We start from the raw sequence: 230,686 nt of genomic DNA, 5'->3' as shown, positions 1-230,686 counted from the left end.
GAGCTTCAAAATTAGTAAATTCATCTGTAGCAGGTACAATGAACATGATTTTAAGAAATGCAAATCATGATAAAGGAGGTTTTTTGTATAATTCTGTAGGGAACAATGGATATAGAAAATTTGCAGGATCTTATGCAACAGGTCAACTTAAAAACGGGTTTTCTGCAAACTTTTTATTAAGTGCAACTTCAGGAGATGGATATGTTAAATCAACAAATTTTGAAGCATATTCATATTATATGGCATTAGGTTATAACAAAGGGAAAAGTGACTTTCAATTTAAAATATTTGGTTCACCACAATGGCATAATCAAAGAGTTTCTGATATCGCTTTGTCAAATTATGTGTTTCAAGGTAATGGTACAAATGAAGCAGATACTAAGTACAATCGTGATTGGGGATATTTGAATGGTAAAGAATATAATACTAAGGTAAATTTTGGACATAAACCATTAGGGATTTTCCAATGGGATTTAAATGTAAGTGATAAAACACAAATATCAACAAAACTGTATGGTTCAAAAGGAACTAGTGGTCATACAAATTTTTCAGGAGGAATTTTAGGAGCTTCTGGACTTGATATTTTAGATAATAATAGTCAAATTGATTTGAATTTTATTAATCAATATAATTCAGGGAATCCAGCTGTATTTGGAGGAACTACATTTATGAGAGATCCTAATTATAACGGTCAGTATGTTAATTCTCCTTTTAATGGAGTATTTACTGATAACAATGGAAATCCAGTGGCTTCAAATGATTCTGGTTTAACATTATTATCAGAAATTACAAATCAAACTTTCTATGGTGGAATTTTAAATTTAAAAACTGAATTGGCGAAGAATTTATCACTTAATTTAGGTATAGATTCTAGAAAAACCATATATAATAAAACTAGAATTGTTAATGATTTATTTGGAGCATCTGCATATTCTATCGATTTTTATGATGCTTTAAATGCAAGCACGCCAGGTCTTTGGTATTCATTAAATACATCAAATACAGCTTTACCTGAACCTATTTTAGATTTTACTAAAAAGAATTTAGGAGCAACACCAGTAGATCATAACTACGATGCTAAAATTGCTTATTTGGGATCTTATGCACAAATTGAATATGATATATGGAAGCTGAATTTATTAGCACAAGGAGGGTTTAATAGACAATTTATTGAAAGAGTAGATTATTCGTTAATTGATGATTCTAAAAATGCAACAGGAGAATTAGCTATTGATGGGTATAATGCAAAGTTTGGTGTTAACTATAACATAACGCGTAAACACAATATATGGGCGAATGCAGGATTTGTGTCAAGACCTCCAGTTTTCGTTACAGTTTATAGTGGTTTAAATAATGATGTGAATCCAAATTATAAAAACGAAAAGTTTAAATCTTTTGAAGTTGGGTATGGATTCAGATCAAGAAGTTTAAGTGTAAACATTAGTGCGTATTCGTCTGATCATAAAGATGCGGAAACCCCATATTATACTCCAGAATTAGGTAACTTCGGTACTACTTCAGGTATTGATAGGGTGAATAGAGGTGTTGAATTAGACATCACGGCTGCCCCAATAAGAAAATTAATCTTAAATGGTACGTTATCTGTTGGTGATTGGAAATACAGTTCTAATGCTACTTTTTATGATTTGTTACCTGGAAGTACTACTCCTGTTTCTACATTATATATTAAAGATCATAAAATTGGTGGAGCTCCACAGTTGATGGCTTCAATAGGAGCAAACTATGAAGTGTTTTCTAACTTCATGTTTGGTTCAAACCTTAAATATTCTGATAAAATGTATGCTTCTCCATCACTAGAGCGATATGATCCTAATTTTAGTGTATATAAAGAAAATGCGACATTCTTCAAAAATCCTATATTATTACCAGATTTTACTGTTGTTGATGCATTCGCTTCTTATAGATTTAGAATTAATGTATTGAATCATATTGATTTACGTTTAAATGTAGATAATATTTTCAATAGAAAATATATTTCAGAATCTAATTCAAGTTATGATGTTGATAGTCCAGACCCAACCACTTTTGATAGTAATACTTTGACAGGTCCTACTTTTAGAGAGAATGGAAATGTTTATAGAGGTTTAGCTGGAGGAAACAATGCGTTCTTTGGTTTAGGAAGAACATGGAACTTTACGGTTCGTTATGAGTTTTAATTATTTAGAATTATAGTTTAGAAAAGGGGTTGCAAACGCAACCCCTTTTTTTTATATTTACGCAATATTTCAAAAAAAATGAATAAGAAGCCTAATAAATGGTTGTCATTAATAACGATCCCATTTCAAATGGGATTTACTATTTTTATTGCGCACTATTTAGGGACTTATTTAGATGAAAAATATCAAAAAACATATTATCAAGAAGTTTGTACCTTAATCGGTGTCATTTTAGCAATATATTATGTCGTTAAGCAGGTAATTTTTTTAAATAAGAATGATAAATGAAAATAAAGAGCAATATCTATGTGTATTATTGTGTAATTGTAACAATAATTCTAATTGTAAACCTTTTAATTATAAAAGCCTTTCAATTAGAGGAAGCGTTAAGTGATGCAAATGTGAATATATATAAAATGAGTCTTTTTTTTGTAGCTAGTAGTTTTTTATTGCTTGCTACACATGACTATATTAATAATAAGAAAAAAGAAATTTTAGGTTTTGCATTTTTAGTAACACTTACTATTAAATTAATCATTTGCTATATTTTTATTTCATTGATTAAACAATCAGATATTTTGAATAATTATGAGAAAGTATCATTTTTTATTCTTTTCATAGAGTTCATGTTGGTAGATGTCTGTTTTACAGTTAAATTATTAAATAAAAAAAGCTAAAATTAAAAAAAACAACAGGTTCGTAAAAAAAGTTATTTTTCAATAACGGAATAATAATTAAAATTGTACTTTTGCAAAAAATTTTAACGACCGTAAAAATTATATTTTATAACGATATGGTGATTTCAAGAAAACCACTTAGTTTAATTGTAGCTATCGCATTTTCGATACTACCATTCATTAGTACAGCTAACACGACTTCAGATAGCACATCAGTTGCTGTCGAACACGTACATGAATCTCATGTAGAAAATCATTCTAACCATGAAGGTTTATCACAAAAAGAAAAAGTAAATGCACATATTGCGCATCACTTGCAAGACTCGTATGATTTTGTATTCTTTTCAGATGAAGCAGAAGGGAAGCACTATGGATTTTCATTGCCAGTTATTTTAATTGATAATGGATTGAAAGTGTTTTCTTCTTCAAAATTCCATCATGGCGAAACAGTTGCAGAAGTAGATGGACAATATTATAAATTGTTTCATGGGAAGATTTATAAAACAGATGCAGAAGGTGTATTAAGTTTTGATGAACATCATCATCCAACAAATGCAAAGCCTTTAGATTTTTCTATAACGAAGAATGTTTTTGCATTATTATTAACTTCAATTGTAATTTTCTTATTGTTTTTTGGTTTAGCTAAAACATATAAGACAAGTCATAATAATTTACCAAAAGGATTTAATAGAGTTTTAGAACCTTTAGTAATTTATGTTAGAGATGAAATTGCAAGACCAAATATCGGTGAAGCAAAGTATAAAAAATTTACGCCATACTTGTTAACTGTGTTTTTCTTAATATGGTTATTAAATTTAATTGGCTTGACACCACTAGGAATTAATGTTACAGGAAATATTGCAGTAACAATGTGTTTAGCAATATTCACATTTATTATTACTCAGTTTAGCGCAAATAAAGATTACTGGGGTCACATTTTCTGGATGCCAGGTGTGCCAGTTCCAATGAAAATTATCTTAGCGCCGATTGAGGTGTTGGGTATGTTTACAAAGCCTTTCTCGTTAATGATACGTCTATTTGCAAATATTACTGCAGGTCACACAGTAGTAATGGGATTAATTGCAATTGTTTTTGTTATGAAGGAGGAGTTGACTACAGGTGGGGCAACTGTTGTGTCGTTAGCTTTGACATTGTTTATTTCTGTTATTGAAATTTTAGTTGCATTTTTGCAAGCGTATATATTTACAATGTTGTCTTCGTTATTCATTGGAATGGCGGTTCAAGATCATCACCATGATGAACACCACAGTGCTGATGTTTTAGGTGATCATGACAACTCTATAGTTTAAGAATAAATTTTGTTTAATTATATATATCAATTATTATGGAAATTCCAGGTTTAGTAGGTGCAGGTTTAATCGTAATTGGAGCTGGTTTAGGTTTAGGTAAAATCGGTGGTTCAGCAATGGATGCTATTGCTCGTCAACCAGAAGCTGCTGGTAAAATCCAAACTGCGATGATTATCATCGGTGCATTATTGGAAGGTTTAGCATTTGGTGCTTTAATCTTAGGAAAGTAATTAGAATAAGTAAGTTACCTGCAACGGTTGGTTGCGGGTCTTACTTTATTAGACAATTTTTTTAAAACGAATTTTTTTAAAGTTTATATAATGGATAAATTAATTAATGATTTTTCATACGGTTTGTTTTTTTGGCAAGCTATTATACTTGTAATTTTAATTATATTATTAGCTAAATTTGCATGGAAGCCAATTATTGCTTCTTTATCAGCTCGTGAAGAAGGTATATCTAATGCTTTAATGGCAGCAGAAAACGCTAAAAAAGATTTAGCAAATTTAAAAGCAGATAACGAAAAGTTACTAGTTGAAGCTCGTGCTGAAAGAGACGCAATGCTTAAAGAAGCTCGCGAAATGAAAGATACTATGATTGCTGAAGCTAAAAATGAAGCGGTAGAACAAGGTAACAAAATGATTGCTCAAGCAAAAGCAGCTATCGAAAACGAGAAAAATGCTGCAATGTCAGAATTAAAAAATCAAGTTTCTTCACTTTCATTAGAAATTGCAGAAAAAATATTAAGAGACGAACTGTCTAACAAAGATGCTCAAACTAAATTAGTTGAGAAGATGTTAGGTGATGCTAAATTAAATTAATTATGGCAGGAACTAGAGCAGCTATACGATATGCAAAGGCTATTCTGGATATAGCTAAAGCAAATAATAATGAAACAAATGTAAATGCTGATATGAATTCAGTAATTACAATTGTAAAAGAAAATGCAGAATTAAAAGAGTTTTTATATAACCCAGTTGTAAAAGGGCCTTCTAAGTTTGCTGTATTATCTGAAATTTTTGCTTCAGCTCAAAATGAAACTAAAGGACTTTTTCAATTACTTTTAGAAAATAAAAGATTTGAAATATTACCAGCTATTGCATCACAATATAATGCATTGTTTGATGAAGCAAATGGTTTAGAAACAGTAGTAGTTACAACTGCTCTACCTTTAACATCAGATTTAGAGAGCAAAGTATTGGCGAAAATAAAAGAGTTTTCAACAAAACAAATTACCATAAATAATGTAATAGACCCATCAATTATAGGTGGATTTATACTTAGAATGGGTGACAAACAATATAATGCGTCTGTAGTGAACAGATTGCAACAATTAAAAAGAGAGTTTAGTAATTAATAATATAGATCGCACTTAGTTAGTGTTAAAATTATAAATTAAGATGGCTGAAATTAAACCTGCTGAAATATCAGCAATATTAAAAAAACAATTATCAGATTTTCAATCTGGTGCTACATTAGAAGAAGTGGGAACTGTTCTTCAAGTTGGAGATGGAATTGCTCGCGTTTACGGATTATCTAATGCTCAATACGGAGAATTGGTTCAATTTGAAAATGGATTAGAAGCAATCGTTTTAAATTTAGAAGAAGACAATGTTGGAGTAGTATTATTAGGTCCTTCTACGGGAATTAGAGAAGGTTCAACAGTAAAAAGAACACAACGTATTGCGTCATTAAAAGTTGGTGAGCAAATTGTTGGACGTGTTGTTGATACTTTAGGAAACCCTATCGACGGTAAAGGTCCTATAGGTGGAGAATTGTATGAAATGCCATTGGAAAGAAAAGCTCCTGGAGTTATCTATCGTCAACCAGTAACTGAACCATTACAAACAGGTATTAAAGCTATCGATGCTATGATTCCAGTTGGTAGAGGACAACGTGAATTAGTAATTGGTGACCGTCAAACTGGTAAAACATCAGTTTGTATTGATACAATCTTAAATCAAAAAGAATTTTACGATGCTGGGAAACCAGTATTCTGTATATATGTTGCTGTAGGACAAAAAGCATCTACTGTTGCTGCTATTGCTAAAACATTGGAAGAAAAAGGAGCAATGGCTTATACAGTTATTGTTGCTGCTAATGCTTCAGATCCTGCTGCAATGCAAGTTTATGCTCCATTTGCTGGTGCATCAATAGGTGAATATTTCCGTGATACAGGTCGTCCTGCTTTAATTATCTATGATGATTTATCTAAACAAGCAGTTGCGTACCGTGAAGTATCTTTATTATTGAGAAGACCACCAGGTCGTGAAGCATATCCTGGAGACGTTTTCTATCTTCACTCAAGATTATTAGAAAGAGCAGCAAAAGTTATTGCTAATGATGATATTGCTAGAAATATGAACGATTTACCAGATTCGTTAAAACCAATCGTAAAAGGTGGAGGTTCTTTAACAGCTTTACCTATTATTGAAACACAAGCTGGTGACGTTTCTGCATATATCCCAACAAACGTAATTTCGATTACTGATGGTCAGATTTTCTTAGATGGAGATTTATTTAACTCAGGTGTGCGTCCAGCAATTAACGTAGGTATTTCTGTATCTCGTGTTGGAGGAAATGCACAGATTAAATCAATGAAAAAAGTTGCAGGTACTTTAAAATTAGATCAAGCTCAATATCGTGAATTAGAAGCATTTGCTAAATTTGGTTCTGATTTAGATGCTGTAACAATGAGTGTAATTGAAAAAGGAAAACGTAATGTTGAAATCTTAAAACAAGCGGTTAATGACCCATCTACAGTTGAAGATCAAGTTGCAATTATCTATGCAGGATCTAAAAACTTGTTAAGAGATGTGCCTGTTGAAAAAGTTAAAGAATTTGAAAAAGATTATTTAGCATTTTTAAACGCAAAACATAGAGATACATTAGATGCTTTAAAAGCTGGAAAGTTTGATGATAATATCACAGACGTGTTAGCTAAAGTGGCTAAAGAAATTTCATCAAAATATTAATAAAAGTATATTGTATTTATATACTGTATAGAAAGAAACACTATGTCAGTATATAAATACAATTTTTACAATATACAATTTGTAAGGAATGGCAAACTTAAAGGAAATTAGAAATAGAATTGGTTCAATTTCATCAACGATGCAAATAACATCGGCAATGAAAATGGTTTCTGCTGCAAAATTGAAAAAGGCTCAAGATGCAATTACAGCTATGCGTCCTTATGCAGAGAAATTGACAGAATTATTGCAAAATTTAAGTGCAACTCTTGATGGAAACACAGGAGGAGCTTTTGCTGAGCAAAGAGAAGTTAATAAAGTTTTGATTGTTGCTATAACTTCAAATAGAGGTTTATGTGGTGCTTTTAATTCAAATGTTATTAAAAGTGTTAAAAATAGAACTGAATTTTACTCAGGTAAAACAGTTGATGTTTTTGCTATCGGAAAAAAAGGAAACGATGTCTTGCGTAAAGTAAGTACAGTTATTGACAATCAAAGTGCTATTTTTGATAATCTAACTTTTGATAATGTTTCAGAAATTGCCGAAGTGTTAATGCAAAAATTTATTGATGGAGAGTATGATAAAATAGAAATTGTCTACAATCACTTTAAAAATGCAGCTACTCAAATTGTTAAAACGGAACAGTTTTTACCATTAGAACCAATTACAGGAGGAGAAGCAATTGCATCGGATTATATTTTCGAACCATCTAAAGAAGAAATTGTTTTAACATTGATCCCGAAATCTTTAAAAACACAATTATACAAATCAATTCGTGATTCTTTTGCATCAGAACATGGTGCACGTATGACAGCTATGCATAAAGCAACAGACAATGCAACAGAATTAAGAAATCAATTAAAATTAACATATAACAAAGCTCGTCAAGCAGCAATTACTGGTGAAATATTAGAGATTGTTGGTGGTGCAGAAGCATTGAATAATTAATTTCTTTTTTAAATAATATTTTAAAAGGCTATTTGGATTTCCAAATAGCCTTTTTCTTATATTTGGATTGCATATTTTAAAATATTATTTTTAAAAATGTAACTTTAACAAAAATTTCACGTATAACTAGGAACAATATAACCAATAAGTAATGTCAAAAGAAAGTTTTAATTGGAAAAGTCTATTCATTAATGATTCAGATAATTCTTCAAGCAAGGAAGAATCAAAATCAAAACCAATTGAGAAAGCATCTCCTTCAACAGTTCAAACTAATAAATTTCCAGAAGAGAAAATAATAAATACAACAAATGAAAATTTTGCAAATCCATTTGTAAATGAAATTTTAGAAGTTTATGAAAAAGGATTTGAATCATTAAATTTAAACGATTTTGACTTTTTTGAAATGTATAAATCGGTGGCAATTGTTGGAATTACAAACCCACAGAGTTATCAAATGGCATTTACAATGGGTAAATCAATTAAACCAGATTTATCTAAAGAATATTTGCTAGAAAAATCAAAATTTTATATCGATGAGATTAATAAAGTATTTGCAAAATATGATTCTACAGGAAATATAAAAAAGAAAGATTTAAATAATCTAGTTTTAAAAGAAAAAGAAACATTAACAAATACTATTACAGATTTAGAAAATAAGATTTTACAAATGCAACAAGAATTGCAAGAAAAGAAAACATTATTAGCTAATATTGATAGTAAAAATGAAAGTGAATTAAGAGAAATTCAACTAAAAATTGAAGCTAATAATTTCGCAAAACAAAAAATATTAGACTCAATTAATTTAGTAATAAGCGGCATCAATCAATATTTATAATAAACATGAATAAATTCGAACAAGAGAAAAGTACTTTATTAGAGTTACCTATTTTAAAACATTTTGACGAATCAAAAGGAGAAATAGCATTAAATACACAATCACTTAAAAAAGGCGAAAAATATTTATTTTGGGTTATTGCTTTAGGGCTATTGGGTATCGGAGGATATTTAACATGGACTTATATAATTCCTCCTCTGTTTACAATGTTAGGACAAGTTATTGCTCTTTCTGCAACAGCAATATTTCTTATCTTTCTAGTAATGATGTTTCCAGTGATAATGAAAGGACTTCGTTTTGCAACAAAAAATATACATAAAGCACTTATTCAGAGTAATCCATTTAATGAATTAGAAGAGCAAAAGCAAAAAATGGTTAAAAACCGCGAAGTTTTTAAAAATACTAAAGCCAAATTAAAAGGTCTTAAAAATGAAATGGAAATGGAAGCTTCAAAATCAGAGAAAGAAGCTAAAGATTACCAAGAAGAATTATTAAGCTTACAACGCCAATCAGAAAGATTAAAATCTGCAATGGACGAAATGGTAAAAGCAAATGGAATTACAGCTAAAGACACAGATGAATATGTTGTCTTACAAAGTGAACTGGCTAAAAAACTAAGCAACTCTCAAAGAATTTCTAATCAGTATGAACAAAGTAAAAGTTTTGTTCAAAAATATGGAGTTAGAGCAAATGTTTTGGGAAAAATGGATCGTAAGTTAACATTAGCAGGAACTGCAATTGATATTAAAATTGCCGATTTTGATGCTACCATTACAATGCTTCGAAAAGAATACGAGTTTGCTAAAAATGCGAAAGCAGCAACAGAAAGCGCTAAAAACGCAATGATGTTCACAAAAGATTGGGAATTAGAATATGCATTAGAAGTAGTAACATCAACTATTGCTCAAGATATAGCAAGAACATCTGAAAATTTATTAGATATAGACACATTAACATCTCAATATTCAGTAGATAATGATGAACTATATTCTAGATTAGATTCATTAGCAGATAAAATTAAAACAGGAGAAAATACAATTCCTGATTCAACAAAATATTCAAGTCAAAACTATAAAATGTCTAAAGAAGACAAACAAAATGCAGGTGGATTTGGAGACATATTTTAATTATTAAAAACTAAATTATTTATATAAAAAATGGGAAAAATTCTTAGAACAAAAAAATTAACTACTTTATCAGAGTTACTTGTAGTAATTATAGGTATTGGAGGAATTTTAAGTGCAATCTATTATTTATCACCAGGTCTTAGAACTCAGGTTTCTAAGCAGCTAAATGGTATAGAATTAAACAATGTTGTTGTAGATAATGTAATAAATGCTGATAAAATAGAATTACCTTCAAAAACAATCTCTACAGAAGTTTCTAATAAACCTTTAGTAAGAATTGCAGGTTATGCTTGGAATGCTCAATCTGGAATTATAGTTTCTAATGGTGGTCCAAAAACAACAAAAGGGTCATTAATGGAAAAAAACGGAGTCAATCTTGAAATTATTCGTCAAGATTGGTTATCTGAATTGAGAAATATGCAAATGAAATTTATTGAAGAATTTGATAAAGGCGCAAAATTTCCAACATCAGATAAAAGTGCATTTGCTGTGATGATTATGGGAGATGGAGCACCGTTTTATATTAGTTCAGTACAAAAATCATTAAACGAAAAATATGGAAATGATAAATACCACTTACAAGTTTTAGGAGCAGTAGGAATGAGTTATGGTGAAGACAAATTAATTGGGCCACCAAGTTGGAAATCTGACCCTCAATCTATGAAAGGATCAGTTATTTCAGCAGTATTAGGAGATGGCGATTGGGTAACAACTGTAAATTATTGTTTTGCAAATGGTTTAAAAGTAAATCCAGATCCGTCTACTTATGATGCTGATGCAGTGAATATTTATCCTTCTGAAAATGACGATTATATTAAATCAGCAGAAGAATTAATTAAGTCACAAACAACAGGATGGACAGTTTCTTTAAAAGAAGTTTCTAATGGAAAATTAACAGGGAAATCAGTTAATAGAAAAATTGACGGTTGTGCAACTTGGACACCTGGTGATAAAATGGTTTTTGATAAACTTTCAGGTTTTGTAGATATTGTTTCTACTAAAGAATTTAACAATCAAATGCCAACAGTATTAATTGGTGTAAAAGAATGGGCTGCTCAAAATCCAGATGTTGTTTCTAATATTCTAAAATCAGCTTTAACAGCTTCTAATCAAATGAAAAATTATGATGATTGGAGAGTAAGAGCATCAGAAGCAATAACAGATACATATCAAATGGAATCTCCAAAGTATTGGTACGATATGTTCAAAGGGCAACAAGGGACTAAAAATGGATTAACCTATAATATGGGAGGTTCAAAAGTATTTAATTATGCAGATGCTATGCAATATTTTGGATTATCTGATGGTGTAAATAGATATAAATCAGTTTATAATCAGGTATCAACTTATTTAACAGAGTTAAATCCGTTTGGTTTTAATGAAAACGTAGGTAAAGTTTCAGCTTATGAAGATGCAGTAAATTTATTTTATCTAAAAAATATAAACGATATTGAATCTACTGCCGCTGATAAAGCAGATTATACAGCTCAAGCAACAGAAGTTATGGCGTCTGGTGAATGGAGAATTAATTTTAATACAGGAAGTGCTCAAATTTCAAATAGTTCTTCTAGTGAATTAGAAAAAATTTATAATCTTTTAATTCAAGCTGAAAACACAAAATTAACAATTGTAGGCCATACAGATAATGTAGGAAATCCAGCTTCAAATGTAGTTTTATCTAAAAACAGAGCAGAATCTGTAGTAGATTATTTAAGAAAAAAAGGAATTCCTTTAAGTCGTTTCCAAATGATTGATGGTAAAGGAGCAAATGAACCAACGGCTGATAATTCAACAGCAGAAGGAAAATCAAAAAACAGAAGAGTAGTAATTACTCTATTGAAATAATAAAAAAATAGAAGAGCTATCAAATTTTGGTAGCTCTTTAATTATGCCCATGATAAAATTTTTAACACCATTTGAAAAGATATCTAAATCTAAAAGGACAATAATTCTGCTAGGATGGATTGTAATTTTAATACTGTTTTGGGTTATAGGAACTTCTGGTGAAAAACACCTGTTTCCAAATCCGCAACAAGTATTTAAAGGTTTTTCAGAGTTGTATAATGAAGGCTTAGTAGTGCATATTTTTAATTCGTTAAAATTGTGCTTTCTATCTATATTTTTAGCAACAGTAATCTCATTATTATTTGCTTATAGTTGGCCTATTCCATTGTTAAAACCAGTAGCCGAATTTGTTACTAAATTTCGTTTTCTGCCATTTACAGGATTATCATTCTATATTACATTAGTAGTTCACGATGCAAGAAATATGCAAATTTGGATTATGGTGATATTTCTGACTACCTTTTTAACTACATCATTAATTTCTGTAGTAAAAGATATTCCACAAGAAGAATTTGACCATGCGAAAACCTTAAAATGTAATCGTTTTGAAGTTTTATGGCAAGTAATTGTTTTAGGAAGATTAGATTATGTTATCGATGTAATTCGCCAAAATTTAGCCATAACATGGATGATGCTTGTTACAATTGAATCTATTGTTGTAGCATCAGGAGGATTAGGATTTTTAATTAAGAATTCTGATAAGTTTATGAATCATGGACGAATTATAGCATTACAAATAATTATTTTAACGATAGGCTTATTATTAGATTGGTTTATTAACTATTTAAGAAGAGCAATATTTAGATACTCTAAAATATAAAATTATGAATTTCGAATTTAAAGAAACACTTTTATATGTGGAAAATCTTAGTGTTGCTTATGATGACACTATTATTATTAAAGATATAAATTTAATTGAAAAAGATGTTGTAAGATTAGATCACGATTGTACTTCTCAAGTAATAGCCATTGTAGGACGATCTGGAAGAGGAAAATCTACTTTCTTTAAAGCATTAACAGGATTAGTTCATCCAAAATCTGGAAAGATATTAATTAAAGATTTTAACAGTACCGAAGCTGCGGCTGCAAAAGAAATCAAAGAAGGAGACATTGGTTTCGTAGATCAAAAATATACGTTGTTTAGACATAAAACAGTATTACAAACATTGAAATTTGCTTTAAGAAAGACAGATTTAAATGAAAGTGAAAAGGAAGAAAAAATAAAAGAATATCTTCATAAATGGGGATTAGATACTTGTGGCGACAAATATCCTAATGAACTTTCTGGAGGACAAAGACAACGCACCGCTATCATTGAACAATTGTTCTCTTCGGATCAGTTTATTGTTATGGACGAACCTTTCTCAGGATTAGATGTAGGTAATATTCAAGAAGTAAAAAAATCATTTGATTTATTAAATACAACCTCAGAATATAACACCGTTATTTTTTCTACTCATGATATAGAATTAGCTGTAGAATTAGCGCAAACTATCTATGTTATTGGATATCCAACAATAAACGGAGAAAAGCAAAATTATGGTTCTATTGTTGCTAAATACGACTTAAGAGAAATGGGAATAGCTTGGCAAGAATATGGAGAAGAACATTTAAAACTGACTAAAGAGATTATCAATCAAATGATGCTTTCATAAGTTGTTTTTTATGAATAAAGTTTCAGAAGTAAATTACAAAAAAAATTTAGAAGATAATGGTTATACAGTAATTGAAACCGTTTTTTCATCTCATGAAATAGATATTATAACTAAAACTATTCAGAGTAAAAGTAGTTCTTCGAATATAACATTTAGAAAATCTAAAGACCTTTTTGCTATTCGTCAGTTCTTAAAAGAAATACCTGAGCTAAAAACCCTTTTGTTTAATGAAAAATTAAAAGAAGTTTTAAAAACCTTTCTAGGGAATGATAGCTTTGTTGTAAAATCAATTTATTTTGACAAACCCGAACAATCAAATTGGTTTGTATCGTATCATCAAGATTTAACTATATCAGTCAATAAGAAGTTAGATATAGAAGAATACACAAATTGGACAATAAAGCAAAATCAGTTTTCAGTTCAACCTCCAAAGGAAATTTTAGAGAATATTTCTACTATAAGAATTCATTTAGATGATACTGATGAAAAAAATGGAGCTTTAAAAGTAATTCCAAAGTCGCATAAAAATGGAGTAGTAAGAGCTGATTCAATAGATTTTCAAAACATGAATGAAAGAGTGTGTTCTGTCAAAAAAGGAGGAATTATGATAATGAAACCATTGTTGTTTCATGCATCAAATAAAACAATAAATAATGAAAGAAGGAGAGTTATTCATATTGAATTTTCAAACATAACATTGCCAGAACAATTATCTTGGTCTGAAAAAAACAGCATTAATTAAAGTTTATGGAATTAGCATTTACAAAAGAATATATTCAAGAACTTAAAATAGTAACAGCAACTATTTTAAAACTATGTGATTCTTTAAATTCTGACACAAAATGTATTACAGAAATTAATGCGCTTTTACCTCAAAATACAGAGAATAAATTACTGTTAAAAGCAGAACAAATTTTCATTTCCGATCTCATTTTTGTTTTCAGTAAAGTGAAAAACATATCCGAAAAAGCACAATTTGGATTAGCTTATTATTATGACGCAATTAGAAATCAACATTTTGCAAATGAAAACGAAATAGAGAAGTTAAACAAATTGGTAACAACCAATGCGTTTAAAAATCATTTTAATAAAATTGTTCAAGAAAACATTTTATTTGATTTAGATAAAAGTAAAACCTATTTATTAAATTATTTAAAACAAAACAAACATCCGAAATTTGAAGAAACGTATCAAACATTCAACGTATTTTTGAAATTGGTTTGTAGTTTTGAAGTATCAAGTAAAACCAACATAAACGATGTTTTAGGAATCGATTTCAAAATAAGTGATGTTAAAACAATAGAGAACGATTCGTTGGAGAAAGTTTTAGAAGAACTACACGAATTAATTGGCTTAGAAAATGTAAAAAAAGATGTAGCCGAATTAGTCAACCTTTTAAAAGTTCAAAAGAAAAGAACCACTCAAGGTTTAAAAAATATTGAAATAACATTACACACTATTTTTTTAGGACCACCAGGAACAGGAAAAACAACAGTGGCAAGATTACTAGGTAGAATTTTTAAACATTTAGAATTTCTTACCAATGGGCAAATGATTGAAACTGATAGAGAAGGAATGGTTGCAGGTTATGTGGGTCAAACAGCAACAAAAGTAGATACAATAGTAACTGAGGCTAAAGGAGGCGTTTTATTTATTGATGAAGCCTATGCTTTAAGTCAAAATTTAGGGAATGATTATGGAGCGGAAGCTGTTAATACATTGCTAAAACGAATGGAAGACTTCAGAGATGATTTAGCAGTAGTTGTTGCAGGATATGATGAACCAATGCAAACCTTCATAGATTCAAATCCAGGATTAAGATCTAGGTTTAATCGTTATTTCCATTTTGATCATTTTAAACCTACCGAATTATTCTCCATTTTTGAGTTGAATTGTAAAAAAGCCGATTTTATTCTAACAGAAGAAGCGAAAGAAAAACTCAAAGATACTTTTGAAATGCTATATGAAGAAAGAGATGAAAGCTTTGGAAATGCCAGAGTTATTAGAAATATTTTTGAAAAATGTATCCAAAAACAAGCCAATAGAATTGTAAAAATTAAAAGAATAACAAAAAAAGCATTAAAAACAATAACAGAAGAAGATATTCCTGAACCAAAAGAAACCTTAGATCAGGTATTTTATAAGAACAAAAACAATGAATAGAAATTTTTTAAAAGTAGCGGCATTATTATTAACAACAGCAGTTTTTTCTCAAGAAGAAGCAAAAGAAGAAAGTAAAGTAAAAGTCGATTTTTCAGGATATTTAGAGGCATTTTACGGATATGATTTTAATAAATCAACAACTCCTACTCGTTTAGGCTGGATTTATAATCATAGTAGACATAATGAGTTTAGTATTAATATAGGAATGCTACGTTCTACCATTACGTATGAAAATATATATGCAAATATTGCAATTCAAGCAGGTACGTATGTTGATGATAATTATACTGCAGAAAGTTTAAAATTATTTCATGAAGCATATATAGGAGTATATTTAGATAAAGATAAAAAACATGTAGTTGAAGCAGGAATTATGCCGTCATATATAGGTTTTGAAACATCATCTTCATTCTCAAATTTAACATTAACAAGATCAATAATGGCTGAAAACTCGCCGTTTTACTTTACAGGAGTTAAATACAATTATATGCCAAATGATAATTGGAGTTTGGCTTTCGTAACTACAAATGGCTGGCAAAGAATCGAAAAACCAAATAACAAAGCATTGCCTACTTTTGGAACACAAATAGTATATACTCCAAATGAAAAAACAACATTAAATTGGAGTACATTCATAGGAGATGAACCAGTAGGAACAGATATATTAAGAACGAGATATTTTAATAATTTATATGTTGATTATACTTGGACAGAGAAATGGAGAACTATTGCAGGGTTTGATATGGGATTTCAAAAAAATATTTTAGGAGATGAATTTCAAGATTGGAAAACACTTACATTAATTACTCAATATGCAGTTTCAAATAAGTGGAATTTAGCAGCAAGAGCAGAATATTATGAAGACAAAGAAAACGTAATTATTGGAGTAGGAGCACCATTTGAAGTTTTTGGAGCATCAGTTAATGTAGATTTTATTCCAAATTCCAAATTAAAATTAAGAACAGAAGCAAAATGGTTCGATTCAAAAGAACCTATTTTTAATAAAGAAATAGGAACAACAAATTCAAACTTTTTTATCTCAACATCATTAGCTTTTGAGTTTTAACAAATATTTATTATCCTATATAAGAGTCAAAGAAATTTGGCTCTTTTTTATTTTTATATTTGTTGAAACAAACCGTTCATAATGAAAAAAACAGTCCCATTTCTTTTTATAATATTAACTTCCTTATTAAATGCACAATCTCTTCAGTTAGAAAACATAATGAAAGGAGATGAGTTTATTGGAAATCAGCCCGACAATCATCGTTGGTCAATAGATGGAAACTCAATTTATTTTGATTGGAACCCTAATAATGAAGTAGGAAATAGTACTTATTATTGGAATCAAAATATGGATCAACCTCAGTTACTTCCTGAAAATGAGTTTGATAAATCAGAAGTTAATGCATCATTACAAAGTGATTATGATGTTATATATTATGCTAAAAGAGGGAATCTATATTCATACAATAAAAAATCAAAAAAAATCAAAAAACTATATGTTTCCACGGATAAAATTTATGCGGTTGAAAGAAGTTCAAATCCAGATGTTATTTTCTATCAACAAAACCGAAATGTTTATCAGTTAAACGTGAAAGAGTTTTCAATTACTCAATTAACAAACTTTAAAACAGGAAATGAATCTGTAAAAAGTGATAAAACAGAAAATTATCTTGAAAAACAACAAGCAGAATTGTTTCAGTTTGTAAGAGATAATAAAGTAAAAGACGATTGGTACGAAAAAAAATACAATAACACAAAGAACGATTTTCCACAAGCTATTTTCTATGGAAGTGAATCATTAGAACAGTTAAAACCATCACCAAATGGTAAATTTGTTACTTTTAGATTGTCAAATTACAGTTCTCAAAAGCAAACAAAAGTAGAACATTTTATTACAGCCGATGGATATACAAAAAATGAATCGGCACGTTCAAAAGTATCAATTGATAATTTGAGCAAACATAAAATGGGAGTTTATAATATAGAAAAAGATTCTGTTTATTACGTTTCATTTTCAAACTTATCAGGAATTAAAGAATTTCCAGCATATTATCAAGAATATGATAATTTAAAAGAAAAGGAAAAAGAGGAAAAACCAATTGTAATGATTAATCCTATTCATAATAAAAACGGTGATAAAACAGTTTTTGAATTGAGAAGTTTAGACAATAAAGACCGTTGGATTGTATCATTAGATTTAGAAACAGGAATACTAACAGAATTAGATCATCAGCATGATGAAGCTTGGATTGGTGGACCAGGAATTCCAAACTATTCTTTTGGAGGTGGAACTTTAGGCTTTTTAAAAGATAATGAAACAATTTATTTTCAGTCAGAAACAACAGGATATTCACATTTATACACACTTAATTTAAATACAAAGAAGAAAACACAATTGACTTCTGGAAATTGGGAAGTAAGAGATGTATCACTTTCACTTGACGGAAAATCATTTTATCTTTCTACAAATACAAATCATCCTGGAAATAGAGAATATCATAAACTAGATATTACTTCTAAAAAAATGACAGCAATTTTAAATGCTGATGGAGCTCATGAAGTAGTTCTTTCTCCAGATGAGAAAAAAATAGCCGTTCGTTATTCTTATAAAAATAAACCATGGGAATTATACGTAGCAGATAATAAACCGAATGCAACTTTAAAACAAATTACATTTTCAACTACTCCAGAATTTAAAGCATATAATTGGAAAAATCCAGAAGTTGTTACCTTCAAAGCAGAAGATGGGACAAATGTTTACGCAAGATTATACCAACCAAAAGTAGAAAAAAAGAATAAAGCAGCCATTATTTTTGTTCATGGAGCTGGATATTTACAAAATGCACATAATTATTGGAGTTCTTACCATCGTGAATTTATGTTCCACAATTTATTATCAGATTTAGGATATACCATTTTAGATATTGATTATAGAGGAAGTGATGGATATGGCAGAGATGTTCGTACAGGAATCTATAGACATATGGGAGGATTAGATTTGTCAGATCAATTAGATGGGAAAAAATATTTGGTTGACAATTTAGGAATAGAAGCTGATAGGGTTGGAATTTATGGTGGGTCTTATGGTGGATTTATAACATTAATGGCTTTATTAACAAAACCAAACGAATTCAAAGCAGGAGCAGCATTAAGATCAGTTACAGATTGGGCACATTATAACCATGGCTACACATCTAATATTTTAAATTTTCCTGAAACAGACTCTATTGCTTATAGAAGAAGCTCACCTATTTATTTTGCAGAGAATCTTAATGATAGATTAATAATGCTGCATGGAATGGTAGATGATAATGTGCAATTTCAAGATGTAGTACGATTGTCACAACGTTTTATAGAATTAGGAAAAAAAGATTGGGATTTGGCTGTTTTTCCAGTAGAAGAGCATGGCTTTAAAGAAACGTATTCTTGGATAGATGAATATCGTAGAATATTAGAATTATTTAATAAAAACTTGTTAGATAAAAGATAATATATAAAACAAAAAGGCTTTATTCCAAAGAGGATATAGAGCCTTTTTTATTAACCTAACTTAACTATCTTTAACTTAAACCCCATTCATCGCGATCTAGATTTTCTATTTTATTGGCTTTCTTTTTTATGCGAGTATCAAATTTTGGTTTTCTAAGTGCATAAGCAAATATAGAACCAGCACTTACATCTAATTTTAAAGTATTTGTATTTGATGTGCTTCCTGAAATATTTATAGAGAATTTATCATTTAATATAGACACATCTGCACTTCCGCTAGCATTAAATGAAGCGTTTTGTATTAATTTAGATTCTACAATAACAAAAACTTGATCTGTAATTCTTCCGTTTTTAACACTTTTTAGTTTGTTAAAACAATTATGATCATTATTAGCTAATTTTCGTAATTCACTTTCGCTTGTAATATCAATTTTTATTAAAGAAAGATCTCTTAGTTGATCTTTTGTCCATCCTACTTTTGCGCCTCCTTTTCCATTTACTTTTGCCGTTACAAAAGTACCGCCTACATCAAAAGAGTTTTTTGAAGTTTTTGCATTTTGCAATTTAATCTCTGTTACTGCTTTTACAGGAAAACTACCTTTAACAGTATCATCATGAATTAATCCATTCGACACAAAAACATTTTTATCTTTATTTCCATAGCTGCCTAAATTTAGAGACTCTGCAGCTTTTCTGAAATACTTTGTACCATTATATGTAAAGTGGTTTTTTTTAATTGTAACTTCCATTTTAATTCGTTTTATAAGGTTATATTATTAATTACGCTGCGTAATCAATAAAATCAACAAAGGCCTTTGTAATTTGTTTTTTGTAAAACTAATATCTTAAACAATAATAAGAGCAAGGAAAATAACCCTTTTTTTAAGGTTAAAAGCTCCTTTTATCACAAATTGAAAGAAATGTAATTGTTTTTTATTTTGATTTTAAAGACTAATTATTAGTATTTTTATATTTAAAAAAAGATAATAATGCTTCAAATAGTTGAATTAATTACAAAAAAACAAATGCTAAAACAATTTCATGTAATTCAGCAAATGTATCCAGATTACACACTTCAGAAATATGAATCATTATTAGATGAAATGTTACCTTTACAGTATAAACAAGTAGCTGTTATTGAAAAAGATATTTGTATTGGTTTGGCAGGGTTTTGGATAGCTACTAAATTGTGGTCAGGAAAATATTTAGAATTAGATAACGTAATTGTGCATTCAAGTCACCGTTCAAAAGGAATAGGAGAGTTAATTGTAAAATATTTAAATCAAAAAGCAGCAGAAAATGATTGTAATGTACTTGTTTTAGATGCTTATACATCAAACTATAGAGCACAAAAATTCTTTTTCAATCATGGATTTGTTCCACAAGGATTTCATTTTGTAAAACATTTAAAAAATAAAAAATGAGAATTTTAATCAATTTGTTTTTAATTAGTTTTTTATCTTGTTCTTCAGGTAAAGAAACAACACAAGATAATGATAGTATAAAAATTCAAGAAATATATTATCAAAAATGGGTTGCAGGTATTCAAGGAGGAGGAAGTGGAATAAATGTTCATTTAACTTTAGAAGAAGGATTAAATGAAGAGATAACTTTAGATAAGTTGCAAATAAAAGATGTTGAAACAACAACTATTCAAAAAACAGATGATTTACATTATGTTGCAAGTCTTAAAACAAAACTAAATCAATTAACCCTTGATGAAAACCCCATAAATGAATATGGGAATGAAGTTCCTCAGGAGAAAGAAATAAGACTTAAAGAAGGACAAGTAAAACTATTTTTTACAATCGGCACAAAACAATTCTATAAAATAATAGAAAATGTTAAAGAAAAACCAATGATTGCGTATCCTTCCATGAATAAATCAAAGAATTAATTACTTTTGTCTAAATTAGAAAGTATTTCCATTGAATTTATACAAAAGTTTATTTAAACAAACTGCTATTTATGGTTTGGCAACAGTTTTGCCAAGGATGTTTAGCTTCATATTAGTTCCGTTATATACAGATCCAAAAGTTCTGAATGTGGAAGAATATGGAGAAGTATCTATTATATTTTCATGGTTGGTTTTTTTTAATGTAGTTCTTTCGTATGGAATGGAAACTTCTTTTTTTAGATTCTTTTCAAAATCTAATGATACTGAAAAAGTAGTAAGCACTTCGACAATTTCTCTTTTTTGGTCTTCAATTACCTTTTTAGGAATAGCACTTTTATTTAGAAACTATTTTGCAGCAATTACAAAAATAGATGTAGAATATATTATCTACACAATATGGATATTAGTTTTTGACGCATTAGTTATTATTCCATTTTCAAAAATTAGAGCAGAAAAAAGACCTATTTATTATGCTATTATAAAAGTAGGAAGCGTAGCAGTTAATCTATTTTTAAATCTATTCTTTTTATTGTGGTTGCCTAAACTAGCAGTTCAATTTCCAGATAGTTTTATTAGTACTATCTTTTTTAAAGACTTTCAAATAGGATATATTTTTGTAGCTAATATTATAGCAAGTTTTTTAACACTAGCTGTTTTATCTCCAAATTATTTTAAAATGAATTGGTCTTTCGATAAAGAACTTTGGAAAAAAATGATGCAATATAGTTTACCAGTTATGATAGCTGGAATAGCATTTGCAATTAATGAAACTTTTGATAGAATTTTATTAGATAATTTTTTAAATCTACCTGATAATGAAGTTAAAGCACAAATAGGCGCATATTCGGCATGTTATAAATTGGCTTTGTTTATGACACTATTTGCAACAGCTTTTAGGTTAGGAATTGAACCTTTCTTTTTTAGTCACGCATCAAATGAAAACGCAAGTAAAACGTATGCAGAAATTACAAAGTTTTTTGTCATTTTTGGATCTATAATTTTATTAGTAGTAATTGTCTTTGCTGATGTTTTAAAAATAATCATCATTAGAGATTCTTCATTTTGGGAAGCCATGAAAGTTGTACCATTAATTATTTTAGCAAATTTCTTTTTAGGAATATACAATAATCTTTCTGTATGGTATAAATTAACAGACAAAACAAGAATAGGAATGTATATTTCTATTATAGGAGCTATAATAACATTAGTTTTAAATCTTTTATTAATTCCGATGTGGAGTTACATGGGAAGTGCTATTGCTACAATTTCAGCTTATGGAACGATGATGTTAATTTCTTATTATTTAGGAAATAAATACTATCCAATTCCTTATGATATGAAAAAGATAATGAGTTATTTAGGAATTTCAATTTTACTTTCAGGAATTTCATTTTATGTTCCAATATTTAGAGAAACATATATTTTTGGTATTTTAGCCATATTGTTTTTCGGATACTTTATTTATAGAAATGAAAAAGAAACCATTTTAAAGATTATAAAAAGAAAGTAAAACTGTTTTAACCACATTTAAAAAAATTAAAATGCAAATTAAAATAATTAATAAATCAAATCATAGTTTACCTAGTTATGAAACCATTGCTTCAGCAGGAATGGACATAAGAGCTAATATTGCAGAATCAATTGTATTAAAGCCATTAGAAAGAACCATTGTAAAAACAGGTCTTTTTATTGAGTTGCCTATTGGCTATGAAGCTCAGGTTCGTCCTAGAAGTGGTTTGGCTGCAAAAAAAGGAATAACTGTCTTAAATTCACCAGGGACAGTTGATGCCGATTATAGAGGAGAAATAGGAGTTATTTTAGTAAATTTATCTAATGAAAATTTTACTATAGAAAATGGTGAAAGAATAGCTCAAATAGTAATTGCAAAGCATGAACGTGCTGAATGGCTTAAAGTAGAAGAATTATCAGAAACATCTCGTGGAGAAGGTGGCTTCGGAAGCACAGGAGTAAAATAGTAATCAGTAAATAGTTGACAGTTTCAGTCTCAATGCTTAATACCCAAATCTTAATACAAAATATATGAAAATAATAGTTCCAATGGCAGGTCGTGGTTCACGTCTTCGTCCACATACATTAACAGTTCCTAAACCATTAATTCCCGTTGCAGGAAAACCAATCGTTCATAGATTAGTAGAAGATATTGCAAGCGTTTTAAATCAAGATATTGAAGAAGTAGCTTTTATTATTCATGAAAGTTTTGGCAAGCAAGTTGAAGAAGAACTTCTAGAGATAGCTCAAAAATTAGGAGCGAAAGGAACTATTTATTATCAAAATGAAGCATTAGGAACAGGTCATGCTATTATGTGTGCAAAAGATTCTTTAAACGGACCAGCAGTTATAGCCTATGCAGATACGTTAATTCGTGCTGATTTTGATTTAGATACAACAGCAGATAGTGTGATTTGGGTGAAACAAGTTGAAAAGCCAGAAGCATTTGGAGTTATTAATCTAAATGAAGCAAATGAAATTGTTGAATTAGTAGAAAAACCCAAAGAGTTTGTTTCAGATTTAGCGGTTATTGGAATATACTATTTTAAAGACATTGCCGTTTTAAGAAATGAATTACAATTAGTTTTAGACAATAACATTATTCATGGAGGTGAGTACCAAATTAATGATGGAATTAAACAAATGATAGAAAAAGGCATGAAATTTGTACCAGGTAAAGTCGATGAATGGATGGATTGTGGAAACAAAGACGTTACAGTAGATACAAACTCAAGAATGTTGAATTTTTTACATCAAGATGGAGAAAATTTAGTATCTGATGATGTTAAATTAGATAATGCAACAATAATTCCTCCTTGTTATATTGGTGAAGGAGTTATTTTGATTAATGCTACGGTTGGTCCAAATGTTTCTTTAGGTAAAGGATCTAAAATAGAAAATGCAACAATTAAAAATAGTTTAGTGCAAACTCATACTACAATTAAAAACGCTACATTAGACAATGCAATGATTGGTAACCATGCTAGTTTTGATGGGAATTTTACAAATATAAGTATAGGAGATTATTCCGTTTTAGAATAAAAAAAAGAGGATGAGTAAATTTAGAAAATGGCTTTGTTTTATCTTGTTGATTACTTTTAGTAGTCAACAAATTTTATTTGCTCAAGAAAATCCAGATGATATTGCAGTTGTTGATGACGAACTCGAAAATAATTTTTACGAATCGTTAAAACAACGAGCTATTGAAAATTATGATAAAGCAATTATTGCTATTGAAAAATGCATTTTAAAATCAAGTGAAAATCCTGTTTTTTATCATGAATTAGGTAAAAACTTATTAGATTTAAAACAATACCCACAAGCAGAAGAAGCCTTTAAAAAAGCAATTGATTTAAATCCTAAAGAACGTTGGTATTGGAACGGTCTTTATGATGTTTATTATCAAACAAAAGAATATCAAAAATCAATTACTGTTGTACAAAAATTAATAGAATTTGATAGTAATATGAAAGAAGATTTAGTGTCTTTGTACATGTACACAAATCAAAGAGATAAAGCTCTTTCTTTACTTAAAGAAATGGAAAGCACAATGGTTTTAAGTAATATGATGGAGTTTTATAAACTTAAAATTGAAGAATCAAATGCTTATGCAAAGCCAGAAAAAAGAGAACTTGAAAAAGCGATAGATGCAAATCCTAAAATTGAGCAAAATTATATTGATTTAATAGTACTATATTCTAACAGTAATGAAGAAGAAAAAGCGTTTGATGTAGCAAAAAAGTTAGCAAAAGAGATTCCTAATTCAGACTGGGCGAATGTAAGTTTATTTAAGTTTTATTTAGTAGATAATAAAGGAGAAGAAGCTTCAAGTGCAATGTTTAAAGTTTTAAAAAATAATAAAATTGACATAAAAATAAAACAACGAATGTTGAATGAGTTTTTAATTTTTGTGGCAAACACAAACACATTTGATAAAGAGTTAGACAAAGCAATTGAATACTTAGCAGATGATTCCAAGATAAATACAGCAAAAGAAGTTGGAAAGTTTTTTTATAATAGAAAACAACACGATAAAACAGTTTACTATTTAGAAAAAGGATTAAAAAAAGAACCTGAAGATTTTGAAACGATTTCATTATTAATGGAGGGCTATGTTACAGTTCAAAACTTTGAGAGCTTGGCTAAATTAACAGAAGATTATATTGATTTGTTTCCTACACAGGCAAATCTTTATTATTATGCAGGTTTATCAAATAATAAATTATCAAATAATAAAAAAGCTAAAGACTATCTTGAAACAGGTCTAGAATTTATTGTAGAAGATGTTGATTTAGAATTTCATTTTTATATTTTACTAGGAGAAGTATATAGAAGTCTAGGAGATAAAAAGAAGCAAGAATTATATTTTTCAAAATCAGAAGAGTTAGCTAAAAAAAGAAAATAATGAAGAAATTTTTGTGCTTTTTATTAATCGGGTTGGTGTTTTCATGTAAAACAAAAAAAACTGTTAACGAAGCAGTTGCAAGTAAAGAATTGGCCGCTATAAAAGTAATACAAGGTCATTACGAAAATCAAAAAGATTTTAAAACAATTAGTATAAGAGCTAATGCAAAGTATAAAGACGATAAACAATCGCAATCAGTAAATGCAGATATAAGAATAAAGAAAGATGAAATTATTTGGATAAATGTAAAACTACTTGGGTTTCCTGTAGCAAAAGCATTAATTACTCCAGATAAAGTAAGCTATTATGAAAAAATAAACGGAACATATTTCGAAGGAGATTTTCGTTTTTTGAGTAACTGGTTAGGAACAGATTTAGACTTTTTTAAAGTTCAAAACTTATTTCTTGGAAATGCAGTTGATGATTTAACAAAACAAAATTACGTAGTAAAAATTGAAGATGGACTTTATAAACTTTCTGAAAAAATAAAAGGCAAAACTGAAAAAGAATTTTCTTTTGAAGCAGCAAATTTTCTTTTGAAAAAAGAACAAATTAATCAGGTTTCAGAAAATAGAAGTTTAGAAATTGTTTATCCATCTCACTTAAAACAAGAAGATGTATTTATGCCAGATGAAATTAACATAAAAGCGACTCAAGAAAATCAAGTGAGTATAGACTTGTTTTATAAAAACATTACGTTTAATGAAGATTTAAATTTTTCATTTTCAATACCTAATGGTTATTCTCCTATCAATGTAGAATAAATATGATAATAACAAAAACAAAATTATCTTTGTAAAAAAATAACAAATGAATCGCATACTTATTCTTCTTTTCTCATTATTAATGACAAACTTTATGTTTGCTCAAACCTCTTCCGAACAACAAAAATTGGAAGCAAGAAAAGAGCAAATTACTAAAGAGATTGCAGCTTTTAAAGCCTTACTTCAAGGAGAGAAAAAGAAAGAAAAATCGGTTTTAAGTCAAATAGCAGAACAAAAAGCAAGAATTCGTTTAAGTGAGAAACTAATTTCTACCACAGCTAAACAAATGCGACTACTTGATGACGACATCTATCTAAAACAACTTGAAATTAACAAGCTAAATAGAGAACTGAAAGTATTAAAAGAAGATTATGCAAAAATGATTGTAAAGTCATATAAAAGCAGAAATGATCAAAGCAGAGTAATGTTTGTTTTATCTTCTCAAAATTTCCTTCAAGCTTATAAACGTATTCAGTATATGAAACAATATGCTAGTTTTAGAAAAATGCAAGGAGAAGAAATAGTTGAAAAACAAGATAAATTAACAGAGGCAAAAGCAAAGCAAGAAGCAAGTAAAAAAAATAAAGCAAAAGCTTTAGCAGATAATCAAGCTGAAAAAATAGAATTAGAAAAGCAAAAAGCAGAACAAGAGAAATTAGCAAAAGAATTCCAGAAAAATAAAAAGAAATACGCAGCAGAAATAGATAAAAAAGAAAAAGAGCGTAAAGAAATAGATAAACAAATAAAAAAATTAATAGCAGAAGCTATTGCGGCTGCAAACAAGAAAAATGCAACCAAAACAGGAGTTAAATCTTCGGGTTCTTCTTCAAAATTTGATTTAACACCAGAAGGGAAATTGGTGTCAGATAATTTTAAAGCAAATAAAGGTAAACTGCCTTGGCCAGTAGAAAAAGGATATGTTTATTTAAAATATGGAGATCAGCCACATCCTGTTCATAGTAATCTTACGGTTCATAATAGTGGAGTGGAAATTGCAACAGAACCAGGTTCAGTAGCAAGAGCAATTTTTGATGGAGAAGTACTGCAAATTCAATTGATTAAAGGAAGTAATAAAAAAGTAGTTTTAATACAACATGGAGACTTCATTACAATTTATCAAAATTTAGAAAGCGTAAATGTAAAAGAAGGAGATAAAGTTACTAGAAAACAAAATTTAGGAAGAATACAAACGGATCCTTCAGGAAAAGCTATTTTAAAGTTTATGGTTTCACAAAATGCGAATACATTAAACCCAGAGCAATGGTTATCTAATATGTAATATAAACTTTAACAAGAAAGGTAATAAACATATATCTGGTTTAACAAAGAATTTATATATCTTTGAGATAGTTAATAGCAGTAAATTTTTTTCCATAAAAGGAAAGGGTGAAAAATAAAAGGTCGAATACCTCATTTTCGGCCTTTTTTTGTATATAAAAAAGAGCAAAAATAAACTTTAACAAATTCGGCAAATTTGTTGTATCCAACTTAACAGTATTCCATCCTATCTTTGACTTGGTTAATAGCAGTAATTTTTTCTACTCAAGGAAAAATTTAAAAGGTCGAAGCGTTCTCTTCGGCCTTTTTTTATTTTACAAAAATCCGCATTAAAAAATTTAACAAAAAATACAGATTTGTTGTATTTATTTTAAGAAAATTCTTGCGTATATTTGATGTTAGTTAATAGTAGTAAATTTCCGTAAAAGGAAAGGGTAAAAATTAAAGACCGAACCTCTCATTTCGGTCTTTTTTTATGGAATAAAGTTATTTTAACAAATTCGGCAGATTTATTGTATTCGACTTAACACTATTCTGTCTTATCTTTGACTCGGTTAATAGCAGTAATTTTTTCTACTCAAAGAAAAAATTTAAAGGTCGAAGTTTTTATTTCGACCTTTTTTATATTTTAGAAATTAATTCTAATGCTTTATTAATTGTTTTCACATTGTCAAATGTAAGCAGTAAGCGAAGTCCATTTTTTGTTTGTTTTTCTTTCATCTTACAAATGTTTCCATTTTGTTGGACACATTGTACTACTTTCATAAAACGATTCGTCTGATAGAAATTACTTTGTTGGTCACTAATGAAATAACCAATCATTTTTCCTTGTTTTATAATTACTTTTTCTAACCCAAGCGAACTGGCTTTCCACTTTAAACGAACACTGTTTAATAATGCAATTGCGGGTTTTGGTAAAGCACCAAAGCGATCAATTAATTTTTGCTCAAATTTTTCAAGATTAGCCTCACCTTTTATAAGATTTAATTCATTATAAAGATTTAAACGCTCTGTAATATTATTTATATATTCATCTGGGAAAAGTGTCTCAAAATCGGTATCAATTTGTATGTCTTTTACAAATTCTTTAGTTTCTACATCATTTTCTTCTGCATATAATTCTGCAAACTCATTTTCTTTTAATTCTTCAATAGCTTCATTCATGATTTTTTGATAGGTATCAAATCCTATTTCATTAATAAAACCACTTTGTTCACCACCTAATAGATCTCCAGCACCGCGAATTTCTAAATCTTTCATGGCAATATTAAATCCGCTGCCTAATTCACTAAATTGTTCTAATGCTTGAATGCGTTTTCGCGCATCTTCTGTCATGGCAGAATAAGGAGGAGTTATAAAATAACAAAAGGCTTTTTTATTACTTCTTCCCACTCGACCTCGCATTTGATGTAAATCAGAAAGACCAAAGTTATTAGCATTATTGATAAAAATAGTATTAGCGTTTGGAACATCTAATCCACTTTCAATAATAGTGGTTGCTACTAATACATCAAATTCACCTTCCATAAAAGCTAACATTAATTCTTCTAACTTTTTTCCTTCCATTTGTCCATGACCAATACCTACTTTTGCGCCAGGAACTAGTCGCTGAATCATTCCTGCAACTTCTTTGATGTTTTCAATTCGATTATTAATAAAGAAAACTTGACCACCACGCTCAATTTCATACGATATTGCGTCTCTTATTGTTTCTTCATTAAAGCTAACTACGTGTGTTTCTATAGGGTATCGATTAGGAGGAGGAGTTGTAATGACAGATAAATCTCTTGCAGCCATTAATGAAAACTGTAAAGTTCTAGGAATTGGAGTCGCAGTTAGTGTTAAAGTATCAACAGTCTCTGAAATGGTTTTTAATTTGTCTTTTACATTAACACCAAATTTTTGTTCTTCATCAATTATTAATAATCCTAAATCTTTAAATTTTACATTTTTGTTTACTAATTGATGTGTTCCTATAAGAATGTCTAATTTTCCTTCTTCAAGACGTTTTAATGTGTCTGCTTTCTGTTTTGCTGTTCTAAATCGATTTACATAGTCTACAGTAACAGGCATATCTTTTAAACGTTCGGAAAAAGTTCTGTAATGTTGATAGGCTAAAATAGTTGTTGGTACTAAGATGGCAACTTGTTTGCTATTGTCAACAGCTTTGAATGCAGCTCTTATTGCAACTTCTGTTTTTCCAAAACCTACATCACCACAAACTAAACGATCCATCGGTCTATCGCTTTCCATATCCATTTTTACATCATGAGTAGCTGTAATTTGATCTGGTGTGTCTTCATAGATGAAAGAACTTTCTAATTCTTTTTGTAAATAACTATCAGGTGAGCAAGCAAACCCTTTTTCTAGCCTTCGCTTTGCATATAATTGAATCAAGTTAAAAGCAATATGTTTTACCCTTGCTTTTGTTTTTTGTTTTAAAGTTTTCCAAGCATTACTACCTAGTTTGTAAATTTTGGGAGGAGCACCATCTTTTCCGTTATATTTAGATATTTTATGTAGAGAATGAATGCTAACGTAGACAATGTCATTATCTGCATAAACAAGCTTTATAGCTTCTTGTTTTTTTCCTTCAACATCTATTTTTTGTAAACCACCAAATTTTCCAATTCCATGATCAATATGAGTTACATAATCACCAACAGACAAAGAAGTGAGTTCTTTAAGTGTAATAGTTTGTTTTTTTGAATAGCCATTTTTAATGCTAAACTTATGATAGCGCTCAAAGATTTGATGATCTGTATAACAAGCTATTTGTAATTCTTCATCAATGAAGCCTTGAAATAATGGAAAAACCAACGTTTTATATTGTTTTCGAGTAGTTTCATGATTTTCATTATCTATATCTTCAAAAATATCATGAAATCGTCCTGCCTGATTTTCATTGGAACAAAATAAATAATTGGTAATATTGTTAAAATGATTATCACTTAAATTGTTTAATAATAAGTCGAATTGTTTATTGAATGAAGGTTGAGGTTGAATGTGAAATTCAATTTTTTTATCACAATTAAAAATAGTTTTGGAGTGGAGTTCAACAATTGAAAAGTCTAACGCCCTTTTGAGAAACTGTTTTTGATTTAGAAATAATTCTTCTGGTTTTGAATGTTTTATATCTGAAGAAAGTTTTCCAAAAGCTTCATTTGCTTTTTCAAATAATTTATCGAGTTGTTGCCCTAGTAATTCAGTGTTTTGAATAAACAAAACGGTCTTCTCATTGATATAATCTAAAAAACTTTCTCTGTTTTCTTCTAAAAGTTTATTTTCAACATTGGGAATAATACTTATTTTTTTTAGTTTTTCTACAGAAAGCTGAGTTTCAACATCAAAACTTCTAATGCTATCTACTTCGTTTCCAAAAAATTCAATTCTATATGGATGATCGTTTGAAAATGAAAAAACATCAACTATTCCACCTCTAACGGAAAATTCGCCTGGTTCAGTTACAAAATCAACTCTTTTAAAGTTATATTCAAAAAGCGTTTCGTTTATGAAATCAATAGAAAGTTTATCATTTATGTTTAGCTTTAAGGTGTTTTTTTCAAGTTCTCTTCTTGTAACTACTTTTTCAAATATAGCATCAATATAAGAAACAATGATAGCTGGTTTTTTACGAGAGTTAATCCTATTTAAAACTTCTGCTCTTAATAAAATATTTGCATTATCAGTTTCTTCAATTTGATAAGGTCTTCTATAAGATCCAGGATAAAATAAAACATCTTGATCGTTTATTAATTGTTCTAAATCGTTTAAATAATAAGCGGCTTCTTCTTTGTCATTAAAAAGCAAGAGGAAAGGAAGCTCTGATTTTTTAAAAAGAGCATCAATGACAAAAGATAATGATGAACCAATAAGTCCAGAAACATTTATTTTTTTACGATTATTAATGGAATCAGAAATTTGAGCAATTTTAGGTTGTTGCTCATATTTTTTTACTATTTCGGAAGCTTTCAAGGTGTTTAGTATAGTTTGATAAACCTGAATAATGAATTATTCTTCTAATTCAGGTTTTGGTTTGTTTTCATTTTCAATAATTTCATCTTGAAATTTTTTATTAGCTAATCTGGTAGTGTCTAATGCACGAATCATATCATCTTCTCCTATTTCTTTAGGAATTGCTTTTTTAATAACAACTTCGTCCCATTGAGTGTAAACACCTTTTATCTCTTCATTAATTTCTGTTATTAGTGTAAGAATTCTTTTTTCAGGGATTTCTCCAAGATGAATATAAGTATCTAATGATTTTATCTTTGTATTTAAAGTTACTAATCTGCTTCTTACTTGAGGAATGTTAAAATTTTCAGGAACAGTTAAGCTTAAACTATCTGATTTTTTGGAAACATTTTTTACTTTCATTTGAAAAGCTAATAAAGAAGTTTTAGGTTTTTCTTCTAATTCTCTTTTAAATTGTTGCCATTCATTCCAGTTAGAAATGGTCTCTTTTATTTCAGAGTTAGTGTTTTCAGGAAATACAAATAGCCATTTTTTGGAAATAGACTTAAAAACAGCATCTCTTTTCTGGTTTATTTTAATTGATTCTTCATTTTGTTCTGAAAAATCATTACAGGAAGTAAATCCTATAAACAAAAAAAATATAGGGACTAAATATCTCATTTTTATACGTTATTATAGCAAAAGTAATAATGTTTAGCTAAACTTAGATTATTTATATGTTTTCTTAACACTTTAAGGTCTAAATAAATCATTTAAAATAAATAAATGATCATGGCTAAAATGTTATATTTGCGTACTAATTATATCTAAAAATGAACACAAAAGTTTTGATTATTGGTGCTTGTGGACAAATAGGCACTGAACTTACAGCTAAATTAAGAGCTACTTATGGAGTAGAAAATGTTATTGCTTCAGATATAAGAAAATTAGAAAATGACGTTGTAAATAATGGAATATTTGAGGTTGTAAATGCATTAGATTATAATCAAATAGAACATTTACTGGAGAAGTATAAGATTACGGATGTATACTTAATGGCAGCATTACTTTCTGCAACTGCTGAAAAAAATCCAGCATTTGCATGGGATTTAAATATGAATTCTCTTTTTCATGTGTTAAATCTAGCAAAAGCAGGTAAGATTAAAAAAGTATTTTGGCCATCTAGTATTGCTGTTTTTGGACCAACAACTCCTTCTCAGAATACACCTCAATATACTATAATGGAACCTACAACGGTTTATGGTATCTCAAAACAAACAGGAGAGAGATGGTGTGAGTATTATAATAAACAGTATGGAGTAGATGTTAGAAGTATTCGTTATCCAGGATTAATTAGCTGGAGCACAGAGCCAGGTGGTGGAACTACAGATTATGCAGTAGATATTTATCATAAGGCAATAACCGAAGGAAAATTTACTAGTTTTTTGTCTGAAAATACAGGATTACCTATGATGTATATGGATGATGCTATAAAAGCAACTATTGGAATTATGCAGGCTCCTGAAGAGCAAATAAAAATAAGATCTTCTTATAATTTATCAGCTATGAGTTTTACACCAAAAGAGATTGCTACTGAAGTTAAAAAACATTATCCAGATTTTACAATAGATTATAATCCAGATTTTAGACAAAAAATAGCAGACAGTTGGCCAGCAAGTATTGATGATACTCCTGCAAGAGAAGATTGGGGATGGAAAAATGATTTTACTATTGAAAACATGACAGAAGATATGTTTGAAAATTTAAAAAAGTATATTTACAATATTTAATTTACTGTTTTTGTAAAGTATCAATTAAAGCATCTTCAATAGGTGCTTTAATTTTTATAACATCATTTGAAATATCATTTGGTATTGTCATGGACAAGACATAATGTTTAATTTTCCAAGTGCCGTTTTCTTTAATTAATATACCGCTTCCTCTACAAATTTTCATTTGAGTATTCAATAGTTCATCAAACCAAACTATTTCTCCATTAAAAGAAGAATAAATATTGCGTTCTAAGGTTTTAAAATTCCAAGCTTTTCCTTTGTCAAAATAAGGTTTTGCAAAATTCATAAAAGCTTTTTTATTCCAGTTTTCGGTAGCATCAGTGCCAATAAATATTGATTCTTCAGACATTGCATTAAAATAATCTTCAAAATTGGTTTCTGCTGCTGCTTTATGCCAATTGTTTAGTATGATATTGATTTCTTTTTTTATATCTAATGCTTTTGATTCTGTCTTTTTTTGAGAATAATTGTTTAATGATATAAGTAATATAAGAATATAAATGGACTTCATTGTTTGATTTTTTATAAAGATAAACAAAGTTGTAATAAAGATAAAGTTTTATTGATTTACTTCAGGACAAGATAATATTTATAAAAGGAAAATCCAGTCTAAATAAATAAACTGGATTTTTAAAAAGCTCCCCCTCTTGGGCTCGAACCAAGGACCCTCTGATTAACAGTCAGATGCTCTAACCAGCTGAGCTAAGGAGGAATAACCAATATTTTGCATTTAAGAAGTGAAAAGCCACTCATTATGAATGGCTTTTTTTGCTCCCCCTCTTGGGCTCGAACCAAGGACCCTCTGATTAACAGTCAGATGCTCTAACCAGCTGAGCTAAGGAGGAAGGTGTTTTACCTTTAATGCGGTGCAAATATAAGCTGAAAATTTATTTTCACAAACAAAATATGAAAAAATATTAGAAAAATTTATCAGCTACTAATTGATAGATGTCTTTTCCAAAGGTTAAAGCCATTAAAGTCAGTAAGATAATCATTCCTGCGGTTTGAACATATCCCATTGTTTTATTGCTTAAAGTTTTACCTGTAATCATTTCGGCAATGGTAAAAAGGGCATGTCCACCATCCAATCCTGGTATAGGGAGTAAGTTCATAAAAGCAAGTCCGATTGAAAATAATGCGGTAAAATTCCAAATAAACTCCCAATTCCATGTGTCAGGTAAGCGTCTAGCTATTCCTACGGGACTTTGTATTTGGGTGTATGCACCTGTTTTTGGTCTTACAATTAATTTTAAACTTTGAACATTGTATTTAAATAATGACCAAGATTGACTTACTGCTTCAGGAAATGCTTGAGCAAAGTTTAACTTTTCAGTAATGATGTATTGATCATCCTTTTTATCAAATCCAATACCAAGTGTTCCTTTTTTATCTAAAGTTGTTTTTAGATCAATGTTTTTTTTGTTTCTTAAAACAGTTAATGTGATTTCTTTTTCTTTATTTTCGGAAAGTATTTTTTTTAAATCTTTGTTCGATTCTATTTTTATATTATTAACGGCTATAATGACGTCATTAAATTCTATTTTAGCTTTTTCGGCAGGAGAATTTTCCGAAATAATATTTACAAAAGCTTTTTTTAGATTGAAATTTTGGTCAATAAAAAGGGTTTTATTGAAGCTATCTATACCAGTGCTGTCTACTTTTGTTTTTAATGTTATTTCTTGGCTATTTCTTTTAATAATAAGATTTATTGAGTCATTTTTATGTGTTTTTAGTGCGTCAATTAATTGATCTAAATAAACAAAGCGTTCGTTATTTATTCCAATAATTTCATCAAATCGTTTAAGATTAGAATTGTTTTTGTTTATAGAGTCAATAAAAAACTCGTTAAGTTTCCATCTTGCATGTACAAATCCTTTGCCTTCTTTTTTTATGATTTCACCTTTTTGTTCATCGGTTAATAAAAGTTCTATTTTTTCACCTTGACGATCCACTTCAATTTTATCACCAAAAAGAACTCCCATGTTCATGAATTTAAAATCATCATGATGTTTACCATCTATACTTATAATTTTGTCTCCATTTTTAAATCCTACACTTTGACCTACTTCGCCAAATGCTAATCCATTTTTTTGAAGTTCATCAGTTGAAATGATTTTTTTACCAACAGTAGTGTACATTATTGTAAAAATAAGCCAAGCAAGAAGAATATTAACAATAATTCCTCCAAGCATAATAATTAATCTCTGCCATGCAGGTTTTGATCTAAATTCCCATGGTTGAGGCTCTGTGTTCATTTGCTCAGTATCCATACTTTCATCAATCATTCCGGATAATTTTACATAGCCACCTAATGGAAGCCAGCCAATTCCCCATTCGGTTTCTCCTATTTTCTTTTTGATAAGTGAAAAACCAGCATCCATGAATAAGTAGAATTTTTCAACTCTTACTTTAAATAGTTTTGCAGTAATGTAATGTCCAAATTCATGAAGAATTACTAAAACAGAAAGTATGAATAATATTTGTGCTAATTGAATCATTTTTATGTATGCATTTTAATTTGAACGACAAAAGTAAGGTTTTCGCCTTACTTTTTATCATTATTTTATTTAGGACTTATTTTTTTATAAAATTTTTATGAAACACACCGTTGTTTGTTGTTATTTGAATAAAATATGGGCCGTTTGATAATGAATTAATAGTAATGTCTTTTTCGTTTTTTGTTAAAACTAATTGGCCTAATGCATTAAAAAATAAAACTTTTTCTATTGAGATAGTGTTAGGTAAGTTTATGTGAATTTTATTGGAACTAGGATTAGGAGAAATTGAGATAGTTTTGTCTATTGTAAAATAATCGTTTGATAACGTAGCTGTGTTATTGTTTGAAATAATATCCTTATTAGGATCAAACTCAATATCGATAACTTGGAAAGGTACATTTACGATGAAATCTTCATTATTTGTTGTGTTATTGATAAGGAAATCTTGAGATTGACTAGCATTTCCTATTAGTCGGATTAATAAAGGCATTTCAAAAAAAGTAACAGAAGAGTTAGACTGTGATTGGTTTACTGTGATTTTTACTTGTCCTACTCCTAAGTTTTGAGCTGTTATGGTGTAAATTGGATATCCTTCATTGTAAACCCAATCATTAAAAAAATCACTAAAATCTAATCCGGAAACAAGTTCTAAATGATTTTGAAATTCAGGTGTTGTAGCATATTTATATGCTAAATTTGGGTCTGCTAAATAGTTTTTTAATGCTTGAAAAAAATTAGCATCTCCTATTTTGTAACGAATCATGTTAGTAACCATAGCTCCTTTATTATAGGTTATTCTGCTACTGAAAATTCTATTTACATTTGTTATTTGAGAATCGGTTAAGTATAAATTGCCATCTGGTTGTGATGTTATACTATTTATTTTGTTTTGTTTCCAATTGATAAATGATGTGTTTCCGTCTAAATTTTCAACTACTAATCCAGACATATATTCTGTAATTCCTTCATTTAACCAAATATCTTTCCAACTTCCGCAAGTAACTTTATTGCCAAACCATTGATGAGCCATTTCGTGGGCAATTAATCCTCTAGACCATGACCCCATAAATGAAACGGTAGTATGTTCCATTCCTCCTCCCCATCCAAATTGTGCATGACCATATTTTTCATTTCTAAAAGGATATTCTCCTATTAGACTTTCATATAAATTCATGATTGTAGGTGTTACGGCAAGGCTGTTTTGTGTTGTAGAAGCATTTTCGGGGTAAATATAATTCACAATAGGGAAGAAGGGATTTTGAGTAGATCCTAAACCTCCTTGTTGATTGTAAATTTGATAGTTGGTAACAGCAATTGCTATCAAATATGCTGGAATAGGGTATCCATGATGATAATGTGTTGTTTTTGTCCCGTTTCCATTATCTATTATAGATTGTTCTAATCCATTTGAAACACTAATATATTGTGATGGAGCAGTGATGTGGACATCGATAGTTTCTATTTTGTCATTTAAATCTTGTTTGCATGGCCACCAATCTCTGGCTCCATAAGGCTCAGATAATGTATATAATACGGGTATTCCTGAATGAATATTTGTGGTAAAAGCTTGTTCTGCTGTTGAAGGAACTCCAGAATAACTGATTTCAATTGTTGCAGAGTTTCCTATTGTTAAGGTAGAAGGAAGGTTGATTTCTAATTCATGCGAGCTATTGTGGGTGTAACTTAGATTAATTCCATCTTTTTTTATCGAAATAATTGTAAATGGAGAGGATGCTTTTTTGTAAAAATCGAATATAACAGTATTCATGTTTTCTAGTGCCGTAAAAGTTGTTTTTACTTGACCTTCTATGTTATATATGGCAGGATCAACAGTGAATTTTAATTCATGATAGGTAATGTCATAATTAGCAGTATTTGGGTTGGATTGAAAATTTTGAATTGAAGAAGCTGATTTCATTTCAGATTCAACCATTTTTTGAAAATCATCATTATCTACTTGAGAAAAGGAGAACAATGAATGGATTATTGATGAAAATAGTAATATTTTTTTCATTATTCGATAGGATAAGTTTAACGAATATATGAAATTTATGTTAAATAAAAAGGGACTGTTTAAAAAACAGCCCCTAAAATAACTAACTAAAAATTATTTTTTAATAAAATTACTAACCTGGATTTTGTTGATCAGCTAGCGTTGGATTCGTGTTTAATTCCGCTTGTGGTATCGGCCATAGGAACCTGTAATCTGAACTTGGAATTGCAGCAACTCCTAATGCTCCAGTGTAAGGTGTACCTAAAACAAATGCTGAGGCAGGTGGATTGCCATTTGCAACTTTAGCTGGAATACCATCAATTGGGAATAAATCATCTCCTTGAAGCCTGTGGATATCTCCCCATCTTTTGCAAGATTTCTTTCTCAATATTTAATTCTATATAATAGATTCAACTTCCTTTACTATTCTATTTGGAAGAGAAATTATTTAAAGAAAGATTAGTTTTAGACTAAGGAGGAGTTTTGTTGGTTATAGTGTGTTTTATAAAGAATTTTAAATCTCTTGCTTCATAAGGTTTTTAGTGTTTTTAGAAATTATATTAGATAAAATAATTAAAGAAAAGAAGTAGAATCATCTAGAATTAATCCATAGAGTAAAATTCTTTAATTTGGGCTTAGATTTTTATAACTTCTATTTCTATAAAAGTTTTGTTAAAATAGTCAATCTATATTTTTGAAGTTTTTATTTATAACATTAATCTTACAAAATTCGTAATACAGTAATCTAATTTAATATCGTTTGAATGGATATCATCAATGCAGTCTTCAGGTTCAAAGAATGATAAGCCTATCTTAATTACGTCAGGTTTACAGGTTTTGAGAAAAGTATCATAAAATCCCTTTCCGTATCCTACGCGATTTCCTTGCTTGTCGTAAGCTAGAAGAGGGATGAAAACGACATCAATTTTATTTGAAGGAACTTCTATTCCATCAATTGGCTCTGGAATATTATATTTATTTTTTTTAATTTTTGTGTTATCGGTTAGCAAAAAGTGTGTCATGGTTGTTGTTTCAAAGTTAGATTTTGAAATAACAACTTCTTTATCTTTACCTGCTAAAATTTGTAAGATATATTCTGTATTAACTTCTTTTTGTTCTTCAATAGGTAAGAAAATATGATAATATGTTTTGTCCCAAATGTCTAGTTGTAATAATTGGTTTGCAATAGCTAAACTTTTATCTTCAATCTCTTCAAAAGTTAATTTTTCTCTTTTTGTTTTATATTTTTTTCGTAGCTCTTTCTTGTTCATTATATGTAGCTTTAATTAATTGAGTCCTTCTAATTGAGTTGAAATGTGAAATATAGCATCTCCTTGATATACAATAGGAGCATCGTTTACATTGATTAAATAACCATTATTTGGAGCCTTAACTTTGTGTTCAATTTTTCCAAAAGGATCTGAAATGGTGGCTAAAGTGTCTCCTTTTTTAACATAGCTACCAATTTTTATTAGTCCAATAAACATTCCTGAAAAATGAGCTCTTATCCAGTAAGATTTTTCAATAAAAATTGTTTTATTAGTATTGGGTTTTATTTCTTTTTTCGGGTTTAGCATATTTAAATGTGCTAAAAATCGTTTAGATCCTTCTACTCCTTCTTTTGTTATTTCTGAATTTAAATCTAGTGATTTTCCTCCTTCAAAAAGCAACATTTTCACGCCTAATCTTGTACATGCATTACGAAACGAGCCTTGTATGTTTTTAGAATATAATGTAAAAGGAGTGTTAAATACGGAGGCTAATTCTTTTAATTCTGAATTGTTGGGTACAATTCGTATTTGAGGAGCATTAAATCGACTTGCTCCTCCAGCATGAAAATCAATAGCATAATCAATTATTGGAATGATCTCTTTAATAAGGAAATGTGCAAATCTACTGGCTAATGAGCCGGTTTTACTTCCTGGGAAAACCCTATTTAAGTCGCGACCATCTGGAAATTGACGACTTTGATTTACAAAACCAAAAATATTGATAATTGGAATACAAATTATAGTTCCTCGTTTAGGTTTGTTTATTTTTTTAATAATTATTTGACGGACGATTTCTGTTCCGTTTATTTCATCACCATGCAGTCCTGCGCTAAATAAAACAATAGGGCCATCTATCTTAGATCGTTCAATGATGATAGGGATTTTAAGTTTAGTAGTAGTATGTAGTTTTGCAATTTCTACATCAATAGTTTTACTTTCTCCAGGTAAAATGGATTCTCCTAATAATTGAATTGCTTTGTTTTTCATGCGAGTAGATTATAAGAGGATAAAAGTAGAAATTAAATTCGGTTTTTGTAAATTTGCTACATGCAAACACCTCTCGAACTTCAAATTCAAACATTGCCTGATAATCCTGGAGTATACCAATATTTTGATAAGGATGATAAGATTTTATATGTAGGAAAAGCTAAAAATTTAAAAAAGAGAGTTCAGTCTTATTTTACTAAGAATCATGATAATTATAAGACGTCTGTATTAGTTAAAAAAATAGTTTCTATAAAGCACATTGTTGTTCCTACAGAAACTGATGCGCTTCTTTTAGAAAATAATCTTATTAAAAAATTACAACCTCGTTATAATGTATTATTAAAAGACGATAAGACATATCCTTGGATTTGTATAAAAAGAGAACCTTTTTCTAGAATATTCCCTACAAGAAATATGATAAAAGATGGTTCGGAATATTTTGGACCTTATACTAGTTTTAAAACAGTTAATACACTTTTGGATTTAATTAAAGAATTATATCCATTGAGAACATGTAATTATGATTTGTCAAAATCAAATATTGACTCGGAGAAATATAAAGTATGTTTAGAATATCATATAGGAAATTGTAAAGGTTCATGTGAAGGATATGAGTCTTTAGAAGAATATCAAAATCGGATAAATGCAATTCGAGAAATTTTAAAAGGTAATTTTAAAGAAAGCTTAAAAGAGTTTAAAACTTTAATGACAACTTTAGCTTCTGAAATGAAGTTTGAAGAAGCGCAAAAAATAAAAGAAAAAATTGATGTTTTAGAAAATTATCAAGCAAAATCAACTATTCTAAATCCTAAAATATCAAATATTGACGTGTTCTCTATAGTTTCAGATGAAAGTATGGCTTACGTGAATTTTTTGCAAATTTCTCATGGCGCTATTGTCAGGTCGCATACTATGGAAATTAAGAAAAAATTAGAGGAAACAGATGAAGAACTTTTAGGATTAGCGATAGTAGAACTACGAGAACGTTTTCATTTGCTTTCTAAAGAAATAATAGTTCCTTTTGAGGTGGATTTAGGAGAAAACATAAAAATTACAGTTCCTAAACTAGGAGATAAAAAACAAGTTTTAGATTTATCAATTCGAAATGCTAAGTTTTATAGAATGGATCAATTAAAACAAATTAAAATTGTAGATCCTGATAGGCATGTTAATAGAATTATGGCGCAAATGAAAAAAGATTTGCGACTTTCTTTAGAACCAAGACATATAGAGTGTTTTGATAATTCTAATATTCAAGGAACAAATCCTGTAGCAGCTTGTGTAGTTTTTAAAGATGGTAAAGCTAGTAAGAAAGATTATCGTCATTTTAATATTAAAACTGTTGAAGGTCCAGATGATTTTGCATCAATGGAAGAGGTTGTGTATAGGAGATATAAGCGATTGTTAGATGAAAAAGAACCATTGCCACAATTAATTATTATTGATGGAGGAAAAGGACAACTGTCTTCTGCTTTAAAAAGTTTGGATAGTTTAGGGCTTAGGGGAAAGATTGCAATAGTTGGTATAGCTAAGCGATTAGAAGAATTGTTTTATCCTGATGACCCAATTCCGTTATATTTAGATAAAAAATCGGAAACGCTAAAGATTATTCAGCAATTAAGAAATGAAGCGCATCGTTTTGGAATTACTCATCATCGAGATAAGAGAAGTAAATCTGCTTTACAAAATTCATTAGAAAGTATTCCTGGAATAGGAGAAAAAACAATGATAACGTTATTAAAACATTTTAAAAGTGTTAAAAGAGTGCAAAATGCTTCATTGAAAGAAATTTCTGAGATAGTTGGTGCATCAAAAGCCAAAAAAATTTCCGACTTTTACAAGACAATTCAACAACCGCAATAAATCATTATAATGAAAAAGATAATCTTGTTACTAAGTTTTCTGATTTTTACTCAAGTTAGCTTGTCACAAGATAATAATGTTGAGCAATCATTTCCGAAAATAGGGCTTGTCCTTAGCGGTGGTGGTGCAAAAGGATTGGCGCATATAGGTGTTTTAAAGGTAATCGATTCTTTAGGGATAAAGATTGATTATATAGGAGGAACAAGTATGGGTGCTATTATAGGAGGATTGTACGCATCAGGTTATTCAGCTAAAGAATTGGATTCTATTTTTACGACTGTAGATGTAGATGCTTTATTACAAGACTTTACACCTAGAGATTCTAAGAGTTTTTATGAAAAACGAAATGATGAAATGTATGCGCTAACTTTACCATTTGATAATTTTAAAGTTGGATTGCCGTCTGCTTTATCGAAGGGATTGTATAATTATAATCTGCTCTCAAGATTAACTATGTCTGTTTGTAATATTAAGGATTTTGATAAATTACCAATTCCTTTTTTTTGTATAGCTACAAATGTTGAAACAGGAAAGGAAGTAGTTTTAGATAAAGGAATTCTTCCTCAGGCCATGATTGCAAGTGGGGCAATACCAACATTGTATAATCCTATTGAGATTGATGGTAAAGTGCTGGTAGATGGAGGTATTGTGAATAATTATCCTGTAGAGCTTATTAGAGCAAAAGGAATGGATATAGTGATTGGAGTGGATGTACAAGATGGGTTAAAAAACAGAGAGCAGATAGAAGGAGCAACAGATTTGTTAGTACAGGTTTCTAATTTTTCAATGATTGAAAAAATGGAAAAGAAAAAAAAGTTAACTGATATCTATATTAAGCCAGATATAACAGGATTTACAGTTGTGTCTTTTGAAAAAGGAAAAGAAATAATTCCTCGCGGGGTTCAAGCAACACACAAGTTTATGGATCAGTTAATAACATGGCAGAGATTAGAAAAAAAGCAGCAAGAAAATCAAAAAACACCAGATTCTATAAATATAAAAGATATTAAGGTAAGTGAATTAGATAATTACACAAGGGCTTATATTCTAGGGAAATTAAAATTCAAACAATGGAATAAAGTTAGTGTCAAGACATTTGAAAAAGGAATAAATAATTTGAATGCTACTCAAAATTTTGGGTCAATTGCTTACTCTTTTCAAAAAAACAGTGATGGAGAGAATTTGATTCTTGATTTAAAAGAGAAAAAAAGTAATATGTTTCTGAAATTTGGTTTGCACTATGATGGCCTATTTAAAAGTAGTGTACTACTAAATTTTACGAAGAAAAAATTATTTACTAGAAATGATGTTTTTTCTTTAGATGTAATTTTAGGAGATAATTTCAGATATAATCTAGATTATTATATAGACAATGGATTTTATTGGAGTTTTGGATTAAAATCAAAATTTACAACATTTGGAAAAAATGTACCAAATGATTTTAATGATGGAATAACATTATCTAACCTAGGAATTAATTCTTTAAATGTTGATTATTCAGATTTAAGTAATCAAATTTATTTACAAACAATATTCGCTCAAAAATTTTCAATAGGAGCAGGGTTAGAATTGAAACATTTAAAAGTTAAATCAGAAACACTTCAAAATATAACGCCTGTTTTTGATAACAGTGATTATTTTTCAGCTTATGGTTATATGAAGTTTGACTCGTTTAATCAAAAGTATTTTCCTAAAAAAGGATGGTATTTTAATGGAGAAGTAAAAGCGTATCTTTATTCATCAGATTATAATAATGATTTCGAAAAATTCACAGTAGCAAAGGCTGATATGGGAATTGTTCATACATTTTATAAAAAAGCTACAGTAAAATTACTTACAGAAGGTGGATTTGCAGTTGGTGAGAATACTATTAGTTATTTAGATTTTGCTCTTGGAGGATATGGATTTGCACCATTTAATAATTTTAGATCCTTTTATGGGTATGATTTTGTTGGAATTGTAGGAGATAGTTATGTAAAAGGAACTTTAGAATTTGATTATGAAATTTTCAAAAAACATCATGCCAATTTTAGTGCCAATTATGCTAATATCGGAAGGAAAATTTTTGAAAATTTAGATGGCTGGTTAACTAAGCCAAGCTACTCAGGTTATGCATTAGGATATGGTTATGAAACATTAATAGGTCCTATTGAGATAAAACATTCATGGTCACCCGAAACGCGTGATCATTATACTTGGTTTTCAGTTGGTTTCCAGTTTTAAATATTCAAAAATATTTACGATATTTGTATGATTATGAAATTACATTGGTCAGAATTACTATCACACCTTAAATTCCTCATCAAGAGAAATCCTGAATGAATCGTTTCTTTTTGATTTATAAAAAGTATATATGTTGTATGTACTTAAAATTTTTAAACTTAAAAATAAAAGAAAATGCCAATATATCACAAACTAGGAAATATTCCATATAAACGTCATATACAATTTCGAAAACCTAATGGAGATTTGTATTACGAACAGTTGTTTGGTACAATAGGTTTTGATGGAATGTCTACTAATATGTATCATGAACATCGTCCTACACAAGTTAAAGAAATAAAAAATCAATATAGTGTAGCGCCTAAAATTGCAAAAGAAAATAATATACAATCATATAGATTAAAAGGGTTTCAAGTTACTCCACAAGATGATTTTTTAGAAAGTAGGAAAATTGTATTGACAAATACAGATTGTCATATTGTGTTAGCAGCACCTAAGAAATCAACTACAGAGTATTTCTATAAAAATACAGATTCAGATGAAGTTATATTTATTCATAAAGGAACAGGTAAATTAAGAACTATATTAGGAAATTTAGACTTTAAATATGGAGACTATTTAGTTATCCCTCGTGGAATTATCTATAAAATAGATTTTGACACAGAAGATAATAGATTGTTCATAGTAGAGTCTAGAAGGCCTATTTATACTCCTAAAAGATATAGAAATTGGTTTGGTCAATTGCTTGAACATGCACCATTTTGCGAAAGAGATATTCGTAGGCCAAATGAGTTGGAAACTTATGATGAAAAAGGAGATTTCGTAATAAAAGTAAAGAAAAGAGATGAAATTATAGACATGGTTTATGCGACACATCCTTTCGATGTTATAGGATATGATGGCTATAATTATCCGTATGCTTTTTCAATTCATGATTTTGAGCCAATTACTGGAAGAATTCATCAACCGCCTCCTGTGCATCAAACATTTGAAACAGATGCTTTTGTGATTTGTTCATTTGTTCCAAGATTGTATGATTATCACCCAGAATCAATTCCTGCGCCATATAATCATAGTAATATAGATTCCGATGAGGTATTATATTATGTAGATGGTGATTTTATGAGTCGAAATGATATAGAAGCAGGCCATATTTCTTTGCATCCAGCAGGTATCCCTCATGGACCACACCCTGGAGCAACTGAAAGAAGTATTGGAAAAACAGAGACACAAGAACTAGCTGTTATGGTGGATACTTTTAAACCACTAATGGTTACAGAAGAAGCAATGAAAATTGCAGATGAAAAATATTATCAATCTTGGTTAGATTAAAATTAAAATAAAACACAACATTTAGAACTGTAAAAAGTTTAAAATATAAGATATTATGAGTAAAGAAGTGAAATCAGTAAACTACGGTTTAGAAAAAATATTTGAAGGAGCTCAAGACTTTCTTCCACTTTTGGGAACAGATTATGTAGAATTTTATGTTGGGAATGCAAAACAAGCAGCTCATTTCTATAAAACAGCTTTTGGTTTTCAATCATTAGCATATAGAGGATTAGAAACAGGAGCTAAAGACTCTGTAAGTTATGTATTAAAGCAAGATAAAATACGTTTAGTGTTAACAACGCCATTAAATAGTAAATCACCAATTAATGATCATATAGTAAAACATGGAGATGGAGTTAAAGTAATTGCTTTATGGGTTGAAGATGCTAGAAGTGCTTATGAAGAAACAACAAAGCGTGGCGCAAAATCATTTATGGAGCCAGTTGTTGAAACAGATGAACATGGAGAAGTAGTTAGAGCAGGAATCTATACTTATGGAGAAACAGTACACATGTTTGTGGAGCGTAAAAACTATAGTGGAACATTTATGCCAGGGTTTAAAGAATGGAAATCTGATTATAACCCTACACCAGTTGGGTTAAAATATATTGACCATATGGTAGGAAATGTAGGTTGGGGTGAAATGAATACTTGGGTAAAATGGTATGAAGATGTAATGGGGTTTGAAAACTTCCTTTCTTTTGATGATAAGCAAATTCATACAGAGTATTCTGCTCTAATGAGTAAAGTAATGAGTAATGGAAATGGAAGAGTGAAATTTCCAATTAATGAGCCAGCAAAAGGGAATAAACGATCTCAAATTGAAGAATATTTAGATTTTTATGAAGGATCAGGAGTTCAACATATAGCTGTTGCAACAGATGATATTATAAAAACGGTAAGTGAATTAAAAGCAAGAGGAATTGAGTTTTTACCACCACCACCACAATCTTACTACGATGCTATTCCAGAAAGATTGGGCGCTCATAAAGACATGATGAAGGAAGATATTTCGGAATTACAAAAGTTATCTATTATGGTAGATGCTGATGAGGAAGGCTATTTATTACAGATTTTTACTAAACCAGTAGAAGATAGACCAACATTGTTTTTTGAAATTATTCAGAGAATGGGAGCTAGAGGATTTGGAGCAGGTAACTTCAAAGCACTTTTTGAATCTATTGAAAGAGAGCAAGCTTTACGAGGTACATTATAAAAAGCGAATATTTTTTCATTTTATTAAAAAATAACCGATTTTGTTAAAGATATTTCTGTTAAAATGGTTAAAATTGCTGTTTTTGTGAGAAATACTCAGAAAACTATATACCTTTGCACTCGCAAAAAAGGAGATAGCATTATCTTTGGATTTGTAAGTAAGTTTTCATAATTTATAGTTTTTGGTTGGTTAATAGCATAAAAACTCAGTCATTATTTTGACTGGGTTTTTTTGTTTATTATTTTTGGAACAGAAATTGTACTTAATTCTCTAAAAAAGTAAAAATTATGAAAAAGATTATACTACTCGTATTGGTTTTTGTGACTACAAATTCATTCGTCAAAAAACAAGACACTTTTGGAACAGGAGAATTTTTTAAACTACGTATACATTACGGATTAGTAAATGCAGGATATGCTAGTTTAGAAATTAAAGAATCTACAAGGAATAATAAAAAGGTACATCATGTTGAAGGAAAAGGTTGGACCGTTGGAATGGCTAAATTTTTCTTTAAAGTAAAAGACGACTATCAAAGTTTTTTTGATAAAGAAACAGGTAAACCATATCAATTTTTAAGAAAAATAGATGAAGGAGGTTATACAAAATATCAAGAAGGCTTTTTTAATCAAGATAATAACACAGTAAGAGTTAAAGACTATAAAAATAATACAGAGAATACGTATTCTGTACCAGAAAATGTTCAAGATATAGTGTCTGCTTTTTATTATTTACGTAATCATCCACAAATAGATACGTTAAAAGAAGGAGAGTCTATTTCAATAGATATGTTTTTTGATAATGAAACTACAAAGTTTAAGTTAAAATTCCTTGGTAAAGAAGATATAAAAACTAAATTTGGAAAAATTTCATGTAAAATTTTTAGACCGTATGTTCAAGCAGGTAGAGTTTTTAAAGAAGAAGAGAGTTTAACTGTCTGGATTTCAGATGATAAAAATAAAATACCTATTCGTTTGAAAGCAAGTTTAGCCGTCGGATCATTAAAAGCTGACATAGAGAGTTATAGTAATTTAAAGCATAATATTAATTTTAAATAATGGAAATAACGCAAGAGCGATATCGTCAATTAGAACAAATTGAAAAAAAATATAAAGCAATAAACCAAAATACAGATACACATCTTGAGGGCTTGTTATGGTCTAAACCTATAACATATTGGGATTATATTCAAACAGATGCATTACTGAATTTACAAATTCAAAGAACAACATTACCAGATGAAATGGTTTTTATCATGTATCATCAGGTGAATGAGTTGCTTTTTAAAATGATTCTTTGGGAAATAGATCAATTGTCGCATACAGAAGAACCTACGGCAGCCTTTTTTACCGAAAGATTAGGTAGAATTAGCCGTTATTTTGATATGTTAACAACATCATTTACAATAATGACAGATGGAATGGAACCAGAGCAATATCTGAAATTTAGAAATACACTTACTCCTGCAAGCGGTTTTCAAAGCGCTCAATATCGATTAATAGAGTTTGCGTTAACAGATTTAATTAATCTAATTGATTATCGATTTAGAAGTACAATAGATAGAAATACTTCTTATGAGCATGCTTTTGAACATTTATATTGGCAAGCAGCAGGTAAAGACTATAAAACAGGAGAAAAATCATTTCTTATTAAAGAATTTGAAAAGAAGTATAAAAAAGTTTTCTTAGATTTTATGGAAGAGTATAACACGATAAATTTGTGGAAAAAATACAAACAATTACCTGAAGAATCTCAAAAAAATGAAACCCTAATAGCAGCAATGCGTCACTTAGATAAAACAGTAAATATCACTTGGGTAATGGGACATTTTAATGCAGCTAAAAAGTATATTGAAAGTGTTCCTGGAAATCATGAAGCAACTGGAGGGAGTGACTGGAAAAAATACATGTTACCAAAGTATCAAAAGAGAATTTTCTTCCCAGAATTATGGTCAAAAGAAGAATTAGAAAATTGGGGAGAAGAAGCATAAAAAATTATTTAAAAAGCAAAAGCATTGAAGTATATAGTATTATTATTTTTATCATTGATAATGTTGTTTTCTTGTGAATCAAAAGAAAAGAAAACAGAAAAACCAAAAGTTGTAGTAAATAAAGAGCCTATAATAAAAGATTATGGCTTTATATTTAATGATTTTAAAGTAATAAAAGATACTATTAAATCAGGAGACAATTTAAGCTTAATACTTGGAAAATATACTTTGCCAGATAGTTTAAAAACATTTGATGCAGTTGAAAAAGTAAGGGATTCGTTTAATCCAAGAAAAATAAAAATTGGGAAGCCATATTTATTATTTTTTAATAAAGAAAAACCAAATGAATTAAAGGCACTGGTTTATATAAATAATAAAATAGAATACTCCGTTTTAGATTTTAGAGACTCAGTTAATGTAAGTAATAAGAAAAAACCAACCTCTTTAAAAAGAAGAACAATTGCGGCTGAAATAGAAGGGTCTTTGTCTGAAACTCTATCAAAAGCAGGAGTTAGTCCAGGATTTGCATCTAAACTAGCTAAAGTTTACGAATATTCAATAGATTTTTTTAAAATTCAAAAAGGAGATAAATTTTCTGTAACAATAAACGAACGATTTATTGAGGATTCTATATATGTAGGAATTGAAAATGTAGAGTCAACATATTTTGAACATAAAGGGAAAAAGATCTATGCTTTCCCATATAAAATTAAATCAGATCAAAAAGTAGCTGACTACTATGATGAAAATGGAAATGGTCTAAAAAGTATGTTTTTAAAAGCGCCATTAGACTATTTTAGAATATCTTCTCGTTTCTCTGGAAGGCGTTTTCATCCTGTTCAAAAAAGATGGAAAGCACATAATGGAACAGATTATGCAGCAGCACACGGAACACCTATAAAAGCAACAGCTTCTGGAGTTGTTGAAAGAGCAGGATATACATCTGGTAACGGTAATTATGTAAAAATAAAACACAATAGTACATATTCTACTCAATATTTACATATGTCTAAAATTCTAGTTCGAAATGGAGAAAGAGTTTCTCAAGGACAAATAATTGGAAAAGTAGGGAGTACGGGTTTAGCAACAGGTCCACATGTCTGTTATCGATTTTGGAAAAATGGAGTGCAAGTAGATCCATTTCGTTTGCAACTTCCAAATGCTGAACCAATGAATGAAAAAGATAAGGCAAAATACTTAACCTATATTGAGCCCTTAAAAAAAGAGTTAGATAGCGTAATGAAAAATAAATTTAGAGAGTAATGGCTTTAGAAATAGTAAATCCAACGAAAACTTTGGCATGGGGAAAGTTAACAGCTCACTTTGAGGAAGTAAAACAAACCTCTATGAAAGAAATGTTTGCTATTGATAAAGAAAGAGTTGAAAAATTTCACATAAAATGGCAAGATTTTGTTATTGACTATTCTAAAAATAAGATTACAGAAGAAACGATTAAACTCCTATTAGAATTAGCGAATGAAGTAGGTTTAGATAAAGCAATTAAAGATTATTTTTCTGGAGAAAATATTAATCAGACAGAAAATAGAGCTGTTTTACATACTGCTTTAAGATCAAATGAATCAGACGTCGTTAAATTTGAAGGTAAAAACATAATTCCAGAAATCTTTGAAGTTAAAAAGAAAATTGAAAAATTTACTAATGAAATAATTGATGGAGGCAGAAAAGGCTACACAAGTAAAGTTTTTACAGATGTAGTAAACATTGGAATTGGAGGTTCAGATTTAGGTCCTGCAATGGTTGTCGAAGCACTACAATATTATGGAAACCATTTAAATATACATTTTGTATCTAATGTTGATGGAGATCATGTTAATGAAGTTTTAAAGAAAATAAATCCTGAAACAACACTTTTTGTAATTGTTTCAAAAACATTTACTACGCAAGAAACATTATCAAATGCAGAAACAATTAAGAAGTGGTTTCTGAAATCGGCAAAACAAGAAGACATAACAAAGCATTTTGTAGCGGTTTCAACAAATATTAAAAATGTAACTCAATTTGGAATTGCAGAAGAAAATATTTTTCCAATGTGGGATTGGGTTGGAGGACGTTTCTCATTATGGAGTGCTGTAGGATTAAGTATAAGTTTAGCTGTTGGATTTGATAACTTTAATAAACTTTTAAAAGGAGCTAATCAAATGGATATTCATTTTAAAGAAACATCCTTTGATAAAAATATACCTGTTGTTTTAGCGCTTCTAAGTATTTGGTACAATAACTTTTTTGGAGCAGAAACAGAAGCTTTAATTCCATATACACAATATCTTCAAAAATTAGCACCTTATCTACAACAAGGAATAATGGAAAGTAATGGAAAAAGTGTTGGTAGAGATGGTAAACTTGTAAATTATCAAACAGGAACTATTATTTGGGGAGAACCGGGAACAAATTCACAACATGCTTTTTTTCAATTAATACATCAAGGGACAAAGTTAATTCCAACCGATTTCATTGGATTTAAAAAATCATTGCATGGAGATAAAAACCATCATGATAAATTGATGTCTAATTTTTTTGCGCAAACAGAGGCTTTGTTAATGGGGAAAACGAAAGAACAGGTAAAAGCAGAATTTGAGAAAGCAAAAAGAATAGGAGAAAAAGCAGATTCTTTATTACCTTTTAAAATATTTGAAGGAGATAAACCTACAAATACCCTTTTAATAGAAAAGTTAGCTCCAGAGTCATTAGGTTCTTTAATTGCACTTTACGAGCATAAAATATTTGTACAAGGAATTATTTGGAATATTTTCAGTTATGATCAATGGGGAGTTGAATTAGGAAAACAATTAGCTAATTCTATTTTGGAAGAATTAAATACAGGAAATCTTAACACTCATGATAGTTCTACTAATTTTCTGTTAAAAGAATATATTTCTCAATAATATATTAAAAGTGCAGTGTTTTATTCGAAATAAAAGATTATTCTTAAAAATGTATTTAATTGCTTGTGAAGACATAAAATGTTAAACTAAGTTAAAACTTAACATTAACTTAACATTCGAAAAAGAACGAAGTGTGAAATTTGCAAAAAAATCACACATCTAATGAAAATTTTTAAAAAACTGACAATTTTTGGGTTTTTCCTTTTTGCAACCCTTACAGCTTTCTCTCAGGCAAAGATAACTGGAGTGGTTGTTGATCAAGAATTTAATGAACCATTACCTGGAGCAAATGTTCTTATTAAAGGAACAAAAGACGGTTCTACAACAGGTTTTGATGGTAAGTTCTCAATTTCTACTTCTTTAACTTCAGGAGAAATTGTTATATCTTATTTAGGCTACAAAACGAAAACTATTTCATTTACTATGAAAGGGAATAGTATTAATGTAGGAAATATTTCACTTTCTAGTGATGAAAATCAATTGGAAACAGTTGTTTTAATTGGAACTGGGATTATTGACTTAGCAAAAGACAGAAAAACACCTATTGCAGTTTCAACAATCAAAGCTATTGAGATTCAAGAAAAAGTAGGTACTTCTGATATTACACAGGCTATGGTGAATACTCCGTCTGTATATGTTGCTGATCAATCTAGGGGATATGGGGATTCTAACATTAGAGTACGTGGATTTGCACAAGATAACACTGCAGTTTTAATTAATGGACAACCAGTTAATGGAATGGAAGATGGATTAGTGTATTGGTCAAACTGGTCAGGATTGACTGATATTGCAAATGGAATACAAATTCAAAGAGGTTTAGGTTCATCAAAATTAGCAATTTCTTCTGTAGGAGGAACAATTAATATTGTAACTAAAGCTACTGATAAAAAAGAAGGTGGTTTTGCGTCATTAGGAGTGGCTAATAACAGTTATTTCAAGACATTAGCGGGTTATAATACAGGATTGAATGAGAAAGGTTGGGGGATGAGTATTATGATGTCTCACTGGCAAGGTGAAGGATATACTATAGGTACACAAGGGCGTGGTCAAAATTATTTTATTTCAGTAGGTTACAAGCCTAGTGATAAACATAATTTCAATTTCTTACTGACTGGAGCACCACAATATCACAATCAAAGCTATTCACAAAGTATTAGCACTTTCTTAGAAAAAGGAAGAAAATACAATAGTAACTGGGGTACTTTAGACGGTAAGTTTAAAAGTGAAGTTGGTAACTATTACCACAAACCAGTTGCAAATTTAAACTGGGATTATACAATTTCTGAAAACTCAAGTTTATCTACAGTATTGTATGCTTCTTGGGGAAGAGGAGGAAGTGTTGGAAGTGTTGGAGGCGGAAGAGTAAGAACAAATGGACAAATTGATTTTGATCAAATTTATGCAAATAACTTAGCCAGTACTACAGGCGCTTCTACTTATGCCTTAAGAAATTCAGTTAATAGTCACGAATGGTATGGTTTAATAACGAATTTTGAGACTAAATTTACAGACGAATTAACTTTTAATGCTGGTTTTGATCTTAGAACATACAAAGGAACTCACTTCAGACAACTAACAGATTTATTAGGAGCAGACTATTATTTGGATAATGATGTTTTAAATGTTAATAATCCTAATAATCAAATATCAGCAACTTACAATTCAGATCCTTGGAGTGCATTATTTAACTATGCTGATGAAGGGGAAAGATATGCGTGGGATTATGATGAAAGAATTACTTATGGTGGTGCTTTTTCTCAAATAGAATATTCAAATGACAAATTTTCAGTTTTTTTTCAAGGAGCGTTATCTAATCAATCTCATGTAAGATGGGATAGATATCAATATTTACCAGCGGATGAAAAATCTAAAAGTGTTAACAATATAGGCTATAATGCTAAAGGTGGAGTGGCTTATAATATTAATGAAAATCATGCTGTTTACAGTAATGCAGGTTATTATTCGCGTCAACCTTATCATGATAATATTTATTTAAATTTTGGTAATGATGTAAACCCTTTAACTAAAAACGAGAAAATATTAGGTCTTGAATTAGGATACAGTTTCAACTCTTCTTATTTTTCTGCTAATTTAAATGCGTATAGAACGTCATGGAAAGATAGAGTCACCACAACCTCATCTGTTGCTGAAGCTGGAGATGTAGTTGGTACTACTGTGTTAAATGAAGGAGATATTGTATATGCAACAAATCAAGGTGTTGAACAATTGCATTCAGGTGTTGAATTAGATTTTGTTGCTAGGCCAATTCAAAAACTTAGTTTAAAAGGTTTTGCTTCTGTTGGTGATTGGAAATATCAAGATGATGTTGTAACAACTTATAGAAATCAAGATAGAGTTATTCTTGATCAGGAAAAAAAAGATGTAGATGGAGGTGAAGTAGGTGGAGCAGCTCAAACTTCTTGGGGTTTAGGTTTAAAGTATGAAATTTTTACTCGCTTTAATATAGATGTAGATTGGAGAAATTACACAAAACTTTATGCAGATGTATCTCCTATCAAAGAAAATTTAGAATTACCAAAATATGATTTAGTAGACGCAGGACTTTCTTACAAAATGTTAGTTGGTAAAGATGATAAAAATTCTGTAGCTTTTAGATTAAACGTAAATAATGTTTTTCAAGAAATATATTTAGCATCTATAGTAGCTTCAAGATCTTCTGGAAATGTTGATGGTCTTTTTCAAGCTAATGATACTGATGCTTCTTTTAATGGAATCAATGTTAAGAACAGTGCTTACTTTGGTTTAGGTAGAACATGGAATTTCTCAATTAGATATAATTTCTAATAAAGAAATTTAATTATATAACTAACCGCTTCACATTTTTTGTGAAGCGGTTTTTTTATTTAGTATCTTTGTTCAAATCACTTTTAAAATTAATAATTATGTATTCAGCTCTACAATCAGCACATTCCATTTTTGCCTATATTGTTTTGTCAATTTTGTTTTTAGCAGCAATAAATGCGATAATAGGTATTACTTCTAAAAAAATATTTACAACTAAAGATTTAAGAATATCATTGTTTGCTTTAATATTGTCGCATTTTCAATTATTATTAGGTTTTGTTCTTTATTTTGTTTCTCCTTTAGGATCAGCATCTTTAGGAAATATGGATAAAGCATTTCGCTTAACATCATTAGAACATCCATTGATTAATATTATAGCAATAGCATTAATTACAATAGGGTGGTCTAAACATAAGAAAGAAGAAAGTAATAATGGTAAATTTAAAAAAATAGGTATTTTCTATACAATAGGGTTTTTACTAATTCTGTCTAGGTTACCTTGGGCAAATTGGCTTAACTAATGATTTTAAGTTGTAAAAATTGAAATGAAATTCTCAACAAAAATAATTTGCTCTTTATTTTTACTTGTTTTTGTAAGTAGTTTTACGAGTAAAAAAACAGGTATATTTACTAATAGAAATGTCTTTTTTGATTCTATAAAAAAAGATACTATTTTAGTTGACTCTATTAGTTTAGATTCTTCTTTAGTGATAAAATCATTCAAAGAGAGTGTTCATGCATCATATTATCATGATAAATTTAATGGTCGTAGAACTGCAAGTGGACAAAAATTTAATAATAACCTTTATACAGCAGCACATAAGAAATTAAAATTTGGAACAAAAGTTAAAGTAACCAATACAGTTAATGGTAAATCTGTAATTGTAGTTATAAATGATAGAGGACCTTTTATAAAAGGAAGAGAGATAGATTTATCTAAAAAGGCTTTTATGGAGATTGCTAAAAATAAAAAACGGGGATATTTAATTGTAGACCTAGAAATTATAGAAGAATAAAAATCGGCAGTTGCCGATTTTTTTATGCAAAAAAATTAACAAAAAATTAAGTTCGTTTAGTTCGGTTGTAAGCGAACTAATCAATAAATTTGCAAAAAAATATTCAAAATGACAAATCAAGAAGAGAAAGAAGAATTGATAGAAATGTTTGGAGTACATTTTGAAAAGCATTATAATTTATCACCATTGAGTTCAAGAATTTTAGCATTATTAGTGATAGATGCATGTAAATCAGGATTAACTTTTGAAGAATTAGTTGTAAAGTTAGGAGCAAGTAAAAGTTCTGTTTCAACAAACATTAATCTGCTTTTAAAAATGGGGAGAATAAATTATTATACAATTCCAAACGATAGAAAAAAATACTTTAAAGCAGAACCTTTAAGTCAACGATTAAAAAATTATTTAGATTTAGTTGAAGATGAAAAAACATTGATTAATAGAATTATGAATTATAGAGAGAAAAATGTGTCCTGTAATGCAGAAGCTATAAATCTTAAAAATAGTATTGCTTACAAAGAACACATTCTGAAAGTTGAAGAATTATTAATTAATACAATAGAAAAATTTAAAGAAATCGAAATCACAAATTAATCCAATAAATAAAAATACTAACTATGAATAAAAAATATTTTATAACTGTTTTTGTTATAACCCTACTGATTTCATGTAATAAGAAAGATAGTTCTAAAACAACTCTACCTGTATCCTCTTATAAAGTAGTTCAAGTTTCTAAAAGTAATACTACTTTATTAGCAGAATATCCAACTAAATTAGAAGGTATTACAGATATAGATATTCGTCCAAAAGTAGATGGATATATTGAAAAAATATACGTTGATGAGGGACAAGAAGTAAAAAAGGGGCAATTGCTTTTCAAATTAGAAACGCAAACAGCTACACAAGAAGCAGGAGCTGCAAAAGCAAGAGTAGATGTTGCACAAGTGGAAGTAAATCGTTTGATGCCATTGGTTGAACGAAAAATTATTAGTGATGTACAATTAGCAACTGCTAAAGCTAATTTAGCCAGTGCAAAAAGCACCTATCAAAGCATAATTGCCAGAATAAACTACGCTACAATTACAAGCCCAGTAAATGGAATTGTAGGGACACTGCCTTTAAGAATTGGAAGTTATGTAAGTAGTCAAACAGCACAACCTTTAACTCGAATTTCAGATATTAGCAAAGTTTATGCTTATTTCTCAGTTAACGAAAAAGAACAATTAGACATTATGATGAATGCTGAAGGTAAAACTTTCCAAGATAAAATAGGTAATATGCCTTTAGTAAACTTGGTTTTAAGTAATGGTATTGCATATCAAGAAAAGGGGAAAATAGAAACATTTAGCGGTCAAGCTAATACGCAAACAGGTTCATTCAATGTTAGAGCAAGTTTTCCAAATCCAAACAGATTGCTGAGATCAGGTGGAAGCGGAGTAATTCAAATTCCAACTAACTTGAAAGATGTTATTCTAATTCCTCAAAATGCAACGGTCGAGTTACAAGATAAAAGAATCGCTTTAATTGTAGATAATGAAAATAAAGTAAAATTTGTTCCTATTGAAGTTCGTGCAGTTCCAGGGGGTAAATACTTCGTAGTAGATAAAGGATTAAGCGCAAAGGATAAATTTTTAATAGAAGGTGTTGGTATTGTAGCAGAAGGTACACCAATAAAACCAGAAGTTATTGACTTAAAAGAACTAGATAATCCTAAAAAATAATTTACAATTTAACGATTGAAAAACTAATAAACTATGTTTTCAAAATTTATTGATAGACCTGTGTTGTCAACGGTGATTTCTATTATCATCGTTATATTGGGAGTTTTAGGGTTAATCACACTTCCAGTTTCACAATATCCAGAAATAGCTCCGCCAACAGTAACTGTATCAGCAAACTATCAAGGAGCAAGTGCCGAAGTTGTAATGAATTCGGTAGTAATTCCACTTGAAGAACAAATCAATGGTGTAGAAGACATGACTTACATGAGTTCTACTTCTAATAATGATGGTTCAGCTTCTATAAGTATTTACTTTAAATTAGGTACAAACCCAGATTTAGCGGCTGTTAATGTCCAAAATAGAGTTTCTCGTGCAACATCTTTATTACCACAAGAAGTTACAAGATCAGGTGTAACAACATCTAAAAGACAAAGTGACAACATATTAATTTTGTCTTTATATAGTGAAAACCCTGAATATGATGATACCTTTCTTCAAAATTATGCGAATATCAATATTCTGCCAAAAATTAAGCGTGTAGCAGGTGTTGGAGATGCCATAATATTTGGTCAAAGAGATTATTCAATGCGTATTTGGTTAAAACCAGATGTTATGGCAAGTTATGGGTTAGTTCCATCAGATGTAACAGCATTATTAGCAGAACAAAATATTGAAGCTGCTCCTGGTCAGTTGGGAGAAAGTGGAGATCAATCATTTCAATATACTTTAAAATATAAAGGGCGTTTACAAACTACAAATGAGTTTGAAGAAATTATAGTTCGTTCTACAGAAAATGGAGAAGTTCTAAAATTAGGAGATGTAGCAAAAATTGAATTAGGAGCTGTGAATTATGCTGGTAGCGCAAGTACAAATGGGAATAAATCAATTGCCATTGCCATTGCTCAAACAGCAGGTTCAAATGCACAAGAAGTTATTGAAGGCTCTTTAGCAGTGCTAGAAAAAGTAAAAGTAAGTTTCCCGAAAGGAGTAGATTACGCAACCTTAATTAATGCAAATGACTTTTTAGATGAATCTATCACAAAAGTTATCCATACTTTAATAGAAGCTTTCTTATTAGTATTCTTAGTTGTTTTTGTTTTCTTACAAGATTGGAGATCAACACTAATTCCAGCTATTTCGGTTCCAGTTGCAATCGTTGGTACATTCTTCTTCTTGAGTCTGTTTGGATTTACAATTAATTTATTAACACTATTTGCATTGGTGCTTGCCGTCGGAATTGTGGTGGATGATGCCATTGTGGTAGTAGAAGCCGTTCATGCCAAAATGGAAGCAGGGGAAAAGAATCCTAAAAAAGCAGCTCATAGTGCCATGAATGATATTAGTAGTGCTATTATCTCAATAACACTTGTAATGTCAGCCGTTTTTATTCCAGTATCTTTTATTAGTGGTTCTGCGGGAGTTTTCTACAAACAATTTGGTTTAACATTAGCCGTTGCAATTGTATTATCAGCTATTAATGCACTTACACTTTCGCCAGCTTTATGTGCCATTTTCTTAAAACCGCATAACGAAGAAGAAAAGAAAAAAGGGTTTTTACAACGTTTTTATTCATTGTTTAATATCGCTTTTGAAGCAACAACAGTTAAATATAAAAAATCAGTAGAGTTTTTCATTAAACGTAAATGGGTAGCTTTTTTAGGAATAGCAGTCTTCGCTGGAATTTTTGTATTGCTTTTAAATATAACGCCAAAAGCATTTGTGCCTGGAGAAGATACTGGTGCTATTTTATCGGATGTATCTCTTCCTCCTGGAACTTCATTGGAAAGAACAGAAGAAGTACTGTTGCAAATTGAAAATAAGGTGAAAGACTTACCTGAAATTAAAGAAGTACTTCGTATTTCTGGTAGAAGTTTAATTAGTGGAACAGGAAGTAACTACGGAATGGTAATTGTAAAATTGAAACCATGGGCAGATCGACCAGATGCTAATCAAGAAATTTCAGCAGTTGTTGGAGAATTATTCAAACGTGCGGCTGTTGTTAAAGATGCTAAAGTTCTATTCTTTGCACGTCCAACACTTGTAGGGTTTGGATTTACAAATGGATTTGAATTTCAACTTCAAGATCAAAAAGGAGGTACAATTAAAGAATTAAATGAGGTAAACAATAAGTTTTTAGGAGCTTTAAATAGTCGACCAGAAATTAAATATGCTGCGACATCATTTTCTCCAAATTATCCACAATATCGTATTGACTTAAATGTTGCTAGGATTAAAAATTCGGGTTTAACAGTGACAGACGTTTTAGGAACTATGCAAGGATATTATGGAGGAGTTTATGCATCCAATTTTAATAAATTTGGAAAACAATATAGAGTAATTTATCAGTCAGAACCAAAATTCAGAACAGATCCAGAATCTTTAAATAGTATAATGGTAAGAAATAATAAAGGTGAAATGGCCCCAATTTCTCAATTTGTAACTTTAGAAAAAGTTTTTGGACCTCAAGCAATTGAACGTTTTAACTTATTTACATCGGTTAAAATTACTGGAGCACCAAATGAAGGATTTAGTACAGGTGATGCCATTAAAGCTATTGAAGAAGTAGCAAGTCAAAGTCTACCAATTGGTTATGGATATGAATTCTCAGGAATGACACGTGAAGAAATTAGTGCAGGAGGACAAACACTATATATATTCCTTCTTTGTTTAGTTTTTGTTTATTTCTTATTAGCTGCTCAATATGAAAGCTATATGTTACCTTTTGCGGTTCTATTATCATTACCTGTAGGTTTAGCCGGAGCTTATATTTTTGCCTATTTTTTCAATGTAAGTGATAATATTTATCTTCAAATTACCTTGATTATGCTTATTGGTTTATTGGCTAAGAATGCTATTTTGATAGTAGAGTTTGCAGCAGATTCCAGAAGAAAAGGTTGGAGTATAGCGCAAGCTGCTGTTCAAGGAGCAACAGCCCGTTTACGTCCCATTTTGATGACATCATTTGCTTTTATCCTTGGATTAATGCCATTGATGTTAGCTAAAGGAGCAGGTGCAGTAGGGAATAATGCTATTGGAACAGGAGCAATTGGAGGAATGTTGATAGGAACAATCTTAGGAGTTTTTGTAATTCCAGTTCTATTTATTGTTTTCCAAAATTTACAAGAAAAGATTAGTGGTAAACCAGAAGAAAATGATGTAGAAAGCTTATAATCAAAAAGAAAATGAAAAAACAACTTATCATAAAAGGTAGCTTTTTAGTTGCAATAATGTTTTTAGCTCAATCGTGTTTTGTGTCTAAAAATTATGAAGCGCCAAAAGTGGAAACACAGAATTTATATCGTACAGATCAAGAAATTGATAGCACTTCACTTGCAATGGTTTCTTGGGATAAATTATTTACAGACACTCTTTTACAGGCTTATATAAATGAAGGATTGCAGAATAATTTAGACATGCAAATAGCATTGCAAAATATGGAAGCTGCAGAAGCTATGATGAAACAAGGAAAAGCAGGTTATTTTCCTGCATTGAATGCAAACGCAACTTGGACACACCAAGAATTGTCAAAAAATAGTCAATTCGGACGTTTGTTTAATGGTTCCTTAGATCAATATGAGTTATCTGCAAAATTATCTTGGGAAGCTGATATTTGGGGAAAAATAAGAAGTAATAAAAGAGCTTCTGTTGCACAATATTTACAAACTTCTGCTGCAAAACAAGCAATTCAAACAGAATTAATTGCTAATATTGCTTCGTTGTATTATCAAATGTTAGCTACTGATTCACAAATAAAAGTAGTAGCACAAACAATTGAAAATAGAAATAAAAGTGTTGAAGTTATTAAAGCTTTAAAAGAGGCAGGAAACGTTAATGAAGTTGCAGTACAACAAACGGAAGCGCAAAAATATGCTACTGAAATTATTTTGAAAGATTTAGAATACAATCTTAAAGTATTAGAAAATTCATTTACACAACTTCTAGGGAAATCACCAGAAGCTGTAGAACGTTCTTCTTTTGATACACAAAAAATAGAAGCAAATGTTAAAGTTGGATTACCAGCGTACTTATTAAGCAAGAGACCAGATGTTGTGGCTGCTGAATTAAACTTTAGAAACACTTTTGAACTAACAAATGTAGCAAGAAGCTATTTCTATCCATCATTGACATTAAGTGCAACAGGAGGATTACAAAGTTTAGAATTGAAAGATTGGTTCAACTCCAAATCTATTTTTGCAAATATTATTACAGGACTTGCACAGCCTATTTTTAATCAACGTCAGAATAAAACACGTTTAGAAGTTGCAAAAGCAAATCAACAAAAAGCTTATTTGCAATATGAAAAAGCATTATTAATTGCAGGAAAAGAAGTTTCCGATGCTTTAGCAAGTTATGAAAATGAAAGTGATAAGCTAACTATTCGTGAAAAACAGTTAGATGCTTTAACAAAAGCTGCTGATTATTCAGATGAATTATTACAGTATGGTTTAGTAAATTACTTAGAAGTATTAACAGCAAAAGACAATGCCTTAAATACTGAGATTAATTATATAGATAATAAATTCAAACAAATGAATGCAGTTATCAAGTTATACAAATCATTAGGAGGAGGTAATTAAAATACAATGAGCCCTGTTTTTCAGGGCTTTTTTTATACTATGGAAAACGATAAGAAAGCATTATTACTAGAAAAAACATTAGATCATTTTCTAAAATATGGTAGTAAAAATATTACCATGGACGATATTGCAGAAGAATTTGGACTGTCTAAAAAAACATTGTATACATTATTTAAGAATAAAGAAGCATTGTTGTTAGAAGCCGTTGATTTACTTTGGAAAAAATTTATAGATGAAGTTAATGAAATCATAGAATCTAATCAAAATCCATTACAAAAGATAATTGCAATTTATATTATTGCTATTCAAAATATCAGTACCATTGATCCTATCTTTTTATACAGTTTAAAAAAATACCATCGAGCAGTTATGGAAGAATATCAAAAGTATAAAAAGCAAATGCGAGACGAAATTTTATTGCCACTTTTACAACAAGCTAAAGACGAAAAATTAATTATTCAAACAATAGATATAGTTTTTTTTTCAGCCATTAATTTTGACGATATTGATGAAAAATTATGGAAATATAAAGTATTTGAAAATTACACAAATCAAGAAATATTAGATTATTTTATTACATTAAAATTAAAAGGAATTGTAACAAAAGATTGCTTTAATCTACTTTGATTTACTCCCTTTTGCAGCTCATTAAGACAAAGTCTCTACTTTTATAGATATATTTGAAAGTATATTATAGCAATTAAAAATGTAATACAATCTTTCATTTTACCATGTTTTAAAAGGATGTTTACTTAAATAAGAATTGTAATAACGATTATCATTTGTTACTTCATTTCCTAACCATTCTGGTTTTTCAAATACTTCGTCTTCACTTGTTAGTTCAAGTTCAGCAATAATTAATCCATCATTTTCAGATGTAAAAACATCTATTTCATATAAATGTGTTCCCACAATAACTTCATATCGTATTTTATCAATAACACCTCTTTCACAAAGTGTTAATAATTGTTCAGCTTCTTCTAAAACAATCTCTTTTTCCCATTCAAACCTGCTTAAACCACTATCACTACTTTTACCTTTAATAGTTAAATAGCCTTTATTGCCTTTTATTCGAACCCTAACAGTACGTTCTGGCGAAGAAGACAAATAACCTTGTATAATTCTATTACAACAACTGTAATCATTTAAAAAAGCATCAGATTTTACTAAAAACTTTCGTTCTATCTCAATCATTTAAAAAGTAATTTTAAAACCTTAAAAATACAACTTCTTTTTTATTTGAAGCTGTTTCCTGCTATCCACTACAATCTTTTATTTTCTGCTATTATGTTGTAAAGAAAAAATAAAAGGATTTTCATTACTATCAGGGCTATAAATCAAATATAGACTAAATTTGTACAATGGAGAATACGCTATCATATCGTAAAATTATTCATATAGATATGGATGCATTTTATGCATCGGTAGAACAAATGGATAATCCAGAGTTAAAAGGAAAACCTTTAGCTGTGGGAGGAAATGAAGCGCGAGGAGTAGTAAGTGCTGCAAGTTATGAAGCTAGAAAATTTGGTGTTCGTTCAGCAATGAGTGGTATTCAAGCAAAGCGAAATTGTCCTGAACTTATTTTTGTGCCACCACGTTTTGATCGTTACAAAGAGATTTCTAGAAAAATAAGGAAAATATTTTTAGAATATACAGATTTGGTAGAACCACTTTCTCTTGATGAAGCTTATTTAGATGTTACTGAAAACAAAAAGAACAATCCTAGTGCATCATTAATAGCGCAAGAAATTAGAAAACGTATTTATGAAGAAGTAGGATTAACTGCTTCTGCGGGAATTTCAGTTAATAAATTTGTTGCCAAAATAGCTTCTGATTATAATAAACCAAACGGACAAAAAACAGTAAATCCTGATGAAGTAGAAACTTTTTTAGAAGCTTTAGATATTAAAAAATTCTATGGTATTGGTAAAGTAACAGCCGAAAAAATGTATCAATTAGGTATTTTTACCGGTTATGATTTAAAACAAAAAGGGCTAGACTTTTTAGAAAAGCACTTTAACAACAGTGGTACTTATTATTACCAAATATGTCGTGGTATTCACAATAGTCAAGTGAAACCAAATAGGACAATAAAGTCTGTTGGTGCAGAACGAACTTTCTTTGAAAACCTTTCATCTGAAGTGTTTTTAGAAGAAAAGATAATAAGTATTGCAAATGAACTCGAAAAGCGTTTGCATAAAAGTAAAATAGCAGGAAAAACAATCACGTTAAAACTAAAATATTCCGATTTTACCTTGCAAACAAGAAGTAAAACGTTGCCTTACTATATTTCGGATAAAGATTTAATGATTGATATAGCTAAAGAATTATTGTATCAAGAACGATTAAAAAACTCTGTAAGACTTTTAGGTTTATCATTACATAATTTAAACAATCAAGAAAAAAAGAAAAACGAACCTACACAAAAAAGTATTTCTATTCAATTACAATTTGAGTTTAAGGAATAAAAAAGCAGACTTTTAAAAGTCTGCTTTTTTAATTTTTTTATAAAAAAATAGATTATTGCATGTCTAATTTAACAACTGCTCTAGTTTCATCAAAGAACAAATGTAAATTAACGGGTTTAGTTCCAGCAGGAATTTTAAAAATTTGTTTTTCACTAGTTTTTGTTTCCTCTTCTTCAACTGGAAATGCAGTATATTGATCATGAGATATCTTGTTTCCATTTTCTAATTCTAATCTAAAATCACGTGGATTAACGAAAATACTTCCTTTGTTAATAGTATTTTTATTGGTTACTTCAAGTTGATATGTTAGTTCTATTCCAGTAATTTTACCATCGGGATCAGAAAGTTCTAATGCTTTTAGATTGATTAATTTTACTTGAACTTCATTATTTTTACCCAACATTGAAAATTCTGGTGTAGCGGTTATAGAATATGTTTTTGGAGTATTTATAGCTGTATTGTCTTCAGATTTTGTTTCATTTTCTGAAGTAGCTGTAGTTTCTGAAGTAGCTGTGTTCTCTTCTGTTGTTCCTTCTTTTTTACATGAAGTTTGTAATGTTAAAGCAAGAATAGCTATTGCTAAATAGATTTTTTTCATTTTTTTATGTTTTAATTTTAATTCAAATGTATAATTTTTTTTATTGGTTTAAAAAAAAAGCAACCCTTTTGGATTGCTTTAATTATATTTTAAGTGAAGATTAATCTCTACTAGATAATTTTGCTAGTAAACGTAAGAACTCAACATATAACCATACTAAGGTTATCATTAAACCCATTGCGCTGAACCATTCCATATATTTAGGCATTTGCTTTTCTGCACCATCTTCAATTTGGTCAAAATCTAAAAATAAATTTAAAGCTGCAATAATAATAACAAATACACTAATACCAATACTCATTAAAGAATTCCCTCTATGTATAGGTTCAAAATTAATGAATAAAGATAAAACCCATGATAACAGATAGTATGTGAAAATGGCTAATGTTGCTGCAATTACAATAGATTTGAATTTTTCAGTAACTTTTACAATTTTATATTTATACAATGCAAAACACACAATAAATGTTATAAAAGTACAACTAACAGCCTGAATAACTACTCCTGGATAAGCAGCTTCAAAATAAGCAGAAATTCCACCTATAAATAAACCTTCAAATAAAGCATATCCAGGAGCAACCCATGGAGAAGTAGAAGGTTTAAAAGAAGCAATCAGAACTAATATAAATCCAATTATAGCTCCACCAATTGTGAAAAGCATCGGATTATAACCATTAAATGCCATCCACCAGCTAATACAAGCAGAAGTAAGTAAAGCAGCTAATAGAATGAAACTTTTGTTTATAGCTCCATTCACTGTCATAGTATCTTCATAGCTAATAACTGTTTCATTAGCTTCTCTTGAAGTGTTATTGAATGACTTTGATCCTAAAAAAGGATTTTTAGATTTTAAATTCATATGGGTTAAATTTTTATCAAAAATAAAGAAAAATTATTCAATTTCTGAAACACGAAGAGTATTTACCATTCCTTTTTTTACAATAGGCATTGCAGCAAGATTTATAATCATATCTCCTGTTTTTACATAACCTTTTTCTAAACAAATTTGATTAACATCGTCAATAGTATCATCTGTACTAACAAATTTGTCATAGTAATATGCTCTCACACCCCAAAGCAAGTTTAATTGTGTTAGAATTCGTTTGTTTGATGTGAAAACTAAAATATGTGATTTTGGTCTCCAAGCCGAAATTTGAAATGCAGTATAACCACTATTTGTAAGAGTAGTTATAGCTTTTGCATTAATATCATCAGCCATTATTGCAGCATGATAGCATATAGACTTCGTTATAAAACGATTTGTTCTTACATGAGGAGCATTTAAAGGAACTTTAATAAGAGGTGAATCTTCCACACTCTCAATAATACGAGTCATGGTTTCAATTACTTGTACAGGATAATTACCAACAGATGTTTCACCTGAAAGCATTACTGCATCTGCACCATCCATTACAGAATTTGCTACATCATTTACTTCTGCTCTTGTAGGAGTTAAACTCGTAATCATCGTTTCCATCATTTGTGTTGCAACAATTACAGGGATTCTAGCTGTTTTTGCTCTATGAATTAATTTTTTTTGAATTAAAGGAACTTGTTCAGCAGGAATTTCAACACCTAAATCTCCTCTAGCAACCATTAAACCATCACAAAAAGCAACAATTTTATCAATATTTTCAACAGCTTCAGGTTTTTCAATCTTTGCTATAATAGGAATTTTATGATCCGAATGTTTAGCAATTAAATCTTGTAGCTCTTCAAGGTCTTTTGGAGTACGAACAAAAGATAATGCTAACCAATCTACTTTACATTCTATAGCAAAAATAGCGTCTTTAATATCTTTTTTTGTTAGTGCTGGTAAAGATACTTTAGTATTAGGCAGATTAACTCCTTTTTTAGATTTTAATGGACCACCTTGTACTACAATTGCTTCTACTTCAGTTTCTTTATCGGTTTTTAAAACTTCAAAAATAAGTTTTCCATCATCAAGTAAAATGCGTTCACCTGCATTAACATCTCTTGGAAATTCTTTGTAGTTCATGTATACTTTTTCAGCAGTTCCAAGAATATCTTCTGCCGTTGTAAAAGTAATTATATCACCTTTTGATACTACTACATCTTCTTTCATTACACCTACTCGTAATTTAGGTCCTTGTAAATCTGCTAAAATAGAAGTAGTATATCCAAAATCATTGTTTAGTTCCCTGATGATGTTAATTCTTTCTTTTACATCTTCATAGTCTGCATGAGAAAAATTAATTCTAAAAACATTTACACCAGCATCAATCATTCCTTTTATTATTTCTTTTGTGCTACATGCTGGTCCTAAGGTAGCAACAATTTTAGTTTTTTTATTTGTCGGCATTTTAATTAAAAAATTAAATTATTTTTAGATTTAAGTTTAGTTTGATCAACAATATAACCTGTTGAAATTTGGTTCGTTTTCAAAATAGATTGTAAAATATCTTCCAAAGAAAAAGCACCTTCAATATTCTCTATTTTTAATATAAATTCGGCTTTTTTTAACTCTGGTAGCATATATGTTGTAATATCTATAGAATCAAAAATACCAGTTATTTTTTGCTCTGAAGGGATAAGAGTTGTTTTATTTTCTAATAAATTCCACACAATATCATTTACTTCGTCATCATAAATAAAATGACTAAATAAACTTTTTCCTTCTTTTGATTTGATTTCAATATTTGAGTCGCTTTTGCTCAATTGAATTTGTAACGCTTGATTAATGAAATAAGCTAAACGATAATCCTCAATAGTAGTGTGGATGGCGATAAGCTCATAATCTGTCGAAATAAAGTCATTTATTTGAATTTTATGAATGGCCATTTTGTATAAATATGCTGTAAATATACTATTTTAAAATAGTATAAAAAGTATTGTTTATAAAGAAGTTAACAAATGTTTTATTTCGAAAACGTTTTAGTTTATAACTTTAAGGATTATTTTTTATCAATTTTTTCTTGAAGAGCAAAATATGCTCTTTTTGCAGCTTTTTCTTCAGCTTTTTTCTTTGATGTAGCTCTTCCTTTTCCTATTATTTTTTGATCAATAATTAATTTTACACCAAAATATTTTTGATCTTCAACACCAGTATCATCAAAAACATCAAAAAAGAATTGTTTCTTTTCTTTTTGACACCATTCAATAACTAAACTTTTATAGCTAATAACTTTTCCCTCAAGTTTTGGAATGTCTACATAAGAATCAATTACCTTATTATGAATGAATTTTTCACAATAAGAATAGCCTCTATCAAGATAAATAGCACCAATAAAAGCTTCAAAAATATTACCATGTATATTCTCTCCAAAATGAAGAGGATTCGCTTTACTTTCAATGAATTGAATTAAGTTTAAATCTCTACCTAACTCATTCAAATGCTCTCTACTTACTATTTTTGATCGCATTTTGGTAAGATAACCTTCATCTCCTGTAGGAACCTCATTGTATAAATGAGCAGCAATAACACTACCTAACATTGCATCACCTAAAAACTCTAAACGTTCATAGTTAAAAGGATTTCCAGTTTTATCTAATTTATTTGTTGAGCGATGTGTAAAAGCTTTAGTATAAAAAATAATATTTAATGGTTTAAATCCAAGTATTTTGCAAAGTTTGTCAAAAAAAATCCCGTCTTCTTGAGAACGGGAATTTCTTATTATTTTTTTTAAAAACTTACGCATTATAGATTATTCTTCTAATTTTTTAAACAACACACATGCATTATGACCACCAAATCCAAAAGTGTTACTCATGGCAACTTTAATTTCTCTCTTTTGAGCTTTGTTTAAAGTTAAGTTAAGTTCTGGATTAATGTTTTCATCAACAATTGTGTGATTAATTGTTGGAGGAATAATACCATTTTTAATAGCTAAGATAGAAGCAATGGCTTCAATTCCTCCAGCAGCACCTAGAAGATGACCTGTCATAGATTTAGTAGAATTGATGTTAATGTTTTTAGCATGATCACCAAAAACAGCACTTATTGCTTTTAATTCTGCAACATCACCTAAAGGAGTTGATGTTCCGTGTGTATTGATATGTTGGACATCTTCTGGATTCATCCCAGCGTCACGTAGTGTATTTTCCATTACAGCAATTACACCTAATCCTTCAGGATGCGGAGCTGTTAAATGATAAGCATCTGATGACATTCCACCACCACCAATTTCACAATATATTTTTGCACCACGTGCTTTTGCGTGTTCATATTCTTCAAGGACTAGTGCTCCAGCTCCTTCTCCAAGTACGAATCCATCACGAGTAGCATCAAAAGGTCTTGAAGCTGTTTCAGGACTTTCGTTTCTTGTTGATAAAGCATGCATAGAGTTAAATCCTCCCATTCCAGCAATAGTAACAGCTGCTTCTGATCCACCAGAAATAATTACATCACACATTCCTAAACGAATGTAATTGAATGCATCAATTAATGCGTTAGCAGAAGAAGCACAAGCAGAAACAGTTGTGTAATTTGGTCCCATGAATCCATTTCTCATAGAAATATGAGCAGGAGCAATATCTGCAATCATTTTTGGGATAAAGAAAGGGTTGAATTTAGGAGTGCCATCGCCTTTTGCATAGTATAGCACTTCTTCTTGGAAAGTTTCTAATCCTCCAATTCCTGCACCCCAAATAACACCAACTCTATGTTTGTTAACATTTTCGTGAGTTATTCCAGCGTCTTTTATAGCTTCGTCACTAGCAACGACAGCGTACTGAGCAAATTTATCTAAACGTCTAGATTCTTTTCGGTCTATAAAATCTTCAATATTGAAGTTTTTAACCTGACAAGCAAATTTGGTTTTATGTTTTTCTGTATCGTAATAGGTAATAGGTGCAGCTCCACTTTTTCCTTCGATTAAACCATTCCAGTATTCTTCTACATTATTCCCTATTGGGGTTAATGCTCCTAGACCAGTTACAACAACACGCTTTAATTGCATATAAAAATTTTTTAATTATATAAAAAAACCCAAAGTGCTTTTAATGAAAACTAAAAGAAACAATGGGTATTACATAGTTTTTATTTTATGATTGTAATACAATCAATGTTTTCTACAAAATGAATAAATTTTGATATAAATATAAACAAATATAATTACAAAACTCATCCTAAACATTTTACCTTTTGAAATAGTATTGTAACTATTTAAGAGGCAATCAAGTAAAAGATTCTAAAAACAAGAAATAAAAAATAATTAAAAGACCCATAAGAATAAAACTTATGGGTACTTAAAATATTATTTCTTAGCTTCTTCGATGTAAGAAATAGCTTGACCTACAGTAGCAATGTTTTCAGCTTGATCATCTGGAATTTGAATGTCAAATTCTTTTTCGAACTCCATAATTAACTCAACAGTGTCTAATGAATCAGCTCCTAAATCGTTAGTGAAGCTAGCTTCAATTACAACTTCATTTTCGTCAACACCTAATTTGTCTACGATAATCGCTTTTACTCTTGATGCAATGTCTGACATAATCTCTAATTTTTAATTTAATTTGTTGGCAAAAATAAAAAACTTTATTTTAAAACAACATTTTTGTTACTAAATAAGACTACGAAATTAAAAAAAATAATTAATAAAGACTCTATTTTTCTATTTTTTACCAATTATTATTCTTTTTTTTGTGTAATTAAAATTACAGGATAATGCAAAAAATAGTACTATTCGCTTCTGGTAATGGTTCTAATGCCGAAAAGATAATATTACATTTCAAAAAATCGAGTCTTGGGAACGTAGTCGCTATCTTTACAAACAATCCTCATGCCAAAGTTTTGGAAAAGGCAAAACATCATGATATACAAGGAGTGGTGTTTAATAAAGTAGAGCTTAATGATGGAACTGTTTTAGAAAAACTAGATGAGATTCAACCAAATTTAATTGTTTTAGCTGGGTTTTTATTAAAATTTCCAGAGGAGATAATTAATTTTTATCCTCAGAGAGTGATTAATATTCATCCAGCGTTATTGCCGAACTATGGAGGAAAAGGAATGTATGGAATGCATGTTCATAAGGCAGTTTTGGATAATAAAGAAATAGAGACAGGAATAACAATTCATTATGTAAATGGAAATTATGACGAAGGAGAATTTATTTTTCAAAAAAGTGTCAATATTGAAGATTGTATAACTCCAGAAGATGTTGCGAAAAAGGTACAAGAATTGGAACATCAATATTTTCCTGAAGTAATAGAAAAATTTATATCTAATAACTCATAATTTTAAATGTACGAAGTCCATATATATACAGATGGTGCTGCAAAAGGTAACCCGGGACCAGCTGGTTATGGTGTTGTCATGGAAATGGTTGGAACTCCTTATAAAAAAGAATTTTATGAAGGATTTCGATTGTCAACTAATAACAGAATGGAATTATTAGCTGTTATTGTTGGTTTAGAAAAACTTAAAAAATCAAAAACGAAAGTATTAGTGGTTTCCGATTCCAAATATGTAGTTGATGCTGTAGAGAAAAGATGGGTTTTTCAATGGGAAAAAATATCTTTTAAGGATAAAAAAAATCCAGATTTATGGATACGTTTTTTAAAATCCTATCGTAAGCATCAAGTAGATTTTAAATGGGTAAAAGGACATAATAATCATCCACAAAACGAACGTTGTGATGAGTTAGCTGTTATGGCATCTCAACAAGAAAAACTTTCTATTGACGCTTTTTATGAAAAAGAAGAAAAAAGAATGTTGTAAGTTTTAATTAAAGTAATTATTCTATTCTAGGATTTGTTAAAACATTGAGTAGATAAAATAAGAATTTTTATTTACCAAATGCTCTTTTGTTAAAGACTATTAAAATTCCAACTCCTGTTGAAATTGCCATATCAGCAACATTAAAAATAGCATTAAAAAAAGAAAATTGTTTTCCTCCCCATATAGGTAACCAATCAGGTAAATTTCCTTCCCAGAATGGAAAATAGAGCATATCTACAACTTCTCCATGAAACCACTTGCCATAAGGATCGTCTGAAAAAGCGGTTGCTACTTGATGATAGCTATCATTAAATATAACACCATAGAACACAGAATCTATTATGTTTCCTACTGCTCCTGCTAATATTAATGCTATTGCAGTAATTAGATAATTTGATTGTTCTTTTTTAATAGAATCCCATAGCCACCATGCAATACCAGGAACTACTAAGAGTCTAAATAGAGTAAGGACTAGTTTTCCATATTCTCCTGGAATAACAGCTCCCCAAGCCATTCCTTCATTTTCTATAAAATGGATTCGGAACCAATCAAAAACCTTTATTTCTTCATTAATAAAAAAATGTGTTTTAATATAAATTTTAGATACTTGGTCAATTAGTAAAATTGAAATTACTAAAAAATAGGCTTTCTTTAATGTCATTCTATAAAAATTTGAACAAAAATAATGATTTTAATATACAAAAAACGCTCCATCAGGAGCGTTAATTAAAATTTTATATAAAGATTAACGTTGTAAATTTTTTGCTTCTATGCTCATAGTCGCATGAGGAACTACTTTTAAGCGTTCTTTACCAATTAATTTACCTGTTACTTTACATATTCCATATGTTTTATTTTCTACACGGAAAAGAGCATTTTTCAAATCGCGTATAAACTTTTCTTGACGAATTGCTAGTTGAGAATTTGCTTCTTTAGACATAGTCTCGCTTCCTTCTTCAAATGCTTTGAAAGTTGGGGAGGTATCGTCTGTTCCGTTATTTAGATCATTCATATAAGCACTCCTAATCAAATCTAAGTCTGCTTGTGCTTTTTCTATTTTCTTAAGTAAAATTTCTTTAAACTCAGCTAAATCAGCATCTGAATATCTTAATTTATCTTCTACCATAATTTCTAAAATATTAAGTTATTATTTTAATATCATAATAAAAGAATCCTTTATGGAGCTTTATTTTGATATTAATACTCTTGTTTTTACTTCATCAAACTCAATTTCTGTACCGTTTTTTAATTCTTCAACAAAAATAAGTTCATTTGTTAATGTTTCCGATTTAATGTAATCTGCATTTTCCTTAACGGCTTGTTCTATAACTTTATTGTTTTGTATATGAACTTTTATTTTGTCAGTTACTTCAAATCCTGAATCTTTTCTAATGTTTTGAATTCTATTCACTAATTCTCTAGCAATACCTTCATTACGCAACTCATCTGTAATTGTGATATCCAAAGCAACAGTTATACCGTTTGCATTTGCGACTAACCAACCAGGAATGTCTTGTGAAGAAATCTCAACATCTTCGCTTGTTAAATTAATACTTTTTCCTGAAATGTCAAGTGTTAATTGACTTTCTTTATCCAAAATATTTATTTGATCTTGTGTTAAATTTTGTATCTCTTTGGAAATCAATCCCATATCTTTTCCGAATCGCGGTCCAAGTGCTTTAAAATTAGGTTTGATTTGTTTTACTAACACACCAGATGCATCATCTAATAATTCTATTTCTTTTACGTTAACTTCCGCTTTAATTAGATCAGAAATCGCCTCAATTTCGACTTTAAAATCTTTGTCAAGCACCGGAATCATTACTCTTTGCAACGGCTGACGCACTTTAATCATTTCTTTCTTGCGAAGTGATAATACCAGTGAAGAAACTGTTTGTGCTTTTAACATTCTGCTTTCTAATGATTTATCAACAAACTTTTCAACGTATTTTGGAAACTCGGCCAAATGTACACTATCAAAATTTTCTGACTGTGTTGCTTGTGTTAAATCTTTGTAAAGCTTATCCATGAAGAATGGGGCTATAGGTGCTGCTAATTTAGAAACTGTAATCAAACAAGTATAAAGTGTTTGATAAGCCGCAATTTTATCTTGAGCATATTCACCTTTCCAGAAACGTCTTCTACATAAGCGCACATACCAGTTACTTAAATTCTCTTGAACAAAATCCGAAATAGCACGTGCTGCTTTTGTTGGTTCATATTCAGCATAAAACACATCAACATCATTAATTAAGGTGTTCAACTCTGATAAAATCCAACGATCAATTTCTGGTCTTTCATTTAAAGGAATTTCAGCTTCTTCATATTTAAAGCCGTCAATATTTGCATACAATGCAAAGAATGAATATGTATTGTAAAGTGTTCCAAAGAATTTTCTTCTTACTTCAGCAATTCCTTCTAAATCAAATTTTAAGTTATCCCATGGATTTGCATTGGCAATCATGTACCAACGCGTAGCGTCTGGGCCATATTCAGTTAATGTTGTAAATGGGTCTATTGCATTACCTAGACGTTTGGACATTTTTTGTCCATTTTTATCCAATACTAATCCGTTTGACACTACGTTTTTATAGGCAACTTTATCAAAAACCAATGTTCCTATTGCGTGAAGCGTATAAAACCACCCACGTGTTTGATCAACACCTTCCGCAATAAAGTCTGCAGGAAAATCTTGATTACCTTCAATCTTTTCTTTATTTTCAAATGGATAATGCCATTGTGCATACGGCATAGAACCAGAATCAAACCAAACGTCAATTAAGTCTGTTTCGCGTTTCATTGGTTTACCCGAATTGGAAACTAAAATTATATTATCGACAACATTTTTATGCAAATCAACCAATTCGTAGTTGGTTTCATCCATATTCCCAATTTCAAATCCTTTATAAGGATTCTCACTCATAAAACCAGCAGCAATTGCCTTTTCAATAGCATTGTACAATTCTTCAACTGAACCCATTATTACCTCTTCTGTACCATCTTCAGTTCTCCAAATTGGTAATGGAATACCCCAATAACGCGAACGTGATAAATTCCAATCGTTTGCATTCTTCAACCAATTACCAAAACGACCTTCTCCAGTAGCTTTTGGCTTCCAATTAATCGTTTCATTTAAATCAAACATACGATCTTTTACATCCGTAATTTTGATAAACCATGAATCCAATGGATAATATAAAATTGGCTTATCCGTTCTCCAGCAATGTGGATAACTGTGCACATATTTCTCAACCTTAAAGGCTTTATTCTCTTCTTTTAAACGAATCGCGATTTCAACATCCACTGATTTCTCCGGTGCTTCTCCTTCGTTGTAATACTCATTTTTCACATATTTCCCTGCAAAATCACCCATTTGACTTACAAACTTCCCTTGTAAATCTACTAATGGAACAGGATTCCCATTTTCATCCAAAACCAACATAGGTGGCACTTCAGGAGTAGCTTCTTTAGCCACTTTAGCATCATCTGCACCAAATGTAGGCGCAGTATGCACGATACCCGTACCATCTTCTGTCGTTACGAAATCACCAGAAATTACACGGAATGCGTTTTCTGGTGTTTGATATGGCAAAGTGAATGGCAATAATTGCTCGTATTTAATTCCAACCAAATCAGCACCTTTTGCTTCAGTTAAAATTTGGTACGGTATTTTTTTATGTTCTGCTTTGTAATTTGTAAAATCTTCTTCAGATTCCGCAACAAAATATTTTCCACCAAATTGTTTTCCCACTAAATTTTTAGCTAAAACAACATTGATTGGTTCAAAAGTATATTGATTAAATGTTTTTACTAAAACATAATCGATTTTAGGTCCAACAGTCAATGCTGTATTCGATGGTAATGTCCAAGGAGTAGTTGTCCATGCTAAAAAGTGAACCGTTCCAAAACCCTGTAAAAAACTAGGTAAAGTAGATTCAATTGCTTTAAACTGCGCTACAATTGTTGTATCGGTTACATCACGATACGAACCTGGTTGGTTTACCTCGTGAGAAGATAATCCTGTTCCCGCTTTTGGAGAATACGGTTGGATTGTATAGCCTTTGTACATTAAATCTTTCGAGTAGATTTGCTTTAACAACCACCAAACCGATTCCATGTATTTTGATTTGTAGGTCACATATGGGTCTTCCATATCTACCCAATAACCCATTTTTTCAGTTAAATCGTTCCAAACATCAGTATAACGCATTACTGTACGCTTACATGCTTCATTATATTCTTCAACTGAAATTTTAGTACCTATATCTTCTTTAGTAATTCCTAATTCTTTCTCCGTACCTAGTTCAACAGGTAGACCATGTGTGTCCCAACCTGCTTTACGTTTTACTTGGAAACCTTTTTGAGTTTTATAACGGCAAAAAATATCTTTAATAGCACGAGCCATTACATGGTGAATACCAGGTAATCCATTTGCTGAAGGTGGTCCTTCAAAAAAAACATAAGGTTGGTTCCCTTCTCTTGTAGTAACACTTTTCTCAAAGATGTTTTCTTCTTTCCAAAAATCAAGGACTTCAGACGCCACTTTTGGCAAGTCAAGTCCTTTGTATTCAGTAAATTTTGTGCTCATTATTATTGCTTTCTATAATCAAAGATGCGAAAATACTAAATTTCAAATAATTGTATCGTTTTTTAGATAGAAAAAGAAGATTGTTGTTCTTGAAATAAAATAATTTAAATATGGTAATAGCTGTTTATTTGACGCTTTGTATAATGTTTTCTTTGAATGAATAAAAAAAGAAATGTTATTTTAGAATAAGATAAAAATATTTCATTGGTTTTTAAGTTGTTAATAAATATTAATTGTAAAAAAAGAAAAAAGAGGTATTTTTACGAAAAATAAAGAATATGAGTTCAGATAAAGAAGCAAAGTTAAAAGCCTTACAATTAACTCTAGATAAATTAGATAAAACTTACGGAAAAGGGACAGTAATGAAAATGGGAGATTCTGCTGTTGAAGAAGTAGAAACGATCTCTTCTGGTTCATTAGGATTAGATTTAGCGTTAGGAGTTAATGGTTACCCAAAGGGAAGAATCGTAGAAATATATGGTCCTGAATCATCAGGAAAGACAACTTTAACATTGCATGCTATTGCAGAAGCACAAAAAGCAGGTGGAATTGCTGCTTTTATAGATGCAGAACATGCTTTTGATCGTTTTTATGCTCAAAAATTGGGGATAGATATTGATAATTTAATTATCTCTCAACCTGATAATGGAGAACAAGCTTTAGAAATAGCCGAAAGTTTAATTCGTTCAGGTGCTGTAGATATTGTAGTTATTGACTCTGTTGCTGCATTAACTCCTAAAAGTGAGATTGAAGGAGATATGGGGGATTCAAAAATGGGATTACATGCTCGTTTAATGTCACAGGCTTTAAGAAAATTAACAGGAACTATTCATAAAACAAATTGTACCGTATTTTTCATTAATCAATTACGTGATAAAATAGGAGTTATGTTTGGAAACCCTGAAACGACTACTGGAGGTAATGCTTTAAAGTTCTATGCTTCTATAAGGGTTGATATAAGAAAGTCATCACAAATAAAAGATGGTGATAATGTAATAGGAAATAGAACAAAGGTTAAAATTGTTAAAAATAAGGTTGCACCACCATTTAGAACAGCCGAATTTGATATAATGTACGGAGAAGGTGTTTCTAAAGTAGGAGAAGTATTAGATCTAGCCGTAGAGTTTGAAATTGTTAAAAAAAGTGGTTCATGGTTTAGCTATGGAGAAACAAAATTAGGACAAGGAAGGGATGCTGTAAAAGGATTGATAAAAGATAATCCTGAATTAATGGATGAACTTGAACAGAAAATAAAAGAAACTATAAAAGCTAATAATGCTTAAAATAAAAAAATCACGAAAATTTCGTGATTTTTTTATTTTAAGACGCAACCTTTTTTATTATTCGACATCTTAAAAGAAAATACTGTTTTATGAAAAAAATACTTTTTTTACTGAGTTTGTTTTTAATTTTAAACTCATGTAGTGTTGATGAAGGTGAAAAATATCATTTAGATTTTTTACCTATAGAAGAAGTGGATGTCCCTGATAGCTTCCAAAGAGGAGAAACTTATAATATTAAGGTTAAATATAAAAGGCCAACAACGTGTCATGTTTATAATGGTATTTATTATGATAGAGATCTTAATATTCGCACTTTTGCGGTACAAACTGTTGTTTACGAAAGGAATGATTGTCAAAATATTGTAGCGCCAACATTGACGGAAGCAGCATTTAATTTTCAAGTTCAAAACAGTGGGTCTTATACTTTTAAATTTTGGCAAGGAAAAGATGATAATGGTGAAGATGTTTTTTATGAAGTAGAAATACCAGTTACAGACTAAAAAAACAGAAATACATTTTGATAATTGACAACCTCATAAATGATTGTAAGCAAGGAGATACTAAGGCATTTGAGCAAATATATAGACTTTTAAGTCCTAAGATATTTGCTGTTTGCCTTAAGTATTCTAGGAGCTATGAGGAAGCACAAGATAATTTACAAGAAGGTTTTTTATTATTATTTGAAAAAATAAATCAATTTAAGTTTCAAGGGTCATTTGAAGGTTGGGCGAAAAGAGTTGTTATTAATTATATTCTTCAACAATATCGGAATCAAGGTGTTTTTGAAATTATAACGGAAAATGTAATAGAAGATGAAGTTGTTGAGGTTGAAGAAGAAAATATATCATTAGAGTTTTTAACTAAGATAATTCAAGAATTACCAGATAGATATAGACTAGTTTTCAATTTATATGTTATGGATGGCTATTCTCATAAAGAAATAGCTGAAATGTTAGAGATAAACATTGGAACTTCGAAATCTAATTTAGCAAGAGCTAAAGGAATATTAAAAAGCAAGATTGAAGCGAGTGAATTAACTTCAATTCCAAAGATAAAATGAAAGAGAATAAAAATATAGAGCGTTTATTTCAAGAAAAATTCAAAGATTTTGAGGAGATTCCTCCAAATGCTGCTTGGGAAAATATTGCTTCAAAATTAGAGAAGAAAAAGGATAGAAAAAGAGGTATTCCATTTTGGTTTAAAGCATCAGGAATTGCAGCTTCTCTCTTCTTAACTTTTTTCCTTATTCTAAATAATAATAAAAATAAAGAAGTAGACATAATAGAGAATAGTATTGTTATTCAAGAAAAAAATGATATTCAAGAAAAGGATAACTTAGATGATATTTCAAATGAGAAATCTGTTGTAGATTCGAAACCTGATGGTAATGTTGTAGAAAGTTCATTTGAAAAAGGAAGCAATATAGTAGAATCAACATTAGAGAACACGAGTAATTCGACTAATGAATCATTGAATAATAAAGAACGTATTTTAAAAAATAAAAGTAAATCAGATAGAGTTGTCATGAATAATGATAATATATCTAATTTAAAGAAGAATATAGACAACAAAGCATCAAATTATAAAGAACAAAATAAATCGTATTCTGATAAAATAAATTCGGAATTAGTAAACAACGATAAACGAAATGAAAGTTCTTTTGAAAGTTATATGGTTGATGAAATAGTAAAGAATGATGAAAATATTGTTTTAGCAAATAGTAATAAGAAGAGTGAATCATCAAATTTAAAAAGTACAACTAATTCTTTAGATGAATTAAATCAAAATGTATTTATAAATGAAGAAGAATTAGCGGAAAAGACAAAATTAGTTGATAATACTAGGAATGAATCTTTAAAAGAAGAAAATAAGCTTGATGAGAAACGCACTTTGACTTTTAATGAGATAAGTACTAATACTCCGTACACAAGTAATAAAACGGATGAGAAGAAAGGAAAAAACATATTATCAATACCGATGGATAAAGATAGTACTATTGTGATTGCAGAAGTAAAAACTGATGTAAATGCATTAGAACAATTGCTAAAAGAAAAGGAAGAGGGAAGGAATGCTGTTGAAAAAGAAGAAGAGAAAAGAGGTAAATGGGTAGTTAGCAGTAATGCTGCTCCCGTTTATTTCAATTCGGTATCTGAAGGGTCTCCTATTGATGAACAATTTATTGACAATGCGAAGAGTTATTCAACTTCGCTAAGTTATGGTTTAGGAATACAATATGCTTTGTCTGAAAAAGTAAGTTTAAGAACAGGAATAAATTCTATTGCTCTTAGTTATAATACAAACAATGTTTATTATTCAAATACTTTAGATCAGGCACGATCAACGTCATTAAATGTTGAAACAAACAGTAATGCGCAATTTTTAGTGTTAAAGAATAATAGTACCGTTCAAATTCAAGCATCATTATTTGCATCAGAAGTTAGTGGTCTTAGCGATGTTAAAGAGGCAAGTTTAAACCAAGAAATGGGATATATTGAAGTGCCTTTAGAAGTAAGTTATAAACTTATTGATAAGAAATTTGGAATTGAACTTATTGGAGGGATGAGTACTTTGTTTCTAAGTAAAAATACAGTTTCATTAGTTTCAAATCAATCTGAAATGAATATAGGAAAAGCTAGTAATTTAAACAATATACATTTTAGTAGTAATGTCGGTTTGGGTTTTAAATATAGTTTTTGGAAATCGTTTAATGCAAACCTCCAACCTATGTTTAAATACCAAATCAATACCTTTAATACCAATTCGGGGAATTTTAAACCATATTTTGTTGGTTTGTATTCTGGAATTAGTTTTAGTTTTTAAGCTTTTGGTTAGGCTTGAATTTTAGTTAGATGTTTCAAACTTTTACAATGAGTATGAAACCGAGAAAGTCCCTTTTTTTGGGACTTTTTTGTTGAATTATGATATAAAATCTCGTTTTTTGATCACTTAGAGGTAAATTTTTTCTATTTTGAAATTAAAATACTTACAGCATTTCCACCAAAACCAACAGCATTTACTAAAATTTTTCTTATTGGTGCTTTCCTTTTTTCCTGATTATAAAATGGAATTTCTATAAATTCTTGATTTTGTAACATTAAAATGGCGAGTTCTAAACTTAAAATTCCTGAAGCTCCAAATGTGTGACCTATTTTCCATTTGTTTGTAGTTAAAAATGGAAGAGTATTGCCAAATATTTTTTTTATCGCGTTTAATTCTGATGTATCTCCTTTTATTGTTCCTGGAGCATGCATTATTATGGCATCTATTTCTTCTAAAGAATTGTTTTTTAATGCCATTTTCATTGATTTTTGAAAACAGTCTGCTTCTGTAGAAATAGAAATATTGTGTTCTAAAACTTCTGTGGCATAGCCAATTCCTTCTACAAATGCTAATGCATTTTCTTTTTGCCCTGCTTCTAAAGTAATTACACTTGCTCCTTCACCTATTACCATGGTGTTCTCGGTTTTGTTTAAATCGAAAGCTCTACATGGATAATCGCCTTTTTGTCTAGAATAGATGCTTAAGGCTTGCATTTGTGCAATTGTAAAGGGTGTTAGAGGTGCTTCTGAACCACCAATTAGAAACTTATCGGTCATTCCTGATTGTATCCATGCCACTCCATTTAATAGTGAATGTAATGATGTAGAACAGGTGATAGAATGTGAAATTTCAGGTCCAGTACTTTGTAAGTCATTTGCTACCCAACTGGATATATTTCCTAATGTTGTTGTAGGTGATGCTAAAGTGCTTACCTTATTTGTTTTAATAAATTCTGCGTGATAATGTTCAAAAAGTCCTGTTGCTCCTCTTGAAGAGCCTATGTTTATCCCAAAAATATCTTCTTTTGTCCATTTTGCTTGTTTTATTGCTAAACGAGAAACCCAAATAGCATATAGAACTGATTTATCTAAATTTCTATATTTTGTGTCGGATTCTTGAAGTTCTTTTATTTCGTTTTCTAATTTTTCAGAAATACTTGCTGCCCAAACTTCTTGGTTTCCAATATTTTTCTTAGAAATAAAGGTTTTGTTCTTGTCTAAATAATGATTCCAGATTTCTTCAGTTGTGTTTCCTAATGCGGAAAGAGAAGCTAATGCGGTTATGGAAATTTTTTGATTCAAAAGGTTTATGGTTTTTCTTTAGTCCTGACGGAAACGACATCCTTTAAAATATTATTTTTAAAGATATAGTAAACAGCAGGAAAATGGTTTGCAAATATACCTAGAGATTTACTCCTAACAAAATTATACTATGTTTAATGCTTTTTCTATGGTATTGTAAATTTTATCGAGTTGTTCTTTGGTTATAATGTAAGGTGGTAATATGTATATAATATTACCTACAGGTCTTAAAATAATACCATTTTCAATAAAAAAACGATATAATTTGTTTCGTAATTCTCCATAGTAATCTTGTTGTTCTTCAATATGGATTTCCAATGCAAAAATTACACCTAGAGATCTTGTTGTTTTCACCTTTGGGTGCGTTTTAATGTGTTTTTCAAACAGTAAATGTTGCTGGTAAATTTGATGTATATTGTTTTGTATTTCTGGTGTTTCTAGTAATTCAATTGAGGCTAAAGCGGCTGCACAACCAGTAGGGTTTGCTGTAAAAGTATGACCATGGAACAATGCTTTTGAAGTGTCATTATCATAAAAGGCATTATAAATTTTATTTGTAAAACTTGTTATTGCCATAGGAATTGTTCCTCCAGTAAGTGCTTTTGAAAGGCACATCATGTCGGGTTGCTGCTTTAGGTAGTCGCAAGCGAAATTTTTTCCTGTTTTTCCAAAACCAGTCATAACTTCATCTGCAATAGTAAAAACGTTGTTTTTTTTGGCAATGCTTAGTATTGTATCTAAAACAGAACTAGAATACATTACCATTCCTGCTGCACCTTGTACTAAGGGTTCAAAAATAAAAGCAGCATATTCATTTGATTGTGTTAATTTTTCAAATAATTGAATGGTTTTTTCTTCATTTCCTTTTGTTGGAACAGGAATTCGAGTTACTTCTAATAAAGAACCTTGAAAAGCTTCTGTAAAAAACGAAATACCACTTGCTGCCATTGCGCCAAAAGTATCACCATGAAAAGCATTTTCAAAAGCAATTATTTTAGTTTTCTTCTCTTTTTTATTATAAAAGTATTGTAAAGCTACTTTTAAAGCTACTTCTACTGCTGTAGATCCATTATCTGAATAAAAAAACTTTTTTTGGTTTGAAGGTAAAATTTGAGATAGCTTTTCAGCCAATTCTATTACTGGTTTATGAGTGAATCCACCAAAAAGGACATGTTCTAACTCGGTTAGTTGCTTGTAAATAGCTTTAGCTATAAAAGGATTACTATGTCCAAAAGGATTAACCCACCAAGATGCAATAGCGTCTATATATTCTTTTTCGTTTTCATCCCAAAGTAATGCTTCTTTTCCTTTAATTATAACAGGATGAGGAAATGCTGTTTTATGTTGTGTATAAGGATGCCAATTGTATAATGTGTCTTTTTCAGATAAAGTCATTTTGTAATAGAATAAAGGAAAGAGTATAATATAATTAATTCTCTTAAGTGTTTAAAAATCAAAGGTAAAAGCTTAGGGTAATATCTAATGAGCAATTAATTAATTTGTGAGAGATTTTCATGAAATAAATCAGCATAATAACGAATTACATTTTTATCAAAATAAGGTTCGTTCTCTATTCGTCCTATCATATTTAAACCTGATTTTGAAAGAATAATTTCTTCTGTTGCTTTATTTTCTTCTCCATTAAAAATTATACCTGCAATATCAATCTTTCTGTTTTGTAAGGCTTCTATAGTTAATAATGTGTGATTTATACTACCTAAATAATGACGAGAAACAATTATTACTTTATAGTCGGGTTGAATTAAGTCTACAATAGTGTTTTCATTATTTAAAGGTACAAAAAGACCTCCAGCAGCTTCTATGATTAAATGGTTTTTTGTTTTAGGTTCTTTTATCTCTTTAAGATTAATAGTAACATTATCTAGTTGAGCAGCGTAATGCGGACTTGCAGGATAATTTAATGCATAACTGTTTTTATGAAAGACAGTTTTAATATTAGTAGTATATTTTTGAACCTTATGAGTGTCTGAATTATCTAAATCACCTGCCTGAATAGGTTTCCAGTAATCGGCTTTTAATGCTTCTACAAGTATTGCCGAAGCTATTGTTTTTCCTACATCGGTTCCTATGCCTGTTATAAATAATTTCATTTTAATATGTTTTATTTCCTTGCAAAGGTCGTAAACAATAGAGACAATTAAAATGTTTTATGTATTTATTAAGTGTTTTTCTAATGATAATAAAGCTTCTTTTATTTCTTCTTTGGAATTATAACTATGTAAACAAAAACGAAGTCGTTCTTGTCCTTCAGAAACTGTTGGAGAAAGTATTGGTTTTACATCGAATCCTTTATTGTTTAAATAAATAGAAGCATTTTTAACCCTTTCATTTCCTGAAATAATAATGGACTTTATACTTGAATTGTAATTTGTGGAATTAAAAATTGAAGAAATATTTTGATTAAAAAAAAGAGAGTTTTCTTGTAGTTTTTTAATTTTTTCTTGATTTTTTTCTAATTCTTGATATGCTATTAAAATAGTGGCTATAGAGTGTGGAGGAAGTGCAGTTGTGTAAATAAAACTTCTAGAAAAATTTATTAGATATTCTTTTAGTTTCTTACTTCCTAATATAGCTGCTCCATGACAACCAAGTCCTTTTCCAAATGTCATAATTCGTGCAAAAACTTTATCTTGGAGTGTTAATTCTTGCACTAATCCTTGTCCTTTATCTCCAAAAACGCCTAATGAATGTGCCTCATCAATGATAAGTAGTGCATTGTGTTTTTCTGATAGATTGGCTAATTTTAGTATATCTGGTGAATCTCCATCCATTGAAAAGACAGATTCAGTAACAATATAAATTTCTGAAAGTTTGTTTTCAAAGCGTTGAAGCAGTTTTTCTAAATCGTTTAGATCATTGTGTTTGAATTTGTAAGATTTAGCTAAACTCATTTGAATACCATCACGAATAGAAGCATGACTAAATTCGTCATATAAAACAATATCATTTCTTTGTGGAACTGAGCTAAATAGGCCAATATTTGCATCGTAACCCGAATTAAATATTAATGCGCTTTCAGATTGATGAAATTGTGCGATGAAACTTTCTGTTTCTTCATATAAAAAATGATTACCAGAAAGTAAACGTGAACCTGTAGCTCCGTTTTGAGTTGCTTTTTTTTGAATTAGTAATTCATGCGCTTTGTGAAAGATATTTTCATTCTTTGAGAATCCTAAATAATCATTTGAAGCAAAATCAACTAAAATAGATTGTTTTTTAAGTGTTCGTAAAGCATTATTATTAATGCGATTGTCGATTTTATTTTGTAATAACTTAGGTAGTTTCATTTTTCAAAAATAAGGAACTTTTAATTAATTTCTCTTTAATGTTTTCTGTCTTTAGCATGATTTTTTTAATTAAAAAAAGGTGGTTTTACCTGTTTTTATTTTAGAAATTCCCTCATTAATAAACAGGGAACAGACTCTTTTTTAAATAACTATTGTTTTGCAACTTTACATTAATGAGATAAAGCAATGTAAATTAATTAAAAATTTAGAAGATGAGAATAGCATATTTATTCTTTTTACTTTTTTTAATAAACTGTGAAAAGTTAACAAGGGATGAAGATATTAAAAAAGAGATTACTCAGCTAGATACTGTATCTAAAGGCAAAAGTGTTGATGAACTTAATATTAAAAAAACAATGGAATTAGATGAAAGATTAATAGGTACTTGGCGTTATACTGAGGTTATTAATAGTGGTTTAGGAGCGCTTTATACTTCTATGACAACTGATTTTTTTCTTCAATTTAAAGAAAATGGAGTTGTTATTAATTGGCAAGGTGATTCATACGTTGGGAGTAAAGATGCAAATTTTAATAGTACTGCCGGTAATAATTCGCAATCTGGAAAATGGAAAACGGATAGAGATAAAGGTTTGTTGTATTTTATTGACTCTGTAACAAATGAATCTGTGCATACAAAATATTATGTAGAGAATAATAGAATGATGTTGTCAAATGACAATAAGAAGCAAGTTTATGAAAGAATAGATTAAAAAAAGTCCTACTATTTGTAGGACTTTTGATTTAGATAAAACAGCTATATTTTTTTAAAATAAAAATTTCTTATATGCTATTTGGTTATTGCTTAATGTAATTTTCATTAATAATGCCGAATCTGATTTTATAATTGAATTTATGTTGAATTTATATGCATCGATATTATTCTTATCTAATACTTTTCTTCCTAAAACATCATAAATAACAATATTTTTAATTTTCTCTTTTTTAGATTCTATTTCAATTTGATCTATTCCACTTACAATAATATCATTTGGGTCTACTTCAAAATCAATATTAGAAAGTAAAGATGTATTAAACCTTAAGATAAAACGATCATTGATTTCATTTGCTTCAGAATAAAAAGAGTAAGGTTGATTAGAAATATTATTAATAGTGTTTAAGAAAGTATCTTCGACAAATATTTGTTGTCCTGTAAAAAATCCATCAACTGCATGAATTGAAATAGTATAATTTCCAGGAGTTGGTGTGTTTATACCTAACGGAATAGTGTCTTCATCAGAGAAAGGTAGTCCAAATGCTTGGATAGTCATTTTATCACTTCCTATAAAAGTATATATCTTTTGTGCGTTTGGCTCTACTTTTGTGAAAGCATCATATAATCTATCTTTTGAATTTGTAGCTTCTTCTAAGTAGCCAATTAGTGTTCTATCTGAATCCGCATTTTCATTTGATAAATTTAACCAAATTCTGTTCTTTTCAACTGAAGAAGGACTTGTTTTATAAAATTGATCGTTTGTGTATGTTTTATTTCTCAATGAATTATTAAAAATAATATTATCTGATGCTGTAGCACCATCATTCATTAAAACCATAAAGCCTTGCCCGCCAGCAATAAACCCATTAAAACCATTTGGACCATTTACTGTTCCTGTTCCATTATGTACAATAAAATCTGACAAAGAATAATTTGTTGTATAGTTCCCATAAAAAGGATTAGGATTAGATGTACTTGGAAGAGTTCCATGTGTCCAGATTCTAACAGACCCTTCAATAATTGAGCTATTTAAATTTAGAAAATCAATTACATTAATAGATGAAGGATATGGGTTTCCAATTAAATTCCAGTTATCATCAAATCTTGTTATTGTTATAGAGTTTGCTCCTGAATAATCAACACCCGTATAATTTCCTCTAGAAATAGTTGTTGAAATAGCTCCATTGTTTGGAGAACCATTAATGAATTCGGCTGTAAAATCTTGTGCAGTACTCGTGAAATTACTTGGTCCGCGTACAATATAACCATTTCCAGGAAGCATAACGTCATTAGGAGCATTAACCCAATATCCTTGACCTCCATTTCCATTTGTAAAAACAGGATCCCATTTGTATATGTTTTCTGAAGATGTTAAAGGAGAAATATCCCCTACATTAAATCCTTCAATAGGAGAAGACCAAAACACATAGTCTTGTTGGCGAATATTAGCTGTTCTTTCGTAATTAATATTTCCAATATTAGTATTTATATCATTTATTTGGATTAATGATCCGTTGTTTTTCACATTTAAAATCCCATTATTAACGATATCATTTTCAACAACAATATGATTCGAATCATTAATGTTTAATTCGAATCCTGAATTTATTAATAAACTACAACATTCAAAATTTCCGTTTATAGATGTGCTGTAATTTCCGTCTATTACTACTGGTATGGTTAGTGAAGGAGTTCCATTACTCCATGCTGTCCCATTCCATGTTGTAGGAGTAGAGCAATTTGAAACTAATTGTATATCATCTATAGCAATATCTGATTCGAAACCATTACCTGTTATTCCTCTAATTCGTAATTTGATTGTTTTTCCTACGTATGGTGCTAAATTTACTGTAGCTATATTCCATTGATTTCCTTGATTACCAGAGATAGTGGTTATGATATTTTCTTGCCATTTTCCATCAGAAAATAAATCGATATGTAAGCTACCTGTATTTACTCCAAACATATGATAAGCAAAATTGAAATCATAATTCTTGTCTATTACGATGCATTGGCTTTCTAGTATTCCTGTTTTATTAGAACAGGACGATGCTTCTAAATAAATATAATTTCCTGTAGCTGTACCAGGATTAAAATCAGTGTTTGGACCTGTATTGGCACTAGGAGTTCCTCCTTCATCAACTCTCCAGTCGATATCATCATCATTTCCGTTTGTTAAATTTGACCAAAAGCCAGTTAAACCACATGTTGTTGAACCACAATCTGTAGTAGTTGCACATAGTGTTTCACCTTCAAAATCTTCATTAAAATTTGAAGCTATAGTTCCGGCATAAATGTTAATATACGCTATTTTAGTCTCTGTATTAGAGCCATTTGCATTTGTTGCTGTTAATTCAACAGTATAAGTACCTGCGTTAGTAAATCTAATTTCAGGATTTTGAGATGTAGATGATGTTCCGTTTATATATGTAAAAGTAGTAGGAGTTATTGTCCAAGACCACGAAGTAGGTGTATAATCAGATTTATCTATTAATATGAAGTCATTTCCTATACAATCTTCTGTTGTTTCTGATTCAAAACAAGCAGTTGGAGCAATGTTTCCAGGATCTTTTAAATCACTTGTCCAAAGGCCTTGTCCATAAGTAGCAGCATAAAGTTTACTTTTACACTCTGTGTTATTTGAATATATTTCTAACTCAGTAATTTCTAAATTTGCTAATCCAGTTGAAAAGGATTCCCAATCGGACAAATTATCATCTTTATAATATACTCCTACATCCATTCCTACATACATTGCATTAACAGGGCTTGAGTGATCTATTACAATAGTATTTAATGAAATATTAGGGAGTGTTCCTGAAATATCTGTCCAATTTAATCCTGCATCGGTGGATTCATAAATGTTATTTCCTAATGCTATAAAAACATGATTAGGATCATTTGGATCTATTTCAATATCTTTAGGCACTAATGAAGCAGGTAAATTTGTGTTTAAATTAGTCCAAGTAGGTGAAGCTGCTAAAGCGTCATTTGTATAGTAGAATTTATTTGTTCCGTTTCTAGAAACATACATTATATTACTATTTGATGGGGCAATTGCTAAATCAACAATTTTGGAAGTTGCTCCAAAATTAGAGATTTGATTCCAAGTAGATCCTGTACGCACAGCAGTATTTATCCATATATTTTCATAACCTGCGAACATTGTATTTGAATTATTAGGATCTAGTTTATATGGCGTTACCCAAGCTCCTGTTTCAGAGATACTACTTGTAATATTTCCAAAAGAAGTTCCTCCATTTGTTGATCTGCGAATTTCTCCATAGTATAAGGCTCCATACATATAGTTTTCATTAGTTGGATCAATAATACATTCCATGCCATCACCACCTATTTCCGTGGAGAATATAGGACCTCTGTTTATTGCTGTTCCATTATCTTGATAACCATTTATAACTAGATTATCAATTGTTTGTGATGCGCCAATTTTATAAACTTGTGCAATAGCTAAACCACTACTAATATCATTCCAATCAGTTCCATTATTTGAAGAATAATATACACCTCCATCATTTCCATTATATAAAAAATTAGTATGTGGAGAAAATTCTAAAGCGTGCTGGTCTGCATGAACTCCGTCTATAGTTCCACTTTGTCCAACCCAATATGATACACAATTCATTGTTACTCCTCCATCTGTCGATTTCCAAAGATTTACTCCACCTGTGTATATGATATTAGCATCAGTTGGATCGGCAGCAATGACTAAGTCATAATATGCTTGACTTGCTGTGCCAGAACCATCTGTATTATACCCTAAAATATTAGGTGCGTTTGTTCTTGTTGAAAAACTTATTCCACTATCTGTTGAGCGATATATACCTATTAATCCATTAGCTCCACCAGCTAATAAGTAAACCCAGTCTGGTTCGTTATTAGAAACGGCTAAAGCAATTCTTTGAACACCTATAGGAGTGCCACTAGTAACCTGAGTAAAAGTTGCTCCTCCATCTGTAGAAACATCTACACTTGTTCCTGAAGCATATATCGTATTTGGATCTCCAGGTTTAAAAGCAATATCTTTCATAGAAGAACTAGTAGAGGCAAAAGTCCAATTTGCGCCTGCATCTATACTTTTGTATATTCTATTACCGTTTGTTGAGGCTATTAAGATGTTAGAATTGGTTGGATTCATTAAAATTTCATAAACAGTTCTATTTCCCATCCCAGTATTACTACTAAGCCATGTTATTCCTCCATCTATACTTTTATATACACCATAACCAGGCGCATCACCACTATCTCTATCACCTGTTCCAATGTAAATAATATTTGGATCTATTGGATCTATAACAATACTTGAAACGCCTAAACGAACTAATCCGCTTGAATATTCTTTCCATGTTGCTCCACCATCTATTGATTTCCAAAAACCACCTGATGGTGCTCCTACAAAAATAGTATTTGGATCTGTTGGGTGAAATGTAATACAGTTTATCCTCCCATTTCCATTGATTTGTCCTGTTCCGTTATTTGGAGAAGAAATAGGGCCTACAATTTTCCAATTTCCTGAACCAGCAAAATACCCTCTACTTATGAATTTAGTATGTGAATTTTTATATCTTTTAATTTCTTCTAATAGATTTCCTTCTTTTGGAAAATTACCATTTTCATCGACTCTATTTTCCCAATAGTATTCCCATCTTTTAAATTGTTTAATTCCTTTTCCTTTGGGAAGTCTTTTAGAATTTGACACATTTTTTTTGTAGTATATATTAAAATCTTTTTGAATTTCATTAAAATTAGCATTTCTATCATGCATCATTATTTGCCAATTTTCTTGTGAAAACGACGAATAACATAAAAATAACATAAAAATGAGTAAGGTTTTTTTCATGGTTTTTTGGGGTATTTAAAAATATAATTGTAAAGTAAATGCAAAAAAAGCCTTGCGTTAGCAAGGCTTGTAATTAATTGTTTTTAAGTGATTTAATCAGCTAAAACAATAACTTTATTTTCTTTCATTTCGATAGTCCCAGAATTAATAGGTAACCAAAATGTTTGCTCATTTATTTTATTGAATTTAGAAACAAACTCTTTTTGAATTTTAATATTTTGAGCATTAATTTTTATATTTCCTTTTGCTAATAATGACACAATAGGAGCGTGATTATTTAACATTTGAAATTCACCATTAATACCAGGAACGGCTACTGAAGTAACTTCTCCTTTAAATAATGTGGCTTCTGGTGATACTATTTCTAAAATCATAATTTTTTATAATTACGAATCTCAAACTACAAGTTATGAATTATTAATTTTCGTAACATGTAGTTCATTAATTCAGTTATGCTTCTGATAACATTTTTTCTCCAGCTTCAATAGCTTCTTCAATTGTTCCTTTAAGGTTAAATGCTGCTTCAGGTAAATGATCTAATTCACCATCCATAATCATATTAAATCCTTTAATAGTATCTTTAATGTCTACTAACACACCTTTCAATCCTGTAAATTGTTCAGCTACGTGGAATGGTTGAGATAAGAAACGTTGTACACGACGCGCTCTAGAAACGACTAATTTATCTTCTTCAGATAATTCTTCCATACCAAGAATTGCAATAATATCTTGTAATTCTTTATAACGTTGAAGAATTTCTTTTACTCTTTGTGCACAATCATAATGCTCGTCACCTAAAATAAGAGGAGTTAAGATACGAGAAGTAGAATCTAATGGGTCTACTGCTGGATAAATACCTAACTCAGCAATTTTACGAGACAATACTGTTGTTGCGTCTAAGTGAGCAAATGTTGTTGCAGGTGCAGGGTCAGTTAAGTCATCCGCAGGTACATAAACTGCTTGTACTGATGTAATAGATCCTGTTTTTGTAGAAGTAATACGCTCTTGCATCGCACCCATCTCAGTTGCTAATGTAGGTTGGTAACCTACTGCAGATGGCATACGTCCTAATAACGCAGATACTTCAGATCCAGCTTGTGTAAAACGGAAGATGTTATCAACGAAGAAAAGTACATCTTTCCCTTGTCCATCTCCGGCTCCATCACGGAAATATTCAGCAATTGTTAAACCAGATAAAGCAACACGTGCACGTGCTCCAGGTGGCTCATTCATTTGTCCGAATACGAAAGTCGCTTTAGAATCTTTCATTATATCTTTATCAACTTTAGATAAATCCCATCCTCCATTTTCCATAGAGTGCATGAAATCATCACCATATTTGATAATTCCAGATTCTAGCATCTCTCTTAAAAGGTCATTTCCTTCACGTGTTCTTTCTCCTACTCCTGCAAATACAGAAAGTCCTCCGTGACCTTTTGCAATATTGTTAATCAACTCCTGAATTAATACTGTTTTACCTACTCCAGCACCACCAAACAATCCAATTTTACCTCCTTTTGCATAAGGTTCAATTAAATCAATTACTTTAATACCCGTAAATAAAACTTCAGTAGAAGTTGATAAATCTTCAAACTTTGGAGCTGGTCTGTGAATTGGCAAACCATTTGAACCTTCTTTAGGTAAATCTCCTAAACCGTCAATTGCATCACCAATTACATTAAATAAACGACCAAATACTTCTGAACCAATTGGCATTTGAATTGGAGTTCCTAAAGACAAAACTTCTTGTCCTCTAGATAAACCATCTGTAGAATCCATTGAGATTGTACGAACAGTATCTTCACCAATGTGAGATTGTACTTCTAATACTAATTTTGTTCCGTCTGCTTTAGTGATTTCTAATGAATCATAAATTTTAGGAAGCTCAGCATTTTCCGTGTTAAATACCACGTCAACAACTGGTCCGATAATTTTTGCAACTTTTCCTGTAACTTTAGACATTGCTTATGTATTTATTTAATAGCTATTTAGTATTGAAAAACCGATATATTTTTCAGAATGCAAAGATAGTTTTTTTGTAGACAATTTTGCAATTAATTTTTTGAGTTTTTTTGAAATAAAAAAGCGAAATTTAAAAATCTCGCTTTTTTATTGTTATTCTACAGTAACGGACTTCGCTAAATTCCTAGGTTGATCAACATTACAATTTCGCATTACTGCTATATGATATGATAATAATTGTAATGGAATTGTTGTTAATAAAGGTGTTAGAGCTTCACTTGTATCTGGAATTTCAATAACATGATCTGCTAATTCCTTAACCTGTGTGTCTCCTTTTGTAACTACAGCGATTATTTTTCCACTTCTAGACTTAATTTCTTGAATATTACTAACTACTTTATCATAATGACCTTTGTTTGGTGCAATTACAACTACAGGCATTGATTCATCAATTAAAGCAATCGGTCCGTGTTTCATTTCCGCAGCAGGATATCCTTCTGCATGAATATAAGAAATTTCTTTAAGTTTTAAGGCTCCTTCTAAGGCAACTGGAAAATTATAGCCTCTTCCTAAGTATAAACAATTTGGAGCATCTTTATAGATAGCTGCAATTTGCTTTGCTACATCATTAGTATTTAATGCTTCTGTTACTTTTTCTGGAATTAATTCCAGTTCTAATAAATATCTTTGATAGTCAGAATTTGACATTTTTCCATTTGCTTTTGCTAAGCGCAAAGCTAACATGGTTAAAATTGTAATTTGTGTTGTAAAAGCTTTTGTTGACGCAACTCCAATTTCTGGACCAGCATGAGTATAAGCTCCTGCATGGGTTTCTCTTGAAATAGATGAACCAACAACATTACAAACACCAAAAACAAATGCTCCTTTTTCTTTTGCTAGTTTTATAGCCGCTAATGTATCTGCTGTTTCTCCTGATTGAGAAATTGCAATTACTACATCATTCTCATTTATAATAGGATTTCTATATCTAAATTCTGACGCATATTCAACCTCTACAGGGATTCTGGAAAATTCCTCAATAATATATTCAGCAACTAATCCAGCATGCCAAGAAGTACCACATGCAATTATTATAATTCGATCTGCATTAAGAAATTTTTCTATATTATCCTCAACACCTGACATTTGAATAATTCCTTTGTTTGCTAATAATCGACCTCTATATGTGTCTTTAATAACACTTGGCTGTTCGTAAATTTCTTTTAGCATAAAGTGTTCATATCCTCCTTTCTCAATTTGCTCCAAATTCATTTGAAGTTCTTGGACATAAGGCTCAACTAAAGAATCATCTTTAATTTTACGAACTTTCATTGGTTTATGCAAACGAACAATTGCCATTTCTTCATCTTCTAAATAAATAGCATTTGACGTGTATTCTATAAAAGGTGTAGCATCTGATGCAATAAAAAACTCATCTTCACCTATACCTATTGCTAATGGACTTCCAAGACGAGCAGCAATAATTTCATTTGGTTTCTCTTTATCAAAAACAGCTATTGCATAAGCTCCAACAACCTGATTTAAAGCAACTTGAACAGCTTTTCCTAGTCCTAATCCTTCTTTCTTCTTAACATCTTCAATTAAATTGACTAGAACTTCAGTGTCCGTGTCCGATTTAAAAGTATAACCTCTTTTGATTAATTCTTTTTTTATCGGTTCATAATTTTCAATAATACCATTATGAATAATAACAATGTTTCCAGAGTTTGAACAATGTGGGTGAGAATTTATATCATTTGGAACTCCATGAGTCGCCCAACGAGTATGTCCCATTCCTATATTTCCATGTAGTGTACCTTCCTTTTCGGCTTTCAATTCCAAGTCTGAAACCTTTCCTTTTGTTTTAGATAATTTTAAATCTTTTCCGTCAAACAAAACGATTCCGGCACTATCATAACCTCTGTATTCTAGTCTGTGTAATCCTTTAATTATTAAAGGATAAGCATCTCTATGACCAATATAACCTACGATACCACACATAAAAAATTAATTAGGTTTTGTGTAATAAATTTCAAATTTCATTTTCTTACTAGGATCAGTACTTGGGTGATTCCCGTATAAGATAGTTCCTAGTGGACTCATTATAGATCCTATTGGTAAATTAGTATTGCCAAATAGTGTAGGATCTTTAATGCCATATCTGTTTCCGTTATTAATATTTTGAGTAACAGATAATCCAAGCCTTACATTTTTATTTGTATCTGGATCTGTTCCTTTGATTAAATTGTTGATATGACTACTTAATCGAATCTTGTATTTTGTATCAACATTTTCAACAACTTCTAATATTCCTCCATATGAGAATTTGTTGTTAGCAGGATCTGTCGCTGTTGAGCTATCAAAAATATAATCTAAGATAGGTATATTGTTAGTTGCATCATATAGGAAAATCCTTGTTGAATTTTTTTGTTCTTCATTTTTCACATAAAAAGTTAAATAAGCATCGTTTATTAGGATGTTTTGAGATCTTAATTCTTCTAGTTCTTCAGGGATTAAATCATCATCTCCTGCGTCATCATCCCCGAATAAATCTATAAAAACAACAGAGCCATCACCTCCTTTTGGGTATAAGAACTCGTCTGTATTAGGAGCATTAGTATTCGTTAGTTCATCATTGTATTCCGATGAAAATGTGTTTTCAAAGAAATTAATTGTATTTCCTTTTAAATTTAATTTAAATGTTTTTTTCTTAAACTCATCTGTTGCTGCTTCCTTTGTGTGATATTGCATTGTAATATATGCTTTAGAAAAATCTAGTAATGCTAATGCATTAGAATTACCACTTGAATTTGCATCAACTTGAAAATACAATCCTTTAAAGTATTCTTTGAATAAGTTATTGTTAATCAGTTTGCTATCAGGAGCATTTAAAACTTTAGTCTCAAAGAAACTTTTATTTAGATTAATCCACATTCCTGGAGCTAACCTTTCTTTTACTACTCTTTTTGAATCATCAGTTGTCACAGCTCCATTAGAGTCTAAATAAGCTCCACTACCATTTGTTTTGTAGATAATTATTTCCTCTTTATTGAATTTAAACTGAGTGTTTTCTGAAAGGTTTGAGCCGTCATTAAGTTGTGCACTTGCTAAATTGTTTTCAATTAAAGATGTCTTTTCGTCTGAATAATATTTTTGTGAAACAGAAGGATCTACGGCATTATAATTTCTTAGAAAGTAACCATTTTCAAATATCTTTAAATCTAAGGTAGCGTTATCTGAATCTCCATAAACTGATTTTAATTCAAAAGTATTAGGTTCAATTCCAGAACCTGTTGCTGTTTGTTCGCTAAAATAAGGAACATATAAATAGATAGAATCTGTTGATTGTATTTCTCGTATATTCCCAAAATAAGGAGCAATACTGTTTAATTCTAATTGGCTTACAAATGTTGATTTCGTTGTTCCAAAATAACGGTCAACATATATGCCTAGAGAATTTATTGGTAAGTTGTTTGATTGAACAGCACCTGTTCTTTTAGTATAAGCTGACAATGTAACATCATCTTTTATTAAAAAATCAAAATGGTCATCTCCAATAACTTCGGAACCTATTGTGTTAAAATCTTTATCGCAAGAAACAATAGTGGCTATGCTCAACAATATAGCTATATTTGAAACAATTTTTTTCATGTAATTATACCGTAATTTATAAAATATGTTTTTTAATGAAACTAGTGTAAATTTCATTAAGCTTTTCTTTCGGTGTGAAAGGTAAAAAAGGTTTTTCGGAAGTTTCTATATATTTTGTTAAAGTTGGGCTTAGTCCTTCAGAACCAATAACAATACCGTCAGAATGATCAATTGTTAACTTCATTAAGTTCTCATAATTTGGCATTTTAACTGTTGAAATAACATCATCCGATATATTATCAAAACTCATTTTATTCATTAATTCTGAATTCAATTCTCCTTCAAATCCTAAATTATAAACTGAAGTAATAATTTTTGTATCAGTAAATATTCCTTCATTTTTATAATAATGTTTTAGATATACTGGTAATAATGATGCCATCCATCCTTGAACATGTATTACATCTGGAACCCAATTTAATTTTTTTACAGTTTCTACAACTCCTTTTGCAAAAAAGATAGCCCTTTCATCATTGTCTGGAAATAAATTCCCATCTTCATCAGTAAAAGTAGCTTTCCTTTTGAAATACTCATCATTGTCAATGAAATAAACTTGAATTCTTTCTTTAGGAATAGAAGCAACCTTAATAATTAGAGGCATATCCATATCATTAACTACTAAATTCATTCCCGATAAACGAATAACTTCATGTAGCTGATGTCTTCTTTCATTAATATTTCCATATCGAGGCATAAAAATTCTTATTTGACCTCCAATATCATTAATCATTTTTGGAAATTCATATGACTGTAGCGAGACTTCATTCTCTGCTAAATAAGGCACCACTTCAGATGATACGTACAATATCCTCTTTTCTTCCATAACTATTTTTGTTTAACAATTGTTTTTAAAAAACACGCAAAATTACAAAAATTTATGGATTTATCTAGTAAAATAGTAAGTTTGCACACTAATTAACATAAAACAAGATGCTCATTTTTACTGAAAACAAAGTTTTATCCTCTCATTTATTGCCTTTGATTAATCAAAATAAGACCATTGGGTTTATTCCTACTATGGGTGCTTTGCATAAAGGACATTTATCTTTAATAGAAAAATCTTTAATAGAAAATGATATTACAGTGATGAGTATTTTTGTAAACCCTACTCAGTTTAATAACAAAGAAGATTTAGAGAAGTATCCACGTACATTAGAGGCTGATGTCGCTAAAATAAAAAAAATTAGTTCTGAAGTAATTATCTACAATCCTACAGTTAAAGATATTTATGAAAACAATGTCGAGTCTCAGGATTTTAGCTATGATGGTCTTGAATTTCAAATGGAAGGAAAACATCGAGTAGGTCACTTTAATGGAGTAGGTACAATTGTAAAGCGACTTTTTGAAATTATAAAACCAACTAATGCTTATTTTGGAGAAAAAGATTTTCAACAATTACAAATAGTAAAGAAAATGGTTTCTAAACACAACTTACCTGTAACAATTATTGGTTGTCCAATTTACAGAGAGAAAAGTGGTTTAGCGATGAGTTCTCGAAATGAAAGACTGTCAGATGAATCGAGAGAAAAAGCCTCAATTATTTATGAAATATTAAAAGAAACGAAAAAATTGTTTCAAAAAAAATCAGCTAATGAAGTAGTTAAAATAGTTGAAGAAAAGTTTAAAAAAATGCCTGATTTTAAGCTAGAATATTTTGAAATTGCTGAAGAATCAACTCTTTTAACTTGTAAGAGGAAAAATAAAACTAAGAAATATCGTGGTTTTATAGCTGTTTTTATTGATAACATAAGACTTATTGATAATATTTCAATGTAACTCCTGCTTTATGATATAGAAATAGGAATTTCATATTTCCTTAAAAAAAAATATTTAATTTACACGAAATAATTAACTTTGCAGCATGCATATTCAAGTAGTAAAATCAAAAATTCATAGAGTAACCGTAACAGGTGCCGATTTGAATTATATAGGCAGCATAACCATTGACGAAGCGTTAATGGAAGCGTCAAACATTATTGAGGGTGAAAAAGTTCAAATTGTAAACATAAACAATGGTGAACGACTAGAAACTTACGCTATAAAAGGCCCTAGAAATACCGGAGAAATAACCTTAAATGGCCCGGCAGCAAGAAAGGTACATCGTGGAGATATTGTTATCATCATTTCTTATGCATCAATGGACTTTGAAGAAGCTAAAAATTTCAAGCCTTCGTTAGTGTTTCCTAATGAAAAAGATAATTCATTAACTTAATTTTGAGTTCTTCCCTAAAGAAAATTTTGCAAATATTTATTCCTCTATTAATAGGAATTGGATTAATATATTATCAATATTCTTCTTTTAGTGAAGAACAGATTAAAAGGATAAAAGTATACTTTAAAAGTGCCGATTATTTTTATGTGCTTTTATCAGTTATTATATCTTTATTTGGATATTGGTCAAGATCTTATAGATGGAAATATTCTTTGCAACATTTAGGATATGAACCAAAATTTCATAATTCTTTCTTTGCAGTTTCTATTTCATATTTGATGAATCTTACAATTCCTCGATCTGGAGAGGTAACAAGAGCTATTATTTTAAAAAAATATGAAGGTATCCCTTTTGATAAAGGATTTGGAACAATTGTAGCAGAAAGAGTTATTGATTTCTTGATTTTTTTATTATTTGTAATTACTGCATTTCTATTACAATTTGATAAAATTAATCACTTCATTTTTTCTAATATTTCACCTAATAGAATAATCTTTATTACAATAATAGGCTTTATTTCTTTTTTTGCGTTCTTACTTATTTGGAAATGGGCAAAATGGCCAATAATATTGAAAATAAAATCTAAATTCATTGGTCTTATTGAAGGAATGACTAGTGTCTTAAAAATGAAAAATAAATGGAAATACTTGTTCCACTCTTTTTTTATCTGGTTTTGCTATTTACTAATGTTTTACGTTTGTATATTTTCCATTCCAGAAACAGCTTCCATCTCATTTGATGTGGTGATAATGGGTTTTATTTTTGGAAGTTTAGCTGTTGGCTTTACTAATGGTGGTATTGGTGCTTTCCCTATTTCCATTGCCAAAGTATTACTATTATACGGAATTGCGGAAGATGCAGGAACAGCATTAGGATGGATTATTTGGACATCACAAACATTACTAACAATCATTTTAGGTTTATTTTCTTATTTGTTTTTGAATATTTTCAATAAAAATTAATTAGTATATTGCTATATCATTTAAACACTATAACATCATCATGAAAATTAAATTATTTTTACTATTTATTTTAATAACTTCATTTGCTTTTTCTCAAAAAACAGTTGAAACGATTCAATCAAAAAAGTTAGGAGAAGAAAGAAGTTTTACAGTTTCTCTTCCAGTTAATTATGAGTTTGATACGGATAAAAAATATCCGATTTTAGTTTTATTAGATGGAGAATATCTTCTATCTCCTTTTGAAGGAATAGTAAAATATGGAAATTATTGGGATGATTTACCTGAAATGATAATTGTAGCAGTAAATCAAAATTATGGAGAAACTCGTTTTAATGATAGTGAATTTGACAGTAATGGTTTACCTTCTGGAAAAGGAGCAAGTTTTTTTGAGTTTATCGGATTTGAATTATTACCTTATCTTGAAAGTAAATTTAGAACACAACCTTTTAGAATTATTGCAGGGCATGATACTACTGCTGGATTCTTAAATTTTTACCTATACAAAGACAATCCTATTTTTAATGGTTATATATCATTAGCACCTGAAATGGCACCTGAAATGGAAAAAAGAATTTCAGAAAGATTAGCAATTATAAAGAAACCTCTTTTTTATTATCAAGCTACAGGAGAAGGCGATATTAAAGAAATTAATGATGGAGCTAAAGCGTTAGATAATAATATTAATGCACTTCAAAATAAGACTTTCAAATACCGTTTTGATGAATTTAAAGGAGCATCTCACTATTCATTAGTTGCACAAGCTATTCCTCAGGCATTGTATTTTATTTTTGATGGTTATCAACCTATTTCAATGGTTGAATTTCAAGAAAAAATTGTAACATTAGATAAAGGATATACACAATACTTAATTGATAAATATACTAATTTAGAACAAAATCTTGGACTAAAAATTCAACCTCGTTTAACTGATTTTAAAGCAATTGAAGCTGCAATCTTAAAAAACAAAGCATATTTAGAATTACAAGATTTAGGAAAATATGCTGATAAACAATACCCAAAAACTACTTTAGGAACTTTTCATCAAGCATTATATTATGAAAAAGTTGGAGAATATAAAAAAGCTATAAAAGAATATAGAAAGGCATATACATTGACAGATATAAGAGAATTAACAAAATCGTATATGCTTGATAGAGCAGAAAGCTTAAAAGATAAAAAAGACGAATCTACAGTAGAAGAACTTGCTGAGCCAACTTCAGAAGAAGGGGAAAAGAAAGATGGAGAATAATTATGAGTAAAATTAAAACTTCCTTTTTTTGTCAAAATTGTGGCACTTCTTTTTCAAAATGGCAAGGACAGTGCCATGCTTGTAAAGAATGGAATACTATTGTAGAAGAAGTAATTCAAAAGGAAGAAAAAACAGCTTGGAAAACAACCTCTAACTCTGTTGTTAAAGCTGCTAAACCATTGCTTATAAAAGAAATTGATAGCTCCCAAGAAATTAGATTAAATACTACAGATAGTGAATTAAATCGTGTATTAGGAGGAGGCTTAGTTCCTGGATCATTAACTCTTTTAGGAGGTGAACCAGGAATAGGAAAAAGCACACTTTTACTTCAAATTTCTTTAAAATTACCTTACAAAACACTTTACGTTTCAGGTGAAGAAAGTCAGAAGCAAATTAAAATGCGCGCTGAACGAATAGTGCCAAATAGTGATAATTGCTATATCCTTACCGAAACCAAAACACAGAATATTTTTAAACAAATTCAGGAGATGCAACCTGAAATTGTTATTATAGATTCTATACAAACTTTGCATACAGATTATATTGAATCTTCAGCGGGTAGCATTTCTCAAATTAGAGAATGTACTACAGAGCTGATTAAATTTGCTAAAGAAACCAATGTTCCTGTTATTTTAATTGGACATATTACCAAAGACGGAACCATTGCAGGACCAAAAATTTTAGAGCATATGGTAGATACTGTACTACAATTTGAAGGCGATCGCAATCACGTATATCGAATTCTCCGTTCTTTAAAAAACAGATTCGGATCAACAGCAGAACTAGGGATTTATGAAATGTTAGGAAATGGATTAAGAGAAGTAGATAATCCATCTGAAATTTTGATTTCACATAAAGACGAAGAGCTTTCAGGAACAGCTATTGCTTGTACTCTTGAAGGCATGCGCCCTTTGATGATAGAGATTCAATCCCTTGTTAGTTCCGCAGTCTATGGAACACCGCAGCGAAGTACCACAGGGTATAATGCTAAAAGGCTTAATATGATTTTGGCTGTTCTGGAAAAAAGAGCAGGGTTTAGATTAGGAACAAAAGATGTTTTTCTAAATGTTACAGGTGGAATTTCTGTAGAAGATACGGCGATTGATTTAGCTGTTGTTGCTGCAATTCTGTCTTCTAATGAAGACATTCCTATTGCAGAAGGATTTTGCTTTGCTGGTGAAGTTGGACTTTCTGGAGAAATAAGACCAGTAAATCGTATTGACCAACGCATTCAAGAAGCAGAGAAACTAGGTTTCACAACTATCTTAGTTTCTAAACACAACAAAATATCTTTAAAAAACACAAAAATTAAGGTCGTTTTAGTTTCAAAAATTGAAGACGTAGTTAGTGAATTATTTGGATAAAAAGAATTAGAGTATACACTTTTTAAAAAATAGTTAACTTATATTAATTTAGATAAATGAGTCAAAACAATAATTTGAAGGTTTTGCTTTTATAGGAATAGAATATACTTCATTTAAAAGAACTCGTATTTCTTTTTCTTTTTCACAATATTTAAAATCATTTTTTTTCCAATCAAATTGCTCTGATAAAGGATTTTGTAATTTATAATAGCTCATGGCAAGAGCTAATAACTTTGTTCTGTTTTCAACAAGTTCTTTTGTATAGATATTTTCAACTTCTACTTGTTTAGCAGATAAAAATTCAAAATAAATCACCCTTCTTTTTTGGTTTTTCTGCAAAGGTTCCGAACTGTGTGCTAACATCATATCATGAATAAGGATATCACCAGGTTGCATAGGAACTTCAATAAAATCTTCTTTTGCTAAATCACATATGTTTTTATTACTTAAATGACTTTTAGGAATAACCCTTAAAGCACCATCGTTTAAATTAGCATTGTCAATATAAATGCCTACAGTAAAACAATTTCCAGTTCTTTTATGCATCATGTCTTGATGCCATAAAACAGGTAAATTATCTCCTAAATTCTTAAGTACAGCAAATTCCTGAATGGCAAAAAAATCATCACCACATATAGCTTGCGCAATTTCTAACAAAAAAGGATTTCCCAACAATTCTAAGCAAGCTAAATTGTTTTTATAACACAACAATTCAAGATTTGTAATGAATTTTTTATCATCAACTGTAATTGTTACCTTTTGATGATCATTTTCATCGGCAATAACTTCATCAAAAAAAAGATTTAGTTTATAGAGTAATTCTTGTGATAGACAATTAGTCAGTTTCACAAAACCTTCTGTGTAAAATTCATTTATTTGCTCTTTTGTGATGTATTTATTCATTTTAACTATAATTATTTAAACGTATTCAAAAACTCTTTTTTATACGTGTTTGAAACCTTAATTCCGTAGTATCTAATAATATTACAAAACTATAAAAATAAGGAAATTATCGCTTCAAAGTAAAATACCTTTCTACTGTTTTGCTGTTTTCCAAGGCTATAACATGGATTTGCAACAAAATGTCGGACAAATTTTCTTTTTCGCATATGGTTTTAGGATTACCGTCAATCATTAGTGATGATCGCCTTACTCTATATAAAATACAACAATTTTTCTCATTATCTGTAACTATACTATATAGTTTTTCTGAAAATTTTTATTATATTATTTAGTTCATCCATTTGTTTAGTTTTTTATATCGAATCACAATCCTCAGAATTATAATTATAAAGGTTGGAATTACTATAGTTAGTTTCTTGATAATCCTACCTTATTACTCTACCATTGGTGTCATAGTTGTAATTTAAGACATAGTTATAAGGTGTATTGTTATAATTTTTTTCAGTTGCATTTGATAATAAACCATCATCATTATAGGTATAGTCAATTTTTATTATTTCAGAAGCTTTCTTTGATTTTACCGCTTTATTTTTTCTTGCTTCTATGTTATCATTATCATCAGAAGAATAAGAGAAAAAGATAAAGCAGAGTAGTATTAAAGTTAAAATTGATTTGGGATTTTTCATTTTTTTTAATTTATTATTATGAATAGAAGCGAAAAGATAAGCTAGTTTCTTTGAAATTAACTAAAGTTTTTTGTTGATGTTGTTTGTGTAGCTTTAATGGTACAAATTACTTATTTACATAATCCAAAGTTTCATTCAGCCAATCATCAGAGATAAGTTCTACATCGGGAACTACACCTTTAGCTTCTATGGATTTGCCATCATAGGTTTTTATTTCACAAACAGGTACATACATAAAATACCCAGGCATTGTAACCATCGTTACCGGATTTCCAGCACCTGCCGTTGTTTTGCCAAGAATGGTGGCTCTTTGCATTTCTTGGGCGGTAAAGGCAAAATATTCTGAAGCTGAACCTGTGTTTTTAGAGGTAATAATGTAAAGTGGAATGTTAAAAAACTTAGGCGCATCGGAATAATTGTATGCCACCTCACTTTGGTACCAATTTTCCTCTCCAACACATTTTTTCATCAAAAGACTTTGGTAACTTGGGTCTTCATACAAATGTTGATTGATAAAACCACCACTTCGTCCGTCGCCACCAGGGTTTTCAGAAATGTCTATAATTAATTTGTCAACGCCTTCAAGGAAAACTAAAGCACTTTTTATTTTCTTAAAAGCATCGTCATCGGCAATGCATTTGTCCCATTTTATATAACCAATATTGTTTTCCAAAATCTTAACTTCGGTAAAACCACCATTAAAGTTTTGTTTTGGCAACTTTTTATTGGGATCTTGTTGAACTTCTGGTTTAATAAGTCTTCCTATATAAAAGTGAATATCGTTGGTTTGGTTGCGTAGGAGCAAGGTTAACTTTTTAGTTAATGAGTCTGCAGGAAGGTTATAGAACTCATCTTTCTTCAGTTTTTTCTTAAGAAAATTGTTTAATGCTTTGGCTTTTTTGGAATCAAAATAATTTTGCTCAAGATTTGTTGAGATTTGCGTTATAAGTTGATCTGTTTCTGCTTTGGTTAAACTATTCTTCTTTTGCGTAAATGCAATACTACAACTAAATAGTAAAATAATTAAAAAGTTCTTTTTCATAAATGTTGATTTATAATTGTTACTTTATTAAATTTTTATTTATTTTCATATTCGAGACAATCTATCCTGATTTCTTCATTCAATAGTTCTTTCTGTAATAAGTTGCAATAATGATTTTTTATAAAATCTGAATCCATAACAAGTTCTCTGTACACGGAGAATTTCACTTTGATTTAGTTTATAAATAAATTGACTCAAAGTCATAAATAAATATTGTAATTCAGATGGTAAAAAATCGTTTAATTGGTTTTTTAAAGAACAGGAGAAATTGTAAATTTTGAGATACTATTTTTTTCTGGGTCAGATAAAATCACAGTATAACTTCTCTACCGTCTAAAGTTAATTTTTTTTTCAGGATTAATCCTTTTTTTTCTAAAAACTTTAACAGCAAACCCCTTACAGTTGGTTTTAATACATTAAATTCTTTGGTAAGATGACTTATGTTACAGAGTTCTCTTTTATGAAAAGTTATAAAAATGAGTATCTGTATTTGAATGGTACTTAAATTGACCAATTTTGCTTTTTCCCCAAAGCATAACCTTAAAAATTTCTAAAATTCGCTCTAAACCTGTGACTATCTTACTCGAAATATCTTTTTGTTGGTATTTATATTAAATGTATTTTTATTTTATAAAGTCTTGTTGAACAATAGTTTAATAGGTGAATTTAGCAATCTTAATTAAATTAATTGCAATTTTCCATTTCATAGATATAATATCATTTTAATGCGATTTCGGCTTTCCAATCAGGCTTTCTAGCTTCTATGTAAAAAATCTACATTCTTCTGATGTTAAAGGTTGATCTTCTGAACCTTTTAATTTCAGATATTTTTTTCCATAATTATAGATTATTGCTCCATCTCTTATTTTTGATGGAGCAATAATATCGAAGTACATTATTGTGTCGTCTTTTTGTTACAAGTCCATAATGCCATCTTTCCTTATCGATTAAAAAATGTACCTTAAACTAGCTCCAGAATAGAAGTTTCTACCAGGAGCTGGGTCGTAATATGCCCCGAAAGACGAATTGTACTGATGAGTCGCACTATATGTATCGCCCAAGATATTATTGCCCCCTACAAATACATCAAAAAAGAAATCTTTTGTTAAGGTCTTTTTAAAACCAAGTTTAGCATCGAACAATCGGTAAGGATTGTCGGTTATCGTATTAGCATTGTTTAGATAAACTTTATCATAGTAGGAAAATGTACCGTTAAAATAAAGCCCTGGTTTGGTCACTATATCCGTTCCTACTACCAACGTATGTGGGTGAATCCCAGGAATGTTTTTTTTATCAAAGTTTATTTCATTAGTCTCTCCATTTTCATTGATCTCTACCGTATTATAGGTCTCAAACTTATGATCCATGTAAGTGTAACTACCAAATACACTGGCTCGCGATAAAAACTGTTGAGAATTTTTTACCAAGAAATATTCAGTTCTTAGTTCTATACCTTGTCGGTCTATAGCTCCAGCGTTTTCGTTCATAACAAGTTCAACACCCCCTATATTACTTGCAATGCGAGGAAGGATAACATCTTTTACGTCCAACCTATAAAATACTGCATCAAATGATAAACGGTTCTTGAAAGTTGTTCCCCTAATCCCTAACTCTTTGTTCCATCCTTTGGTCGATTCGAGGTCGAAGTTCAACTGGGTTCCATTGTTGTCGAAGGCACCCCTAGGTGGAGGACTAAATCCTTTACTAATGTTCGCATACACAAAAAACGCATCATTTATTTTTTTAGTTAAAGCTATTCGGGGAGAAAAATCGTTCACTTCCTTTGAGAAACGCGGATTGTCCAGTTCAACCAAACGCTCCTCAAAATCCAATTGGAAATTATTGTAGCTGGCTCCCAGTGTAAGGGTAAAGTCTTCAGGCAATTCCATCTCTAATTGGCTAAATCCCAAAAAAGAACGGTCTGTAGAAGTCCTTGCACTAATGATGGGACTTTGAAATCCGTTACTAAACTCATTGACATCATTGATTCCACGAGTGTATTCACCGCCAAAAACAAGACAGTTTTCCTTCCCAAAAAAACCATCAAAACGATACGTTGTAGCCGTTCTTGCAGAAAAAGCTGTGGTAATACTCCTGTCTGCTACCATAAAAAAGTCATTCCCTATCAAAAAGTCACCCTCATAGACCTGATAGCTGAAAGAAGTGCTGTTTTCCCAACGATTGTTAAAGCGATAGGTATGACCAGCACCCACCAATAGGCTTTTGCCTCTTAATCCATTATCCAATTCACGAGAAAAAGTGGATTGCCTAGGATTTTCGACTACTTGCTCAGCCGATAGATTTCCAGGAATACCATAGCTACGGTCTACGTATTGGGTAATCAAGGAAAGACTTTGCTTTTCACTAGGAAAAAAACGTGCATTTAAGTTGATGAATTCATTGTCCGAGGCCGCTTCATTACGATAACCATCAGTATGAAGTTTTGAATATTGCAAATGCAAATCGCTATTTTGCCCGCTCGTTGCAAAAGTTGCCCCATAACGATAAGTACCATAACTAGCTCCCAAGAAATCGGTTTGAAAACTTGTTTGCTTGTATAGGGGTTTTCTGTTTTCCAAAAGTGCTACACCGCTTAAACCGGCACCGTAGATACTACCCGATGGGCCACGAACAATGTTCATGCTTCCAATGCTCCCAAAATCCAATTGACCCAACGGAATATTTCCAGTTGCCAGACTGATGGGGATACCGTTCCAATAGGTTTTATAACCATCAGCATGTCCAATAGCCCCCAAGTTACCACCTCGTATTTTAAGTGAATAACGTCCTAAAGTGGTCGATTCTAACTTAATGCCCGGTAATGTATTGAGGGCTTGTTGCGGACTTGTTAAATTATAGCGGTTTATATCCCTCTGCCCAATACTGCTTATAGCGGCAGGCGTTTCCTTGAGTTTTTTACTCCCTTCAAAAGAAACCACTACAATTTCTTCCAGTTCGTGAGGCTGCTCAGTAAGCCTTACGACAAAATCCTTAGGAGCTTCTTTAAGAGAGAGGGTAATAGTTTCATACCCAACATGAGATATTTTTAAGTTTAAAGGAAAGCTAACATTGGGTATTTCAAAATTCCCTTGGGCATCGGTATTTGTTCCCAATATTGTATTTTCGACCATCACGGCAACTTCCTGTAAAGGGTATTTGCCATTAGCATCCATTACCTTTCCTTGTAGTTTGTGCTGTGCGTTTGTATTTTGGGTAAAAGCCATAAATAATAGACTGACCCATAGATATAATATTCTGTTCATTCGTATGATTAAAAAAAGTATTATTTATAATATGATTTCATTTCTGTTTTTGGACAGTTTATACTTAAAAAAGGTAAAACCTAAAACCAAAGTTATAAGTACCAATACACCCCATATTCTTGTGGAAATACCATCGTATTTGCGAACCTTATATTCGAACTCTGGCAACTGCTTAAAATGCGAAGCCGTAAAAGTTTGGTCACTGTACAGCAATGGCATAAAATAACTTTTCCACTCCTCGGAAAACTGTGTTGCCTGGCTCCAATAGTTTTCATAGTCGGTTTTCGAAGTACCGGCTCGGTCTATGAGCGTTTGTTGAACCAAAATAGCAGGAGAAAGCCATTGTAGGTTATCTACCCATTGGTGTCTTAGAGAAAGGTTTTTTTCATAGTTAGATAAAAGAGGCTGTAATTGCTCTTTTACCAAATCTTGGGAAGCCATATAATTATGCCAAAAGCTGTGCGATTGTTCACTGTTTTGTGAAGCATATTCCGGATGGTCACGAAGAAAATTATCCAATATCTCATCCTGTTTTTTGGTAGCTTCTGCCTTTAGCTCACGAACCTCATTAACAAGATAACTTCTGGGTGGAATAGGGTATAAGGTATGACTCAACTGATTGATGGCTGAAGGCACTAGCAAAACCAAGACAATCCAAAACCCGAGCAATGCAAATGCATTTTGTGCTGATTTACCAATGATGATATTTACCATAAATGCTAAGGAGAACCAAAAGAGCATGTATACACTACACGCCAAAACGAATAGTAGAAAGCCATTAAATGAACCTATTTGGTTGAGCAAGAAAACAACAACGGTAACCAGTATGATAATCAAAACCATCCATAATAGTCTTATTCCTAGTTTTTGAAGTACCCATTTATGAATGGAAATAGGTTGTGATGCCAATAGACGGAGCGAGCCCCGTTCTCGCTCTTCTGATAGGATATTGAAAGAAAATGCTATGATAATTAAGGGTAATAGGTAAATCACAACAAAGACGAGGTCAAAACTTCCAAATAATAATTGTATGGGGCTCGACATTTCTGAAACATTGAGAGCGTAATCATCGCCAAAAACCGTAGGCTTGATATAGTGGGTATAGATATCGCTCTGTCCAGTGGCCATAAAAGCCATGTCATTGGCAGGCATAGCCACAATCCTAGCGTTCATATTGCCAATGTTCATCGGATTTTGTGGGGTTATCCATGGGCTCAATCCAAGGTCTTCACCTTTTTCAAGCGCTTCAAGGGTAGCCAAGGTCTCGGTATCGGAGGTTTTAACCGTAGTTTGTGCAGCCTCTATATCCGACATTCTTTTATTGACACGCTGTTTACCGTTATAGCTGGCAAAAACGAACAAAAGCAGCAGGAGTATCGTAAGAAATTGTACCCAACGATTTCTAAAGAGCAGCTTTATCTCATATTTGAAATTATATGTGAACATGTTAAATTTTATTTTTGAAATTGAACAGTAAGAGAAAGGTTGCCAACAACCATCCGCCAAGTATGATTAGTGATGATTGTTGCTGTACCATTACGTTTTTAAGAGGTTGGTATTGGTATTCAAACTCCGGCAACTTTTCCCATAGTTGCGTATCGGCGAGAAATCCCCAATCACCATAGGTTGAGTTCTCGGCAAAGTATTCATTCAGAAAACGAACTTTGGTAAGTCGGTAATCCTCAACCTTATCCTCAAAATCCCAGTGAGAATAATAATCAGTACGAGCAACGCCCATAGAAAGAAACCTAGTAGGCAAAAACGGTGACAAAACAGATAACGATCTATAGGTTGCGGTTTGATGAGCAAACTGTTGTCTCAATTTTTGATAATGTTTCCTATAAACCTTCGACTCGTGTTCTTCACCTTTTTGCATTCGATACCCATCATAATTAAAAGGTAATTGATGCAGGCTGTCCACATTATATTTGGCAAGGGTTTCTTTCTCAAGTTGTTTGGCGGCTTCGCTCCAAGGGTTGTGACCGTCAAGACCTTCTTCCTTATCCTTTTGTATAGCGGTAGCAAATTGTTGTCGGGTTGGATACGGATATTGGGCATCGGAAATGTTACTTGCCAGTTTCGGTATCAATAAACACGACACGATCCACACACCTAACATGCTTACTAATGAAATAGCGGACTTTTGGGATATTCTGGAAACAAACAGCGTAAGGTTGATAAAAACAATATAATACCCCCAATACACCAGTAAAAGGATTCCTAAGGAAGTCCAACTAAAATTTTCCAGTTCTTTGGTGTTAGAAAGAAAAATACCTGCTATTAGAAAAAGCAGTAGGGAAATAGCTGCAATGGGCAAAAAGAGTGATAACCATTTTCCCAAAAGTAATTTATGTTTTTTTACCCCTTGACTTTTTAACAATAAAATTGTTCCTTGTTCCTTCTCTTTGGTGTAGCTGTTGTACCCCATAAGAATGATGAGTAAGGGAATTATAAACAGCAGTATAAAATCGGGGGTCAGTTCTCCAAAGCGCGCCAACCCAGTTTGGTCTGCAATAGGGCTGTATTGAGCTTCGTTGCGTTTATGTGCTTCAATGAAGATAGAAGTTCCGGCATATTTATCAATGCCTTTATCCAGAAGTCCCAATGGATATTCTGGTTTAAAGGCATAAGTACCATAGTGTGCCGCAGAATGCGGATTTTTTTCTCCCTGGTTTTTCCAGATACCCCGTTCGGAGGTTGTAAATATCTCGAAGTTTTCTTTGGCTTGTTGATACTGACTACTGCTTATCCAGACAGCCGTTCCCAATAGTATAAGAACAATAATACCTGTGATACGGATACGTCCGTCACGAAATAATTCTTTGAGTTCTTTTTGTAGTGTCTTTCTAATCATGTAGCAATTCTTTATAATTCATGGTTTGCAAATACACTTCTTCCAATTTCTGTAGGGAAATTTCTTCGGCTTTGAATTCGTGTTCCAGTATTCCCGCTTTCATAATACCTATATGGGTAGCAATTTCTTTTGCCCGAAACAAGTCGTGCGTGGCCATTAAAATGGCAACACCTTCTTTTTGAAGCTGTAAAAGCAATTGCCCGAATTCATTACTCGCTTGTGGGTCCAATCCAGAGGTAGGCTCGTCTAACAACAACGCTTTGGCTTGTTTGGCCAATGCAATGGCTATTCCTACTTTCTGTCGCATTCCTTTAGAAAAGGCAGTTGTAGGCTTGTTATGAGCATCTGCCTGAAGACCAGCCTTGGTAAGCAGTTCGCTAAGTGTATTGTTGTGAAGTGTTATGCCCGCTATTCCCGAGAAGTAATCCAGATTCTCCATAGCCGTAAGATTCGGGTAGAGCATGAGGTTCTCTGGAATGTAGGCTATGTATTTTTTGGTTTCAAGACTGTGCTTCTGCACATCCTTACCATTTATAGAAGCTTCACCAGAGGATGGATTGATATAATTCAACAATAGGTTTATGGTAGTTGATTTTCCAGCTCCATTGGCACCCAACAAACAATAAATCTCACCTGAGTTTATGTGGAGGTTTAAGTTATTCAATGCAGTAAAATCACCGTATTTTTTGGAGAGGTTTTTTGTTGTAATCATATTTTATGAGGTATTACAGTTATTTTTATTAAATTTGCTAATGCAATAATGTTGCAAATATAAAGCAATTTATTATAATGCAACATAGTTGCGTTATATGAAATAAATAAATATGGCAAAACCGAGAAATACGATAGCAAAAACCGAGATTTTAAATTTAATAGAACAGTCAGATAAGGCACTTTCACATTCAGAGATACAACAGCATTTAAGTGGCTTATGTGACAGAGTAACTATTTATAGGGTTTTGGACAGGTTGTACGAAGAAGGGCTTATACATAAAACTTCAACCATAGAGGGTGTAGTGAAGTATGCTGCTTGTATAAAATGCACTCCTGAAAAACACTATCATAGTCATTTGCATTTTAATTGTGAATCCTGTCACAAGGTAATTTGTTTAGTAGATGTAAAACCAATATTCAAACTATCAGAAGATTATATAGTAAGAGAAATGAATTTTATGTTGTCCGGAATTTGTCCGGAATGTGCATAGGAATAGTTTGTGTAAGCCTTCCTGTTTTTAGGGAAGCTTGCACAATGTATTTAAATAGTATACAATTAGAAAATAATCGTAATTTGTTCAGAATAAAATAAACGGATTATCTAAAATTATTCAAAAACTCTTCTTTATACGTGTTTGAAACCTCAATCCCGTAGTGTCTGATAATATTTCAAAACTATAAAAATAAGTAAATTATCGTTTTAAAGTAAAATGCCCTTTTACTGTTTTGCCACTTTCTAAATGTATGGCATACCAATAATCAGAAGAAGGTAGTGGTTTTCCATTAAATAATCCATCCCAGCCAGTGCTTAAAGGACTTATTTGTTTTATTAATGTTCCATAACGATCAAAAATATAAATAATCGTATTGGCATTTAAGTGTTCATTTACCCCTTGAATATTCCAAGTGTCGTTAAAACCATCATCATTAGGAGTGAAGAATTTTGGAATACCCAAAACACTAATTTCTTTTGTTGCAATCCCACAACCATAAATATCATTCACATAAACGGTATAAATACCTGCTTCTAAATTACTGAATAAATTAGAGGATTGATATGTGTTGTTGTCTAAACTATACTCATAATTACCTTCTCCAGATACTAAAATAAGAATAGAATTACTATCTGATAAATCAGTAATTTGAATGTTATCTATAGTTGCAATATCGGAAGCGGTAACAATAATAGTTCTGGTTATAGAACAGTTAGTCATATTAGTTACTGTTACCGTATAATTACCTTCTGCATTTACTGTTAAATTATAATTCGTTTCATTTAGAAGTATAGCTCCATTAAAATACCATTGGTAAGTGTAATTATTCTGAGTATTTGGGGACAATAACCCAGCATCAATATCAAGTGTAAAAGTAGTATTGTCATTACATACTAACCCATCACCTTGCAAATTTATTTCCGGAACTTGATTAACAATAAAAGGAATCGTCATTGTAGCAGTACAAGTAGAATTATGAGGATTAAAGACTTCTGCTACTATATTTTGATTACTCGTTATAAAAGGATTAGGTAATGGACTCGATAATAAGGTTCCATTTTCACTATAATAATTGACTTCCATTCCGGTTTGTGTACCTAAAATAATACTTTGAAAACTACCAGTATCAAAAGCATATAAACCGTTTTGTAAACTAGGATTCACTTCATCATCACAAACAGTTGTTAGAGTTGTTGGTACAGCAAAAGCTTCAGGTAAATCGTCAACAGTAAAAGTAATAGTAGTTTCATAAAAACAAGCTGTTGAAGTAGTATTAGTTACTCTTGCTGTCAACACCTGTGAAGAAGAAACAAAAGGATTGGTCATGGTTACGGGATTGCCCAAAGCATCAAAATAAGCAACAGTAACATTAGTTAATCCATTCAACAAATCACGTTGTAAATTGGTAGTATCAAAACTATAAAGTCCATCATGGTCATCATCACAATGCGTATAACTTTGTGATTGCACAATTGGAATAGGTTCTACAATCAAAGTAATATGATGGCCTAACCCCAAACAATCATTGTTTACTTGACTATCCACTCTTACATAAATGTCTTGCGAATTTGGGTAGCCAATATTCGTATAATTTGAAATGTCACCAATAGCATTTTGTTCAGCTAAAGCATCTGTTATATTACGATAATAGGTAATATCTAATAATTGACCACTCGGATATTGTCCTATAATTTGTGCATTGACACTACTAAAATTAAAAGTAGCAATACCATCTGTATCAGAACCCGAAGTCATATCATCACAAATCGTAAACGTTTCTTGAATACTGTTTGAAATTTGTGTTGTAGAAACTACTAAATTTAATTCGGAAATACTATAGCAAGTAGTAGCATTTGTTAGTCTTACGTAAACAATTGCTGTACTTACCGTTTGATTCGTATAGGCTGTTGCATTAGCAATAGGATTGTTATTGTTTTGTGCATCAACAAAAGATTCAAAATAAGCAATGGTTAATCCTGTTGTATTCCCAATAATTAAGTTTTCAGCTTCCGTTAAATTAAAAGCACTAAAACCATCATTGTCATCATCACATTGTTTTAAAGTAACTGGCGAATTAATTACAGGATTAGCATACACTTCAATTTCAAAAGAAGTGGTACCAATACAATTGGTATTTAAATTATTTGTGACTTGCACATAAATTGTTTCTGTAGAATCAGTATTTACATAGTTATTTGGATTTACAATTAAGTTGGTATAAGTCGCATCCATATAATAATTTACTGTAAAAGCAGTAGCCGATTGCCCATTTAAAATAGCACTTTCATTTTGGGTTAAATCAAACACAATACGATTATCATGGATTGTGCCAAAACTAGTATTATCACAATCCCTAATAGCAGGAACAATAGTTAATGGAGTAGGAGTTTCAAAAACTTGAATGTCAAAAGTAGTGCTGGCATTACAATTACCATTGGCTAAATTATACACTTCTGCTACTATGGTCTGACTTTGGTATCCTACTAAATTTTGATAATTAGCAGGATTATTTATCACAATTTTATTCGCATAGTCCGTTGCATGGGCATAATAACGAACTGCAAATTCAGTCGGCGATTGCCCGTTTAAGATAGCTGTTGTGTTTTGTGTTAAATCGAAAGCATAAAAACCATCGTTGTTAGTATCGCAAGATAAAACAGCATTGGGTTGTGTTGCAGTTGGAACTGCTGAAATGGTAATATCTCGTGTAGTAATTCCTGTCCCATAACTACTCGCTGCTGTAACACCTACAGTATAGGTACCTATAGAAGCATAAGTGTGATTTGGTGCTAATTCATTAGAAGTAGCGCCATCTCCAAAATCCCATATAGCACTGGTAACAGAAGTATTTCCTAATTGAAACTGTGTTGCCTCTCCTAAACAGGTATTTTCTACTTGTATGGCTGGTGCAAAATAAGACTGATTAAATACGGGCAATCCTAAAGCGGGTAATCTTCCTAATAAATCCACTTGAAAAGGAACAAAATTACAGCCTAAACCCAAAGTATTAGGGTTGTTTATTGTGCCTAAATAAGGATCACTTCCCATAGCAATATAGATTTTACCATCTGGACCCAATTGTAATGCTCGTGGATAATATTTATAGCCTATTCCATCATCTTCATAAATTGAAACGATAGAATTTGGAATATTGCTCGCTGTTAAATCAAATTGAAATAGTTTCTCAGGATTATTTGTAGACACATATAGAACTTCTCCACTTGGAGAAAATTCAACACCATAAATCCATCCCGAGCTATAACTCATTAAGTCTTGAGCATTACTTACAACTCCAGTTGCAGGATTAAAATCATAAATTTGTAATTTATTATCAACAGAAGAACTCTTAGCATAACAAACTGCTATTTTTTCTCCATTAGGAGAAATCTTCATGGCTCCAGCTGCTCCCGAATAAGATGTTCCACTAGAAGTTACAAATCCAACATTACTAGTCACAGCGGCATTTAAACCCGAGCTTGTTAATAAATGACTATAAAAAGTATTATTTGCTATACCATGCGTTATAATCCAATAATCCTGATCATTAGTATGCTTAACAGCGGTTAATTTTTCACAAGATGGAGCATAAATTAAAACATTCTTATTGGTCACAGCTCCTAATCCTCCATTTAAACTAAGATCTATAATAGAATAACGATACCCATTAGCTTGTGCTTGTCGGTCCAAAGTAAAAACATAATACAAAGTAGTAGAACTAGGTAAAGGTACAATCGTAGCTGACTGTGTAGAATCTAAATGTCCTAGTAAACCAGAACCGTTGGGCATAATGGTATGAGTTCTATCGAATACTTTTGTACCATCAGTATAAAACAATAATTGCCCATTAGTATCAGATAAGGTAGCACAACCTTCATAAGCTTGCATCGCACTATCTAATAAAGCTACTGGAGTACCACTATTAAATGTAATAGCTGCATTATAACCAAAATACCAATTATTGGCTTCTCCTTGTGCTTGAGAAGCTACTAATGATAAAAGAAACAGTATGGATAAATATTTTTTCAAATTCTTTTCATTTAAAAAGTTACTCCAACTCCAACGTTTAAGAGAGTATTCGTACCAGTCTCTGTTCTATAGTATTCGTCTTTAATCTTGGTAAAAAATAAAGATAGATTAGCATCTATAAAAAAATTGGAATGTACAAAATACTTCATTCCAGATGCCAAAGTCATTCCATTTGTTTTAATATTTCGCTTTGGATTTATAGCTGTACCTATTATTGTAGCTTCTGTTTCGAAAGAATCATAATAATATCCTATTGCAAAATAACTATTTAACTTAGTGTTCTTAAAATAATAAGAGCCACTAATATTGGGATTAAACCCCCATTTATCAGAAAGATAACTGCTTTCCTTTGTGCTAAAATAAAATGTTTTCAATCCTACATTTATACCTATATTATCCCATTGCTTTATTTCATAATTAGCATACATACTAAAAGGATTATTAAATAAAGTTTCTTCATTCATTAGGGAATAAGAAACACCTAATTGAAGTTTTTTATCGGTATCATTTTGAGAATAACCAAAATAATTTATGAACAGGAGTGCTATTATTATATTTCTCATTTCATTATAAATATTTTTTAATTAAATATTTCACTATAGCTTTTCTTTATGTATTTATGAGTGGTTCCAAAAAAATCAATACTTATTGTATCCTTTTCTATAACACCTTTCCTAAACACCTTTGAAAATCTTCTCGCATTATTACCACTAATTGGATAGAAAGACTCAAATGATTCTATATAAAAAGATGTAGTATCTAAAACTTTAAATCTTCATCAGTAACCTTTTCATTAAATGTGTACAATTCTGAATTTAGAATTGGATCTCAATCCTTATTTAAATCAAATTTGTAACTTGGATGTATACAAGAAATAAAAGAGAAAAGAACAACCATAAAACACCTAATTTCCATGATGTAAATATGTTAGCCTAATTGTGTTGAAATATCCATTCTAAGAATTGCTCATAATTTATGAGACAACCTTATTTGGTGTCAATAATTTCATTAAACAAAGGGGTTTTTTCATACATTTTTTCTACATCAAATGGTTTGAAAATATAAACTCTATCCATATTCCAACTTGTTTTTTCCCCATAATCTATTCCTCTAACTAATTTAAAACTAGTTGAATCAATTATTTCTCCTATTTCTTCTATTAAATAATATTGCCCAAACTTATTATAAAACCATTGCAATTTTATAGTATCATTTTTTGTGGAAAACTTGCCCCAATCCCAAATATCATAGTTCTTACCCCTCTTCCTTTTTTCTGTATATTTTTGATATTCATAAAGCATTTTCTCTGACTTTTTTATTTCACAATCTAACTCAATTATTTTTCCACAATCATCTCCATAACCATTTCCAACATTATGAAAAGTATTATTATTCAATAATATTTTCATATAAATGCCTTTACCACTATTTTTAGTACTAATAGAATCTCTATTATAAACAGAGTAATAATAACCATTGGTTTTTAATTTAATATTTTTTTCTTCATGATTTAAAAGTGTAAACTGCTTTTTATTGTGTATTGTAGTACAATTAATAAATATTGAAAATACAACGAAAATAATTATTCCTCTTACCATAATGTAGCTTTATTTATCATTGGAGTATTGTATTGGAAATAACCATTCCAATTATTAGAGAGCATTCTAAAACCAGGTTGTGGAGACAAAATTTTATGAGCAAACCAATTTTGGAAAACATCTCTTACATACTCACTATTTACACCTACTTTATAACCTTTATAACCTACAGATAATGCCCCTAACCTATATGCATCTGCTTCAGAATTTTTCCACAAACCTAATCTTCTATCTTTTTTGAATCTCCCATTGTCTAAATCAACAAATTCAGAATTTCTTTCATTTTTTCTCCCTTTCCCAGTGTCATTACCACTTCTACCAGTGAACATATTTAATTGTAAATCAAAACCTCCAATTCCAACACTAGCTGCAGCTGTCCGATACATGTCTGTATTATTACTTAATACTTTACCTGCATAACTGAATGGGCTACCATCATTTTCATATCCAAACCTAAAATCTCCATTTCTAAAACCCAAATAGGTAGTTCGCTGTTTAAAATCTCCTCTCCAAAAATTTGTTCCTAAACTAAAACCTGTTTTTCCATCATCATAACTTACCAATGCAGAGTACCTAAACTCTCTTGAGTTTGCTCCAAAACCATTATAATTAGAATATTCCATTATTCCATAACCTCCAGAAATACTAAAATCACCATCACTAAATGTAACACCATAACTTACACCTGCACCACCAGCATTTCCAAAAGCAATTGATGGCGATGCACTTAATGTTATATGATCGTTTATGGGAATATTTATAGCAGGCATAAATCCAGAGGCAAAAGAAGAAATAACTAACTCTCCAATACTACCAGCTGAAAATATTGCTTGAGGTGCTATAACACCAACCACCGCACCAACTCCAACAGCAATCCCAAATCCTCCCCAAGACCAATTACCTGTCTGAATGGCATGTGCCACATAACTTGCTCCTCCAATAAATGCTCCAATAATTGCCGCAGCAACTAACACAGGTAATTCTCCACTTACATCTGAATATTTTAAAGGATTATTAAGAACGTAACTATATCTATTAAAGGCCTGTGTATTATGTGGGTCAGATACAAAATTATCAGATTGTAAGAAACGATGCAATTTAGCATCATACAAACGTCCGTTCATGTGTATTAAAGCAACACTTTGTAAATGTTCATGGCCTGTATATCCTCTATCTAAAACTGCAAAACCAGTTAAAATAGTATCTTGACCATCTACAACTTTTATAACTTCGCCCCAAGCATCAAACAAACGTTTTTCAACCACACTTCCTGCTTGGTTGGTTATTGCTATAATACTCCCTAAGTAATCTCTATGCAAATATAAGTATTCTTGTGTTGTTCCATCGCTTTTTAATACTACTGGCGCACTGTAGCCATCTCCTCCTATATAAGTAATAAATTCAACTTCTCCTGTAGCAGTGTTATGTTTTATTTCCATACTACCATCAGCAGAATAATGTTTACGATATTGACGTTCCATCTTGTCAGCTTGTAATCCTCCATAGAACATACTACTACGTTTATTCATTTGATTATAAATAAAACTAATTTTATCTACACCTGTTTCTTCTATTTCATAAGGACTTTTCCATGTATTGTAGGAGATATTCAATTCTCGTTCTATTGGAGCAGCATCACTTGTTTTTCGAATACGGACATCATCAAACCATAACACCCCAGTTGCATTATTGTCTAAACGAATATTTAATTTCTTAATGCTAGCAGGAACTAAAAATGTTTTCTCAATTTGAACCCAATCTGTAGATGTATTTACTATTTTACTATCTACCAAAGTATAATATCCTGTTTCATTTGCTGTTTTCATAAACAAGAAAATCTCAGCCTCTGGATTAGTTCCATCGCTCTTTACCCATACAGAGTAGGTATATTCTGTAGGCACTGCATTATCTATAGCAATCCAATTTTCAGAATGAACCACTTTTTCAGTAGCACTTGTATTTGCAATCTTTAAAGATGAAGATCCTGTTATATGTGACACAGTTGAATCAAAACTAAATACGGAAGGTTCATAGATTTGCCAACCTAATTTCTGCTCCATATTATCATTAAATAATCCTAATCTATTTTGATAATACGCTTTTGAAGATGGGTTAATATCTATTGAAGTATGCTGATATCTTTTATCCGAATTACTGTAATTATATTGACCCAATGTGTTTTCTTTAATACGACCATCATTCTCATAAATTTGCTCTACTTGAATACCTTGCGCATTAGTGTAATGTGTTAATCGATCTAAAGTGTCATATTCAAAATTTTCAGTCCAATTGAATAAACTATTGGTTCTAGAAGTTAAATTCCCTCTTTGTGGCTCAAAAGTTGTATATAAATTAAGAACATCTGTATTTGGACTTACTGCTGTAAAAACTCTTGAACGTTGTATATAACCATATTGATCATAGCTTTTATTTAAAGCCAATCCATTACCATAATTAGCACTAGTTAATTGCCCTCTTTCGTTTACTTCATTTGTTTGCCATAAAACTTGGTTAGAAACAGCATCTAAAATTTGCCAATGATAACCATTTTTATAAGTATTCTTTACTTCTTTGAAAGAATTCTTACTATCCGCTAAATTAATCATAAGATATGACTGTTTTTCAGCTCTTCCAAAAGAATCAAAATTAAAATCTTGTTGATAATAAGCTAGAGGTAATAAACTAGTGGAAATCTCTTCAGTTTTATAATTTAGTCTTTTATATGTGTCATATCCATAAGCATGTATATTTACTACATCATTTATAAAATCTTCAAATTTAGAATTTGTCAACAATTTTGTTGTATTGTTATAAGTAAAAGTTTCTTTAGAGTTTGTATTTAAGCCAGTAATAGTTTTTTCTTTTAGCTTACCAAAATCATCGTATTTATAATTCGTTTGACCATTTGGTGTTATCTCCATTGTCATTTCACCCAAATCATTGTAAGCATACTCATAAATACCTGCAGAAGGATCAGTTAATTTGGTTTTTCTGCCCCATCCATCTTGCTCTATTATTGTTTCTAAACCATTAATGATAGACTTCTTTAAATTTCCATTCGCAAAATAATCATAAGTGATAGTTCCTCCATTATCAGTCATTGAAATAATACTCCCTAGTGAATTTTTAATTGAAGCTGTGTTACTTACCCCATCACTAGTTGTTGTTGTTAAACCACTATAGTTAATAGTAGTAGTTTTACCAGTAGGTTCCACTACTTGAGTTGTTCTACCGTAAGTATCATAAGTTGTAGTACTAAATAAACCTGACCATTGAGGAAATCCAGATAATTGAGGTTCATAAATTTTTTTAACCCTATCATAAATATCTAACTCAAAAGTCTTCCAATTATTAGCTGATTCAGAACTATTAGAATCATTAATAGTTCTTAAACCCTCAGCAATTTTTCTTCCTAAATCATCATACCAAACAAAACTTTCAGAATTATCATCTCCAGAAACACGTGTAGCTAAAAAACCACTAGATCCAGGACTTAGCCATCCATAAAAATAATTCAAGCTTTTACCTAAATAATCCGTTTCTTTTATTTTTTTACCCCAAAGATCATATAAATAGGTTGTTGTAAGTGAATATCCTAGAATAGAAGGTAAGGTTTGTGTTAGTAGAAGCCCGTTACTGGTATTATAAGTGTATGAAGTTATTAAGCCTTCAATATCAGTATTAGACGTCAAGAATCTTCCCGTAGTATCATAAGTAAAATTGGTTATTCTAGGGGTTAATCCTATAGCGCTAATTTTCTTTTGTGTGATATTTCCAAATACATCATAGATGTTTTCTTCTGTTAAATAATTAGTGTTATGCCCTTTCTTTTGAGTTTTTGAAACTAAATGATCAGAATTATATTCATAAATCTCTTCCCCAGTCATTGTATCTCCGTTATGAGTAACTGATGAGTTTTTCTTTTTTAGTCTGCCTACAATATAAGTTGGACTAGTTACAACAGGAAAATATTCAATATTTACTACTTCTGTACTTTCAATCGTACTCCCATTTTTTGAAATAGCAGTAGTTGTTAATGGATTATTGTAGGTGTCATAGGTAGTGGTAGTTTCTTTAAATGTTCCTTCTAAACCATTGGCTGAAATTGTAACAGAATTATTAATTTTAAAAACTTTATTAGCTAACAATTCATCCACATAGGTCATATTTATTTTATTAATAAAACTAGTTGGAGAATTACTTGTAAAATTACCATAAGTTTCTCCTAACACTGAATAAGTTTCAGAAACAGCACCTCTTTTTGTTATATCATGTTTAGAAACTGAAGAAATAACTGGATTATCATCATTAAACCAATTGGTTCTCGCTAATCCTCTAAATCCTACAAAACCAAGCCCTTCTACATTTGTAACAGCACCGTAATATTTGAATTTTTGTTTCTTATATTGAGTAGCTGATATCTGCTCTAACTTAGAGACAACTCTAAAATTATTCGCAACTTCAATATCAAAATTTGGATAATTTGCTGTGTAACTTGATGGCTGAAAAGCATTCTCATAAGATGTGGGATCATAATTTAGAGATTGATACGAAATAACTTCTTTTACTCCATTTCCCAAAACAACTTCTTTTAACAATACATCTATTAAATTATCTTTTAACGAAATTGCACTATAAATATTATTATTCGAAATAAAACTAATTTGTTTATTAGCATTAGCTTTATCAAAAGACAACGAAACAGGAATTGGGAAATGATTCAAACCATAAACATCTATCATTGTAGTAAACATAACTGATTCAAACTCATTTTCTGCTTTATTATGTAAATATCGTACTGAAATAAATCGGTTTTGAGAAACATTATTAACCTCACCACTTGTTTTATAAACGCTCTTAGCAAAAATTAAATCCGTCTTACCATCATTATTAAAATCGTTTGGTATAATATACTGAACAACGCTTGTGTTTCCATCATAAGCTCCTTGATAATATGATGCTGCACCTAAATCTATCATGCTTAATGTAACATCTGTTCCTGTGGATAAAAATTTGCTAAATATACTACTATTATTTGCGGTCGGTGTAATGAAATCTGCTTTACCATCACCATTATAATCTCCCATATATATAGGGTAAGTTAGAGAGATATTTGGATTATTTCTTGTTGTAATTAAAGTCAAATAATTATTGTCATCTAATGTGTAAATCCTAACAACTCCTGTATTAAAGACAAAGATGTCAGATTTCCCATCTCCATTAAAATCGGCTACAACTAATTTATCAAGTCCTGTTATATGTAACTGACCCGCAATATTAATATAATTGTTAGTTAGACGTCTATCTAAATCTAAAAAATAAGCATTTCCAGTACGATTTCTTGTATAAGAAACTAAATTACCATCCAAATCGCAGGGGCCATCATATGTATATTGTGTGTCTTTTTCAATTATAAGTACATCTGTTAATCCATCACCATTAAAATCCCCATTTACATATTCTTTCGCAATATTTTGAATATGCTGAATAGGGGGACGAGGGCTAATACAACTTCTTGGATGTTCGGAATAATATATTAATTGAGGAAATTCAAATGTTTTTTCATATTGAAAATATATAGGACTAACTGTACCGGTAGAATAATTCTTGAATGTTGTAATATTAGAAGAAGCATCATATTGAATAGCACACCAGCCTTGTTGAGGCATTAATTTATAGCCTAAGGATGCTCCTCCACCTAACCACGATATAGGGAAAATTTCTTGAAAACTTCCAATATTATGCTCATAACCTATGTTTAAATTGTTGCTGTTAATATTACTGTACAACCAATATTTCTTTTTTGCATCTGAACCAGTTGTAGGATATAATAAAAAATCCATTTCTCCATCACCATCAAAATCACCAGATATAGTGGCAGAGTTATCAGATTTCACATTATTTACATTGATGGTTGTTGCGTTAGGACTAAAGTTAATATTTTCACTTGTCGTATCATAATTAAAAACTGTGGGGTTAAAACTTTTAGAATTATCTCCACTTTTTTCTGTAATACTTTTCAATCTCTCATATCCTAAAGATGTTATTTCATGAGATAATAAATAATTTCTAAAACCTATATTATTCCCTTTTACTTTTATTTCACTTAAAATAGTGCTACTTAAAAAAATTTGATTTCCAATATATGCTTGCTCTGGTCGTTGTCTTGTTTTGTAAACAAAAGAAATTTCATTAATTGGAGTAGTTGTTAATCTTGAACCATATTTAATAGTATTTATTGATAAACTATTGTTTGATAGTGTATAATTGTATGAGATTCTCACTCCTTGTGGATTTTGCCAATAAGTTATAGCCCAATCTGTTAACGACCTCGAATTAGTTGAATTTCCATAATGAGCAATAGAACCATCTGGGTATTGGACAACAAAATAAGCAGGACCAAAATTAGGTCCACTAGGGTGAGCTCCATAAGATGTTATTTGAATATTGGAGTAACCCTCAGTTTCATAAATTGTCCCATTTGCTCCATAAACTCCTGCAGTTTCGTTTTTAACTATCAATCTTTGACCATCAAAAGCAAAACGATCTAAATTATCAAAATCCACAGCATCAATAGTATTATCATGAAATTTTGTACTGGGTATTCTAGTAATAACAGAAACTCCTGAAATATTCCAACCATAACCTGCTAAACCGTTTCCTCCTTGACTATTGTAATTTAATGCTATTTGAGGAACGATTCCATTTATACCAGGTGGTACAGCAATTGGAATACTATATGTTGCTCCACCTGTTAATGAAACCGAAAGCTGACCTTCAGTTACACCTACTTCCTCAGAACTACCCGTTGGCGAACTTGGAGTTAAAGTTGTTGATTCATTTGTTTTTTGTTGATTCGCTTTTATATTTCCGTCTTTTTCAATACTTTCAATTCTTTTAATAGGAATAATCCCTTCAACTGGAGTGCCTCCTAGTTCATCTTGGGAAAAACAAACTAAATTTAATAATATCGTAATTAATAGTAATAACTTCTTCATACTTGTAATTATTGCTTAATAATAGTAATTGGTTTTTGTACTCCGTTAGTACAATAAAGTATTACAGAATAACTCCCTGAAGGATATTCTTGAAAAGTAATCGTCTTTGAATTTTCTTTCTCTAAACTATTATAAGAGCTTAGTAACTGCCCATTTAAAGAATGAACATCTATTTTGGAAACAGTACTATTATTTATCAATTCCCATTTTAAATACAACGTTTCTTGTACAGGGTTAGGATAATAAGAAATAACATCTTCAGGAGAAAATTGTAGTAAATCATCCTCTTTTAACTGAGTTATTTCTTTAAACTCTTCATTTGCAGTTCTTGCACTGAGGCAATTAATGCATATTTCTCTTTTTTTCTGATTACCCGCACCATCATAATTAAATATGACTCTATCTCTTTGGGGATAAACTTGTGAAATTCCCATCAAAGAAACAAATAATAAACAAACAATAAATAACCGTTTCATGTAAAATTTAAATTAAGTAAAATTAAATTCAGATATAAAGTTAACTGTGCAACAATTTATATGATTGTTTTAGTAAACTTCCTACAAATAGGATTTAAATGACATAAAAATAATAATGCAAGTGCAATAAAAAGTAACTTTCAAAAAGTTTAACTATAATTACACAAAAACTGTAAGTAATGTTAAAACCCTTTGCAATGGCTTAAATCACAAGGAGTACTAACAAAAGTTTAAAGTACCTCAATAACAGTAAGTACATTAAAGGTCTCATTCTTTAAAGAATATTGCACATTGTTTACTTCCTGATAAAAAGAAAGCATCAATAAAAACAATTGTACACCATCTCCAGTAGGTACACTCGATGGTGTTAAAACAGTAGAGTTTGGTACAAGAGAAATAGGTAAATTCACCAATTCACTATAAGCAATCTCCGATTCCTCTGTTTCAAAATCTAAATGTAAAACAGCACTTTGCATACTAAAGTGTGTTGCTCCTTGAGGAAACTGTAATTGCTCTTCGGGTACAAAATCAGTAAAAGAAATGATACCAGTTAGATCATCAAAGTCAAAAGGAGCAAACAATACATTTTTTTAAAGGAGCATTTAAGTTAAAATCAAAACCCCTTAGAGTTTGTTTTCCCTCAGTTGTAGTAATACCTACTTGTACTTTTCGTTGACCCCTTAAAGAAGTAGTATCCAAATTTTTAATCTTAGACATCGTTTGCAACATTCTACTCGCAAGCCTACTATCTTTCGCCTTAAAAACAAGTGCTCCTAAAGCTAAACGCAACAGCTTTCCAGCATTAGCACTATGTGCAAATTCAGCGCCATTTTCCCTAGTTCTCACAAAACTAGGATCGTTTAGTATTCGTTCTCTAGAAATACCACCTTTTCTTCTTACAAAGTTTTTACCATCTTTTTTGTAGAAAGTCAAATCATCAATCGTTCCTTCAATTTTCAAAAGTCCATTTGCTTTTGCCATAATTATATTTGTTTAAATGTTTAGAGTACAAATATAATTGATTATTTGAAAATAATCATACAAATAGAAAGAAAATAATCATAGTTTGTTCAGAATAAAATAAACGTATTATCTAAATTTATTCAAAAAATCTTCTTTATACGTGTTTGAAACCTCAATTTCAGCTTCATCCTGTAAGGTAATAAACCCTCCTTTATTGTAAGATTTTACAAAATTAATATTAATAATATGCGATTTATGAACCCTTATAAATGGCAAAGGTAAAATCTCAGAAAAATGTTTTAAAAACCGACAAACCATTTTTTTAGAACCATCTACTAAAAATAAATCGGTAAAATTTCCATTGCCCTTTAACCTAACAATGTCTTTCATCATCACCACTTCAAAACCTTCTAGTGTAGGTAAAATAACCTGCTGTTTTTCGGGTTTGGGTTCTCTGAAATTTTCTACTATGATTTTATTTCGGTTGAGTAAATCGTGATTGGAAATTTGTTGTTGGACTTTATTCACAGCAATAATTAATTCTTCAATACTTATAGGCTTTAGCAAATAATAAGCAGCACTTTGATTTAAAGCCTTTAAAGAATATTCTGAAAAAGCAGTTACGAAAATGGTTTCAAATTGCAAATCTTTACAAGCTTCTAAAACATCAAAAGCATTCCCAAAAGGCATTTCTACATCTAAAAAAACCAATTGAGGTTGAGTTTCATGTAACAAAGGAACAGCTTCCTTTATATTAGAAGCTTCGCCAATCACATCTATCTGAGGGCAATATTTTTTAAGATAATTCTTTAACACTTCCCTTGCAGCAGCTTCATCTTCTACAATTACACTTTTTATTTTTTGTATACTATTCATATTTTATCAAGTAAAGGAACTACTAGTTGCACAGTTGTGCCTGTTCTAGGCTTTTCTTTTTCCGTTATTTTAAATGTAACCTGCATTTTATACAATTCATTTAACAATTTTATACGTTCTAGAGTATTAGTCATTCCTCTAGATTGATGTACTTTTTGATTTGCTGTTTTTAAATTTTTACTTTGAGTTAAACCTATTCCATCATCATCAATAGTTATTAAAACGTCTTTTTGTTTTAATTCAAATTTTAAAACTAAATACCCTTTACCTTCTTTGTACCTTAGTCCGTGCCAAATAGCATTTTCAAGATGTGGTTGCAAAATCATATTAGGAATAAAAACAGTTTCACTATCTAGGTTTTCATCCACTATAACTTGGAATTCAAATTTATCTTGAAAACGAAGATGTTCCAAATCTAAATACTTTTTTAATTGCTCAATCTCGTTACTCAAACTTATAAAATCCTTATTAGAGTTTTCCATCATGTTACGCATTAAATTAGAATAAGAAGTCAAATATTTATTAGCTTCAAGCTCCTTGTTTTCCGAAATAAATTGGTTCACACTATTTAAGCTATTAAAAATGAAATGAGGATTCATCTCTCTACGTAACGACTGTAATGCTATTTTTTTATTCTTAGTTTTAATAGAATATAAGGCTTTTACGATTAAGGCGAGAAAAATGAAAAGTAATGCTAACGAACCTATTAAGAAGTAATTAAAGGTGTTTTTTTTAGAAATTAATTCATCTTTCAAAGCCTTTTCTTTTTCTAATTGTAGAATTTTCTTTTCCGAAATTTGAAAAACCTTATCATCAATTAGAGAACTATCAGAAGCTATAATTTTATCAAAATGGGTTAAAAAATCGTCATATAGTAAAAGACTTTCTTTGTCTTTCCCATTTAATTTGTAATACTCTAATAATAATTTCAAACTATTTTTTACTTCTTTAGAATTTCCTTTCTCACTAGCTAAAGCATAAGATTCCTTTAAAGAAGTAATGGCTTCATCAGGATTTTTAGCTTTAAAATAGATATCAGCTAATAGTTGTAATTGTTTTATTTCTGTTTCAAAATCATTATTTCTTTTAGCTTCTTCTAATACCTTTAGATTAATTTCTAACGCTTTATCAAATTGATTTTCATTAGAATAAACAGCAGCAATCTTATTCTTTATTTTTATCGCTTCAGGCTTATCTTCTATATAATCTAATGCAGTTGTATAGCTTTCAATTGCTTCTTCTGCTTCTGCATTTGATAAATTCACTTCAGCTTTTTGAACATAAGCCTTAGCCACTTCTTCATTAACATCCTCTTTATTAGATTCTTTTACAAATTTGTCTTTTGACTTTTCTTCTAATATTTGAATGTTAGAATTAATATAATCAGATTGCGCTCTAGGATTACTTTGATTTCGTAATCGATTAGCATCATTATAATTTAATTGTTGAGAAGTTTCATCATTAGCAATACGCCCAGCATTGTTGTAATTTTGAATGGCTGGAATAGTTTTATTTTGTTTTTCTTGTACTTGAGCAATAGAACGAGTTACCCTCATTTTATCGTCTACTTTTTTTAATTTAGAAAAACCATCTAGTGCTTTTTTATAAAATGCTTCCGCTTTAGCTAATTCTCCTCTTTTTTGATATACTAAAGCCAAATCTTCATAGTTTTTAGCTGTTTTGTATTCGTCATTTGCATCTATAGAGCGCTCTAATTTTTCTACCGATTTAGATAAAGAAACATTCATTTTTTTATTCTTGATAGTGTCTTGGGCCATTGTTGCCAAAGACAGTATAAGCATTATAAAAGTGATATATATGATTTTATTATTTCGCATTTCTATTCTCTAAATTATATAATGTAAAGATACTTTTTTTAAAATTCATTTTTCAATGTGTTTACCAAGTCAAAGATACCTTTCACCAAGTCTCCAAAAAAGGAGATAATTATCAAACTACATTTGAAATAAATAATCAAAAAAAACAGGAAATTATGAAAACTAAAATCTTTTACATCAGTACTCTATTAGCAACAACATTAACTTTTGGTAGTTGCAATAATTCAAAAGCAAACACTCTTGTTAATAATGAAACAATAATTGAAACAACAACCATTAAACGAACAACTGAAAATAAAATTCAAGTAGCAATACTTTTAGATACTTCAAATAGTATGGATGGTTTAATTGAACAAGCAAAATCAAGATTATGGAACATAGTGAACACTTTAACTACTTTAAAATATCAAGGGAAAGCACCCGAAATTGAAATTGGATTATATGAATACGGTAACGATGGTTTATCATCAGAAGCAAACTATATAAGACAAGTAGCACCTTTAACAACCGATTTAGATTTAATTTCCGAAAAACTATTTTCACTTCGTACAAATGGCGGAAGTGAGTATTGTGGTGCTGTAATTCAAGATGTGGTAACCAAATTAACATGGAAAGACGGAAACAAAAACATGAAGTTAGTTTATATTGCAGGTAATGAACCTTTTAATCAAGGAAGCATTAATTATAAAGAAGTTATAAAAGAAGCCTTAAAAAAAGAGATTTATGTAAACACAATCTTTTGTGGTAATAAACAAGAAGGAATTAGTACACTTTGGCAAGATGGTGCAATAACAGGTAATGGAAAATATTTTAATATAGATTCAAACCAACGTGTGCAATATATTAACACACCTTATGACGATCAAATAACACAATACAATCAGAAAATTAATGAAACTTATGTAAGTTACGGTAGAAGAGGAGCTGATAAAAAAAGAAACCAAGCTATGCAAGACGCTAATGCAGAAAGTGTATCAAAAGCAAATTATGTAGAACGCTCTGTGAGTAAATCTAAAACAGTATATAAAAATGATAGTTGGGATTTGGTAGACAAAATTAATGAAGATGAAAAAGCATTAGAAACAATCAAAAAAGAAGAATTACCTGCGGAATTAAAAGATAAAAATAAAACAGAAATCAAAGCCTATATTGCCCAAAAATCTGCTGAAAGAGAAAAAATTCAAAAAGAGATAAGTACTTTAGCAAAGAAACGTCAAGAATATATTGACAATGAAATGAAAAAGCAAAAAACACAAGACGATTTAGGAAATGCTATTGCAACATCAATTATTGAATTAGGTAAAAACAAAGGATATAGTGTTGAAAAATAACAAGTATTCTATAATTTGTTTTCCAACTTTTATATAAAAAAATACTCTATAAATAAAATTGCACATTATGAAGAAAATAATATTAGGACTCACCCTATTAATAAGTGTTTCACTTTTTGCACAAAAACCTATTTTTACAACAGCAAAAGTAAAAGCAGCAACCGTTTATGTTAATAGTGCTGAATTATCACAAACAACTTCCGTTAGTTTGCCAAAAGGAACAAGTGAAATAGTAATTAAAAACGTAGCAGATTATTTAAACGAAAGCACAGTTCAAATTAAGGCACCAAAAAATACTACTGTTTTATCGGTTCAGTTTACTAAAAATTATATTTCAGAATATGAAATAGACGAAAGTAACCCCGCTATTAAAAAAGTAAGAGACAGTATCAATTTAGTTACCAAAGAAATAAACAAAGTGTATAATCAACGCACTTCTTATAATAAAACAATTGAATTACTCGATAAAAACCAGCAAGTTTCTGGAGCTAATTCAGCCTTAAGTGTAACTGAATTAATGAAATTAGTCGATTATTATAATACAAAACGCACTGAATTAAGTAATCTAGTAAACACATATACTGAAAAAGAAAGCAAACTAAAAGAGAAATTATCAAAACTAAATTCTAAACTTGAAATCAATACTAAAAATGAAGAAAAAACATCAAAAGGAAAATTAATTCTTCAAGTTATGAACGATTTTGCTGGAACGGTTGATTTAGATATTAATTATTTAACGCAAGGAGCATCTTGGCAGCCGTTTTATGATTTAAGAGCAGAAAACATTAGCAGCCCTATTGATATGTTATACAAAGGACAAGTAACTCAAAACACAGGAATCGATTGGAAAAAAGTAAAACTTACCCTTTCTAGTGGAAATCCAAATCAGAGCAATATAGCACCTATTTTACAAGCTTGGTTTTTACGTTTTGGAAATCCAAATTATGGTTACAATAATAGAAACTTAAACGCTTCAATGAATGTAATACAATCAATGGATAAAAAATATAAGGCTGAAGCTGAAGAGTTAAAAGAGTCCACCGTTTCAGATTATACAACCATTTCAGAAAATCAATTGAATATTTCTTTTGATATTGATGTTCCTTATGATATTTTATCTAATGGAAAAGCACATAGCGTTGCCTTAAAAGAGATAAAATTACCTGCTTCTTATAAATATTATGGAGTACCAAAAATGGAAAAAGAAGCCTTTTTATTAGCAGAAATAAACGATTATTCTAAGTTCAATTTATTGCCAGGAGAAGCTAACATTATCTTTGAAGGAACCTATGTAGGTAAAACATTTATTAATCCAAACGAAACAGCCGACACCTTAAACTTAAGTATGGGACGCGATAAAAAGATTTCTATAAAACGCGAAAAAGTTGTAGATAAATCAGGAACAAAGTTTTTATCATCATATAAAGAACAAATATTTACGTATGATATCATAGTAAGAAACAATAAAAAGGAAAGTATTGATATGCTATTAAAAGATCAATACCCAATTAGTACTGATAAAGAAATCATCATTGAATTACTTGAAAAAGACAAAGCAAAAGTAAATGAAGAAACAGGTGTTTTAACTTGGAAAATCAATTTAAAATCTAATGAAACAAAGAAATTTAGGATAAGTTATAAAGTAAAATATCCAAAAGATAAAATAATTCAGAATTTATAATAAAAAAGGAAGTCCCCAATCAAATTTTGATTGGGGACTTTTTTATTGAATATTAAAACGTAAAACGTATTTTTTTAAGGAACAAGATTAGGAACTTGTTCCTGAATATTTTCTGTTTTCAGCTAATATTTCATTTAACAATAAACTTCAAAAGCATTTATACTGTCTTTTAATTGTTCCAATGTTGTAACCCTAAATAAAAACATATAATCTATATCGTTTTGTTTAGGCTTACACAAGTAAAAAAAACTAGAGTTAAGTACAATAAATGAATTATCTAATTTTTATGAATTTGACAAAAAAAGAATTTAAAAAAAGACTGTCCTAAAAGTAAATTTTTATCAATCTGAATTTGTCTTAGATTCTGAAATAAATTCAAAACAAACAAGTTTCTGACTTTTAGGACAGCTTTCTTTGTAATTACTGCTTTAAAATTATTTAATTTCCTTTACAACAATTCTACCTATCAAATTAACATTTGTACCTTGTGTTTTTTCAAGCTCCAAATTAACATCAGTTGAAGGCTTAAACAAGAAATTAGTCATTGACATGTTGTAAGAAATATCCGATCCACCTTGTCCAAAATAAATTTCAGTACCAAGATATGCACTATTTGTAGCGTCTTTCATCTTATAAGTATGTCCACCCGTAGCATTATAGATGTAGAATGCTACTGTTACTTCATACATTTTATTAGCATGTAATGTAATAGATGACCCGTTCATTACAACTCCATTTACATAAGTAGCAGCTGGAAACATCGCTGTTAATGTTTGTGCACCAAGAGTACTTGAGTTTCCAATAGAAGCGTATGCATATTCTGGCATTGAAGGCCCTCCAGTTGCGCTAATAACACTTCCAGTGATATCAATTCCGGAACCTGCTGTGTAAGTTCCTGCTGGTCCTTCTGGTCCCTGTGGCCCTTGTGGTCCTACTGGACCTGTTGCTCCATCTGCACCGTCTAAACCAGCTGGTCCTTGTGGTCCCATCGGACCTGTTGCGCCATCTAAACCATCATTACCAGCTGGTCCTTGTGGTCCCATTGGACCTGTTGCACCATCTAAACCATCATTACCAGCTGGTCCTTGTGGTCCCATCGGACCTGTTGCGCCATCTAAACCATCATTACCAGCTGGTCCTTGTGGTCCCATTGGACCTGTTGCACCATCTAAACCATCATTACCAGCTGGTCCTTGTGGTCCCATCGGACCTGTTGCTCCATCTAAACCATCTGCACCTGCTGGTCCTTGTGGTCCCATTGGACCTGTTGCACCATCTAAACCATCTGCACCTGCTGGACCTTGTGGTCCCACCGGACCTGTTGCGCCATCTAAACCATCATTACCAGCTGGTCCTTGTGGACCCATCGGACCTGTTGCACCGTCTAAACCATCATTACCAGCTGGACCTTGTGGACCCATTGGACCTGTTGCACCGTCTAAACCATCATTACCTGCTGGCCCTTGTGGTCCCATTGGACCTGTTGCACCATCTAAACCATCTGCACCAGCTGGTCCTTGTGGACCTGGTGCTGAATTTGCTGCATACAATGCATAAGGTACACTCATCATTTGACTAATACCAGAAACTGTATAATTCGTTCCACCTGTTGGATCAGCTTCAGTCTTTATAAAATAGGGACCAGCAGACCAATCTATCGCTGCTATTGACCCTGAAACTAAAGTTCCTGAACCAATTTCTAGACTCACTAAACCATTGATATTTGAAGTTGGTGTTTGTGTTTCGACATATATAGCTGTACCTGATGGACTAGTTTGTAGAATACTAATTCTCATTCCTATTGAAGAGTTGGTCACTAAAGCATCGCTGGCATCCCTAACGACACCTTGATAAGTAAATCCTTCTGGGGATTGTGAATAGGAAAACATACCTATTAATAAAAATACAAAAAGTAAAATTCTATTTTTCATATTGAGTAGTTGTTTAGTTGTTTTTAATAAGTTTAAATACTTTAAGTATTTTATTTGAAGACATAACATTTAGGAAATAAGTTGCTGCGGGTAAAATATCAACATCAATGCTTGTTTGGTTTGATGATATTAAACCTGTTCTAATTAATTTTCCATCTATACTAAATACTTCATACTTCATCTCTTCTTGAAACTGAGAGAAGTTCAAATCCAAAATAGCCTCAGCAACTGCTGGATTAGGATACAATGTAATATCAATATTGATAGCACTACTAGGCGTTGATAAAGGATAAATTTCTATTGCTTGTTGTACTCCTTGAGTCAATTCTCCGTTAGAGCCACTGATGGCTTTATAAAAAATTTGCCCATAAGAGTAGCTAACCGATCCTCCCGATCCCGTGGCTTGTCCTCCAGCAAGCACAAAACTCTGCTGACCATAACTAATGGCCGCTAGGTTTAAAATAAGTAAAGTCAATGTTTTTTTCATAAATTATAAATTTAAAGTTATTCAAAGTTAACTTTTTTTTAACAAAAAAATCAAGTATAAATACTTGATTTTTAGGCTTTTGTGTTAAATTATTTACGTAAAAAATATCATTATTGTTAAAATTAAGGAGCAGGATTAGGAATTTGCTCCTGAATGTTTTCTATTTCAGCTAATATTTCATTTGATAATGAAGTTTCAAAAGCGTCTATATTATCTTTCAGTTGTTCTAAATTAGTAGCTCCAATAATAGTAGAAGTAACACAGTCTTGTTGATTGACAAAAGCTAAAGCCATTTGTGTTAAAGTTAAACCATTAGATTCGGCTAACTCCTTATATAATTTTGTGGCTTTATGGCAGTTCTCATTTGTATATCTAACGAAATTTGGAAACATAGCCATGCGATAATTTGGTTTTATTTCATCTAGATACTTTCCTGTAAGAACACCAAAACCTAGAGGAGAGTAGGCAAGTAAACCAACGTTCTCACGCATTGCAATTTCTGATAAACCAACTTCATATAATCTATTTAATAATGAATATGGATTTTGAATACTTGCAATCTTAGGTAAACCATGCTTTTCACTTTCAATCAAATAACGCATTACACCATAAGGGTTTTCGTTTGAAACACCTATTGCTTTTATCTTCCCTTCTTTTATTAATCCGTCAAAAATCTGTAGTATTTCTAAAATAGAATATTGCCAATCGGCATCTATTTTTTGTAAGCCTCTTTTTTGAAACATATTCATAATGCGTTCAGGCCAATGCATTTGATACAAATCAATATAGTCAGTTTGTAAATTTTTTAAACTTAACTCAACTGCTTCTGTAATGCTTTTTTTAGAAAAATCTAATGGATTACGAATATATCCCATTCCTCTATTTGGACCTGCAATTTTTGTGGCTAAAATAATATCATTTCGTTTTCTTGATTTTTTAATCCAAGAACCGATATGTCTTTCTGTACTTCCAAATATATGTTCGTTTCCACCAATAGGGTACATTTCCGCAGTGTCTATAAAATTAACACCTCTTTCTAATGCATAATCTAATTGAGAATGTGATTCGTTTTCAGTGTTTTGATTTCCAAAAGTCATGGTTCCCAAGCACACTTTACTTATTTTAATAGCTGTATTAGGTAATATTGTGTATTTCATTATTTTTTCTTTAAAAAGCCAAAGTTACAAAGTTTCTAAAAAACAAACAGGCTCAAAATATTACTTTGAGCCTGTTTGTTGTATTCCATATAAAAAATTATAATTCATTCATTAGTTTTGAAATTTCATCTAATTTTGGAGTTAAGATAATTTCAATTCTTCTGTTTTTTGCTTTTCCTTCAGCAGTTTCATTTGAACCTATAGGAGCAAATTCTCCTCTTCCTGCTGCTGTTAAATTCTTTTTATCAATAGCTTTATTCTCAGATAAAATAGTAACAATTGCAGTAGCTCTTTTTGTAGATAAATCCCAATTGCTTTCTACTCCGCCACCTATGCTGCCTACAATTTTATCATTATCAGTATGACCTTCAATTAAAACGGTAATGTCTGGATTTTGACCTAATACGTCTCCTAATGCTTTTACTGCTTTTTTTCCTTCAGTACCAACTGTCCAACTTCCCGATTCAAATAGTAGTTTGTTTTCCATTGAAACATATACTTTTCCATTACGTTGTTCTACTGTTAAACCTTTTCCTTCAAATGCATTTAATGCTTTAGATAAAGTTTCTTTTAGTTTTTTCATTGCAGCATCTTTATCAGCCATCATTTTTTCTAATTCAGCTAATCGGTTTGAAGACGCTTCTAAATCTGCTTTTAATTTATCTAAACGCTCTTGCTCTGCATTTAATGTTTTTTGTTTTGCTTCTAATTCGGCTAATAATTCACGATTCTTTTTCATGTTGCTTTCTAAAGCATCATTACTGTTTTTTTCTAAAGCGGAATAAGATGATTTTAGATTATCTAAGCTCTTCTTAGTTGCAGCATAGTCTGTTGCTAATTTATCTCTTTCTGCCTTTACTTTATCTAATTCCGATTGCAAACTATTTTTGTCTAATTCTAACTGGTTCTTTGCCGCTGATAAGCTCTCTTTGTCATCAGCTAATGCATTACGCTCTTTCTTTAAATCGGCATATTTACTTTCTAAATCTTGGTAAATTTTCTTTGACACACATGAAGTAGTTAATCCTAAAACTATCATGGCAAGGGCAACTTTCTTTATCATAATTTTAATTGTTTTTATATTTAAGTTAATAGGTTCATAATTAATCCTAATGAAAGACATTATTATCTTAATAAATAAAAGATATGCGAACAGTAGGAATAAATTTTAAATAGTATAGATTATTTAATCTCTACTAAAACAGGACAATGATCTGAATGTTTTGCTTCGGGTAAAATTAAAGCTCTTTCTATTCTCTCTTTTAAAGGTAATGAAGCTAAACAATAATCAATTCTCCATCCTTTATTATTGTTTCTTGCATTTGCTCTATAGCTCCACCAACTATAATTATGAGGTTCTTTGTTTAGATGACGAAAGGTATCAATGAATCCACTTTTCATAAAAGCATCTAGCCAAGCTCTTTCTTCAGGTAAAAAACCTGAAACTTTAGCGTTACGAATAGGATCGTGAATATCTATTGCTTCATGACAAATATTATAATCGCCACAAATAATAAGATTTGGGATTTCTTTCTTTAAATCATTTATGTAATTTTGAAAGTCATCCATATATTTGAACTTATGTTCTAGTCTGTCAATATTTGTTCCAGACGGTAAGTATAAACTCATTACAGAAACAGTATCAAAATCTACTCTTACATTTCTTCCTTCAAAATCCATGTGGTCAATTCCTGTGCCTAAAACAATGTTCTTAGGTTCTGTTTTTGACAAAATAGCTACACCACTATATCCTCTTTTTTGAGCTGAGAAATAATACTGATAAGGATATCCTGCTTTTGTAATATCATCTGTAGGAATTTGATCTTCATTAGCCTTAATTTCTTGCAAACAAATAACATCTGGATTTGCTTGTTGCAACCAATCTAAAAAGCCTTTAGTTATAGCTGCTCTAATTCCGTTTACGTTATAAGAGATTATTTTCATTTTCTGTTTTTAGATATTGACCAAAAGTACTAAAAACCGCTGTGATTTTGCAACTATTTTATAAGAGATTAACATTAAACAAGAATGAAACGAGAATAGTTTTTCTGTAATCGAATAGTTTTTTTGTTCAATATTGGCTAGAATTGTTATCTTTGCTTTTCGCTCAAAAAATAAATAAATGGGATTAGTAACGGCCAAAGAAGTAGCTAAGGCTATAAATGCTGATAAATATGGTTTTCTAGGGACTTTTTCAGGATGGTTACTGATGAAGGTTCTTAAAATATCTACTCTCAACAAAATTTACGATAGAAATAAACATTTAAAAGATTTGGATTTTTTAAATGCAATATTAGATGAGTTTCAAATTAAGTTTGAAATTCCAGAGGAAGACTTAAAACGTTTACCTAAAGACGGAGCTTATATTACTATTTCTAATCATCCTCTTGGTGGAATTGATGGTATTTTACTTTTAAAATTAATGCTTGAAAAAGAACCAAATTTTAAAATTATTGCCAACTTTTTACTTCATAGAATTGTTCCTATGAAGCCTTATATAATGCCTGTAAATCCTTTTGAAAATCATAAGGATGCAAAATCTAGTCTTATAGGTATTAAAGAAACATTAAGGCATTTATCTGATGGAAAACCATTAGGCGTATTTCCAGCAGGAGAAGTTTCTACTTATAGAGATGGCAAAATAGTGGTTGATAAACCTTGGGAAGAAGGAGCTATAAAGATTATTAAAAAAGCTGAAGTTCCTGTAATTCCTATATATTTTCATGCCAAAAACAGTAAACTTTTTTATTTTTTATCAAAGTTAAATGAAACATTAAGAACAGCTAAACTACCAAGTGAGCTTTTAACACAAAAAAATAGAGTGATTAAAGTTAGAATAGGGAAGCCTATTTCTGTAGCTGAACAAAATGAATATACTTCTATTGATACTTATGGTGAATTCTTAAGAAAGAAAACATATATGCTTTCTAATGCATTTGAAAAAGAAAGTAAATTAATAACAACGCCCTCATTAAAAATTCCTAAAAGTCCTAAGCAAATTGTAAAACCTGCAAATCATAATCAAATCTTAGAAGAAATTACATTTTTAAGAGAAGAAGATTGTCGATTATTACAAAGTAAAAATTATGAGGTTTTCTTAGTTACGGCTGATAAAATTCCAAATATTCTTCATGAAATAGGTCGTTTAAGAGAAATTACTTTTAGAGAAGTAGGGGAAGGGACTAATGAATCGATTGATTTAGATAAATACGATAAGTATTATCATCATATGTTTTTATGGGATGAAGAAGCCCAAATGATTGCTGGAGCTTATAGAATGGGTCTAGGTTCTCATATATATCCAAAATATGGTGTGGATGGTTTTTATTTACATGATTTATTCCGTTTTGAGCCAGAATTATACGATATGATGAGTAAATCTATCGAAATGGGACGTGCTTTCATTATTAGTGAATATCAACAAAAACCAATGCCTTTATTCTTGCTTTGGAAAGGAATTGTACACACTACATTGCGCTATCCAGAACATAAGTTCTTAATAGGTGGTGTTAGTATTAGTAATCAGTTTTCTGAATTTTCAAAATCATTAATGATTGAGTTCATGAAATCACATTATTATGATCCTTATATAGCACAATACATTCATCCTAAAAAAGAGTATAAAGTAAAACTAAAAGATGCTGATAAAGATTTTGTTTTTAATGAAACTGAAGCAGATTTAAATAAGTTTGATAAAATTATTGATGAGGTAGAACCTGGAAACCTACGTTTACCTGTATTAATTAAGAAATATATTAAGCAAAACGCACGTGTTGTAGCTTTTAATGTTGACCCTTTATTTAATAATGCAGTTGATGGTTTGATGTATATAAGAATTTCTGATATTCCTGAAAGCACTGTTAAACCTGTGATGGAGGAGTTTCAGGCTGAATTAGAAAGAAAAGAAAAAGGAGGTTGTTAAAGTTTAATACCAAATAGATTCTTTTTTAATATCATCTAACGTATTGTCTTTAATAAAATGAATCAATCTATAGGTATGGTAGAGTAGCAAAGTTATAGCTAAAAAGTAAGCTAATTTTTTGCTGTATAAATACTTGTTTAGATACTTTTTCTTAGTGATTAACTCTGCAGAAAAAAGAATGATTATAAAGAAACAAAAAGTAATTACAAAAGGACCATAAGCATGGTAGTTAATAGCTTTTTCAATATTCCCTTTATAAGTATAAACCAATGATTTTGTAATTCCACAAGATGGGCAAGGAAAACCTGTAGTCATCTTTAAAGGACAAAAAGATTGCTTGTGATCTAAAGTGTCATTAGGATTATTAAAACTAATAAATAATGGAATAATCAGAGTTAAAATAGCTCCAATTATTCCATAAATTCTATATTTTACAAATTTTGAAATTGTAATTAATTATTGTAAAGTCTATTAATATCTCCTTGAACAATCATTGCTGCTGCAAATGGGAAAAACAAACCTAAAATGATTAATAAAGTAGATTGATCTTTTTCAATCTCTCCTGTGATTTTGTAAACAGATGGCATACCTTCTTTCCCTAAAATATAATAGAAATAAAGATTAACAGGTAAACAACAGCCTGAAAAAACGGCTACTGGTGTAGAAATTAATTCTTTATTTGTAACTGCATTTACTACTTCTGCGATTTTTATATTCCAATAAATTAAATACAATCCGCAAGTAATAAAGCTTAGAAAAAGTACCATTATAGGTTCTACTTTAAATTCTGGAATATTGTTAGGCTTATTCCATGTTTCAATTTTTGTTGTTTCCATTTGTATATTTAGTTGATTAATTTTCTATTCAAAAGCGGAGTCAATCGGTTCCCAAAGTTCAATTTTGTTTCCTTCTCCGTCTAGTATCCATGCAAACTTTCCATATTCATAAGTCTGCATTTCTCCTATAATTGTTACACCTTCTTGATGTAATTTTTGTATTAAACTTTCTAAGTTAGCTACTCGAAAGTTTTGCATAAATTCTTTTGTTGATGGTTCAAAGTAGTTTGTGTCTTTTTTGAAAGGGCTCCATTGTGTACTGCAATTATTCCCTTTTTTATCTTTCCACCAAAAAGTACAACCGTAATCGTCTGTATTTAAGCCTAAATGATTTTTATACCAATCTTTAAGTTCTTTTGGGTTTTCAGATTTAAAAAAGAAGCCTCCTATCCCTGTTACTCGAATTTCTTTATCTTCTTCTTTTTCAGGGGTAAAATAAATGGCTTTTATTTTGTTTACTATTGTTTGAGCTAATTTTTCATGACTTTCAAATGTCCAACCTGCAATATGAGGTGTTAGTAAAACATTGTTTGCTTGTCTAAGGTATTCAAAGTCTTTATTCTTGCTTTCTTCATCAAATAAATTCTCAAAAGATAATTTTTCATATTCTAGTACATCTAAGCCAGCTCCTAAAATTTTATTAGCTTGTAAAGCTTTTACTAGGTCGGCTGTGACAATGTTTTTACCTCTGGCAGTATTAATAATCCAAAATGGTTTTGAAAATGAATTAATAAAGGTTTCATTTATCATTTTATCCGTTGTAGGAGTCCAAGGTGTGTGTAAGCTTAAAACTTCTACTTTTTGTTGGAATTCTGCTAAAGAAACTTGTTTTGCATTTTCGTCTCCAACATTTTCTTTTATATCATAACATAATACTTCTACATCAAAACCTCTTAGTTTTTTGGCAAATGCTTTTCCCATGTTGCCATAGCCTATAATGCCTATGGTTTTACCATCTAATTCATGTCCGCGATTAGCTTCACGATTCCATTGTCCTGTTTTGACTTCAGTATTTGCTTGGTTTAAGTTATTAAACAAAGATAGAATCATTCCTAAGGCATGTTCTCCAACGGCATTTCTATTTCCTTCTGGAGCTGCAATTAAGTGAATTCCTTTGTTTTCTGCATATTCGCAATCAATACTTTCTAAACCAGCTCCAACTCTAGCAATAAATTGAAGGTTTAAGGCTTTGTCTAGAAATGTTTTATCAATTTTAAAACGACTTCTTATTACAATTCCATGATAATTTTGAATCTTGGATTCGATAGCTTCTTTAGAAGAAATATAGTCTGATTCGTTTTGGAAACCAGCTAGTTCAAGTTGGCTCCATAATAACGGATGATTGCTATCTATATGAAGGATTTTAATTTGATTTGATTGCATTTTTTAAAATAAAGGGCTAAAGATAGCTATAATTTGAATTCATGAAAATATTTTATTATATAAAAGTTTTCTGGGGAAGAAAATAGGAAGCGGTATTAAAATCCTAAAATTACTTTAGCAATTGTAAAGAAAATAATAATTCCCATAATATCATTACTGGTTGTAATAAAAGGCCCTGTTGCAAGTGCGGGATCAATACCATATTTGTCTAAAATAATGGGAATAAATGTGCCTATTAATGAAGCTGTAATTATTACTGAGAGTAGTGCTAATGAAACGGTTAAGCCTGTTATAAAGTCAATGTTTAATAAAAAATGGCTTCCTATAATAAGTATAATGGCTAATATTAATCCGTTTAATAGACTTAATGAAAGTTCTTTTAGTAATCGATTTAATAAAGATCCTGATAATGCGTTGTTTGCTAAACCTTGTACGATAATTGCTGAGGATTGTACTCCTACATTTCCTGCCATTGCAGCAATTAAAGGTGTGAAGAAAAATAATTCAGGATGAATTTTCATTGCAGGTTCATATAATCCTAATACTCGAACAGAAATAAATCCTCCAAATAGTGCTAAAACTAGCCATGGCAAACGAGCTTTGGTTAACTCTAATATGCTGTCATCTGCTTCTACGTCTTGCGAAATACCGGCTGCTAATTGATAATCTTTATCTGCTTCTTCTTTGATGACATCGACAATATCATCAATGGTGATTCTGCCTACAAGTCTTCCTAATTCGTCTACAACTGGAATGGCTTCTAAGTCATATTTTTGCATAATTCTAGCAACTTCTACATTTTCAGTATTTACTTTTACATAGTCTACTTTTGGAATATATACTTCGCTAATGGGTGTTTTTGTAGAGGTGGTTAATAAATCTTTTAGTGAAAGTCGTCCTTTTAATCTGTTTTCATCATCTACAACATATATTGAATGTACCCGAGAAACGTTTTCTGCTTGGGCTCGCATCTCTTTTACACATGTAAGTACGTTCCAATTTTCATTTACTTTGACTAATTCTTTTGCCATTAATCCACCCGCAGAATCTTCATCATAACGCAATAAGTCAACAATGTCTTTTGCATGTTCTACGTCTTCTAATTCTGATATTACTTCTTCTTTTCTAGATTGTGGTAATTCGGCAATAATATCGGCAGCATCATCGGTACTTAATTCGTCGATTTCTTCTGCAATTTCTTTGGCAGAAAGGCTTCGAAGGATTTTTTCACGAACTTCTTCATCTAATTCGAGTAGGATTTCTGCTGTTTTTTCAGAATCTAATGCGTTAAAAATATAAATAGCCTCATGGGTTTCTAGTTCTTCCATGATTTCGGCAATATCAGCAAAGTGAACTTCTTGAAGTAATTCTAAAACGCTTTGTTCTTTATTTTCCTGAATAAGAGATTCTAATTGTTCTAAAAGTTCTTTACTGATTTTAAACTCCATCGGCTGCTATTTTTTGAGTAAGATTTATGAATTGTTCGTACGAAAGTTGTTCCGGACGCAGGTCAAAGATACTATCTTCTTTTAAATTATCAGAATTTATCATGCTTTTAAGGCTATTTCGCATGGTTTTTCTTCGTTGGTTAAAAGCTAATTTTACGACTTGAAAGAATAACTTTTCATCGCAAGGTAATTTGTAGTTTTCTTTTCGGGTTAATCGCAATACACCTGATTTTACTTTTGGTGGTGGATCGAAAACATGCTCATCAACTGTGAAAAGATATTCTGCATCATAGAAAGCTTGGGCTAAAACGGATAAGATGCCATATACTTTACTTCCTTTTTTTTCACAAATGCGTTCGGCTACTTCTTTTTGAAACATTCCTGAAAATTCAGGTATTTGGTCTCTCATTTCTAATGTTTTGAAAACAATTTGTGTAGAAATATTATAAGGGAAGTTACCAATAATGGCAAATTGTTCGTTATTAAAAACTTCATTTAAATTATACTTTAAAAAGTCTTTTGAGATAATATGTCCATGTAATTTTGGATAATTTTCTTCTAAATAGGTTACTGATTCTGTGTCAATCTCAATAACATTTGTTTCAATTGGTTTGTCCAAAAGATATTTAGTAAGCACACCCATTCCTGGTCCTATTTCAAGGATTTTTTCATATCCTTTGTAAGATAAAGTATTGGCTATATTTTTTGCAACACTTTCATCTTTTAAGAAATGTTGTCCTAGGTGTTTTTTTGCTTTTACTGACATATTTAGAAGTTAGAAGTTAGAAAAAAGAAGTTAGAAAAAAGTAAATCATAACTTCAGAGAAAGACAAGAATTGTATTTTAATTTTTTTGGAGAGTTAGTTTTCTCTTCCATAATGTTCACTCATTATTTCTAGCTCCGTTCTAAAGGCTAGCATTTTATCTGCAAAAAGTTCAAATCCTTCTTGACGTAATCGTGGTGCGTGATTTTTATAATAATCTTCTAGTTTTGATCTGGAATCGGTGAAATATTGAACAGAGTAAGTTGTGCCGCCCATTTCTTCATCAACTAATACTTTCACCATTCTTGCACTTGTGAAAAGACCAGTGGCTAAAACATCGTCAATGTGTTTATTTCTCATCCATTGTAACCATTGATCGTGTACGCTTTTATCAATGTTTATTGTAACGTTATATATTATCATTTTATGCTTTTATGTTTATTAAAATTGGAAACAAAGGTATTAGAATCTAATGAATTATATAGTGTTATCACCTCTTAACATTCTAAATTGTTTTCTGGCTTCGGTAAAATATATACTATCAGAATGTTCAAATACAATTTTTTCATATAAGGGTTTGGCATTTTCTATATCATTAAGTTCTTTTTGATAGATTTCGGCCGAAAAGTATAAGGCTTCGTCTATATAAATTCCGTCAGCATGATTGTCTAATATCATTTTGTAATAGGTGAGTGCTTTTTGATATTCTTTTTTTCTACTATATATGGTGGCTATTTTAAGTAATGTTTCGTCTTCAATACTGTCGCCTTTGTTTTTTTCTAAAATATTTAAAAATGCTTGTAGTGCTTCTGTTTCTTTGTTTTGATATAATAACAAATCGGCTTTTGAGAAAGCGGTTAGGGCTACTCTTGTGCTATCTTCATAGGAATTGTCTTGAATTAATAAATAGAGTTCAACAGCATCATTTGCAATTAATAAACTAGAAGATTGTTTTAATATTTTTACTTGTTGTAGTGCCCAGTCGAAATCGTTTTTGTAATAATTTGCTTTTGCCATTTTCATGCTAGCTTCATGTGCTAAAGCATCATTTTTAACATTGTCTTCTACTTGTGCATAATATAGAATAGCTTGATTGAATTTTTCATTATATACTAGTATATCGGCAAGTTCTAGTTTTACTTTTGCTTTTTCTCTAGTGCTAAATGAGAGTTCTAATGCTTTGTTTAATAAAGAAATGGCTTCTTCTGTGTTGTTTAAATTGAAGGCTTCAAAATGTGCTATTAATTTGATTAGATCTAATGAATATGGATTGTAATTGTATTGTTTTAATAAGGTGTCTAATTCTTCTTTAATTTTAGGGTAATCTTCTTGTTTTGCTTCTTTGATTTTAATTTTCATTAAAAGGGTGTGAGCAGAAATTTTCCAACTTAAGTCGTTTGTGTTGTCTATTATAAATTGTAGAATAGGGATGGCGTCTTCACTCTGATTGTCTTCTACAGCCATGTTTGCCAGTGCAACTATGTTGTCAAAGGTTTCAGGATTTCTTTTGTAAATAGCACGTTCTTGAATGAAAGCTTTTCCGTATTCTTTTTGTTGCACATATAGCCAGCTTAAAAACTGGTTCCAATATGCATCGGGTGTTTTTTGTGTTCTTAAAAGCAGGGTCTTTTTTAGATAGCTTAAAAATGTTTCATTTGCTTCGTCTGCGATGAATCGGGTTAAGTAGTTTTGAACAATTGGGGTGTTTTCTTGTTTTTGATAGGCATAATCTAATAGTTTATCGGCCATTAATTCAATGTTTCCTAATTGTCCTTGTAGTAGTGCTATTTGATAATCAAAGTTAAGATTTGGATCGCCTTTTGTTCCTGTTTCATAGGCTTTTAATGCCCACTCTAGAAGTGCTTTTTTTTCGAATATATTTCCTATTTGATACGCATAGTTTGGTCTTTCTTCAACGGCTTCAATGGCTAATTCGTAATTTTTTTTAGCTTTTGCATTTTCATTTTGAAGTTGAAAATTATATCCTAAATCTACATATAATAAAGGTTGGTAGTATTTAGCTTTTCTAGCTTCTATTGTTTTTTCAGCTTTGTCAAATTGTTTTAATTGTTGGTAGCAATCTGTTATTCTTTGGAAATAAGCATAATTTGAGGGTTGTTTTGCTGCTATTTGTTCTAGTAGAGTAAGGGCTTTGTCAAACTCTCCTTTTTCATAATAATCAATTGCTAATTGCTCATTTTGTGATGTTGCAATTAGTGAAATAAATAATGTTATTAGCAGAAGGTAGTTTTTCATTTTTCTTTAGAAAACAAATAATGTACTAAAGTAACACATTTTTGTGTCAAATTAGTACATTATTTTAGTAAGATTAACGTTTTAGTTTATAATATCAAACCCTGTATATTTTCTTAATACTTCTGGAATAACGATTCCTTCTGGTGTTTGATAGTTTTCAATTATACCTGCTAAAACTCTAGGCAATGCTAATGAGCTTCCGTTTAAAGTGTGTGCTAAATGGTTTTTGCCTTCTTTGTCTTTAAAACGTAATTTTAATCGATTTGATTGAAATGTTTCAAAGTTAGAGACAGATGATATTTCTAACCAGCGATCTTGTGCTGTTGAGAATACTTCGAAATCATAGGTTAATGCTGCTGCAAATCCCATATCTCCACCACATAATCTTAAAATACGATATGGTAATTTAAGTTCGCGTAAAATTTCTTTTACATGTTCTACCATTCCGTCTAATGCTGTGTATGAATTATCAGGATGTTCAACACGAACAATTTCTACTTTATCAAATTGGTGTAAACGATTTAATCCTCTTACATGTGAACCATAAGACCCTGCTTCTCTACGGAAACAGGGTGTGTAGGCTGTGCAAAGTATTGGTAATTCGTTTTCTGTTACTAAGACATCTCTAAATAGGTTAGTAACAGGGACTTCTGCTGTAGGAATTAAATATAGATTATCTTCTGTTGCATGATACATTTGTCCTTCTTTGTCGGGCAATTGACCTGTTCCATAACCTGAAGCTTCGTTTACCAAATGAGGTACTTGAAATTCTTGATAACCGGCATCGGTATTCTTGTCTAAAAAGTAAGTGATTAAAGCACGTTGTAATTTAGCACCTTTTCCTTTGTAAACAGGGAAACCGGCTCCTGTAATTTTTGCTCCTAAATCAAAATCAATAATGTCGTATTTTTTTACTAATTCCCAATGAGGCAATGCACCTTGGTGTAGTTTTGGTATTTCACCTTCTTCAAATATGTTTATATTTTCTTCGGGTGTTTTTCCTACTGGAACAATTTCTGCGGGAATATTTGGTAGTTTATATAACTCATCTTGTAATTGAGTAGCTACTGTATTTAAAGTTTCTGTTAGCTCTTTTGTTTGTTCTTTAAACTGAGCTGTTTTTTCTTTTAAAATTTCAGCTTTTGCTTTTTCTCCATTCTTCATTAGGGCTCCTATGTCTTTAGATACTTTGTTGGATTCTGCAAGAATGTTGTCTAGTTCTACTTGTGTAGCTCTTCTTTTTTCATCTAATTCTACAACTAGTTCTACCAAGTCTTTAGCATCTATGTTTCTTTTTGCTAATCTCTTGATAACGTCTTCCTTGTTTTCTCTAATGTAAGTTACCTGTAACATAATTTTTTAAATTTTAAAAAAGCAAATCTAATGAATTTGATATTACTTTTTAGGACTATGAGGATTAAAAAATGAAAAAATAAATGAAAAAGCGTTAAAACTATTTTATCTATGGTTACATTTTTCTTTCTACTCTTGTTTTTTACTAAAAACCGCAAAAGAAAATAAGTCATGGGGTACCACAACTACGACTTTGATAAGGGGTATATACGGGGTTGATAGGGAGTATCACCGTCTTTGACTCATCCTAAAATAATTATACAGTTTATTAAATTAATCCTAATATAGCTATACAGCGATTCTTCGTTTGGTTAATACAATTTGTTGTCTTTTTAAATACTATTACTTTTCCATACTATTTGCTCCCTCTATCCTAACCTTTGATATGAAGTATCACCCTTGCTAAAGACACTCAATTTACTCGTGTGATTTTTTTTTATTTTAAAAATAAAAAAAAATCACAACATAAAAACAACACGAAATTCCGGAATTTCGTGTACTACTTTAAAAAAAAGGATGCTTCATTGTGTTATTTTAACTATTTTAGAGTATCAAAAATTAATCAATAACAATTTAAAAATGGCAGCTTAGGGTCGATTAAAATTTGTCCACTTTTTTCTAGGAATTCCAGAATTAGTGATAGCTTAATTTGCCCAAACTGTAAAACTAAAAACTTAATAAAGAATGGCTTTACAAAAAACAAAAAGCAACAGTTTTATTGTAAAAATTGTCATAAAAGATGTATCGATTTTTTGGGAAGTTTATAGGACAATTGATCAGTAAAAAAGTAGATGGAACCAATGTAAGCCCAAGTGTTATGTAAACTTCCTTATTTGTAGGACACAAATTAAACGAAAAGCAGGACTAAACTTTTTATTAATTTGTAATTATTTTATAGGTTAATGTTATTGTTTTTTGAAAGTAAGAATAGCCTTTTTTAGATTTTAAAATAAAAATGTATCTTTGGCGTCAAATCCTTCCATTTAGGATTAAATTATTTTCTCACTTAAATACGTTTATAGCATGCAACTGTATAACACATTAAGCGCAGAAGAAAGAGTTGAGCTTATCGATCAAGCAGGACAACAAAGGCTAACTTTGTCTTTCTATGCGTATGCCAAAATTGAAGATCCAAAAAAATTTCGTGATGATTTATTTATTGCTTGGAATGCACTTGATGCTCTAGGTAGAATTTATGTTGCACATGAAGGAATAAACGCTCAAATGAGCGTTCCGGCAGAAAACTTTGAAACTTTTAGAGATACACTAGAGGTTTATTCTTTTATGAAAGGAATAAGACTCAATGTAGCAATAGAGCAAGATGATCATTCTTTTTTAAAACTTACAATTAAAGTACGCCATAAAATAGTCGCTGATGGATTGAATGATGATACATTTGATGTTACGAACAAAGGCATTCATCTTAAAGCAAAAGAATTTAATACTCTTTTAGAAGACCCAAACACTATTGTAGTTGATTTTAGGAATCATTATGAAAGTGAGATTGGACATTTTAAAGGAGCAATTACACCAGATGTAGATACATTTAGAGAGAGTTTGCCAATAATTAACGAGCAGTTAAATCAATATAAAGAAGAGAAAAATCTTCTAATGTATTGTACTGGAGGTATTCGTTGTGAAAAAGCAAGTGCTTATTTTAAACACCAAGGGTTTAAAAATGTGTATCAATTAGAAGGTGGAATTATTGAATATGCACGACAAGTAAAAATAGAAGGATTAGAAAGTAAATTTATAGGTAAAAATTTTGTTTTTGATCATCGATTAGGAGAAAGAATAACAGACGATATTATTGCTCAATGCCATCAATGTGGTGCTCCATGTGATAATCATACAAATTGTGAAAATGATGGTTGTCATTTGCTTTTTATACAGTGTGATAGTTGTAAAGAGAGTATGCAAAATTGTTGTTCTGCCGAATGTTTAGAAACTATTCATCTGCCATTGGTGGAACAGGTTAAGTTAAGAAGTGGAATTCAAAACGGAAATATGGTTTTCAAAAAAGGGAAATCTAAAGTTTTAAAATTCAAAAAAAGTGGTGATTTAGAAGATAAGCCATTAGCTAAAGTTTCAAAAACAAATAGTATTCGTCAAAAAATAGCAATAAAAAAAGTTTTGGTAGGGAAAGCAGAACATTATTATGTGAAAGCAGAAATTGGACTTTTTATTGTAGAAAATCAAGAAATAAAAATAGGAGACAAGATTTTAATTTCAGGTCCAACAACAGGGAATCAAGAATTGATTTTAGATAAAATGTTGGTAAACGGAAAAGAGACTGATGTGGCTAAAAAAGGAGATAAAATAACTTTTGAAGTTCCTTTTAGAGTTAGACTTTCAGATAAATTATTTAAAATTATTAAGTAATGACTACTTCTGGAAAAATTGAATTGATGGCTCCTGCTGGAAATTTCGAATCGATGCAGGCAGCTCTAGATAATGGTTGTGATTCAATCTATTTTGGAGTGGAGCAATTGAATATGCGGGCTCGTGCAACAGTGAATTTTGTTTTAGAAGATTTACCAGAAATTGCTCGAAGATGTAATGAAAAAAACGTTAGAACCTATTTAACGTTAAATACAATTATTTACGACCATGATTTGTCAGTTGTAAAAACGCTTTTGTCTAAGGTTAAAGAGGCGGGCATTACAGCAGTTATCGCTTCAGATCAGGCGGTAATAATGACGGCAAAAACAATGGGAATTGAAGTGCATATTTCCACGCAGTTGAATGTAACAAATATTGAAACAGTTAAGTTTTATGCTATGTTTGCTGATACAATTGTATTGTCTAGAGAATTAAGTTTACGTCAAGTAAAAAATATCACAGCCAATATAGAAAAGGAAGAAATAAAAGGGCCAAGTGGAAATTTGGTAGAAATTGAAATTTTCGGACATGGTGCTTTGTGTATGGCAGTTTCTGGGAAATGCTACCTGAGCTTGCATTCGCATAATTCTTCTGCAAATAGAGGAGCGTGTAAGCAAAATTGCAGAAAAAAATACACAGTTATAGATCAGGAATCTGGTTTTGAAATTGAAGTAGATAATGAGTATTTAATGTCCCCTAAGGATCTATGTACTTTGGATTTCTTAGATCAAGTAATAGATTCGGGAATAAAAGTGTTAAAAATTGAAGGTAGAGGTAGAGCTGCTGATTATGTGGCGACAGTTATAAAAACTTATAGAGAAGCTATTGATGCGTATTATGAAGGTGTCTTTACAAAAGAAAAAGTTGATGTATGGATGCAAACTTTAGCAACTGTTTATAATCGTGGTTTTTGGAGTGGTTATTACTTAGGTCAAAAGCTAGGAGAATGGTCAGATAATCCTGGATCTAGTGCTACACAAAAGAAAGTGTATGTGGGGAAAGGAATGCATTATTTTCCGAAATCTAATATTGCAGAATTTAAAATTGAAGCTTACGATATTAAAAAAGGAGATAAAATTTTAATTACAGGACCAAGTACAGGTGCACAAGAGCTGGTTTTAGAAGAAATGTACGTGAATGATGTAGATGCTGAAAAAGCAATAAAAGGAGATAGTTGTACTTTAAAAGTGCCTTTTAGAATTCGTTTGTCGGATAAAATGTATAAAATTGTAGCAAGTTAATGGTTGTTGTAACGTTACAAAGAGATAAATGTATTGGGTGTAATTACTGTGTAGAAATGGCTCCTAATTTATTTCAGATGTCAAAAAAAGACGGTAAAACAGTGTTGTTGAACTCAAATGACGCAAAAGGATTTTTTACATTGAAATCGCCAGATCATACAATTTTTGAAGATGGAGAGTTGGCCGTTAAAGCATGTCCGGTTAAAATTATTTCAATTAAAGAAGTCTGAAAAATAATTAAAAATGTACTATATAAAACCTATTTACGTTACCATGTAAATAGGTTTTCTTTTTTGTGTAATTTTTAGCTTGAAACCATTAACAAAATTATACTATCTTTACAACCAAATACGTTTTAGACAAGTAGTGCTGTTTACAAGCGCAATCAATATATATTCAAATTATGGCATGTAATAACTGTTCGACAGGAACAACCGATGGTGTTCCTAAGGGATGTAACAATAAAGGGTCGTGTGGCACCGGAAGCTGCAATAAATTAACTGTTTTTGATTGGTTATCAAATATGACATTACCACAAGGTCAAGAACCGTTTGACTGTGTAGAAGTAAGATTTAAAAATGGTAGAAAGGAGTTTTTTAGAAATACAGAAAAGTTAACTCTTTCAATGGGAGATGTTATTGCAACAGAATCTTCACCAGGACATGATGTTGGAATCGTGTCTTTATCAGGAGAATTAGTAAAAATTCAAATGAAAAAGAAAAATGTTCCAATTGAGAGTGAATTACCAAAAATATACAGAAAGGCGTCTCAAAAAGACATAGATATATGGAGCGAAGCGAGAAAGAAAGAAGAGATTGTTAGAATGAAAGCCCGAGAGCTGGCAATTGCGCTAAACTTGGAAATGAAAATATCAGATGTTGAATTTCAGGGAGATGGCTCAAAAGCAACCTTTTATTATACAGCAAATGATAGAGTCGATTTTCGCCAATTAATCAAAGATTTCGCTCGTGAGTTTAGTATTCGAATTGAAATGAAGCAAGTCGGGTTTCGTCAAGAAGCTTCTCGATTAGGAGGTATTGGATCTTGTGGAAGAGAGCTTTGTTGTTCAACATGGTTAACTGATTTTAGAAGTGTTAATACTTCAGCGGCAAGATATCAACAATTGTCGTTGAATCCTCAAAAATTAGCAGGACAATGTGGAAAGTTAAAATGCTGTTTGAATTATGAATTAGATACATATTTAGATGCATTAAAAGAATTTCCTGATTTAGACACTAAACTTTTTACAGAAAAAGGGAATGCAAATTGCCAAAAAGTAGACATTTTTAAAGAATTAATGTGGTTTTCTTATGAAAATCAACCAGCTCATTGGCATGTTTTATCCGTTGCTAATGTAAAGGAGATTATAGCTATAAATAAAGATAGTAAAAAAGTTGAGGCTATTGAAGATTTTGTGATTGAAACCGCTAAAGAAATTGAAAATAATTTTCAAAATGTAGTAGGACAAGATAGTTTGACTCGTTTTGATAATAAAACAAGAAAAAAACCTAATAAAAACAGTAATAATAAGACTAATAATAAGAATAAAAAGCGTCGTAAACCAACAAATTTTAAAAATGATTCTAAAAAGGAATAACGCAGTATTATTTTTTATAATTTTTGTACTCTTTTTTTCTTGTGATAAAAAAAGAGTATTTGATGAATACAAAGGAGTTAATGGAAATTGGGAAACAACAGATACTATTCAGTTTGTTTTTGATCAAAAAGATACAATAAATCCATATAATTTATTTCTAAATATTCGAAATACAAATGAGTATCCATTTAATAACTTGTTTCTTATAGTGTCGCTTAAGCAGCCTGATAGTTTAGTAAAAATTGATACTTTGGAATTTGCAATGACAAAGCCTGATGGGTCATTATTAGGAGAAGGTTTTTCGGACATTAAAGAAAGTAAATTGTGGTATCAAGAAAATTTTAAATTTAAGCAAGCAGGGAAGTATACTGTAAAAATTCAACATGCACTAAGAGAAACAGGTAGTGTTTCAGGAATTGAAGAATTAAAAGGAGTTACAGATATAGGTTTCAGAATTGAAAAAACAAAATAATTATGGCTACGAAAAAAAAAGAAACTAATAATTACTCTAAATATATTAAGATTTTTTGGAAGACTTTTTTGTTTGGTCTTACAAGTGTAATTCTATTATTTTTATTTGCTTCATGGGGTTTTTTTGGAGCAATGCCAACTTTTGAAAATTTAGAAAATCCTGATTCTAATGTAGCTACAGAAATCATATCTTCTGATGGAGTGGTTTTAGGAAAATTCTATACTCAAAATAGGATTCCTGTGAAATATGAAGATTTACCTAAAGATCTTATAAATGCTTTAATTGCTACAGAAGATGAGCGTTTTTATGAGCATTCTGGAATTGATCCAAGAGGAACAATAAGGGCAATTGTAAAACTAGGAACCGATGGAGGAGCAAGTACTATTAGTCAGCAGTTAGCGAAGTTGTTGTTTCATGGGGAACGTTCTAGAAATAAAATTGTTGCTGTTGTTCAAAAAATAAAAGAATGGATCATTGCAGTTCGTTTGGAAAGACAATACACAAAAAAGGAAATCATTGCAATGTATTTAAATCAGGTAGATTTTGTAAATGGAGCTATAGGTATTCGTTCAGCTTCAAAAATCTATTTTAATAAAGAACCTAAAGATTTAAAAGTTGAAGAAGGAGCAGTTCTTGTCGGAATGTTAACAAATCCTTCTTGGTTTAATCCCAATCGTGAAACTAGAAAGAAATTAGTTCTAGATAGAAGAAACACTGTTTTAGGGCAAATGGTTAGAAGTGGTTTTTTAACAGAAGCAAAAAAAATAGAATTGCAAAACACACCACTTGTTCTTGATTTTAAGCCTGAAAGCCATAATGAAGGAATTGCAACATATTTTAGAGAATATCTAAAGGGGTATATGAAAGACTGGGTTAAAGAGCATAAAAAAGATGATGGTTCTGAGTATGATATATATAGAGACGGTTTAAAAATATACACAACGATTGATTCGCGTATGCAAAAGTATGCGGAAGAATCAGTAGAAGAACATTTGACAAATTTACAAGCTAAGTTTTTTGAACTGGCAAAAGGAAAGAAAAATGCGCCTTTTGTTAATCTATCTGATGTAGAAACTGAAAAAATAATTAAGAGATCAATGAAAAACTCTGAGAGATGGAGAATTTTAAAAGAAGACGGAAAGTCGGATGCTGAAATTCTAAAATCTTTTGAAGTTAAAGCAAAAATGAAAATATTCTCTTGGAAAGGTGAAAAAGACACCATAATGACACCAAGAGATTCTATTATTTATTACAAACATATGCTTCAAACTGGAATGATGGCAATGGAGCCGCAAACAGGTCATATAAAGGCATGGGTTGGTGGGAATAATTATAAATATTTTCAGTATGATCATGTTGGACAAGGAGCAAGACAAGTAGGTTCAACATTTAAACCGTTTGTTTATTCAACTGCTATTGAGCAATTAGGGATGTCTCCATGTGATTCTATTATTGATGGTCCATTCACAATGCCAAAAGGAAGATGGGGAATATCATCTAGTTGGACACCAAGAAACTCAAGTCATAAATATTATGGGATGAAAGACTTGAAGTTTTGTTTGGCTAATTCTATAAATACAGTTTCGGCTAAGTTGATGGATAGAGTAGGTCCTAAAGCAGTTGTTAATATGGCACATGACTTAGGTGTTACTACAGATATTCCAGAACAACCAGCAATTGCATTAGGTGCTGTAGAAATTACAGTGAGTGAAATGGTTGGGGCGTTTAGTACTTTTGTTAATCAAGGAGTTTATATAAAACCAACATTTATTACAAGAATTGAAGATAAAAACGGTGTGATTTTAGAGCAAATTATTCCAGAGTCTAAAGATGTAATGAATAAAGATGTAGCTTATGCTATAGTAAAGTTAATGGAAGGGGTAGTGCAATCAGGAACAAGTGCGCGTCTTAGAAACGGAAGTGTAAGAGGATTGACAAATTATAAATATAAATTTAATAATCCAATAGCAGGGAAAACAGGAACTACTCAGAATAATTCAGATGGTTGGTTTATAGGTATGGTGCCTAATCTTTCTGCGGGAATATGGGTTGGAAATGAAGATAGAGCTGCACACTTTAGAAGTACAAATTTTGGACAAGGAGCGACAATGGCATTACCAATATGGGGATTGTTTATGGATAAATGTTATAAGGATAAAGAATTAAATGTCTCTAAAGGTGCATTTGAAAGACCTGATAAGATTTCTATTAGTGTAGACTGTGATAAGGCGAAAGTTACTACAGATTCTATTGATGTTGATGCTCCAGATATGAATGAATTTGATCTTTAAATAAACATAGAAAATATTATGATTAATCGTAGAGTAAATAACGTTGAAGAGGCTTTACAAGGGATTGAGAATGGAATGACTATAATGTTGGGAGGTTTTGGGCTTTGTGGAATTCCTGAAAACAGTATTGCTGAATTAGTAAGTAAAAGAGTTACAGATTTAACTTGCATATCAAATAATGCAGGAGTTGATGATTTTGGATTAGGGTTATTGTTGCAAAATCGTCAAATAAAGAAAATGATTTCTTCTTATGTAGGAGAAAATGCAGAGTTTGAAAGACAAATGCTTTCTGGAGAACTAGAAGTGGAATTAACACCGCAAGGGACATTAGCAGAGAAATGTCGTGCGGCTCAAGCAGGTATTCCGGCTTTTTTCACGCCTGCAGGTTATGGAACTGAAGTGGCAGAAGGAAAAGAAGTGAGAGATTTTAATGGTAAAATGCACGTTATGGAACATGCTTTTAAAGCAGATTTTGCTATAGTAAAAGCGTGGAAGGGAGATGAAGCTGGAAATCTTATCTTTAAAGGAACGGCCAGAAACTTTAATGCTGTAATGGCAGGAGCAGGGAAAATTACAATTGCTGAGGTTGAAGAATTAGTTCCAGCAGGAACTTTAGATCCGAATCAAATTCATATTCCAGGAATTATGGTAAACCGTATTTTTAAAGGAGAAAAGTTTGAAAAGAGAATTGAGCAACGAACTGTAAGACAAAAATAATCATGGCATTAGATAAAAATCAAATAGCGCAAAGAATTGCTAAAGAAGTAAAAGATGGTTATTACGTAAACCTAGGTATTGGAATCCCAACATTAGTTGCAAATTATGTTAGGGAAGATATTTCTGTAGAATTTCAAAGTGAAAACGGTGTTTTAGGAATGGGGCCTTTCCCTTTTGAAGGAGAGGAAGATGCAGATATTATAAATGCAGGAAAACAAACTATAACTACTTTACCAGGGGCTAGTTTTTTCGATTCTGCTTTTAGTTTTGGAATGATTCGTAGTCAAAAAGTAGATTTAACAATTTTAGGAGCAATGGAAGTTTCCGAAAATGGAGATATTGCAAACTGGAAAATTCCAGGGAAAATGGTTAAAGGAATGGGAGGAGCAATGGATTTGGTTGCATCAGCAGAGAATATAATTGTAGCGATGATGCATGTAAATAAAGCAGGTGAATCTAAGCTTCTTAAAAGTTGTTCACTTCCATTAACAGGTGTTAAGTGTGTTAAAAAAATTGTTACTGAATTAGCAGTAATAGAAATTACTGAAAAAGGATTTAAGTTACTAGAAAGGGCACCAGGAGTTTCTGTTGATGATATTAAAAAGGCAACTGAAGGAACTTTAATAATTGAAGGGGAAATTCCAGAAATGATATTGTAAGTTTCTAATATTTAAATATTTATAAAAGCTGTGTTGAAAAACATGGCTTTTTTTGTTACATTTTGCCAGAACACTTAAAAATTTGTTAAAATACTTAAAATAAAGTGATATTTATTGGTAGAAATAACTGTTTGTTGAATTTAATGTTATTTTTTTGTTAAATTCGCAGCGTATTTATAAATATCAAACAAAATAAACAACAAACAACTATTTTTATTATGGTAAGAAAAAACTATTTCAGTAGGCTGCTATTTGCAGGCCTGTTATTCTCTATGTCAAATTCTTTTGGACAAACAGAAATGGAGAGAAAACAAATTACAAATGAATATAATGTTCAGCAAATCACAAAAATGTCAAATTCATTTCTTGAAAAAGAAAAAGCTAATAAAAAGGCTGCAATTGAATTTGCAAAAAGTAACAATATACCAATATATGTTAATTTAAAAGATGGAGGCTATGCAGAGCTACAAAGAGTAGATGCAGACGGAAGTTTAATTTATTATAGCACTTTTAATGTTGCAGCAGCAAAATCTACAAGAGCCAATCACCTTCACTCAGGTGGAAGTTTAGGATTAAATTTAAATGGACAAAACATGATTGCTTATGTTTGGGACGGTGGTCATGCTAGAGTAACACACCAAGAATATGATGGTGCTGGCGGATCAAATCGTGTAAGTGTTGAAGATGCAGCATCTGAAGGAGGAACTCAGTTAAATTTTCATGCAGCGCATGTTACAGGGACTATCGCAGCTTCTGGTGTAGTAGCAAATGCAAAAGGAATGGCTCCGCAATCTAGAGTAAGAGGGTATATGTGGAATAATGATTTGTCTGAAGCGACTAGTGCTGCGGCAAATGGGATGCTTATTTCTAACCATTCATACGGATTCCGTTCAGATCTTGTTCCGGATTATTATTTTGGAGCATATATTAATGATTCTAGAGATTGGGATAATTTAATGTATAACGCACCTAATTATTTAATGGTTGTAGCTGCAGGAAATGATGGAGGAACTAATTATAACTCACAGCCATTAAATAGCAGTTTTCCTCAATATGATAAATTAACAGGTCATTCAACTTCAAAAAATAACTTGGTTGTTGCGAACGCACAAGATGCAAATATTGATTCTAGTGGAAATCTTATTTCAGTTTCAATAAACGGTGGTAGTAGCCAAGGTCCAACAGATGATTTAAGAATTAAGCCAGATATTACAGGTAATGGTACAAGTGTTTATTCAACATATCAAAATAGTGATACAGCATATCAATCAATATCAGGAACGTCAATGGCTTCTCCTAATGTTGCAGGTACCTTATTGTTGTTACAACAGCATTATAATAATATAAATGGAAGTTTTATGCGTTCGGCAACATTAAAAGGAGTGGCGATGCATACTGCTGATGATGCGGGTTCTAATGGTCCTGATGCAATCTATGGATGGGGACTTTTAAATGCAAAAAGAGCGGCACAAGCAATATCTCAAAATGGAAATCAATCAATAGTGAGCCAAAGAACATTACAGCCTGGTCAGTCTTATTCAGTAACAGTTAATAGTGATGGAATTAATGATTTATTAGCGTCTATTAGTTGGACAGATCCTGCGGGAACAGCTACTACAGCTACTAACTCATCAACTGCAAAATTGGTTAATGATTTAGATATTAGAATTACGAAATCTGGTACAACGTATTTTCCATGGAGATTAACAGGAGTAAATACTAACGGATTAGGAGATAATGTTAAAGATAATTTTGAAAGAATAGATGTGTCTAATGCTTCAGGTCAATATACAATAACGGTTACACATAAAGGTTCTTCATTATCAGGAGGTAGTCAAAATTATACTTTAATTGTTACGGGAATTACAAATACATCTACAGTTTGTAATGCTACTACTCCTTTAAATTTAAATAATTCAAATACAACATCATCTAGTACTTCATTAAGCTGGTCTTCAGTAGTAGGGGCAACGTATGAAGTTAGATATAAAACTACAACATCGTCAACTTGGACAACGGTTGCTTCGGCTTCTAATGGATTAGTTCTTACAGGACTTTCTTCAAGTACAGATTATGAAGCGCAAGTAAGAAGTATATGTCCAGATTCAGGAACTTCAGCATATTCGGCTTCTAAGCTTTTTTCTACTTTAGGAGGTTCTACAGTGACATATTGTACATCTAAAGGGAATAGTGTTGCAGATGAATTTATTGATTTTGTAGGGTTAAATAATGTGTCAAATTCTACAGGGGCTAATGGAGGATATGGAGATTTTACTAGTTTAGTGGCAAACTTGCCTTATGGATCAAATACTATAAACTTTAGTGCTGGCTTCACAGGATCATCGTATAATGAATATTGGTCTGTTTGGATTGATTATAATAAAAATGGAACTTTTGAAAGTTCAGAGAGAGTTGTAAATGGATCATCTACAAGTAGTGGAACACTATATTCAACTTTTACAGTTCCTTCAACGGCTTTGTCAGGAAATACAAGAATGAGAATTCAAATGAAATATAATTCGAACTCAACAGCTTGTGAAACTTTTTCTTATGGTGAAGTAGAAGATTATACAGTAAATATCGGAGGTTCTGCGGCTCTTAATTTTGTAAACACAAATGAAGAATTAGGAAATAATAGTGGAAATTATGATTTTAATTTGTTCCCAAATCCTGTTCAAAATATGTTAAATATAAATGTATATGATAATAGAGCAGTTACTTTTTCAATATATAATTTAGTAGGTCAAAAAGTAAAATCTGGAAACAATATTGAGTCAGGAATAGATGTTTCTAAGTTATCTTCTGGAATGTATATAGTAGAAGTAAATGATGGACAGAAAACGATTTCTAAAAAATTTGTAAAAGAATAATTTTTGATTAATTTTATAAAAACGCCTTGATTTTCAAGGCGTTTTTTTATTCCGAAAACTTAGATTAGTTTTGTAAAAAAAAGAAATGAGTTTTTCAAAAGTGATATTAAAGCAAGGAAAAGAAAAGTCAATACTTAGACGTCATCCTTGGGTTTTTAGCGGAGCAGTTTATGGAGTAAGTAAAGAGTTGTATGATGGAGAAATGGTGGATGTTGTAGATAATAATGAGAAGCATCTTGGAACAGGTTTTTTTAGTGATAGAGGAAGTATTGTTGTCCGATTATTAACTTTTAAAGATGAAGTATTTGATACTGATTTTTGGAAAGTTAAGTTAGAATCAGCATGGAGCCTTAGAACAAAACTACTTGATTTTAATGAAACAAATGCTTTTCGATTAATACATGGAGAAGGAGATGGAATTCCAGGGCTAATAGTAGACTATTATAATAAAAACTGGGTTATTCAAGCGCATTCTTCGGGGATTTATTTGCAAATCGAAGAAATTGCAAAAATTATCAAGGTTAATTTTCCCGAATATTGTGAAACAATCTATTGTAAAAGTAGTGGAACATTGCCACAGACAGGAAATGATTTCTTTTTATATGGTGATACATCAGAAACTATTGCAAAAGAGAATAATATAAAATTTGCTGTCAATTGGGTAGAAGGTCAAAAAACTGGTTTTTTTCTTGATCAGAGAGATAATAGAAAATTATTGAGTGAATATGCTAAAGGAAAAAAAGTGTTGAATACGTTTTGTTATACAGGTGGTTTTTCAATATATGCTATGAGTGCAGGTGCAGAGTTAGTAACATCTGTTGATATTTCTCAAAAAGCAGTTGATTTGGCAGATAAAAATATGGAATTAAATTTTCCAAATGCAAATCATAAACCAGTTGCTTCTGATGTTTTTGAGTATATGAAAGAGAATCATAAAGAGTATGATGTAATAATATTGGATCCTCCAGCATTTGCAAAAAGCATAAAAAGCAAACATACAGCAACTCAAGCATATAAAAGACTTAATATAGCGGGATTAAAAGCATTAGCACCAAAAGGAATTTTATTTACTTTTTCTTGCTCGCAAGTAATTGATGATGTTTTGTTTTATAATACCATAGCAGCAGCAGCAATTGAAACAGGAAGAAATATTAGAGTACTTCATAAATTATCTCAAGGACCAGATCATCCTATAAATATATATCATCCTGAAGGTCATTATTTAAAAGGATTGGTTCTTTTTGTTGAATAATTTTTATTATTTTATAATAATTATATTAAAAAACTGAATATTTTAATATAATTTAACAAAAAATATAGCTTTGTTGTAAAATTATATTTTTATTCTTATCTACCTTTGTTTTTCTAACCAAACAATTAAAAACTAATTAATTATGAAAAACAGATGGCAAAAAAACCTCGGAATTGTCCTGCTTTTTTCTTCATCATTTTTATCCACAGCTCAGGTTTTAGATAAAAATGTGAAGGAGAAAGTATATGATGAAAAAGGGCAACCTGCATTGATAATCTTTAATGAGAATTCAAATGTATCAAATAAAGACTTTCAAAGCGTTCTAAAAGAAAATCTTAAACTAGGAACAGATTTTAATTTTGTAAAAATTAAGGATGAAGTAGATAATTTAGGAATTGTTCATGAAAAGTTTCAACTGTATTACAGCTCTGTAAAAATAGAATTTGCAACGTATACAATCCATTCTAATAAGGGGAAAATTATCTCAATGAGTGGAGACGTGTATAATGTTAAAACAGTTGATTTAAATCCAATATTGAATAGTAGTACTGCATTAGAACTTGCCAAAAAAGCAGTAGGAGGAAGTTCTTTTTTATGGGAAGACAAAAAAGAATCATCTTTAATAAATTATACTAAACCTCAAGGTGAATTGGTATTGCTTCCTGATATGGGAAATATTGGTATTGAAAGAGAAAATGCACAATTAATATTAGCTTATAAATTTGATATTTATTCAACAAATCCAGTGAGTAGAGGAGATGTTTATGTTGATGCAAAATCAGGTAAAATTTTATTTTACAATGCAACAATTAAGCATGCAACAAATTTTGGACATGGATCAGCTCATTTATTTACTAAAAATCATGCATGTATATCAAATGATAATAGTTTTGCTATTACAAAAACACTAGAAACTTTGATTACAGGTACTGCTGCAACAAGGTATAGTGGAAGTAAAAATATTGAGACAACATTAAGTGGCGGAAGTTATATTCTAAAAGATAATACGAGAGGTAATGGTGTTAATACGTACGATATGAATACAGGAACTAATTATGGTTCAGCGGTTAATTTTACGGATAATGATAACAATTGGACAACAGCCGAACATAGCGCAAACAAAGATAATGGAGCATTAGATGCGCATTGGGGAGCAGAAATGACTTACGATTATTGGAGTTCAAAACACAATAGAAATAGTTTTAATAATTCTGGAGCAGCAATTAATAGTTATGTGCATTATAGTTCTAATTATGATAATGCATTTTGGGATGGTTCAAGAATGACTTATGGAGATGGTAGTGGAACCTATTTTGATATATTAACCTCATTAGATGTAGCTGCTCATGAAATAGGACATGCAGTGTGTACATATACCGCAAATTTAGCTTATCAAAGAGAATCTGGAGCTTTAAATGAAGGGTTTTCAGATATTTGGGGTGCAACAGTAGAGTTTTATGCAGCGCCTAATAAGCAAACTTGGTTAATTGGGGAAGATATAGAGAGACGTTCTGGTCATACATCACTTCGTTCAATGAGTAATCCTAAAAGTGAAGGACAACCTGATACTTATGGAGGAACCTATTGGAAAAATCCAAACTGTGGAACACCAACACAATCAAATGATTATTGTGGAGTTCATACAAATAGTGGTGTATTAAATCATTGGTTTTACATTTTGGTTCAAGGAAAATCAGGAACTAATGATATTGGAAGTCCATATAATGTTACAGGAATTGGAATGGATAAGGCTGCAAACATTGCTTATAGATTAGAGAGTGTATATTTATCGGCTAATTCAACTTTTGCTAACGCACGTACTTATGGTATTCAAGCAGCTATAGATTTATATGGAGATGCATCTGCTGAGGTAATTGCAACAACTAATGCTTTTTATGCAGTAGGAGTTGGTTCAGCTTATTCAGGTGGAGGAAACCCAACAACATGTTCAACAACAATAACAACTTTTCCTTATTCTGAAGGATTTGAAAATACTTTGGGAGCATGGACACAAGGATCAGGAGATGATTTCGATTGGATAATTAATTCAAACGGAACACCATCTACTAATACAGGACCTTCTGGTGCTGCTCAAGGCACATATTATGTATATGTAGAAGCTTCAAGTCCTAATTATTCAAACAAATCAACAATATTAAACTCACCTTGTTATGACCTGAGTAGTACTTCTTCAGCGACATTTACTTTTAAATATCACATGTATGGGGTTGCTGGTATGGGAGGATTAAAATTACAAGCTAGCACTAATGGAACATCATGGACTGATGTTTGGACAAAATCTGGAAATCAAGGAAATTCATGGTTAGATGCTTCAGTTGATTTAGCTTCTTATGCAGGAGATACGGTTAGGTTAAGATTTGTAGGTTCAACAGGGACAACCTGGCAAGGTGATATTGCAGTAGATGATATTTCATTATCAACTGGAATAGTAAATCCTCCAACCTGTACTAATGTAAATGTAAATTTAACTTTTGATAATTATCCTGAAGAAACAAGTTGGCAGATATTAAATTCAGCAAGTCAAGTAGTAGAATCAGGAGGAACTTATGGTAGTCAAGCTGATGGTTCTTCGTTGACTATTACAAAATGTTTAGCCGCTGGATGTTATACTTTTAAAATTAATGATACCTATGGAGATGGAATGTGTTGTTCGTATGGTAATGGGAGCTATACTGTAACATCTGGAGGAACTACTTTAGCTTCTGGGGGAAATTTTGGAGCAAGCCAATCAACAAATTTTTGTGTAGGAACAACAGGTTTAGTTTCAAATATCAATACTGTAACAGAAATTAAACAAGGAATTGATTTTGAAATGTATCCAAATCCAGTAAAGGGTGATGTTTTAAATGTTATTTCTAATGATGGAATGAAAGATTATAAAGTGTTTAATTTATTTGGGCAACTAGTTTTAGAAGGTCAAATTAAAGATAATCAGGTTAATGTATCAAAATTAAGTACAGGAGTTTATGTTATAGAATTAAACACCTACAAAGAGAAAATAACAAATAAGTTTATTAAAGAGTAAGTTTTTTGAGTTAAGTTAAGTGAAAAAGGCTGTTCTAAATTTTTTAGACAGCCTTTTTATATTATAATCAAACTAAGAATTATTACAGATTGGCAAAGAAATCATTTCCTTTATCATCAGTGATAATAAAAGCAGGAAAATCTTTAACTGTAATTTTTCGTACAGCTTCCATTCCAAGTTCTTCAAAATCGACTACTTCAACTTTTAAAATATTGTCTTTTGCTAAAATTGCCGCAGGACCACCTATAGAACCTAAATAAAATCCACCATATTTAGCACAAGCATTTGTAACTTGTTGTGATCGATTTCCTTTAGCAAGCATAATCATACTTCCGCCAGCAGCTTGAAATTCATCTACATAAGGGTCCATTCTTCCAGCAGTAGTAGGACCAAAACTTCCAGATGGCATTCCTTCAGGAGTTTTTGCAGGACCAGCATAATATATTGGATGGTTTTTGAAGTATTCAGGCATTGGTTTACCAGAATCTAACAATTCTTTTATTTTGGCATGAGCAATATCGCGAGCTACTATAACTGTTCCATTTAATTTCAAACGAGTTTTAATAGGATATTTTGTTAATTCAGCCAATATTTCTTTCATTGGTTTATCTAAATCAATAATAACAGGTTCTTCTAAATGAGGAGCAACTTTAGGTAAAAACTGACCTGGATTAGTTTCTAATTGTTCTACAAAGATACCCTCTTTAGTAATTTTTCCTTTAATATTTCTGTCAGCAGAACATGATACACCTAATCCTACAGGACAAGAAGCAGCATGACGAGGTAAGCGAATTACACGAACATCATGAGTGAAATATTTTCCTCCAAACTGAGCTCCAATAGCACTTTCTTGACAAATTTTTTGTACTCTTTTTTCCCATTCTAAATCTCTAAAAGCTTGTCCAGACATATTTCCAGATGTAGGTAAATGATCAAAATAACCTGCAGAAGCTTTTTTTACAGCAGCTAAATTTGCTTCTGCTGAAGTTCCGCCAATAACTAAAGCTAAATGGTAAGGAGGACAAGCTGAGGTTCCTAAATCTTTAATTTTTTCACGAATAAACTCGTCCATCGATTTTTCATTCAATAACGATTTTGTTTTTTGATATAGAAAAGTTTTATTAGCAGAACCACCACCTTTTGCTAAAAATAAAAACTCATAAGAATTCCCTTTTTTTGCATAAATATCTATTTGAGCAGGAAGATTTGATCCAGAGTTTTTTTCTTCAAACATGCTAATAGGCACAATCTGAGAATAACGTAAATTTTTCTTTTGATACGTGTTGAAAATTCCTTTGGATAACCATTCAGCATCATCAACACCAGTATAAACATTTTCTCCTTTTTTCCCCATTACAATAGCAGTTCCTGTATCTTGACAAGAAGGAAGTTCACCATCAATTGCTACAGAAGCATTTTGTAATAAATTATAGGCAACAAAACGATCATTATCTGTTGCTTCAGGATCATTTAAAATATTTTGCAAACTTTGTAAATGTTTCGTTCTAAGCATAAACGAAACATCATTCATAGCTACTTCAGAAAGAAGTTCTAATCCTTTTGGATCAATTGTTAAAATTTCTCGATCTCCTAGTTTTTCTACTTTTACAAATTCAGAAGATATTTTTTTGTATTTAGTATCATCTTTTTCAATAAGATAAGGGTCTTGGTATATAAAATCCATTGTATTAGTTTTTAGAAGCGTAAAGTTACGGAATGTTTAAAAATTACGAAGTGATTCTTTTCTGCTTTTCAAATTTTAGGTATATTTTATAATTATTCTAAAGTAAATAGTTTCAGTTTTATAAAAGACTAATTATAATTTAATAAAGAAAAGTTAAAAAATATTATTATTTTTATCAAGTCTAAATAAATAAAAAATGAAATCAAATATTATTATTGCAGATAGCCAAAATTTATATAGGATAGGGCTAAAACATGTATTGAAGAAACATTTTAATAGTTTGACAATTACTGAATTGTCAACAAAGAGAGAATTGATAAAAACCCTTAATAATACAGAAATAGATTATCTTTTTATAGATGTTAATAATGTAATTGATATAGAGAAAAGAGATGTTTTAAATATAAATAAATTATTCCCTACGTGTAGAATTATAATTATTACGTGTTTTCACAACGAGTTTGAAGATGAGTTTCTGTATAAAAAGGAGATAAGTGGTTATATCTGTAAGAATAGTCAAGAACAAGTGTTTTATGAAGCATTAATTAAAATACAGAGGAATGATAGATATATATGTAATCAAATTTTAAATAGCGTTTTAGAAAATAACCTTGTTAAACAACAGAATGATTGCAATCATTTAACAACTCGGGAAATTGAAATATTAAAATTAATAGCTCAAGGGAAAACAGGAAATCAAATTGCTTCAATTTTATTTATAAGTGTTCATACTTTTCGTACTCATAGAAAAAATATAATGAAAAAAACTAGTGCAAATTCAACATCTAAGCTTGTTTTATATGCATTAAAAAGTAGTATTGTTTAAAAGAATCTACTCCAAAAATGGTATTTTTAAATACTCTCAATAATCAATTAAATTACCATTATTTTAGTATTTGTTTCTATTTATTTTGACTCTAATTTTGTTTCTCTTTTTAGAATTAATCTAAATAAAAATAAAAAATGAACATTGTCAAGCAAACTAATCAAAACACAAATGAGGCTATAATAAGCCAAGATATCTTTAAACAATATGTTTTCTCAAATGAAAAAAGTAGTATTACAAATTATAAAAATAGCATGAAAAAAGCAATTCATGTTATAAGTAAGCATGTTAAAAAGAGAAAAACTCCTTTTACAGGAACTTCTATTAAAAATATAAAAGAAAGAATTGAAAGTATAAAACTTGAAAATTTTAAAGGACAACACTCATTGAATTATGTTTTAGAAGAACTGAAAGAAATTTATTTAAATGATTGTGTTCATTTTCATAATCCTAAATATATAGCACACTTAAATTGCCCTATTTTAACACCAACACTAGTTGCAGAAGCGTTTATTTCATCTCTTAATTCTTCTATGGATACTTGGGATCAAAGTACAGGAGGCACATTTATTGAACTAAAATTAATCGAGTGGACTCTAGGAATTATGGGATATCCAAAAGAAGGAGATGGCATTTTTACAAGTGGTGGAACTCAATCTAACTTAATGGGGCTTTTATTAGCTAGGGATTATTATATAAAAAACAATTATGATATTGATCCAAAGATGGATGGATTACCTTCCGAAGCTTCAAAATTTAAAATATTATGTTCAGAAGTAAGTCATTTTAGTTTAAAGAAGAATTTAAGTTTACTTGGATTAGGGCAAAATGCAGTAGTTCCAGTTTCTGTTGATTCTGATTTTAAAATGAATATTACAAAGTTAGAACAAGCTATAAGAAAACAAAAAGAGCTAGGAAATATACCTATTGCAATTGTAGGAACCGCAGGAACAACAGATTTTGGTTCAATTGATCCATTAATAGAGATTTCAAGAATTGCGAAGAAAAATTCTTTATGGTTTCATGTAGATGCAGCTTATGGAGGTGGTTTATTAATAAGTGAGACACATAAAAATAAACTAAAAGGAATTGAATTGTCTGATTCTGCTACTATAGATTATCACAAAACATTTTATCAACCAGTAAGTTCAAGTGGCTTTTTTATGAGAGATAAGTCATTTGTAGATTATATAAAATATCATGCAGATTACCTTAATTCTAAAGAACAAGAAGAAGAAGGAATTCCAAATATGGTTAAGAAATCAATACAAACTACTAGACGTTTTGATGCACTTAAACTATGGTTCACATTAAGAATTATTGGAGTAGAAGGATTAAGTTCATATTTAGAAAAAGCAGTTGAAAATGCTCAGTTCACAGCAAACTTTTTGAGAGAAAGAAAAGATTTTGAAATGATACACAATCCAGAAATTAGTGCAATTGTTTTTAGATATACTCCATTTTTTGGGAATGATGTTTCTTATTGTAATTTAAATAGTTACATAAGAAAAGCAATTTTTAATGAAGGGAAAGCAATTATAACCAGTACTAAAGTAAATGATGAGGTTTTCTTGAAATTCACATTGCTTAATCCGCTTACAACAACTCAGGATATTGAAGAAGTAATAGCACTTATTATTCATCACGGACAACAATATTCTTTAAAAAATTAATAAAAATGAAAAATATAACATACGATTTTATAGCCATAGGTGTTGGTCCATTCAATTTAGGACTGGCATGTTTAACACAACCAATTGAAAATTTGAATGGTGTTTTTTTTGATAAAAATGAATCTTTTAATTGGCATCCAGGAATGTTATTACAAGATACAACATTGCAAATTCCGTTTCTTGCTGATTTAGTTACATTAGCTGACCCAACAAGCCCATTTAGCTTTTTAAATTATAGTAAAGAACAAGGGAAAATGTATTCTTTTTATATTAGAGAAAACTTTTTATTATTACGAAACGAATACAATCAATATTGTCAATGGGCAATAAAAAAATTGCCTAATGTGTTTTTTAGTACTGAAGTTATACAAATAGATTATAATGAATCAGATGCATTATATAGTGTAACCACAAAATGCACAAAAACAAACGATATAAAGACTTATAATACTAAAAAGCTCATTCTAGGAACTGGAACATCTCCTCATGTTCCAAAATCATGTGAAATACTAAAAGAAAAAGCAATTCATTCTTCTGCATATATTCAAAATAAAGAAGAGTTACAAAAGCAAAAATCAATTACAGTTTTAGGTAGTGGTCAAAGTGCAGCAGAAGTTTTTAATGATTTACTACAAGAAATAGATGTATATGAATATCAATTAAATTGGATAACACGTTCTCCTCGATTTTTCCCAATGGACTATAGTAAATTAACTCTTGAAATGACTTCTCCAGAGTATGTAGACTATTTTTATAATTTACCCGAAAACAAAAGAGAAGAATTGTTAAAAGAACAAAAAATATTGTATAAAGGAATTAATAAAGATTTAATAGGGAATATTTTTGATACTATATATAGTAAAAAAGTGATTAAAGAAATAGATGTTAATTTAAGAACAAATTCAGAATGTATAAAATCTAATTATAACAAAGAAACAGGATATTTTGAATTAGAACTTCATCAAATAGAGCAAGATAAAAAATATCGTCATACTACGGAAGCGCTAATCTTAGCAACAGGATATAACTATAAACTTCCAGAATTTCTTAACGGAATTAAAAATAGAATTAAGTGGGATAAAAAAGAACGATTTGCTACTCATAGAAATTATAGTATAGATGTAAATGCTAATGAAATATTTGTTCAAAATGCAGAGTTACATACTCATGGTTTTGTTACTCCAGATTTAGGAATGGCATGCTATAGAAATTCTTATATCATTAAAGAACTAACAGGAAAAGAATATTATTCTATTGAAAAGCAAATTGCATTTCAACAATTCGGAGTAGAAAAAGAAGAAGTAATCTCTTCAGAAGTATTTGAATTAATTCTTTAATAAAGATATGGAGAAGAAAAGAATAGCAGCTATTGACTTTGCACGAGGAATTAGTGTTTTATTGGTTATCATTGTTCACACCATGCTTATATATGGAAGTATTCAAACTCAAACCCAAACACTTTTAGGAGAAATTATTTTATGGATGGGAAGAGGAACACCTATGTTTCTTGTAATAATGGGAATTTCATTTAACCAATCGAGTAGACAACATTTTAGTGCAATATGTAAAAGAGCATTAATAATTCTTTTAATAGGTTATGGATTAAATATATTAAAATTTTGGGTGCCAGAATATATTTTTGGAGGACTTCCACAAAGGTTTGTTGAGGCATACGGACTAATATCTCAAACACTTGATTCGGCATTGTTTTTCTTATGTTTAGGAGATATTTTACAACTTGCAGGAATTACACTTTTTATTATTGCATGTATTAATCATTTTAGTCAGAATAAATGGATTCCTTTGATAATAGGACTAATAATTATTTCTCTCTCTAAAGAAATGAGTGGATATAGAATAGGTATTGCAGGAATAGACTATTTATGTGATCTCTTCTTTAGTAATAAATTCAATGTTTACTTTCCTGTTTTTCCTTGGAGTTCATTCATTTTAATAGGTATTTTTTTAGGAAAATGGTACAAAGAACTTAAAGAGAATGAAAATACTTTTTTTAAAAAAATTGCAATACAAGGAATCGTATTCATTTTAGTAGGTGCAATATTGATTAAGATAAACCCTGAATATCATTTTGGTGATTATTATCACTTAGGACCAGGTGGAAGCATAGTATTAATGGGTGTAATGTTACTGTTTTTATGGATTTCAAATATCCTTACAATATTAATAGGAGAATATAAGACACTTTTTAAAGGAATAACTTACTTAAGTAAAAATGTAACTAGTTTGTATGTAATACAATGGATAATTATTAATTGGGGAATGTATGTTTTTGGATTTTGGGAACACAATCAGATAACAGTTGCTCTATTAATACCAGTAATGACCTTGTTGACTTTAATGGTAAATGCTGCTTTTTTAAATTGTAAAAACAAACTAACAAATACGAAACTATTACGTTTTCAAAAAATAAAACAATCTAAAGCTCAGTTAATCGAATAATTGAAGAAATAGTAAAATCATATATTATTAAAACAATATAAAAATGAATACAGATAATAGATTAATGAAGATAAAAGAGAATAGCATTGTCTACGCTAATTTTATCCCAAACTTTGGTCTTATTGAGTTCAGACCTCTATATCTTGAAAAAGATATAACTATTATACATGACTGGGTAAATCGTGAATATGCACAATATTGGGGAATGCAAGGGAAGAAAATGGAAGAAGTGAAACAAGAATATGAAAAAATAACAAAACATTCAGATGTTTTTATAGGACTAGTGAATGGTAATATATCGTTCTTATTAGAAAGGTATAACCCAAAATACGACAGTATTAGTAATTATTATTCTGTTAAAGAGTATGATTGCGGAATACATATTATTGTTGCTCCAACAACAAAACCGATTCATCAATTTACGTGGCATATTTTTTCAAGTATTCTGAAATTCATATTTAACGATTTAAGAATACAACGAGTTGTTGTAGAACCTGATATTCGAAATAAAAAAATGTTTAACATCTGTCATCGCGTAGGATTTGTAGATGATAAAATGATAGAATTACCCCATAAAACAGCACTTTTAGCCTTTTGTACAAGAGAGCAATTTGTAAAAGCAATAGATACATTCAATTTAAAACAAACAAAAATGCTATATCATAATCAAATAGAATTTCCAGAACAAGCAGTTCAACATATCAATTCAGAAGTTTGGGAAAAAGCAAATAAATTATTAGTTAAAAAAGCAATTTGCGAATTTTCACATGAATTATTATTACATCCTAAAGTAGAAAAAAAACAAGATAATTGGAATAAGTATTGTTTAACAACAGATGATAATCAAATAAAATATTCTTTTAAAGCAAAGCTACTTGCTTTAAATCATTTAATAATTGATAGCAATTCTATAATAAAAGAACGTAATGGTGTGGAAATAGAAATTGATGCCATACATTTTATATCTGAATTCAAAGAAAATATAGGAATAAGTGAAGAATTGTTTCCGTCTTATATAGAAGAAATTATTAGTACATTATATGGCAGTGCTTATAAATTAGGTAAAGAGTTTTTAACAGCTAAAGAGTTAGTAAAAGCAGATTTTCAAACTATTGAACAGTCTATGACTGAAGGACATCCAGGTTTTGTGGCTAATAATGGGAGAATAGGATTTAATAGTATGGATTACAAGGCTTTTACACCTGAAACAGGAAATCCATTTCAAATCCTTTGGTTAGCAGGTCATATTGATAGAACAATTTATTCAGGAACAAAAGAGTTAGAATACAAAACGCTATTATCGCATGAACTAGATAATGATACAATTGAAAAGTTTAATGATATAATCAAAAAACAAGGAAAAAATCCAGAAGAATATTATTTTATTCCTATTCATCCATGGCAATGGTTTAATAAATTAGCGAATATTTTTTCTCCAGAAATAGCAAAAGGGAAATTAATATGTGTTGGATATAGTCCAGATTTGTATCAAGCACAACAATCTATCAGAACTTTATTTAATATTAGCAATCCTAAGAAATTTTACACAAAAACATCACTTTCAATATTGAATATGGGATTCATGCGTGGGTTACCTGTATATTATTTAGGAACAGCACCAGAAATGGCAGAATGGTTGAATAAATTATTAGGGAAAGACAAATATTTACAAGATGTGAATTTTGAAATGTTAGGAGAAATTGCTTCAATAAGTTATATTAATCCTTATTTTGAAGATTATGGAAAGCACAATCCATATAATAAAATGATAGCATCATTGTGGAGAGAAAGCCCTGTTTCTTTTTTACAAAAAGAAGAACAATTAATGACAATGGCAGCTTTGTTACACGTAGATAATGATGGAAAAGCTTTGTTGCCAGAAATTATAAAAGCATCTTCTTTAGAAATTGATTTGTGGTTGAAAGAATATTTTAAAGTATATCTAAGTCCATTACTACATTGTTTCTACCAGTATGATTTAGTATTTATGCCACATGGAGAAAACATAATATTAGGATTTAAAAATCATATTCCCATTCGTTCGTTTATAAAAGATATAACAGAAGAAGCTGTAATTCTAAATCCTGAAGTTGAAATTCCTGAAAATATTAGCCGAATTTATGCAGAAGTACCTGAAAATGTTAAATTATTATCCATTTTTATAGATGTCTTTGATGGTTTTTTCCGATTCATGTCGAGTATATTAGTTGAATATGCAAATTATAATGAAAATCGTTTTTGGGAATTAGTTGCCGAATGTATTCATGATTATCAAGAAACACAGCCGCATCTTGCAGGAAAATTTGAACAGTATGATTTATTTGAAACACAGTTTGAATTATCATGTTTAAACCGTTTGCAAATAAACAATAATAAAACAATGATAGATCTTGATGATCCTGTTGCTTTATTACAATTTAAAGGAAAATTACAAAATCCAATAGCTCCTTATAAAAAAGTAACGGTTTAATTTTTTTCAATATATAATGATAAATACAAGTAAACATCTTACTAAAGATACTTTGGAAGAAGTTGTTTTTACTAAAAATATTTCTGAAATCGGAACTTTTGAATTAAGACCTATAAATTTAGAAAAAGACATTGAAGCTATTCATAAATGGGTAAATAAAGAATATGCAATTTATTGGGGAATGATGGGTTTTTCTTTTGATGAGGTTAAAATAGCCTATGAAAAAATAGTTAAAAACACTCAAGTTTATATAGGAACCTTTAATGGAATAATATCTTTTTTATTAGAATGTTATAATCCAAAGGAAGATGTAATTAACAACTATTACAATGTGGAAAAAGGAGATCGAGGTATGCACATTTTAGTAGCTCCATCAGAAAACCCAATTAAAAACTTCACATGGTCTATTTTTACCGTTATACTTGATTTTATATTTAATGATAGTGAAGTAAAACGAATAGTAGTAGAACCAGATGCTCGAAATTATAAAATCCATCAACTTAATAAAAAAGCAGGCTTTGTTTTTCAAAGAATTGTAGAACTTCCACATAAAAAAGCACATTTAGAATTTTGTACTCGTGAAGACTATTACAAAGCCTTAGAAAAATTATAATTATGAATAATACCATTTTAATTACTCCAAATGATACTATTAAACATATAACTAAAAGTAATTGGGACAAGGCAAATAGGCAATTAGTTAAAAAAGCACTTAGCGAATTTGCTCATGAATTATTAATAAACCCAATTCCAAACGAGAATAATGAGTATATTGTTTATACACCTGATAAAAATAATAAATACAGTTTTAAGGCTTCTATTTTGTCCTTGAATCATTGGGCAATAGTATCAGAAAGTATTAAAAAAATGACTAAAGATAAAGAAGTGACTTTATCTCTTCCAGATTTTATAATTGAGTTTAAAGATGTTTTTGATATTCCAGAAATATTGTTACCAACATATCTGGAAGAAATTACAAGTACTATTTATAGCACAGCATTTAAAATTGAAAATCAAAAATACTCAGCAAAGGAATTAGTTAATCAAGATTATCAAGAGATAGAACATGCTATGACAGAAGGTCATCCGTGTTTTCTAGCAAATAGCGGTAAAAACGGATTTAATAGCCTTGATTTTATGCAATATTCTCCAGAAGCAAATGCTCCTGTCCAATTAATTTGGTTAGCAGGACATAAAAGTAGAGCAACTTTTTCAAGTATTGACACCTTGAGTTATAAAAAACTTATACAACAAGAATTAGATGAGGAAACACAAATAGAATTTGAAAATAGAATTAAAAATAAAGGACGTAATAAAGATGATTTTTTCTTTTTCCCTGTTCATCCTTGGCAATGGTTTAATAAATTAACATTAATTTTTTCTCATGATATTGCTTCAGAAAATTTAATTTGTTTAGGATATGGAAAAGATATTTATTCAGCTCAACAATCGATACGTACTTTTTTCAATATAAGTAATCCAGAAAAAAATTATGCAAAAACAGCTCTTTCTGTAGTAAATATGGGATTTATGCGAGGACTTTCTCCTTATTATATGGAAAGTACACCTGCAATTACGCAATGGATTGATAATTTAGTAAAGGAAGATAATTATTTGCAAGGTAAAAGGTTTATATTGTTGGGAGAAGTAGCAACCTTAGGATATAGAAACTTTTTATATGAACCTCTTGGAAGAGGAATTGCACATAATAAAATGTTAGCAACATTGTGGAGAGAAAGTCCTATTCCAAAACTTGAAAAGAATGAAAAATGTATGACAATGGCTGCTTTATTACATATCGATAATGAAGGAGAATCTTTTGTAAAACAGCTTATTCAATCTTCAGGAATTTCAGCTAAAGAATGGATTAATCGTTATTTAGATTGTTATCTTTCTCCATTACTTCATTGTTTTTATCAGTATGAAATAGTATTTATGCCTCATGGAGAAAATGTAATTTTAGTATTAGAAAATAATATTCCTACAAAAGCAATAATGAAAGATATTACTGAAGAGATAATGCTTTTTAATACTAAAATACCATTGCCTGAAAAAGCAAAACGTATCTATGTTGATATGGATGACTCATTAAAGGTACTTTGCATATTAAATGATGTTTTTGAATTTTTTTTTAGATTTCTTGCTTCAATTCTTCATGAAAATGAGATTATATTTGAAAACGAATTTTGGAAATTAGTAGCAAAATGTATTCATAATTATAAAAATGATTATCCAGAATTACAATCGCAATTTAATAAATTTGATTTGTTCGTGAATGAATTTGATGCTTGTTGTTTAAATCGTCTACAATTAAAGAATAATAAACAAATGCTAGATTTAACAGCACCAACAGATAGTTTGCAGTTTGTAGGAAAGTTGCAAAACCCATTGGTTAATTATAAATAAGAAGTTTTATAAATATATAAAATGAAGAGAATAATAAATTTTTTGCGAGAAGTATTAAATGGAGATGGAAATCATGACTTTACTAGTATGAATATGAATAAAGCCATTCTCTTCTTAGCTATTCCGATGGTTTTAGAATTGGTTCTAGAATCTGTTTTTGCTTTAGTAGACTTGTATTTTGTAGGACATTTAGACAAAAGTAATTTAGCAATTCAGATTATAGGACTAACGGAGTCTATAAATACTATTATTTATTCTATTTCTATTGGACTGAGTGTAGCAACCACTGCAATTATATCTAGAAGAGTAGGAGAGAGAAAAACGAAAAAAGCAGGAGTAGTTGCAATGCAATCTATTCTTATATCTGTTTTTATTTCGATAATAATTAGTGTTGTAGGTGTTTTATATTCAGAAGAAATATTTGTTTTTTTAGGCGCATCAAATCAGTCAATTGCGTATGGTATTTTATATCCTAAAATTATTTTAGGAAGTAGTGTTTTTATTATACTAATCTTTCTTATAAATGGAATTTTTAGAGGAGTTGGAAATCCTGCATTAGCCATGAAAAGTTTATGGTTTGCAAACATTTGTAATATTGTTTTATGTCCTGTTTTAATTAATGGTTACGGATTTATTCCTGAAATGGGAATTGTAGGAGCTGCACTAGCTACTGCAATAGGAAGAGCATTAGGTGTTTTTTATCAATTGTATTTTTTGTTTTTTAAAGTAAGATTGATAACTATTAAAATGAAATATATTAAACCAAAATATAAAGTAATTATGTCGCTTATTAAAGTATCAACACCAGGAGTTATGCAATATGTAATAGCATCATGTAGTTGGATATTTTTATCACAAATTGTAGCAAAAACAGGTGGAGAAAATGGATCATCTGGATTTCAAACTGCAATACGAATTATGATGTTTTTTATGTTGCCAGCTTGGGGATTGAGTAATGCTACTGCAACATTGGTAGGGTTAAATTTAGGAGCAAAACATAAAGAAAGAGTTAGAGAAGCAGTTGTTTTAACTACAAAATATAATGTTATTTTTTTAGCTATAGTAATGATCTTGTGTTTGCTTTTTGGGAAAGAAATGATTCAGTTTTTTACAAACGATATATATATTATTGAAATAGCTTATTCGGCATTACAAATTGTAAGTTATGGTTATCTTTTTTATGGAATAGGGATGGTGCTTAATAATGCTTTTAATGGAGCAGGAGATACTATAACTCCTACTTGGATAAATTTTGTAGGGTTTTGGTTAATTCAAATTCCTTTAGCTTATATGCTTTCATATACTTTTAAATTTGAGGCTACAGGTGTTTTTATTGCAATTCCTGTAGCAGAAGCATTAATCACAATAATGAGTATTATGATGTATAAAAGAGGGAAATGGATTAATGTAAAAGTTTAAAAAAACCAACTTGCCACTAAAATTCCAGTAATAACACAAATTAAATCAATTAATAACATCATGCCTAAAGTATAACGTGTGTTTTTGATACTTACAGAACCAAAATAGACAGCTATAACATAAAAAGTAGTTTCTGCACTACATTGAAAAATACAACTTAAACGACCAGCAAATGAGTCTGGACCAAAAGTGCGCATTGCATCAATCATAAAACCACGAGAACCACCAGAACTAAATGGTCTTAAAATAGCAACAGGTAGTGAGTCTGTAATTTCTTTGGCTACACCTAAATGAGCAAAAACAAAAGAAATTCCGTAACTTATAATTTCAAATAAACCACTATTTCTCAATAGAGAAATGGCAACAAGCATTCCCATTACATAAGGAAAAATCATTACACCAGTTTTTAATCCATTATTTGCCCCTACAACAAAAGTGTCAAACATAGTTGTTTTTTGAGCAGTGAACTTTTTCTCGTTAATGAAGGAAAAAATTAAAGTAAAACCAATGATTGCTAATAATAATACGCCAGATAAATTAGCGGTAAAATAATTTTTACCTATTAAATCTAAGGTGTTTACATAGAATAATAGACCAATTATAGCTCCAATCAATCCCATTAAAACAGCTAATAAAGAAGTGCTTTTAAAATTGATTTTTTGTTTCATACCAACTAATAAAAAAGCAGCAATCGTTCCTACAAATGAGGTAATTATACAAGGTAACATCACATCAGCAGGATTTGCAGCATTTTCAGCCGCACGATATCCAATTATAGATGTTGGAATCAAAGTTAATCCAGCAGCATGTAAACACATAAACATAATTTGAGAGTCACTTGCTTTATCTTTGTCTTCATTTAATTCTTGTAAACTTTGCATGGCTTTTAATCCAAAAGGGGTCGCAGCAGAATCTAATCCTAAAAAGTTAGCTGCAAAATTTAAGGTCATATAAGAAATAGATTCATGATTTTTAGGGATAGATGGAAAAACTTTAGCAAACATAGGGCTCAATTTTTTAGCTAGTTTTTCAGATGCTCCAGAAATAATTAATAATTCCATAATTCCACAGAAAAAAGCTAGATATGCAATTAGCGGAAGGATTAAATCCATTAAACTGCTTTTACACATTGGTAATAATCCATCAGATTGTTGAATACCACTATATAATTTAACAGTTTGTTTGTTATATATATAGGTAGTGTCGGCATCTTTTGTATTGTAATTTAAAACAAAAGTTTTTTCAGAAGAATTTTGAATACTATCTTGAATAAACTGAGGAATGTCTTTTAAATATTTTTCAGCAATTAATATAGGCTCGTCTTTTTTACCATTTAGAACATAATCAATAGAATAATATTTTGAAGTGAATAATCCTATAATTATAAAAGCAATTGATGAGACGAAAATAGCTAGCCAAAATCTACTTAATACCATAACTTGATTTTTTGTAAATATACAATTTATAGTACAAATATAAATGACAAGTAAAATAGTTGAATGATTTGTGTTTAAATATTGTCATTATTTATTTTTTTAAATAAATAATTGGCTATTTTTATTTTTTTTAACACAACACAACGTATTATGATACAAAAAATACTTAAAATGTGTTTTTTTATTCTTTTTGCATCATTTTCTTTCGCTCAAACAAAAGATGATATTCCTAAAATTATAAAAAAATATGATATTGAAAAAATTAAAACCAGGTCTGTTTTTTTTGAAAAGTTAGAAAAGCAAGAAAAAGAAGAAGCAATTAAAGTTGCTAAAATAGAAGGATGGCCAATAATTGTTGAGAAAGTTGATGGTACTTTTGAGGAGTTAATGAAATTAACACCTGATGGATATCCGGTTTATTATTCAACCACAAATGTTAATGCAGCAAAATCTACTAGAGCGAATCATTTAAATAGCGGAGGGAGTTTGGGGTTGAATTTGAATGGACAAGGAATGGTAGCAAGAGTTTGGGATGGAGGAACTGTTAGACGGACTCATAGTTTATTTGAAAATAGAGTTATAACGGTTGATGATGCTACAGGAACAACATATAGTCCTCATGCAACACACGTAACAGGAACTGTAATTGCGTCTGATGCTTCAGCTACAGCAAAAGGAATGGCTTTTCAGGCTACAGCAAGAACATTTAATTGGACAAATGATGAGAGTGAGGCAGCAAATGAAGCATTAGGAGGAATGTTAATATCTAACCATTCATACGGAATTCCTGTAACTAGTTCTACAGGAACAGTTCAGCCAGCATGGTATATTGGAGCATATACTTCAGGATCTAGAAATTGGGATGAAATAGCTTATTTAGCACCATATTTTTTGCCAGTAATGTCTGCTGGGAATGAAGGAAATAATAATGATAATGCGAACCCGATAGCTTTTGGTTTTGATAAGTTAACAGGAGATAAAACATCTAAAAATAGTTTGATTGTTGCTAACGGTAGAGACGCTAATGTTTCAGTTGATGGAACTTTAATTAGTGTACAGATTAATTCTTCTAGTAGTCAAGGTCCTACTGATGATAGAAGAATAAAACCAGACATTACAGGTAATGGAACAGCGTTAACATCTACAGATAGTTCAAGCGATATAGCTACTTCTTCTAGAACAGGAACATCTATGGCAAGTCCTAATGTAGCAGGTACTTTGCTATTATTACAACAACATAATAGAAATATAACGAATAATTTTTTAAAAGCAGCTACATTAAAAGGATTGGCTTGCCATACTGCTGATGATGCTGGGAATGTGGGGCCAGATGCAAATTTTGGTTGGGGATTATTAAATGCTAAAAAAGCAGCTGAAGTATTGACGAATAATGGTTTGGATTCATGGGTTTCGGAAGAAAATTTATTGCAAGGACAAACATTTTCTAAGACAGTTATATCTGATGGTGTAAACCCTTTAATAGCTTCAATTACTTGGACTGATCTACCTGGAGAAGTAAATAATGGTAATCGCCCAGATAATGATCCTACTCCTGCATTAGTAAATAATTTAGATATTAAAATCACGAAAGATGGAGTAATATATTATCCTTGGAAACTGCAAAATAATCCAAATGATTTAGCAATTAGAAGTGAAGATAATGATGTTGATAATGTAGAACAAATTAAAATTGATGCTCCTGTTGCTGGTGAGTATCAAATAACAATAACGCATAAAGGAAATTTAGTTAATAATAACCAAGACTTTTCATTAGTTATTACAGGTATATCATCAAATTTTTCATTAATATCTAAGTCAGATGATTTAACGGTTTGTGATAATTCGGATGCTGTTTACTTGTTTGATTATAAGCAGAATGGAACAGGAACAACAATGTTTTCCGCAGTCGATTTACCAAATGGAGCAATTGCTACTTTTAATCCAGCTAGTCTTAGTACGAATGGAGTAGTTACTATGACTATATCAGGACTTGTTAATGTTGTTCCTGATGAATATAGAATAGGTGTTTTAGGAGATAACGGGTTTGAGACAGAAGCAAGGTATAAAACATTGGAGATCTACTCTGCGGTTTTTCAACCTATTGTTTTAAATTCGCCTTCAAATTCACAAAACACTCTTGCTCCTTCATTAGTATTAGAATGGGAAGGTAACAATAATGCAGAATCTTATAATTTAGAGGTTTCAACATCGTCTAATTTTGCAACATTACTTGTTAATGAAGTAGTATCTGTTACAAATTATTTGTTGGAAGGTTTAAATGAAGAAACAACCTATTATTGGAGAGTAATTCCTTCCAATAGATGTGGAATTGGTTCTAATACTAATGCAAATGTTTTTAACTTTAAAACAGGGAAATTGATATGTGGATTTTCATTTATAGCAAATGATTTTTCAGATGCAGTAATAGCTACTGTGGCAAATAGCTCTGCTTCAGTTCCAATTGAAGTTACAGGAGGATTATTGATAGGCGATATTAATGTTGATTTGGATATTTCACATACCTATGTTCAAGATGCAACTTATTATTTAGAAGGACCTGCTTCAATAGGAAGTCCGGTAATTACGTTGTTTAGTCAACCATGTGGAAGTGGCAACGATATTAATTGTACACTAGATGATTCAGGTACGGATTTAACATGTAACCAATCTGCTCCAACAATAACAGGTATTGTGAGACCTTATGAAACTTTAAGTGAATTAAATGGATTAAGTGCTGATGGTACTTGGATATTAAGAGTAGAAGATCCGTTTAATGGAGATGGAGGAAGTATTAATGGCGTAACATTGTCTTTTTGTAATTTAGAAGAATCTTTAAATATAAGAAAGAATATTTTATCAGATATTAATATATATCCTAATCCTGCAAAAAATAGTATTAATGTTGATTTGAATAATTCTTTGGAAGGAGAAACAAATTTTGCATTATATGATATCCAAGGGCGATTGATGTTGAAAAATAAATCTTTTGATATCAATATTATATTAAGTGTTGAGACATTAATAGATGGAGTTTATTTCTTAACTCTTGAGAATGGAGATAATAAAACAACAAGAAAAATTATTATAAAGAAGTAATTTACATTTAATTCATGTATAAAAAAAGGACTTTTAAAGTCCTTTTTTTATACATGAATAATTTCTTCATCAATTAATAATTCTTCTCTACGAAATCGAAGAAAAATTTGAGCAACAGCAATTACATCTTTTTCGCAATATGTAATAATGCGATCTATATCTTTTTCTACATAAAAAACATAAGCTACTTCACTACCATCAATGTCGTCTTTTGGAGAAGGAACACCTAAAATTTTTGTCAATAGTTTTAATGAGGTAAAATGCTTATAGTCTCCAAATTTCCATAATTCTAATGTGTCTAAATGAGCTACTTCCCAAGGTTTTTTCCCAAAAAGATTTAATTTATCAGGTAAAGCAACACTGTTTATAATCATTCTTCGAGCAATAAATGGAATGTCAAATTCTTTGGCATTATGACCACATATAACATGTTGAGGTTGATTAAAGTGGTTATTTAGTAAATTAGAGAAATCTTGTAGTATTTTCTTTTCTTCTCCCCAAAAACTAGTAACTCTAAAATTTCTTATATCGGCTTTATTTGTAAAATAACCGACAGAAATAGTAATAATTTTTCCAAACTCAGCCCAAATTCCTGCTCTTTCATAAAAATCTTCAGCAGTTACTTCGTCTTTTCGTTGGTATTGTGTTTTATGTTCCCATAGCTTCTTAGCTTCTTCGTCCAAACCTAAATAATTATCATATTCAGGAACTGTTTCTATATCTAAAAAGAGAATATTATTGAGGTTTATTTTTTCAATCATGAATAATTTCTTTAAATCTAATTTTGATTCTTTCTTTGATTTAACATTTTATAAGCTTCTTGTACATAAGTATACAAATCATTACTATGTGGGTCGGTTTCCGTCTGTAATCCTTTAATGTGACCTAAACGAACAATAATTAGTTTGTCTTCTGGGATAATAATAACAAATTGTCCTAAATGACCACGCATATAATAAAGGCTTTTATTGTTAATTTTATTTAGCCACCAGCCATAACCATATTCAGAACTTTCAGGGAAACGAGGTGTAATGCATTTTTGAACAAAAGTGGAATCTAATAATTGCTTTCCGTTCCAGTTTCCATTGTTTAAATAGAGTTTACCAAAACGAGCAAAATCTCTAGCATTACTAGCAATACAGCAATATGCTTTTTCAATACCATCATTCTCATGGTCTAATTGCCACAAAGCTTCATTTTCAGCTCCCATAGGTTGCCAAAAATGTTTTGAAACATAATCAGAAACATATTCCCCAGTTGCTTTTTCAATACACATGGCTAATAGTTGAGTTGATCCGCTTAAATATTTAAATGATTGTCCAGGTTTCTCATTAATTTCTAACCCTAGAATTACTTTTTTTAAATCATCATCAAAATAAGCTCTAGTAACAATTGAAAATGGGCTATAATATTTTTCATCCCAACTTAATCCTGAAGCCATAGAAGATAAGTCACCAACTGTTACTTCTTTTGCGAATTTTCCTTTCAATTCTGGAAAAAAATCAACAACTTTTTGATCTAAATTTTTTATTTTCCCTTCCATGATAGCTTTTCCTAATGCCATTGTAATGACACTTTTTGCCATTGAAAAAGAGTTGGATTTGGAATCTTTAGTATATCCATCAAAATAACTTTCATGAAAAATACTATCGTTTTGTATAATTAAAAAAGAAGCGGTTTTGAGTTCTTTATGCGTTTTTTCTAGTGTTTCTGTAGCAGGTATTGTGTTGTAATCTTTAGTAATATTCCATGGTTGGGCAACTCCTTTTTTTATTTCTCTATTAGGAAAATGAGTATAATCTTCTAAGAATGCAGTTGTGTAACCTCTAAAATAAATTGTTCGTACGGCTCTTAATAAATAATCTACATCGAAAATATACATTAATATGATAATGGAAACTATTATAATAGATAACCATTTGAAGAATTGTTTTAAAAATTTCATAAGACACTTATATGTTTGTGACATAAAAGTAACAAAAAACATTGGTCGTTTAAAATTTTTAGAAAAGACTTTGTTGTTTTATAGGGTTTTCATGATCTAGAAGCCATTTTTTCCGCCATAAACCGCCAGCATAACCAGTGAGAGAACCATCAGATCCAATAACACGATGGCATGGAACAACAATCCAAAGAGGGTTTTTTCCATTTGCTGATGCAACAGCTCTAATTGCTTTTACGTCTCCTAATTGTTTAGATAGTTCTAAATATGAAATGGTTTTACCATGAGGAATATTTAATAATAACTTCCATACTTTTTGTTGAAAATCAGTTCCTTTTGGGTTCAATGTGAAGGTGAAATGAGTGCGATTACCTTCAAAGTATTCATTTAATTGTTTTACTGCTTCTTTAAGTTCAAGAGGGATATTTTTTGTAATTTCTCCTTCTTGTAAAATTGAAATAACTGAAATGCCTTCCTCATCTCCTTTTATTTTTGCAGTTCCTAAAGGTGTATTTATAAAAACGGTTTCCATTTTATAAAGATAAAAAAAACCATCTTAATAAAAAGATGGTTTCTTAAAAGTAAGATATAAAAAAATTGTTGTTTTATTATTTAAACATTACTGATTTTCCTTCTTTAGCGTTTTCAGCAATTACTTTTCCTTTAATGATTAAAACTTTTGGAGCTGCTCCTTCTTCACTAGTAGTTACAGTCACTGTTTTATGAAAATTTCCAGGAGATGCAGCATTGTATGTAGCTGTAACTGTTCCTTTTTCACCTGGCTTAACAGGTGTTTTAGTGTAATTTGTAGCAGTACATCCACAAGAAGGCTTTACATTTGTTACTAAAATAGTTTCATTAGTAGTATTTGTAAATGTAAATTCATATGATACTGGCTTCCCTTTTTCAATATCTCCAAATTCATGTGTTTCAGCAGCCCATTTGATTGCAGAAGTTTTTGTTTGTGCAATAGTTGAAGGTGCTTTAGTTACTGCTGATTGAGCAAATGATATTGTTGAGATGAATAATGCAACAATTGATAATTTAATAGTTTTCATATGTTTGAATTTTTATTTTAATAATTTTGTTCTACAAAGTTAAAAAGGAATGCTAATTTTGTTGTTAATCAACCCATAATGATTGTTAACGACATGTTAACAGAAGATGTGGAACAATAATTTCTTGTAATATTATATGATAATTGAAGATGTTGAGAAAGAAACTAATCCATTTTATAAATGAAATTAAGTAGATTTAATATTGTAATATTTATAGGTTTTTTTGCTATTCTAGGAGTGATTATAATGCAGTTTTTTTTACTTAACCAAGCATATTCATTTGAAAAAAAGGAAGTAGAAAGTAAGATACATTATGCTTTGCGTGATGTAGTTGAAAGAATTTATATTGATAATAATTCAGAGTTAATAGTTAGTAATCAAATAAAGAAAATAGCACATAATTATTATGTTGTAAATGTAAATGATGTGTTTGAAAATAATATTTTAGAATTTTATTTAAAAAAAGAATTCAATAGAGTAAATCTAGATTTAGATTTTGAATATGCAATATATGATTGTGGATCAAATAATATGGTGTATGGTAATTATATTGATGCAGATGGAGATACAAGTAAAAAATGTGAAGATTGTTTTACTAAAAATCATGATTTAATATATTATTTTGCGATTCGGTTTCCTACATTAAAGCAAAATTATTTCAGTAGTTTAAAACAATATTGGATATATACGGTAGTTTTGTTTATTGTACTTATAATATATGTTTATTCGGTCTTATTAATGTTAAAGCAAAAAAGATATACTGTTTTGCAAAATGATTTTATCAATAATATGACACATGAGTTTAAAACACCATTAGCTTCCATTTTAATTGCATCAAATTATGCTAATTCTCAAGATGAAATTAAAAAAAGTCCAAAACTCTCAAAATATATAGAAATAATAATCAATCAGAGTAAAAAATTAAATCAGCATATTGAGCAAATTTTATCATTAGCAAAAACGGATAGTCATAATATTCAATTAAATAAGACTAAAGTTGAGTTAAGCAACATTGTGAAATTAATAAAAGAAAACATTCTTTTAAAGTATTCAAGAGAAATTACTTTTACATTGTTGTTCCCGAAAAAATATACAGTTTTGGCAGATGAATTTCATTTTTATAATATTTTATATAATATTGTGGATAACGCTATAAAATATACTAAAGGAAATCCAGATGTAACTATGATGATTAATGATAATGTAAAATATGTTACTTTATCTATTTCAGATAATGGAGATGGTGTATCTGAAAAAGACTTGCCATTTATTTTTGATAAATTTTATAGAGTAGAAAGAAAAGATAGCAAAGAAATAGAAGGCTTTGGAATAGGATTAGCTTATGTGAAGAAAATTTGCCAATTACACAATTGGAAAATAAGTGCAAGTTCTACAGAAACAGGTTTAACCATTTCAATACAAATACCTAAAACGGATATCTATGAATAAGAAACGTATTTTATATGTTGAGGATGATGAAACATTGGCTTTTTTAACATCAGATAATTTAGAACAATATTTTGACGTGGTTCATTGTAATAATGGAGCTATAGCTTTTGAATTATTTTGTAAAGAAAGTTTTGATTTATGTGTTTTAGATATTATGCTTCCAGATATGGATGGTTTTGAAATTGCCACAGAAATTAGAAAAAGAGACGAGGAGATTCCTATTATTTTTCTTTCTGCAAAGACAATGAAAGAAGATAAACTTAAAGGATTAAGATTAGGCGCTGATGATTATTTGGTTAAGCCATATTCAATTGAAGAGCTTATACTTAAAATTGAAATTTTTCTTCATAGAAGTCAAAAAACAATAGAAAAAAACAATAAAAGCTATACAATAGGTTCTTATGTGTTTGAATTTGAAAATTATTTATTAAGAAATGATAAAGAAGAACTAACACTAACAGAAAGAGAATCTGCACTTTTGAAACTTTTTTTAGATAATGTTAATACCGTTTTAAAAAGAGAAAAAATTCTGACTTCATTATGGGGAAATGATGATTATTTTTCAGGAAGAAGCTTAGATGTATTTATTTCTAGATTGCGAAAAATTTTAAAAGAGGAAGAGAAAGTGAAAATTGAAAATATACCTAGAATTGGTTTTAAAATGGTTATTGATTAATCGGCAAAGCTAAGCATATAAGCTTCTAAAGCTTTTAGCTCTTCTTCCGACATTTTTTTTGTAATAGAGAAATTTGTCTTCATTACTTCATATTGATTTTTGTCTACAATAGGTTCGCTCTCTTCTTTTAGGAAAGCAATAATGTTGCCATTTGATTTTTTATAAATTGTGGCAATCTCTTTAATGCTAGGGCCAATAACTTTTGAAGTAGGTTTATGACAAGCAATACAAGTGCCTTTTCCTTCAAAAAGGTCTTTCCCTTTTAAAGTTAAATCAGCATCTACTATTTGAGTGTTTTTTTCTGTAGAATTTGTCTCAGCTTTATTTCCACAATTATAAAGAGTGATTGTGAAAAATATAAATATAAAAAACTTCATTTGTTTCATAGTAAATTCTTTTAAGAAAGATTGTCAAAGATAAAAAGGAAAGACGATATATTTCTTCAAAATTTTAAACTGTTTTATGTTTTTTCAATTGTTAATAAAATTTGTTAATAATTTTTTGAGAAGTCTATTGATTGCTTAACTTTGTGTTTATGATGTTAGACAAATATATATCGGATTTATTATATCGTTATCAGTGTGTTACTATTCCTGGTTTTGGTGCTTTTGTTACTGAAAATCAGTCGGCACAGATAAGTGGAAGCGCATGTACCTTTATTCCGCCTAGAAAAAATGTATTTTTTAATGTAAATATTAAAAATAATGATGGGTTATTAGCAAATCATATTTCATTACAAGAAAAAATCACTTATGAAGAAGCTTTAGAAAAAATTAATTTTGAAGTGAGTCTTTGGATGTCGTCTTTGCAAAATAAAGATAGAGTTGTTTTAACAAACATTGGTGAAATATACACAAATAGTGAAGCTAATTTTGTTTTTGAACCATCAAATTCAATAAATTACTTAGTGTCTTCTTTCGGATTAAATAGTTTTGTTATTCCAGAGATGAAACGAGAAATTTTAAAAGAACAAGTTGAGGCTATAGAAGTTAAAGCTCCTATTGTATTTACACCAGAAAAGAAGAAAAATTATTCGTTTTTGAAATATGCTGCGGTTATAACTTTGTTTTTTGGAGCAGGAATTACAGCGTATAAAATTCAATATGATCAACAAGTAAAAATAGATACACTTTTGGTACAAAAAGAAGTACAAGAAAAAGTGCATGATAAAATTCAGGAAGCAACTTTTTTTATAGATAATCCTGTAGCTACAGTTGAATTGGCAGTAAAAGAAGAGAAATTATCATATCATTTAATTGCAGGAGCTTTTAGAAGTGAAGAAAATGCTAAAAAAGCATTGAAAATATTAAAAGATCAAGGCTATGACGCTCATTTGCTAAACAAAAATAGTAATGGACTGACGCCTGTTGCTTATGGAAGTTTTAAAACTGCTGAAGAAGCTGAAGCTGAAAAAAGTAAACTATATAAGGAAGATAATGCCGATGCATGGCTTTTAATAGAATAAAAAAATCCCTTTTTGGGATTTTTTTGTATTGAATTATTATGAGCTTACTATCTTTGCAAAAAAAACAATGCAAACAAAATACCCTTCAGAATCAGTTACTACATTAACTGATTTAGTTTTACCAGGAGAAACGAATCCTTTAAACAATCTTTTTGGTGGGGAATTATTAGCCAGAATGGATAGAGCAGCAAGTATTACTGCTAGAAGACATTCTAGAAGGATTTGTGTAACTGCTTCAGTAAATCACGTGGCTTTTAATAGAGCAATTCCTCTAGGAAGTGTTGTGACAGTTGAATCTAAGGTTTCTAGAACATTTAATACATCAATGGAGATTTTTATAGATGTATGGATTGAAGATAGGGAATCTGGAGTTAAAAATAAGGCAAATGAAGCTATTTATACATTTGTAGCAGTAGATGAAACAGGAAGACCAGTGCAAGTAGCGCCAATTGAGCCTCAAACAGAACTAGAAAAAGAAAGATTTGAAGCTGCTTTAAGAAGAAAACAATTAAGTTTAGTTTTAGCAGGAAAAATGATGCCTAGCGAAGCTACAGAGCTAAAAGCATTATTCTCATAAATTTTAAAAAAATCCGATTAAAACTTTAATCGGATTTTTTTAATTACTTTTTTAAGCTGAAAAAAACATTTCTAATTCTTTTAGTGTTTCTGTAGTAGGAATTAAATCTTTCACAACATCACCTTTTTCTAGGACTACAATTCTATCTGAAACTTCAACAGTGTGTTGTAGATCATGACTAGATACTAAAACAGTAGTGTTCTTATCTTCTGCTAAAGATTTAATTATTTTTTTTAATCTAATTTGAGTTGTAGGATCAAGATTTGCAAAAGGCTCATCAAGAATAACAACTTCAGGATTGCCTATTAAAGCACCTACAATACCTGCTTTTTTAGCATTACCTTTTGATAGATCACGTAAATATTTTTTGTTGTTTAAAATTTCTCCGTTAAAGAAATCTTCATAATTTTTAAGGAAACTATCTACATCAGCTTTGTTCCAACCTCTTAATTCTCCTATGAAATAAAAATATTCTTCAGGAGTAAGATAGCCTATTAAGAAAGTTTCATCAATAAAAGAACTAGTAAAAACTTTCCATGATTCACTAGTGTTTATTTGAATATCATTAGATGTTATTTTTCCATCTGTAGGTTGAATTAAATCTAAAAGTAAGCTAAAAAAAGTAGTTTTTCCAGCACCATTATTACCTACTAAACCAAAGCTTTGACCTTTTGGAATTTCAAGATTTTGTATATTTAAAACGGTAGTTCCGTTGTATGTTTTTTTAAGGTTTGAAACTTGTATCATTATATAATATGTTTTAAAGTTTTTAGCGTATAAAATTAAAAAGGTTACTTTTTTTGCTTGTATGCTTCAATAGTAGCATATTTCTCTTTTTTGTAAATAGATTCAATAAGTTCAAATACTTTATTTTTAAGGGTAAAACCTAAAACACCAGTAATTGCTACAAATAAGTAACCATATTGCCATCCTAATGTATAATGACCTATTGCATATACAACCATTGGTAAAACTAATTTTGGTAATGAGATTAATAGTGTTTTTATGTTGAACGATTTTTTATCTCCAAAAGCATTTTTATTTGAAGTTAAATCGATAGGTGTTTTTATATAAGCACCACCTAATAAAACTAAATGCGAACTTACTCCAATATTGAAAATTGCACCTACAACAATAGCTAAATAAACTTCCCAGCCAAAATATAAATAAAAGGAAGCTAACAATGTTGAAATGACTGTTGCAATAACCATTAGCCACCATTTTGATGATAAATAATCTCTATAAGTTATGTTTTGTGTCATCATTAAAGGATAATAAGAACTATCCCAACTTGGAACAAACTGTCCAAAGTTTAATAAAAAACCACCAGAAACAAATATTCCCGCAAAAATTTTCCAAACAGGAGCATCATAAGCTTCTATTGATTTTGTAAAAAAGAGTAGCCCATAAAATAGAAACATAACACTCATTAACAAAGTAGATTTTGCTCTTTTGTTTCTTTTTAAAAGACGAATGTCATTCTTCAAAAATGTAGCTAAACTTCCTAATTGGTCTAGCCAAGTGAAATTTTCAGTAGTTGCATCATCTTGCTTTACAGATAATCCAGCATCTAAATAAAGGTTGGATTTGAAAAATTTAAAAGTAAAGTAGTATAATGTACTAAGAATAAATAAAGGAATCAAAATGGTATAAGGATAATTGTAGAAGTTTTCAAAAAACAGATTTGTGTATTGAGTAATATCAAAAACAGCATAGTATTGAAGGATTCCTAAAACTCCGAAAATAGCAGCTACAATATAAAAGACAATATCTTTTTTGTCTATCAATATAGCAATAAAGTTATTGCAGTATATTAAAAGTAATATGCTTAAGCCCCAAGACAAACTGTTTAAAGGAGAAAATCCTTCTTTAATTAATACAATCGTAAATGGAATAAAGAAGAACCAATGAATAAAATTAAAAAAGGAAAGTATTGTTTTATTTAAAGTATAATGTACGATTTTATTCTTTTTAATATTCTGATTTAAAAAAGGACGAATCGTGAGTGATGGCATTTTTTGAAAAAAGAACCGTATGAATAAATCAAATACTAAGTAATAAATAATGAATTGATTAATAGTAGGAAAAGGTTCTAATCCAGCTTTCTCTATTAGAAAATAAGAACCAATACCTAATAGGATAAAAGTACCGATAAAGTATATTGCCCCAAAAATCATTAGAATTTTTAAAGCCAAATTAGACGAAAAGGATGATGATCTAAAAAAGGCTTTCCATTCTAAAGTAATGAATTGTTTAATCATATTTTAGATTGTTAGTTTAGTTATATGATTAGTAGCTATAAATTGAAAATTGTTACGATTAATCTACTAATTCATATTCAGGATATGTCTCTTTTAAATAAACTTCAGCTTTAGAAGGTATAATTTTGATGATTACATACATTATTAAATAGTAGGAAACAATAATAAATGAAACAAGTAATAATAGAATCGGTTTTTCAATTATTGTTTCGTTAAAAATGTTTGCGCCATTTACTATTTGAAGAGGAATAAATAGTAAGCCAGAAAAGTGACCATAACTATAAATAATTTCTTCAAAAAGCCATCTTTTTTTATCTTCTTTCTTTTGTTGATTAATTTTTCTTTTTGTAAAAGAAAAAAAGAAAATTGATATTAGAATTCCAGTTAGGAATATAATAGGAAATATAGCATCAAAAAAGAGAATAGATAAAATTTTTGATAGAATATAAGTTGCTAAGAAAGTACCGATGATTTGAGGTAATTTGAAGAAATCTTTAAAATGTTTCCAAATAATCATATTGTATTTTTTACTTAAAGAAGCTTGTCTTTTTTCTACAACATCCATGAAACCAAAAACACCAAATTTTTTAAACTCTAATTGTAGTACATCTTCAAAAGGGATTTTTGGATTTTCTAACCATTGCTTTTCAATGGCATTGGCTAAATGATCAACAAGTTCTGTTTGTAAATCGTACCATTCTACATAATGTTGACGTGTAAACTCATATAGTCGATTTATTTGTTCAGTAGTTAATTGCATTTTAATAATTCAATTTTGGATTAACAATAGTTTGCATATTTTTTATAAATTCTTCTAATTCAGAAAGCTTATTAATGGTCTCTTTAGTTCCTTTTTCAGTTAACTTATAATATTTTCGTAAACGATTATCTACTTTTTCTACTTCAACAGTGAGCAATTCTTCAGCTTCAAGTTTATGTAAAGCAGGGTATAAAGCACCTTCAGTAATCTTTAATTCACCTTTTGTAATTTCTTTTACTTTTTGAGTAATTTCATAGCCATACATTCTTCCATTTTCTTCAAGAAGCTTCATTATTATTGTATTTAGACTTCCTTTATACAGTTGAGAGTTTTTCATTAGATTTTGTTTTAGCTTTAAAAGCAAACTCAAATATACATAAATTTCTTATGTATAATATTTTTAGGTATATATTTTTTCAGTTTTTCTTAATTAGGTTTCTTATTTTTGTATAAAATATTAAAGTAATGTCAACATTCTATAAATTAGTTATAAAAGAAATAAAAAGAGAAACCACATCATGTGTTTCTATACTTTTTAATGTGCCAGATGAATTAAAAGCGTTTTATAAATTTATTTCAGGTCAATATGTTACACTTAAGTTAACATTAGATGGGGAAGAAGTGAGAAGGGCTTATTCAATTTGTTCATCTCCAAAAAGTGGAGAATTACGAGTAGCGATTAAAGCTGTAAAGAATGGTTTCTTTTCAAAATTTGCAAATGAGAAGTTGAGTGTAGGAAACGTAATCGAAGTAGGATTACCAGAAGGAAAATTTGTTTTTGAACCTCAGGCCGATAGATTAAGGAATTATGCTGCATTTGCTGCGGGAAGTGGTATAACACCTATTTTATCTATTATTAAATCAGTTTTAGAAGAAGAACCAAAGAGTACGTTTGTACTAGTTTATGGAAATAAAACACCTCAGGATGCTATTTTTCATGATGAATTACAAGCATTGCATTTAGAATATGTCGGTCGTTTTTTTGTTCATTATGTATACAGTCAAGTTAATGTTGAAAATGAACTTTTTGGTAGAATAGATAAATCAGCGGTTAATTTTATTATAAACAATAAGCATAGCGAAAAGTCTTTTAATAAGTATTACTTATGTGGTCCAGAAGAAATGATAAATACAGTATCTGCTGTTTTAAAAGAAAATCATGTTTCTGAAAAAGATATTAAATTTGAACTGTTTACTACATCATCATCAGAAAATACTTCAGCGTCATTGTTAGAAGGACATTCAAAGATTACGGTTGTTGTAGATAATGAAGAAACTACTTTTGAAATGAGTCAGAAACAAACCATTTTAGAAGCCACATTAAAACAAGGAGTAGATGCTCCATATTCTTGTCAAGGAGGAGTTTGTAGTAGTTGTATTGCAAGAGTAACAAAAGGAGCTGCAATTATGAAGAAAAATTCAATTTTAACCGATGGAGAAATTGAAGAAGGATTAATATTAACTTGTCAAGCTCAACCTACAACACCAGATATTTTTGTAGATTTTGATGATGTATAAATTTTAATTAGATAAATAATCAAATCTGAGGTGTCTTTTTTAAGATGTCTCAGATTTTTTTTGATTAAGTAAATAAGCCTGATCAGGTTTTATATCTTTGATATAATCAACTCCCCATTCGTATAAAGGGTCAAATATTAAACATAACTTTTTACCTCTTTCAGTTAATGAATATTCTACTTTTGGAGGAACTTCTGCATAAACTTTTCTGTTTATAATATCATCATTCTCTAATTCTCTTAATTGACTAGTTAACATTTTCTCAGTTATGTTCTCACAGTCTCTTTTAATCTCACCATATCTTTTTGTATCTCCATTGGATAATACACTTAGTATAAAAAGTTTCCATTTTCCACTAATAGCTTTTACTGCAAAAGTTAATGGGCAATGTAATTTTGGCTCTTTCATTTTTTTTTCTTTTTTTTTCTTCTCAAAAGTACTGATTTTAAACAAAACATACAAAAAAGTTAGTACAGTACAAAAAAGTAACTACTTGTTAAAAAGAATGTAACGATTTACTTTTGTCCATTATAAAACATTAAATTATATACTAATGAAACAAAAAAGACTAGCTTTAATTGGAGTATTGAATATTTATCTCTTGTTAACAATGAGTTGCGTAGGAGTTAAAGGCACACAAAAAAGATTGATTGAGGCAGAAGAAGCTACCAAAATACAATTTATAAGAAATGCAACCGTGAAAATCAGTTTCCAGCACACTAAAGTCCTAATAGATCCAATTTTAGCAGATGAAGGTACTGAAGCTCCAATTCCATTTTCAAATACAATAAAGAATCCAACAATCGATTTGCCTTTTGATAAATATGATGTAATTAAAGATGTAAATGCTATATTGCTTACACATTATCATGCTGATCATTTTGATGCAGAAGCTGAAAGAATTTTACCTAAAAATATTTTGATTTTTTGTCAACCAGGTGATGATCATAAATTAAAAGAAAAAGGATTTAATAATGTACAAGTAATTCAGAATACATTTAATTGGAGAGGAATTACAATTTCAAGATTTTCGGCAAGTCATCATAAAGGAGCAACAGGAGAAATGCCATTTGGAGAGTCATCATCATTTAATTTACAAAATAATGAAGAGAATATCTTTATTACAGGAGATGCAATATTTGATGAAAAGCTGAAAACTAGCTTGTCAATTGCAAAACCAAGTATTATTATAGCAAATACAGGAGAGTGTCAATTTACAGAACCTAATCCTGTGCTTAAGCCTCATATTGAAATGACTTTAACAAAATCTGAGCTTAAACAAATTGTAGAATATTTTCCATTATCAAGAGTAATTGCTGTTCATATGGATGCTATAAATCACTGTAGTTTAACCAAAGTAGAATTAGATGCTTATATTGAAAAAGAGAAATTAACAAAGAAGATATTAATACCAAGGGAAGGAGATATTCTTCTTTATAGCCAAGTAATTAAATAAAAACAATAAACCACAACAGACTAGTCTGTTGTGGTTTGATTTTGCTTTATTCGAGAAAGAATTTTTTATATGTTTTCTAGTTGTGTGTGTTTTCTTTTATGTAACCAAATTTTTAATAAGCTTACTAAATAGAATAATACAGGGACAACTACTAATGTTAGGAATGTAGCAAATACTAATCCGAAGATTACAGTCCATGCTAAAGGTCCCCAGAAAATAACATTATCACCACCCATATATATTTTAGGATTAAACTCGCTAAATAATGAGAAGAAATCAATATTAAATCCAATAGCAAGAGGAATTAAACCTAAAACAGTTGTGATTGCAGTTAAAAGTACAGGACGTAAACGAGCTTTTCCACCTTTAACAATGGCATTAAAAACATGTTCCTTATCTAAAACAGCTCCTTTAGGTAATTTTAATTCTTCAGTTTTACGATCTAATAGTAATTGAGTATAATCGAGGAGGACAACTCCATTGTTCACAACAATACCAGCGAGCGATATAATTCCCATCATGGTCATCATAATTACAAATGGCCAACCTGTTATCATTAATCCTAAGAATACTCCGATGAAACTTAAAAATACAGCAACCATAATGATAGATGGTTTCGAAATAGAGTTGAATTGGAATACTAAGATTAACATAATTAATCCTAATCCAGAGAATAAGGCACCCATTAAGAAAGCCATTTGCTTGTTTTGCTCTTCAATTTGTCCAGTAAAGTCAAATTTAACTGTTTTTGGAGCATCGAAGTTTGACATTTCAGATTGAATTTGAGTTACAACTGCACCAGCATCTGTAAATCCAGGAGATAAAGCAGAATATAAAACAACAACACGATTTAAATCACGGTGCTTAATAGCACTAAATGAAGAAGTGTTTTTCTGTGTAGCTACTGTTGAAACGGGAATTTCTTTTAATTGTCCAGAAGCCATGTCTCTAAAGGTGATGTTCTGATTAAAAATAGCACTTTGATTATAGCGATTGTCTTCGTTGAAACGAACATAAATATCATAATCGTCTCCATCTTTTTTATAAATTCCGGCTTTTTCTCCAAAAATAGAACGACGCAATTGATTTCCAACTTGTCCAGCAGAAACGCCCATTTCTCCGGCTTTTTCTCTATCAACCATTACTTTCATAGCAGGTTTTCCTTTATTGACATCAACTTTTAATTCGTCAATTCCAGGAATATTTTTCCCATTAAGAAAGTCTTTCATTCTTTCAGCTGTAACGATTAATTCTGTATAATCATCACCTTTAATTTCTATATTAATTGGGTATCCTGCTGGTGGACCAACAGCATCTTTTTCAACAGAAATAGAAACACCTGGATAAATATCTTTTAATGATTCTTGAACTTTTAAACGTAAGTCTTCAGAACTTCTACCATCTCTAAATTTGTATTCACGCATTGACATGGTGATTTTTCCTTTATGTGGCATTTCTGCTGAAGAACCTCCATCAGTTTGAGGGTTTCCAGCTCCTTCACCAACTTGAGAAACTGCTGATTCAACTAAGTAATTGAAATTTTGATTTTCTTTGTCAATGAAATCATCAGAATTCATAACAGCATAAACGCGTTTCTCAATATCTTTAGTAATAATATTTGTTTTCTCAATATCTGTTCCTTGTGGATACTCTATGTAAACAATTACTTGATTTGGTGTGTTATCAGGAAAGAATTCTACTTTAGTTCTTCCACTACCGACACTCCATCCAAAATAAAGGAATAACACAATAAAAAACATAAGAAACATACCAATAACCACAAAATAAGGTTTTTTCCCTCCAAGAAAATAACGCAACCATTTTTCATAGCCATTTTCCCAACGTGTTAAGATGGAGTTTTGGAACTTAGTAGTTAATTTTTTAATTAGATATTTATATAGCCAAAACATAATTGCTGTAACAATCATTACAGATCCTAAAGCACGCATTGATCCTCCAAAAATTAGAATAAATATTCCAAATCCACCTAGAAGAATGCTCAAACGAATAAGTTGCTTTCTAGATAATATTTTTTCATTTACATCCATAAATTGAGAAACCATCACCGAATTGAAGAAAACAGCAACAAATAATGATGAACCTAACACTACTGAAAGTGTAATTGGGAAATATTTCATGAATTGTCCCATTGTTCCAGGCCACATTCCAAGAGGTACAAAGGCGGCAACAGTTGTAGCTGTTGAGATGATAATAGGTAGTGCAATTTCACCAATACCTTTTTTAGCAGCTTCAATGCGACTCATCCCTTCTTCGTCCATCAATCGATATACGTTTTCTACTACCACAATTCCATTATCAACAAGCATTCCAAGTCCCATAATCAATCCAAAAAGGATCATTGTATTCATGGTGTATCCAAATGCATTTAAAATCATGAATGACATAAACATAGACATTGGAATAGCAAAACCAACGAAAAGAGCATTTCTGAATCCTAAGAAGAACATTAATACTCCTACAACTAGTATAATACCAAAAATGATATTGTTAACTAAATCATCAACTTGGTTTAATGTTCGAGAAGATTGATCGTTTGCAAATGTTACTTTTAAATCGGTTGGTAATACATTTTCTTGTGCTTCTGCAACTATTGTTTTAATTTTCTCTGATGCTTCAATCATGTTTTTACCAGCCCGTTTTTTAACGTCTAGCATCACAACACTTTTTCCAAATTCTCTTGCGTAAGTAGTTTTGTCTACATCTTTAAAAGTCACATTAGCAATATCCTTTAGGTAAACAGCACCACCAGTTGTTTTTACAACAAAATTGTCTAAATCAATTGGTTTTTCAATTTCACCTTCAATACGAATAGTACGTCTTTGTCCACTAGCAATTAAATTTCCAGCTGACATTGTTACATTTCCATTTCGAATAGAATTAATTACATCATCAAAACTTACTTTTGATGCCATCATCTTATAAATATCAACCGCAACTTCTACTTCCTGTTCTTGAGCTCCACGGATATCAACTTGTTTAATTTCGGTTAAGCCTTCAATTTCGTCTTCTAGATGTTCTCCATATTTTTTTAACTTGTTTATAGGATAATCCCCAGAAAGATTGATGTTAAGAATCGGAATTTCTTCTGAAAGATTTAAATCGAAAACATTTGGTTCGACTTTAGCACCATTAAATGTTGGCCAATCTTCACCTGCCTTTTTAGAATCGACTTTGTCTTTTACTTTTTGTTTTGCAGCTTCAACCGATATCTTTTCATCGAATTCTATAGTAATAATACCATAATCTTCTTGAGAAGTTGATAAAATTTCTATTACATTACTAACGTTTTTAAGCTCTTCTTCTAATGGATCTATGATAAGACGTTCAATGTCTTCGGCTGTATTTCCAGGATAAAGAGTGCTAATATAAATTTTAGTTTCTTTAATTTCAGGGAAATCTTCTCTTGGCATTCCATAATAAGCTGAAAGACCAAGGATGAAGAATAATGCCATCATTACATAAATGGACATTTTATTTTCAATTGCCCATGATGATAGCTTAAATTCTTTTTCTGTATTGTTTGTACTCATAATGAGAATTATTTTATAATCGTTACTTTTTGTCCGTCTTTAACGCTTCTAGCACCTTCTTTAATAATTAAATCTCCATCTTTAACACCTTCTAAAACTTCAATTAGGTTTCCTTGTGTTTTTCCTGTCTTAATAATTATTTTTTTCGCTACAGCGTCTCCTTCTTTAGTTGCATTTTCTGCAATGTATAAGTATTGTTCTCCTTCTGCATTTTCAGAAATGATACTTAAAGGAACACTTATAGAATTTGGATTTGTATAATCTTTAATTTTTATTTTCCCAGATAAATTAGGCTTTATTTTTCCATTTTTATTTGGAACATTAATTTGAATCATGAAAGATCTATTTCCTGGATTAATATAGTTTCCAGCTTGAGATATTTTAGTGTCTAATGACTCTCCTAAAATTGGGAAATCTACAATTACATCAGAACCTTTTTTAATGCTACTTACATATTTTTCAGGAACTTCAGCTTCTAAATACATATTGTTTAGACTAACAATTCTTACAATTGGAGTGCCTGGTCCAACAACAGATCCTTTTTCTGAAATTACATCATCAATTGTTCCGCTAAAAGGAGCTCTAACAGTTGTTTTTGATAATTGATTTCGCATTTGAGCTACAGCTTTCGATTGTGCTTCATAAGAAGATTTAGCTTGTAAGTATTGAATTTCAGAGCCAATTTTTTGATTCCATAGGTTTTGTTGTCTTTCAAATGTAGTTTTAGCTAAATTAGCTTGAATTTCTAATTGAGATAATTGTTGACTTAAACCACCATCATCAATTTTAGCTAATGTTTGTCCTTTGGTAACTTTTTGTCCTTCAGTAACATAAACTTGTAATAAAGTTCCACCATATTCTGCATTTAAAACTATGTTTTCTTTTGTTTGAACATTAGCCTGTAGTTCAAGATAATGATTGAAAATAGTATCTTTTGCTGTAATAGTTGTAATTAAAGCTAATTTATGATTAACATCTAATTTACTAATTGCATCATCTATTAGTTCTAATTCCTTATTTAAAGCATCTGCTTGAGTAACAATTTCAGTACGCTTTGTTCTTAATTGTTTTAGATCTCCTTTCTCAATTACAGATTCTGTAGAATTTTTTTTGTCTCCACCACAAGAAGAAAGGACTATTAATGTGATGATGCTTATATAAAACTTTTTCATTTTTATGATTGATTATTTATTGTTAGTTATTTTATCTAATGCAGTTTTTTTGTTGATTACATCTATCATTGCTTGAAGATAGGTTTGTTGAGCTGAATATAATTGACGTTGAGCTTCTGTATATTCAAAACTGCTTGATAATCCTTCTTTGAATTTTACTTGTTGTTTTTTCTCAATTCTTTCAGATAATCGTAAGTTTTCTTTTGAAAATGAATATTGTTCAATGCTATATTCATAATCACTTTTTGTGTTTTGATATTCTAAAAGTAGAGTTTGTTCTGTTTCTTTTAGTTCTGTTTTAGCTTGTTCGTAAGCAATTTTTGCTTGTTGCGTTTTTGCTGTTCGTCCTAAGCTACTAAAAATAGGAATGTTTAATGCAACACCTAAATTTGAATAATTAAACCATTTTTGATCTTGATTAAAAAATTGGAATTCGTTTCCAAAAGCATTGTATCCAAAATTTACATTTGCAGATAGAGAAGGTAATGCTTTACTTTTTTCTAATTTTAATAATAAACGATTTGATTCTTCCTTATTTTGACCTATTTTATAATCAATAGTATTGTTAACATTGAAATCTGATCCTAAAACACTTAAATCAATGTTTTTAGTGGCTAAATTGTCTAAGTTGTCTGTTAATTGTAAGTCTTCTTGAATGTCAATCCCTAAAACTAGTTTTAACATATTTAAAGCAATTTCGGCTCTTCTGTTTGCATTTGAAAGGGAACTGTTTACTTGACTTAAAGTAATTTGTAGTTGCTCTACATTTTCTTCTTCAACTAAACCATTTTTATATGTTTCATTTGTTTCAAATAAGGTTTTTTCTAATGATATTTTATTTTCATTTAAAACTTTTGCACTTTCTCTTGCAAGAAGGACATTTCCATAAGAGTTAATTACAATTGAACGGATTTCTAAATCTGTTTTCTCTTTAGCATTTTGAGAAATTTCTAAATATACTTTAGCCGATTGTAATCCTACTAAATAAGAACCATCAAAAATCAACTGGCTTAAAGTTGCATTTGCAGTCATATTATGTTTTGTTCCGAATTCAACTTCGGCAAATTCACCAGGATTTCCACCAAAAAACTCAGCAGGAACCACAGATTTTTGCAAAACGAAGTTGTTTTGGTAATTAATATTTGCATTTAATTGGGGTAACCCTATAGTTGTTGTTTCCCATTTTTTCTTTTTTGCAATTTCAATATCTTTTGAAGCATTAATTGCAGTATAATTGTTTTGTAAAGCATGTTCAATAGCTTCTTGTAAAGAAAGAGAATAACTCTTCTTTTCTTCTTGCGCATTGATAAGGCTCGCAAACAATAAAAAGATAATAATGATTTTATGTTTCATTGTTTAATTATTGGTTTTTATTAATTGATTTAAAAATTCGATTCCTTTTGGACTACAAATACCACGTAAATGATATTCTAAGTATTGATTTTGTAATTCTTTTGGGTTAAACATTGTATTAGGGAATAATTCTCCATCTTTAATGGAAGTCATGCCTGCAAAATAAAATCTACTTATGGCATCTACCATTATTTCTTTTCTATATAAGCCTAGGGAAATTCCTTTTTGTAAATTATAAACAATACAATCGTCCATTTTTTCAAATTGTTTACTCCTTAGTGTAATGTATATTTTTGGATAATATTTTTGTAATTGATATATGGGAGAAGTGCCTTCGTCTTTTAAATGTTGTAAAACAAAGTTTTTTATTTCAAAAAGTTCTTCAATAGGGTTTTTTTCAAAGGCTCTAATGGAGTCTATCCCACATGAAATTGTTTCAAAAAGGCTAAAAGTGGCATGTTTTACTAGTTCTGGTTTTGTTGAAAAATGCAGATAGATAGTCTTCTTTGAAATTCCTAATTCTGCTGCAATATCATCCATTGTAACACTTTTAAAACCAAGTGTTACGAACATTTCAGTTGCTTTTGATAAAATTTGCTCTTTCATTTTATTGGATTATTTCATTAGATTACTTACTAAAAAATACTTTGCAAATGTAGACAGGAAACTTTAAACACAAAAATAGTTTCCAAAGTATTTATATAAATTTAACATAGATTTAAGATTAGTCGTTTTTGTATTTAATTTATTATATTCTAAAAAATACATTTGTAAGATTTTCTTATTGTAGCTCTTTAAAATTTGACTGAAAATACTTGGTCAATTAAACTTTTGAAAATTAAGTGCAATTTTAAGTCTCGATTAACATTGGAGATTTTTAATTTTGAATACATTTGCAATATCATCAATTCAAATATTATTATCAATTCAATTAATTTAATGAGGTATTTTACGCTATTCGTTTTTCTTTTTTTCTCTACATTGTCTATTAGTCAAACCCGAATTAAAGCGCAAATCATAGATATTGACAGTAGAGTTCCGCTTGCTTTTTGTAAAGTGGAATATCTAAACAAAACCATTACAGCTGACTGGGAAGGAAAGTTTAATATGGAAATTACAGCTTTTGACAAACCTTTAGTTATTGCTTACAAAGGGTATCAAACGAAAAATGTATATATTTCGAGAGATGAAGAATTAGTAATTATTAAGATGACTATTGATTTAAATACTTATAAAAAAGTAGAAATATATACTGATAATCGAGTTAATAAAATTGTTAAAAAAGTTACTGAAAACAAGAAGAAAAATCAACCAGAAAAAGCTTTAAAAAGTTTTCAATATAAAAATTATGAAAATTTATTAATTACGGCTAATCCTGATTCTATTTCAAGTAAAATTGATACCATTTACAAAAAAAGACTTTTTAGTAAAACTAAAATAAAATTAGATTCTGCAAATTATAAATTTAAAGAGTTGATAACGAAACATCATTTATATCAAACAGAAAAAATAAATTTAATTCAATATAATAAAACAGGATATAAAGAAACAGTTTTAGCTAGTAGAATGGCTGGTTTTAAAAATCCGTTATATGAATATTTGGGCTTAAAATTAGTTTCTTATTCGGTTTATGAGAATCCGTTTGAAATTCTTGAAACACCTCTTCAAAACCCTATCTCAAATTATGGTCGTCAATTATATAATTTTTACCTTGTAGATTCTCTTGAAATACAAAATCGAAAAACATATAAAATATTCTTTCAGCCAAAAAAACTTCAATCAAGTCGATTAAGAGGGTTGTTTTATATAGATGCTCAAACATTTGCCATTGCAAAGGCTTATTATAGGATATACGGTATTGTAAATATAAATGCTGATTATACTTTTGAATATCGAAAAGAAGAGAATCTTTGGTTTCCTAAGAAAAGGAAATTTACTGTTTTAAAAGGGAATAATGCTGACGATATAAAAATCTTAGGAAACACAATAAAATTCAATTCTTCATTAGAAACGAATCCGAATACAAATGCTACGGATCAAATTTATTTAACCATTGAATCTATTCCTTTTGATATTGAATTAAACAAAGAAATAGATTTCGAAAATAATGGAATTAAAATTGAAATTGATGAAAAAGGATTAGATAAACCTGAAAACTATTGGACTAAATTTTCAAAAGATACTTTAGATTATAGAAGATTAAATACTTATAAGTCTATCGATAGTCTTTCTTTTTCGAAAAAAATTGAAAGAAAAATCTTCTTAGGTAAGAAAATATTAAACGGTTATTATCCTATAAAACTTGTGGATTTAGATTTGAGAAGCCTTGTAAAATACAATAATTTTGAAGGTTTTAGGCTTGGAATTGGAGGCGTAACGAATACTGAATTATCTGAAAAATATAAAATAGCTGCTTATGGAGCTTATGGAATAAAAGATAAAGAATTTAAATTTGGTATAACTCCATCATATTTAATAGATAAGAAAAGTGAAACATGGATAAGTGCATCTTATACAGATGATTTAAATGAGATTTCTCAAATTAATTTTGCTACGGATTCGCGTCGATTTAAAATATATGATCCAAGGCCTATTAATATTTCAACTTTTTACTCAAATAAAACAACATCTGTTTTCATAGAAAGTAATTATTTTGCAAAATCTGATACTTATTTTGCATTGTCAAAAAGTAGAATAGATCCAAAATTTGATTACACTTTCATAAATCAAGGGATATCGTATACAAAATACAATATTACGACAGCTCAACTTGCTTTTCAATGGAATCCATTTAGTAGTTATATGCAAACTCCTAAAGAAAGAATTGAGATTGAAAAAAGGCACCCTAAATTTTCAATTCAATTTACACAAACATTACCAAATGTACTAGAGAATGATTTTAATTTTACCAAAATCGATTTTAAAACATTTTATGAAATTCCTTTTATTTCAGGACATAAAAGTTCTGCCCTTTTGCAAACAGGAATTGCTTTTGGAGATGTTCCTTTAACGCATTTATATAGTTTACAGCCTAATAATCTTAACAGAGACGCTATATTACAAAGGATAACATTTGCTGGTAAGAACAGTTTTGAGACGATGTATTTCAATGAATTCTTTTCAAACAAATACGTTTCATTACAACTAAAACACACTTTCAATAAAATTAGACTTGGATACCGAATAAATCCAGAATTTTCAATAGTTACTCGTATGGCTTGGGGAGAAATAAATAAAGAGAATACGCACATAGGGTTAGAATTCAATTATTTAGAAAAAGGATTCTTTGAAAGTGGAGTAGAGTGTAATAAAATTTTTAAAGGTTTTGGACTTACCGCATTTTTTAGATATGGTCCATATCAGTTATCAAATATCGAAGACAATTTATCGTTAAAAATATCATATTATATAGATCTTGGGTTTTAATTCTTTTTTTTGTTGTAATCTAACTATTTAAGTAAGAATCATTACCTTTGCGCTTCAAATTTTTCAGCAATGTTAAAATGGTTAACCACTAGTTTTTGGGATTTTATAGCAAGTAGAATTTTACGCAACCGTGTATTATTACTAATTACTCTTACCCTTTTTACTATTTTCATGGCATTTCAGTGGAAAAACATGCGTTTTACTTATACTGAAGCAAATCTTTTACCCGATCATCATGAAGTAAATATTCAATATAATTCTTTCTTAGAAAAGTTTGGAGAAGAAGGGAATTTAATTGTTATTGGCTTTAAGGATTCTACATTTTTTACCCCAAAAAATATAAAACTTTGGGAAAATTTCATTGGCGAAATTAAAAAAGACAAAGCAGTTGAATTGTCGCTTTCAATTGAGGATTTACGCGTTTTACAAAAAGATACTTCTGAACAAAGTTTTAAGTTAGTTCCTTTTATTAATAATGAAAAAATTTCTGAAAGTTATCTTAAAGAAAAGGAGCAGGAGTTTTTTAATAACCTTCCTTTCTATGAAGGAATGCTTTTTAATAAAGAATCAGGAGCGATACGATTTGCTATATATATTGATAAAAAAATAGTAAATACTTCAGCTCGTAAAGATTTTGTAATAAAATATCTTAATGATGATAGGATTGAGACTTTTGAAAAAGCATCTGGAATTGATTTGAAAATTTCGGGAATGCCTTATATCCGAACTCTAAACTCTCAAAGTATCATTGATGAAATTGGACTTTTTGTAGGTGCTGCATTATTAATTACATCTTTGCTTTTCTTTTTCTTTTTTAGAAGTTTTAGAGCTACATTAATTTCAATGTTAATTGTAATCATTGGTGTTATGTGGTCATTCGGAACACTTGGATTATTAAACTACGAAATTACTGTTTTAACAGCAATTATTCCTCCTCTGATTATTGTTATAGGTATTCCAAATTGTATATTTCTGATCAATAAATATCAACAAGAAATAAAAAAACATGGTAATAAAGCAAAATCATTACAACGCGTTATTTCTAAAGTAGGAAACGCAACTTTAATGACAAACCTTACTACCGCTGCTGGTTTTGCAACTTTTATTATTACAGATAGTGAACTTTTAAAAGAGTTTGGAATTGTTGCTTCATTAAATATTCTTTTCTTATTCTTTTTATGTTTAATTATCATTCCAATTATATATAGCTATATGCCATTACCTAAAGAAAAGCATTTAGCGCATTTAGGAAAAAATTATATCAACTCATTTGTTAAGTGGATAGAAAATACTATTCGTAAACATCCTATTGCGATTTATATATCAGCCATAGCCTTGTTAGTTTTTGGTATTATTGGAATTTATCAAATTAAAATTTCAGGAAGTATCATTGAAGATATGCCTAAAAAAGCAGGTTTTTTTCAAGATATTGTGTTTTATGAAAAAGAATTTGACGGTGTAATGCCTTTGGAAATAATGATTGACACAAAGAAACCAAAGCGAGCATTAAAATCTGCAACATTAAAGCGAATTAACGAATTACAGGAAACTATAGAAGAAATCCCAGAATTATCAAAACCAGTTTCTGTTGTAAATTTAGTTAAATATGCTAAACAATCCTTTTATAATGGCAATCCTGAATATTATGAATTGCCTACAAAACAAGAGGAAACTTTTATTTTATCTTATATAAAAAATTCTACTAAGAAGGGCAATGAAAACATGCTGAAAAGTTATGTAGATAGTACAGGGCAATATGCAAGAGTTACTACTTTTATGCGAGATATTGGAACTGATAAAATGAAAAAAATTGAAGATCGATTACAAGAAAAAATAAATACCCTTTTCCCTTCTGAACAATATACTGTTACTATGACAGGAAAAGCGTATGTGTTTGAAAAAGGAACACATTATCTTGTAAAAAACTTAGTGTTATCATTACTCTTTGCTATTTTTCTAATTTCATTGCTAATGGCTTATTTGTTTAGGTCTTTTAAAATGATTATCATTTCATTGTTACCAAATATTCTTCCATTAATAATTACTGCGGGAGTAATGGGCTTTTTTGGGATTCCTATAAAGCCTTCAACAATTTTAGTTTTTAGTATTGCCTTTGGAATTTCTGTTGATGATACTATTCACTTCTTAGCAAAGTACAGACAAGAATTAAAAGCAAACAATTGGAAAATAAAAAAGTCAGTTTTTAACACTGTTAAGGAAGCTGGAATTAGTATGTTCTATACATCTGTTGTGTTGTTTTTTGGATTTTCAGTATTTACATTATCAAGTTTTGGAGGAACAGTAGCTTTAGGTAGCTTAGTTGCGGCAACTTTATTGTTTGCTATGTTGGCTAATTTAATATTGCTTCCTGCATTGTTGTTAACGTTAGAAAAAACAATTGCTAATGAACAAGAATTTATAGAGCCTAAAATTGATATCTTAGCAGAAGATAAAGAAGAAGAGGAAGAAGAAAACAAAAACGAATAATTTTATATTTGCACTTTAAAACGTTTACAAAATGAAACATACAAAAGTTATAGACCTTTTAAACAATACAAAAACATTACAGGAAGTTACAGCTAAAGGTTGGGTAAGAAGCTTTAGAAATAATCAATTTATAGCTTTAAATGATGGTTCAACAATAAATAATATTCAGTGTGTAGTTGATTTTGAGAATACATCTGAAGAAACATTAAAAAGAATAACAACAAGTGCTGCTGTTTCAGTTACAGGAACATTAATAGAAAGTAAAGGTAAAGGACAATCTGTTGAGATACAGGTAACGAAACTTGAAATCTTAGGAGATAGTGATCCTGAAAAATATCCTATTCAATTAAGAAATCGTCCAAGTTTAGAGTTCTTAAGAGAGCAAGCACATTTAAGAGTTCGTACTAATGCATTTAGTGCAATTATGCGTGTACGTTCTACATTGTCATTTGCTGTGCATCAATATTTTCAAGAAAATGGTTTTTTCTATGTAAATACACCTATTATTACAGGTAGTGATGCTGAAGGAGCTGGTGAAATGTTTAAAGTTACAGCATTGCCATTTGATGGAACTCCAAGAACAGAAGAAGGAAAAGTAAATTATAAAGAAGATTTCTTTGGTAAAGAAACAAATTTAACTGTTTCGGGGCAATTAGAAGGAGAAACATATGCAATGGCATTAGGTCAAATATATACTTTTGGACCAACTTTCCGTGCTGAAAATTCTAATACTTCTCGCCACTTAGCAGAATTTTGGATGATTGAGCCTGAAGTAGCCTTCAATGATTTAGATGCTAATATGGATTTAGCGGAAGATTTTATTAAATATGTTATCAAGTATACACTTGAAAAATGTGAAGATGATTTAAAATTCTTAGAAAGTAGATTACTAGAAGAAGAAAAATCTAAACCACAAGCGGAACGCAGTGAAATGAGTTTGCTTGAAAAATTAAAATTTGTTTTAGAAAATAACTTTAAACGTGTTTCTTATACTGAAGCGATTGATATTTTAAAGAATTCTACTCCAAACAAAAAGAAAAAATTCAATTATATTATTGAAGAATGGGGTGCAGATTTACAAAGCGAACATGAGCGATTTTTAGTTGAAAAACATTTTAAGTGTCCTGTAATATTGTTTGATTATCCAGCTAATATTAAAGCATTTTACATGCGTTTAAATGAAAATACTGAGCCTGGTAAAGAAACGGTTCGTGCAATGGATATTTTATTCCCAGGAATTGGAGAAATTGTTGGAGGTTCTCAACGTGAAGAACGTTTAGATGTTTTGGTTGAAAAAATGAAAGCTTTAGGTATTGAAGAAGAAGAATTATGGTGGTATTTAGATACTAGAAGATTTGGTTCGGCCGTACATTCAGGATTTGGATTAGGATTTGAGCGTTTAGTATTGTTTGTAACTGGAATGACAAATATTAGAGATGTTATTCCTTTCCCGAGAACACCACAAAACGCAGAATTTTAATTTAATGTTTAATCGTTTAATCGTATATTTGTTTAGTCGATTAAACGATTAACTGTTATACGATTCAACAAAAATGTTAAGACAAAGTTTACAATTTAAATTATCACAGAAATTATCTCCTCAACAAATTCAATTGATGAAGTTAATTCAATTGCCTACACAAGCATTTGAACAAAGACTTCAAGAAGAATTAGTAGAAAATCCAGCATTAGAAAACGGGAAAGAAGAAAATTTAGATTATGATGATGAGTATGGGGATTCTAATGACGATTATGATGATTATGAAGGGGAAAGGATTGAAGCAGAAGATATTAATATTGATGAATATTTAAGTAATGACGAAACGCCTGACTATAAATATCAAGCTAATAATTATAGTGATGACGACGAAGATAACAGTATGCCCTTTATTGCAGGAGTCACTTTTCATCAAGATTTATTAAATCAATTAAATACATTTATTCTAAGTGATGATGAACGAGATATTGCCGAATTTTTAGTTGGTAGTATTGATGATATGGGCTATATAAGAAGATCTGTTCAAGATATAGTAGATGATATGGCTTTCACGCAAGGAATATATACAAACGAAGCTACTGTTGAAAAGATTTTAAGTATTGTACAAGAACTAGAGCCTTCTGGTGTTGCAGCTAGAGATTTGCAGGAATGTCTTCTTTTGCAGTTAAAGCACAAAACGCCTACAGATAGTATTGAATTAGCTATTGATATTATAAAAAATCAATTTGATGCTTTTTCCAAAAAACACTATGATAAGCTGCTTCAAAAATATGAGATATCTAAAGAACAACTAAGAAAAGCTATAGATGAAATTGAAAAATTAAATCCAAAACCAGGTGGTGCATATGACGGCAATCAGAAGCCTATAGAGCATGTTGTGCCTGATTTTACCATTAGAATCGTAGATGGCGAATTAGAATTGTTGCTAAATGGTCGTAATGCTCCTGAATTGCATATTTCTAAAGATTATCAGGAAATGCTTCAAAGTTACAAGGATAGTAATGAGAAGTCTAATTCACAAAAAGATGCGGTTCAGTTCATAAAACAAAAATTAGATTCTGCAAAATGGTTTATTGATGCTATAAAACAGCGACAAGAAACATTATTTGTTACCATGAATGCTATAATGCATTATCAAGAAGAATATTTTTTAGATGGAGATGAAACTAAACTAAAACCCATGATATTGAAAGATATTGCTGATTTAGTTGGGTTGGATATTTCTACCATTTCACGTGTTGCAAACAGTAAATATGTAGACACTCCTTATGGAACTAAATTAATTAAAGATTACTTTAGTGAGGCAATGAAAAATGATCAAGGAGAAGATGTTTCTACTATTGAGATTAAAAAAATACTAGAAACCGTTATAAGTGATGAGGATAAGAAAAAGCCTTTGCCTGATGATAAACTTGCTGAAATTTTAAAAGAAAAAGGATATCCTATTGCTAGAAGGACTGTTGCGAAATATAGAGAACTAATGGATATTCCTGTTGCGCGTTTAAGAAAAAAGATATAGATAGAAATTAGAAAAACAGAGCTATTTTCCTAAAATATGGATTTAAAAAAAGTATTACCTTTATTTTCTTATGTTTTTCATCCAATATTTATTTCTTTATATGGAACTCTTTTTTATTTCATAGTGTCTCAGACTTATATTTATGAATCTCAGGTTCTTTTAACTTTAATACAGGTAGGTATTTTGACTTTGTTTTTGCCTATTTCATTGTATTATCTCTTTATTTCTCTTGGGATTGTAGCATCATTTACAGAAGCCAGTTTAAAGGAGCGGAAATTACCTTTGATGACACAAGCAATATTACTTTTTTTATTACTAAAGTTTAGTACGTCATTAAATGCTTTGCCAGAGTTGTTCTATTTTTTTCTAGGCGGTTTTTCAAGCTCAATATTGGCTTTTATTTGTGTTTTACTGCGATTTAAAGCCAGTTTACACATGATTGGAATATGCTCATTGGGAACATTCGTATATGGATTATCTATTCACTTAGAATTACCTTTAGTTAATACTATAGCTTTTTCTGTTATGTGTATAGGTTTTGTTGCTTCATCTAGGCTTTACATGAAATCCCATACGCCAATAGAATTAATTGTTGGAGGATTTATAGGAGTGCTTTCACAAGTGATATTCTGGTATTTTTGGTTATAAAATATAGAAAATAAAACCTACATTAAAAGAATTTAATCTCATGTCTTTATCTCCAATTTTGGCATCACCAAAGTGAGATTTTAATCCATAATAAGCATATAGATTTACGGTATTGTATCCTACGCTTAAATAAGGACCATATTGCAAATTAACAATTTCGTTACTTCTATTAATTGTATAACTCTCAGAATTTGATTCAAAAATACTTTTACTAGCAAAAAGATAACTAAACTTAAACCCAGTGTATATTCTCCAAAATTTATGACTAGTATATGTAGCATTTCTCCATCTAATCTCAATTGGTAGTTCAGCATAGTGTAAGATAAGCTTGCTTTTATCATAAGAGTTGTCTATGCTATAAATGTTGTTTGGAGAAGAAGGGATAATTTTTAAATTATGTTTAATGTCATTGTAAGAATAGCCAAGACCTAATCCTATAGACCAATTTCTATCTTTTGTTATTGGCATATCTCTTAAAAAGCCCAATGTTACACCTGAAGAAAAAGAATACTGAGAATAGTTGTTAGGACTATTTCTAAGCAAATTATAACTCAATGATACATAGAATTGATCTTCTCTAAATAAAGAATCTACAGCGATTTTATTTTCAGTATCTTGAGAATAAGATGCTGAAAACATTAAAATATATAAAAGCAAAATAATTGTACGCATTGACCTATAAAGATTAGGTATAAAAATAATAAAAAAAGGTACGCAAAACGCGTACCTTTTATATTTTATAAATGAAAAGAATACTTACTTTTATTTATTTAATAGGATTTCCTTGAGTTGTAGTATAATTTACTTTCAACTGGTCTACTTTACGTAATTCAGTTTTAATATCTTGTACTAGTGCCATTTTAACATCTTTGTCAATTTTTAAAGATGCTGTTAAATACTTCTCGTCTTCAGAATTTCTTTCTGCTCTTTCAGTGATTACAAAACTTCTAAGATCTCCTACTGTAGAAATTTTATCATTTAACTGAATACGATCAGATGAACCTAATGATTTATAACCTTCTTTAGGTTTACCAGCATATATATACATAATATATTGTTTCTTATGCAACTTTGCCGTTTGATCTGCTTTTGGTAATCGATTCTCGATTTTTAAATCACTATCTTTCATAGTTGTAGCAGTCATAAAGAAGAACAAAAGCATAAACACAATATCTGGTAATGATGCTGTAGAAATTCCTGGAGTACCTCCCGTTTTTTTCTTTTTAAATTTAGACATAGTTTCTAAAACTTAAAGGGTTATTAGTTCTTTTTTGATTCTGCTTCTGAAAGTCTCATTGGAAACATTTCTTGAATTCTCTTTACTTTCGGTTCTAGTTCTTCAACTAGACCTTCAATTGCTTTTGATGCTGGATCATTTGCAACGTATTCTAATTCAGTGTATTTCTTTCCATATCGTTTCATACTTTCTCTATCTCTTAAAAAATAATATGCAGCTACTAATTCATTTTGAACCGCTATATACGTTTCATAACTAGTTTGCCCATCATTCATTAATGATATTACTGCCTCATCTGGATTATCAGAAGATTTAGAGTTTTTCTTCCCTTCGCAATATGTACAAGTCCCATCGCCATTATTTTCTAAGAAATCAATTGCAGCTTGCCTAACATCTTCAATCTTCATAACTTGGTCATTAACCAAAAGTTGATTGTCCATGTTAACAAGAACTCTCATTATGTTTCTTTCATTAATAGGTGGCACAGGAGGGTTCTCTTCATATCTAGGCAATAATCTATTGATTCCTTGATCAACTCCAATGGTAGTTGTGACCAAGAAGAAGATTAAAAGAAGGAAAGCAATATCTGCCATGGAACCAGCATTTACCTCTGGTGCTTCTCTTTTTGCCATAATTATTTTTTAAGTTTATTTAAAAATGCCCAAACCATTGTTCCTAATGCAACAAGAGTAAGTAAATAAAAAGCATTTAGACCAGCTCCTACTAATTTTGAAGTAGAACCTGAATGCATAATACCATTAGCTTTAACTTCTTCATCGCCAGCTAATACGTATGATATCAATATTACACCTAAAAATAATCCTAATGAAATTATTGTTCTTTTAAAATTTTCTTTGTTAGAAAATAAATTTTTCAAAACATATATCAATACAATAGCAATACAAATTACAAGTACGATATACGACAAATATATTAAAGGTGAAATCCAGCCATTATTGGCGTCATCATCACTTGAAGACATTAATCCCGCCAAGAAAATAATACCTAAAATGGCAATGACAATAGCTGCAAATTTTGTTAAATTGTGTAATTTCATGACAATTGTCGTTTTATAAGGTTATTATTTTTTGTAATCAGATAAGATGTCAATTAAACTAATTGAAGCATCTTCCATGTCATTAACTATAGAATCAATTTTTGCAATGATATAGTTATAAAATACTTGTAAAATAATAGCTACTATAAGACCAAATACAGTTGTTAATAAGGCAACTTTAATACCTCCAGCAACTAAAGATGGTTCCATAGATCCTGCAGATTGAATTTGGTCAAATGCTTCAATCATACCAATTACAGTTCCCATGAACCCTAACATCGGTGCTAGTGCAATAAATAAAGAAATCCAAGAAACATTTTTCTCTAATTGTCCCATTTGAACACCACCATAAGCAACTACTGCTTTTTCTGCTGAATCAATTCCATGAGAATGTCTATCTAAACCTTGATAAAAGATAGATGCTACTGGACCAGATGTATTTCTACATACTTCTTTTGCAGCTTCAACTCCGCCAGATTTTAATGCGTCTTCTACATTAGAAATCAATTTTTTAGAGTTTGTAGTAGAAAGATTTAAATAAATAATTCTTTCAATAGCAATTGCTAATCCTAAAATCAAACAGATTAATACAATTCCCATAAAACCAGGACCTCCTTCAATGAAACGTTGTTTCATTTTTTGAGTAAAAGTCGGCTCAGCTTCAATTTCTGTTGCATCATCAACAACTACAGCTTCTTCATCAGTTGTTACTTCTTCTTGAACTTGTTCTGTAGCAGGTGTTTCAGTTGCTGTAGAATCTTGAGCTTGAATGTTACCAAAAGTCATAAGCCCTGTGATTGCTAAAATAGAAAATAATCTTTTCATCGCTTTTGTTCTTAAATTTAATTAGTTAATTTGGTTAAAAGTATAAAATAATTTATGAAATTAAAAATATTTCTTACGCGGAGAGGAAGGGATTCGAACCCTCGATGCTCTTTCGGAGCATACATACTTTCCAGGCATGCTCCTTCGACCTCTCGGACACCTCTCCATTGATATGTCAATTTCAAGGGCGCTAAATAACGTAAAAAAATTCAGGAATAAAAATTTTAATAGCATTTTTTACTATAGTTCGCCCCTTAAACTGGTTTCAAAAATAGTTTTAAATACGTTAAAAGAAACTTTTTGTCCCAATAAATACATTAATTTTGTTATTGCAGCTTCTGTTGTGATATCAAATCCTGAAATAACTCCTATGTCCCTTAATTGTGTGCTTGTTTCATATTGTCCCATAGCGACAGCACCTCCACTACATTGCGTAACATTTATAACGTGAATTTTTTTATTTATTGCCTTTTTTAATTTTTCTATAAACCATTTTTCTGTAGGAGCATTTCCTGAACCATAAGTTTCTAAAACAATTCCTTTTAAATTTGTTATATTTATGATTGCCTCAACAACATCCTCATTAATTCCGGGAAAAACTTTTAAAATAACAACATTTTTATCGAAATTCTTATTGACTTTTAGTTTTTTATTTGCTATTTTTCTTAATAAAATATCTTTATTTATCTTTAAATGGACTCCTGACTCTGCTAATTCTGAAAAATTTGGAGAGGCAAAAGCATTAAAATGTTCAGCACTAATTTTGGTTGTCCTATTTCCTCTGTATAGTTTATATTCAAAGTACAGGCCAACTTCTTGAATAATAGCGACTCCATTTTGTTGTAATGAAGCAATTTGAATTGCTGTAATTAAATTTTCTTTAGCATCCGTTCTTAGGTCTCCTATTGGTAATTGAGAACCTGTGAAAATAACTGGTTTTTCAAGGTTTTCAAGCATGAAACTTAATGCTGAAGCGCTATAAGACATTGTGTCAGAACCATGAAGAACAACAAAACCATCAAATGTTGAATAATTTTCTTCTATTATTGTTGCTATTTGTTGCCAATACTGAACATTCATATTAGATGAATCTATTGGAAATTCAAAAGAAATGGTGTCAATATTACAATCTAAAAGTTGTATTTCAGGGATTTTATTAAGTAATTTTTTAAAATTAAATGCTTTGAGAGCACCAGTAGAAAAGTCCTTAACCATTCCAATGGTTCCTCCAGTATAAATAAGTAAAATTTGTGGCTTATTCGGCATTATTATATTTCATTTTATTTACAACTGGATTAGCATACATTGCCAAAAATCCGTCTCTTAGTGTTTTGTTATCTGTGTCAATTCTCATTTCAAACCTTCTTTGGAATAATTGTTTTTCCTCAGTTGTGTAGAATTGTGAATATTGAGTGGTATTATTTAATATATCATAAGCAATATAGTTTGTTGGCCACAATTTATAATGCTGTAATATAGAATCGTCTATTACATTAGCTAATGCTTGAACTTGTTTGTTTGTATTATCATTATGAATTTTAATATAGTCAAGTTCTTTGTTAATAACATTTCCTACATGGATATGGATACGTTTTTTTTGCCCTATAATTCCACTTAGAAGTGTAATGAAATCTTCATTTTTGTTTTTTATATAAACTTCATCCTTAGCTTGTGCTAATAATTGTGGCATTTTTAATGCATCGGTTGGGTCATATTCATAAGAAATAGAGACTGGAACGATTTTTATTTTTTTGAAAAAATCGGTAACTTCTTTTTCATCTGAAGCCATTCCTAGCATTTTCAAAACACCTTGATGTGTTGCATCATTTCCATCTTTAGTTCGTCCTTCTCTTTGCGCAATCCAAACGGAACGATTTTCCTTTGATAGTAAATGGTACATGTATTCAGACATTAATTTAGAGCTTTGGAGTAATTCACGAGGTGTTAATCCTCTTTGAACTAGGAAGTTTCTGTTTAATTTTGATAAGTTTAATACAAAATCTTTTTGTACTAAATTATCTCCAATTGCAGAAGCTGTCATAACTAATCCATGGTCGAACAATGAAACATTAAGTAATGATGTATCTAAAATAATATCTCTATGATTTGAAATAAAAAGATAAGATGTATTAGGTTCTAATTTTTCAAAGCCAGAAGTAGTTAATCCATCTGAGCTTTTTTCTAATACTTTCATTATAGATTGATACACAAAATTAACTTGAAAATCACGTATTGAGTGTGTTTTTTTTAATTGTTCTTTCCAAACTTCTTCTTCAGTATCTGGAAAGGTAAAATTCATCATCGCTTTCATCATAGGATGATTTAATGAAGAACACAAGGCTTCGTTAACCTCAGAATCATAAAACGGACGAATAGAATCAAATTTAGACATAAGGATTTTTAAAAAATCGGTACACAAAAGAACAAAAAAAATAATAAATGGCGGTAAATTCTTCGTTAAATTCCGAAAATTGCTTTCGAATTTTCCGTAGTAATATTAGCAATTTCTGCTACTGACACGTTATAAATTTCTGCTAATTTCTGCGCAACTAATAAGGTATAACTACTTTCATTTCTTTTTCCACGATAAGGCACTGGTGCTAAATAGGGAGAATCTGTTTCTAAAACAATATTTTTCAAATCAATTTCTTTTAAGAATTGGTCTATTTTTCCGTTTTTAAAGGTAGCAACTCCTCCTATTCCTAATTTCATATTTAAATCTATTGCTTTTTTAGCTTGCTTGAAATCACCAGTAAAACAATGGAAAATACCAAATAAGTCATCGCTTTTTTCACTCTCTAAAACTTCAAATACTTCATCAAATGCATCTCTACAATGAATATTGATAGCTAATTTGTGTTTTTTTGCTAATTGTATTTGATGTTTAAAAACATATTGTTGTTCTTTTAGGAATGTTTTATCCCAGTATAAATCAATTCCAATTTCTCCTATTGCATAGAATTTTCTTGAAGCTAATTCTTTTTCTACATGAGCTAATTCTTCTAAATAATTTTCTTTAACATAAGTAGGGTGTAAGCCTATCATTAAAAATATATTTTCAGGATATTGTTGCTCTAAATCATACATTTTTTGGGTATAATTAGAATCAATTGAAGGAATAAAAAAACGAGAAACTCCAGCGTTAATAGCATTTTGAATACTTTCATTTCTGTCTTGATCAAATTCTTCAGAATATAGATGTGTATGAGTATCTGTAAGCGTAATAGGATTGTTCAAAATAAAAAATTTAGAGTGCAAATTTAAAATCTTTATTGGTATATAACCAAAAAAGCTACTGAATGTTCAGTAGCTTTGGTTTCTTTTTCATTTATGTGTTATAATTCTTTCAAAATTCGTTGTGCTTTCTGATAATCTTCTGCACTTTCAGGTAATAATTCTAAGTATTCCTTACATTTTGAATATTCTTTTTGTTTCAATTTGGATAGACCTAAATACCAAATAGCTTTTTCTTTGTATACCGATTTGCCATTTTTTAATGTATTTAATATGTTTTCAGCCTGGTCATATTGATTGATTTCTATTAATGAAATGGCATAATATAATTCTTCTTCTAGTCCTAAATTGTTAGTTTGTTTTATTTTTTCAAAATAAGAAACAGCTTCTTTGAAATTTTTTGCATTGAAGGCGTCTTGAGCTTGTTTTAAGCTTTCATTTACATCACTTCTTTCTGTGAAATATGCTTTTTGATGTTCATTATAATCAGCATATTTAGGATTAGAAGTTTGAATAAAAAACCAAATTGAAATGAATAGAAGTATTGTAGCAGCTATAGTAAACCATTTTTTATGTATTGAAATAACTTTTGGTTTGCTAGAAATTGTTTCATGAGAAGCATAATTCTTAGCAATTTCCTTTAAGTTTTCTTCAAACATTTTACCTTCTTGAGAATATTTAGTTTTTAAAAACTGACTAGTCTCTTTGTATAATTCTAGTTTTTCCCTTAAATCATTATCATTTAGAAGTTGCTCTTCAAAAGCAGCTTTTTCTTCGAAAACCATTTTGTTTTGTAAATAATTTTCAAAAAGGATATATATATCTTCTTGCATTCTATTGTTTCGTTAAGGATTTATATTCTATAGATTCTCGAATCATTTCAGTTAGTTTTCCTGTACAAAGTGATTTTTTCTTTCTTGCATAAGCGTAAGAAACATTCAAAGTTGTTGCTACTTCTTCCATCGTTTTTAATATAAAACTCAGTTTGAGTAATTCTTTACATTTTTCTCCTAATTGTAAAAACATTTTTTCAAACAACGCTTGTTTTTCATTAAATAGTTCTGTTTCGAATAGCATTTCTTGAAGTGATTCATCTTTAGATACATTATCATCTTGTAATGTTACCTCTTTATTTGAAGATTTTTTCAATTCATTTAACCATTTTCTTTTACATAATAGGAAAAAATAAGCATCAAAAGGGCAAGTTATTTTTAAATTATTTTGTTTTGCCTGATTGTAAATTGTAATCAATACTTCTTGAATAACATCTTGAGCTTCATCTTCACTTCCATTATTCATTTTTATATAATGAGTAACCTTTGGAGCAAATTTTTTATATATAGCATGAATAATTTTAGTATTATTATTTAATAATCCATCTATATATAATTGATCTTGATGTGCATTTTTTTCTACCATGAACAATTTATTTAAGTAGCTAAGATAAAAAGATATCAATAGAATTAGAAAATAAATAAAAGGAGTAGGGTAACATTTTAATGTTTTGATTGATATATTAATAGAATTTAAAAACAAAAATTATGAAAAAGTTATTTTTTTTAAACAGAAAAGCGGAAAATAGATCGATTTTTTTTAAAGCCGCATTAATTATTGTATTATCAATGACAATTCTTACTAGCTGTGAAAAATCGGATGATAATGACTGTGATGGACTTTGTGATTTACCTTCAGCAGCAGAATTTAACGCATTAAGAGAAGATGCATTAGAGAATATTACTCAAGAGTTCCAATTAAATACTGCGAATGGGATAACTACTTTTACTTCTGCTAATGGAGTTGAAATTGATATTAATCCTTCATGCTTAACATTGAATGGGAATGCTATTACAGGAACAGCTGCTATTAAATACATAGAGGTTTTCGATGGAGGAACAATGTTGGTAATCAATAAAACAACAATGGGAATGATGCCAAATGGAGATATGGCAATGCTTATTTCTGGCGGAGAATTTTTTATTAATGCTACCCAAAACGGACAACAATTAGAGATTAACTGTAGTATGAATTTGAGAATCCCTGCAAGTTTAACTACTGTTGAAAATGATATGATTCTATGGGATGGAACTATTGATGAAGATGGAAATTTAGACTGGAGAGAGCAGGAAGATCCTAATGGAAATCAAGGAGGTGTTTTCTTTGAACAAGATACGGCAGGAGGTACATACTATGCTTATTTTAATAACTTCGGTTGGACAAATGTTGACAAATTTTATAATTATACTGGTCCAAAAACTGAAATTTTAGCAACTGTTCCTTCTGGATATAATTTTGAAAATAGTGCTGTTTATTTACATTATGATGGAGAAGGTAGTGCTTTAGCAAAATTAGATACTTATAATGCATCTACAGGTCAATTTTCTGAACATTATGGTCAAATCCCAATTGGATTAGCTTGTCATGTCATTTTTGTGACTGAAGAAAGCGGACAATGGAGATATGCTATTAAATCTGTAACTATAACTGAAAATGCGGTCTATGATTTTACTCTTGCTGAAACAATTTTAGGTGATGAAACGCAATTAATTGCTGATATAAATGCTTTACCATAATTTAGTTAAGTTTGTTTTTGAAAAAGTGATGAATAGCTCATCACTTTTTCTTATATTTAATTTAAATTCCAAAAATCTGATGATTATGTTTAAAAAAATAGCTACACTTATTGTTTTAATAACTTCTGGTGTGCTTTTTTCTCAAACTAAAGTTCAGGATACAGTTACTAGGAAAGCAACTATACTTCCAAGTCAGAACCAAAATACGTTTATTTTTAATTCGGAAACACCATCTTTAAATCAAATTGCAGGTGCTCCAAAAGCTTTTTATAGTTATTATTGGGAGTTTGGAGATGGAAGCTACAGTACTAAAAAAGAACCAAAGCATACTTATAAAAAACCAGGTGATTATGAAGTAAAATTATGGGTTACTAATAATTATGATACAGGGAAAACACCTACCACTCGTCCGAAAAAAGTGAAAACAAATGAAACAGCAGATGTTTCGGACAATGAAATTCAAATTTTAAAAGATCCTATTGAATTAAGGAGAAATAGGGAGCCACTACCTGATGAAGATTTTGTAATAACATTGAGTTATAAAAATGAAAAAGAATATGTAACTAATGGCACGATTTATTTTTATTACAACGAAAAAGAATTTAAAAATGATAATTTTGAGTTACTTGAAATTAGAAATTACAATGATGAAAATATTAGTGATTTAGGAAGTGATTTAGTTTATAGTAACGATTATGACGATCAATTTTCTGCTTATGCTTCTTCTGAGAATAGAATGTACACTGCTGTTAAATTTCAAGATACAACAGAAAGAAAGAATCTTCATTTGAGTATTGAGGAAGCAAAACAAGTCTTTAAAAAAGGAAAAAAAATAACATTTAAGAATTTAAACCCAAATGAGCAACGTAATATTTTCTTCAGTTTAAAAACAACACCAGAAATGATTAAAGACACAAGTGCTATTTTAAAAGTAAGAAGCATTTACGTTCCTGATGATAACTATGAAAATCACAGAGTAAAAGATATGGAAATGGAGATTGTAACATCACATGATCCTAATAAAATGTCTACTAGTGGTTTATTTATAAATTATAGATTAGTTCGTTTTAAACGGATTAAATTTAAAACTCGTTTTCAAAATGATGGAGAAGGACCAGCAAGAACTATTCGTTTAGAAACGGATGTCCCTGATATGTTTGATAAATCAACTCTGCAAATAGAAAATATGTATCCAGAATGTCCAATTTGTCCAAAAAACGAAGAGGTAAGATATAGTTGTTTAGATACTATTATCAAACAAAAACAAATTATTTTTACTTTCAAAAACATATATTTGCCTGGTACACAGCAAAAAAATGTAACAGAGAAAGATTCTACAAAAGGATTTGTAAAATATAGTTTGAAATTTGGAAAAGACTTCCATAAACAAACCACTAAAAGTAGAACATCTATAATATTTGATAAAAACGAACCTATTATAACTAATTATTCTAGAACTCGATTTAATCCAGGAATTTCTATAGGAGTAAAAGCGGGTTATAATTATTATCCAAAATTAAACAACTCTAGAAGTTATTTTACTGGAATTACAATTTCACCATTTAAATCGTATCGTTTTTATTGGCAAAGCGAGTTATATGCAAATAAGCATGACTTTGAAAGTGAGAGAACAACCTCTATTTCTAATGATCCAGAAGTTGTTGGGCCATTTGATTTAAATAATGGAACTGTTATTGACAATGCTTTTGTAGGTAGAGAAAACACTTCACAAAAATCACAAAAAATTATAGAAACTGTTCCTGTTTCTCTCCGATATAATATAAATAATTATATAGGAGTTGGTTTTGGACCACATATAACAACTATAATTTCATCTGAATTAGAAAGAATTAATACAATTCGTTATTATGAGGTTACTCAGGGACCTTCTGGTTTTGTTCCTGGAAATGAATATGGAGAATTAACTCGAAGTAATTCTCAATTTATCAAAGAAAAAACAGAAGTGCAAACACAATTTTTTTTAGACACAACTTTTGGTTTTGCTAGAATTGGGCCTAGTGTAGGTATTAGATATTATAAAAATTTTAAAACTGATTTTGATTCTTGGCACTTTTATGCAATTTGGAAATTTTAATTTTTTCTGGTTTCTCTTCTTTTTTTCTATATTAGGGTTTTCCCAAAATTTAGAAGATCAAATATATGATGCAACCGATGCTTTTATTGCTAAACCATCTATTTCAGGCTTAGAAATATTAAGAAATAAAGAGAATCAATTTGTTTCTGAGGTTAATACAAAAGAAGAACAATTAGCACTAGTTATTTTAAGTTGTAATAAAGCATTTTATGAAAAGAAATTCAACCAAATCAATAATGCTATAAAATCGTATGAATTTGCTTGGAAAAACTACTCGGTTAATAATTTGGCAAACTATGATATTATTGAATATTGTTTAAAACCTTTAGCCCATTTATACACTATAACAGGAAATTATACTCTTGCAGAAAACACTATTAAAAGTTACTTGTTTTTAGCAGAGAAAGAAGGGAATTCGTTTCAAAAAACAGCAGCAATTTTAAATTTATCTGTTGTATATCATAATACAGGAAATCACAAAATGGCTGCTTCTATTTTAGAGAAGGAGCTTCAGAATAAAAACATTTCTACAAAACAAAGAGCTGATTTAGAAAACAATTTAGCAGTTAATTATATTGCCTTAAAAAAATATGATGATGCTTCAAGCTTATTAACACTTAATAAAGATGATTATCAATCAATAAAAAACAAAGCCTTTATTTCGTTGCAAAAAGGGAATTCAGTATTAGCAAGAAGCGAATTTGAAAAAGCAAAAAATCTGTTTTTTCAGAATGAAAATAATACAGCTCGTGATATTGCTAATTTTTATATTGATGAAGCTTCTCTTTTTTTAAAACTTAACAATAATGTATTAGCAAAACAAAGTTATACGAATGCTTTAAAAAGTTTATTACCGTTTTTAAAACAAAATATACTTCCTGAAAAAAGCAATATATATGGAGAAACAGCATTTATAAACATTTTTGATGGATTAGCATTTCTTGAAAAATCAACTACGAGGAAATTGGCATTTTATGATTTAAGTTTTCATGCTAGTAGTTTAATTAACGAAAACCTTGTTTCACAAGAATCACAAATTTTACAACAAGTTGAAGACCGAAAGCGTACAGAAAAATGTATTGATATATTATGGAAAGAATATGAAAAAGAGAAATCAAGCTTGCTCTTAAAAATGGCATTCAAATATGCTGAAAATAGCAAAAATACTGTTTTAAAAGAAAGAAATAATCAAAAAACATTACTTCAACGATTCCCTAATAATAAAGATTTAAAACTTCAAAATGTATTGCTTTCAAAGCAAGAATCTTTAATTAATGAATATGTAAGATTACAAATTACACATGATAATCCAACGAAGATTGTAAAGTTAAATGATGATTTAACTACGTTAAGTATCGAATTAAAAGAGGTTAATGAGAGAATAAATAAAACGTTTAAAAAGAATGAGGATTTTTCTTTATCATTAGATACTTTAGAAGTAAAGCTAGAGAAGGATAAAGCGCAAATGTTATATTATTTTTGGGGTAAAGACTGTTTTTATTCATTTTATTTTAATCATAATAAAATTCATTGGGAGAGAATAGCTTTAGATAAAAAGAACATTGATATATTGCAAAAATTCATTCATTACTTTGATGATTCAAATGCGATAAACAACGATATTCTTGCATTTTCATCAACTGCATTTTCATTATTCAATCTTTTAAATCTAGAACAATTAGAACAACATAAAACACTTGTGATTATTCCTGATGGAATTTTACATTTTATTTCTTTTGATGCATTGGTTACACATAAATCTGAAACTACAACTTTTTCAAAAATCCCATTTCTACTCTTCCAAAATAAAATGGCATATCAAACAAATGCTGCTTTTTATATTCAAAACAATACTTCAAAGAAAAACAATAAAATAGCAGGTTTCTTTCCTGTTTTTAAAAATACAAATGCCTTTTTAGAATATTCTATAGATGAAGCGAAAGTATTAGAAAAAAATAATGCAGTATTGTTTATGAATAAAAATGCAAATAGAATGAACTTCAAAAAGAATACTACTCAATATTCCATTTTGCATTTATCGACACATGGTACAAGTGGTTCATTTACAACTCCTGCAACTTTGGTTTTCTATGATGATGTTATGCTTGTCAATGAATTATACGGACTTGAAAATTGTAATCCTGATTTAGTGATTTTAAGTGCTTGTGAAACAGGAGTAGGGAAGTTGCAAAAAGGAGAAGGTTCTATCAGTATTGCTAGAGCTTTTCAATATGCTGGTGCTAAAAATATCTTGTTTAGTCTTTGGAAAATTAATGATTATGCTACTGCTGAAATTATGACTAATTTTTACACGAACTATTTTAATAATCATTCCTTTTTTGAGTCTAATTATAATTCTAAAAAAGATTATCTTCAGAATGAATCCATCTCTAATGCTAAAAAATCTCCTTATTATTGGAGTGCTTTTGTGTATTATGGTGTAATTGATACTCCTAAAACCTCATATTTATATTATTTACTATTAGGATTAATTACCTGTATTGTGCTATTTTTGATTTATGGAAGATTTACAAGATTTCTTAAAAGGAAAGAAATACAAAAAAATTAAGTTTACTATTTTAAAAACACAGCATTTATTAATTAAAGCCTCTATAAATACAGTGAAAGGTACTTTTATATTAGATACTGGTGCAAGTAATAGCTGTGTAGGACTAGAAGGAATTGAGAAATTCCAATTATTTGCAGAAAATTCTGAGACCAAAGCTGCTGGTGCTGGAGCTATTGGAATGGATACTCAATTATCTAAAAACAATAAATTACAGTTAAGTAGATGGAAAACTAGCGATTTTAATTTAATTATTTTCAATATGAGTCATGTTAATGAAGCTTTAAGACTATATAAAACAAAACCTGTAGATGGTATTATTGGTGCGGATATTTTATTAAATGGAAAAGCTATTATTGATTATAGTAATCATTATTTGTATTTGTTATAATATAAAAAAAACCGACAGATTTTTAAATCTGTCGGGCAATATTGTAAATCTAAAAGACAACTTTATACTATAATTCTAAAGCTTTCTTAGGATTGTTATCCATTAATAATTCTACTGGATTTTCTAAAGCTTCTTTCACAGCTACTAAGAATCCTACAGACTCACGACCGTCGATAATTCTGTGGTCATAAGATAATGCAACATACATCATTGGGTGAATTTCAACTTTACCATTTACTGCAATTGGACGCTCAATAATATTGTGCATTCCTAAAATTCCAGATTGAGGAGGATTAATAATTGGAGTAGATAACATACTTCCAAAAACACCACCGTTTGTAATAGTAAATGTTCCACCTGTCATATCATCAACTGTAATTTGGCCATCACGAGCTCTAAGTGCTAATCTTTTGATTTCCGCTTCAATACCTCTAAATGTTAAGTTTTCTGCATTACGAACAACAGGAACCATTAAACCTTTTGGTCCAGAAACTGCAATTGAGATATCAGCAAAGTCGTAAGCTACTTTATAATCACCATCCATCATTGAATTTACGTCTGGATAAAGTTGTAAAGCCCTTGTAACTGCTTTTGTAAAGAAAGACATATATCCTAAGCCAACACCATTGTGTTTAGCTTTGAATTCATCTTTATATTGATTACGGATAATATTAATAGGTGTCATGTTAACTTCATTGAAAGTCGTTAACATTGCTGTTTCATTTTTAGCTGCAACTAAACGCTCTGCTACTTTTCTACGTAACATTGATAATTTAGTTCTTTCAGAACCACGAGATCCACCTGTTGGAGTTCCCATTGATGGTACAGCATTTAATGCATCGTCTTTAGTGATTCTTCCATCTTTCCCTGTTCCTACAATGTCAGAAGGTTGAATGTTTTTCTCGTCTAAAATTTTTCTTGCTGCAGGAGAAGGAGTTTGAGAAGCATATGTTTTTTCAGCAACTGGAGCTGCTTTTGGAGCTTCTGGTTTTTTCTCTTCTACTTTCGCTTCTGTTTTTGGAGCTTCAGATGTTGATCCTTCTGGTTTTGCAGCACTTGTATCAATTAAACATACAATTGCTCCAACAGCTACTGCATCACCTTCTTCAGCTTTAAGTGTAATAATTCCACTTGCTTCCGCAGGTAACTCTAACGTTGCTTTATCTGAATCTACTTCAGCTATAGCTTGATCTTTTTCTACGTAATCACCATCTTGTACTAACCAAGTTGCAATTTCTACTTCTGTAATTGATTCACCCGGTGAAGGGACTTTCATTTCTAAAATCATATCTTAATAATTTTAATCTTTTAGGACTATATTCTACTTGTGTTGTTTAGCTACTTTTTAAAGGTAGTTAATTTATTGAAATAATGTTTTATCAAAAACCATTGCAATAGCATTCTTCTGACGTTTTTTAGAACGTTCATAACTTCCTGCTGCTGGTGCACTATATGCTTTTGGTGATGCTAAACGAAGTTTAACTAAATCGAAATTCATCAACATATAACTATAAGCTCCCATGTTTTTTGGTTCTTCTTGTGCCCAAACATAGTCATCAACATTTGGATAACTTGCAATTATCTCTTTTATTTGGTCTATTGCTAAAGGAAACAATTGTTCTAAACGAACTACAGCAACATCGTTTCTTTCTAGTTCTTTGCGTTTCTTAATAATATCATAATATACCTTTCCTGTACAGAAAACTAACGTTTTAATTGCTTTTTTATCTGATACTTTTGGATCGTCTATTACTTCTTGGAACTGACCATTTGCTAAATCCTCAACAGTAGAAACTGCATCTTCAAGACGCAATAACAATTTAGGTGTAAATACAATTAATGGTTTACGGAAATTAGTTTTCATTTGTCTTCTCAACAAGTGGAAGAAATTAGCTGGAGTTGTACAATCTGCAATATACATATTGTGCTTAGCACACATTTGTAAATAGCGTTCCATACGAGCTGATGAATGCTCTGCTCCTTGATTTTCATAACCATGAGGCAATAACATTACTAGTCCATTTTGATTGTTCCATTTGTCTTCACCAGCAGAAATATATTGGTCAATCATAATTTGAGCACCATTTGAAAAATCTCCAAATTGTGCTTCCCAAATTGTTAATGTTTTTGGAGATGCCAAGGCATAACCATATTCGAAACCTACAACTCCATATTCTGATAGATGAGAATTGTAAATACTAAAATTACCTTTTTTATCTTTAATATCGTTTAGCAATACTACTTCTTCTTCTGAAGATTCAACTTTAACAACCGCATGACGATGAGAGAATGTTCCACGCTCTACATCTTGTCCAGAAATACGAATATCATATCCTTCTGTCATTAATGATCCATATGCTAAAAGCTCTCCCATTTCCCAATACAATTGATTGGTTTCGAAATACATTTCTTTTCTAGCATTAATAATTTTAGAAATTTTGTTAATAAACTTTTTGTCCGAAGGTAATTCAGTTATTGTTTTAGCAATCTCTGTTAATTTATCTTTATCGAAAGTAGTATCTACTTTTTGTAGCATTACATCATCCGATACTTGTTCAAATCCAGTCCATTCATTTTGCATAAATGGAGTAATTACTGTAAGGTCTTTTTTACGAGATTCTTCCAGGTTTTCATCTAACTTTGATTTGTATTTTGCTTCTAATTCTTTAACATAACCAGCATCAATGATTCCAGATGCTTCTAATTTCTCAGCATAGATATCTCTTGCGTTTTTATGTTTCGAAATCGCTTTATATAAAATCGGTTGAGTGAATTTTGGTTCATCACCTTCATTATGACCATATTTTCTATATCCTAACAAGTCTATAAATACATCTGTACCGAATTCCATTCTGTAATCTAAAGCAAATAACATAGCGTGAACTACTGCTTCAGCATCATCTGCATTAACATGAAGAACAGGTGATAGTGTAACCTTTGCAATATCTGTACAATATGTAGAGGAACGAGCATCTAAATAATTTGTTGTAAAACCAACTTGATTGTTGATTACTAAGTGAATTGTTCCACCAGTTTTGTATCCATCAAGTTTTGCCATTTGAATAATTTCGTAAACAATTCCTTGTCCAGCGATGGCTGCATCTCCATGTACTGCAATTGGTAATACTTTAGAGAAATCGTTTGGATAATTTTTATCTTGTTTAGCTCTTGCAATTCCTTCAATTACTGCTCCAACAGTCTCTAAGTGTGATGGGTTAGGTGCTAAGTTTAAGTTTATTTTTTTTCCTGAACTAGTTGTTCTGTCTGATGTTAATCCTAAATGGTATTTCACATCTCCATCAAAATACATGTCATCATCATAGTCTTTTCCGTCGAATTCTGAAAAGATATTTTGAGTATTCTTGCCGAAAATGTTTGCCAATACATTTAAACGACCTCTATGAGCCATGCCCATTACAAATTGCTCTACTCCTTTGTCTGCTGCTGCTTCAATTAAAGTGTCAAGAGCTGGAATAGCAGATTCACATCCTTCTAATGAAAAACGTTTTTGTCCTACGTATTTTGCATGAAGAAATGTTTCAAAAGAAACAGCTTCGTTTAGTTTTTTAAGGATGTTTTTCTTTTTTTCTGTAGAAAAACTAGGCTGATTATCGTTTACATCTAATCTGTTTTTTATCCAATCTTGTACTTTAGGATCTCTAATGTACATAAACTCTACTCCAATAGATTGGCAGTAAACACTTTCAAGATGTTTGATAATGTCGGCTAATGTGCTTGAAGGCATATTCAACATTTTAGCTGCATCAAAAACAGTAGTTAAGTCAGCTTGCGATAAACCGAAGTTTTCTAATGCTAATGTTGGAGAATATGTTCTACGCTCTCTAACTGGATTAGTCTTTGTAAATAAATGTCCACGTGTTCTATATCCTTCTATAAGTTTTAGAACGTTAAACTCCTTATGTAATTTTTCAGAAACATGGTCACATGAAAAATCCCCTGAAGTAATTTGACTAACAATATCTTGTGAACCATAGTTTGTTACAGCAAAATCAAAGCCTTGGAAAAAACTCCTCCAGCTTGGCTCTACAGTGTCTGGGTTTTGTAAATATTGATCGTATAAATCTGCGAAAAATGCAGTATGTGCTGCGTTTAAAAAGGAAAACCTATCCATAATTCAGTCTTAATGACGATTTGGTTAAAAATAATTGTACAAAAGTAAAACATTTGTAATAATCTTTTAAAGAAATTTGTATTTTTATAACATAATTTTTTTAGAAAATAGCTTATGAAAAAGAATTTGATTCTCTTTTTAACAAAATCCCTTTTTTTTGCTTTTTTAATCACACCTTTTCTTGTAGTTAATGCTCAAGAAGACTCTTCTATTAAAACAAAAAATCCTTTTTGGGAGAATGTACAATTTGGTGGAGGACTTGGTTTAGGATTTGGAAGCAATTTTACAAATATTACTGTGGCTCCGAGTGGAATTTATAATTTCAATGAGTATTTTTCTGCTGGTTTAGGCCTTCAGTATAGTTATGTGAAACAAAAAGGATATTATCAATCTAATATTTACGGAGGAAGTATTATTGCTTTATTTAATCCAATTCGTGAAATTCAAATTTCTACTGAAATTGAACAACTTAGGGTTAATTCTAAATATGATGGATTTTATGGCAATTTTAATGATGATTTTTGGAATACAGCCTTGTTTATTGGAGCGGGTTATAGGACAAATAATGTAACATTAGGCGTTAGATATAATGTGCTTCATAAAGACAACGATGGTGTTTATGCAGATGCATTGATTCCTTTTGTAAGAGTTTATTTTTAATGTTTTAAAAGTAATCTTTATCTAATATTTATTACGAAACCAAACTTTTTGCCATTCTCTTTTCAATATCAAGAAAGTAACTTGTTCAGATAGGAGTACTAAATCAGAGCCGTCTAATTTTTTGATTTGCTCTTCTGATACATCAATGATATATAACAGGTTTAAATACTCAGCGAATTTAAATTGTATTAGTTTTAATATTTTTTCGTGAACTAAATCTTTAAATTGAAAAGGAAAAATATTTAATGGAATGTCTATGCTTTCATTTGCTAATGCAAAGTCTTTATTAGTTTGTTCAATCAATTTAAAGTACAGATGTTCTTCCTCTGCTTGAGAAATTAAAGAATCAATATCTATAGGTGGTTTATACATTTCTATTCATTAACTTTTCTCCAAAGGTTCTTAATATTTCTTTCTTTTCATTAGAAATATGCATTTTGTTAAGTGTTTCAAACGCTTTTAATGTGTATTCTTTTATTGCTATTTGTGTTTCTTTTGATGCTCCAGAATTATTGAAAATCGTTTTAACAGATTCTATTTTGTCTGTATTATCGTTTGGTTGAATAGAAAATAAATGTAGTAACTGTTCTTTCTCTTCATTATCACTCTGCGCAAGTGCTTTTAAATATAAATATGTCTTTTTGTTTTCAATAATATCTCCTCCAACTTGTTTTCCAAAAGTTTCAGGATCTCCGAATGCATCTAAATAATCATCTTGTAGTTGAAAAGCAATTCCTAAATTTAATCCAAAATCATATATTAAATTTGCGTTTTCTTCTGTAGTTTCTGCTACAATAGCTCCCATTTTCATTGCTGCGCCAACTAAAACGGCTGTTTTGTATTCAATCATTTTTAAATACTCTGAAATCGTCACATCATCACGTGTTTCAAAATCAACATCGTATTGTTGTCCTTCACAAACTTCTAAAGCGGTTTTACTGAAAAGTTTTGCCAGTTTTTGAAAGATTATAGGTTCGTAATTTTCAAAATATTGATATGCTAAAATTAGCATTGCATCACCAGATAAGATTCCAGTATTTATATTCCATTTTTCATGAACGGTTTGGTGACCTCTTCTTAGAGGAGCATCATCCATAATGTCATCGTGAATCAATGAAAAGTTGTGAAATACTTCAATTGCTGCTGCTGCATGAATTGCATTTTCTAATGAACCATTAAAAATTTCACTAGCCATTAAGGTTAAAACAGGACGCATTTTTTTACCTCCTAATGAAATAATATATTGGATAGGTTCGTATAAATTCTTAGGCTCCTTTGTTAGTTTTAACTCTTCAAAATGAGTTTTTATTGTTTCTTGATATTGGATTATTGAATGCATTTTTTTACAAATAATAGCTTTCTGCAAAAATAGCTTTTTTATTTATAATCTGTGTTGGTTTGATAAAGTTTACTTTTTTGAAGTTTTTCGTTTATGTAGGTTTTAAATAACTATCTGAATTTTACTGATTATTGAAAAAAAAACCAAGACTAATAAAAATCAGAAACAAATGAACAAAAGAAAGGTGACTTTCAAATTCTTTTAAAAATTTTAAAAGTTTGAATTATATTTGTTTTGGCTTATTGCAACTTCTTTTAGCTGTAAAATGTTGACAAACATTAGAGAAAAATGAATAGTGAGAAAATATTAAATAAAATGGGAGAAATTTATTCTCCATTATCGATTCAATGTCAAGAAGATTTTATAGCGAATTCAAAAATTGGAACATTTAAAAAAGGTGATATTGTAGTTCGTGAAGGACAATTTTCTAAAAATGCATATTTAATAGTTAAAGGGTGTGCAAGAGCATATTATTTGAAAGAGGGTAAAGATATTTCAGACTGGTTTACTTTTGAAAATGAGTTTATGGCATCAATTGTTAGTTTTTTTAGTAAAGAACCTAGTCCTCATTATGTTGAATTTGTTGAGGATTCAATAGTTTTTGAATTTTCGAGAGATACTGTTGATAATCTGTCCAATAAGCACCATGATTTTGAACGTTTTATTAGTAAAGTAGTGACCGAAACCATGTTAGGACTGTGTGAAAGATTATATACTATTCAATTTAATAAAGCAGATGAAAGATATAGACATCTAGTAAATATTCATCCTGATA

At 30.1% G+C, this 230,686-nt stretch carries 186 protein-coding genes, 3 tRNA genes and 1 pseudogene (2 of these 190 cut by a window edge); 97 read left to right on the top strand and 93 right to left on the bottom strand.

The genetic code is table 11. The features are described from left to right. From SY27_RS10770 to SY27_RS10685, 18 genes are all read left to right on the top strand, one after another. On the top strand, window positions 1-2,177 hold the 3' portion of the coding sequence (locus tag SY27_RS10770) for a TonB-dependent receptor plug domain-containing protein (RefSeq protein ID WP_082084341.1). 670 nt of this gene lie to the left of the window's left edge; the window shows 2,177 of its 2,847 coding nt (coding positions 671-2,847); its start codon lies beyond the left edge, outside the window; its stop codon occupies window positions 2,175-2,177. 78 nt (window positions 2,178-2,255) lie between these two features. Next, complete coding sequence (locus SY27_RS10765; RefSeq protein ID WP_045970066.1) at window positions 2,256-2,465, top strand: AtpZ/AtpI family protein; 210 nt, start codon at window positions 2,256-2,258, stop codon at window positions 2,463-2,465. After that, window positions 2,462-2,854: a hypothetical protein gene (locus tag SY27_RS10760; RefSeq protein ID WP_045970065.1), complete on the top strand. Its 393-nt coding sequence runs from the start codon at window positions 2,462-2,464 to the stop codon at window positions 2,852-2,854. The genes SY27_RS10765 and SY27_RS10760 overlap by 4 nt, the downstream gene beginning before the upstream one ends. Window positions 2,855-2,970: 116 nt before the next feature. Beyond that, window positions 2,971-4,164 (top strand): F0F1 ATP synthase subunit A, encoded by a 1,194-nt coding sequence (gene atpB, locus SY27_RS10755; protein WP_045970063.1) that lies wholly within the window; start codon window positions 2,971-2,973, stop codon window positions 4,162-4,164. Between the two features lie 35 nt (window positions 4,165-4,199). Next, entirely contained in the window at window positions 4,200-4,394 is a 195-nt protein-coding gene (locus SY27_RS10750; protein WP_045970061.1) for an ATP synthase F0 subunit C, read from the top strand. A gap of 90 nt (window positions 4,395-4,484) precedes the next feature. Then, complete coding sequence (locus SY27_RS10745; RefSeq protein ID WP_045970059.1) at window positions 4,485-4,985, top strand: F0F1 ATP synthase subunit B; 501 nt, start codon at window positions 4,485-4,487, stop codon at window positions 4,983-4,985. A 2-nt stretch (window positions 4,986-4,987) separates the two neighbouring features. Continuing rightward, window positions 4,988-5,521 carry an ATP synthase F1 subunit delta gene (gene atpH / locus SY27_RS10740; RefSeq protein WP_045970057.1) on the top strand — a complete coding sequence of 178 codons (534 nt, stop codon included), beginning with the start codon at window positions 4,988-4,990 and terminating at the stop codon, window positions 5,519-5,521. A 43-nt stretch (window positions 5,522-5,564) separates the two neighbouring features. Beyond that, window positions 5,565-7,139: a F0F1 ATP synthase subunit alpha gene (gene atpA, locus SY27_RS10735; protein WP_045970055.1), complete on the top strand. Its 1,575-nt coding sequence runs from the start codon at window positions 5,565-5,567 to the stop codon at window positions 7,137-7,139. A gap of 88 nt (window positions 7,140-7,227) precedes the next feature. Beyond that, window positions 7,228-8,085, top strand: a complete 858-nt coding sequence (atpG, locus tag SY27_RS10730; RefSeq protein WP_045970053.1) for an ATP synthase F1 subunit gamma — start codon at window positions 7,228-7,230, stop codon at window positions 8,083-8,085. Window positions 8,086-8,236: 151 nt separating this feature from the next. Then, window positions 8,237-8,920 carry an OmpH family outer membrane protein gene (locus SY27_RS10725; RefSeq protein WP_045970051.1) on the top strand — a complete coding sequence of 228 codons (684 nt, stop codon included), beginning with the start codon at window positions 8,237-8,239 and terminating at the stop codon, window positions 8,918-8,920. Window positions 8,921-8,925: 5 nt separating this feature from the next. After that, window positions 8,926-10,047 (top strand): hypothetical protein, encoded by a 1,122-nt coding sequence (locus SY27_RS10720; RefSeq protein ID WP_045970049.1) that lies wholly within the window; start codon window positions 8,926-8,928, stop codon window positions 10,045-10,047. A gap of 30 nt (window positions 10,048-10,077) precedes the next feature. After that, window positions 10,078-11,892 carry an OmpA family protein gene (locus SY27_RS18245; RefSeq protein ID WP_052705283.1) on the top strand — a complete coding sequence of 605 codons (1,815 nt, stop codon included), beginning with the start codon at window positions 10,078-10,080 and terminating at the stop codon, window positions 11,890-11,892. Window positions 11,893-11,941: 49 nt separating this feature from the next. Beyond that, window positions 11,942-12,712 (top strand): ABC transporter permease, encoded by a 771-nt coding sequence (locus SY27_RS10710; protein ID WP_045970047.1) that lies wholly within the window; start codon window positions 11,942-11,944, stop codon window positions 12,710-12,712. Between the two features lie 4 nt (window positions 12,713-12,716). Beyond that, window positions 12,717-13,547 carry an ATP-binding cassette domain-containing protein gene (locus tag SY27_RS10705; protein ID WP_045970045.1) on the top strand — a complete coding sequence of 277 codons (831 nt, stop codon included), beginning with the start codon at window positions 12,717-12,719 and terminating at the stop codon, window positions 13,545-13,547. Window positions 13,548-13,557: 10 nt separating this feature from the next. Beyond that, the gene (locus SY27_RS10700) at window positions 13,558-14,289 is read left to right on the top strand and encodes a phytanoyl-CoA dioxygenase family protein (protein WP_045970043.1); all 732 of its coding nucleotides are present in this window, start codon (window positions 13,558-13,560) and stop codon (window positions 14,287-14,289) included. 5 nt (window positions 14,290-14,294) lie between these two features. Next, window positions 14,295-15,710, top strand: a complete 1,416-nt coding sequence (locus tag SY27_RS10695; RefSeq protein WP_082084340.1) for an AAA family ATPase — start codon at window positions 14,295-14,297, stop codon at window positions 15,708-15,710. Then, complete coding sequence (locus SY27_RS10690; protein WP_045970041.1) at window positions 15,703-16,776, top strand: porin; 1,074 nt, start codon at window positions 15,703-15,705, stop codon at window positions 16,774-16,776. The genes SY27_RS10695 and SY27_RS10690 overlap by 8 nt, the downstream gene beginning before the upstream one ends. A gap of 81 nt (window positions 16,777-16,857) precedes the next feature. Further along, window positions 16,858-19,206 (top strand): prolyl oligopeptidase family serine peptidase, encoded by a 2,349-nt coding sequence (locus SY27_RS10685; RefSeq protein ID WP_045970039.1) that lies wholly within the window; start codon window positions 16,858-16,860, stop codon window positions 19,204-19,206. A gap of 70 nt (window positions 19,207-19,276) precedes the next feature. Here the strand turns inward: SY27_RS10685 and SY27_RS10680 are convergent, their stop codons facing one another. Further along, the gene (locus SY27_RS10680; RefSeq protein WP_045970037.1) at window positions 19,277-19,954 is read right to left on the bottom strand and encodes a hypothetical protein; all 678 of its coding nucleotides are present in this window, start codon (window positions 19,952-19,954) and stop codon (window positions 19,277-19,279) included. Window positions 19,955-20,194: 240 nt separating this feature from the next. Between SY27_RS10680 and SY27_RS10675 the strand changes: the two genes are divergently transcribed. The 8 genes from SY27_RS10675 (at window position 20,195) to SY27_RS10640 (ending at window position 27,559) form a co-directional block, all read left to right on the top strand. After that, window positions 20,195-20,629, top strand: a complete 435-nt coding sequence (locus SY27_RS10675; RefSeq protein WP_082084339.1) for a GNAT family N-acetyltransferase — start codon at window positions 20,195-20,197, stop codon at window positions 20,627-20,629. Next, a complete protein-coding gene (locus tag SY27_RS10670; protein ID WP_045970033.1) occupies window positions 20,626-21,102 on the top strand; it encodes a hypothetical protein in 477 nt (158 codons plus the stop codon). Before SY27_RS10675 ends, SY27_RS10670 begins: the two co-directional genes overlap by 4 nt. A 31-nt stretch (window positions 21,103-21,133) precedes the next feature. Beyond that, window positions 21,134-22,612, top strand: a complete 1,479-nt coding sequence (locus SY27_RS10665; RefSeq protein WP_045970031.1) for a lipopolysaccharide biosynthesis protein — start codon at window positions 21,134-21,136, stop codon at window positions 22,610-22,612. Between the two features lie 31 nt (window positions 22,613-22,643). Continuing rightward, window positions 22,644-23,078: a dUTP diphosphatase gene (gene dut / locus SY27_RS10660; protein WP_045970028.1), complete on the top strand. Its 435-nt coding sequence runs from the start codon at window positions 22,644-22,646 to the stop codon at window positions 23,076-23,078. Between the two features lie 64 nt (window positions 23,079-23,142). Next, window positions 23,143-24,153 carry a sugar nucleotidyltransferase gene (locus SY27_RS10655; RefSeq protein WP_045970026.1) on the top strand — a complete coding sequence of 337 codons (1,011 nt, stop codon included), beginning with the start codon at window positions 23,143-23,145 and terminating at the stop codon, window positions 24,151-24,153. Between the two features lie 10 nt (window positions 24,154-24,163). Continuing rightward, the gene (locus tag SY27_RS10650) at window positions 24,164-25,516 is read left to right on the top strand and encodes a lipopolysaccharide assembly protein LapB (protein ID WP_045970024.1); all 1,353 of its coding nucleotides are present in this window, start codon (window positions 24,164-24,166) and stop codon (window positions 25,514-25,516) included. Then, window positions 25,516-26,280, top strand: a complete 765-nt coding sequence (locus SY27_RS10645) for a DUF4292 domain-containing protein (RefSeq protein WP_045970021.1) — start codon at window positions 25,516-25,518, stop codon at window positions 26,278-26,280. The genes SY27_RS10650 and SY27_RS10645 overlap by 1 nt, the downstream gene beginning before the upstream one ends. A gap of 46 nt (window positions 26,281-26,326) precedes the next feature. Further along, on the top strand, window positions 26,327-27,559 hold the full coding sequence (locus SY27_RS10640; RefSeq protein WP_045970019.1) for a murein hydrolase activator EnvC: 1,233 nt from the start codon (window positions 26,327-26,329) through the stop codon (window positions 27,557-27,559). A gap of 620 nt (window positions 27,560-28,179) precedes the next feature. Here SY27_RS10640 and mfd read toward each other — a convergent pair. Together mfd and SY27_RS10630 are read right to left on the bottom strand one after the other, a co-directional pair. Next, window positions 28,180-31,488, bottom strand: a complete 3,309-nt coding sequence (mfd, locus tag SY27_RS10635) for a transcription-repair coupling factor (protein WP_369793060.1) — start codon at window positions 31,486-31,488, stop codon at window positions 28,180-28,182. Between the two features lie 81 nt (window positions 31,489-31,569). Continuing rightward, window positions 31,570-32,193 carry a hypothetical protein gene (locus SY27_RS10630; RefSeq protein ID WP_052705281.1) on the bottom strand — a complete coding sequence of 208 codons (624 nt, stop codon included), beginning with the start codon at window positions 32,191-32,193 and terminating at the stop codon, window positions 31,570-31,572. A gap of 152 nt (window positions 32,194-32,345) precedes the next feature. Between SY27_RS10630 and SY27_RS10625 the strand changes: the two genes are divergently transcribed. After that, on the top strand, window positions 32,346-33,302 hold the full coding sequence (locus tag SY27_RS10625) for an NAD-dependent epimerase/dehydratase family protein (protein WP_045970015.1): 957 nt from the start codon (window positions 32,346-32,348) through the stop codon (window positions 33,300-33,302). 1 nt (window position 33,303) lies between these two features. Here the strand turns inward: SY27_RS10625 and SY27_RS10620 are convergent, their stop codons facing one another. The 8 genes from SY27_RS10620 to SY27_RS10585 all read right to left on the bottom strand — a co-directional run bounded on the left by SY27_RS10620 (window position 33,304) and on the right by SY27_RS10585 (window position 40,054). Continuing rightward, complete coding sequence (locus tag SY27_RS10620; protein WP_045970013.1) at window positions 33,304-33,816, bottom strand: nuclear transport factor 2 family protein; 513 nt, start codon at window positions 33,814-33,816, stop codon at window positions 33,304-33,306. Window positions 33,817-33,943: 127 nt separating this feature from the next. After that, window positions 33,944-34,017, bottom strand: a tRNA-Asn gene (locus tag SY27_RS10615). Between the two features lie 59 nt (window positions 34,018-34,076). Then, a tRNA-Asn gene (locus SY27_RS10610) sits at window positions 34,077-34,150 on the bottom strand. A gap of 72 nt (window positions 34,151-34,222) precedes the next feature. Beyond that, on the bottom strand, window positions 34,223-35,803 hold the full coding sequence (locus SY27_RS10605) for a site-2 protease family protein (protein ID WP_045970011.1): 1,581 nt from the start codon (window positions 35,801-35,803) through the stop codon (window positions 34,223-34,225). A gap of 76 nt (window positions 35,804-35,879) precedes the next feature. Continuing rightward, complete coding sequence (locus SY27_RS10600) at window positions 35,880-37,817, bottom strand: M1 family aminopeptidase (protein ID WP_045970009.1); 1,938 nt, start codon at window positions 37,815-37,817, stop codon at window positions 35,880-35,882. A 112-nt stretch (window positions 37,818-37,929) separates the two neighbouring features. Then, entirely contained in the window at window positions 37,930-38,184 is a 255-nt protein-coding gene (locus tag SY27_RS10595; RefSeq protein ID WP_045970007.1) for a RagB/SusD family nutrient uptake outer membrane protein, read from the bottom strand. Between the two features lie 319 nt (window positions 38,185-38,503). Beyond that, window positions 38,504-39,067, bottom strand: coding sequence for a 5-formyltetrahydrofolate cyclo-ligase (locus SY27_RS10590; RefSeq protein WP_045970005.1), 564 nt, complete (start codon window positions 39,065-39,067; stop codon window positions 38,504-38,506). 15 nt (window positions 39,068-39,082) lie between these two features. Next, a complete protein-coding gene (locus SY27_RS10585; protein ID WP_045970003.1) occupies window positions 39,083-40,054 on the bottom strand; it encodes a succinylglutamate desuccinylase/aspartoacylase family protein in 972 nt (323 codons plus the stop codon). Between the two features lie 60 nt (window positions 40,055-40,114). Between SY27_RS10585 and uvrC the strand changes: the two genes are divergently transcribed. The 16 genes from uvrC to SY27_RS10505 all read left to right on the top strand — a co-directional run bounded on the left by uvrC (window position 40,115) and on the right by SY27_RS10505 (window position 62,321). Further along, complete coding sequence (gene uvrC, locus SY27_RS10580) at window positions 40,115-41,917, top strand: excinuclease ABC subunit UvrC (RefSeq protein ID WP_045970001.1); 1,803 nt, start codon at window positions 40,115-40,117, stop codon at window positions 41,915-41,917. A 9-nt stretch (window positions 41,918-41,926) separates the two neighbouring features. Then, window positions 41,927-44,140, top strand: coding sequence for a patatin-like phospholipase family protein (locus tag SY27_RS10575; protein ID WP_045969999.1), 2,214 nt, complete (start codon window positions 41,927-41,929; stop codon window positions 44,138-44,140). A 174-nt stretch (window positions 44,141-44,314) separates the two neighbouring features. Continuing rightward, the gene (locus tag SY27_RS10570) at window positions 44,315-45,472 is read left to right on the top strand and encodes a homogentisate 1,2-dioxygenase (protein ID WP_045969997.1); all 1,158 of its coding nucleotides are present in this window, start codon (window positions 44,315-44,317) and stop codon (window positions 45,470-45,472) included. 55 nt (window positions 45,473-45,527) lie between these two features. Then, window positions 45,528-46,688 (top strand): 4-hydroxyphenylpyruvate dioxygenase, encoded by a 1,161-nt coding sequence (gene hppD, locus SY27_RS10565; protein ID WP_045969995.1) that lies wholly within the window; start codon window positions 45,528-45,530, stop codon window positions 46,686-46,688. Window positions 46,689-46,975: 287 nt separating this feature from the next. Next, a complete protein-coding gene (locus SY27_RS10560; protein WP_045969993.1) occupies window positions 46,976-47,743 on the top strand; it encodes a DUF3108 domain-containing protein in 768 nt (255 codons plus the stop codon). Next, window positions 47,743-48,675, top strand: a complete 933-nt coding sequence (locus SY27_RS10555; protein ID WP_045969991.1) for a tryptophan 2,3-dioxygenase family protein — start codon at window positions 47,743-47,745, stop codon at window positions 48,673-48,675. The genes SY27_RS10560 and SY27_RS10555 overlap by 1 nt, the downstream gene beginning before the upstream one ends. Before the next feature lie 24 nt (window positions 48,676-48,699). Further along, window positions 48,700-49,938, top strand: a complete 1,239-nt coding sequence (locus tag SY27_RS10550; RefSeq protein WP_045969989.1) for a peptidoglycan DD-metalloendopeptidase family protein — start codon at window positions 48,700-48,702, stop codon at window positions 49,936-49,938. After that, window positions 49,938-51,578, top strand: coding sequence for a glucose-6-phosphate isomerase (gene pgi, locus SY27_RS10545; RefSeq protein WP_045969987.1), 1,641 nt, complete (start codon window positions 49,938-49,940; stop codon window positions 51,576-51,578). Before SY27_RS10550 ends, pgi begins: the two co-directional genes overlap by 1 nt. Before the next feature lie 162 nt (window positions 51,579-51,740). Next, on the top strand, window positions 51,741-54,383 hold the full coding sequence (locus SY27_RS10540) for a TonB-dependent receptor domain-containing protein (RefSeq protein ID WP_045969985.1): 2,643 nt from the start codon (window positions 51,741-51,743) through the stop codon (window positions 54,381-54,383). A 98-nt stretch (window positions 54,384-54,481) separates the two neighbouring features. Continuing rightward, the gene (locus SY27_RS10535; RefSeq protein ID WP_045969983.1) at window positions 54,482-54,904 is read left to right on the top strand and encodes a hypothetical protein; all 423 of its coding nucleotides are present in this window, start codon (window positions 54,482-54,484) and stop codon (window positions 54,902-54,904) included. A gap of 24 nt (window positions 54,905-54,928) precedes the next feature. Beyond that, complete coding sequence (locus SY27_RS10530; RefSeq protein WP_045969981.1) at window positions 54,929-55,399, top strand: septal ring lytic transglycosylase RlpA family protein; 471 nt, start codon at window positions 54,929-54,931, stop codon at window positions 55,397-55,399. Window positions 55,400-55,507: 108 nt separating this feature from the next. Beyond that, window positions 55,508-55,990, top strand: a complete 483-nt coding sequence (locus tag SY27_RS10525) for a GbsR/MarR family transcriptional regulator (RefSeq protein ID WP_045969979.1) — start codon at window positions 55,508-55,510, stop codon at window positions 55,988-55,990. 23 nt (window positions 55,991-56,013) lie between these two features. Continuing rightward, window positions 56,014-57,117: an efflux RND transporter periplasmic adaptor subunit gene (locus SY27_RS10520; protein ID WP_045969977.1), complete on the top strand. Its 1,104-nt coding sequence runs from the start codon at window positions 56,014-56,016 to the stop codon at window positions 57,115-57,117. A gap of 33 nt (window positions 57,118-57,150) precedes the next feature. Further along, window positions 57,151-60,288 (top strand): efflux RND transporter permease subunit, encoded by a 3,138-nt coding sequence (locus SY27_RS10515; protein WP_045969975.1) that lies wholly within the window; start codon window positions 57,151-57,153, stop codon window positions 60,286-60,288. Between the two features lie 11 nt (window positions 60,289-60,299). Further along, window positions 60,300-61,694: an efflux transporter outer membrane subunit gene (locus tag SY27_RS10510; protein ID WP_045969973.1), complete on the top strand. Its 1,395-nt coding sequence runs from the start codon at window positions 60,300-60,302 to the stop codon at window positions 61,692-61,694. Between the two features lie 39 nt (window positions 61,695-61,733). After that, a complete protein-coding gene (locus tag SY27_RS10505; RefSeq protein WP_045969970.1) occupies window positions 61,734-62,321 on the top strand; it encodes a TetR/AcrR family transcriptional regulator in 588 nt (195 codons plus the stop codon). Window positions 62,322-62,420: 99 nt separating this feature from the next. On the opposite strand, the gene SY27_RS10500 is transcribed toward SY27_RS10505, so the two are convergent. Further along, the gene (locus SY27_RS10500) at window positions 62,421-62,888 is read right to left on the bottom strand and encodes a CYTH domain-containing protein (RefSeq protein ID WP_045969968.1); all 468 of its coding nucleotides are present in this window, start codon (window positions 62,886-62,888) and stop codon (window positions 62,421-62,423) included. 167 nt (window positions 62,889-63,055) lie between these two features. Here SY27_RS10500 and dinB point away from each other — a divergent pair, with 167 nt between their 5' ends. Continuing rightward, window positions 63,056-64,165: a DNA polymerase IV gene (gene dinB, locus SY27_RS10495; protein WP_045969966.1), complete on the top strand. Its 1,110-nt coding sequence runs from the start codon at window positions 63,056-63,058 to the stop codon at window positions 64,163-64,165. A 52-nt stretch (window positions 64,166-64,217) separates the two neighbouring features. On the opposite strand, the gene SY27_RS10490 is transcribed toward dinB, so the two are convergent. From SY27_RS10490 to SY27_RS10460, 7 genes are all read right to left on the bottom strand, one after another. Continuing rightward, the gene (locus SY27_RS10490) at window positions 64,218-64,763 is read right to left on the bottom strand and encodes a hypothetical protein (protein WP_045969964.1); all 546 of its coding nucleotides are present in this window, start codon (window positions 64,761-64,763) and stop codon (window positions 64,218-64,220) included. Between the two features lie 100 nt (window positions 64,764-64,863). Then, window positions 64,864-65,622 (bottom strand): Bax inhibitor-1/YccA family protein, encoded by a 759-nt coding sequence (locus SY27_RS10485; RefSeq protein WP_045969962.1) that lies wholly within the window; start codon window positions 65,620-65,622, stop codon window positions 64,864-64,866. A 33-nt stretch (window positions 65,623-65,655) separates the two neighbouring features. Continuing rightward, window positions 65,656-67,086, bottom strand: a complete 1,431-nt coding sequence (pyk, locus tag SY27_RS10480; protein WP_045969960.1) for a pyruvate kinase — start codon at window positions 67,084-67,086, stop codon at window positions 65,656-65,658. A 5-nt stretch (window positions 67,087-67,091) separates the two neighbouring features. Next, the gene (locus SY27_RS10475) at window positions 67,092-67,565 is read right to left on the bottom strand and encodes an IPExxxVDY family protein (protein ID WP_045969958.1); all 474 of its coding nucleotides are present in this window, start codon (window positions 67,563-67,565) and stop codon (window positions 67,092-67,094) included. 113 nt (window positions 67,566-67,678) lie between these two features. After that, window positions 67,679-68,422: a ribonuclease III gene (gene rnc / locus SY27_RS10470; RefSeq protein ID WP_045969956.1), complete on the bottom strand. Its 744-nt coding sequence runs from the start codon at window positions 68,420-68,422 to the stop codon at window positions 67,679-67,681. Between the two features lie 6 nt (window positions 68,423-68,428). After that, complete coding sequence (gene fabF / locus SY27_RS10465) at window positions 68,429-69,682, bottom strand: beta-ketoacyl-ACP synthase II (RefSeq protein WP_045969954.1); 1,254 nt, start codon at window positions 69,680-69,682, stop codon at window positions 68,429-68,431. Between the two features lie 297 nt (window positions 69,683-69,979). Continuing rightward, window positions 69,980-70,216, bottom strand: a complete 237-nt coding sequence (locus tag SY27_RS10460; RefSeq protein WP_045969952.1) for an acyl carrier protein — start codon at window positions 70,214-70,216, stop codon at window positions 69,980-69,982. A gap of 173 nt (window positions 70,217-70,389) precedes the next feature. Between SY27_RS10460 and SY27_RS10455 the strand changes: the two genes are divergently transcribed. Beyond that, complete coding sequence (locus tag SY27_RS10455) at window positions 70,390-70,959, top strand: phosphoribosylglycinamide formyltransferase (RefSeq protein ID WP_045969950.1); 570 nt, start codon at window positions 70,390-70,392, stop codon at window positions 70,957-70,959. A gap of 6 nt (window positions 70,960-70,965) precedes the next feature. Further along, window positions 70,966-71,442, top strand: a complete 477-nt coding sequence (locus tag SY27_RS10450; RefSeq protein ID WP_045969948.1) for a ribonuclease HI — start codon at window positions 70,966-70,968, stop codon at window positions 71,440-71,442. A gap of 67 nt (window positions 71,443-71,509) precedes the next feature. Here the strand turns inward: SY27_RS10450 and SY27_RS10445 are convergent, their stop codons facing one another. From SY27_RS10445 to ileS, 3 genes are all read right to left on the bottom strand, one after another. Further along, window positions 71,510-72,103 (bottom strand): lipoprotein signal peptidase, encoded by a 594-nt coding sequence (locus tag SY27_RS10445; protein ID WP_045969947.1) that lies wholly within the window; start codon window positions 72,101-72,103, stop codon window positions 71,510-71,512. Between the two features lie 84 nt (window positions 72,104-72,187). After that, window positions 72,188-72,568, bottom strand: a complete 381-nt coding sequence (locus tag SY27_RS10440; protein ID WP_045969946.1) for a TraR/DksA C4-type zinc finger protein — start codon at window positions 72,566-72,568, stop codon at window positions 72,188-72,190. Window positions 72,569-72,628: 60 nt separating this feature from the next. Next, a complete protein-coding gene (gene ileS, locus SY27_RS10435) occupies window positions 72,629-76,030 on the bottom strand; it encodes an isoleucine--tRNA ligase (RefSeq protein ID WP_045969944.1) in 3,402 nt (1,133 codons plus the stop codon). 278 nt (window positions 76,031-76,308) lie between these two features. Between ileS and recA the strand changes: the two genes are divergently transcribed. The 4 genes from recA to SY27_RS18240 all read left to right on the top strand — a co-directional run bounded on the left by recA (window position 76,309) and on the right by SY27_RS18240 (window position 80,133). Next, window positions 76,309-77,313, top strand: a complete 1,005-nt coding sequence (recA, locus tag SY27_RS10430; protein WP_045969942.1) for a recombinase RecA — start codon at window positions 76,309-76,311, stop codon at window positions 77,311-77,313. Window positions 77,314-77,402: 89 nt separating this feature from the next. Then, entirely contained in the window at window positions 77,403-77,813 is a 411-nt protein-coding gene (locus SY27_RS10425; RefSeq protein WP_045969940.1) for a hypothetical protein, read from the top strand. Between the two features lie 17 nt (window positions 77,814-77,830). Beyond that, entirely contained in the window at window positions 77,831-78,373 is a 543-nt protein-coding gene (locus SY27_RS10420) for an RNA polymerase sigma factor (protein WP_045969937.1), read from the top strand. After that, complete coding sequence (locus tag SY27_RS18240) at window positions 78,370-80,133, top strand: outer membrane beta-barrel protein (RefSeq protein ID WP_052705277.1); 1,764 nt, start codon at window positions 78,370-78,372, stop codon at window positions 80,131-80,133. The genes SY27_RS10420 and SY27_RS18240 overlap by 4 nt, the downstream gene beginning before the upstream one ends. Window positions 80,134-80,276: 143 nt before the next feature. Here SY27_RS18240 and SY27_RS10410 read toward each other — a convergent pair whose 3' ends face one another. From SY27_RS10410 to SY27_RS10395, 4 genes are all read right to left on the bottom strand, one after another. After that, complete coding sequence (locus SY27_RS10410; RefSeq protein WP_045969935.1) at window positions 80,277-81,434, bottom strand: beta-ketoacyl synthase N-terminal-like domain-containing protein; 1,158 nt, start codon at window positions 81,432-81,434, stop codon at window positions 80,277-80,279. Window positions 81,435-81,557: 123 nt separating this feature from the next. After that, on the bottom strand, window positions 81,558-82,829 hold the full coding sequence (gene bioA, locus SY27_RS10405) for an adenosylmethionine--8-amino-7-oxononanoate transaminase (RefSeq protein WP_045969933.1): 1,272 nt from the start codon (window positions 82,827-82,829) through the stop codon (window positions 81,558-81,560). A gap of 95 nt (window positions 82,830-82,924) precedes the next feature. After that, a complete protein-coding gene (gene bioD, locus SY27_RS10400) occupies window positions 82,925-83,545 on the bottom strand; it encodes a dethiobiotin synthase (RefSeq protein ID WP_045969931.1) in 621 nt (206 codons plus the stop codon). 57 nt (window positions 83,546-83,602) lie between these two features. Beyond that, a complete protein-coding gene (locus SY27_RS10395; protein WP_045969928.1) occupies window positions 83,603-84,742 on the bottom strand; it encodes a pyridoxal phosphate-dependent aminotransferase family protein in 1,140 nt (379 codons plus the stop codon). A 212-nt stretch (window positions 84,743-84,954) separates the two neighbouring features. Between SY27_RS10395 and SY27_RS10390 the strand changes: the two genes are divergently transcribed. Next, entirely contained in the window at window positions 84,955-85,452 is a 498-nt protein-coding gene (locus SY27_RS10390) for a hypothetical protein (protein WP_045969926.1), read from the top strand. A 54-nt stretch (window positions 85,453-85,506) separates the two neighbouring features. Here the strand turns inward: SY27_RS10390 and SY27_RS18235 are convergent, their stop codons facing one another. From SY27_RS18235 to SY27_RS10360, 6 genes are all read right to left on the bottom strand, one after another. Continuing rightward, a complete protein-coding gene (locus tag SY27_RS18235) occupies window positions 85,507-90,312 on the bottom strand; it encodes a PKD domain-containing protein (protein ID WP_082084337.1) in 4,806 nt (1,601 codons plus the stop codon). Window positions 90,313-90,404: 92 nt separating this feature from the next. Further along, on the bottom strand, window positions 90,405-90,686 hold the full coding sequence (locus SY27_RS10380; RefSeq protein WP_045969924.1) for a F0F1 ATP synthase subunit epsilon: 282 nt from the start codon (window positions 90,684-90,686) through the stop codon (window positions 90,405-90,407). A gap of 76 nt (window positions 90,687-90,762) precedes the next feature. Then, window positions 90,763-92,274, bottom strand: a complete 1,512-nt coding sequence (gene atpD, locus SY27_RS10375) for a F0F1 ATP synthase subunit beta (protein WP_045969922.1) — start codon at window positions 92,272-92,274, stop codon at window positions 90,763-90,765. A 153-nt stretch (window positions 92,275-92,427) separates the two neighbouring features. Continuing rightward, window positions 92,428-94,275 carry a glutamine--fructose-6-phosphate transaminase (isomerizing) gene (glmS, locus tag SY27_RS10370; RefSeq protein WP_045969920.1) on the bottom strand — a complete coding sequence of 616 codons (1,848 nt, stop codon included), beginning with the start codon at window positions 94,273-94,275 and terminating at the stop codon, window positions 92,428-92,430. A gap of 6 nt (window positions 94,276-94,281) precedes the next feature. Further along, a complete protein-coding gene (locus SY27_RS10365) occupies window positions 94,282-95,925 on the bottom strand; it encodes a DUF4270 domain-containing protein (RefSeq protein WP_161794148.1) in 1,644 nt (547 codons plus the stop codon). A gap of 16 nt (window positions 95,926-95,941) precedes the next feature. Next, the gene (locus SY27_RS10360) at window positions 95,942-96,748 is read right to left on the bottom strand and encodes a glycogen/starch synthase (RefSeq protein WP_045969916.1); all 807 of its coding nucleotides are present in this window, start codon (window positions 96,746-96,748) and stop codon (window positions 95,942-95,944) included. A 107-nt stretch (window positions 96,749-96,855) separates the two neighbouring features. On the opposite strand from SY27_RS10360, the gene panC reads away from it, so the two are divergent. The 5 genes from panC to radA all read left to right on the top strand — a co-directional run bounded on the left by panC (window position 96,856) and on the right by radA (window position 101,712). Next, window positions 96,856-97,701 (top strand): pantoate--beta-alanine ligase, encoded by an 846-nt coding sequence (gene panC, locus SY27_RS10355; RefSeq protein ID WP_045969914.1) that lies wholly within the window; start codon window positions 96,856-96,858, stop codon window positions 97,699-97,701. 85 nt (window positions 97,702-97,786) lie between these two features. Further along, window positions 97,787-98,137: an aspartate 1-decarboxylase gene (panD, locus tag SY27_RS10350; protein WP_045969912.1), complete on the top strand. Its 351-nt coding sequence runs from the start codon at window positions 97,787-97,789 to the stop codon at window positions 98,135-98,137. A gap of 26 nt (window positions 98,138-98,163) precedes the next feature. Continuing rightward, window positions 98,164-99,099, top strand: a complete 936-nt coding sequence (locus SY27_RS10345) for a lysylphosphatidylglycerol synthase transmembrane domain-containing protein (RefSeq protein ID WP_235270956.1) — start codon at window positions 98,164-98,166, stop codon at window positions 99,097-99,099. Window positions 99,100-99,139: 40 nt separating this feature from the next. After that, window positions 99,140-100,348 (top strand): alpha/beta hydrolase, encoded by a 1,209-nt coding sequence (locus tag SY27_RS10340; protein ID WP_045969908.1) that lies wholly within the window; start codon window positions 99,140-99,142, stop codon window positions 100,346-100,348. A 2-nt stretch (window positions 100,349-100,350) separates the two neighbouring features. Then, window positions 100,351-101,712, top strand: coding sequence for a DNA repair protein RadA (radA, locus tag SY27_RS10335; RefSeq protein ID WP_045969906.1), 1,362 nt, complete (start codon window positions 100,351-100,353; stop codon window positions 101,710-101,712). 48 nt (window positions 101,713-101,760) lie between these two features. On the opposite strand, the gene SY27_RS10330 is transcribed toward radA, so the two are convergent. The 8 genes from SY27_RS10330 to SY27_RS10290 form a co-directional block, all read right to left on the bottom strand. Next, window positions 101,761-102,615, bottom strand: coding sequence for a phytanoyl-CoA dioxygenase family protein (locus SY27_RS10330; RefSeq protein ID WP_045969904.1), 855 nt, complete (start codon window positions 102,613-102,615; stop codon window positions 101,761-101,763). A gap of 425 nt (window positions 102,616-103,040) precedes the next feature. Continuing rightward, window positions 103,041-103,301, bottom strand: a complete 261-nt coding sequence (locus SY27_RS10325) for a hypothetical protein (RefSeq protein WP_045969902.1) — start codon at window positions 103,299-103,301, stop codon at window positions 103,041-103,043. Window positions 103,302-103,407: 106 nt separating this feature from the next. Continuing rightward, on the bottom strand, window positions 103,408-104,343 hold the full coding sequence (locus SY27_RS10320; protein ID WP_045969900.1) for a S41 family peptidase: 936 nt from the start codon (window positions 104,341-104,343) through the stop codon (window positions 103,408-103,410). Window positions 104,344-105,104: 761 nt separating this feature from the next. After that, window positions 105,105-105,242: a DUF2024 family protein gene (locus SY27_RS19085; protein ID WP_369793059.1), complete on the bottom strand. Its 138-nt coding sequence runs from the start codon at window positions 105,240-105,242 to the stop codon at window positions 105,105-105,107. Window positions 105,243-105,290: 48 nt separating this feature from the next. Beyond that, window positions 105,291-107,606 carry a TonB-dependent receptor gene (locus tag SY27_RS10305; RefSeq protein WP_045969898.1) on the bottom strand — a complete coding sequence of 772 codons (2,316 nt, stop codon included), beginning with the start codon at window positions 107,604-107,606 and terminating at the stop codon, window positions 105,291-105,293. 24 nt (window positions 107,607-107,630) lie between these two features. After that, window positions 107,631-109,052 (bottom strand): DUF3526 domain-containing protein, encoded by a 1,422-nt coding sequence (locus SY27_RS10300; protein WP_045969895.1) that lies wholly within the window; start codon window positions 109,050-109,052, stop codon window positions 107,631-107,633. A gap of 1 nt (window position 109,053) precedes the next feature. After that, window positions 109,054-110,460, bottom strand: coding sequence for a DUF3526 domain-containing protein (locus tag SY27_RS10295; protein WP_045969893.1), 1,407 nt, complete (start codon window positions 110,458-110,460; stop codon window positions 109,054-109,056). Beyond that, window positions 110,453-111,172: an ABC transporter ATP-binding protein gene (locus SY27_RS10290; protein ID WP_045969891.1), complete on the bottom strand. Its 720-nt coding sequence runs from the start codon at window positions 111,170-111,172 to the stop codon at window positions 110,453-110,455. Before SY27_RS10290 ends, SY27_RS10295 begins: the two co-directional genes overlap by 8 nt. Window positions 111,173-111,284: 112 nt before the next feature. Between SY27_RS10290 and SY27_RS10285 the strand changes: the two genes are divergently transcribed. After that, window positions 111,285-111,665: a Fur family transcriptional regulator gene (locus SY27_RS10285; RefSeq protein ID WP_045969889.1), complete on the top strand. Its 381-nt coding sequence runs from the start codon at window positions 111,285-111,287 to the stop codon at window positions 111,663-111,665. 201 nt (window positions 111,666-111,866) lie between these two features. Here the strand turns inward: SY27_RS10285 and SY27_RS10280 are convergent, their stop codons facing one another. The 9 genes from SY27_RS10280 to SY27_RS10245 all read right to left on the bottom strand — a co-directional run bounded on the left by SY27_RS10280 (window position 111,867) and on the right by SY27_RS10245 (window position 128,353). Further along, window positions 111,867-115,694 (bottom strand): T9SS type B sorting domain-containing protein, encoded by a 3,828-nt coding sequence (locus SY27_RS10280; protein WP_045969887.1) that lies wholly within the window; start codon window positions 115,692-115,694, stop codon window positions 111,867-111,869. Between the two features lie 11 nt (window positions 115,695-115,705). Then, window positions 115,706-116,257: a DUF3187 family protein gene (locus tag SY27_RS10275; RefSeq protein WP_045969885.1), complete on the bottom strand. Its 552-nt coding sequence runs from the start codon at window positions 116,255-116,257 to the stop codon at window positions 115,706-115,708. Window positions 116,258-116,680: 423 nt separating this feature from the next. Continuing rightward, window positions 116,681-117,292, bottom strand: a complete 612-nt coding sequence (locus tag SY27_RS10270; protein WP_045969883.1) for a hypothetical protein — start codon at window positions 117,290-117,292, stop codon at window positions 116,681-116,683. Continuing rightward, a complete protein-coding gene (locus tag SY27_RS10265; protein WP_045969881.1) occupies window positions 117,286-124,290 on the bottom strand; it encodes a polymorphic toxin type 23 domain-containing protein in 7,005 nt (2,334 codons plus the stop codon). The genes SY27_RS10270 and SY27_RS10265 overlap by 7 nt, the downstream gene beginning before the upstream one ends. An 8-nt stretch (window positions 124,291-124,298) precedes the next feature. After that, window positions 124,299-124,766, bottom strand: a complete 468-nt coding sequence (locus SY27_RS10260) for a T9SS type A sorting domain-containing protein (RefSeq protein ID WP_082084336.1) — start codon at window positions 124,764-124,766, stop codon at window positions 124,299-124,301. Between the two features lie 230 nt (window positions 124,767-124,996). Beyond that, window positions 124,997-125,347, bottom strand: coding sequence for a hypothetical protein (locus SY27_RS18230; protein ID WP_052705272.1), 351 nt, complete (start codon window positions 125,345-125,347; stop codon window positions 124,997-124,999). After that, window positions 125,331-125,747 (bottom strand): hypothetical protein, encoded by a 417-nt coding sequence (locus tag SY27_RS18225; RefSeq protein WP_052705271.1) that lies wholly within the window; start codon window positions 125,745-125,747, stop codon window positions 125,331-125,333. Before SY27_RS18225 ends, SY27_RS18230 begins: the two co-directional genes overlap by 17 nt. A gap of 108 nt (window positions 125,748-125,855) precedes the next feature. Then, entirely contained in the window at window positions 125,856-126,605 is a 750-nt protein-coding gene (locus tag SY27_RS10250; RefSeq protein WP_045969876.1) for a LytTR family DNA-binding domain-containing protein, read from the bottom strand. Then, window positions 126,602-128,353 (bottom strand): tetratricopeptide repeat protein, encoded by a 1,752-nt coding sequence (locus tag SY27_RS10245; protein WP_235270954.1) that lies wholly within the window; start codon window positions 128,351-128,353, stop codon window positions 126,602-126,604. Before SY27_RS10245 ends, SY27_RS10250 begins: the two co-directional genes overlap by 4 nt. Before the next feature lie 245 nt (window positions 128,354-128,598). Here SY27_RS10245 and SY27_RS10240 point away from each other — a divergent pair, with 245 nt between their 5' ends. Next, window positions 128,599-129,774, top strand: a complete 1,176-nt coding sequence (locus tag SY27_RS10240) for a vWA domain-containing protein (RefSeq protein ID WP_045969872.1) — start codon at window positions 128,599-128,601, stop codon at window positions 129,772-129,774. A 67-nt stretch (window positions 129,775-129,841) separates the two neighbouring features. Further along, entirely contained in the window at window positions 129,842-131,455 is a 1,614-nt protein-coding gene (locus SY27_RS10235) for a mucoidy inhibitor MuiA family protein (protein WP_045969870.1), read from the top strand. Window positions 131,456-131,889: 434 nt separating this feature from the next. On the opposite strand, the gene SY27_RS18220 is transcribed toward SY27_RS10235, so the two are convergent. The 5 genes from SY27_RS18220 to SY27_RS10210 form a co-directional block, all read right to left on the bottom strand. Then, window positions 131,890-133,386, bottom strand: a complete 1,497-nt coding sequence (locus tag SY27_RS18220; protein WP_200894149.1) for a collagen-like protein — start codon at window positions 133,384-133,386, stop codon at window positions 131,890-131,892. Window positions 133,387-133,399: 13 nt separating this feature from the next. Continuing rightward, the gene (locus SY27_RS10225) at window positions 133,400-133,873 is read right to left on the bottom strand and encodes a T9SS type A sorting domain-containing protein (RefSeq protein WP_045969868.1); all 474 of its coding nucleotides are present in this window, start codon (window positions 133,871-133,873) and stop codon (window positions 133,400-133,402) included. Window positions 133,874-133,995: 122 nt separating this feature from the next. Further along, window positions 133,996-135,030: an aldo/keto reductase gene (locus tag SY27_RS10220; protein ID WP_045969866.1), complete on the bottom strand. Its 1,035-nt coding sequence runs from the start codon at window positions 135,028-135,030 to the stop codon at window positions 133,996-133,998. Window positions 135,031-135,127: 97 nt separating this feature from the next. Beyond that, window positions 135,128-136,093, bottom strand: a complete 966-nt coding sequence (locus tag SY27_RS10215; RefSeq protein ID WP_045970251.1) for an OmpA family protein — start codon at window positions 136,091-136,093, stop codon at window positions 135,128-135,130. Window positions 136,094-136,212: 119 nt separating this feature from the next. Further along, on the bottom strand, window positions 136,213-136,974 hold the full coding sequence (locus SY27_RS10210) for an exodeoxyribonuclease III (RefSeq protein WP_045969863.1): 762 nt from the start codon (window positions 136,972-136,974) through the stop codon (window positions 136,213-136,215). A 178-nt stretch (window positions 136,975-137,152) separates the two neighbouring features. On the opposite strand from SY27_RS10210, the gene SY27_RS10205 reads away from it, so the two are divergent. Continuing rightward, window positions 137,153-138,952 carry a lysophospholipid acyltransferase family protein gene (locus SY27_RS10205; RefSeq protein ID WP_045969861.1) on the top strand — a complete coding sequence of 600 codons (1,800 nt, stop codon included), beginning with the start codon at window positions 137,153-137,155 and terminating at the stop codon, window positions 138,950-138,952. Window positions 138,953-138,955: 3 nt separating this feature from the next. Here the strand turns inward: SY27_RS10205 and SY27_RS10200 are convergent, their stop codons facing one another. The 8 genes and pseudogenes from SY27_RS10200 to serS all read right to left on the bottom strand — a co-directional run bounded on the left by SY27_RS10200 (window position 138,956) and on the right by serS (window position 146,992). After that, complete coding sequence (locus SY27_RS10200; protein ID WP_235270953.1) at window positions 138,956-139,267, bottom strand: DUF2752 domain-containing protein; 312 nt, start codon at window positions 139,265-139,267, stop codon at window positions 138,956-138,958. Window positions 139,268-139,404: 137 nt separating this feature from the next. Then, a complete protein-coding gene (locus SY27_RS10195; RefSeq protein ID WP_045969857.1) occupies window positions 139,405-139,788 on the bottom strand; it encodes a DUF4234 domain-containing protein in 384 nt (127 codons plus the stop codon). A 435-nt stretch (window positions 139,789-140,223) separates the two neighbouring features. Next, window positions 140,224-141,171: pseudogene (locus tag SY27_RS10190) on the bottom strand (2-hydroxyacid dehydrogenase); the annotation flags it as partial. Between the two features lie 95 nt (window positions 141,172-141,266). Further along, complete coding sequence (gene mgtE, locus SY27_RS10185) at window positions 141,267-142,619, bottom strand: magnesium transporter (protein ID WP_045969855.1); 1,353 nt, start codon at window positions 142,617-142,619, stop codon at window positions 141,267-141,269. Continuing rightward, complete coding sequence (gene rsmA / locus SY27_RS10180) at window positions 142,609-143,385, bottom strand: 16S rRNA (adenine(1518)-N(6)/adenine(1519)-N(6))-dimethyltransferase RsmA (protein WP_045969854.1); 777 nt, start codon at window positions 143,383-143,385, stop codon at window positions 142,609-142,611. Before rsmA ends, mgtE begins: the two co-directional genes overlap by 11 nt. A 94-nt stretch (window positions 143,386-143,479) precedes the next feature. After that, entirely contained in the window at window positions 143,480-143,806 is a 327-nt protein-coding gene (locus SY27_RS10175) for a DUF4286 family protein (RefSeq protein WP_045969851.1), read from the bottom strand. A gap of 54 nt (window positions 143,807-143,860) precedes the next feature. Further along, window positions 143,861-145,639, bottom strand: a complete 1,779-nt coding sequence (locus tag SY27_RS10170; RefSeq protein ID WP_045969849.1) for a tetratricopeptide repeat protein — start codon at window positions 145,637-145,639, stop codon at window positions 143,861-143,863. A gap of 81 nt (window positions 145,640-145,720) precedes the next feature. Continuing rightward, on the bottom strand, window positions 145,721-146,992 hold the full coding sequence (gene serS / locus SY27_RS10165; RefSeq protein WP_045969847.1) for a serine--tRNA ligase: 1,272 nt from the start codon (window positions 146,990-146,992) through the stop codon (window positions 145,721-145,723). 1,023 nt (window positions 146,993-148,015) lie between these two features. Here serS and SY27_RS10160 point away from each other — a divergent pair. From SY27_RS10160 to SY27_RS10110, 11 genes are all read left to right on the top strand, one after another. Further along, window positions 148,016-149,374, top strand: coding sequence for a rhodanese-related sulfurtransferase (locus SY27_RS10160; RefSeq protein ID WP_045969845.1), 1,359 nt, complete (start codon window positions 148,016-148,018; stop codon window positions 149,372-149,374). Next, window positions 149,374-150,615 (top strand): peptidase U32 family protein, encoded by a 1,242-nt coding sequence (locus tag SY27_RS10155; protein ID WP_045969843.1) that lies wholly within the window; start codon window positions 149,374-149,376, stop codon window positions 150,613-150,615. Before SY27_RS10160 ends, SY27_RS10155 begins: the two co-directional genes overlap by 1 nt. Beyond that, window positions 150,615-150,845 (top strand): ferredoxin, encoded by a 231-nt coding sequence (locus tag SY27_RS10150; RefSeq protein ID WP_045969841.1) that lies wholly within the window; start codon window positions 150,615-150,617, stop codon window positions 150,843-150,845. The genes SY27_RS10155 and SY27_RS10150 overlap by 1 nt, the downstream gene beginning before the upstream one ends. Window positions 150,846-151,018: 173 nt before the next feature. Continuing rightward, the gene (locus SY27_RS10145; RefSeq protein ID WP_045969839.1) at window positions 151,019-152,212 is read left to right on the top strand and encodes a regulatory iron-sulfur-containing complex subunit RicT; all 1,194 of its coding nucleotides are present in this window, start codon (window positions 151,019-151,021) and stop codon (window positions 152,210-152,212) included. Then, complete coding sequence (locus SY27_RS10140; protein ID WP_045969837.1) at window positions 152,193-152,684, top strand: gliding motility lipoprotein GldH; 492 nt, start codon at window positions 152,193-152,195, stop codon at window positions 152,682-152,684. The genes SY27_RS10145 and SY27_RS10140 overlap by 20 nt, the downstream gene beginning before the upstream one ends. A gap of 2 nt (window positions 152,685-152,686) precedes the next feature. After that, window positions 152,687-154,975 carry a penicillin-binding protein 1A gene (locus SY27_RS10135; RefSeq protein WP_045969835.1) on the top strand — a complete coding sequence of 763 codons (2,289 nt, stop codon included), beginning with the start codon at window positions 152,687-152,689 and terminating at the stop codon, window positions 154,973-154,975. 18 nt (window positions 154,976-154,993) lie between these two features. Further along, window positions 154,994-155,692 carry a CoA transferase subunit A gene (locus tag SY27_RS10130; protein ID WP_045969833.1) on the top strand — a complete coding sequence of 233 codons (699 nt, stop codon included), beginning with the start codon at window positions 154,994-154,996 and terminating at the stop codon, window positions 155,690-155,692. 2 nt (window positions 155,693-155,694) lie between these two features. Beyond that, the gene (locus SY27_RS10125) at window positions 155,695-156,351 is read left to right on the top strand and encodes a CoA transferase subunit B (RefSeq protein ID WP_045969831.1); all 657 of its coding nucleotides are present in this window, start codon (window positions 155,695-155,697) and stop codon (window positions 156,349-156,351) included. A 272-nt stretch (window positions 156,352-156,623) separates the two neighbouring features. Next, on the top strand, window positions 156,624-159,221 hold the full coding sequence (locus SY27_RS10120) for a S8 family serine peptidase (protein ID WP_052705265.1): 2,598 nt from the start codon (window positions 156,624-156,626) through the stop codon (window positions 159,219-159,221). A gap of 85 nt (window positions 159,222-159,306) precedes the next feature. Then, complete coding sequence (locus SY27_RS10115; protein WP_045969827.1) at window positions 159,307-160,473, top strand: class I SAM-dependent rRNA methyltransferase; 1,167 nt, start codon at window positions 159,307-159,309, stop codon at window positions 160,471-160,473. A gap of 142 nt (window positions 160,474-160,615) precedes the next feature. Continuing rightward, window positions 160,616-163,519 (top strand): M4 family metallopeptidase, encoded by a 2,904-nt coding sequence (locus tag SY27_RS10110; protein WP_045969825.1) that lies wholly within the window; start codon window positions 160,616-160,618, stop codon window positions 163,517-163,519. An 82-nt stretch (window positions 163,520-163,601) separates the two neighbouring features. Here SY27_RS10110 and SY27_RS10105 read toward each other — a convergent pair whose 3' ends face one another. Continuing rightward, complete coding sequence (locus tag SY27_RS10105) at window positions 163,602-165,203, bottom strand: fumarate hydratase (protein ID WP_045969823.1); 1,602 nt, start codon at window positions 165,201-165,203, stop codon at window positions 163,602-163,604. 196 nt (window positions 165,204-165,399) lie between these two features. On the opposite strand from SY27_RS10105, the gene SY27_RS10100 reads away from it, so the two are divergent. From SY27_RS10100 to SY27_RS10065, 8 genes are all read left to right on the top strand, one after another. Next, window positions 165,400-166,029: a response regulator transcription factor gene (locus SY27_RS10100; RefSeq protein WP_045969821.1), complete on the top strand. Its 630-nt coding sequence runs from the start codon at window positions 165,400-165,402 to the stop codon at window positions 166,027-166,029. Between the two features lie 137 nt (window positions 166,030-166,166). Beyond that, window positions 166,167-167,702, top strand: coding sequence for an aspartate aminotransferase family protein (locus SY27_RS10095; protein ID WP_045969819.1), 1,536 nt, complete (start codon window positions 166,167-166,169; stop codon window positions 167,700-167,702). 5 nt (window positions 167,703-167,707) lie between these two features. Further along, window positions 167,708-169,039 carry a lysine N(6)-hydroxylase/L-ornithine N(5)-oxygenase family protein gene (locus tag SY27_RS10090; protein WP_045969817.1) on the top strand — a complete coding sequence of 444 codons (1,332 nt, stop codon included), beginning with the start codon at window positions 167,708-167,710 and terminating at the stop codon, window positions 169,037-169,039. 7 nt (window positions 169,040-169,046) lie between these two features. Next, entirely contained in the window at window positions 169,047-170,162 is a 1,116-nt protein-coding gene (locus tag SY27_RS10085) for a heparan-alpha-glucosaminide N-acetyltransferase domain-containing protein (RefSeq protein ID WP_045969815.1), read from the top strand. Window positions 170,163-170,205: 43 nt separating this feature from the next. Beyond that, window positions 170,206-172,632 carry a GNAT family N-acetyltransferase gene (locus SY27_RS10080; RefSeq protein ID WP_235270951.1) on the top strand — a complete coding sequence of 809 codons (2,427 nt, stop codon included), beginning with the start codon at window positions 170,206-170,208 and terminating at the stop codon, window positions 172,630-172,632. Between the two features lie 16 nt (window positions 172,633-172,648). Next, window positions 172,649-173,245 carry a GNAT family N-acetyltransferase gene (locus SY27_RS10075; protein ID WP_235270949.1) on the top strand — a complete coding sequence of 199 codons (597 nt, stop codon included), beginning with the start codon at window positions 172,649-172,651 and terminating at the stop codon, window positions 173,243-173,245. 2 nt (window positions 173,246-173,247) lie between these two features. Next, on the top strand, window positions 173,248-175,038 hold the full coding sequence (locus SY27_RS10070) for an IucA/IucC family siderophore biosynthesis protein (RefSeq protein ID WP_045969813.1): 1,791 nt from the start codon (window positions 173,248-173,250) through the stop codon (window positions 175,036-175,038). Between the two features lie 21 nt (window positions 175,039-175,059). Further along, entirely contained in the window at window positions 175,060-176,457 is a 1,398-nt protein-coding gene (locus SY27_RS10065; protein WP_045969811.1) for an MATE family efflux transporter, read from the top strand. On the opposite strand, the gene SY27_RS10060 is transcribed toward SY27_RS10065, so the two are convergent. Next, window positions 176,454-177,893: a nucleoside recognition domain-containing protein gene (locus tag SY27_RS10060; RefSeq protein WP_045969809.1), complete on the bottom strand. Its 1,440-nt coding sequence runs from the start codon at window positions 177,891-177,893 to the stop codon at window positions 176,454-176,456. The two genes, SY27_RS10065 and SY27_RS10060, sit on opposite strands and share 4 nt — an antisense overlap. 150 nt (window positions 177,894-178,043) lie before the next feature. Between SY27_RS10060 and SY27_RS18215 the strand changes: the two genes are divergently transcribed. Further along, window positions 178,044-180,989, top strand: coding sequence for a S8 family serine peptidase (locus tag SY27_RS18215; protein WP_052705262.1), 2,946 nt, complete (start codon window positions 178,044-178,046; stop codon window positions 180,987-180,989). Between the two features lie 47 nt (window positions 180,990-181,036). Here SY27_RS18215 and SY27_RS10050 read toward each other — a convergent pair whose 3' ends face one another. The 4 genes from SY27_RS10050 to SY27_RS10035 all read right to left on the bottom strand — a co-directional run bounded on the left by SY27_RS10050 (window position 181,037) and on the right by SY27_RS10035 (window position 183,989). Beyond that, on the bottom strand, window positions 181,037-181,750 hold the full coding sequence (locus SY27_RS10050; RefSeq protein WP_045969807.1) for a 3'-5' exonuclease: 714 nt from the start codon (window positions 181,748-181,750) through the stop codon (window positions 181,037-181,039). 17 nt (window positions 181,751-181,767) lie between these two features. After that, window positions 181,768-182,934: a serine hydrolase gene (locus SY27_RS10045; protein ID WP_045969805.1), complete on the bottom strand. Its 1,167-nt coding sequence runs from the start codon at window positions 182,932-182,934 to the stop codon at window positions 181,768-181,770. Between the two features lie 58 nt (window positions 182,935-182,992). Further along, window positions 182,993-183,463: a methylated-DNA--[protein]-cysteine S-methyltransferase gene (locus tag SY27_RS10040; RefSeq protein WP_045969803.1), complete on the bottom strand. Its 471-nt coding sequence runs from the start codon at window positions 183,461-183,463 to the stop codon at window positions 182,993-182,995. Between the two features lie 76 nt (window positions 183,464-183,539). Beyond that, window positions 183,540-183,989 (bottom strand): DUF1573 domain-containing protein, encoded by a 450-nt coding sequence (locus SY27_RS10035; protein ID WP_045969801.1) that lies wholly within the window; start codon window positions 183,987-183,989, stop codon window positions 183,540-183,542. Window positions 183,990-184,169: 180 nt separating this feature from the next. Between SY27_RS10035 and SY27_RS10030 the strand changes: the two genes are divergently transcribed. Next, a complete protein-coding gene (locus tag SY27_RS10030) occupies window positions 184,170-185,438 on the top strand; it encodes a sensor histidine kinase KdpD (RefSeq protein WP_045969798.1) in 1,269 nt (422 codons plus the stop codon). Further along, the gene (locus tag SY27_RS10025; protein ID WP_045969796.1) at window positions 185,431-186,114 is read left to right on the top strand and encodes a response regulator transcription factor; all 684 of its coding nucleotides are present in this window, start codon (window positions 185,431-185,433) and stop codon (window positions 186,112-186,114) included. Before SY27_RS10030 ends, SY27_RS10025 begins: the two co-directional genes overlap by 8 nt. On the opposite strand, the gene SY27_RS10020 is transcribed toward SY27_RS10025, so the two are convergent. Beyond that, complete coding sequence (locus SY27_RS10020) at window positions 186,111-186,500, bottom strand: c-type cytochrome (protein ID WP_052705260.1); 390 nt, start codon at window positions 186,498-186,500, stop codon at window positions 186,111-186,113. The two genes, SY27_RS10025 and SY27_RS10020, sit on opposite strands and share 4 nt — an antisense overlap. Window positions 186,501-186,649: 149 nt before the next feature. Between SY27_RS10020 and SY27_RS10015 the strand changes: the two genes are divergently transcribed. Further along, window positions 186,650-187,579, top strand: a complete 930-nt coding sequence (locus SY27_RS10015; protein WP_045969794.1) for an SPOR domain-containing protein — start codon at window positions 186,650-186,652, stop codon at window positions 187,577-187,579. 67 nt (window positions 187,580-187,646) lie between these two features. Then, window positions 187,647-188,156: an acyl-CoA thioesterase gene (locus tag SY27_RS10010; protein ID WP_045969792.1), complete on the top strand. Its 510-nt coding sequence runs from the start codon at window positions 187,647-187,649 to the stop codon at window positions 188,154-188,156. Between the two features lie 51 nt (window positions 188,157-188,207). Here the strand turns inward: SY27_RS10010 and SY27_RS10005 are convergent, their stop codons facing one another. From SY27_RS10005 to SY27_RS09990, 4 genes are read right to left on the bottom strand one after another with little or no spacing between them, the layout of a single operon-like run. Continuing rightward, window positions 188,208-188,903, bottom strand: a complete 696-nt coding sequence (locus tag SY27_RS10005) for an ABC transporter ATP-binding protein (RefSeq protein WP_045969789.1) — start codon at window positions 188,901-188,903, stop codon at window positions 188,208-188,210. Window positions 188,904-188,947: 44 nt separating this feature from the next. Beyond that, window positions 188,948-190,417 carry a DUF5687 family protein gene (locus SY27_RS10000; protein ID WP_045969787.1) on the bottom strand — a complete coding sequence of 490 codons (1,470 nt, stop codon included), beginning with the start codon at window positions 190,415-190,417 and terminating at the stop codon, window positions 188,948-188,950. A gap of 58 nt (window positions 190,418-190,475) precedes the next feature. After that, entirely contained in the window at window positions 190,476-191,177 is a 702-nt protein-coding gene (locus SY27_RS09995; protein ID WP_045969785.1) for a hypothetical protein, read from the bottom strand. Between the two features lies 1 nt (window position 191,178). Beyond that, on the bottom strand, window positions 191,179-191,514 hold the full coding sequence (locus tag SY27_RS09990; RefSeq protein WP_045969783.1) for a PadR family transcriptional regulator: 336 nt from the start codon (window positions 191,512-191,514) through the stop codon (window positions 191,179-191,181). A 128-nt stretch (window positions 191,515-191,642) separates the two neighbouring features. Here SY27_RS09990 and SY27_RS09985 point away from each other — a divergent pair, with 128 nt between their 5' ends. Further along, window positions 191,643-192,695, top strand: coding sequence for a ferredoxin--NADP reductase (locus tag SY27_RS09985; protein ID WP_045969781.1), 1,053 nt, complete (start codon window positions 191,643-191,645; stop codon window positions 192,693-192,695). A gap of 39 nt (window positions 192,696-192,734) precedes the next feature. On the opposite strand, the gene SY27_RS09980 is transcribed toward SY27_RS09985, so the two are convergent. Next, window positions 192,735-193,103, bottom strand: coding sequence for a helix-turn-helix domain-containing protein (locus SY27_RS09980; RefSeq protein ID WP_045970239.1), 369 nt, complete (start codon window positions 193,101-193,103; stop codon window positions 192,735-192,737). Between the two features lie 145 nt (window positions 193,104-193,248). Between SY27_RS09980 and SY27_RS09975 the strand changes: the two genes are divergently transcribed. After that, on the top strand, window positions 193,249-194,151 hold the full coding sequence (locus SY27_RS09975; protein WP_045969779.1) for an MBL fold metallo-hydrolase: 903 nt from the start codon (window positions 193,249-193,251) through the stop codon (window positions 194,149-194,151). Between the two features lie 65 nt (window positions 194,152-194,216). On the opposite strand, the gene SY27_RS09970 is transcribed toward SY27_RS09975, so the two are convergent. From SY27_RS09970 to SY27_RS09955, 4 genes are read right to left on the bottom strand one after another with little or no spacing between them, the layout of a single operon-like run. After that, window positions 194,217-197,702 (bottom strand): efflux RND transporter permease subunit, encoded by a 3,486-nt coding sequence (locus tag SY27_RS09970; protein ID WP_045969778.1) that lies wholly within the window; start codon window positions 197,700-197,702, stop codon window positions 194,217-194,219. Between the two features lie 8 nt (window positions 197,703-197,710). Further along, window positions 197,711-198,874, bottom strand: a complete 1,164-nt coding sequence (locus SY27_RS09965; protein WP_045969777.1) for an efflux RND transporter periplasmic adaptor subunit — start codon at window positions 198,872-198,874, stop codon at window positions 197,711-197,713. 12 nt (window positions 198,875-198,886) lie between these two features. After that, window positions 198,887-200,227: a TolC family protein gene (locus SY27_RS09960; protein ID WP_045969776.1), complete on the bottom strand. Its 1,341-nt coding sequence runs from the start codon at window positions 200,225-200,227 to the stop codon at window positions 198,887-198,889. Between the two features lie 3 nt (window positions 200,228-200,230). Continuing rightward, window positions 200,231-200,833: a TetR/AcrR family transcriptional regulator gene (locus SY27_RS09955; protein WP_045969775.1), complete on the bottom strand. Its 603-nt coding sequence runs from the start codon at window positions 200,831-200,833 to the stop codon at window positions 200,231-200,233. Window positions 200,834-201,208: 375 nt separating this feature from the next. On the opposite strand from SY27_RS09955, the gene SY27_RS09950 reads away from it, so the two are divergent. From SY27_RS09950 to SY27_RS09930, 5 genes are all read left to right on the top strand, one after another. After that, window positions 201,209-203,653 carry a DUF5686 family protein gene (locus tag SY27_RS09950; RefSeq protein WP_161794147.1) on the top strand — a complete coding sequence of 815 codons (2,445 nt, stop codon included), beginning with the start codon at window positions 201,209-201,211 and terminating at the stop codon, window positions 203,651-203,653. A gap of 69 nt (window positions 203,654-203,722) precedes the next feature. Further along, the gene (locus tag SY27_RS09945; protein WP_045969771.1) at window positions 203,723-206,140 is read left to right on the top strand and encodes an RND family transporter; all 2,418 of its coding nucleotides are present in this window, start codon (window positions 203,723-203,725) and stop codon (window positions 206,138-206,140) included. A 31-nt stretch (window positions 206,141-206,171) separates the two neighbouring features. Further along, complete coding sequence (gene asnS, locus SY27_RS09940) at window positions 206,172-207,620, top strand: asparagine--tRNA ligase (RefSeq protein WP_045969769.1); 1,449 nt, start codon at window positions 206,172-206,174, stop codon at window positions 207,618-207,620. A gap of 73 nt (window positions 207,621-207,693) precedes the next feature. Further along, window positions 207,694-209,157, top strand: a complete 1,464-nt coding sequence (rpoN, locus tag SY27_RS09935) for an RNA polymerase factor sigma-54 (RefSeq protein ID WP_045969767.1) — start codon at window positions 207,694-207,696, stop codon at window positions 209,155-209,157. 36 nt (window positions 209,158-209,193) lie between these two features. Further along, entirely contained in the window at window positions 209,194-209,805 is a 612-nt protein-coding gene (locus tag SY27_RS09930) for a hypothetical protein (RefSeq protein WP_045969764.1), read from the top strand. Here SY27_RS09930 and SY27_RS09925 read toward each other — a convergent pair. The 11 genes from SY27_RS09925 to SY27_RS09875 all read right to left on the bottom strand — a co-directional run bounded on the left by SY27_RS09925 (window position 209,800) and on the right by SY27_RS09875 (window position 217,577). Next, window positions 209,800-210,477: a porin family protein gene (locus SY27_RS09925; protein WP_045969761.1), complete on the bottom strand. Its 678-nt coding sequence runs from the start codon at window positions 210,475-210,477 to the stop codon at window positions 209,800-209,802. The genes SY27_RS09930 and SY27_RS09925 overlap by 6 nt on opposite strands. A gap of 94 nt (window positions 210,478-210,571) precedes the next feature. Further along, window positions 210,572-211,042: a biopolymer transporter ExbD gene (locus tag SY27_RS09920; protein WP_045969759.1), complete on the bottom strand. Its 471-nt coding sequence runs from the start codon at window positions 211,040-211,042 to the stop codon at window positions 210,572-210,574. A gap of 23 nt (window positions 211,043-211,065) precedes the next feature. Beyond that, the gene (locus tag SY27_RS09915; RefSeq protein ID WP_045969757.1) at window positions 211,066-211,674 is read right to left on the bottom strand and encodes a biopolymer transporter ExbD; all 609 of its coding nucleotides are present in this window, start codon (window positions 211,672-211,674) and stop codon (window positions 211,066-211,068) included. Window positions 211,675-211,676: 2 nt separating this feature from the next. Then, window positions 211,677-212,099 carry a hypothetical protein gene (locus SY27_RS09910; RefSeq protein ID WP_052705255.1) on the bottom strand — a complete coding sequence of 141 codons (423 nt, stop codon included), beginning with the start codon at window positions 212,097-212,099 and terminating at the stop codon, window positions 211,677-211,679. 24 nt (window positions 212,100-212,123) lie between these two features. Further along, window positions 212,124-212,924 carry a MotA/TolQ/ExbB proton channel family protein gene (locus SY27_RS09905; RefSeq protein ID WP_045969755.1) on the bottom strand — a complete coding sequence of 267 codons (801 nt, stop codon included), beginning with the start codon at window positions 212,922-212,924 and terminating at the stop codon, window positions 212,124-212,126. A 78-nt stretch (window positions 212,925-213,002) separates the two neighbouring features. Beyond that, window positions 213,003-213,090 (bottom strand) — tRNA-Ser (locus SY27_RS09900). A gap of 74 nt (window positions 213,091-213,164) precedes the next feature. Continuing rightward, window positions 213,165-214,190 (bottom strand): asparaginase, encoded by a 1,026-nt coding sequence (locus tag SY27_RS09895; protein WP_045969753.1) that lies wholly within the window; start codon window positions 214,188-214,190, stop codon window positions 213,165-213,167. Next, complete coding sequence (locus SY27_RS09890; RefSeq protein WP_045969751.1) at window positions 214,180-215,316, bottom strand: 1-acyl-sn-glycerol-3-phosphate acyltransferase; 1,137 nt, start codon at window positions 215,314-215,316, stop codon at window positions 214,180-214,182. The genes SY27_RS09895 and SY27_RS09890 overlap by 11 nt, the downstream gene beginning before the upstream one ends. Window positions 215,317-215,381: 65 nt before the next feature. Beyond that, on the bottom strand, window positions 215,382-216,149 hold the full coding sequence (locus tag SY27_RS09885; protein ID WP_200894150.1) for a TatD family hydrolase: 768 nt from the start codon (window positions 216,147-216,149) through the stop codon (window positions 215,382-215,384). 110 nt (window positions 216,150-216,259) lie between these two features. Next, the gene (locus SY27_RS09880; RefSeq protein WP_045969747.1) at window positions 216,260-216,991 is read right to left on the bottom strand and encodes a tol-pal system YbgF family protein; all 732 of its coding nucleotides are present in this window, start codon (window positions 216,989-216,991) and stop codon (window positions 216,260-216,262) included. A 1-nt stretch (window position 216,992) separates the two neighbouring features. After that, window positions 216,993-217,577, bottom strand: a complete 585-nt coding sequence (locus SY27_RS09875) for an RNA polymerase sigma factor (protein ID WP_045969745.1) — start codon at window positions 217,575-217,577, stop codon at window positions 216,993-216,995. A 122-nt stretch (window positions 217,578-217,699) separates the two neighbouring features. Between SY27_RS09875 and SY27_RS09870 the strand changes: the two genes are divergently transcribed. The 4 genes from SY27_RS09870 (at window position 217,700) to SY27_RS09855 (ending at window position 223,780) form a co-directional block, all read left to right on the top strand. Beyond that, window positions 217,700-218,728 (top strand): hypothetical protein, encoded by a 1,029-nt coding sequence (locus tag SY27_RS09870; RefSeq protein ID WP_045969743.1) that lies wholly within the window; start codon window positions 217,700-217,702, stop codon window positions 218,726-218,728. A gap of 85 nt (window positions 218,729-218,813) precedes the next feature. Continuing rightward, window positions 218,814-220,823 (top strand): PKD domain-containing protein, encoded by a 2,010-nt coding sequence (locus SY27_RS09865; protein ID WP_045970235.1) that lies wholly within the window; start codon window positions 218,814-218,816, stop codon window positions 220,821-220,823. Beyond that, window positions 220,804-223,392, top strand: a complete 2,589-nt coding sequence (locus tag SY27_RS09860; protein ID WP_045969741.1) for a CHAT domain-containing protein — start codon at window positions 220,804-220,806, stop codon at window positions 223,390-223,392. Before SY27_RS09865 ends, SY27_RS09860 begins: the two co-directional genes overlap by 20 nt. Then, window positions 223,343-223,780 carry a retropepsin-like aspartic protease gene (locus tag SY27_RS09855; protein ID WP_045969739.1) on the top strand — a complete coding sequence of 146 codons (438 nt, stop codon included), beginning with the start codon at window positions 223,343-223,345 and terminating at the stop codon, window positions 223,778-223,780. The genes SY27_RS09860 and SY27_RS09855 overlap by 50 nt, the downstream gene beginning before the upstream one ends. 67 nt (window positions 223,781-223,847) lie before the next feature. Here the strand turns inward: SY27_RS09855 and odhB are convergent, their stop codons facing one another. Both odhB and SY27_RS09845 read right to left on the bottom strand, forming a co-directional pair. Next, entirely contained in the window at window positions 223,848-225,068 is a 1,221-nt protein-coding gene (gene odhB, locus SY27_RS09850) for a 2-oxoglutarate dehydrogenase complex dihydrolipoyllysine-residue succinyltransferase (protein WP_045969737.1), read from the bottom strand. 72 nt (window positions 225,069-225,140) lie between these two features. Then, window positions 225,141-227,912, bottom strand: coding sequence for a 2-oxoglutarate dehydrogenase E1 component (locus tag SY27_RS09845; RefSeq protein ID WP_045969735.1), 2,772 nt, complete (start codon window positions 227,910-227,912; stop codon window positions 225,141-225,143). A gap of 114 nt (window positions 227,913-228,026) precedes the next feature. Between SY27_RS09845 and SY27_RS09840 the strand changes: the two genes are divergently transcribed. Then, window positions 228,027-228,572 (top strand): hypothetical protein, encoded by a 546-nt coding sequence (locus tag SY27_RS09840; RefSeq protein ID WP_045969734.1) that lies wholly within the window; start codon window positions 228,027-228,029, stop codon window positions 228,570-228,572. A 21-nt stretch (window positions 228,573-228,593) separates the two neighbouring features. Here SY27_RS09840 and SY27_RS09835 read toward each other — a convergent pair whose 3' ends face one another. Together SY27_RS09835 and SY27_RS09830 are read right to left on the bottom strand one after the other, a co-directional pair. Then, window positions 228,594-228,944: a hypothetical protein gene (locus SY27_RS09835; protein ID WP_045969732.1), complete on the bottom strand. Its 351-nt coding sequence runs from the start codon at window positions 228,942-228,944 to the stop codon at window positions 228,594-228,596. Next, the gene (locus tag SY27_RS09830; RefSeq protein ID WP_045969729.1) at window positions 228,937-229,911 is read right to left on the bottom strand and encodes a polyprenyl synthetase family protein; all 975 of its coding nucleotides are present in this window, start codon (window positions 229,909-229,911) and stop codon (window positions 228,937-228,939) included. Before SY27_RS09830 ends, SY27_RS09835 begins: the two co-directional genes overlap by 8 nt. 288 nt (window positions 229,912-230,199) lie before the next feature. On the opposite strand from SY27_RS09830, the gene SY27_RS09825 reads away from it, so the two are divergent. Continuing rightward, window positions 230,200-230,686: the 5' portion of a Crp/Fnr family transcriptional regulator gene (locus SY27_RS09825; RefSeq protein WP_045969727.1), read on the top strand. The gene runs 95 nt beyond the window's last position; only the first 487 of its 582 coding nucleotides appear in the window; its start codon is at window positions 230,200-230,202; its stop codon lies off the right edge, out of view.

The sequence above is a fragment of the Flavobacterium sp. 316 genome, from assembly GCF_000967805.1.
GTDB classification, from domain to species: Bacteria; Bacteroidota; Bacteroidia; order Flavobacteriales; family Flavobacteriaceae; genus Flavobacterium; species Flavobacterium sediminilitoris.
Note: the sequence above shows the minus strand (reverse complement) of the source record. Positions and strands in the feature narration are given on the sequence as shown.

What these genes read in the sequence shown, in the direction of transcription:
- SY27_RS10765 (WP_045970066.1), top strand. Translation starts at nt 2,256, where the DNA reads ATGAATAAGAAGCCTAATAAATGGTTGTCATTAATAACGATCCCATTT.
- SY27_RS10760 (WP_045970065.1), top strand. Translation starts at nt 2,462, where the DNA reads ATGAAAATAAAGAGCAATATCTATGTGTATTATTGTGTAATTGTAACA.
- atpB (WP_045970063.1), top strand. Translation starts at nt 2,971, where the DNA reads ATGGTGATTTCAAGAAAACCACTTAGTTTAATTGTAGCTATCGCATTT.
- SY27_RS10750 (WP_045970061.1), top strand. Translation starts at nt 4,200, where the DNA reads ATGGAAATTCCAGGTTTAGTAGGTGCAGGTTTAATCGTAATTGGAGCT.
- SY27_RS10745 (WP_045970059.1), top strand. Translation starts at nt 4,485, where the DNA reads ATGGATAAATTAATTAATGATTTTTCATACGGTTTGTTTTTTTGGCAA.
- atpH (WP_045970057.1), top strand. Translation starts at nt 4,988, where the DNA reads ATGGCAGGAACTAGAGCAGCTATACGATATGCAAAGGCTATTCTGGAT.
- atpA (WP_045970055.1), top strand. Translation starts at nt 5,565, where the DNA reads ATGGCTGAAATTAAACCTGCTGAAATATCAGCAATATTAAAAAAACAA.
- atpG (WP_045970053.1), top strand. Translation starts at nt 7,228, where the DNA reads ATGGCAAACTTAAAGGAAATTAGAAATAGAATTGGTTCAATTTCATCA.
- SY27_RS10725 (WP_045970051.1), top strand. Translation starts at nt 8,237, where the DNA reads ATGTCAAAAGAAAGTTTTAATTGGAAAAGTCTATTCATTAATGATTCA.
- SY27_RS10720 (WP_045970049.1), top strand. Translation starts at nt 8,926, where the DNA reads ATGAATAAATTCGAACAAGAGAAAAGTACTTTATTAGAGTTACCTATT.
- SY27_RS18245 (WP_052705283.1), top strand. Translation starts at nt 10,078, where the DNA reads ATGGGAAAAATTCTTAGAACAAAAAAATTAACTACTTTATCAGAGTTA.
- SY27_RS10710 (WP_045970047.1), top strand. Translation starts at nt 11,942, where the DNA reads ATGATAAAATTTTTAACACCATTTGAAAAGATATCTAAATCTAAAAGG.
- SY27_RS10705 (WP_045970045.1), top strand. Translation starts at nt 12,717, where the DNA reads ATGAATTTCGAATTTAAAGAAACACTTTTATATGTGGAAAATCTTAGT.
- SY27_RS10700 (WP_045970043.1), top strand. Translation starts at nt 13,558, where the DNA reads ATGAATAAAGTTTCAGAAGTAAATTACAAAAAAAATTTAGAAGATAAT.
- SY27_RS10695 (WP_082084340.1), top strand. Translation starts at nt 14,295, where the DNA reads ATGGAATTAGCATTTACAAAAGAATATATTCAAGAACTTAAAATAGTA.
- SY27_RS10690 (WP_045970041.1), top strand. Translation starts at nt 15,703, where the DNA reads ATGAATAGAAATTTTTTAAAAGTAGCGGCATTATTATTAACAACAGCA.
- SY27_RS10685 (WP_045970039.1), top strand. Translation starts at nt 16,858, where the DNA reads ATGAAAAAAACAGTCCCATTTCTTTTTATAATATTAACTTCCTTATTA.
- SY27_RS10680 (WP_045970037.1), bottom strand. Translation starts at nt 19,954, where the DNA reads ATGGAAGTTACAATTAAAAAAAACCACTTTACATATAATGGTACAAAG.
- SY27_RS10675 (WP_082084339.1), top strand. Translation starts at nt 20,195, where the DNA reads ATGCTTCAAATAGTTGAATTAATTACAAAAAAACAAATGCTAAAACAA.
- SY27_RS10670 (WP_045970033.1), top strand. Translation starts at nt 20,626, where the DNA reads ATGAGAATTTTAATCAATTTGTTTTTAATTAGTTTTTTATCTTGTTCT.
- dut (WP_045970028.1), top strand. Translation starts at nt 22,644, where the DNA reads ATGCAAATTAAAATAATTAATAAATCAAATCATAGTTTACCTAGTTAT.
- SY27_RS10655 (WP_045970026.1), top strand. Translation starts at nt 23,143, where the DNA reads ATGAAAATAATAGTTCCAATGGCAGGTCGTGGTTCACGTCTTCGTCCA.
- SY27_RS10650 (WP_045970024.1), top strand. Translation starts at nt 24,164, where the DNA reads ATGAGTAAATTTAGAAAATGGCTTTGTTTTATCTTGTTGATTACTTTT.
- SY27_RS10645 (WP_045970021.1), top strand. Translation starts at nt 25,516, where the DNA reads ATGAAGAAATTTTTGTGCTTTTTATTAATCGGGTTGGTGTTTTCATGT.
- SY27_RS10640 (WP_045970019.1), top strand. Translation starts at nt 26,327, where the DNA reads ATGAATCGCATACTTATTCTTCTTTTCTCATTATTAATGACAAACTTT.
- SY27_RS10630 (WP_052705281.1), bottom strand. Translation starts at nt 32,193, where the DNA reads ATGAGATATTTAGTCCCTATATTTTTTTTGTTTATAGGATTTACTTCC.
- SY27_RS10625 (WP_045970015.1), top strand. Translation starts at nt 32,346, where the DNA reads ATGAACACAAAAGTTTTGATTATTGGTGCTTGTGGACAAATAGGCACT.
- SY27_RS10620 (WP_045970013.1), bottom strand. Translation starts at nt 33,816, where the DNA reads ATGAAGTCCATTTATATTCTTATATTACTTATATCATTAAACAATTAT.
- SY27_RS10605 (WP_045970011.1), bottom strand. Translation starts at nt 35,803, where the DNA reads ATGATTCAATTAGCACAAATATTATTCATACTTTCTGTTTTAGTAATT.
- SY27_RS10600 (WP_045970009.1), bottom strand. Translation starts at nt 37,817, where the DNA reads ATGAAAAAAATATTACTATTTTCATCAATAATCCATTCATTGTTCTCC.
- SY27_RS10590 (WP_045970005.1), bottom strand. Translation starts at nt 39,067, where the DNA reads ATGAACAAGAAAGAGCTACGAAAAAAATATAAAACAAAAAGAGAAAAA.
- SY27_RS10585 (WP_045970003.1), bottom strand. Translation starts at nt 40,054, where the DNA reads ATGAAAAACAAAGCAATTCAATTATTAGGAGAATCCATTTTACCTGGA.
- uvrC (WP_045970001.1), top strand. Translation starts at nt 40,115, where the DNA reads ATGCAAACACCTCTCGAACTTCAAATTCAAACATTGCCTGATAATCCT.
- SY27_RS10575 (WP_045969999.1), top strand. Translation starts at nt 41,927, where the DNA reads ATGAAAAAGATAATCTTGTTACTAAGTTTTCTGATTTTTACTCAAGTT.
- SY27_RS10570 (WP_045969997.1), top strand. Translation starts at nt 44,315, where the DNA reads ATGCCAATATATCACAAACTAGGAAATATTCCATATAAACGTCATATA.
- hppD (WP_045969995.1), top strand. Translation starts at nt 45,528, where the DNA reads ATGAGTAAAGAAGTGAAATCAGTAAACTACGGTTTAGAAAAAATATTT.
- SY27_RS10560 (WP_045969993.1), top strand. Translation starts at nt 46,976, where the DNA reads ATGAAAAAGATTATACTACTCGTATTGGTTTTTGTGACTACAAATTCA.
- SY27_RS10555 (WP_045969991.1), top strand. Translation starts at nt 47,743, where the DNA reads ATGGAAATAACGCAAGAGCGATATCGTCAATTAGAACAAATTGAAAAA.
- pgi (WP_045969987.1), top strand. Translation starts at nt 49,938, where the DNA reads ATGGCTTTAGAAATAGTAAATCCAACGAAAACTTTGGCATGGGGAAAG.
- SY27_RS10540 (WP_045969985.1), top strand. Translation starts at nt 51,741, where the DNA reads ATGAAAATTTTTAAAAAACTGACAATTTTTGGGTTTTTCCTTTTTGCA.
- SY27_RS10535 (WP_045969983.1), top strand. Translation starts at nt 54,482, where the DNA reads ATGTATTCAGCTCTACAATCAGCACATTCCATTTTTGCCTATATTGTT.
- SY27_RS10530 (WP_045969981.1), top strand. Translation starts at nt 54,929, where the DNA reads ATGAAATTCTCAACAAAAATAATTTGCTCTTTATTTTTACTTGTTTTT.
- SY27_RS10525 (WP_045969979.1), top strand. Translation starts at nt 55,508, where the DNA reads ATGACAAATCAAGAAGAGAAAGAAGAATTGATAGAAATGTTTGGAGTA.
- SY27_RS10520 (WP_045969977.1), top strand. Translation starts at nt 56,014, where the DNA reads ATGAATAAAAAATATTTTATAACTGTTTTTGTTATAACCCTACTGATT.
- SY27_RS10515 (WP_045969975.1), top strand. Translation starts at nt 57,151, where the DNA reads ATGTTTTCAAAATTTATTGATAGACCTGTGTTGTCAACGGTGATTTCT.
- SY27_RS10510 (WP_045969973.1), top strand. Translation starts at nt 60,300, where the DNA reads ATGAAAAAACAACTTATCATAAAAGGTAGCTTTTTAGTTGCAATAATG.
- SY27_RS10505 (WP_045969970.1), top strand. Translation starts at nt 61,734, where the DNA reads ATGGAAAACGATAAGAAAGCATTATTACTAGAAAAAACATTAGATCAT.
- SY27_RS10500 (WP_045969968.1), bottom strand. Translation starts at nt 62,888, where the DNA reads ATGATTGAGATAGAACGAAAGTTTTTAGTAAAATCTGATGCTTTTTTA.
- dinB (WP_045969966.1), top strand. Translation starts at nt 63,056, where the DNA reads ATGGAGAATACGCTATCATATCGTAAAATTATTCATATAGATATGGAT.
- SY27_RS10490 (WP_045969964.1), bottom strand. Translation starts at nt 64,763, where the DNA reads ATGAAAAAAATCTATTTAGCAATAGCTATTCTTGCTTTAACATTACAA.
- SY27_RS10485 (WP_045969962.1), bottom strand. Translation starts at nt 65,622, where the DNA reads ATGAATTTAAAATCTAAAAATCCTTTTTTAGGATCAAAGTCATTCAAT.
- pyk (WP_045969960.1), bottom strand. Translation starts at nt 67,086, where the DNA reads ATGCCGACAAATAAAAAAACTAAAATTGTTGCTACCTTAGGACCAGCA.
- SY27_RS10475 (WP_045969958.1), bottom strand. Translation starts at nt 67,565, where the DNA reads ATGGCCATTCATAAAATTCAAATAAATGACTTTATTTCGACAGATTAT.
- rnc (WP_045969956.1), bottom strand. Translation starts at nt 68,422, where the DNA reads ATGCGTAAGTTTTTAAAAAAAATAATAAGAAATTCCCGTTCTCAAGAA.
- fabF (WP_045969954.1), bottom strand. Translation starts at nt 69,682, where the DNA reads ATGCAATTAAAGCGTGTTGTTGTAACTGGTCTAGGAGCATTAACCCCA.
- SY27_RS10460 (WP_045969952.1), bottom strand. Translation starts at nt 70,216, where the DNA reads ATGTCAGACATTGCATCAAGAGTAAAAGCGATTATCGTAGACAAATTA.
- SY27_RS10455 (WP_045969950.1), top strand. Translation starts at nt 70,390, where the DNA reads ATGCAAAAAATAGTACTATTCGCTTCTGGTAATGGTTCTAATGCCGAA.
- SY27_RS10450 (WP_045969948.1), top strand. Translation starts at nt 70,966, where the DNA reads ATGTACGAAGTCCATATATATACAGATGGTGCTGCAAAAGGTAACCCG.
- SY27_RS10445 (WP_045969947.1), bottom strand. Translation starts at nt 72,103, where the DNA reads ATGACATTAAAGAAAGCCTATTTTTTAGTAATTTCAATTTTACTAATT.
- SY27_RS10440 (WP_045969946.1), bottom strand. Translation starts at nt 72,568, where the DNA reads ATGGTAGAAGATAAATTAAGATATTCAGATGCTGATTTAGCTGAGTTT.
- ileS (WP_045969944.1), bottom strand. Translation starts at nt 76,030, where the DNA reads ATGAGCACAAAATTTACTGAATACAAAGGACTTGACTTGCCAAAAGTG.
- recA (WP_045969942.1), top strand. Translation starts at nt 76,309, where the DNA reads ATGAGTTCAGATAAAGAAGCAAAGTTAAAAGCCTTACAATTAACTCTA.
- SY27_RS10425 (WP_045969940.1), top strand. Translation starts at nt 77,403, where the DNA reads ATGAAAAAAATACTTTTTTTACTGAGTTTGTTTTTAATTTTAAACTCA.
- SY27_RS18240 (WP_052705277.1), top strand. Translation starts at nt 78,370, where the DNA reads ATGAAAGAGAATAAAAATATAGAGCGTTTATTTCAAGAAAAATTCAAA.
- bioA (WP_045969933.1), bottom strand. Translation starts at nt 82,829, where the DNA reads ATGACTTTATCTGAAAAAGACACATTATACAATTGGCATCCTTATACA.
- bioD (WP_045969931.1), bottom strand. Translation starts at nt 83,545, where the DNA reads ATGAAATTATTTATAACAGGCATAGGAACCGATGTAGGAAAAACAATA.
- SY27_RS10395 (WP_045969928.1), bottom strand. Translation starts at nt 84,742, where the DNA reads ATGAAACTACCTAAGTTATTACAAAATAAAATCGACAATCGCATTAAT.
- SY27_RS10390 (WP_045969926.1), top strand. Translation starts at nt 84,955, where the DNA reads ATGAGAATAGCATATTTATTCTTTTTACTTTTTTTAATAAACTGTGAA.
- SY27_RS18235 (WP_082084337.1), bottom strand. Translation starts at nt 90,312, where the DNA reads ATGAAAAAAACCTTACTCATTTTTATGTTATTTTTATGTTATTCGTCG.
- SY27_RS10380 (WP_045969924.1), bottom strand. Translation starts at nt 90,686, where the DNA reads ATGATTTTAGAAATAGTATCACCAGAAGCCACATTATTTAAAGGAGAA.
- atpD (WP_045969922.1), bottom strand. Translation starts at nt 92,274, where the DNA reads ATGTCTAAAGTTACAGGAAAAGTTGCAAAAATTATCGGACCAGTTGTT.
- glmS (WP_045969920.1), bottom strand. Translation starts at nt 94,275, where the DNA reads ATGTGTGGTATCGTAGGTTATATTGGTCATAGAGATGCTTATCCTTTA.
- SY27_RS10365 (WP_161794148.1), bottom strand. Translation starts at nt 95,925, where the DNA reads ATGAAAAAAATTGTTTCAAATATAGCTATATTGTTGAGCATAGCCACT.
- SY27_RS10360 (WP_045969916.1), bottom strand. Translation starts at nt 96,748, where the DNA reads ATGGAAGAAAAGAGGATATTGTACGTATCATCTGAAGTGGTGCCTTAT.
- panC (WP_045969914.1), top strand. Translation starts at nt 96,856, where the DNA reads ATGCTCATTTTTACTGAAAACAAAGTTTTATCCTCTCATTTATTGCCT.
- panD (WP_045969912.1), top strand. Translation starts at nt 97,787, where the DNA reads ATGCATATTCAAGTAGTAAAATCAAAAATTCATAGAGTAACCGTAACA.
- SY27_RS10340 (WP_045969908.1), top strand. Translation starts at nt 99,140, where the DNA reads ATGAAAATTAAATTATTTTTACTATTTATTTTAATAACTTCATTTGCT.
- radA (WP_045969906.1), top strand. Translation starts at nt 100,351, where the DNA reads ATGAGTAAAATTAAAACTTCCTTTTTTTGTCAAAATTGTGGCACTTCT.
- SY27_RS10330 (WP_045969904.1), bottom strand. Translation starts at nt 102,615, where the DNA reads ATGAATAAATACATCACAAAAGAGCAAATAAATGAATTTTACACAGAA.
- SY27_RS10325 (WP_045969902.1), bottom strand. Translation starts at nt 103,301, where the DNA reads ATGAAAAATCCCAAATCAATTTTAACTTTAATACTACTCTGCTTTATC.
- SY27_RS10320 (WP_045969900.1), bottom strand. Translation starts at nt 104,343, where the DNA reads ATGAAAAAGAACTTTTTAATTATTTTACTATTTAGTTGTAGTATTGCA.
- SY27_RS10305 (WP_045969898.1), bottom strand. Translation starts at nt 107,606, where the DNA reads ATGAACAGAATATTATATCTATGGGTCAGTCTATTATTTATGGCTTTT.
- SY27_RS10300 (WP_045969895.1), bottom strand. Translation starts at nt 109,052, where the DNA reads ATGTTCACATATAATTTCAAATATGAGATAAAGCTGCTCTTTAGAAAT.
- SY27_RS10295 (WP_045969893.1), bottom strand. Translation starts at nt 110,460, where the DNA reads ATGATTAGAAAGACACTACAAAAAGAACTCAAAGAATTATTTCGTGAC.
- SY27_RS10290 (WP_045969891.1), bottom strand. Translation starts at nt 111,172, where the DNA reads ATGATTACAACAAAAAACCTCTCCAAAAAATACGGTGATTTTACTGCA.
- SY27_RS10285 (WP_045969889.1), top strand. Translation starts at nt 111,285, where the DNA reads ATGGCAAAACCGAGAAATACGATAGCAAAAACCGAGATTTTAAATTTA.
- SY27_RS10275 (WP_045969885.1), bottom strand. Translation starts at nt 116,257, where the DNA reads ATGAGAAATATAATAATAGCACTCCTGTTCATAAATTATTTTGGTTAT.
- SY27_RS10270 (WP_045969883.1), bottom strand. Translation starts at nt 117,292, where the DNA reads ATGGTAAGAGGAATAATTATTTTCGTTGTATTTTCAATATTTATTAAT.
- SY27_RS10265 (WP_045969881.1), bottom strand. Translation starts at nt 124,290, where the DNA reads ATGAAGAAGTTATTACTATTAATTACGATATTATTAAATTTAGTTTGT.
- SY27_RS10260 (WP_082084336.1), bottom strand. Translation starts at nt 124,766, where the DNA reads ATGAAACGGTTATTTATTGTTTGTTTATTATTTGTTTCTTTGATGGGA.
- SY27_RS18225 (WP_052705271.1), bottom strand. Translation starts at nt 125,747, where the DNA reads ATGGCAAAAGCAAATGGACTTTTGAAAATTGAAGGAACGATTGATGAT.
- SY27_RS10250 (WP_045969876.1), bottom strand. Translation starts at nt 126,605, where the DNA reads ATGAATAGTATACAAAAAATAAAAAGTGTAATTGTAGAAGATGAAGCT.
- SY27_RS10245 (WP_235270954.1), bottom strand. Translation starts at nt 128,353, where the DNA reads ATGAATGTTTCTTTATCTAAATCGGTAGAAAAATTAGAGCGCTCTATA.
- SY27_RS10240 (WP_045969872.1), top strand. Translation starts at nt 128,599, where the DNA reads ATGAAAACTAAAATCTTTTACATCAGTACTCTATTAGCAACAACATTA.
- SY27_RS10235 (WP_045969870.1), top strand. Translation starts at nt 129,842, where the DNA reads ATGAAGAAAATAATATTAGGACTCACCCTATTAATAAGTGTTTCACTT.
- SY27_RS18220 (WP_200894149.1), bottom strand. Translation starts at nt 133,386, where the DNA reads ATGAAAAATAGAATTTTACTTTTTGTATTTTTATTAATAGGTATGTTT.
- SY27_RS10225 (WP_045969868.1), bottom strand. Translation starts at nt 133,873, where the DNA reads ATGAAAAAAACATTGACTTTACTTATTTTAAACCTAGCGGCCATTAGT.
- SY27_RS10220 (WP_045969866.1), bottom strand. Translation starts at nt 135,030, where the DNA reads ATGAAATACACAATATTACCTAATACAGCTATTAAAATAAGTAAAGTG.
- SY27_RS10215 (WP_045970251.1), bottom strand. Translation starts at nt 136,093, where the DNA reads ATGATAAAGAAAGTTGCCCTTGCCATGATAGTTTTAGGATTAACTACT.
- SY27_RS10210 (WP_045969863.1), bottom strand. Translation starts at nt 136,974, where the DNA reads ATGAAAATAATCTCTTATAACGTAAACGGAATTAGAGCAGCTATAACT.
- SY27_RS10205 (WP_045969861.1), top strand. Translation starts at nt 137,153, where the DNA reads ATGGGATTAGTAACGGCCAAAGAAGTAGCTAAGGCTATAAATGCTGAT.
- SY27_RS10200 (WP_235270953.1), bottom strand. Translation starts at nt 139,267, where the DNA reads ATGACTACAGGTTTTCCTTGCCCATCTTGTGGAATTACAAAATCATTG.
- SY27_RS10195 (WP_045969857.1), bottom strand. Translation starts at nt 139,788, where the DNA reads ATGGAAACAACAAAAATTGAAACATGGAATAAGCCTAACAATATTCCA.
- mgtE (WP_045969855.1), bottom strand. Translation starts at nt 142,619, where the DNA reads ATGGAGTTTAAAATCAGTAAAGAACTTTTAGAACAATTAGAATCTCTT.
- rsmA (WP_045969854.1), bottom strand. Translation starts at nt 143,385, where the DNA reads ATGTCAGTAAAAGCAAAAAAACACCTAGGACAACATTTCTTAAAAGAT.
- SY27_RS10175 (WP_045969851.1), bottom strand. Translation starts at nt 143,806, where the DNA reads ATGATAATATATAACGTTACAATAAACATTGATAAAAGCGTACACGAT.
- SY27_RS10170 (WP_045969849.1), bottom strand. Translation starts at nt 145,639, where the DNA reads ATGAAAAACTACCTTCTGCTAATAACATTATTTATTTCACTAATTGCA.
- serS (WP_045969847.1), bottom strand. Translation starts at nt 146,992, where the DNA reads ATGTTACAGGTAACTTACATTAGAGAAAACAAGGAAGACGTTATCAAG.
- SY27_RS10160 (WP_045969845.1), top strand. Translation starts at nt 148,016, where the DNA reads ATGCAACTGTATAACACATTAAGCGCAGAAGAAAGAGTTGAGCTTATC.
- SY27_RS10155 (WP_045969843.1), top strand. Translation starts at nt 149,374, where the DNA reads ATGACTACTTCTGGAAAAATTGAATTGATGGCTCCTGCTGGAAATTTC.
- SY27_RS10150 (WP_045969841.1), top strand. Translation starts at nt 150,615, where the DNA reads ATGGTTGTTGTAACGTTACAAAGAGATAAATGTATTGGGTGTAATTAC.
- SY27_RS10145 (WP_045969839.1), top strand. Translation starts at nt 151,019, where the DNA reads ATGGCATGTAATAACTGTTCGACAGGAACAACCGATGGTGTTCCTAAG.
- SY27_RS10140 (WP_045969837.1), top strand. Translation starts at nt 152,193, where the DNA reads ATGATTCTAAAAAGGAATAACGCAGTATTATTTTTTATAATTTTTGTA.
- SY27_RS10135 (WP_045969835.1), top strand. Translation starts at nt 152,687, where the DNA reads ATGGCTACGAAAAAAAAAGAAACTAATAATTACTCTAAATATATTAAG.
- SY27_RS10130 (WP_045969833.1), top strand. Translation starts at nt 154,994, where the DNA reads ATGATTAATCGTAGAGTAAATAACGTTGAAGAGGCTTTACAAGGGATT.
- SY27_RS10125 (WP_045969831.1), top strand. Translation starts at nt 155,695, where the DNA reads ATGGCATTAGATAAAAATCAAATAGCGCAAAGAATTGCTAAAGAAGTA.
- SY27_RS10120 (WP_052705265.1), top strand. Translation starts at nt 156,624, where the DNA reads ATGTCAAATTCTTTTGGACAAACAGAAATGGAGAGAAAACAAATTACA.
- SY27_RS10115 (WP_045969827.1), top strand. Translation starts at nt 159,307, where the DNA reads ATGAGTTTTTCAAAAGTGATATTAAAGCAAGGAAAAGAAAAGTCAATA.
- SY27_RS10110 (WP_045969825.1), top strand. Translation starts at nt 160,616, where the DNA reads ATGAAAAACAGATGGCAAAAAAACCTCGGAATTGTCCTGCTTTTTTCT.
- SY27_RS10105 (WP_045969823.1), bottom strand. Translation starts at nt 165,203, where the DNA reads ATGGATTTTATATACCAAGACCCTTATCTTATTGAAAAAGATGATACT.
- SY27_RS10100 (WP_045969821.1), top strand. Translation starts at nt 165,400, where the DNA reads ATGAAATCAAATATTATTATTGCAGATAGCCAAAATTTATATAGGATA.
- SY27_RS10095 (WP_045969819.1), top strand. Translation starts at nt 166,167, where the DNA reads ATGAACATTGTCAAGCAAACTAATCAAAACACAAATGAGGCTATAATA.
- SY27_RS10090 (WP_045969817.1), top strand. Translation starts at nt 167,708, where the DNA reads ATGAAAAATATAACATACGATTTTATAGCCATAGGTGTTGGTCCATTC.
- SY27_RS10085 (WP_045969815.1), top strand. Translation starts at nt 169,047, where the DNA reads ATGGAGAAGAAAAGAATAGCAGCTATTGACTTTGCACGAGGAATTAGT.
- SY27_RS10080 (WP_235270951.1), top strand. Translation starts at nt 170,206, where the DNA reads ATGAATACAGATAATAGATTAATGAAGATAAAAGAGAATAGCATTGTC.
- SY27_RS10075 (WP_235270949.1), top strand. Translation starts at nt 172,649, where the DNA reads ATGATAAATACAAGTAAACATCTTACTAAAGATACTTTGGAAGAAGTT.
- SY27_RS10070 (WP_045969813.1), top strand. Translation starts at nt 173,248, where the DNA reads ATGAATAATACCATTTTAATTACTCCAAATGATACTATTAAACATATA.
- SY27_RS10065 (WP_045969811.1), top strand. Translation starts at nt 175,060, where the DNA reads ATGAAGAGAATAATAAATTTTTTGCGAGAAGTATTAAATGGAGATGGA.
- SY27_RS10060 (WP_045969809.1), bottom strand. Translation starts at nt 177,893, where the DNA reads ATGGTATTAAGTAGATTTTGGCTAGCTATTTTCGTCTCATCAATTGCT.
- SY27_RS18215 (WP_052705262.1), top strand. Translation starts at nt 178,044, where the DNA reads ATGATACAAAAAATACTTAAAATGTGTTTTTTTATTCTTTTTGCATCA.
- SY27_RS10050 (WP_045969807.1), bottom strand. Translation starts at nt 181,750, where the DNA reads ATGATTGAAAAAATAAACCTCAATAATATTCTCTTTTTAGATATAGAA.
- SY27_RS10045 (WP_045969805.1), bottom strand. Translation starts at nt 182,934, where the DNA reads ATGAAATTTTTAAAACAATTCTTCAAATGGTTATCTATTATAATAGTT.
- SY27_RS10040 (WP_045969803.1), bottom strand. Translation starts at nt 183,463, where the DNA reads ATGGAAACCGTTTTTATAAATACACCTTTAGGAACTGCAAAAATAAAA.
- SY27_RS10035 (WP_045969801.1), bottom strand. Translation starts at nt 183,989, where the DNA reads ATGAAAACTATTAAATTATCAATTGTTGCATTATTCATCTCAACAATA.
- SY27_RS10030 (WP_045969798.1), top strand. Translation starts at nt 184,170, where the DNA reads ATGAAATTAAGTAGATTTAATATTGTAATATTTATAGGTTTTTTTGCT.
- SY27_RS10025 (WP_045969796.1), top strand. Translation starts at nt 185,431, where the DNA reads ATGAATAAGAAACGTATTTTATATGTTGAGGATGATGAAACATTGGCT.
- SY27_RS10020 (WP_052705260.1), bottom strand. Translation starts at nt 186,500, where the DNA reads ATGAAACAAATGAAGTTTTTTATATTTATATTTTTCACAATCACTCTT.
- SY27_RS10015 (WP_045969794.1), top strand. Translation starts at nt 186,650, where the DNA reads ATGATGTTAGACAAATATATATCGGATTTATTATATCGTTATCAGTGT.
- SY27_RS10010 (WP_045969792.1), top strand. Translation starts at nt 187,647, where the DNA reads ATGCAAACAAAATACCCTTCAGAATCAGTTACTACATTAACTGATTTA.
- SY27_RS10005 (WP_045969789.1), bottom strand. Translation starts at nt 188,903, where the DNA reads ATGATACAAGTTTCAAACCTTAAAAAAACATACAACGGAACTACCGTT.
- SY27_RS10000 (WP_045969787.1), bottom strand. Translation starts at nt 190,417, where the DNA reads ATGATTAAACAATTCATTACTTTAGAATGGAAAGCCTTTTTTAGATCA.
- SY27_RS09995 (WP_045969785.1), bottom strand. Translation starts at nt 191,177, where the DNA reads ATGCAATTAACTACTGAACAAATAAATCGACTATATGAGTTTACACGT.
- SY27_RS09990 (WP_045969783.1), bottom strand. Translation starts at nt 191,514, where the DNA reads ATGAAAAACTCTCAACTGTATAAAGGAAGTCTAAATACAATAATAATG.
- SY27_RS09985 (WP_045969781.1), top strand. Translation starts at nt 191,643, where the DNA reads ATGTCAACATTCTATAAATTAGTTATAAAAGAAATAAAAAGAGAAACC.
- SY27_RS09980 (WP_045970239.1), bottom strand. Translation starts at nt 193,103, where the DNA reads ATGAAAGAGCCAAAATTACATTGCCCATTAACTTTTGCAGTAAAAGCT.
- SY27_RS09975 (WP_045969779.1), top strand. Translation starts at nt 193,249, where the DNA reads ATGAAACAAAAAAGACTAGCTTTAATTGGAGTATTGAATATTTATCTC.
- SY27_RS09970 (WP_045969778.1), bottom strand. Translation starts at nt 197,702, where the DNA reads ATGAGTACAAACAATACAGAAAAAGAATTTAAGCTATCATCATGGGCA.
- SY27_RS09965 (WP_045969777.1), bottom strand. Translation starts at nt 198,874, where the DNA reads ATGAAAAAGTTTTATATAAGCATCATCACATTAATAGTCCTTTCTTCT.
- SY27_RS09960 (WP_045969776.1), bottom strand. Translation starts at nt 200,227, where the DNA reads ATGAAACATAAAATCATTATTATCTTTTTATTGTTTGCGAGCCTTATC.
- SY27_RS09955 (WP_045969775.1), bottom strand. Translation starts at nt 200,833, where the DNA reads ATGAAAGAGCAAATTTTATCAAAAGCAACTGAAATGTTCGTAACACTT.
- SY27_RS09945 (WP_045969771.1), top strand. Translation starts at nt 203,723, where the DNA reads ATGTTAAAATGGTTAACCACTAGTTTTTGGGATTTTATAGCAAGTAGA.
- asnS (WP_045969769.1), top strand. Translation starts at nt 206,172, where the DNA reads ATGAAACATACAAAAGTTATAGACCTTTTAAACAATACAAAAACATTA.
- rpoN (WP_045969767.1), top strand. Translation starts at nt 207,694, where the DNA reads ATGTTAAGACAAAGTTTACAATTTAAATTATCACAGAAATTATCTCCT.
- SY27_RS09930 (WP_045969764.1), top strand. Translation starts at nt 209,194, where the DNA reads ATGGATTTAAAAAAAGTATTACCTTTATTTTCTTATGTTTTTCATCCA.
- SY27_RS09925 (WP_045969761.1), bottom strand. Translation starts at nt 210,477, where the DNA reads ATGCGTACAATTATTTTGCTTTTATATATTTTAATGTTTTCAGCATCT.
- SY27_RS09920 (WP_045969759.1), bottom strand. Translation starts at nt 211,042, where the DNA reads ATGTCTAAATTTAAAAAGAAAAAAACGGGAGGTACTCCAGGAATTTCT.
- SY27_RS09915 (WP_045969757.1), bottom strand. Translation starts at nt 211,674, where the DNA reads ATGGCAAAAAGAGAAGCACCAGAGGTAAATGCTGGTTCCATGGCAGAT.
- SY27_RS09910 (WP_052705255.1), bottom strand. Translation starts at nt 212,099, where the DNA reads ATGAAATTACACAATTTAACAAAATTTGCAGCTATTGTCATTGCCATT.
- SY27_RS09905 (WP_045969755.1), bottom strand. Translation starts at nt 212,924, where the DNA reads ATGAAAAGATTATTTTCTATTTTAGCAATCACAGGGCTTATGACTTTT.
- SY27_RS09895 (WP_045969753.1), bottom strand. Translation starts at nt 214,190, where the DNA reads ATGCCGAATAAGCCACAAATTTTACTTATTTATACTGGAGGAACCATT.
- SY27_RS09890 (WP_045969751.1), bottom strand. Translation starts at nt 215,316, where the DNA reads ATGTCTAAATTTGATTCTATTCGTCCGTTTTATGATTCTGAGGTTAAC.
- SY27_RS09880 (WP_045969747.1), bottom strand. Translation starts at nt 216,991, where the DNA reads ATGCAAGAAGATATATATATCCTTTTTGAAAATTATTTACAAAACAAA.
- SY27_RS09875 (WP_045969745.1), bottom strand. Translation starts at nt 217,577, where the DNA reads ATGGTAGAAAAAAATGCACATCAAGATCAATTATATATAGATGGATTA.
- SY27_RS09870 (WP_045969743.1), top strand. Translation starts at nt 217,700, where the DNA reads ATGAAAAAGTTATTTTTTTTAAACAGAAAAGCGGAAAATAGATCGATT.
- SY27_RS09865 (WP_045970235.1), top strand. Translation starts at nt 218,814, where the DNA reads ATGTTTAAAAAAATAGCTACACTTATTGTTTTAATAACTTCTGGTGTG.
- SY27_RS09860 (WP_045969741.1), top strand. Translation starts at nt 220,804, where the DNA reads ATGCAATTTGGAAATTTTAATTTTTTCTGGTTTCTCTTCTTTTTTTCT.
- SY27_RS09855 (WP_045969739.1), top strand. Translation starts at nt 223,343, where the DNA reads ATGGAAGATTTACAAGATTTCTTAAAAGGAAAGAAATACAAAAAAATT.
- odhB (WP_045969737.1), bottom strand. Translation starts at nt 225,068, where the DNA reads ATGATTTTAGAAATGAAAGTCCCTTCACCGGGTGAATCAATTACAGAA.
- SY27_RS09845 (WP_045969735.1), bottom strand. Translation starts at nt 227,912, where the DNA reads ATGGATAGGTTTTCCTTTTTAAACGCAGCACATACTGCATTTTTCGCA.
- SY27_RS09840 (WP_045969734.1), top strand. Translation starts at nt 228,027, where the DNA reads ATGAAAAAGAATTTGATTCTCTTTTTAACAAAATCCCTTTTTTTTGCT.
- SY27_RS09835 (WP_045969732.1), bottom strand. Translation starts at nt 228,944, where the DNA reads ATGTATAAACCACCTATAGATATTGATTCTTTAATTTCTCAAGCAGAG.
- SY27_RS09830 (WP_045969729.1), bottom strand. Translation starts at nt 229,911, where the DNA reads ATGCATTCAATAATCCAATATCAAGAAACAATAAAAACTCATTTTGAA.